The organism is Cecembia calidifontis (assembly GCF_004216715.1).
Taxonomy (GTDB): Bacteria; Bacteroidota; Bacteroidia; order Cytophagales; family Cyclobacteriaceae; genus Cecembia_A; species Cecembia_A calidifontis.
Genome location: NZ_SGXG01000001.1, coordinates 2,095,687 through 2,326,372, shown reverse-complemented (window position 1 = coordinate 2,326,372; position 230,686 = coordinate 2,095,687). Strand labels below are relative to the sequence as shown.

The 230,686-nt window shown below is 41.6% G+C and carries 197 protein-coding genes and 2 pseudogenes (2 of these 199 running past the window's edge); 104 read left to right on the top strand and 95 right to left on the bottom strand.

Annotated elements, in window-relative coordinates; all coding sequences use genetic code 11:
- The 6 genes from BC751_RS10170 to BC751_RS10145 all read right to left on the bottom strand — a co-directional run.
- Window positions 1–193, bottom strand: the start of a protein-coding gene (locus tag BC751_RS10170; RefSeq protein WP_130275434.1) for an acyltransferase family protein. 914 nt of this gene lie to the left of the window's left edge; only the first 193 of its 1,107 coding nucleotides appear in the window; the start codon lies at window positions 191–193; the stop codon falls past the left edge of the window.
- A gap of 8 nt (window positions 194–201) precedes the next feature.
- The gene (locus tag BC751_RS10165; RefSeq protein ID WP_130275433.1) at window positions 202–1,617 is read right to left on the bottom strand and encodes a DUF1593 domain-containing protein; all 1,416 of its coding nucleotides are present in this window, start codon (window positions 1,615–1,617) and stop codon (window positions 202–204) included.
- A gap of 164 nt (window positions 1,618–1,781) precedes the next feature.
- The gene (locus tag BC751_RS10160) at window positions 1,782–3,560 is read right to left on the bottom strand and encodes a patatin-like phospholipase family protein (RefSeq protein ID WP_130275432.1); all 1,779 of its coding nucleotides are present in this window, start codon (window positions 3,558–3,560) and stop codon (window positions 1,782–1,784) included.
- Between the two features lie 166 nt (window positions 3,561–3,726).
- Window positions 3,727–6,948 carry an ATP-binding protein gene (locus tag BC751_RS22370; RefSeq protein WP_242617431.1) on the bottom strand — a complete coding sequence of 1,074 codons (3,222 nt, stop codon included), beginning with the start codon at window positions 6,946–6,948 and terminating at the stop codon, window positions 3,727–3,729.
- A 16-nt stretch (window positions 6,949–6,964) separates the two neighbouring features.
- A complete protein-coding gene (locus BC751_RS22365) occupies window positions 6,965–10,177 on the bottom strand; it encodes a sensor histidine kinase (protein WP_130275430.1) in 3,213 nt (1,070 codons plus the stop codon).
- Window positions 10,178–10,486: 309 nt separating this feature from the next.
- Window positions 10,487–13,153 carry an alpha-L-rhamnosidase N-terminal domain-containing protein gene (locus BC751_RS10145; RefSeq protein ID WP_130275429.1) on the bottom strand — a complete coding sequence of 889 codons (2,667 nt, stop codon included), beginning with the start codon at window positions 13,151–13,153 and terminating at the stop codon, window positions 10,487–10,489.
- Window positions 13,154–13,506: 353 nt separating this feature from the next.
- Between BC751_RS10145 and BC751_RS10140 the strand changes: the two genes are divergently transcribed.
- The 12 genes from BC751_RS10140 to BC751_RS10090 all read left to right on the top strand — a co-directional run bounded on the left by BC751_RS10140 (window position 13,507) and on the right by BC751_RS10090 (window position 26,544).
- Window positions 13,507–13,869: a HEPN domain-containing protein gene (locus tag BC751_RS10140; protein WP_130275428.1), complete on the top strand. Its 363-nt coding sequence runs from the start codon at window positions 13,507–13,509 to the stop codon at window positions 13,867–13,869.
- Window positions 13,870–13,996: 127 nt separating this feature from the next.
- Entirely contained in the window at window positions 13,997–18,367 is a 4,371-nt protein-coding gene (locus BC751_RS10135; RefSeq protein WP_207226868.1) for a 2-oxoacid:acceptor oxidoreductase family protein, read from the top strand.
- A gap of 80 nt (window positions 18,368–18,447) precedes the next feature.
- Window positions 18,448–18,903: a ferredoxin gene (locus BC751_RS22065; RefSeq protein ID WP_207226867.1), complete on the top strand. Its 456-nt coding sequence runs from the start codon at window positions 18,448–18,450 to the stop codon at window positions 18,901–18,903.
- Window positions 18,904–18,907: 4 nt separating this feature from the next.
- On the top strand, window positions 18,908–20,254 hold the full coding sequence (gene rsxC / locus BC751_RS10130; RefSeq protein WP_130275427.1) for an electron transport complex subunit RsxC: 1,347 nt from the start codon (window positions 18,908–18,910) through the stop codon (window positions 20,252–20,254).
- Complete coding sequence (locus BC751_RS10125; RefSeq protein ID WP_130275426.1) at window positions 20,247–21,251, top strand: RnfABCDGE type electron transport complex subunit D; 1,005 nt, start codon at window positions 20,247–20,249, stop codon at window positions 21,249–21,251. Before rsxC ends, BC751_RS10125 begins: the two co-directional genes overlap by 8 nt.
- A 4-nt stretch (window positions 21,252–21,255) precedes the next feature.
- Window positions 21,256–21,945, top strand: a complete 690-nt coding sequence (locus BC751_RS10120; RefSeq protein WP_130275425.1) for an RnfABCDGE type electron transport complex subunit G — start codon at window positions 21,256–21,258, stop codon at window positions 21,943–21,945.
- A 1-nt stretch (window position 21,946) separates the two neighbouring features.
- A complete protein-coding gene (gene rsxE, locus BC751_RS10115; protein ID WP_130275424.1) occupies window positions 21,947–22,588 on the top strand; it encodes an electron transport complex subunit RsxE in 642 nt (213 codons plus the stop codon).
- Window positions 22,585–23,163 (top strand): electron transport complex protein RnfA, encoded by a 579-nt coding sequence (locus BC751_RS10110; RefSeq protein WP_130275423.1) that lies wholly within the window; start codon window positions 22,585–22,587, stop codon window positions 23,161–23,163. Before rsxE ends, BC751_RS10110 begins: the two co-directional genes overlap by 4 nt.
- A 7-nt stretch (window positions 23,164–23,170) precedes the next feature.
- A complete protein-coding gene (locus BC751_RS10105; protein WP_130275422.1) occupies window positions 23,171–23,362 on the top strand; it encodes a hypothetical protein in 192 nt (63 codons plus the stop codon).
- Window positions 23,363–23,391: 29 nt separating this feature from the next.
- Window positions 23,392–24,249, top strand: coding sequence for a ferredoxin reductase domain-containing protein (locus BC751_RS10100; RefSeq protein ID WP_130275421.1), 858 nt, complete (start codon window positions 23,392–23,394; stop codon window positions 24,247–24,249).
- Between the two features lie 356 nt (window positions 24,250–24,605).
- Window positions 24,606–25,469 carry an RnfABCDGE type electron transport complex subunit B gene (locus tag BC751_RS10095; protein ID WP_130275420.1) on the top strand — a complete coding sequence of 288 codons (864 nt, stop codon included), beginning with the start codon at window positions 24,606–24,608 and terminating at the stop codon, window positions 25,467–25,469.
- Between the two features lie 115 nt (window positions 25,470–25,584).
- Entirely contained in the window at window positions 25,585–26,544 is a 960-nt protein-coding gene (locus tag BC751_RS10090; protein ID WP_130275419.1) for a proline iminopeptidase-family hydrolase, read from the top strand.
- Here the strand turns inward: BC751_RS10090 and BC751_RS10085 are convergent.
- The 3 genes from BC751_RS10085 to BC751_RS10075 all read right to left on the bottom strand — a co-directional run bounded on the left by BC751_RS10085 (window position 26,454) and on the right by BC751_RS10075 (window position 29,383).
- Window positions 26,454–28,340, bottom strand: coding sequence for an IS1634 family transposase (locus BC751_RS10085; RefSeq protein WP_242617319.1), 1,887 nt, complete (start codon window positions 28,338–28,340; stop codon window positions 26,454–26,456). The genes BC751_RS10090 and BC751_RS10085 overlap by 91 nt on opposite strands.
- Before the next feature lie 160 nt (window positions 28,341–28,500).
- On the bottom strand, window positions 28,501–28,722 hold the full coding sequence (locus BC751_RS22060; protein WP_207226866.1) for a hypothetical protein: 222 nt from the start codon (window positions 28,720–28,722) through the stop codon (window positions 28,501–28,503).
- A gap of 4 nt (window positions 28,723–28,726) precedes the next feature.
- Complete coding sequence (locus tag BC751_RS10075) at window positions 28,727–29,383, bottom strand: outer membrane beta-barrel protein (RefSeq protein ID WP_242617430.1); 657 nt, start codon at window positions 29,381–29,383, stop codon at window positions 28,727–28,729.
- Between the two features lie 348 nt (window positions 29,384–29,731).
- Here BC751_RS10075 and ftsH point away from each other — a divergent pair, with 348 nt between their 5' ends.
- Window positions 29,732–31,708, top strand: a complete 1,977-nt coding sequence (gene ftsH, locus BC751_RS10070; RefSeq protein ID WP_130275418.1) for an ATP-dependent zinc metalloprotease FtsH — start codon at window positions 29,732–29,734, stop codon at window positions 31,706–31,708.
- A 44-nt stretch (window positions 31,709–31,752) separates the two neighbouring features.
- Here the strand turns inward: ftsH and BC751_RS10065 are convergent, their stop codons facing one another.
- From BC751_RS10065 to BC751_RS10055, 3 genes are all read right to left on the bottom strand, one after another.
- Window positions 31,753–31,932, bottom strand: coding sequence for a hypothetical protein (locus BC751_RS10065; RefSeq protein ID WP_130275417.1), 180 nt, complete (start codon window positions 31,930–31,932; stop codon window positions 31,753–31,755).
- Window positions 31,929–33,329 carry a purine-cytosine permease family protein gene (locus BC751_RS10060; RefSeq protein ID WP_130275416.1) on the bottom strand — a complete coding sequence of 467 codons (1,401 nt, stop codon included), beginning with the start codon at window positions 33,327–33,329 and terminating at the stop codon, window positions 31,929–31,931. Before BC751_RS10060 ends, BC751_RS10065 begins: the two co-directional genes overlap by 4 nt.
- A gap of 67 nt (window positions 33,330–33,396) precedes the next feature.
- Window positions 33,397–34,803, bottom strand: coding sequence for a sugar porter family MFS transporter (locus BC751_RS10055; protein ID WP_130275415.1), 1,407 nt, complete (start codon window positions 34,801–34,803; stop codon window positions 33,397–33,399).
- A gap of 161 nt (window positions 34,804–34,964) precedes the next feature.
- Here BC751_RS10055 and BC751_RS10050 point away from each other — a divergent pair, with 161 nt between their 5' ends.
- Window positions 34,965–35,648 (top strand): hypothetical protein, encoded by a 684-nt coding sequence (locus tag BC751_RS10050; RefSeq protein ID WP_242617429.1) that lies wholly within the window; start codon window positions 34,965–34,967, stop codon window positions 35,646–35,648.
- Here the strand turns inward: BC751_RS10050 and BC751_RS10045 are convergent.
- Window positions 35,612–36,562 carry an IS3 family transposase gene (locus BC751_RS10045; protein WP_242617320.1) on the bottom strand — a complete coding sequence of 317 codons (951 nt, stop codon included), beginning with the start codon at window positions 36,560–36,562 and terminating at the stop codon, window positions 35,612–35,614. The two genes, BC751_RS10050 and BC751_RS10045, sit on opposite strands and share 37 nt — an antisense overlap.
- Complete coding sequence (locus BC751_RS10040) at window positions 36,559–36,954, bottom strand: transposase (protein WP_130273830.1); 396 nt, start codon at window positions 36,952–36,954, stop codon at window positions 36,559–36,561. The genes BC751_RS10045 and BC751_RS10040 overlap by 4 nt, the downstream gene beginning before the upstream one ends.
- Before the next feature lie 60 nt (window positions 36,955–37,014).
- Here BC751_RS10040 and BC751_RS10035 point away from each other — a divergent pair.
- The 3 genes and pseudogenes from BC751_RS10035 to BC751_RS10030 form a co-directional block, all read left to right on the top strand.
- Window positions 37,015–37,425: pseudogene (locus tag BC751_RS10035) on the top strand (ThuA domain-containing protein); the annotation flags it as partial.
- 54 nt (window positions 37,426–37,479) lie between these two features.
- A complete protein-coding gene (locus BC751_RS21910) occupies window positions 37,480–37,632 on the top strand; it encodes a hypothetical protein (RefSeq protein ID WP_165389823.1) in 153 nt (50 codons plus the stop codon).
- Window positions 37,633–37,700: 68 nt separating this feature from the next.
- The gene (locus BC751_RS10030; protein ID WP_130275414.1) at window positions 37,701–38,552 is read left to right on the top strand and encodes a sugar phosphate isomerase/epimerase family protein; all 852 of its coding nucleotides are present in this window, start codon (window positions 37,701–37,703) and stop codon (window positions 38,550–38,552) included.
- Window positions 38,553–38,662: 110 nt separating this feature from the next.
- On the opposite strand, the gene BC751_RS10025 is transcribed toward BC751_RS10030, so the two are convergent.
- The 4 genes from BC751_RS10025 to BC751_RS10010 all read right to left on the bottom strand — a co-directional run bounded on the left by BC751_RS10025 (window position 38,663) and on the right by BC751_RS10010 (window position 46,415).
- Window positions 38,663–39,469: an alpha/beta fold hydrolase gene (locus BC751_RS10025; RefSeq protein WP_130275413.1), complete on the bottom strand. Its 807-nt coding sequence runs from the start codon at window positions 39,467–39,469 to the stop codon at window positions 38,663–38,665.
- A 306-nt stretch (window positions 39,470–39,775) separates the two neighbouring features.
- Window positions 39,776–40,600, bottom strand: a complete 825-nt coding sequence (locus BC751_RS10020) for a sugar phosphate isomerase/epimerase family protein (RefSeq protein WP_242617428.1) — start codon at window positions 40,598–40,600, stop codon at window positions 39,776–39,778.
- Window positions 40,601–40,610: 10 nt separating this feature from the next.
- The gene (locus BC751_RS10015; protein WP_242617427.1) at window positions 40,611–43,346 is read right to left on the bottom strand and encodes a DUF6797 domain-containing protein; all 2,736 of its coding nucleotides are present in this window, start codon (window positions 43,344–43,346) and stop codon (window positions 40,611–40,613) included.
- A gap of 87 nt (window positions 43,347–43,433) precedes the next feature.
- Window positions 43,434–46,415 (bottom strand): PVC-type heme-binding CxxCH protein, encoded by a 2,982-nt coding sequence (locus tag BC751_RS10010; RefSeq protein ID WP_242617426.1) that lies wholly within the window; start codon window positions 46,413–46,415, stop codon window positions 43,434–43,436.
- A 576-nt stretch (window positions 46,416–46,991) separates the two neighbouring features.
- Between BC751_RS10010 and BC751_RS10005 the strand changes: the two genes are divergently transcribed.
- The 8 genes from BC751_RS10005 (at window position 46,992) to BC751_RS09970 (ending at window position 59,444) form a co-directional block, all read left to right on the top strand.
- Window positions 46,992–49,376, top strand: coding sequence for a DUF1549 domain-containing protein (locus BC751_RS10005; protein ID WP_130275411.1), 2,385 nt, complete (start codon window positions 46,992–46,994; stop codon window positions 49,374–49,376).
- A gap of 27 nt (window positions 49,377–49,403) precedes the next feature.
- Window positions 49,404–50,834 (top strand): DUF1501 domain-containing protein, encoded by a 1,431-nt coding sequence (locus BC751_RS10000; RefSeq protein ID WP_130275410.1) that lies wholly within the window; start codon window positions 49,404–49,406, stop codon window positions 50,832–50,834.
- A gap of 44 nt (window positions 50,835–50,878) precedes the next feature.
- Window positions 50,879–53,536 carry a c-type cytochrome gene (locus BC751_RS09995; RefSeq protein ID WP_130275409.1) on the top strand — a complete coding sequence of 886 codons (2,658 nt, stop codon included), beginning with the start codon at window positions 50,879–50,881 and terminating at the stop codon, window positions 53,534–53,536.
- Window positions 53,537–53,813: 277 nt separating this feature from the next.
- Window positions 53,814–54,587, top strand: a complete 774-nt coding sequence (locus BC751_RS09990; RefSeq protein ID WP_130275408.1) for a 3-keto-disaccharide hydrolase — start codon at window positions 53,814–53,816, stop codon at window positions 54,585–54,587.
- 3 nt (window positions 54,588–54,590) lie between these two features.
- Entirely contained in the window at window positions 54,591–55,673 is a 1,083-nt protein-coding gene (locus BC751_RS09985) for an aldose 1-epimerase family protein (protein WP_130275407.1), read from the top strand.
- Window positions 55,674–55,701: 28 nt separating this feature from the next.
- Entirely contained in the window at window positions 55,702–56,913 is a 1,212-nt protein-coding gene (locus BC751_RS09980) for a cupin domain-containing protein (RefSeq protein ID WP_130275406.1), read from the top strand.
- A 235-nt stretch (window positions 56,914–57,148) separates the two neighbouring features.
- Window positions 57,149–58,180, top strand: coding sequence for a sugar phosphate isomerase/epimerase family protein (locus tag BC751_RS09975; protein WP_130275405.1), 1,032 nt, complete (start codon window positions 57,149–57,151; stop codon window positions 58,178–58,180).
- A 103-nt stretch (window positions 58,181–58,283) separates the two neighbouring features.
- On the top strand, window positions 58,284–59,444 hold the full coding sequence (locus tag BC751_RS09970; RefSeq protein WP_130275404.1) for a Gfo/Idh/MocA family protein: 1,161 nt from the start codon (window positions 58,284–58,286) through the stop codon (window positions 59,442–59,444).
- A 157-nt stretch (window positions 59,445–59,601) separates the two neighbouring features.
- On the opposite strand, the gene BC751_RS09965 is transcribed toward BC751_RS09970, so the two are convergent.
- A complete protein-coding gene (locus tag BC751_RS09965; RefSeq protein ID WP_242617425.1) occupies window positions 59,602–60,849 on the bottom strand; it encodes a GntR family transcriptional regulator in 1,248 nt (415 codons plus the stop codon).
- Here BC751_RS09965 and BC751_RS09960 point away from each other — a divergent pair.
- The 9 genes from BC751_RS09960 to BC751_RS09915 all read left to right on the top strand — a co-directional run bounded on the left by BC751_RS09960 (window position 60,848) and on the right by BC751_RS09915 (window position 70,917).
- Window positions 60,848–62,947 (top strand): bifunctional aldolase/short-chain dehydrogenase, encoded by a 2,100-nt coding sequence (locus BC751_RS09960; RefSeq protein WP_130275403.1) that lies wholly within the window; start codon window positions 60,848–60,850, stop codon window positions 62,945–62,947. The two genes, BC751_RS09965 and BC751_RS09960, sit on opposite strands and share 2 nt — an antisense overlap.
- Before the next feature lie 539 nt (window positions 62,948–63,486).
- A complete protein-coding gene (locus BC751_RS09955; RefSeq protein WP_130275402.1) occupies window positions 63,487–64,764 on the top strand; it encodes a sugar isomerase in 1,278 nt (425 codons plus the stop codon).
- Window position 64,765: 1 nt separating this feature from the next.
- Entirely contained in the window at window positions 64,766–66,085 is a 1,320-nt protein-coding gene (locus BC751_RS09950) for an FGGY-family carbohydrate kinase (protein WP_130275401.1), read from the top strand.
- A 149-nt stretch (window positions 66,086–66,234) separates the two neighbouring features.
- Complete coding sequence (locus BC751_RS09945; protein WP_010609920.1) at window positions 66,235–66,432, top strand: hypothetical protein; 198 nt, start codon at window positions 66,235–66,237, stop codon at window positions 66,430–66,432.
- A 96-nt stretch (window positions 66,433–66,528) separates the two neighbouring features.
- Window positions 66,529–67,536 carry an NHL repeat-containing protein gene (locus tag BC751_RS09940; RefSeq protein WP_010609919.1) on the top strand — a complete coding sequence of 336 codons (1,008 nt, stop codon included), beginning with the start codon at window positions 66,529–66,531 and terminating at the stop codon, window positions 67,534–67,536.
- A 708-nt stretch (window positions 67,537–68,244) separates the two neighbouring features.
- Window positions 68,245–69,255, top strand: a complete 1,011-nt coding sequence (locus tag BC751_RS09930) for an IS30 family transposase (protein ID WP_130273814.1) — start codon at window positions 68,245–68,247, stop codon at window positions 69,253–69,255.
- Window positions 69,256–69,257: 2 nt separating this feature from the next.
- On the top strand, window positions 69,258–69,437 hold the full coding sequence (locus BC751_RS09925) for a hypothetical protein (protein WP_130275400.1): 180 nt from the start codon (window positions 69,258–69,260) through the stop codon (window positions 69,435–69,437).
- 42 nt (window positions 69,438–69,479) lie between these two features.
- Window positions 69,480–70,103: a DUF4221 family protein gene (locus BC751_RS09920; RefSeq protein ID WP_130275399.1), complete on the top strand. Its 624-nt coding sequence runs from the start codon at window positions 69,480–69,482 to the stop codon at window positions 70,101–70,103.
- Between the two features lie 61 nt (window positions 70,104–70,164).
- Window positions 70,165–70,917, top strand: a complete 753-nt coding sequence (locus BC751_RS09915; RefSeq protein WP_242617424.1) for an IS4 family transposase — start codon at window positions 70,165–70,167, stop codon at window positions 70,915–70,917.
- Between the two features lie 84 nt (window positions 70,918–71,001).
- Here the strand turns inward: BC751_RS09915 and BC751_RS09910 are convergent, their stop codons facing one another.
- Both BC751_RS09910 and BC751_RS09905 read right to left on the bottom strand, forming a co-directional pair.
- On the bottom strand, window positions 71,002–71,838 hold the full coding sequence (locus tag BC751_RS09910) for an IS3 family transposase (RefSeq protein WP_130273825.1): 837 nt from the start codon (window positions 71,836–71,838) through the stop codon (window positions 71,002–71,004).
- Window positions 71,835–72,128, bottom strand: coding sequence for a transposase (locus tag BC751_RS09905; protein WP_130273826.1), 294 nt, complete (start codon window positions 72,126–72,128; stop codon window positions 71,835–71,837). Before BC751_RS09905 ends, BC751_RS09910 begins: the two co-directional genes overlap by 4 nt.
- A gap of 139 nt (window positions 72,129–72,267) precedes the next feature.
- Here BC751_RS09905 and BC751_RS09900 point away from each other — a divergent pair, with 139 nt between their 5' ends.
- Window positions 72,268–72,666, top strand: a complete 399-nt coding sequence (locus BC751_RS09900) for a transposase (protein WP_242617423.1) — start codon at window positions 72,268–72,270, stop codon at window positions 72,664–72,666.
- 168 nt (window positions 72,667–72,834) lie between these two features.
- Here the strand turns inward: BC751_RS09900 and BC751_RS09895 are convergent, their stop codons facing one another.
- Entirely contained in the window at window positions 72,835–75,336 is a 2,502-nt protein-coding gene (locus tag BC751_RS09895; protein WP_130275398.1) for an outer membrane beta-barrel family protein, read from the bottom strand.
- Between the two features lie 521 nt (window positions 75,337–75,857).
- Window positions 75,858–77,027: an ATP-binding protein gene (locus BC751_RS09890; RefSeq protein ID WP_130275397.1), complete on the bottom strand. Its 1,170-nt coding sequence runs from the start codon at window positions 77,025–77,027 to the stop codon at window positions 75,858–75,860.
- Between the two features lie 176 nt (window positions 77,028–77,203).
- Here BC751_RS09890 and BC751_RS09885 point away from each other — a divergent pair, with 176 nt between their 5' ends.
- On the top strand, window positions 77,204–77,350 hold the full coding sequence (locus tag BC751_RS09885; protein ID WP_242617422.1) for a hypothetical protein: 147 nt from the start codon (window positions 77,204–77,206) through the stop codon (window positions 77,348–77,350).
- A gap of 387 nt (window positions 77,351–77,737) precedes the next feature.
- Here the strand turns inward: BC751_RS09885 and BC751_RS09880 are convergent, their stop codons facing one another.
- From BC751_RS09880 to BC751_RS09850, 7 genes are all read right to left on the bottom strand, one after another.
- On the bottom strand, window positions 77,738–80,266 hold the full coding sequence (locus BC751_RS09880) for a S8 family serine peptidase (RefSeq protein WP_106566898.1): 2,529 nt from the start codon (window positions 80,264–80,266) through the stop codon (window positions 77,738–77,740).
- Between the two features lie 20 nt (window positions 80,267–80,286).
- Window positions 80,287–80,751, bottom strand: coding sequence for a hypothetical protein (locus BC751_RS09875; RefSeq protein ID WP_165389822.1), 465 nt, complete (start codon window positions 80,749–80,751; stop codon window positions 80,287–80,289).
- Between the two features lie 460 nt (window positions 80,752–81,211).
- Window positions 81,212–82,381, bottom strand: coding sequence for an ATP-binding protein (locus BC751_RS09870; protein ID WP_130275395.1), 1,170 nt, complete (start codon window positions 82,379–82,381; stop codon window positions 81,212–81,214).
- Between the two features lie 25 nt (window positions 82,382–82,406).
- The gene (locus BC751_RS09865; protein WP_242617395.1) at window positions 82,407–84,293 is read right to left on the bottom strand and encodes an IS1634 family transposase; all 1,887 of its coding nucleotides are present in this window, start codon (window positions 84,291–84,293) and stop codon (window positions 82,407–82,409) included.
- Between the two features lie 515 nt (window positions 84,294–84,808).
- A complete protein-coding gene (locus BC751_RS09860) occupies window positions 84,809–86,563 on the bottom strand; it encodes a T9SS type A sorting domain-containing protein (protein ID WP_130275394.1) in 1,755 nt (584 codons plus the stop codon).
- A 4-nt stretch (window positions 86,564–86,567) separates the two neighbouring features.
- Window positions 86,568–87,248: an outer membrane beta-barrel protein gene (locus BC751_RS09855; RefSeq protein ID WP_130275393.1), complete on the bottom strand. Its 681-nt coding sequence runs from the start codon at window positions 87,246–87,248 to the stop codon at window positions 86,568–86,570.
- A gap of 60 nt (window positions 87,249–87,308) precedes the next feature.
- On the bottom strand, window positions 87,309–87,986 hold the full coding sequence (locus BC751_RS09850) for a hypothetical protein (RefSeq protein WP_130275392.1): 678 nt from the start codon (window positions 87,984–87,986) through the stop codon (window positions 87,309–87,311).
- A gap of 383 nt (window positions 87,987–88,369) precedes the next feature.
- On the opposite strand from BC751_RS09850, the gene BC751_RS22575 reads away from it, so the two are divergent.
- Window positions 88,370–88,501, top strand: a complete 132-nt coding sequence (locus BC751_RS22575) for a hypothetical protein (protein WP_278043584.1) — start codon at window positions 88,370–88,372, stop codon at window positions 88,499–88,501.
- A gap of 202 nt (window positions 88,502–88,703) precedes the next feature.
- Here the strand turns inward: BC751_RS22575 and BC751_RS09845 are convergent, their stop codons facing one another.
- Window positions 88,704–89,045: a hypothetical protein gene (locus tag BC751_RS09845; RefSeq protein ID WP_242617421.1), complete on the bottom strand. Its 342-nt coding sequence runs from the start codon at window positions 89,043–89,045 to the stop codon at window positions 88,704–88,706.
- A 768-nt stretch (window positions 89,046–89,813) separates the two neighbouring features.
- Between BC751_RS09845 and BC751_RS09840 the strand changes: the two genes are divergently transcribed.
- Complete coding sequence (locus BC751_RS09840; protein WP_130275223.1) at window positions 89,814–90,995, top strand: IS4 family transposase; 1,182 nt, start codon at window positions 89,814–89,816, stop codon at window positions 90,993–90,995.
- A 487-nt stretch (window positions 90,996–91,482) separates the two neighbouring features.
- On the top strand, window positions 91,483–92,772 hold the full coding sequence (locus tag BC751_RS09830) for an ATP-binding protein (protein ID WP_130275390.1): 1,290 nt from the start codon (window positions 91,483–91,485) through the stop codon (window positions 92,770–92,772).
- A gap of 30 nt (window positions 92,773–92,802) precedes the next feature.
- Here the strand turns inward: BC751_RS09830 and BC751_RS09825 are convergent, their stop codons facing one another.
- Window positions 92,803–93,927 (bottom strand): DUF4221 family protein, encoded by a 1,125-nt coding sequence (locus BC751_RS09825; RefSeq protein ID WP_130275389.1) that lies wholly within the window; start codon window positions 93,925–93,927, stop codon window positions 92,803–92,805.
- A 315-nt stretch (window positions 93,928–94,242) separates the two neighbouring features.
- Here BC751_RS09825 and BC751_RS09820 point away from each other — a divergent pair, with 315 nt between their 5' ends.
- The 6 genes from BC751_RS09820 to rhaM all read left to right on the top strand — a co-directional run bounded on the left by BC751_RS09820 (window position 94,243) and on the right by rhaM (window position 100,128).
- Entirely contained in the window at window positions 94,243–94,998 is a 756-nt protein-coding gene (locus tag BC751_RS09820; protein ID WP_130277548.1) for a (Fe-S)-binding protein, read from the top strand.
- Window positions 94,995–96,353 carry a lactate utilization protein B gene (locus tag BC751_RS09815; RefSeq protein ID WP_130275388.1) on the top strand — a complete coding sequence of 453 codons (1,359 nt, stop codon included), beginning with the start codon at window positions 94,995–94,997 and terminating at the stop codon, window positions 96,351–96,353. Before BC751_RS09820 ends, BC751_RS09815 begins: the two co-directional genes overlap by 4 nt.
- Complete coding sequence (locus tag BC751_RS09810; RefSeq protein ID WP_130275387.1) at window positions 96,350–96,910, top strand: LutC/YkgG family protein; 561 nt, start codon at window positions 96,350–96,352, stop codon at window positions 96,908–96,910. Before BC751_RS09815 ends, BC751_RS09810 begins: the two co-directional genes overlap by 4 nt.
- A gap of 342 nt (window positions 96,911–97,252) precedes the next feature.
- Window positions 97,253–98,434 carry an IS4 family transposase gene (locus tag BC751_RS09805; protein WP_130273808.1) on the top strand — a complete coding sequence of 394 codons (1,182 nt, stop codon included), beginning with the start codon at window positions 97,253–97,255 and terminating at the stop codon, window positions 98,432–98,434.
- 179 nt (window positions 98,435–98,613) lie between these two features.
- On the top strand, window positions 98,614–99,234 hold the full coding sequence (locus BC751_RS09800; RefSeq protein WP_130275386.1) for a hypothetical protein: 621 nt from the start codon (window positions 98,614–98,616) through the stop codon (window positions 99,232–99,234).
- Window positions 99,235–99,837: 603 nt separating this feature from the next.
- Window positions 99,838–100,128 (top strand): L-rhamnose mutarotase, encoded by a 291-nt coding sequence (gene rhaM, locus BC751_RS09795; protein ID WP_242617420.1) that lies wholly within the window; start codon window positions 99,838–99,840, stop codon window positions 100,126–100,128.
- Between the two features lie 49 nt (window positions 100,129–100,177).
- Here rhaM and BC751_RS09790 read toward each other — a convergent pair whose 3' ends face one another.
- Entirely contained in the window at window positions 100,178–100,585 is a 408-nt protein-coding gene (locus BC751_RS09790; RefSeq protein ID WP_130275384.1) for a hypothetical protein, read from the bottom strand.
- Between the two features lie 144 nt (window positions 100,586–100,729).
- Between BC751_RS09790 and BC751_RS09785 the strand changes: the two genes are divergently transcribed.
- Window positions 100,730–101,116, top strand: a complete 387-nt coding sequence (locus tag BC751_RS09785) for a transmembrane 220 family protein (RefSeq protein ID WP_130275383.1) — start codon at window positions 100,730–100,732, stop codon at window positions 101,114–101,116.
- 5 nt (window positions 101,117–101,121) lie between these two features.
- Window positions 101,122–101,868 carry an NIPSNAP family protein gene (locus BC751_RS09780; protein ID WP_130275382.1) on the top strand — a complete coding sequence of 249 codons (747 nt, stop codon included), beginning with the start codon at window positions 101,122–101,124 and terminating at the stop codon, window positions 101,866–101,868.
- 144 nt (window positions 101,869–102,012) lie between these two features.
- On the opposite strand, the gene hslU is transcribed toward BC751_RS09780, so the two are convergent.
- The 4 genes from hslU to BC751_RS09760 all read right to left on the bottom strand — a co-directional run bounded on the left by hslU (window position 102,013) and on the right by BC751_RS09760 (window position 108,721).
- The gene (gene hslU, locus BC751_RS09775; RefSeq protein ID WP_130275381.1) at window positions 102,013–103,416 is read right to left on the bottom strand and encodes an ATP-dependent protease ATPase subunit HslU; all 1,404 of its coding nucleotides are present in this window, start codon (window positions 103,414–103,416) and stop codon (window positions 102,013–102,015) included.
- Window positions 103,417–103,559: 143 nt separating this feature from the next.
- Window positions 103,560–106,037, bottom strand: a complete 2,478-nt coding sequence (lon, locus tag BC751_RS09770; protein WP_130275380.1) for an endopeptidase La — start codon at window positions 106,035–106,037, stop codon at window positions 103,560–103,562.
- 201 nt (window positions 106,038–106,238) lie between these two features.
- On the bottom strand, window positions 106,239–107,555 hold the full coding sequence (gene rseP / locus BC751_RS09765) for an RIP metalloprotease RseP (protein ID WP_130275379.1): 1,317 nt from the start codon (window positions 107,553–107,555) through the stop codon (window positions 106,239–106,241).
- Entirely contained in the window at window positions 107,555–108,721 is a 1,167-nt protein-coding gene (locus BC751_RS09760; protein WP_130275378.1) for a 1-deoxy-D-xylulose-5-phosphate reductoisomerase, read from the bottom strand. The genes rseP and BC751_RS09760 overlap by 1 nt, the downstream gene beginning before the upstream one ends.
- A 192-nt stretch (window positions 108,722–108,913) precedes the next feature.
- On the opposite strand from BC751_RS09760, the gene BC751_RS09755 reads away from it, so the two are divergent.
- The 6 genes from BC751_RS09755 to BC751_RS09730 all read left to right on the top strand — a co-directional run bounded on the left by BC751_RS09755 (window position 108,914) and on the right by BC751_RS09730 (window position 114,414).
- Window positions 108,914–110,365 carry a trypsin-like peptidase domain-containing protein gene (locus BC751_RS09755; RefSeq protein ID WP_130275377.1) on the top strand — a complete coding sequence of 484 codons (1,452 nt, stop codon included), beginning with the start codon at window positions 108,914–108,916 and terminating at the stop codon, window positions 110,363–110,365.
- A 134-nt stretch (window positions 110,366–110,499) separates the two neighbouring features.
- Entirely contained in the window at window positions 110,500–110,913 is a 414-nt protein-coding gene (locus BC751_RS09750) for a nucleotidyltransferase substrate binding protein (RefSeq protein ID WP_130275376.1), read from the top strand.
- 87 nt (window positions 110,914–111,000) lie between these two features.
- The gene (locus tag BC751_RS09745; RefSeq protein WP_130275375.1) at window positions 111,001–112,275 is read left to right on the top strand and encodes an LVIVD repeat-containing protein; all 1,275 of its coding nucleotides are present in this window, start codon (window positions 111,001–111,003) and stop codon (window positions 112,273–112,275) included.
- A 31-nt stretch (window positions 112,276–112,306) separates the two neighbouring features.
- Window positions 112,307–112,918: a hypothetical protein gene (locus BC751_RS09740; protein ID WP_130275374.1), complete on the top strand. Its 612-nt coding sequence runs from the start codon at window positions 112,307–112,309 to the stop codon at window positions 112,916–112,918.
- A 163-nt stretch (window positions 112,919–113,081) separates the two neighbouring features.
- A complete protein-coding gene (locus BC751_RS09735; RefSeq protein ID WP_130275373.1) occupies window positions 113,082–113,285 on the top strand; it encodes a hypothetical protein in 204 nt (67 codons plus the stop codon).
- Between the two features lie 58 nt (window positions 113,286–113,343).
- The gene (locus BC751_RS09730) at window positions 113,344–114,414 is read left to right on the top strand and encodes a BF3164 family lipoprotein (RefSeq protein WP_130275372.1); all 1,071 of its coding nucleotides are present in this window, start codon (window positions 113,344–113,346) and stop codon (window positions 114,412–114,414) included.
- Between the two features lie 13 nt (window positions 114,415–114,427).
- On the opposite strand, the gene BC751_RS09725 is transcribed toward BC751_RS09730, so the two are convergent.
- Complete coding sequence (locus tag BC751_RS09725) at window positions 114,428–115,438, bottom strand: IS30 family transposase (RefSeq protein WP_130273814.1); 1,011 nt, start codon at window positions 115,436–115,438, stop codon at window positions 114,428–114,430.
- A gap of 205 nt (window positions 115,439–115,643) precedes the next feature.
- On the opposite strand from BC751_RS09725, the gene BC751_RS09720 reads away from it, so the two are divergent.
- Both BC751_RS09720 and BC751_RS09715 read left to right on the top strand, forming a co-directional pair.
- Window positions 115,644–116,360: an ABC transporter ATP-binding protein gene (locus tag BC751_RS09720; RefSeq protein WP_130275371.1), complete on the top strand. Its 717-nt coding sequence runs from the start codon at window positions 115,644–115,646 to the stop codon at window positions 116,358–116,360.
- Window positions 116,353–117,984, top strand: coding sequence for a putative ABC exporter domain-containing protein (locus tag BC751_RS09715; protein ID WP_130275370.1), 1,632 nt, complete (start codon window positions 116,353–116,355; stop codon window positions 117,982–117,984). Before BC751_RS09720 ends, BC751_RS09715 begins: the two co-directional genes overlap by 8 nt.
- Window positions 117,985–118,001: 17 nt before the next feature.
- Here the strand turns inward: BC751_RS09715 and BC751_RS09710 are convergent, their stop codons facing one another.
- Entirely contained in the window at window positions 118,002–119,378 is a 1,377-nt protein-coding gene (locus tag BC751_RS09710; RefSeq protein WP_242617419.1) for a Gfo/Idh/MocA family protein, read from the bottom strand.
- Between the two features lie 188 nt (window positions 119,379–119,566).
- Here BC751_RS09710 and hemN point away from each other — a divergent pair, with 188 nt between their 5' ends.
- Complete coding sequence (hemN, locus tag BC751_RS09705; RefSeq protein WP_130275369.1) at window positions 119,567–120,928, top strand: oxygen-independent coproporphyrinogen III oxidase; 1,362 nt, start codon at window positions 119,567–119,569, stop codon at window positions 120,926–120,928.
- 110 nt (window positions 120,929–121,038) lie between these two features.
- On the opposite strand, the gene BC751_RS09700 is transcribed toward hemN, so the two are convergent.
- The 14 genes from BC751_RS09700 to pheT all read right to left on the bottom strand — a co-directional run bounded on the left by BC751_RS09700 (window position 121,039) and on the right by pheT (window position 135,910).
- Complete coding sequence (locus tag BC751_RS09700) at window positions 121,039–121,743, bottom strand: sulfite exporter TauE/SafE family protein (RefSeq protein ID WP_130275368.1); 705 nt, start codon at window positions 121,741–121,743, stop codon at window positions 121,039–121,041.
- Window positions 121,744–122,169 (bottom strand): FixH family protein, encoded by a 426-nt coding sequence (locus BC751_RS09695; protein WP_130275367.1) that lies wholly within the window; start codon window positions 122,167–122,169, stop codon window positions 121,744–121,746. It abuts the gene before it with no gap.
- A 31-nt stretch (window positions 122,170–122,200) separates the two neighbouring features.
- Window positions 122,201–123,616 (bottom strand): cytochrome c oxidase accessory protein CcoG, encoded by a 1,416-nt coding sequence (ccoG, locus tag BC751_RS09690; RefSeq protein ID WP_130275366.1) that lies wholly within the window; start codon window positions 123,614–123,616, stop codon window positions 122,201–122,203.
- A 56-nt stretch (window positions 123,617–123,672) separates the two neighbouring features.
- Window positions 123,673–124,605: a cbb3-type cytochrome c oxidase N-terminal domain-containing protein gene (locus tag BC751_RS09685; RefSeq protein WP_130275365.1), complete on the bottom strand. Its 933-nt coding sequence runs from the start codon at window positions 124,603–124,605 to the stop codon at window positions 123,673–123,675.
- Complete coding sequence (locus BC751_RS09680) at window positions 124,592–124,783, bottom strand: cbb3-type cytochrome c oxidase subunit 3 (protein WP_130275364.1); 192 nt, start codon at window positions 124,781–124,783, stop codon at window positions 124,592–124,594. The genes BC751_RS09685 and BC751_RS09680 overlap by 14 nt, the downstream gene beginning before the upstream one ends.
- 12 nt (window positions 124,784–124,795) lie before the next feature.
- The gene (gene ccoN, locus BC751_RS09675; protein ID WP_130275363.1) at window positions 124,796–126,928 is read right to left on the bottom strand and encodes a cytochrome-c oxidase, cbb3-type subunit I; all 2,133 of its coding nucleotides are present in this window, start codon (window positions 126,926–126,928) and stop codon (window positions 124,796–124,798) included.
- 2 nt (window positions 126,929–126,930) lie between these two features.
- Entirely contained in the window at window positions 126,931–127,113 is a 183-nt protein-coding gene (gene ccoS / locus BC751_RS09670; RefSeq protein ID WP_130275362.1) for a cbb3-type cytochrome oxidase assembly protein CcoS, read from the bottom strand.
- A 2-nt stretch (window positions 127,114–127,115) separates the two neighbouring features.
- Window positions 127,116–129,557: a heavy metal translocating P-type ATPase gene (locus BC751_RS09665; RefSeq protein ID WP_130275361.1), complete on the bottom strand. Its 2,442-nt coding sequence runs from the start codon at window positions 129,555–129,557 to the stop codon at window positions 127,116–127,118.
- Window positions 129,558–129,619: 62 nt separating this feature from the next.
- Window positions 129,620–130,255, bottom strand: a complete 636-nt coding sequence (locus BC751_RS09660; RefSeq protein ID WP_130275360.1) for a hypothetical protein — start codon at window positions 130,253–130,255, stop codon at window positions 129,620–129,622.
- A 217-nt stretch (window positions 130,256–130,472) separates the two neighbouring features.
- Entirely contained in the window at window positions 130,473–131,222 is a 750-nt protein-coding gene (locus tag BC751_RS09655; RefSeq protein WP_242617418.1) for a zinc-dependent peptidase, read from the bottom strand.
- A 72-nt stretch (window positions 131,223–131,294) separates the two neighbouring features.
- Window positions 131,295–132,860 carry a ribonuclease Y gene (rny, locus tag BC751_RS09650; RefSeq protein WP_130275358.1) on the bottom strand — a complete coding sequence of 522 codons (1,566 nt, stop codon included), beginning with the start codon at window positions 132,858–132,860 and terminating at the stop codon, window positions 131,295–131,297.
- A gap of 65 nt (window positions 132,861–132,925) precedes the next feature.
- Entirely contained in the window at window positions 132,926–133,210 is a 285-nt protein-coding gene (locus BC751_RS09645; protein ID WP_130275357.1) for a cell division protein ZapA, read from the bottom strand.
- Window position 133,211: 1 nt separating this feature from the next.
- A complete protein-coding gene (locus tag BC751_RS09640) occupies window positions 133,212–133,496 on the bottom strand; it encodes a hypothetical protein (RefSeq protein ID WP_130275356.1) in 285 nt (94 codons plus the stop codon).
- 2 nt (window positions 133,497–133,498) lie between these two features.
- Entirely contained in the window at window positions 133,499–135,910 is a 2,412-nt protein-coding gene (gene pheT / locus BC751_RS09635; protein ID WP_130275355.1) for a phenylalanine--tRNA ligase subunit beta, read from the bottom strand.
- Window positions 135,911–136,381: 471 nt separating this feature from the next.
- On the opposite strand from pheT, the gene BC751_RS09630 reads away from it, so the two are divergent.
- The 5 genes from BC751_RS09630 to BC751_RS09610 all read left to right on the top strand — a co-directional run bounded on the left by BC751_RS09630 (window position 136,382) and on the right by BC751_RS09610 (window position 141,558).
- The gene (locus tag BC751_RS09630) at window positions 136,382–137,245 is read left to right on the top strand and encodes an IS982 family transposase (RefSeq protein ID WP_423191595.1); all 864 of its coding nucleotides are present in this window, start codon (window positions 136,382–136,384) and stop codon (window positions 137,243–137,245) included.
- Between the two features lie 138 nt (window positions 137,246–137,383).
- Entirely contained in the window at window positions 137,384–138,691 is a 1,308-nt protein-coding gene (locus BC751_RS09625) for a T9SS type A sorting domain-containing protein (protein WP_130275354.1), read from the top strand.
- Window positions 138,692–138,729: 38 nt separating this feature from the next.
- Complete coding sequence (locus BC751_RS09620) at window positions 138,730–139,311, top strand: hypothetical protein (protein WP_130275353.1); 582 nt, start codon at window positions 138,730–138,732, stop codon at window positions 139,309–139,311.
- 353 nt (window positions 139,312–139,664) lie between these two features.
- A complete protein-coding gene (locus tag BC751_RS09615; protein ID WP_106566933.1) occupies window positions 139,665–140,966 on the top strand; it encodes a T9SS type A sorting domain-containing protein in 1,302 nt (433 codons plus the stop codon).
- 37 nt (window positions 140,967–141,003) lie between these two features.
- Window positions 141,004–141,558, top strand: coding sequence for a hypothetical protein (locus tag BC751_RS09610; protein ID WP_130275352.1), 555 nt, complete (start codon window positions 141,004–141,006; stop codon window positions 141,556–141,558).
- A 383-nt stretch (window positions 141,559–141,941) separates the two neighbouring features.
- Here the strand turns inward: BC751_RS09610 and BC751_RS09605 are convergent, their stop codons facing one another.
- From BC751_RS09605 to rpsT, 3 genes are all read right to left on the bottom strand, one after another.
- Window positions 141,942–142,562 carry a DUF1684 domain-containing protein gene (locus BC751_RS09605; RefSeq protein ID WP_009186473.1) on the bottom strand — a complete coding sequence of 207 codons (621 nt, stop codon included), beginning with the start codon at window positions 142,560–142,562 and terminating at the stop codon, window positions 141,942–141,944.
- A gap of 2 nt (window positions 142,563–142,564) precedes the next feature.
- Window positions 142,565–143,263: a RadC family protein gene (gene radC / locus BC751_RS09600; RefSeq protein ID WP_130275351.1), complete on the bottom strand. Its 699-nt coding sequence runs from the start codon at window positions 143,261–143,263 to the stop codon at window positions 142,565–142,567.
- Window positions 143,264–143,408: 145 nt separating this feature from the next.
- A complete protein-coding gene (gene rpsT / locus BC751_RS09595; protein WP_130275350.1) occupies window positions 143,409–143,663 on the bottom strand; it encodes a 30S ribosomal protein S20 in 255 nt (84 codons plus the stop codon).
- A 205-nt stretch (window positions 143,664–143,868) separates the two neighbouring features.
- On the opposite strand from rpsT, the gene BC751_RS09590 reads away from it, so the two are divergent.
- On the top strand, window positions 143,869–144,885 hold the full coding sequence (locus BC751_RS09590; RefSeq protein ID WP_130275349.1) for a zinc dependent phospholipase C family protein: 1,017 nt from the start codon (window positions 143,869–143,871) through the stop codon (window positions 144,883–144,885).
- A gap of 1 nt (window position 144,886) precedes the next feature.
- Here the strand turns inward: BC751_RS09590 and BC751_RS09585 are convergent, their stop codons facing one another.
- Complete coding sequence (locus tag BC751_RS09585; RefSeq protein ID WP_130275348.1) at window positions 144,887–146,212, bottom strand: pyridoxal phosphate-dependent aminotransferase; 1,326 nt, start codon at window positions 146,210–146,212, stop codon at window positions 144,887–144,889.
- A gap of 212 nt (window positions 146,213–146,424) precedes the next feature.
- Here BC751_RS09585 and BC751_RS09580 point away from each other — a divergent pair, with 212 nt between their 5' ends.
- The 6 genes from BC751_RS09580 (at window position 146,425) to BC751_RS09555 (ending at window position 152,982) form a co-directional block, all read left to right on the top strand.
- Entirely contained in the window at window positions 146,425–147,330 is a 906-nt protein-coding gene (locus BC751_RS09580; protein ID WP_130275347.1) for an EboA domain-containing protein, read from the top strand.
- Window positions 147,331–147,392: 62 nt separating this feature from the next.
- Window positions 147,393–148,304, top strand: coding sequence for a TatD family hydrolase (locus BC751_RS09575; protein WP_130275346.1), 912 nt, complete (start codon window positions 147,393–147,395; stop codon window positions 148,302–148,304).
- A 3-nt stretch (window positions 148,305–148,307) separates the two neighbouring features.
- Window positions 148,308–149,222, top strand: a complete 915-nt coding sequence (eboC, locus tag BC751_RS09570) for a UbiA-like protein EboC (protein WP_130275345.1) — start codon at window positions 148,308–148,310, stop codon at window positions 149,220–149,222.
- Window positions 149,223–149,243: 21 nt separating this feature from the next.
- Window positions 149,244–150,395, top strand: coding sequence for a 3-dehydroquinate synthase (locus tag BC751_RS09565; protein WP_130275344.1), 1,152 nt, complete (start codon window positions 149,244–149,246; stop codon window positions 150,393–150,395).
- Between the two features lie 5 nt (window positions 150,396–150,400).
- Complete coding sequence (gene eboE / locus BC751_RS09560) at window positions 150,401–151,612, top strand: metabolite traffic protein EboE (protein WP_130275343.1); 1,212 nt, start codon at window positions 150,401–150,403, stop codon at window positions 151,610–151,612.
- Entirely contained in the window at window positions 151,609–152,982 is a 1,374-nt protein-coding gene (locus BC751_RS09555) for an alkaline phosphatase family protein (RefSeq protein WP_130275342.1), read from the top strand. Before eboE ends, BC751_RS09555 begins: the two co-directional genes overlap by 4 nt.
- 606 nt (window positions 152,983–153,588) lie before the next feature.
- Here the strand turns inward: BC751_RS09555 and BC751_RS09545 are convergent.
- On the bottom strand, window positions 153,589–154,791 hold the full coding sequence (locus BC751_RS09545) for an IS4 family transposase (protein WP_165389799.1): 1,203 nt from the start codon (window positions 154,789–154,791) through the stop codon (window positions 153,589–153,591).
- A gap of 251 nt (window positions 154,792–155,042) precedes the next feature.
- Window positions 155,043–156,722: an energy-dependent translational throttle protein EttA gene (ettA, locus tag BC751_RS09540; RefSeq protein ID WP_130275340.1), complete on the bottom strand. Its 1,680-nt coding sequence runs from the start codon at window positions 156,720–156,722 to the stop codon at window positions 155,043–155,045.
- A 134-nt stretch (window positions 156,723–156,856) separates the two neighbouring features.
- Here ettA and BC751_RS09535 point away from each other — a divergent pair, with 134 nt between their 5' ends.
- Window positions 156,857–158,107 carry a DUF349 domain-containing protein gene (locus BC751_RS09535; RefSeq protein ID WP_130275339.1) on the top strand — a complete coding sequence of 417 codons (1,251 nt, stop codon included), beginning with the start codon at window positions 156,857–156,859 and terminating at the stop codon, window positions 158,105–158,107.
- 72 nt (window positions 158,108–158,179) lie between these two features.
- A complete protein-coding gene (locus tag BC751_RS09530) occupies window positions 158,180–158,401 on the top strand; it encodes a DUF2795 domain-containing protein (protein ID WP_008625540.1) in 222 nt (73 codons plus the stop codon).
- 32 nt (window positions 158,402–158,433) lie between these two features.
- Here the strand turns inward: BC751_RS09530 and BC751_RS09525 are convergent, their stop codons facing one another.
- The 6 genes from BC751_RS09525 to queA form a co-directional block, all read right to left on the bottom strand.
- A complete protein-coding gene (locus BC751_RS09525) occupies window positions 158,434–159,153 on the bottom strand; it encodes a LytR/AlgR family response regulator transcription factor (protein WP_130275338.1) in 720 nt (239 codons plus the stop codon).
- The gene (locus BC751_RS09520; RefSeq protein WP_207226865.1) at window positions 159,150–160,187 is read right to left on the bottom strand and encodes a sensor histidine kinase; all 1,038 of its coding nucleotides are present in this window, start codon (window positions 160,185–160,187) and stop codon (window positions 159,150–159,152) included. Before BC751_RS09520 ends, BC751_RS09525 begins: the two co-directional genes overlap by 4 nt.
- A gap of 2 nt (window positions 160,188–160,189) precedes the next feature.
- Complete coding sequence (locus BC751_RS09515) at window positions 160,190–160,978, bottom strand: LiaF transmembrane domain-containing protein (RefSeq protein WP_130275337.1); 789 nt, start codon at window positions 160,976–160,978, stop codon at window positions 160,190–160,192.
- A 28-nt stretch (window positions 160,979–161,006) separates the two neighbouring features.
- A complete protein-coding gene (locus tag BC751_RS09510; RefSeq protein ID WP_242617319.1) occupies window positions 161,007–162,893 on the bottom strand; it encodes an IS1634 family transposase in 1,887 nt (628 codons plus the stop codon).
- A 281-nt stretch (window positions 162,894–163,174) separates the two neighbouring features.
- Window positions 163,175–163,855: a 2-C-methyl-D-erythritol 4-phosphate cytidylyltransferase gene (locus BC751_RS09505; protein WP_130275336.1), complete on the bottom strand. Its 681-nt coding sequence runs from the start codon at window positions 163,853–163,855 to the stop codon at window positions 163,175–163,177.
- Between the two features lie 108 nt (window positions 163,856–163,963).
- A complete protein-coding gene (queA, locus tag BC751_RS09500; protein WP_130275335.1) occupies window positions 163,964–165,013 on the bottom strand; it encodes a tRNA preQ1(34) S-adenosylmethionine ribosyltransferase-isomerase QueA in 1,050 nt (349 codons plus the stop codon).
- Between the two features lie 124 nt (window positions 165,014–165,137).
- On the opposite strand from queA, the gene BC751_RS09495 reads away from it, so the two are divergent.
- The gene (locus BC751_RS09495) at window positions 165,138–166,382 is read left to right on the top strand and encodes an ABC transporter permease (RefSeq protein WP_130275334.1); all 1,245 of its coding nucleotides are present in this window, start codon (window positions 165,138–165,140) and stop codon (window positions 166,380–166,382) included.
- 167 nt (window positions 166,383–166,549) lie between these two features.
- On the opposite strand, the gene recA is transcribed toward BC751_RS09495, so the two are convergent.
- Complete coding sequence (gene recA / locus BC751_RS09490; protein ID WP_130275333.1) at window positions 166,550–167,581, bottom strand: recombinase RecA; 1,032 nt, start codon at window positions 167,579–167,581, stop codon at window positions 166,550–166,552.
- 170 nt (window positions 167,582–167,751) lie between these two features.
- Here recA and BC751_RS09485 point away from each other — a divergent pair, with 170 nt between their 5' ends.
- The 8 genes from BC751_RS09485 (at window position 167,752) to tsf (ending at window position 174,187) form a co-directional block, all read left to right on the top strand.
- Window positions 167,752–168,540: a DUF3108 domain-containing protein gene (locus tag BC751_RS09485; RefSeq protein WP_130275332.1), complete on the top strand. Its 789-nt coding sequence runs from the start codon at window positions 167,752–167,754 to the stop codon at window positions 168,538–168,540.
- A gap of 150 nt (window positions 168,541–168,690) precedes the next feature.
- Window positions 168,691–169,380: a response regulator gene (locus BC751_RS09480; RefSeq protein ID WP_130275331.1), complete on the top strand. Its 690-nt coding sequence runs from the start codon at window positions 168,691–168,693 to the stop codon at window positions 169,378–169,380.
- A 4-nt stretch (window positions 169,381–169,384) separates the two neighbouring features.
- Window positions 169,385–170,455: a sensor histidine kinase gene (locus BC751_RS09475; RefSeq protein WP_130275330.1), complete on the top strand. Its 1,071-nt coding sequence runs from the start codon at window positions 169,385–169,387 to the stop codon at window positions 170,453–170,455.
- 270 nt (window positions 170,456–170,725) lie between these two features.
- Window positions 170,726–171,436, top strand: a complete 711-nt coding sequence (locus tag BC751_RS09470; protein ID WP_130275329.1) for an RluA family pseudouridine synthase — start codon at window positions 170,726–170,728, stop codon at window positions 171,434–171,436.
- A gap of 121 nt (window positions 171,437–171,557) precedes the next feature.
- On the top strand, window positions 171,558–172,001 hold the full coding sequence (gene rplM, locus BC751_RS09465) for a 50S ribosomal protein L13 (RefSeq protein WP_010610092.1): 444 nt from the start codon (window positions 171,558–171,560) through the stop codon (window positions 171,999–172,001).
- Window positions 172,002–172,013: 12 nt separating this feature from the next.
- A complete protein-coding gene (gene rpsI, locus BC751_RS09460) occupies window positions 172,014–172,400 on the top strand; it encodes a 30S ribosomal protein S9 (protein WP_130275328.1) in 387 nt (128 codons plus the stop codon).
- Between the two features lie 45 nt (window positions 172,401–172,445).
- The gene (gene rpsB / locus BC751_RS09455; protein ID WP_130275327.1) at window positions 172,446–173,207 is read left to right on the top strand and encodes a 30S ribosomal protein S2; all 762 of its coding nucleotides are present in this window, start codon (window positions 172,446–172,448) and stop codon (window positions 173,205–173,207) included.
- A 149-nt stretch (window positions 173,208–173,356) separates the two neighbouring features.
- A complete protein-coding gene (gene tsf, locus BC751_RS09450) occupies window positions 173,357–174,187 on the top strand; it encodes a translation elongation factor Ts (RefSeq protein ID WP_130275326.1) in 831 nt (276 codons plus the stop codon).
- Between the two features lie 174 nt (window positions 174,188–174,361).
- Here tsf and BC751_RS09445 read toward each other — a convergent pair whose 3' ends face one another.
- The 7 genes from BC751_RS09445 to BC751_RS09415 form a co-directional block, all read right to left on the bottom strand.
- Window positions 174,362–175,567 carry an IS256 family transposase gene (locus tag BC751_RS09445; RefSeq protein WP_130275325.1) on the bottom strand — a complete coding sequence of 402 codons (1,206 nt, stop codon included), beginning with the start codon at window positions 175,565–175,567 and terminating at the stop codon, window positions 174,362–174,364.
- Between the two features lie 220 nt (window positions 175,568–175,787).
- Window positions 175,788–176,147 (bottom strand): helix-turn-helix domain-containing protein, encoded by a 360-nt coding sequence (locus BC751_RS09440; protein ID WP_130275324.1) that lies wholly within the window; start codon window positions 176,145–176,147, stop codon window positions 175,788–175,790.
- A 3-nt stretch (window positions 176,148–176,150) separates the two neighbouring features.
- Window positions 176,151–176,405: a type II toxin-antitoxin system HigB family toxin gene (locus tag BC751_RS09435; protein WP_130275323.1), complete on the bottom strand. Its 255-nt coding sequence runs from the start codon at window positions 176,403–176,405 to the stop codon at window positions 176,151–176,153.
- Window positions 176,350–177,531, bottom strand: coding sequence for an IS4 family transposase (locus BC751_RS09430; protein WP_130275223.1), 1,182 nt, complete (start codon window positions 177,529–177,531; stop codon window positions 176,350–176,352). The genes BC751_RS09435 and BC751_RS09430 overlap by 56 nt, the downstream gene beginning before the upstream one ends.
- A 62-nt stretch (window positions 177,532–177,593) precedes the next feature.
- Window positions 177,594–177,791: a type II toxin-antitoxin system HigB family toxin gene (locus tag BC751_RS09425; protein ID WP_130275322.1), complete on the bottom strand. Its 198-nt coding sequence runs from the start codon at window positions 177,789–177,791 to the stop codon at window positions 177,594–177,596.
- Between the two features lie 531 nt (window positions 177,792–178,322).
- Window positions 178,323–179,642: an ABC1 kinase family protein gene (locus BC751_RS09420; RefSeq protein ID WP_130275321.1), complete on the bottom strand. Its 1,320-nt coding sequence runs from the start codon at window positions 179,640–179,642 to the stop codon at window positions 178,323–178,325.
- Window positions 179,643–179,653: 11 nt separating this feature from the next.
- The gene (locus BC751_RS09415; RefSeq protein ID WP_130275320.1) at window positions 179,654–180,319 is read right to left on the bottom strand and encodes a TetR/AcrR family transcriptional regulator; all 666 of its coding nucleotides are present in this window, start codon (window positions 180,317–180,319) and stop codon (window positions 179,654–179,656) included.
- 520 nt (window positions 180,320–180,839) lie between these two features.
- Here BC751_RS09415 and BC751_RS09410 point away from each other — a divergent pair.
- The 4 genes from BC751_RS09410 (at window position 180,840) to BC751_RS09395 (ending at window position 185,373) form a co-directional block, all read left to right on the top strand.
- On the top strand, window positions 180,840–181,298 hold the full coding sequence (locus tag BC751_RS09410) for a GNAT family N-acetyltransferase (protein WP_130275319.1): 459 nt from the start codon (window positions 180,840–180,842) through the stop codon (window positions 181,296–181,298).
- A 142-nt stretch (window positions 181,299–181,440) separates the two neighbouring features.
- Window positions 181,441–183,135, top strand: coding sequence for a gamma-glutamyltransferase (gene ggt / locus BC751_RS09405; protein ID WP_130275318.1), 1,695 nt, complete (start codon window positions 181,441–181,443; stop codon window positions 183,133–183,135).
- A gap of 109 nt (window positions 183,136–183,244) precedes the next feature.
- Window positions 183,245–184,330: an amidohydrolase family protein gene (locus BC751_RS09400; protein ID WP_207226864.1), complete on the top strand. Its 1,086-nt coding sequence runs from the start codon at window positions 183,245–183,247 to the stop codon at window positions 184,328–184,330.
- 17 nt (window positions 184,331–184,347) lie between these two features.
- On the top strand, window positions 184,348–185,373 hold the full coding sequence (locus BC751_RS09395) for a dienelactone hydrolase family protein (protein ID WP_130275317.1): 1,026 nt from the start codon (window positions 184,348–184,350) through the stop codon (window positions 185,371–185,373).
- 394 nt (window positions 185,374–185,767) lie between these two features.
- Here BC751_RS09395 and hslV read toward each other — a convergent pair whose 3' ends face one another.
- Together hslV and BC751_RS09385 are read right to left on the bottom strand one after the other, a co-directional pair.
- The gene (gene hslV / locus BC751_RS09390) at window positions 185,768–186,310 is read right to left on the bottom strand and encodes an ATP-dependent protease subunit HslV (RefSeq protein WP_130275316.1); all 543 of its coding nucleotides are present in this window, start codon (window positions 186,308–186,310) and stop codon (window positions 185,768–185,770) included.
- A gap of 330 nt (window positions 186,311–186,640) precedes the next feature.
- Complete coding sequence (locus BC751_RS09385; protein ID WP_130275315.1) at window positions 186,641–188,302, bottom strand: pyruvate dehydrogenase complex dihydrolipoamide acetyltransferase; 1,662 nt, start codon at window positions 188,300–188,302, stop codon at window positions 186,641–186,643.
- Between the two features lie 123 nt (window positions 188,303–188,425).
- Here BC751_RS09385 and BC751_RS09380 point away from each other — a divergent pair, with 123 nt between their 5' ends.
- The 9 genes from BC751_RS09380 (at window position 188,426) to BC751_RS09340 (ending at window position 197,699) form a co-directional block, all read left to right on the top strand.
- A complete protein-coding gene (locus BC751_RS09380) occupies window positions 188,426–189,385 on the top strand; it encodes a YheT family hydrolase (RefSeq protein WP_130275314.1) in 960 nt (319 codons plus the stop codon).
- Window positions 189,386–189,406: 21 nt separating this feature from the next.
- Window positions 189,407–190,108: an SOS response-associated peptidase gene (locus BC751_RS09375; RefSeq protein ID WP_130275313.1), complete on the top strand. Its 702-nt coding sequence runs from the start codon at window positions 189,407–189,409 to the stop codon at window positions 190,106–190,108.
- Window positions 190,108–191,007, top strand: a complete 900-nt coding sequence (locus BC751_RS09370) for an MBL fold metallo-hydrolase (RefSeq protein ID WP_130275312.1) — start codon at window positions 190,108–190,110, stop codon at window positions 191,005–191,007. Before BC751_RS09375 ends, BC751_RS09370 begins: the two co-directional genes overlap by 1 nt.
- Window positions 191,008–191,150: 143 nt before the next feature.
- Complete coding sequence (locus BC751_RS09365) at window positions 191,151–192,149, top strand: 3-oxoacyl-ACP synthase III family protein (RefSeq protein ID WP_130275311.1); 999 nt, start codon at window positions 191,151–191,153, stop codon at window positions 192,147–192,149.
- 13 nt (window positions 192,150–192,162) lie between these two features.
- A complete protein-coding gene (locus tag BC751_RS09360; protein ID WP_130275310.1) occupies window positions 192,163–192,720 on the top strand; it encodes a hypothetical protein in 558 nt (185 codons plus the stop codon).
- An 85-nt stretch (window positions 192,721–192,805) separates the two neighbouring features.
- Complete coding sequence (locus BC751_RS09355) at window positions 192,806–194,398, top strand: toxin-antitoxin system YwqK family antitoxin (protein WP_207226863.1); 1,593 nt, start codon at window positions 192,806–192,808, stop codon at window positions 194,396–194,398.
- Window positions 194,399–194,436: 38 nt separating this feature from the next.
- Window positions 194,437–194,607 (top strand): Lacal_2735 family protein, encoded by a 171-nt coding sequence (locus tag BC751_RS09350; protein ID WP_130275308.1) that lies wholly within the window; start codon window positions 194,437–194,439, stop codon window positions 194,605–194,607.
- A gap of 232 nt (window positions 194,608–194,839) precedes the next feature.
- Window positions 194,840–196,276, top strand: coding sequence for a DUF6600 domain-containing protein (locus BC751_RS09345; protein WP_130275307.1), 1,437 nt, complete (start codon window positions 194,840–194,842; stop codon window positions 196,274–196,276).
- A 184-nt stretch (window positions 196,277–196,460) separates the two neighbouring features.
- The gene (locus tag BC751_RS09340) at window positions 196,461–197,699 is read left to right on the top strand and encodes an ROK family protein (RefSeq protein ID WP_130275306.1); all 1,239 of its coding nucleotides are present in this window, start codon (window positions 196,461–196,463) and stop codon (window positions 197,697–197,699) included.
- Between the two features lie 78 nt (window positions 197,700–197,777).
- Here BC751_RS09340 and BC751_RS09335 read toward each other — a convergent pair whose 3' ends face one another.
- The 3 genes from BC751_RS09335 to BC751_RS09325 form a co-directional block, all read right to left on the bottom strand.
- A complete protein-coding gene (locus tag BC751_RS09335) occupies window positions 197,778–198,659 on the bottom strand; it encodes an ROK family protein (RefSeq protein WP_207226862.1) in 882 nt (293 codons plus the stop codon).
- A gap of 162 nt (window positions 198,660–198,821) precedes the next feature.
- Window positions 198,822–199,844 (bottom strand): LacI family DNA-binding transcriptional regulator, encoded by a 1,023-nt coding sequence (locus BC751_RS09330; RefSeq protein WP_130275304.1) that lies wholly within the window; start codon window positions 199,842–199,844, stop codon window positions 198,822–198,824.
- A 174-nt stretch (window positions 199,845–200,018) separates the two neighbouring features.
- Window positions 200,019–202,181, bottom strand: coding sequence for a glutamine synthetase III family protein (locus BC751_RS09325; RefSeq protein WP_130275303.1), 2,163 nt, complete (start codon window positions 202,179–202,181; stop codon window positions 200,019–200,021).
- 233 nt (window positions 202,182–202,414) lie between these two features.
- On the opposite strand from BC751_RS09325, the gene mtaB reads away from it, so the two are divergent.
- Window positions 202,415–203,734: a tRNA (N(6)-L-threonylcarbamoyladenosine(37)-C(2))-methylthiotransferase MtaB gene (mtaB, locus tag BC751_RS09320; RefSeq protein WP_130275302.1), complete on the top strand. Its 1,320-nt coding sequence runs from the start codon at window positions 202,415–202,417 to the stop codon at window positions 203,732–203,734.
- Between the two features lie 20 nt (window positions 203,735–203,754).
- Here mtaB and BC751_RS09315 read toward each other — a convergent pair whose 3' ends face one another.
- From BC751_RS09315 to lpxK, 5 genes are all read right to left on the bottom strand, one after another.
- The gene (locus BC751_RS09315) at window positions 203,755–205,446 is read right to left on the bottom strand and encodes a GMC oxidoreductase (protein WP_130275301.1); all 1,692 of its coding nucleotides are present in this window, start codon (window positions 205,444–205,446) and stop codon (window positions 203,755–203,757) included.
- Window positions 205,447–205,448: 2 nt separating this feature from the next.
- Complete coding sequence (locus BC751_RS09310) at window positions 205,449–206,693, bottom strand: ABC transporter permease (protein ID WP_130275300.1); 1,245 nt, start codon at window positions 206,691–206,693, stop codon at window positions 205,449–205,451.
- A 113-nt stretch (window positions 206,694–206,806) separates the two neighbouring features.
- Entirely contained in the window at window positions 206,807–207,418 is a 612-nt protein-coding gene (locus BC751_RS09305; RefSeq protein WP_207226861.1) for a MiaE family protein, read from the bottom strand.
- A 3-nt stretch (window positions 207,419–207,421) separates the two neighbouring features.
- The gene (locus BC751_RS09300) at window positions 207,422–209,392 is read right to left on the bottom strand and encodes a putative porin (RefSeq protein ID WP_130275299.1); all 1,971 of its coding nucleotides are present in this window, start codon (window positions 209,390–209,392) and stop codon (window positions 207,422–207,424) included.
- Window positions 209,393–209,396: 4 nt separating this feature from the next.
- Window positions 209,397–210,437, bottom strand: a complete 1,041-nt coding sequence (gene lpxK / locus BC751_RS09295) for a tetraacyldisaccharide 4'-kinase (RefSeq protein WP_130275298.1) — start codon at window positions 210,435–210,437, stop codon at window positions 209,397–209,399.
- A 41-nt stretch (window positions 210,438–210,478) separates the two neighbouring features.
- Between lpxK and BC751_RS09290 the strand changes: the two genes are divergently transcribed.
- The 3 genes from BC751_RS09290 (at window position 210,479) to BC751_RS22360 (ending at window position 212,879) form a co-directional block, all read left to right on the top strand.
- Window positions 210,479–211,579, top strand: coding sequence for a Nif3-like dinuclear metal center hexameric protein (locus BC751_RS09290; protein ID WP_130275297.1), 1,101 nt, complete (start codon window positions 210,479–210,481; stop codon window positions 211,577–211,579).
- A 3-nt stretch (window positions 211,580–211,582) separates the two neighbouring features.
- Window positions 211,583–212,347: a zinc ribbon domain-containing protein gene (locus tag BC751_RS09285; protein ID WP_130275296.1), complete on the top strand. Its 765-nt coding sequence runs from the start codon at window positions 211,583–211,585 to the stop codon at window positions 212,345–212,347.
- 259 nt (window positions 212,348–212,606) lie between these two features.
- Complete coding sequence (locus tag BC751_RS22360; protein ID WP_242617417.1) at window positions 212,607–212,879, top strand: hypothetical protein; 273 nt, start codon at window positions 212,607–212,609, stop codon at window positions 212,877–212,879.
- On the opposite strand, the gene BC751_RS09275 is transcribed toward BC751_RS22360, so the two are convergent.
- Window positions 212,857–213,486 (bottom strand): histidine phosphatase family protein, encoded by a 630-nt coding sequence (locus BC751_RS09275; protein ID WP_130275294.1) that lies wholly within the window; start codon window positions 213,484–213,486, stop codon window positions 212,857–212,859. The genes BC751_RS22360 and BC751_RS09275 overlap by 23 nt on opposite strands.
- A 53-nt stretch (window positions 213,487–213,539) precedes the next feature.
- Here BC751_RS09275 and BC751_RS09270 point away from each other — a divergent pair, with 53 nt between their 5' ends.
- From BC751_RS09270 to menD, 3 genes are read left to right on the top strand one after another with little or no spacing between them, the layout of a single operon-like run.
- On the top strand, window positions 213,540–213,962 hold the full coding sequence (locus BC751_RS09270; RefSeq protein WP_130275293.1) for a hotdog fold thioesterase: 423 nt from the start codon (window positions 213,540–213,542) through the stop codon (window positions 213,960–213,962).
- Window position 213,963: 1 nt separating this feature from the next.
- Entirely contained in the window at window positions 213,964–215,169 is a 1,206-nt protein-coding gene (locus BC751_RS09265) for a chorismate-binding protein (RefSeq protein WP_130275292.1), read from the top strand.
- A 7-nt stretch (window positions 215,170–215,176) separates the two neighbouring features.
- Entirely contained in the window at window positions 215,177–216,862 is a 1,686-nt protein-coding gene (gene menD, locus BC751_RS09260) for a 2-succinyl-5-enolpyruvyl-6-hydroxy-3-cyclohexene-1-carboxylic-acid synthase (RefSeq protein WP_130275291.1), read from the top strand.
- A 22-nt stretch (window positions 216,863–216,884) separates the two neighbouring features.
- Here the strand turns inward: menD and BC751_RS09255 are convergent.
- The 3 genes and pseudogenes from BC751_RS09255 to BC751_RS09240 all read right to left on the bottom strand — a co-directional run.
- Window positions 216,885–217,778: pseudogene (locus BC751_RS09255) on the bottom strand (MFS transporter); the annotation flags it as partial.
- Between the two features lie 711 nt (window positions 217,779–218,489).
- On the bottom strand, window positions 218,490–218,603 hold the full coding sequence (locus tag BC751_RS22715; RefSeq protein WP_423191594.1) for a type II toxin-antitoxin system PemK/MazF family toxin: 114 nt from the start codon (window positions 218,601–218,603) through the stop codon (window positions 218,490–218,492).
- Entirely contained in the window at window positions 218,575–218,775 is a 201-nt protein-coding gene (locus BC751_RS09240; protein WP_130275290.1) for a hypothetical protein, read from the bottom strand. The genes BC751_RS22715 and BC751_RS09240 overlap by 29 nt, the downstream gene beginning before the upstream one ends.
- 302 nt (window positions 218,776–219,077) lie before the next feature.
- On the opposite strand from BC751_RS09240, the gene BC751_RS09235 reads away from it, so the two are divergent.
- Both BC751_RS09235 and BC751_RS09230 read left to right on the top strand, forming a co-directional pair.
- Window positions 219,078–219,923 (top strand): hypothetical protein, encoded by an 846-nt coding sequence (locus tag BC751_RS09235; protein WP_130275289.1) that lies wholly within the window; start codon window positions 219,078–219,080, stop codon window positions 219,921–219,923.
- Window positions 219,913–220,644: a hypothetical protein gene (locus tag BC751_RS09230; RefSeq protein WP_130275288.1), complete on the top strand. Its 732-nt coding sequence runs from the start codon at window positions 219,913–219,915 to the stop codon at window positions 220,642–220,644. Before BC751_RS09235 ends, BC751_RS09230 begins: the two co-directional genes overlap by 11 nt.
- Before the next feature lie 326 nt (window positions 220,645–220,970).
- On the opposite strand, the gene BC751_RS09225 is transcribed toward BC751_RS09230, so the two are convergent.
- Complete coding sequence (locus BC751_RS09225; RefSeq protein ID WP_130275287.1) at window positions 220,971–221,843, bottom strand: LysR family transcriptional regulator; 873 nt, start codon at window positions 221,841–221,843, stop codon at window positions 220,971–220,973.
- A 297-nt stretch (window positions 221,844–222,140) separates the two neighbouring features.
- Window positions 222,141–222,533: a GxxExxY protein gene (locus BC751_RS09220; RefSeq protein ID WP_130275286.1), complete on the bottom strand. Its 393-nt coding sequence runs from the start codon at window positions 222,531–222,533 to the stop codon at window positions 222,141–222,143.
- A 373-nt stretch (window positions 222,534–222,906) separates the two neighbouring features.
- Between BC751_RS09220 and hutH the strand changes: the two genes are divergently transcribed.
- The 3 genes from hutH to BC751_RS09205 all read left to right on the top strand — a co-directional run bounded on the left by hutH (window position 222,907) and on the right by BC751_RS09205 (window position 225,969).
- Window positions 222,907–224,478 (top strand): histidine ammonia-lyase, encoded by a 1,572-nt coding sequence (hutH, locus tag BC751_RS09215; protein WP_130275285.1) that lies wholly within the window; start codon window positions 222,907–222,909, stop codon window positions 224,476–224,478.
- 364 nt (window positions 224,479–224,842) lie between these two features.
- A complete protein-coding gene (locus BC751_RS09210) occupies window positions 224,843–225,136 on the top strand; it encodes a transposase (protein WP_130273826.1) in 294 nt (97 codons plus the stop codon).
- Complete coding sequence (locus BC751_RS09205) at window positions 225,133–225,969, top strand: IS3 family transposase (protein ID WP_130273825.1); 837 nt, start codon at window positions 225,133–225,135, stop codon at window positions 225,967–225,969. The genes BC751_RS09210 and BC751_RS09205 overlap by 4 nt, the downstream gene beginning before the upstream one ends.
- A 122-nt stretch (window positions 225,970–226,091) precedes the next feature.
- On the opposite strand, the gene BC751_RS22710 is transcribed toward BC751_RS09205, so the two are convergent.
- From BC751_RS22710 to BC751_RS09185, 6 genes are all read right to left on the bottom strand, one after another.
- Window positions 226,092–226,412, bottom strand: a complete 321-nt coding sequence (locus BC751_RS22710) for a MauE/DoxX family redox-associated membrane protein (protein WP_423191586.1) — start codon at window positions 226,410–226,412, stop codon at window positions 226,092–226,094.
- Window positions 226,396–227,349: a hypothetical protein gene (locus BC751_RS09200; protein WP_130275284.1), complete on the bottom strand. Its 954-nt coding sequence runs from the start codon at window positions 227,347–227,349 to the stop codon at window positions 226,396–226,398. The genes BC751_RS22710 and BC751_RS09200 overlap by 17 nt, the downstream gene beginning before the upstream one ends.
- A 2-nt stretch (window positions 227,350–227,351) precedes the next feature.
- Window positions 227,352–228,362 (bottom strand): IS30 family transposase, encoded by a 1,011-nt coding sequence (locus BC751_RS09195; RefSeq protein ID WP_130275283.1) that lies wholly within the window; start codon window positions 228,360–228,362, stop codon window positions 227,352–227,354.
- A 315-nt stretch (window positions 228,363–228,677) separates the two neighbouring features.
- Window positions 228,678–228,851: a hypothetical protein gene (locus BC751_RS21905; protein WP_165389820.1), complete on the bottom strand. Its 174-nt coding sequence runs from the start codon at window positions 228,849–228,851 to the stop codon at window positions 228,678–228,680.
- A gap of 493 nt (window positions 228,852–229,344) precedes the next feature.
- Complete coding sequence (locus BC751_RS09190) at window positions 229,345–230,361, bottom strand: 6-bladed beta-propeller (RefSeq protein ID WP_242617416.1); 1,017 nt, start codon at window positions 230,359–230,361, stop codon at window positions 229,345–229,347.
- A 299-nt stretch (window positions 230,362–230,660) separates the two neighbouring features.
- Window positions 230,661–230,686 carry the 3' portion of a hypothetical protein gene (locus BC751_RS09185; RefSeq protein ID WP_130275281.1) on the bottom strand. Its footprint extends 175 nt past the window's final position, so only the last 26 of its 201 coding nucleotides appear in the window; its start codon lies off the right edge, out of view; it ends in the stop codon at window positions 230,661–230,663.

Sequence of the window (230,686 nt, the reverse complement as noted above, 5' to 3'; positions counted from 1 at the left end):
AAAACCGTAATCCATTCCATGGATGATGGGTAAACTGGGTAAAAACAGCATGTGCAAAACTATCGGAAGGAAAAGCATCCAATAAAGTTTGATAGACCCAAGCTGCTTCTGCAATTAATAAAAACATGGTCAGACCCCGGTAGGCATCCAGGGAGACCAAACGTTGGGATGGTTCAAGTGATTGGTTCGACATATTGGCGGTTAGGGATGGGTCAAGATAATTCTTCTGTAACTGAATAGACTGGGAGTACCGCTGTCCTCTACTTCCAAAATTAGATGTAACTCCTGCCCTGAACCTAATTGGGGCATTTGAAAGACAAGCTCCTCTCCAAAAGGATTATGGAATTCAAGGTTTCCGTTAAAATTACCTGCCTCTTTGTATACCCACCACCTAAATCTCAATTGATCCCCATCAGGGTCAAATGTTCCTTTGGCAGAAAGCCTGACAAAATCTCCCGCTTTTACTTTGCCAGTGGCCAATGCTTTCCCTTCATTGCCGTTGAGCAGGATAATGGGATTGTGGTTGGCTTCTCTGTATGTACCTGCTATGTTCCAGTCCATCCTGGCTGCAAAATCATGTTGATAAGCCTTTCTCCAACGCCAGATAGTAGCCTGATTGGATGCCTCCACTCTGCCATTAGGTAAAAGTACTTCATCTTGGGTATGCACAGAAGAAGTCCATATTTTATCTGCCTCTCCAAAGGACTTGTAATGCTCATACCTACCTGCCCAGCCTCCCCAAGCGGGACTTTTGTACCAGGCAAGCCCATTTTGGATCAAACCAATAAAGGAAGGGGTATCCCCCTCCATGATGTATTCGGACGGCAAATAATTTGCACCTAAAGGTCCATGGTTATCTCTTATGTTTTCCATCAGCCAGGGATTATCTACCAGTTCAAAATAGTAAAATGGTCCATTTTTATACCATTTATCCCCTGCTATTCCGGTCCATGTAGCCTTATAATATTCCCTCCAGTTATCCCCTGCACTGGCATCCACGATATAAAAGATTCCCGGAAAATTCTGCCTGATCCAAGGGCCGGCAAAATCCTGATCGGAAATGGCGTATACCTTTATTTTATCTACAAATTTCCTGACATCCGCCTCAGATCTGGTGTTTTTGACTTTCCATAATGCCTGGGCCAGACAATTAGCCCCGCCCCAAACAGAAATCCAAAGGGGCCTGTCATCCGCCTTATCCACTGCTTTGATCAACAATTCTGAGCCCGGAGAATCCTTCCCTTCCCCTACTCCTTCCATACTGTATAGTGGCAAATGTTCTTTGGTAATGCTCAACAAATATTCCATGGAAGGAAACCCTTCTGCATGTACCTCCAGGTTTGCATATATCTTGCCATAGTTTCTGATCAATTCCTCGATTTTATCTTTCCTTGTCTGATTCCTAAGGTGCGTGGAGGTAGTTGCTACTATTCCTTCCACATCGTATTCATTGGAATAAACAAGAAAACGGACCAGGGACTGTTGGTCATCAGGTTCATTGGTGATATCAGTAAGCACAAAGACCCGTTGTTTGACAGGCTCTTCAAAAGTCAGATGTGTTTGGGCTAGGATGATCTGGGAAAAAAGGAATAAAACAGGGAGTATAAACTTTTTCATAACGATAATGAATCGGGAAAGAAGTTACGAGCACTGCTTCAAGGTAATCAATAGGATGAATAACTCAAAGACGGAGATTATGAAAGATGATGGAAACCAAACAGATATTCTGTTCAATTTTTTAAAAGCCAGCAAAGATTTTATCTGAAAACAATGCCTTTTGGTTACCAAAACCTCTTTTCTTCTGGAAAATTCTCCAAGGCAGTTTTCATCTGATCATATCCCTTCTGTACAATTTCTTTCCAGCGGGTATCATCCAGCATCCCAATTCCCTTTAAGTCCAATTCCAGGTATAATTCGACCCCTGATTTAGTCATTTCCTGCTTTTGCCTGCTGTTTAAAGTAAGCGAATTGACCAAAATGGAGGAAATCCCAGGGATCCGGAATTTCTTCTTTCCTGTTATCTTGCTTAAAAGGAGCTTAGATGCAGAAGGGGTCTCGTCAAAATCAACAGGTTGTGACCTGAGCTGTGTCAGAGAAATGGCAATGATATGCTGAACAGGATAATTGTACATGGTCTCTATTGGAAGATTATCTACAACTCCTCCGTCCACATGAAGCTGCTTATCAATGACTACAGGAGGATAAATCCCAGGTATGGCGATACTGGCTTCTATCTGTTTCCATGCCAAACCTCTTTCATGAACCTTCGCAGAAGCGTTGGAGTAATTGGTAGAAACACAATAACTGCCCACCCAAAAATCTTCCAAATGGGCATTCCCCATCATCTTTTTCAGGTAGTTTGTCATTTTTCTACCGGACATGATAGAGATCAAGGGTATAGTGTAATCATTTTTTGTCAACTTGCTACTTGCCGAATCATGACTGTAAAAGTCGATCATTTTCCGGTCAAAGTCACAGAAAGAGGCCGTAAGTCCATAAAGAGCCCCAGCGCTGGTTCCCCCTAAAAAGTCAATTTCAACCCCATTGTCATAAAGGGCTTTAATCACCCCAAAATGGGCAAAACCCTTAGCTCCTCCCCCTCCAAGCACAAGGCCAATAGCCTTATTGGAAAGAATCCTGGCAAACCTCCTGATGTCAGGCCCATGGTTCTTTCGGTAATGAATATGCAGGTCAATCTTTCTGTCTTCAAACCAACGCCGTGTATTCTCCGGAAACTTAGCCTCCTCGGGGTGAAGCAGGAGCAAATAGATTTTTTTATTGAGGATGTTCTGTGAATATAAGTCCAGATGACGTTCTATCTCATGAATCTTACTGTCCGCATAAAAATCAGAAGCCAAAACTACCAAATCGGCATAAATAATACACCTGCGTGACCAGTCAAGATCTTCATCGTTACAGATCAAAAAATTCAGTCCCCCATGTTGCTCCAATGCATCATATACTTGCTGCAATTCCATTTCGGCATGGGAATCATGGTCCAAAATCTGGATACTGACATTCAAAGATTCAAACTGGACTTTGATTGCATCGGTATATCCAGCAATATCATTTTCTGATTGCAGATTTATAACCGCAATGTTTTTAGCAGGGGCCTCTAAGTGCTGCTGAAGCACATTCCTACGGAGCCTGTTTACCACAAAGCGGGTCAGTTTTGTAGAAAAAGCAGGAAATTTGGCCACTATCTCCAGGTATTCGTTTTCTTTCAGTTCCAATACGACAGATTTACGAATGGCCACCACACTGGCAGACCTTGGTTCGCCCATAAACAATGCAAATGCACCAATAGGCTCGCCTTCTCCTATATCCCCTAAGGCATGCAGGTGTCCATCTGACTGTGTGGCCAAAGCCCTAAATCTTCCTGAAAGAACGATATAAATTGAATTGTCAAGATCTCCTTGGTGGAATAAAAAACTTCCTGTATCCAGCTCTATAGCTTTGCCTTTTTCCAGAATTTGGGTCAATACTTCATCATCAAGTTCTCCTAATAGCTTGACTAAGATGGCACGGCTGTGGGGGTTGTGGTTAATGTTTGGGTCCAAGATTCTACTGTTTAATTAATTCTGTAACTTAAAGAATAATCCCCTCTATATCAATAAGGATTTCAATCCGGTATCCTATTTTATTATTATAGTCAAGCCATTTACTTGTCATGGCTAGGTAGACTTTGTTTTCATAAAGACTCTTCATAGAAGGTTGAGAAAATATTCAATCCAAAGGAAGGATGATAACAAACTGGGCAAACTGACCTGGGATGGATTCTACTTCCAAAGTTCCTCCATGTGCCTTCACGATATCATAGCTCAAACTCAAACCCAAACCTGTTCCTTGTCCGGTAGGCTTAGTGGTGAAGAATGGCTGAAAGATTTTGGATTTGATGGATTCAGGTATTCCATCTCCATTATCCCTAACTGAGATTTCAATAGCATCTTTTAATTTCTTGGTTTTTACGGTCACCAAAGGTTTAAATGATCCTTCTCCCTGCTCCTGCGATTTCTTCCGTTTTTGGTTGACTGCATAAAATGCATTGTTGATCAAATTCAAAAGCACCCTGCCCATATCCTGAGGCATCACTTCCAATTTGGGAAGTTTAGGATCCAGTTCAGCTTTAAAATCAGCCTGGAAGGATTTATCTTTAGCCCTTAGACCATGGTAGGACAAGCGCAGGTATTCATCTGCCAGGGCATTGAGGTCGGTAAGCTCTTTATTACCTGATCCCGTGCGACTGTGCTGCAGCATGCCTTTGACAATGGATTCGGCCCGTTTTCCATGATGTTTTATTTTCTCTAAATTCTGCTTTATATCCTCCAAAATCTCATCTTCCTCAGTCTTAAGTCTTGTCTCTTGATTCTTGTGTCTCAATTCTTGGATCTCTTCAATTAATTCTTCGCTGACCTCCGAAAAATTATTCACAAAATTCAAAGGATTTTGGATCTCATGGGCAATTCCCGCAGTCAATTCTCCGAGAGAAGCCATTTTTTCGGATTGGATCAGCTGGGCCTGGGTGGATTTGAGCTCTTCAAGTGATTTTTCCAGTTCGGCAGTTCGTTCATTAACCCTTTCCTCCAAAAGGAGGTTTTCAGCTTTGAGCTTTCGAGAGCGCCATTTTACGATGCCTGTAATTGCAGCACCAATGAGCAAGGCATAAAGAATATAAGCCCACCAAGTGGCATACCATGGAGGCAAGACCACAAAAGAATAGGTGGCCTCTTCACTGATTCTTCCCGTGTGGGCCATTGCCCGTACATGGAAGGTGTACGTGCCGGGAGAAAGGTTAGTGTACTCCTTGAATCGGTTGTCATTCCAGTCTACCCAATCCGGATCGAATCCTTCAAGGTAGGTCTGATACTTGGTTTTCTTTTCGTCTTCGAAGTAAGGTGCCGCAAACTCAAAGCGGTAGGAGTCTTCTTTTCTTTCAACAGGGGCTAGACCTTTGTTTCTACCATAAAAAGGCAAAGGAATCGTGTCGGTCTTGGTTTCAATCCTTCGGATCAATGTGAAGAATTCTTTATCTGTCTGATTGTCCTTTTTGGGATCGTACCGTATTAGTCCTTTAGGCGATCCAAACCACATAATGCTGTCCTCGTCTATAAAATCTACTTGCGATAAATACGGGGCTATGGAATTGAGTCTTTCATCTTTGACAAATTTCCCTTCAGTATTCCGTTTGAGGATAAACTTCTTTTTATCTGTTGATTCAAACCAAAGAATCCCTGATTTTACCATGTTGAAGTCGTAAAGATCCTTTTCCAATAAACTAAAGTCTTCTGTGTATTCAAATTTCCCATCCTCAGGTGAATACTTCTGCATGCCCTGACGGGAAGTCATATAAAACTCTCCATCAATCATGGAAAAAGAAGCCGAAGGGTCTACCTCAAAAACAGTCGGTTTGATGATCTGATTTCCTATGGATTCCACCCCATTTGCCTCTATTTCCAGTACATATAGCTTTCCTTGACCATTTGTAAAGATTTTTCCATCTTTTCCTTCAGTAAAATTGTTTGAAATTGGGCCTATTCCCGGAACTTTTCCCCTTAATTCCCAAGGAAATTGTTTGGAAAGGCCCCTTTCGTAGAGTAGTATTCCAGAGTGGGTTCCAATCAAAAGAATACTGGGGTAATCTTTTGGGATAATTGCAGAGATTGGGCGAATTCCGTCTTTTGGAAAATCCAAACGAATGGCTTTACCATCCCGAATTACCTGCAAACTTAGTCCAGGAACAATCAAATCTTCCCCATCACCCAACAATTCAACAATTTCTCTATTCTCATTTTGCAAGCCTGATTTGAATTCCCTTTCGATCGCATCAAATTTGATCAAACCAGTATTGGTCCCTAAATAGAGTTCATCCCCTTTTTTTTCGATGGAACGAACTGCTGAGTTGATCCCCAAGTCTTTTCCAAAACTAAGAATCGGAGAATCTATAGCTATCCTGGCCATACCGTCCTCCATTGTTACCCAAAGCCCATTGTTTTTTTCAAGGTAAACACCTGTTACTACATCCGAATTTAAGCCTTGGTCAGATCCTATCCTTTTGAGTATTTCCCCTTTGGGATTCATGATCACTACCCCCCCACCTAAGAAGCTGAGGACATAGTTTCCCTTATGGGGTATAGCATCGTAAAGTTGATTTCCTTCTTTGATCAGTAGGTCTACTTCGGTGGGAAACTTTGTGAAAACTCCTTTTTCCAAAAAGTAAAACCCAGTGTTTGGTCCTCCAACAAGTATAGCATTACCGCCTTCTTCTGGATAAATAACCATAACACGTACAGCTTCTTTTTCAAAAATAAATTCTGTACCCGGGATCAACTTTAATTCATCACCCTCCAACAGAAATAAGCCTCGTTCAACTTGACAGACATAAAATTGATTTCCAACGAGGAAACTCTTAAGAAAACGTGTTTCTGACTGCCAAGATTTTAGGGATTTTAAAGCGAAATCTTCCCCCAATTCCAACCTGATGATGTAATTCGGACTTCTAAGTAGTATAAATTCTTCCAAAAAGAATATTTCAAAGATTACTTGGCCTGATTTAAGTTCTTCAGGAATTAGGTGAAGGAGTGAAACTGCCCTCGCTTCACCTTTTTCGTCAACTTCTAGATAACCAAAATCAAGGCCCGCATAAAAAATTCTTCCCTTGCTATCCTTTGCCAGACTTCTAATGGTTACATAATTCCTAATGTTAAAAATAGACCGCCAGGAAACCCCGTCATATTCATAAAGTCCACCTGTCGTTCCAAAATACATCAGTCCAGCCTCGCTCTGTATGGCAGCCCAGACTTGAGGGAATCCCCCATACTCCTCGGTGGTATAAGTGGTGACAGGAAGTCTTCCTACCTTTTCATAGATGGACTGGGCCAAGATGGATCTAGGCAAGAAGATCCACAGGAAAATGCAAAAGAGCGAAAATATGGTTTTGGTGGTATGCATAGTCATTGTTTAAAATTCAAATCGGTAAGCTTATATTAAATATGGTTCCTAGTCCTTCTTGGGATTCAACACTAATCTCCCCTCCATGCGCCTTCACGATATCATAACTCAGACTTAATCCCAATCCTGTGCCCTGACCTGTAGGCTTGGTGGTGAAGAAAGGCTGGAAGATTTTGGATTTGATGGATTCCGGTATTCCATCTCCATTGTCCGTAATTGTAATTTCTATGGCACCTTTTAATTTTTTGGTCTTTACGGTTACCAAAGGTTTAAATGATCCTTCTCCATGCTCCTGCGATTTCTTCCGTTTTTGGTTTACTGTGTAGAAGGCATTGTTGATCAGGTTCAAAAATACCCGGCCGATATCCTGTGGCATCACTTCTAACTTGGGCACATTGGGATCTAGGTCAACTTTAAAGTCCGATTGGAATGATTTGTCCTTGGCTCTCAATCCATGATAAGACAATCTTAGGTACTCATCTGCCAGGGCATTGAGGTCTGTAAGCTCCTTTTTCCCTGATCCAGTCCGGCTGTGCTGCAACATGCCTTTGACTATGGATTCGGCCCGCTTTCCATGATGGTTGATCTTTTCAGAATTTTCCACTATATCTCCCAATATATTTTTGGCCTCATCTAAATTTCCTTTTCCAAGTTCTTCTTTGGCCTCCAAAACCAATTCTTTGTTCAACTCAGAAAAATTATTGACAAAATTCAGCGGGTTCTGGATCTCATGAGCGATACCTGCTGTGAGTTCACCGAGAGAAGCCATTTTTTCGGATTGGATCAGTTGGGCTTGGGTGGATTTGAGCTCTTCAAGTGATTTTTCCAGTTCGGCAGTTCGTTCATTAACCCTTTCCTCCAAAAGGAGGTTTTCAGCTTTGAGCTTTCGAGAGCGCCATTTTACGATGCCTGTAATTGCAGCACCAATGAGCAAGGCATAAAGAATATAAGCCCACCAAGTGGCATACCATGGAGGCAAGACCACAAAAGAATAGGTTGCTTCTTCACTGATTCTTCCCGTATGGGCCATTGCCCTTACATGAAAGATGTAAGTCCCAGGTGAGAGATTTGTATACTCCTTGAAGCGGTTGTCATTCCAATCTACCCAATCCAGATCAAAGCCTTCCAGATAGGTTTGGTATTTGGTTTTTTTCTCCTCTTCAAAATAGGGAGCCGCAAACTCAAAGCGGTAGGAATTCTCTTTTCGTTCTACAGCTGGCACATCCTTTTTTCTACCGTAAAAAGGAAGGGGAATCGTATCGGTCTTGGTTTCTATCCTTCGGATCAATGTGAAGAATACTTTATCTGTCTGATTGTCCTTTTTCGGATCGTAGCGTATCAGTCCTTTGGGAGTACCAAACCATAGAATACTGTCCTCGTCAATATAGTCCTCGAAGGACAAATAGGGAGCTAGGGAATTGGGCTTTTCGTCTTTGAGAAATTTCCCTTCTGCATTACGCTTGAGGATATGTTTCTTTTTGTCAAATGATTCATACCAGATTACTCCGGATTTGTGTTGATAAAAATCAATCAAATCCTTTTCCACTAAGCTAAAGTCATCAGTGGGCACAAATTTCCCTTCCTTGGAAGAATATTTCTGCATGCCATCCGAAGAAGTTTTATAAAACTCCCCATCCACCAAGGAAAAACTATCTTCATACATATTGGATTCAAAAGAAGCAACTTTTATTTTCGTCGGATCTCCTTTTTCAAGACCGATTTCACCTGTAGTTAAACTATATATTTTTCCTAGACTTAAAGTAAAAATGGTTCCATCCTTGTCTTCAAAAAAGTAGCTTGAAAAAGATTCAATACCAGGAACATTTCCCTTATACTCCCAAGGAAAATCTTTTGAAAGCCCCCTCTGATAAACCATAACCCCATTTGTCGCAGTGACTAACAGGAGATTGGGGTTGTTTTTTGAAATAAAAAGTGAACGTGCATAATTACCTTCTTTACCTGTATAAAATCCAATGGCCTTCCCATTCCGGATTACCTCCAAAGAACCTCCATTCGTAACTATTAAATCTTCCCCATCGGTCCATAAATCGGAAATAGTAAAATTACCAATTCGGGGGACTTGTTTGAATTGCTTATCTGAAGGCTCAAATTTCAGCAGCCCAGTGTTGGTTCCCAAGTAAAGTTTTTCACCCTGTTTCTCGATAGACCTGACGGCTGAATTGATCCCCAAGTCCTTTCCAAAGGTTTGTATAGGAGAATTGATCCCGATCCTTGCCATTCCATCTTCAGTCAGGGCCCATAGGCCTTCATTTTGGTCTAGGTAAACATTTATCACTACATTCGAAGGTAGGTTTTGGTCAGATCCCATCCTTTTAAGGATTTCTCCTTTGGGGTTCATTATCACAATGCCCGCTCCATGGAAGGTGAGGATATAGTTTTCCTGAAAGGTTATGGCAGATCTAAGCTGATTCTCTTTTATCAATTGATCCACCTCGGTTGGAAACTTGGTTAAAACACTTCCTTCTAAAAGATAAAAACCAGCCATTGCTCCACCCAAAAGTAGAGATGTGCCTTTATCGCCAAGATAAGGAAGTATGACTGAAAGAAGGACCTTTCCAAAGATTTCCGTATTTGGAATCAACTTTATGTCCTCTCCCTCCAACCGGTAAAGCCCCCTTTCAGCTTGCTGCACATACAATTGATTTTCCACTAAGAAGCTCATACCAAATCGTGTTTCTGCCTGCCAGGATTTCAATGACTTCAGTGTCAAATCCTCATGCAGCTCCAACCTGATGAGCTGATGATTCCTGGTTCTAAGCAGGATAAATCCATTCAAATAATGAATTTCCCAAGCAGGAAAGTTTGAACGAAGCTCCTCCGGGATCAGATGAAGCAGGGAAACGGCCCTAGTTTCTCCGCTTGGGTCAGCTTCCAAGTAGCCGAAATCCCCGCCTGAATAGAATATGCGGCCTTTGGCATCTTTTGCAAAGCTTGTGATTTCGTAAACTTCTTTGCTTTTAAACAGTGAGCGCCATGAGACTCCATCATATTCATGTAATCCCTGATTAGTACCAAAATACATCAGCCCATCCTTACTTTGGATTGCCGAAACTACCACAGGATGTCCGCCATACTCCTCGGTGGAATAAGCTGTTACCGGAAGCCTTCCGACCTGCTCGTAGATGGATTGGGCAAATAGGATGGATGGCACATAAATCCAACAGGTAAGGAAAAGAAAAAGAAAGGTTTTATGCAGTTGATGGGCCATAGTGTTAAATGTTAAACTAAGATTTTTTAATCTAAAATTTTAATCGCCCTGAAATACATCGCAGAGGACAAAAAAGCTGATCTTATTCCCCTACTCCTGAACCTAAAGAACCACCTGTGTTGAGGACTATAAGTTGTGTTGGACGGGTATATTTAAGCGTCCGGATGGTAGTCAGTTATTTTAATTAAAAACGCAGTTGAGTAAAGATGCTGGATAAAAATGAAAATTTTCATGAGACCGGGTTTAAAAGGAGAATATTTTACTTGAACCACATCAATTTAAGTAATCTTCTGAAAATCTTCAAATTATTCACACAAACATTAAGTCAATCTCCCAAAATCTTCCTCCTTCCAACAAAAAAGTAACCAAACCCTTATCCGGAGAACCAATTTCTCTGGCTCCCTTTGGCAATTTTTCTTTTTGGGGTAAAATCAGTTGGACCTGCACTCCCAATGGAAGCTTTAACCTTAACTTCCTTTTTCCTTTTTTTCCCCTGCACTCAAATTCCAAGGGACCTTGGCAAGTATGGTAAGTCAGTTGTAACCTTTCCAATGTTGCCATTTGGGGTCTTACCTGTACCAAAGTGCCTCCCGGTTGCAGCACTTTAATCCCTGCAAAACACATGTATGCGGCATAAAACGGTGCTATTCCCGCATGACTCAATTGGTTCTGTGTATCTTTTTCAGCATGCCAATGTTCCTGGATGGTATTGTTTTCCCTCACAGAAAGCATAGGCAACCACCTTTGATCAAAGTCTTGGATTATCTCCTCTGTATTCCCCAAAGCAGCCAAGGTCCAATAAGGCCAAATAACATTGGCCGGATAACACCTTCCCAATCTGCTTGGCCGGGATGTCAATTCCTTTAAAACTTTCGTTTTTGCACTTTCTGGCACAAAACCTCCCAACACCCAGTGGGCCAAAGACCTTTCACAGGTTCTCATTTCGCCATCTTCTCCCATCCAGGGCAAGTTGATAATCAAAAGATTCTCACTGGGCAGAAAGAATTTTTCTTCGACTTTTTGAGCCAGTAGATATGACAGGTCAAGCATTTCTTTTTCAAGATCAAGAATACCAAATTCCCCTGCCAAAGAAGAAAGCGCCTGCTTAAGCATGGATGCCACATACAGATTATAAGCGCATTGCTTGTCCCTTGTCGCTTTGTAAGAATCCGTATCCATCCAAATGGCATTTACGCCGAGGTTATCCACGGGAAGCAGGCCATCTTCTGCAATGGAATTTTTGATCAATTGATAAAAGCGCAACAACCTTGGGAAAGCCTCCTCCAGGCCTTCTTTTTTGCCCGTATACAGATAATGATGCCAACAGTCAAAACAGAAACCAACACTATGGTCAAGCAAGACGCCCCATGGGGTCAGCTCCAACTGCCTTTGGGCCAGCCGGTTCAATCGGTCATAGGCAGGCCAACTGTCCATAAAAAAACCCTCTAAAGTCATCCCTTGGCTATAGGTATCAACAAAACGGGAAGGGAGCTGACTTTCTCCAAAACCAAAATGCAGGGCATGGACTATATGCCCAATGTCGCCGCTGTATTGCTGCCTTTCCCTCCCTACACAATCCACTATGGTTTCATGGCTGTTGTTCCTAACCGTATTGATGGAGGCACTCAGCAGTTTATTGAAACCAGCATGAGAAGATTGTACCATTGGCTGAAAAGGGAAATCATATAATCTTCGCAGTATTCCGACATCAGTAATTTTTATTGGACCTTCTGAATGGTGAATATGCAATTGTATCCACTTGACACTCTCATAATCAAATGTCATCAAGCTATTTTCACCTTCTTTGCAGATAAATCTTGTCCAGGAATTGAAATTGTTATTGATCAGGGCTGGGCCACCGTTTTTCAACAATTCATGCCCCTGCTGTACCATCAGTTCTACTACCGTACCTTCACTGCAATCCATGGAAAAATAAGGCCATCCAATTACCTGTTCCTCCAATTCGAATGAAAGCACCAGGCCCTGACTTTCTCCTTTTGGAGCTTCAAAATGCCAGGTATCGCTTTGCTCAGTAAATCCACCGATGATCTCCGCAATTTCAAAGGAATTTTCGGTCTTAAAATCAAAATATTCTTCAATACCTGTATGCCATTGAAGGACATGTGCTTCTTTCAGACGGATATCCATGACCTGCTTTTCTATAAGCATAGGAACTGATCGCTTTCTCAACTGTGTCTGCTGATTTCCCCCACTGTCATACAGGTAGTCAGAAATTGAAGAACTTAGGGCAGTTTTATTGCCATCCCTTGAAAAAACTTTGGCTTTCCTCCAAGTGCGGTCCTCCTGAAAACCAGCAGCGTTCCAACCCATTGGATAAAGCCTGTTATCGAATTCTTCCTGAAGTGCCCTCAGGTACCAGCGCTTGTACTTTCCCGCCGGCCAACTTTTTGCCTGTTGCACTGACCAATTCCCGTCACTTACTATTATTTCCTTCTCCCCATCTTCATAATGGATTTCGAGTTTGAAAATAAACCCTGCCTTGCCGGCAGGCCAGGCGCCATCACCAAACCCAAAATAAACTACAGTGGCTCCTATCACATTTTCCCCAAGCTTCAAATCCCTGGAAAAATCTACCAGATCAGCTTCTGAATATCTTGGGTCTGCAGGAGCCGGGCCAAATTGTATTCTTTCCCCATTCAAAAACAACAAATACCTTCTCTCTCCCAAAATCCAACCATGGGCAGATTGGACAGGTTTGCTAATCTGAATAACCCTCCTGAAATGAAAAAATGAATTGGGAAGTATCCGTTCTGCGGGATACCAGATCCAAGCTGCCGGAGAGAGATCCAACTCCTTTATTTTGGGAAGAAAAAATGGCTCAAACTGAAGCTTCCCTTTTTTGAATATCAGGGGTCTTACAGGCTCTGAGGCCCTCAAAACCGATGAAGGCAAAAAACCAAGTGCCCCAGCACTGGAAACAAATCCCAAAAATCCCCGTCTGCTAAGTTTATTCATTTTACCTTGTTCTCAAAAGTTTATACCAATGCATTTTTTCCGCAATAAAAGTTAGAAAAACTTTTCTGCTTTTAATACTTCTGCTATTGGATCCAGGTATTGGACCTGATCTGCATTGACTTTTGCTCATTTCCCTTTTCTCAAAAAGAGATGACCTCTGCAAGGTCAGATGGCCCTGTTTTCAACATGGTTAATTTTTAAATTTCATAATACCGGCTTTCAATTAGGCACACGCAAAACCCTCTTGATGTAAATCATGGTAAAAAATGATTTAGGTCATGATTTTTAAGTACTTATCTGGATAACTTGACCCAAAATGAAGGATTCTTTGCTCACTTTAAATATTTCCAGCCATGAATGACCTAAAATCACACTCCACACTTTCTGAAGCAGAAGAGATGTTAAATATCGCTCAGGAAGAGTTGTGCAGACCTGCAGAGGATGTGGTACACTACAATGTGTGCAAACATGCCTACAAAGCCATTGAAAAATACTTGACAGGATTTCTGATCAACCATGGGGTCCACATCCAAAATTCCACTTCTATCAAGGAACTGCTCAACCAATGCCGAAAGATAGACCCCAAATTCAATGACCTGAACCTGAATCCGCTGATGGACGAAGACCATGCAGATAAGCTGATGATCAATCTGCATACAGCTTTAGAGTTTATTAAAACTGCCAAACAAACCCGTGGACTTGTCGGCCTAAACTGATTTGAGAAACAGGCTACTGGTCCATTTTACAAAATGGCGCATTTCCTATGTCTATCCCTGTGCTGTTTTGATGTTTAAAACAGCGCTATTTTCTTTTTTTTCTTCAATCTGACAACCCAAAACTGTCATGGAAAACAAAAATAAAACATTCAAATACCCTGGAGTAAGAGTTGCAATGGATGGAAATACCGTTGCTATCATGTGTGAAAGGGAATCCTCTGATGCTGCAGGCGCCTATCCGATCACCCCTTCTACACAGATGGGTGAATATTGGGCTGAAGAAGCGGCAAAAGGCCATCTGAACATATCAGATCGGCCTTTGATTTTTATCGAACCTGAAGGGGAGCATGCAGCTGCGGCAGTTACGGCGGGATTATCCATGACAGGACTGCGGTCTACCAATTTTTCTTCCGGCCAGGGCATTGCGTATATGCATGAATCCCTTTATGCAGCGGTGGGAAAAAGACTGACCTATGTGCTGAATATTGGGGCAAGGGCTATCACCAAATCCACCCTGAATGTCCATGCCGGCCATGACGATTACCATGCCATTGACGATACCGGATTTTTTCAACTTTTCGCCAAAAAAGCCCAACATGTGGCAGACTTGAATATCATTGCCCATAAAATAGCGGAATTGGCCTTAAACCCTGGGGTTGTCGCCCAAGATGGCTTCCTGACCACCCACCTGATCGAATCCCTCCTATTGCCTGAGCGTGATCTTATCATGGAATACCTGGGCCGTCCGGATGATATCATTGACACGCCCACTCCTGCCCAAAGGATCATCTACGGAGACAAGCGCCGTAGAATTCCTGAATTATGGGATGTGGACAATCCCATGATGGCTGGAATTGTACAAAACCAGGACTCCTATATGCAGAGTGTAGCTGCTCAAAGACCCTTCTTCTTTGACCATATCAAGGAACTTACCGACCAGGCTTTTGAAGAGTATTACCAACTCACCGGAAGAAAATATGGAAGGATAATGACCTATAAAGCAGAAGATGCAGATTACCTGATCCTGGGTCAGGGAAGTGTGGTTTCCAGTGCGGAGGCCGTGGTGGATTATCTAAGAAAAACAAGAGGAATAAAAGTAGGAGTCGTAGACCTGGTGATGTTCAGGCCTTTCCCGGCAGATCTCCTGGGCCATATTTTAAAAGGAAGAAAAGGAGTCACCATCTTGGAAAGATTGGATCAGCCTTTGGCAGAAGATGCACCGATTATGCGGGAAACAAGGGCTGTCATCACCAAATGTCTGGAAAACGGTAATTATAAAAAGGATAAACCTTACCCGGAATTGGCATCATATTCCCCCAGCGATATGCCTCCCCTCTATTCGGGGTCTTTTGGAATGGGCAGCAGGGATTTACAACCTGAGGGCATTATTGGTGCAGTTGAAAACATGCTTCCGGATGGAAAACATAAAAAACAGTTCTACCTGTCCATTGATTTCATCAGGGAAAATGCCTTTTCCCCAAAACAAAGGGTCCATCAGGAAAGCATTCAGGATGCCTACCCCTTCATCAAGGATCTGGCAATCCACGGCTCAGAAAATCCCAACCTTATGCCCAAAGGAGCCATCACCGTCAGGTTCCATTCCATTGGAGGCTGGGGAGCCATTACGACTGGCAAAAACCTCGCTATGACTTTGTTTGACCTTTTGGGTTATGACATCAAGGCAAATCCGAAATACGGTTCTGAAAAGAAAGGCCAGCCCACTACTTACTATCTGGCAGCAGCTCCGGAACCTATCAAGATCAACTGTGAATATTTCTTCGTGGATGTGGTACTGTCACCGGATCCAAATGTATTCAAACATACCAATGCCCTTGCAGGGCTTAAAAACGGCGGAACCTTTATCATCCAGAGTGAGAAGAAAACAGCAGATGAAGTTTGGGCCGATATCCCCAAACACTATCAGAAAATAATCATTGAAAATGAAATCCGCATCTTTTATGTGGATGGATTCAAAATTGCCAGAGAAGAAGCTACCGATCCCGAACTTCAGCTCAGAATGCAGGGCATTGCCTTCCAGGGAGCATTTTTCGCTGCCTCACCGCTAATGGAAAAGGCAGGCTTAAATGACGAAGCATTGCTCAAAGCCATTGAAGAACAGTTGCAGCACAAATTTGGCAGCAAAGGCCAAAGAGTGGTGGATGACAACATGCGTGTGGTCAAACGGGGATTTGATGAAGTTTACGAAATCAAAAATAAAGTTTTGGGTGCGCAAACCGAAAAAAGCAATGGACATGCCACCCCTCCCATCCCCTCCATGCTCAAAGACAGTCCGGTCTCTGCATCCAAACTCAGCGATATCCACCGTTTTTGGGAGCAGACAGGCTATTTCTATCAAACCGGACAAGGCAACGACAACCTGACTGATCCCTTTATCGGGTTGAGCGTGATGCCGGCTGCTTCATCTCTTTTCAGGGACATGACGGGAATTCGGTTTGAACACCCAGAGTGGATTGCCAATAATTGTACTGCGTGCGGCAACTGTTATACTGTATGTCCGGACACCGCCATCCCAGGATTGGTAAGTGAATTGTCCGATGTATTGGACACCATTTTGAAAAGGGTGAAAAGAAAACACGACAAACTCGAATTTCTACCCAAAGCCGTCAAACAATTGGAACCAAGGGTCAGGGCACTTTTCAATGAGCCCCATGGTGAGGCCACGGTCAATAACCTGATCAATGAAGCCATTGACGAAATGAAAGGCCAGGAGAAGAAAGAATCTCTGCTGAGTACCGAACTGGAATGGTTCAGGGAAGAATTAGGGGATTTTCAATTTGCATTGACCAGGCCCTACTACGACCTCAATGAAAAGAAACAGCCGGGCAGCGGGGGATTGTTCAGTATCACTGTAAATCCAACTACCTGTAAAGGTTGTATGGAATGTGTTGCCGTCTGTAATGATGATGCACTCAGGATCGTCAAACAAACCGATGAGTCGGTGGCACGCCTCCGGGAAGAATGGAGTGTTTGGTCTGATTTGCCCAATACCCCTAAAAAATACCAGCGTATTGATAATCTTGAAGAAAAAATAGGCCCCTTGGAAACCATTTTACTGGACAAAAATGCCTACCAAAGTTTTGCCAGCGGGGATGGGGCCTGCCTGGGCTGTTCCGAAAAATCAGTTGTGCATCTTTTTATAGCCACAGTAGAATCTTTGATGATGCCAAGGGTGGAGAAACATGTAGCTTACCTCCAGGAACTGATTGAAAATCTGGAAAAACATATCCAATTACGGCTCATGAAAACCGTGAATGTGGTGGATGCCGATCTGATGTCGAGAATTGTATCTGAGATGAAAGGAAGTGACCTTACCATGTCTTCCATAGCCAGCCGTTTGGAGTCAGAAAAGGGAACTGAGCCTATCGATCAGGATTGGTTACGTGAGACTACACAGATATTGGCAGGACTGAAACATTTATTGTGGAAATACACCCAGGGAACGACCAACAAAGGACGTGCTAACATGGGTATGGCCAATGCTACCGGATGTACTTCAGTATGGGGTAGCACCTATCCCTATAACCCTTACCCTTTCCCATGGGCGAACCATTTGTTCCAGGACAGCACTTCTTTGGCAATGGGCATATTTGAAGGCCATATGGCCAAAATGGCAGATGGCTTCAAACTCATCCGCAAAGCGGAAATGGAACTGAAGGGGAATTATAATCCAAGAGATCAAAAAGATTTCTTTACATATTTCAATTGGGAACAGTTTAGCGATGATGAATGGAAATTGTGTCCTCCAGTAGTCGCTTTGGGAGGAGATGGTGCCATGTATGACATCGGTTTCCAGAACCTTTCCCGAATGATGGCTTCCGGCAAACCTATCAAGGTGGTAGTAGTAGACACCCAGGTCTATTCCAATACCGGTGGGCAAGCCTGTACTTCTGGATTTATCGGGCAGGTATCTGATATGGCACAGTTTGGAAAAGTTTGGAAAGGAAAACCTGAACCAAGAAAAGAAATCGGACTGATCGCCATGGCCCATAGAAACACTTATGTGATGCAGTCCACTTTGGCCAATACCAGCCACATGATCGAAGGATTTATCGATGGCTTGATGGCTAGAAGACCTGCCCTTTTCAATTTGTACACCACTTGCCAGCCAGAGCACGGCGTAGCCGATGACCTTGGAGCACATCAGGCCAAACTGGCAGTTGAATCCCGGGCCTATCCGTTGTTCAGGTATAACCCTGACAAGGGAGTGACACCTCAGGAAGCCTTTGACCTGGAAGGAAACCCTGCCCTGGAAAAAACATGGCCTACCTATGAACTCAAGTACCTTGAAAATGGCAGGCAGAAAACCATGGAGGTGGCAATGACCTTTGCGGATTTTGCTTTGACGGAGGCACGGTTCAGGAAACATTTCAGAAATGCGCCAAGAGACACTTGGAATGAAAACATGGTGGTACTGGAAGAATTCCTGGAAATGGAAGAGGCTGAAAGAGAAGGGAATTCCCTTTCATCTGGGCAGTAGACCGAAAGCAACACCTGACAAGGGTCCTGGTCTCCAAAACTATGGTACACTCCTGCGAAGAACGCCGTGACTTTTGGGTTATGCTGAAAGCAATAGCCGGGGTAAAAGCTGAAAAAGCAACTCCTGTGGAAGATCTGGAAAACAAAATAAGAACAGAAGTAGTGGGCAGGATTGCCAAAGGTCTGATGAAATTGGCAGGAGATAATGGGATGGGAATCATGGATTTGACTTTAGAGGAAAGCAAAAAGGAAAATCCGAATATTCCAGCACCTTCTCCCAATGGAGAATATCTTGCGCCATGGTTGGAAACAGATTTCTGTACCTCCTGTGATGAATGTATCAAAATCAACCCCAATATTTTCGCCTATAACAACGATAAAAAAGCTTATATCAAAGATCCAAATGCAGGCCCGTATTCTGACCTGGTAAAAGCTGCAGAAAAATGTACTGCCGGCGTCATACATCCCGGATTGCCTGCGGACAAAAACGGACCGGACATGGAAAAATGGATCAAGAGAGGCGAAAAATTCAATTGATCCCATGTTCCTGCTGGCTAAAAATACCTTTTCACATGGAATTCATCCACCTGAAAACAAGGAGGAGACAAACCGACTGCCCATCCGGCAATTCCCGTTTGCTCCCCTGATCATCCTACCTATGCAACAGCATATAGGGACGCCTTCACAGATCATTGTGAAGGAAGGACAGGAAGTGGCAAGGGGTCAATTACTGGCCAAAGCCAATGGCTACATGTCCGTCCCTTTGCATTCCCCGGTATCGGGAAAAATAAGGAAAATTGCCAATGTCCCGGTCATTTCAGGTCAAATGGTCCCGGGCCTCTACCTGGAGCCATTCCCCTTTTCCGGCCAGGAAATATCGGAGGGCAAACCTATTCCACTTTCTGCCAGTCCTGAGGAGATCTTACAGGGAATTCAGGATGCCGGTATAGTTGGATTAGGAGGGGCAGCATTTCCAACACATGTAAAGCTCAAAATTCCGGAAGGAAAAAAATGTGACCATCTTCTCATCAATGGAATTGAATGTGAACCTTACCTCACTACCGACCACCGGGTGATGTTAGAGCAGGCAGATGATATTTTCATGGGTATTAGGTATTTATTGAAAGCCACTGGTGCCAAGGAAGTAATCATTGGCATTGAGGCCAATAAACTGGATGCGGCAGAACATTTATCGGGTAAAATACCGAAAGATTTACCTGTAAGCGTTCAGGTTGTTCCTGTAAAATATCCTCAAGGAGCGGAGAAAATGCTGATTACTTCAATCCTGGGAAAAGAAGTTCCCTCAGGAGGCTTACCTATCGACGTAAATACCGTTGTCGTCAATGTAGCCACCACCGCCGAGATTGGGAGGTTATTACCACATGGACAGGGAATTCAGGAAAGGGTTATTACCATCACCGGTCCTGCCATCAGTAAAAAGGGAAATTACCTCATCCCTATTGGAACCCCACTCCGGTATATACTGGAACAGGTAGGTGCAAGTAAAGACATATGTGAAGTATTTATGGGAGGTCCCATGATGGGCGTCTCAGCATCAAGTCTGGATATATCTATAGTCAAGGGAACTTCAGGAATTGTGGTGTTTGGGGAAAATGACACCAAAAAAACAGAGAAAATCTATCCCTGCATCAAATGTGGCGCTTGTGTAGATGCCTGTCCCCTTTTCTTAAACCCCTCCAAACTTGGGATATTGGCAAAATCCGAAGCCTATGAAACCATGGTTGAGGAATACAACCTGATGGATTGCTTTGAATGTGGGTCATGCACCTACGTTTGTCCCTCCAATATCCCCTTGGTACAATATTTCCGCTTATCCAAGGGAATTATCCGAAAAAGGAAAGCCAACAGTCAAAAAAGCAATGTTTAGCAAGACCCTACATATCAGTTCCTCTCCCCACATCAAAAAAGATGTCAGCACGGATCTCATTATGAAAAATGTGGTCTATGCCCTTTTGCCAGTGGTCTTGTTTTCCATATATGCTTTTGGGATCAATGCCTTACTGGTCATTGCCACTTCCGTCTTTGGTTGCTTGTTGACAGAACACCTGCTTTGTAGGTGGTCCAATAGGGAAAGTACCATTTCTGATTGGTCCGCAGTGATAACCGGAATTCTTTTGGGACTTACTTTACCACCGATTTTTCCCCTTTGGATGACTTTTCTTGGAGCCGTATTGGCCATAGGTTTGGGAAAATTTGTTTTCGGAGGATTGGGATATAATGCATTTAATCCTGCGCTCGTGGGCCGTGCTTTCCTACAGGCTGCTTTCCCTGTTGCCATTACCACCTGGCATCCATCTTTCTTGGAAGACAGGTTTTTCCATATTTCCAAATCTGTTCTTGCCCTTCCCTTTGCTGAACCAATAGTAGATGGAATTTCGGGTGCTACCCCACTTTCAGCGTTCAAATTTGATAAAATAACTGCTGAAACCTCAGACCTTGCCCTGGGACTGATCAGTGGCTCTATTGGAGAAACCTGCTCCTGGATTATTGTGCTGGGAGGAATTTATTTGATTTATAGGAAAATGATGAACTGGAGAATACCTGTAGCCATACTTGCCACAGTTTACCTTTTGAGCGGGATCTTATTTCTCCTTGACAATCAGGTATACCCCTCCCCACTCTTTATGCTTTTCTCTGGTGGTTTGATGTTGGGTGCTGTATTTATGGCAACCGACATGGTCGGATCTCCCATCACCCCTCTTGGCGTATGGATCTATGGGGTTTTTATAGGCCTTTTGATAGTGGTCATACGGATTTGGGGCGGGCTTCCTGAAGGTGTGATGTATGCCATTTTGTTGGGCAATGCGCTTACCCCACAAATTGACAAAATAATCAGGCCTAGGGTTTATGGTACAAAAAGATAGCAAGATGGATACAAAAAAGACCATACCGACCCATCAAGAAAACTCTCAGGGAAGTAAAAAAATGCTGACCGCGATGGTAGGTATCGGTGTTTTCTGTGCCCTACTGATCGTGTTGACCTATGAAGGAACAAAGGAAAGGATAGAAAGACTCAAAGCCGAAGCCCTGGAACAGGCGGTATTCAGGGTATTGCCGGGAATAAGCCAAACCAAAATATTTGAGCTGACAGATGATGGAAACTTTATCCCTTCAGATGGGAAAGACCGCAGTAAAAAACTGGTTTATGCGGGGTTTGGAGACGATGGAACTCTTAAAGGGATAGCCATCGAGGCAAGCGGACAGGGCTATGCAGATGTCATACGGATTTTGTACGGATACAATCCCTTCACCCAAACCGTGGTAGGAATGTATGTCCTGGAAAGCAAGGAAACCCCCGGATTGGGAGATAAGATTGAAAAAGATGAAAATTTCCTGTCCAATTTCAAGGCCCTCTCGGTAGCCCTTTCAGAAGATTTGACAAGGATTGAAAATAGGGTCGTTCCAGTAAAGCAGGGCAGTAAAACAAATCCCTGGGAAGTAGATGGAATCACGGGAGCGACCATTTCATCAAGGGCAATCGGACACATTATTGGAGAAAGTTCTGCTACAATAATTCCATTGATATACAATCAGTTGGAAAAATTTAAACTGGATTGAAATGAGTACTGGGATAACAAAAAATACGGAACTGAAAAATACACCAAGCTCCACTGATGAATTCATCAAAGGGCTTTGGCGCGAAAATCCGGTATTTGTTCAGGTATTGGGCATGTGTCCTGTGTTGGCAGTTTCCAATACTGCCCAAAATGCCCTTGCTATGGGGCTGGCAACGGCATTTGTCTTGCTGATGTCCAATATCTTGGTTGCATCCCTGCGGAATTTTATCCCCAAACAAGTAAGGATAGCTTCCTTCATCCTGATCATTGCCACATTTGTAACCATTGTGGATTATGCCATTCAGGCCATCAGCGTGGACCTACACAAAAACCTGGGGGCATTTATTTCACTGATTGTTGTCAATTGCCTGATCCTGAGCAGGGCTGAGGCCTTCGCATCCAAAAATAGCATTGGGAAATCAATCATGGATGCCCTTGGAATGGGCCTTGGCTTTGTTTTCGCCTTGTTTTGTCTGGGTGCTGTACGTGAGTTATTGGGCAATGGCACCCTGTTCAACATTGAAATCTTCCCCGGATCCTTCCAGGAATGGATTATCATGATCTTGCCTGCCGGTGGATTTTTCACCCTGGCGCTTTGGCTATTACTGTTCAATTTCTTCAAATCTAAAAAAGCGGGAACATGAATACGGAATCTTATTGGAGCATATTTGTCAATGCCAGTCTGGTCAACAACTTCGTACTTGCCTATTTCCTGGGTATCTGTCCTTTCCTCGGTGTTTCGGGCAAAATGGAAACAGCCACCAAAATGGGCGGTGCAGTAACCTTTGTGATGCTGATCAGCTCCCTTTGTGCCTATGGAATTCATGCCTTATTGGTAGCAATCAATGCTCCCTTCCTGCAACTTATCAGTTACATTGTGGTCATTGCCTCCACAGTCCAATTGGTGGAAATGTTTATCAAAAAAATGAGCCCTGCCCTGTTCAGGGCCTTGGGAATTTTCCTGCCACTGATTACTACCAATTGCGCGATACTGGGATTGGCTTTATTCCAGACAAGTAAAGCTTACAGCCTTTCACAAAGTTTGATTTATGCCCTGGGTGCAGGGACCGGTTTTACCCTTGCACTTATTCTGATGGCAGGAATCAGGGAACAGCTGGAATTCGCTGAGGTGCCCAATGTGGTAAAGGGAACAGCCCTCACCTTATTGGTAGCAGGGATTTTGTCATTGGTTTTCATGGGATTTTCGGGATTAGGGTAAAAAAAATATGGAAAATATACTCAGCTATGTAATTGGGATCGGGGCCATAGTCACCATGATGCTGGCCTGGGTTGGGATACAGTCCCTTTGGAGGAATACCTTTTCAGAAAACATTTCAGATGAAGATGTTTTGGCTGAAAGAAGGAGTTGCGGCAATTGCGGTTGTACCAAAGTTTGCATAAAAGAAAAATCACGGTAAAACATTCATCAACATAAAACATTATCGCTATGTCTTATTTATCAGAACTCAACACCAAGAAGCAATATAAGGCAAGGGTGAAGCAAACCCATCGCCTCACCCCAACCAATAAGGAAGAAATCAGGGAAATCATCCTGGAGGTGGAAGATCCTTCCTTCAAGTGCAAAGTCGACCAAAGCTTTGGTGTTTTGGTAAAGCACAGCAGTGATTTTGGCAATGAATATCACCATCGCTTATACAGCGTGGCCGACTTACCTGCTACTGAAAATGGCCACACCAAAATTACCATGTTGGTCAAACGCTGCTCTTATGTAGATGAATTCAGTGGAGAGTTGTATCATGGTGTCAGTTCCAATTACCTATGTGACAGAAGGGTGGGAGATGAAATAACCATTACAGGTCCATTTGAATTGCCCTTCAAGGTACCCGAAGACAAAAATGCCAACATGATCCTAATCGGTATGGGCACTGGTATTGCCCCTTTCCGGGCTTTTATCAAGCATATCTACAGTCAGGAGAAAGAATGGAAAGGCAAAATCAGGCTTTTTTATGGTGCAAAAAGCGGATTGGAACTGCTCTATCTGAATGATAAAGACGGAGACCTGACCAATTATTATGACAAGGCGACTTTCGAAGCCTTCCATGCCCTAAGCCCCCGTCCGCACTGGAATGATCCAATTTTGTTAGATAAGGCCATAGAATCCAGGGCGGAAGAAATTTTGGAGATGCTGTCTTCTGCCAATACCTATATCTACATCGCAGGATATGAAAAAGTAAAAGAAAACCTCAATAAAGCTTTTATCAATATCATGGGCTCGAAAGAAAAATGGGAAAACAGAAAAGCGGAACTGATTGCCGGGAAAAAATGGGCCGAAGTTATTTATTAGAAGCGAGATTCTAGAAACAAGAGAAAAGAGTCAAGATGCAAAACAATAGGACAAAGAATCAATAAGAGCAAATTGCACCAATTAAGATTTATATGACTAAAAGAAACCTGAAATGTACTGATAACCACGAAGTGGTTAAACTTTTCAGTAGCCCTGGGTGCAACCCAGGATCAAGAAAACCACAACCTTTCTAGGTTCGATCAACCCTGAAAGGGTTGAACTTAGGAGATGAAAGATGAAAAAATGCTGAGTGTAATCTTGATTCTTGTTTCTTGATTCTTGTCTCCTGTCTCTTGCCTCTATGTACATGGTACATTAACTAACTGAAAACTGATTAAACTAAAGCATAAGCCAAAATGACCATACTAATCGCCTTGCTTACCTTGGGAGGACTGACGCTTTTATTGGCTTTGATGCTGACCATCGCCAACAAGAAGCTGTATGTTTATGAAGATCCAAGGATAGATGTGGTGGAAGGTATGCTTCCCCATGCCAATTGCGGTGCCTGTGGATATCCCGGCTGCAGGCCTTTTGCAGAGGCGTTGGTCAAGGGTGAAATGCTTCCCGGAAAATGTACAGTGAGCAGTGAAGACGGCAGAAAAGCGATTGCTGCATATTTGGGGGTAGATGCCGGTACAGAGGAGAAAAGAGTGGCAAGACTGGCCTGTGCGGGAGGTTTCAATGTCGCCATCAACAGGGCAAAGTACGAAGGTATAGGTACCTGCAGAGGAGAAGCATTGATTGCCGGGGGAGGAAAAGGTTGTTCCTGGGGCTGTCTCGGACATGGAGATTGTGAAAAGGTCTGTGATTTCGATGCCATTAAGATGAATGCCTTTGGGATCCCAGTGGTAGACGAATCTAAATGCACTGCCTGCGGAGATTGTGTGGAAGTGTGTCCTAAAGATCTCTTTTCACTCCACCCGGTGAGCCATAGACTTTGGGTGGCCTGTAAGAGTCTGGAAGCTGGAGATGCGGTGTTGGAAGATTGTGAAGTGGGCTGCACAGCCTGTGGCAAATGTGCCATGGATGCACCCAATCTTATTTCCATGGTCAATAATCTGCCTCTTATTGATTATTCTAAAAACCACCAGACTCAGGTTCCCATTCAAAGATGTCCTACAGGAGCCATTGTTTGGCTGGAAAGTTCCGGTGAAGTGGTCAAGGGTGCAGAAGCCAAAAAAATTATCCGTAAGGGCAAAAAGAACCTTGGGGAAAGCTGATTATTTTAAATCCTAACCGGTAGTTGCTTGTTTAGCAGCAGATTCGATTTGTTTAAAATCAGCCCTTTGCTTATATTCAACAGCTTTTGTCAGTATCATTTAGCCCCTTTCTTCTATGAAAAAATACCTCATCATTCTTTCCCTCATGGCTTTCTTTGCCCAGTCCTGTTCTCAACAAGGCCAAAAAGAGCGTGAAGACTGCCAAGTGACAGCTTCCTATCTGGACTTTTCTAACAGGGACGACCAATTTGAAGGTGGAATCCGCATGATCCCTATCCAAACTCCAAAAGGAGAATTCAGGGTTTGGACCAAAAGGGTAGGCAATAATCCAAGCATGAAGGTATTACTGCTTCACGGAGGACCGGGGATGACCCATGAACTGTATTCCTGCTTTGATGGCTATTTCCCATCAGAAGGCATCGAATACATTTACTATGACCAGTTAGGCTCTTATTATTCTGACCAGCCGGAAGATCAGTCTCTTTGGACCATTGACCGCTTTGTAGACGAAGTGGAGCAGGTAAGGAAAGCCTTGGGGCTCAACAAAGATAATTTTTACCTTTTTGGGCAATCCTGGGGCGGTATGCTGGCCATGGAATATGCCTTCAAGCATCAGAATAACCTGAAAGGCCTGATCATTTCCAATATGATGTCCAGCTTGGATGAATATGAAAAGTACGCCAAAGAAGTATTGGGACCACAAATGCCCTCAGAAGTTTTTGCAGAAATCATGGAAATCGAAGAAAATGAAGACTTTGATAATCCCAGGTATGAAGAGCTTCTGCTCGAACACCACTACCAGTACCATGTCTTGAGGATGCCTTTGGAAAAATGGCCTGAAGCTGTCATGCGCTCCCTGAAGCATGTCAATCCAAACGTCTATGTGTACATGCAGGGACACTCTGAATTTGGCATCACAGCAGGGGCGACTTTAAAGGGCTGGGACAGAAGGGCTGATCTCAAAAACATTAACCCAGATTGCAGCTATCCGCCTGTAAGTAGCTGTAATTTGGGTATTTCTGTTTTTTTGAGTTCAAGTTTGTGTACTACGGATTTTCTTTTTTTAAACGGTTGATATTTGGCCTTAAGGATGTCGTAGATTTCTTTTAGGTTTTTGTTTGGAACTGTACACTTGCGTGTGGTAATGATTTTGTCATAGGTGTTTTTCCCTGAAGTAGTGATGACCTTTTGTGTGTTGCCTACTCTTACTATTTCACGCCAGCAGCTTTTTATTCCATTCTGTTTGAGCTGGTACCTTACTGTATTGACTATCCAATATGCAAGGATTCCCAGATGTAGATGTGCCATGGCGGCATCATCATTTTTATGGTAAATCGGTCTGAGGTCCAGGTCGGTTTTGAGGGTACGGAAGGCATTTTCTATTTCCCTGATAGTGTTATAGATATTCCAGATGATGTACTCCTCCTGCACGTTCAGGTTTGTCCGTAAAAAATAGACGCCCAGATTATCGGTTTTTGCCTGCTCCCGTTCCGGGTTTTTCTTCCATGACATTGCTGTTGCCTGTTCTGTTTTAGGGTCACTTTCAACAGTGATCTCATAATAATACTGGACTGATGGATACTTTTCTTTGGCCCTCCCGATGCGCTGGTGGACTTTATCGGTTTTTTTGACTCCTCCCTTGCTGTTGAGGGCATGGTGTATTTTTTGCAGCTCCTGTTCAAACCTTTCTTCGAACTGTAGCTTCATACCTTCCTCTTTCTTCTCTTTGGAAGGGCTTTTGACTTCTAAATAATAGTCTGTGTTTTTTTCTGTGGACACGGCTCTGAGTCTGATGTTCTGCTTTGATTTTGTTTCCAGCAGAGTTGTAAGCCTGTCGGGCACATAGCTATAATCCTTGAGTTTTGTCCTGCTTACACAGAGGTAGCTGTATCCTTTGTTCCGGATAAGATGCAGGTTTTCTTCGGTGGCTATGCCCGCATCGAGTACCACTACCGCAGGTCCTGTACAGGTGTGGACGGAAAGCTTTTCAATCATTGCGGCAAGTGTGTTGCAGTCTGCTATGTTTCCTTCCAGGATTGAGGAGTACTTGATAAACCCTTCCACATTCACTACCAGTGCCAGCACAACAAGTTTCGCATCTTTTCTTTTTTCCTTGCTCCTTCCGTATTGTGCCAGCTTACTGTTCGGCTTTTCTCCCTCAAAGTAGGTGTTGGTCAGGTCATAAAGGATGATCTTATCCTGCAGATCAAAGAGTTCATTGGTACGTTTGGAAAGGTGCTTTTCGAGTGAATCTTTGACTTTGTACAGCTCAAGCGCACTTTTGTACAGCTTGTCCTTGGTTATTTTATCCATATCATAGCCCGTAAGCTCACAGACTGCCGAGTTTTCCTTTATCCAACGGACAGTTTTGAGTTCGGAAGCGGGGTATACCGCACGGGATACAACCTGTGTGGCTGCAAGACTGGCATCTTCGGCGCTGAATCCCGCCGAAAGTAATAAAGGTGTAAGCTGTAGCTTCTCCCATGTCCGGAAAGCAATATTCTCAGCTCCTATTTCCCTGGCATTACTGTGCTGGATGGTATCCATATCCACCATCCGTGACAGCTGCTGTTCCGACTTGATATCCAGCTTCTTGGAAGATACGATCCGATTCCAGAAGTCTTCAACATAGCGTCTGACGATTGGATCTTCCTCCAGGTCAAAAAGAGAAGCCTTCTGCTCATACTTCTCGGTAAGGTGTTTCTGTATTTTGTTGAGCTGCTCGGGTGCAGCATCCTCCATGAAACCTATATTCAGGATAGTGCGATGACACACCCTGTTGTCCGCATTACGGTAACTTTCCACCAGCCGGTAGTATCCGCTGAGTATTCCCGTATCGGGATGTTTACGTAAAGAGAACTTGAAATACATGGTGTAAAGTACTGGTATTGAACCCCAAGATGCAATACCCCTTGTGTACTACAAACCGAAAAATGGCCTTATACAGCCCGTAGAAAAAAAATCACGTAGGGGGGTACGGATAATCGGAGCTAAAAAAAAGAAAATTTCCCGAAATTTTCTTTTTTAACCCCTAAAAGCTGCAATCTGGGTTAAAGTTCCAACCCTGGTTGTCGGAGCCGGGCATGATACCATGGATCCTGCCCATATGGAATGGATGGCTTCGGAGGTTCAAAAGGGCCGTTACCTTTTCTGCCCGGATGGCAGCCATTTGAGTCAATATGATGATCAAAAGGTGTTTTTTGATGGCTTGATACGATTTGTGAAAGATGTAGATCAGGGGGTATTTTAACATCCCCTTACTTTTTACTTAGAAAAATGGTAAAACCTACTTTAATCCCAAGGGTGTTTTGCCAAGTCTTAACACCCAAAGTTTCATCATGACGTCTGCTGGAGTTGTAATTTAAAACCAAATCAAGGCTACTTTGCTCTCCCAATAGTAAGGCAAGCCCCAAACCTGCTCCAAGATGAGTGAAGCTAATATTGTTTTCTACACTAAGACCAGGACCAAGACCTCCTTCTATTTCACTCTTCAAATTTTGGCTCCCAAAAATTGAATTAATCTCTGCAAAAGGTAAAATTTTTCCTGTAGGAAAATAATACCTTACAAAAGGACCAAGTCCAAAAAGTGAATTTCTGGTTTTTAAATCAAAATCAGATGTTAGCATGTAACTCCATCCCCACCCAAGGGCCAAATCCAATCCAACTGCTAAATTCTCCATTAGAAAATACCCTGCCTTCGGCCCAATAAAAATAGCATTATCCTTCCCTTCTCCGGATGAAGAACCATCTTCAAATTCTGATCTTGTCGTGGAAAAGGAAAGATTCATCATTCCGGAGTTATCGGATACTCCAAAATTAGTGCCGGCACCGATCAGGAATCTCCCTTTTTCCATTTGGGCCTGTACATTAAACACAAAAAATTGTGCAATCAGAATTATTAGAATCTTTTTCATCTAATTTAAACTTTGAATTGTTAAACGATATTTCTCCTACAAAGTTAGGGAATCGCTATCAATATACCTGCATGAAAAATTAAAGTCTAAATGTAACCCAAAACCATAGATCTGATAAAGCCTCCAAGGATAGCTCCTGCGATGGATTCTGCCAATTTCCCCGAAGTTCAGGTTAATGCAAAAAAAAAGCAATCAAACCATCCAAAAACACAATCAATTATTGACGTAATTTTGGGCTTCTTGATGAAGCCCGCTTATTGATAAATGATTAAATTACCAAGTATTACAGAAAAACAATGCCTACTGCTCAATTCAATTTCAATAACCCGCTGTAATGCAAGTTGATTTATGAAAAAAAAACAGCCCAATGTCCCCCCTTCTCAAATCAAGCAATCCGAGAAAAAGGAGCCTTCCAACATGGACAAAACAAAGCTGCCCTCGGGTAAGATTTTGCTTATTTTTTTGGGAATCATTTTATTGAACTACCTGGTTGCCAATTACTTTTTCCCAGAAAAAGAATCCGCGGTAAAAATCCCTTATAGCCTGTTCAAAGAACAGGTAGCCTTAGGAAATGTCAAAGCCATCTATACAAAAGGAGAGCTCATTTCGGGAAAATTCGAAAATGAGATTACCTATACCCATCAGAACCCCATCAAAAAAGAGGCTAAGCCCAAAAGCGAAGAAGTAAACTTATTCACCACCACGATTCCATCCTTTGCTGATCAGGGACTGGAAATGCTTTTAGAAGAAAATGGGGTAGAAATTGTGGCTGATCCCATTGTTGAGGATGGTCTGTCAATTTGGTCCATGTTAGGTTATTTTGGCCCGGCCCTCTTAATTATTCTGTTCTACATTTGGCTATTTAGAAAGGCACAGGGCCAGGGTGGCATAGGCGGTATGATGGGCATGGGTCAGAGCAAGGCCAAGCGATTTGATCAGGATACCGATCAAAAGGTCAATTTTGATGATGTGGCCGGTATAGATGAAGCAGAAAATGAACTGGTAGAAATTGTAGATTTTTTGAAAAATCCTGAAAAATATACCAAACTGGGAGGTACCGCACCCAAAGGCGTTCTTTTAGTGGGTCCTCCGGGTACAGGAAAAACCCTTTTGGCAAAGGCTGTAGCTGGCGAATCAGGAGTGCCTTTCTTTTCTATGAGCGGGTCTGAATTTGTAGAGATGATCGTAGGGGTGGGAGCAGCAAGGGTAAGAGACCTCTTTAGAGTTGCAAGAGAAAATGCGCCAGCCATCATTTTCATCGATGAACTGGATTCCATCGGAAGATCGAGGGGGCAATATGTGATGGGCGGAGCCAGCGAACAGGAACAGACCCTTAATCAGATCCTCACCGAAATGGATGGGTTTTCCAGCAAAGAAGGAATCATAGTCTTAGCAGCTACTAACCAACCTGACATTTTGGATAAGGCTTTATTGCGTGCAGGAAGATTTGACCGGAGGGTGGTGGTAAACCCACCCGATAAGACCGGAAGGATGGCCATTCTTAAGGTTCATACCCGTAAAGTGCCCCTCTCAGAGGATTTCAGCTATGAGGAAATCGCTGCTGCAACCCCGGGATTTACCGGAGCAGATCTCAAAAACCTGGTCAATGAAGCTGCTTTGCAGGCTGCCAAAGAAAATGCTTCCAAAGTCACTCCAAAGCATTTTATGGCTGCTTTGGAAAAAATTGTACTTGGACCAGAAAGACCCATCTTGCTTACCCAAGAAGACAAAGAAAGAATCCCCTATCATGAAAGTGGGCATGCCATTCTTGGACTTTTGGTACCAGGGGCAGATCCTGTAAACAGGGTATCGATCGTTCCCCGCGGGCAGGCTTTGGGAGTAACTTACCAGCGTCCGGATAAGGATAAATACAATTATGAAGAAGAATACCTACGGGCCAGAATCATTGGTATCCTGGGCGGAAGATCTGCCGAGGAGATAGTATTTGGAACAAAAACTACCGGGGCAGAAAATGACATACAGCAGGCTACTGAAATCGCCAAAAACATGGTCACCCGCTGGGGAATGAGCAAAGAGTTAGGCCTCATCCAATTGTCAGGGCCAAGAAATGAATACCTTGGCGTCAATTATGGTCAGCAGCCTTACAGCGAAGATACTGCCAAAAGAATCGATGCCGAGGTGGTCAGGATCATTCAAGAATGTCACGAAGAGGCTAAAAAACTGCTGAAAGAACACCGGAAAGCATTGGATGCCCTGGCACAAGCCTTATTGGAAAAAGAAAACCTAAATGAAGAAGAAATCCTAAAAGCCACCGGTTTGCCTCCTGCCCCTAAATTGATCATTAGAAAATTAGACCTGGAGTAGAGATAAAAAGTTTGGATGATAGATATTTCGCCCTTAAGGAGAACTTAATCAGCATCATTCTTTTTGATAAGCTTTTCCTTCAAAAATAATCCTACAAACCAAATCACTGTACAAATCATCAAACCGGATTTGAGTTGGATATCATTCAGCAAATTCTGATAATACATCAACGAAATGCCGAACAGCGCCACTAAAACCAAAATAGGGAAGAGCATCTTTTTCATGATTTCTGGAAGATTTTGCTTAATACTAAATACAAAACCCCGCAGGCAATCCATGCCGGTAAGGTAAAGAAAGAAAGGAACACCTCATTATAAAGGGATAGGCTATAAAAAACAGCCATACTGATCAGCCAAGCGAGCAATACCGCGGCATTGAAGCTGATTTTTTTGGATTCGGCATAGTTTTTTGTCAAGCCAAATTTCTCTGCCCAATAATGCTCAAAGAAGATCACTGCTCCTATCGGCGCCAAGATAAATCCATATACCGCTACAAAATCCAATAACTTCATGGCAAAGGCAGGAAACAACCCTGCTATAGTAGCAATACCGCCCGTCACCAAAGTCACTTTCACTGTAGAACTCTTTGGAAAAATCGCCTGAAAGGCAAGACCAGCCCTGTAGATCGTAGGATTGGCCGTTGTCCAGCCTGCCACCAGTACACAAATAAGACCTGCTATGCCAACTGCCTCATAAGCCAAAGGCCCCGGAGCCACCGGGGGTACACCTCCACTGTCAAAGATGGCCGCAGCTTCAGGACTCTTCAGATAAAGGGCAAACATCAAACAGGCAGAAATCCAGGCCATAAAGTGCCCCACATACATTCCTGCAGCTGTCATCCATCCCACTGAATTCTTATCGGCATAACGCAAAACGGATAAGTCTGACATCCCCAAGTGCATGGCGGCATTACAAAACCAGGCGAAGAACAAAACATGCCAAAAGGTGAACTTAATCTGTCCGGGAAATGGATCAGATCCGTTACCCCAAACTGCCCATAAATCAGATAAACTCTCTACTCCCAATCGCTTGGCTGCCACAATTCCCGCAATCAAAAAAATCATCACCATCCAGGGCGCAGAGATATTTGAGAACTTGGAGACCGCATCATAACCTTTAGCTGCCACAATGGAAATCACTGCCCCAACAGCCAACACGACCAGTACCCAGGAAAGGCTGTTTGGCGTGGTATCCGTCAACGCAGGCATGGGCATATTGAAAGGGATACCTACAGCTGTGGCTGAAACGGTGATCATTGCCCCTGCCAAAAAACAGAACAAGAGTCCATTGGCCAAATTATATCCCGTAACCAACTTTCTCCCAGCAATTTTTTCCAATTTGTAATAAAGTGTCAATCTTTCCGCCGTAGCAATTGGAGTGGTAACGTACCTCCAGGTCAGGACTGCCAAAAAATTCCCCAACAACAAACCCATAATGAGATCAAATGCAGATACCCCCGCTGTTAGGAAAAGTGGTCCAATGACAAACTCGGTTCCAGCTGCATGTTCACCTGCATACATGCCCAAAAATTTTCTCCAATCTTTAAAATGAGAAGCAGGGACAGCTTGCCGTTCAAATTCTCCCACAGTTTTTTCTACTTGCAGGCCAGGAATGTTTTCCATAGGTTGATTTGGGTTTGGATTGGAAAATACAAAAAATCTTCGTGCATTGGTATCCTGTAATATCCTGTCATTTATTTATCAATTCCTTTTCTATTTCTTCCAGCGTTTTCCCTTTAGTTTCCGGTAAAACCATTTTCAAAACGAAAAATCCAAACAGGCAAATCAAACCATACAACCAAAAATTGTTGGCCCAACCTAGATTTTCCTTGATAGTGGGGAAACTGAATGTCAGCGTAAAATTCCCTACCCAATGTGCCAAGGCCGCAATGGACATGGCTGCACCCCTGACCTTGGTCGGGAAAATTTCAGACAGCACGACCCATAGCAAAGGTGCAAGAGTAAAAGAATAAAACATCACATTGGCCAAAACCAGAAATACAACCAATACCCCTCCTACATCCTGATAAAAAGTCAATCCTATGAGCAGGTATAGAACTGCCATGGTGGAAGTACCTATCAGCAATAATTTCTTCCTTCCAAATTTATCCACTGTGAAAATGGTAATGAATACCGATAGCACCATGACCGATCCGATTACTACAATGTTCAGCATCATCTGCTTTAGGGTATACCCTGCTGCCTGAAAGATGTCAGCCGCATAGTAAATGATCACATTCACTCCGCTCCACTGCTGTAGAAAAGAAAGGAAGACACCAATGCCAATAAATTTCAGGATATTTTTTTGAAACAGCTCTTTGAGGTTTACCTTGGCTAAATTTTCCTTTGAAAGGGTGGTATTTATTTCCGCTATTGATAGATCTGCATAAAACTCCCCGCCTATCTTGGTCAGGACTTCTTTGGCTTTCTGAACCTCTTTATTCTTGACCAACCATCGGGCACTTTCCGGAACAAAGAACATCAACACAAAAAAGAGAAAAGCCGGGACAAATTCTGCCGCAAACATCCATCTCCAAGCATAATTACCCGCCCAACTGGCAGCAATCTGTTCGAATGTTGCTGAATCCGGTAATTCATTATCCAGTAGAGAAATCTGCCAATTGATCAACTGTGCCAACAAGACCCCAATCATGACCAGCAACTGGTTAAAGGTGACCAGCATTCCCCGCTTTTGTGGAGGAGCAATTTCAGCGATATACAGGGGAGAAAGATTCAGCGCAATTCCCATCGCCACGCCACCCATGATCCTGTAAAAATTAAACCACCAAAAACTATTTGCCAAAGCAGTACCAAGTGCAGAGACGGAAAACAGCAAACCGGCAAATATCAAAAGTTTCTTTCTACCAAACTTATCACTCAACCAAATGCACAAGGCAGCACCTATCATACAGCCCACCAAGGCTGAACTGGTCCCCCAACCTTGTTGGCCGGGCAAGGTGATATTGAAATAGGGCTCATAAAAGGGTTTTGCTCCTCCAATAACCACCCAATCATAGCCAAAAAGAAATCCGCCTAATGCGGCTGTTAGACTGATTAACCAAATGTATCTTTGATTGTAATGAATTTCGGTGACCACGAATCAGAAGTTATAAGCTGCAAAATAGGTTTAAAATACTCATTAATTTGGTAGAGGCTTAGCAATATAATGGTTTTGGCAAGTTTTCAAGAAAATAATGTGGCAAAACTTTTTTTATCAGGCTTTTAAAAATAATTTAAAAGCGTATAAAAAATTGAAGTATGAATGACTTGAAAAACATGCGCTCCATTCAGGGCAAATTGATGCTTTTATTGACTTTATTTATCATTGTTGGAAATGCATGCAAAGCTCAAGAAGGAAAAACATGGCTCCGATTCGAAGGAAAAGAAGGTCCTGGAAAAGGCAAGCATATTGTTCTTATCAGCGGTGACGATGAATACCGATCAGAAGAAGCCATGCCCATGTTGGGCAGGTTATTGGCTCAACATTATGGATTTACCTGCACGGTTCTTTTTCCCATCGAGCCTGAAACAGGTCATATCGTCCCCTCTTATCAAAACAACATTCCCGGCCTTGAACATTTGGAAACTGCGGATCTGATGATCTTATTGACCAGATTCAGGGAATTGCCTGATGAACAGACCCAACATTTCCATAATTACCTTCTGACAGGGAAGCCCATCATAGGGATGAGGACCGCTACTCATGCTTTCCATTATGAAAAAAACAAAAACAGTCCTTTTGCGAAATACCACTGGAGAAATACAGAAAAAGGCTGGGAAGGGGGATTTGGTCAACAAATTCTCGGAGAAACTTGGGTTGCCCATCATGGAGACCATGGAAAAGAAGGAGCAAGAGGACTGATAGATGGTCTCTGTTCTTCCCTGAATAGCGTTGACCGTTTGGTTCAACATTCATTAAATATTTCCATCGGGCAATCATGAGCCAGAGGTTCTTCTCTTGGGCAAACTTCGAAGGGGCTCGATGCCCCTAAGAAGTTTTTTCTTCCTTCGGTATAAACAATCACCGTCGGTCTTTCTTGGGCTTTTAAATTTAGTATATTTTTATAAAATCCCATGGGGGTGTATTTCATTTTAAATCCCCTGTGTAGTCTTATGCTGTTGTAGTTGGCTACAGCTTTCGCCACTTTTCTTTTCAGGTCGCTGAAATCTTTGATTATCCACCTTTTGAGGTATTCATTTTTTATGATTCCATTGATTCGTTCTGCGTAGGGGTTTTCCCATGCGATATTTCCCATACTGATATGGATATTGTTTTTGTTGAGCAAGGAGGTGTATTCTTTACTACTGTACTGGGAACCTTTATCTGAGTGGTGGATCAGGCCCCAAGGCTGGTATCTCAAAGTACTGAGGGCCATTTTCATAGCTTTGATATTACCTTCTGTGCGCAAGTTGTCGTTGACCGAATATCCCACGATGATCCTGGTATAAACATCAATAATGAAGACCAAATAATAGAATTCACCATTGAGGTAAAAGTAAGTGATATCGGTTTGGATGACCTGAAAAGGTCTGTTTATGGCCATACCTTCGATAAGGTTTGGATAAGAATAAAGGCCTGCGTAAGTGGTTTTCTGGTAGTTTTTTATTTTTTTGATACCATATCCCATTTCCATGAAAATTTCACAGAATTGATCCCTTCCCATGAATTCGGGTTTCAATGTATAATACATTTTTTCGACCCCACATCCTGGATGGTCTTCCCTGAGCTCATCGGCCAGGATTACCAGTTGGGCAATTTCAAGATCGAATGCTTGCTGCCTTTTTTTGGCTTGTTGAACGGCCTGCTTGGTTACTCCAACAGTCCGATAAAGTTCATTGAGCGAATGGTTTATCATACTTTTGTTGGATTGGAACCACCAGAGTGTGGGGTTTTGGAGTTTTTTTTAATATCGATTGAGTAAGTTTCTTTGGCCAAATCAATCATTTTTTCCAAATAATCAATCATGATCTGTTTTTGGCCAACGGTACGCTCGAGATCTTTGACCTTTTCTTCGAGTTCTTTGAGCCTATTGGTTTGACTGTCTTTCATCTCAATTATCCTGATATTTTTTTCATTATAGGTCGAATACTTATAAATCCAATGATAAATAACTGAGTTCACAATTCCATAATGTCGCTCCATTTGCTGAACTGTCATGATTCCTTTCTCAAAATCATCAACCAACTTACGTTTAAATTCCTCTGAAAATCTACGCTGAGAATTAATCCTTTTTCCTGTTTTTAACATCTTTTTTCTCGGTTAAAAACGGTCAACCTATTTCAGGGAAGGACACTCGCCCAACAAGAGGACCATCCCATTCTCAGAGGAGTTAAAGATATTTGGGTTGCCTCAGACGTCTACACAGTAAAAAACCTTCCTCAGGAAGCTGAGGTGCTGGTCTACGGTGCAGCCACTTCCGGCATGAGCCCTGATTCACCCATCAACTGGAAAAAATCCATCATGCCCATGGCCTGGACAAAAAATTATCAGATTGAGGGCGGGAAGCAAGGGAAGGTATTTACCACCACCATGGGCGCCTCCATAGACCTGATAAGCGATGACTTAAGAAGGCTAATAGTCAATGCTGCTTTTTGGGCCTTGGATATGCCGGAAAAAATCACAAATGATATGAATGTTTCCATTGTAGGCAGGTATGAACCATCCATGTTTGGCTTTGGAACATTCAGAAAAGGCATGAAGGTGGAAGATTTCAGGTAAAAAAGATAAAAGACGCTAGACGCAAGATACAAGATTAGGAAATACTAATGATTTATGAACCAAAACGGTCAATGGTATTTAGGGGATGACAGAATGAACCAGGTAAAAATAACCATAGCCTGCCCAAGCATCGCGGTACCAAGTAGGGTTTCAGGAAATGAAAGAAAGGCTACATCAATTACTGAAAAAGCTATTGAAAAGGGGTAATTTATCCTTAAATTTCAAGTAAAGTCTTCGATTCCGCTAATTAACCAATAACCTTAATCCAATAACCAATGAATAAAATCGGATTCAATGTTTTGGCCTGGTCCGCCAACATGTCAGATGAGCTCAAACCTATCCTGGAAAGACTCAAGAAAATCGGCTATGATGGGGCGGAATTTTTTGTGGGTTCAACAGATGTAGCGGCCTATAAAAATATAGGGGACTATTGCCGACAAATTGGCTTGGAAGTTACTACCGTCTCTGTGCTTAGCCCCGAAGAAAATCTGATCAGCCCTGATGCAGCAGTCCGACAAAAAGGATTAGATAAAATCAAATGGATCATAGACAGGTCACATGACCTGGGATCGCAGGTCTTATGCGGCCCCATTCATTCTGCTTTTGCCACTTTTTCGAAAGCTGCTCCTCAGGAAGTAGAATACGAAAGAAGCGCTGAAATCCTCCATCAGGCAGGGGAGTATGCGGCCCAAGCTGGAATGCTGCTCGCACCAGAGGCATTGAACCGGTTTGAATGCTACCTCTGTAATACCATGGAGCAACTGGGGCATTTGCTGCAAAAGGTCAATCATCCCAATGTGAGGGCCATGTTTGACACCCATCATGCCAATATGGAAGAAAAAAAAATGGGGGATGCTATCCGAAAAATCGGCCCACGATTAGCGCATTTCCATATCAGTGAAAATGACCGTGGCACGCCCGGTTCAGGACATGTCCCCTGGGACGAAACTTTCGCAGCATTGGCCGAAATTCAATACAAAGGATGGCTGACCATAGAAGGCTTTACACGAAACGATCCCGATTTTGCCAATTCTATTGGTGTTTGGAGGCAGTTTTCCGAGCCTTGGGATATGGCAGAAAATGGGTACCGAATGATTAGGGAAATGGGCGCAAAGCATGGGCTTTGAACCCAATCCTGAAATTTACCCTTAATCAGATAATGGATAAAATCATTTAATGGAGAAAATGTATTGCTTGGGGCTCTCGATTATTCCTAATATTGATTACAGGCCCTACATCAAGGCTGTCCACCCAACCATTCCCTCACCCGCTCATTAAAATCCTCCAAGTTCTCCCAATGAAAAGCATGACCGCTTTTTGGGTAGATATGCAATTTGGCATTGGGGATGGCTGAGGCAACTTCCCTGGTCATCCATACCGGCGTAAAAACATCTTCTTCTCCGCCAAGTACAAAAACAGGGCATTTTATTTCTTTCAGGTCCTCCAAAACAGAATGGTTGATACAGGCTTCAGCCTGTCCTTCCAAACCTATCAAGGGCTGTGGATTTGGATCCAAGGCTGCATTTTTACGGTCTTCCAATATAGATTGATAGAAATCCTCATCATCCCAGGACTGTTTTGAAAAAATCAACAACTGAATATAAACGCTGAATTCCTCTGGTTTCAACCTTGCTTTGCAATCCTTCATATGCTGGAAAATAGCCTTGGCGGTGTTGTCACATCTTGCCCATGGACACATCAGGACCATAGCTTTGACTCTTGAAGGGAAATGGATAGCAAGTTGTTGGGCAATAATACTTCCCATAGAAACTCCGGCCACTTTGACTACTCCTAAGCCTAAATAATCCAAAATCCCAATACAATCCTTGGCCATCTGAAGGGAAGTATAGGGGCCTGCAGGTTTATCGGATTTTCCAACACCCCTGTTGTCCACCAGGATGCATCGAAAAAATTTGGCCCAATGGGCCACATGCTTTTCCCAGACCGAACCCGGGGCTGTGATACCCATAATCAAAAGCAAGGGTTCCCCCGAACCCCTTTCTTCAAAGTAGATGTTGGTTCCGTTGGTGTTTATTGTTGGCATAGAAATGGTTTGTTTGTTTTAAAAAGAATCAATTTTTTGTTTTGTGCAATTATTTTCAATGATAATTTTCGCGCCTAATTTATTAATATTCAACTCCTTCAGGGTTGAGGATTTGACACAAAAATCTATTTAACCCCACGTTTTACGTGGGGCTATTCAAGGTTCAATCCTTTCAGGGTTATTGGTATTATTCACTTCAAATAGTTATCCTGCTTCTTGCCTCTTGATTCTTGATTCTTGTTTCTTGGCTCATATCTCCAATCTCTCGCTTCTCGTCTCTAATCTATCATGTCTCTTCTCTAGATTCTACCTCAAGCCCTTCACCAATACCTCATTCACCCACTTCCCATCATGGAGCGTGACAAAATCCGGATCTTCCAGGGCTTCTTCTCCTTCATCCTCACAGATAATCCATCCTCCAAAACCTATATCTTTTAACCATTGGGTAATACCCAAAAAGTCCACTTTGCCATTGCCCATAAGGGTGAATTCGGGATTCCCATTCCAATCTTTATAATGCACATGGTTGATAATAGCCTGATATTCCTTCATTTTGGCCAAAGGATCCATTCCTCCATTGATAATATGCCCAACATCAGGGCACCATCCGGTAACGGAATGGTCCAAACCTTCCAAAATCACTTTGTAATCCTCCTCAGTCCGGGTAATGGAAGTATGCGGTGAATTGGGATGAAAACTGCTTTCAACTCCCCTGTTTTTTGCCCTTCTGGAAACCGTGTTTACGATATTGATTAGGTTTTTTCTCCTTTGAATTAAATCATGACGGCCTGTAGGAATCTGAACCGTGCAAAGTACCGAACCAGGAAACCTCTTCAGCAGGTCTATGGCATTGTCTGCCACTTTTTTCTCTTCATCTGTTTCTTCGGTGCCATTCCAGTCCAAAGCCAAAGCTACAGCTGCCAATTCAATCCCCTGTTCCTTCAACTTTTCCTCCAACAAAACAGGGTCACTTAACTTCCCCATCCAAGTAAAGATAGGTTGAATTCCTTTGAAACCAGCCTGAGCGATGATTTCGATCATATGCCCCAATCGGTCTTTGTAAGTTTCCCCGTTGTTGTTCATGTACCAGGTATAGACCTCAGCGCCGAATTTGAATGGTAGGTTTTTCATAGTTTATTTTTTAGAGGATTGAACTTTCTCCTAGCCTGTGAATGGTATTCTGAATCAATCCTTCAACGCTTTCACCTTTCTCGCTTTTTAGATTGAATTGGATTTCCATTACCCAGGTGGGTTGGATGTTTGGAATCTTCAGTTTTAGGGTTTTTCCATCCTTGGATATATCGGCTTTTGAAACTTCCAATGTTTGGACATTGTAATGGGAAGAACCATATTTTCTTGACCGAAGCAAGTCCCAAGTTTTTACAGAATAATTATTTAATTCTTTTGCACTATTTATATCCAAACTTTCCGAAAAGGTCAATTCAAGCCCATCTTTCATAACCTGAATTCCAATAGGAACATGCATCGGCTTTCCCGTGGCCCTAATCCTGTAAAGCCCACCCAATTGAGGCTGTGTCGAGCCCCAGGCAGAGAGACCGCAAACATATAATTGACCATCTCCTGGATTAAAACGACCCCGCATAATACCTGTGGAGAATCTGGGTATGGGCAACTCATAAATCCCTCCCTGTACCTGATCCCCGATTTTTTCAAATGGTACTACAAAGACTTTTCCGTAACCGTAAGATAAATTCAGCAACTTACCATTTAAAGCTCCCCATTTTTTACTTTCCACCCAAAGTAATTCAGAGGGTGATTGGTCACGGTCTCTCTCCACCCAAACCAAAGGCTGTTCCATTCCCAAGTCAGTACTGTCCGCAGGAGGATTATACCCAAACATATTCCCATAGAATCCTCCCTTTTTCACCCAATTGATGCGGTTCATAGGATTCCAGTGACCCTCCTGGTCAGTAACAATAAATGTTCCGTCAGGATTGAGACAAACACCATTTGCTGCCCGGAATCCATGGGCTATAATTTCTGAATTTCTCCCATCTTTACTTACTTTTATCAATGTACCATGTTGGGGCACCAGCGCCTCCCTGGCATGCCTTGCACTCTTGGCATAATAAAAATTACCCTCTTTATCAGTCTGAAGCCCCATCGCAAATTCGTGAAAATGATCAGTCACCTGATGGTCATTATTAAAGCTCTCATAAAAATCTGTTTCTCTGTCCCCATTGAAATCATGTAATCGGACAAGTTGATCCCTGCAGGTGACAAAAATTTCTCCATTGACCACTTTTATCCCGAGGGGTTGGAAAAGCCCGGAGGCTATCCTTTGCCATGTCAACTCTCCTGACTTAGCCGTAAAACCTTCTACAAACCACACATCACCATCTGTGGTGCAAACCACTCCTTGATTGGGGTTCTTAAAAAAATCAATGCCGCTTAATCTAAACTGATTTTTCCAAGGACTGTCAAAAGGCGGATTCATAACATCTACTTGAAAAGGCCCATCAGACTCTACCATTGCAATGGTACTCTTTAATTTTTGGGGATAGCGGGCAGGCCCTCCTTTGGTAAAAGCCTTTAAAGATTCTGGTGCTGATGATTGTTTTGCGTATGCTTCTAAGCCCTTCATACCGGCTTTACCGATCAATAATTTAATTTTCGCGGGTACAGAGGGCTGAACTTCCATTAGGATAAAATCACCCTCTTCCTTAAGGAGAGCCCCATTGCCTATCAAGGAAACTGCAGTTCCTTTGGGCGCAACCCTCATCTTCAATTTCCTATCTGAGGGGGAAATATTCAGGGTTCTTGTAAACACCGGAAATTGGTCCAAGGATTCTAAACCAAAGGTTTCCAACACCGAGGAATTTCCAACAGTGTAAGAAAGGATAAGGCGATCAGCAAATTGATACATTCCTTTAAAGTGTGCCCATTCTCTGGGCAAAGGACCGAACTTTCTTTTGTCCCTCGCCATAAACCTGGGATCATCAAAAGTACCGGTATTTGGGTTGGCCCAACCTGGCCCTACCCTGTTCTCAAAATGGAGATCACCCACCGTTCGTGGGGAAATATTGTGTCTTCCATTAAACAAGATGGCTTCCCAATCAATAAATCCCTCTCCTGTCCAGGCACCGGCAACCCTCATCAGGTCATGATCAAACATCATCCAGCTTTTTCCCGCAGCAATGCCTCCCTTCCCTTTATCCAATCTTACCGCTATCCCTTTGTAGGCAAAATTGGCATTGACATAATTCTCATCAGGCAAGGGGGAAGGTCCGGAAGACCTTTCTCTTGGAGGAGCGTTCAGCCCTACCAATTCATAAGTGTTGACCAAAAAGTTGCCGTAGTCCATCTCAGCCCAGGGCTTGAATTCCTTCGGGGCAGGTCCCATATTCCTTCCAGCCGGAAGACTGGCCAAATAGGTGGAATCTATATCAAAATATTGTCCTGGATTATTTTCCAACAAAAAGGTCTCCCTGATAAAATGGATGATATCATACTTTTCCACCGGTGTTAAATTGGTTTGGGGAGGCATAGACCCGTAGCCCCTTGTAAGGGTTTGGTAAATGGAAAAAGGGTCATTACCGACTTTAAAAGTATCCTTCCAAAATTTAAAAGCGGTGGGCAATGATCCCTCCTGATCGGTATTTCCGTGGCAATTGAAGCAAATATTGTTATAAATGTGCTCCCCTGTTCTCAGTGATTCCCCATGCCTATCCCCCCAGGCTTCAATCAGTCCCTGGTGATCAATTTCCTTTTCATAATCAGGAAGTTCTGATTCAGAAAGAATAAACACGGACAAACCGGCAGATTCGGAAACTTGACTTTTTTGCCCTTGATTACAAGCCATCATCCCTAAGAGGAAAAATATGGAACAAGTAAATACCTCTGTTTTTTTCATCATCTCTTTCTTTGGACAAAGTCAAATCAAACTGTTTCAATCCCCTTAGCGTCTTACATTCCCAAATCAATCCCTCCCATTTTTTTTACTTTATTTTTCCATAGGATGTATTTTCAATAATTCTGCTGGGGAATAAAAGCCTTTCTTGTCAGCAACAGCAGCCCTGATTTCCTTAACTTTTTCCGGTCTTATGGCTGGAGCTTGATTTCCAAAAGAATTTCTCACATAAGTAAGCACTGCGGCAATTTCATTGTCGTTGAGCATGCCTTCATAGGGGGTCATGGGGACCTGTCCGGGATATTCCCTTCCCAACACCTCCATAGGGCCCAAAAGCCCTTTCAAGACCAATTTGATCAACCTTTCTTCGCTTCCCAAAACCCAAGGGGTACCAACAATCGGTGGAAATTGGGAAGCCGAAAGACCTCTTCCATCAGGCTGATGGCAAGTAACACAAAAACCGTCCCTATTATAAATTTCCTTTCCCATAAGATACAACTCCAAGTCTGCGCCTGTTAAATTAGATTTAACCTCCTCTTCTTTTTTTTCTCTTACCGAAATTCCATTGATATGGGCTACTGCAGCTTCATGGGCATGCACCATCCACTTGTCCAGGGGCATTTTCTCTGCTTCTGCTAAAATCGGTAAACCCTTTTCTTTAGGAAGCCATGATGCTGCAGTAATGGCTTCCAATCTCACCCTGCCATGATGATCCCTTGCTGCCTGCATCAAAAGCTCTGCCTGATCCCTGACCTGATGACCTGTGTACCTCAAAACCCTGACCGCTGCCGCACGGACCCTGAAATCCTCAGCCTGAAGCAATTGCCTAAGTAAAGACTGGTCCACTTTATTTAATCCCCAGCTTACCCATAAAGCTTCCAAAAGATAGGCTTCATATTTAGGCTCATTTTTATCCAAAGAGGCGGTCCAGGTATTAATGGCTTTCAAAACCTGATTGGCATCCCGACCCCTTAATTCTCTTCTTGTCCTATACCTTGTCCTTAATTCAGGCAATTTCAAATTGTCCAAAAGTTCCGGAATACTGGCGCCATGTATTTTGGCAGGCTGCACCAATGGTCTGGAAGGATAGGTAATGCGATAGACCCTTCCATGAACATGGTCCCTTAGCGGATCCCTTGCATTGTGCTGCATATGGCCTATCAGCACGTTGTGCCAATCGATAAAATAGAGCGAACCATCAGGTGCAAACTCCATATCCACCGGGCGGAAGTTCCTGTCATTTCCCTTTACCAAATCCAATCGGTGACGGGTTTTGTAACCGGTCCCATCATCCTCAATGGCATGTTGCTTCATGCCTAAAAAACCAATGGTATTATTGATCAAAAGATCACCTTGGACTTCATCAGGAAAATGCCTGCTCGAGACAAATTCCAACCCTGATGTTGGTCTTACCCTATGGGCTTCCTCAATCAAATTGTAGGATTTATGGGTAGCTTCACCATACCTGGGCAAAACTGTTCCCGGCATCATCCACATCACATCCGGTCCCGAAGTCTCTGCAAAGAAATTCTGCCCATATTCGTCAAATGCAATCCCCCAGGGATTTGGAACGGCCAATTGTGCGGTCCTTTCCAAATGGTGCCTGGAAGGATTATACCGGAAAAACCCTCCATTGGTGGCACGAACCGGCCCATAAGATGTCTCTACATTGGAGTGAAGAAAAACCCCTTCCGCCATATAAATTGCCCCGGAGGGATCAGCGGCAAAAGCAGAAATCACATGGTGTGTATCATGGTCATCAAAACCACTGAGCAAAACTTCCACCTTATCCGCCCTGTCATCTCCATTGGTATCTATTAGAATTTTCAGATGGGTACCTTGGGAAACATAAACCCCTTCCGGTGCTATCTCAAATCCCATAGGAAGATGAAGCCCATCAGCAAATACAATTTGCTTATCCGCTTTCCCGTCCCCATTAGTATCTTCCAGAATGATGATTTTGTCATTGGGCTTGGCATTACCGGGTTTGTAGTGGGGGTAGCTGGGACATGTGGCAACCCATAACCTGCCTTTATTGTCAAAACTCATCTGAACCGGATTGGCCAAATCCGGAAATTCCACTTCAGAGGCAAATAACTCTATTTTATACCCCTCCGGTACCTTTAGTTGATCCAAGGCATCCTGTCCATACAAATAAGTCAAACTGCCATTTTGTTGGGGATTGAAATTGGTCTCTACAGGAGGTATGTCAATCGTGTTTTTGTCAGCCTCTGCGAGGTCCATCCTTTCCCCCTTTGATGCCTTCCAGATGGCCTCATCCCTGATGGCCGTCATTTGTCTTATTTTTTCAAGTTCGTAGGGATAATTATCCGGACCAAACGGTTTATACCTTCTCCCATATACATGGACCCCATTGGGAATCTTATAATCATTATGCCACATCCAGTTTTTCTCCATTACCATCTCATGGATCAGGTCCCTATGCTGGGCCGCCTTGGCTTTAGTTTTACCAAACACCTGATCTGCCAACAAAACCGCCAATTTTTGGTAACCCTGCTCATTCAGTTGGGAACCATCAATGGTTAAAGGTTCCGCGCTGGAAGCATACCATTTTTTTGAAGGGGTAAATGCATCAACAAAAAGAACCTTATGTTTCCCTGCGACCTCCTTCATGGCCAAAGTATACAACTCCAGGTTTTTATTTTCCTTTTCCCCATTCGGTAAATCCTTAATATCAGATAAATCCTCGAATGCTATAGGTGAAATAATGGCCAATTGGGGCGGTGTATTTCCGTTGTAATTTTGTTGCAAAGTATGCCTGATAAAAGCATCCAGCTCGGCTTTATAATTTTCAAGTCCCTCCTCACCTTGGAAAGACTCATTGAATCCGAAAAAAGCCAGAATGATATCGGCCTTATGCCTGTACAACCACTCATCAGGAGTTTCAAAATGCCCCTGGCTGTCTGAAAAATTGGCAAATTCCGTCTGAAATTCTTCAGCACCGGGAAAAGCCCAGGGAGATACCCTTCCTGAATGCGGCCTGAAACCTGGCGTATTGCCACCGTCACACATGTTGCGAATGTATAGCAAACTATCTGGGTAGCGAACATGCATTTCGGTTTCAAAAAGCCCATATTCCATCATTCTGGAACCCAGATTGTTACCAATAAGGATAATATGATCGCCTTTTTTTAAATTAATACTTTCTTTTTGGGAGCATTGGAAAGCCAAAGTCAAAAAAAACCAAAAAGGCCAAGGTTTTTAGCAATTTTCTATTGCGGATTATTAGAGGGTTTCTCATTCTTAAAGATCATAAATTTGTCAATGGTCATGTCCTGCTCCAGAAAGGTATAAAGGGACAACCTCCTACATATTCAAAGAAATCTTTCCTTTATTTACCTGCCTCGGAAATGGATTAACCTAACTGGAATTTAATGATTTACCATGAAATGCAAAAAAAATTGATGGCAAGTGGTAAAAATAAGTTTCGTAGGGCTTTTAGCTTCTCGAAGATAAGAGCTTAGCGGAACTTCACTTTAGGATTTTAACAGTAAAGCAAGTTTACCTACCATATTACCTCTGGTTCCCTGTCAAACAGGTGGGTACAGGACAGTTATTTGTAAAAAAAAGCAGAAAATTATATATTGACTTTTCAGGTCCTCGTCTCAAAAAAATGGCCCACAATAACCTATGATGGCAGAAAATTTCTGGCTTTGGCAATTCCTTGGCAGGCTTCATCCCCTTGTGGTCCATTTTCCTATTGCCCTATTGGTTTTTGCTGCCTTCCTAGAACTGTTTACCATTGGGAAATACCCATCCAAATGGAGACCCGGCATCAATGCCATCCTCCTTGGTGGTATTTTCTCAGCACTTATTTCTGCCTTTTTTGGATGGCAGTTGGCCAGAAACGAAAATATTTCAGGTGATCTCTTAGATCAACACCAGCTTTTTGGATTCATCTCGGCAACCACATGCCTCGTTTTGTTATGGATTTGGAGCAGTGTCGCATTAAAAAATAGGCTGGAATATTTAAAATATTATAGGGCAACTCTTTTCATCACCCTTATCGGGATCATCATCACCGGTCATTTGGGTGCTTCCCTTACCCATGGAGAAGATTTTCTTTCCAGCACTTTACCCTGGAGCGAAGCTTCTTCTACTTATCCGGCCAGTAATTTTGATTTAGCCGATTACCAATCAGAAGGAGGGGCACTTACTCCATCTTCCGAACTTAAATTGATCGGTGAAATAAGGGCCATCCTTGCCCATAACTGCTACAAGTGCCATAGCGGCGCCAAGATTGAAGGGGATTTAAGATTGGATACTAAGGAATTTGCATTAAAAGGTGGAAAGTCGGGAGCAGTAATAGTGGCCGGATCGCCACAAAAAAGTGAGTTGATCAGAAGGATCAAACTCCCCCAAAACCACAAAGAGGTCATGCCTTCCAAAGGTAATCCCTTGAGCAAAGAGGAAGTTGCCCTGCTCAGCATTTGGGTGGAAAAAGGAGCCCCTTGGCCTGATAATGCCGCCAACCCCAGTATATACAGGGTGGCAGACCTAGCTCCACGGAGGCCCTCCCTGCCAAAGGCAGTTAAAGGATTGACAAACCCTGTGGACCTATTTGTCTATGACTATTTTCAGAAAAAAGGATTGCCCTGGCCTGAAGGCGTAGATGATAAGACTTTCGTAAGAAGATTATACCTTGACATGATAGGCCTACTGCCCGATCCGGCAGATTTGGATGCTTTCACAAAGGATCCAAGACCGGACAAGAGCGCTGTTTTGGTAGAGACCTTGCTCAGCAGAAATGAGGATTATGCCATGCATTGGCTAAGCTTTTGGAATGATCATTTGAGAAATGACTACACCGGTACCGGTTATATCACAAATGGAAGGTTCAATATCTCTGATTGGTTGTACCAGTCCCTTTTGAACAACAAACCTTACAATGTTTTTGTCAAAGAATTACTTTATCCAAATGAAAAATCCAAAGGCTTTATTGAAGGCATCCGTTGGAGGGGAACTGTGAATGCAAGCCAAAGAACCGAAATGCAGGCTGCTCAAAATGTTGGACAGGTGATTTTGGGCTTAAACCTCAAATGTGCCTCTTGCCATGACAGCTTTATTTCAGATTGGAAATTGGATCAGGCTTATGCCTTTGCCAACATTTTTGCGGACACTACATTGGAAATCAGCCGATGTGAACAGCCAACCGGAAAAATGGCCTCCACAAAAATCCTATGGGAAGCATTGGGGGAAATTGACAGTTTGGCCAGCAGAGCCGAGAAACTCCGGCAACTTTCGGAAAATTTGGTGCAGCCTGCCAACGGAAGGATGTACCGGACGATTGTCAACCGGGTCTGGAAACAGCTAATGGGCAGAGGATTGGTAGAACCTGTGGATGAAATGGACAATGCCCCCTGGAGCCAGGATTTACTGGATTGGCTTGCTTCTGAATTTGTAGACTCAGGCTATGACCTGAAGGGACTAATTTACCAGATTGCCAGCTCTAAAATCTATCAATCTGCTTCAGTGGGAATTAAAAGCCCGGATTTATTGATGGCTGAGGATTACATCTTCACAGGCATCGCCCGAAAGAGAATAACAGCAGAACAGTTTTCCGATGCAGTAAGTAAGGTCATATTTCCTATGTTCAATGAACAGGATCTAAAATACAATCCTTACCAATTGGCTAAAAATGAACAATCCCCTCCCCATTTTGTCAGGTCATCCTTGGTGGCAAATAACAGTTTCCTCACTGCATTGGGAAGACCTAACAGAGAAATTGTGACCACATCCAGGGATGATCAGGCCAGCCTTCTTCAAGCCCTGGAACTGACCAATGGTGAAAGGCTTTATGAGGTACTTCAAAAAGGTGCCTTCCTATGGCAGGAGAAATACAAAAACGGGGAATTGATCGCTGAGGAATTTTATCAAAAACTTCTGCTTAGAAAACCCAGCCAAAAAGAAAAGAAAATTGCAAAAGAGGCTTTGGGTGACCAACCAAAGCCAGAACAAATTCAGGATTTTTTTTGGGCGGTATTGTTACTTCCTGAATTTCAGATAATTTACTAGACTAAAAAATCAAAACCATTAACCCACATGAATGAACTTTTGAAGAGGAGAGATTTTTTAAAGAAAACCAGCGCAGCGGCGATGGCAACCATGGCTATGGGATCTCCTATTTCAGGTTTACTTTCATCCTGTCAATCCAATAATCCAATCCCTTCTTCTGCTGACAGCGTCATTCTGCTATTCATGGCTGGTGGAATGGCACACACGGAAACCTTTGATCCGAAAAAACATACTGCCTTTCGAAAAGGGATGCATTCCAGTGAAGTCCTCAGTACATTCCCCGCTGTTCCCACCGTGCTGGACGGTATTTATTTTTCAGAAGGATTGGAATCCATTGGGAAAATTATGGACCGTGGCACTTTGATACGGTCTTATGTAGCGGCAGATTTGGGACATATTTTGCATACCAGACACCAATACCATTGGCACACCTGCTATGAACCGCCCCAATCCGTGGTAGTTCCGCATATCGGTTCATGGATCGCCAAAACATTGGGCCCCTTGAACCCCGTCATCCCACCTTTTATCAATATCGGCCAAAGATTTACAGTTGGGGAAGGAGAAGAACTCAAGGCTTTTCACAGTGCCGGTTTTCTTGGATCTGAATTTGGGCCTTTTCTAATCCCAGACCCAAGTTCAGGACTCGAAAGTGTCCGGCCGCCGGTGGGGATGTCTCTTCAGCGCTTTGAAGCAAGGAACCAACTTTATGAAAACCTCATCAAAGAAAGCCCCATGGGAGAATTTGGAAGTGATTACCAAAGAGAATCCCTCAAAAGATCCATGGAGCAAGCCTATATCCTATTGAATTCTCCTGAAGCGCAAGCCTTTGACTTAAGCCAAGAACCCAGGGAAAGTTATGACATCTATAACACCGGGAAATTTGGTTTAGGCTGCCTGCTGGCCAAAAGGCTGGTCAACCAAGGGGCTAGGTTTGTCAGCGTCACCACCGAATATGAACCATTTTTTGGTTGGGACACCCATGACAACGGCCACACCCGGTTGAAAGACATGAAAAAATTAATTGACGCACCCATAGCCCAATTGATCAAAGACCTGGATGAAACGGGTAGATTGGAAAGAACCCTGGTAATTGTAGCCAGTGAATTCAGCAGGGATATGTTGACCGAAGGGCGCCCTGATTTAAAGGTCCAGGATCAGGTGGAAGTGCCTGAAATCATCGAAGACATGAAGAATTATGGCATGCACAGACATTTTACTGACGGCTGTTCTATTCTGATGTTTGGAGGCGGGATCAAAAGGGGCCATGTTTATGGCAAAACAGCCGATGAAAGGCCTTGTAAGACCATAGAAAAACCCATTAAAATCGATAGCATCCACCAGACTATCTACCATGCCTTGGGCATCCCCGCAGATACCCATTTCATGATTGAAAAAAGGCCATTTTATACAACTCCTGATGGACATGGAAAAGTAGAATTTGACCTTCTGAAAACTTAAATAATCAAATCTCAATCAACAAGTCCCTGATAACCGAAAAACCTATGTGCACAAAAAAATCAATTTTGAAATCCTTCATCTTCCTGATCACCTTAGGCTTGTTTTTTTCCTGTGGTAAAAAGGAGGAAGAAAAAACTTTAATCCATCCAAAAATAGCCAAACTGAAACTCCCTGAGGGTTTTGTGGCCGAGCACATCTACAGCCCAGGGGAAAATGATCAGGGTTCCTGGGTGGGAATGACATTCGATGACATGGGGAGGATGATTGCCACAGACCAATTTGGGGCAATTTACAGGGTTGAGATACCTCCTATCGGTGCTGAAGACCTGAATCCCAAAGTGGAAAAATTGCAAATAGGAACTGATGAAACCAAGTTGGGGATGGGCTTTGCACAAGGGATATTGTATGCATTCAACAGCCTGTATGTGACGGTCAATCATAATCCAAACGATGTTTTTGACAAAGGGACCGGACTCTACCGCTTACAGGACACCAATGGTGATGACCAATACGATAAAATCACCCTACTTAAAGCCCTTGAGGGTGAACCCGGAGAACATGGTCCCCACAGTATGATTGTATCCCCTGATAAGCAATCCATTTATCTGGTAGCAGGGAATCATGTGGATGTCCCGGAAATGAATGCTTACCGTTTGCCCAAGGTTTGGGATGAAGACAATATTTTCCCTGTCATCAAAGATCCAAGGGGGCATGCCAACAACCGCATGGCACCGGGAGGTTGGATAGCCAAGATCGATCCCGAGGGGAAAAATTGGGAAATGATCAGCGCCGGCTTTAGAAATGCGTATGATATCGCCTTCAATGAAGATGGGGATCTTTTTACCTATGATTCGGACATGGAATGGGATTTTGGAATGCCTTGGTACAGGCCTACCCGTATTTGCCATGTCACGAGTGGAAGCGAATTTGGTTGGAGAACAGGAAATCAAAAATGGTCACCTGAATATCCGGATAATTTGCCCGCTATATTAAATATTGGTCAGGGTTCCCCGACCAATGTAATGTTCGGTACTGGGTCTAATTTCCCTGAAAAATACCGAAAAGCCTTATTTGCCTTTGATTGGAGTTTCGGTATCATCTATGCTGTTTTCCTGGAACCCTCCGGCGCGACCTATTCCGCAACGGCAGAAGAATTTATTTCAGGTTCCCCCCTTCCACTGACTGACGGCGCCATAGGTCCTGATGGGGCAATGTATTTTATGACAGGGGGAAGAAGACTACAATCGGATGTTTACAGGGTATATTATGCCGGAAAAGTGGAAGATGTAGGCATAAAAAAAACCAATTCTACCCTACCGGAAGCACATCAAACAAGAAGGATGCTGGAAACCTTTCATAGTGGTGGACCAAAAGCAGGTGCAGTAGAAACTGCTTGGCCCTACCTCAAAGATGAGGATAGGTTCATCCAATATGCGGCGCGCATTGTCATAGAACACCAACCGGTCATTGAATGGCAGGAGAAGGCATTGAATGAAAAAGATCCGAAAACTTTGATCCAATCCATGATTGCCCTAATCCGACACGGTGACAAAAAACTTCAAAACAGGATCCTTGACGCCCTAATGGCTATAGATTTAGGTCAATTATCCAAAACAGATCAAATCAATCTTCTCAGGGCAGTGGAATTGAGCCTGTACCGACAGGGCATGCCTTCGAATGAATTGAAAGGAAAATTGGCCGCAATGCTGAATCCAAAATTCCCCTCAGGAAACAATGAACTGGACAGGTCGCTGAGCAAAATTCTAGTATATATTGAGGCACCTGATGCAATAGAGAAAATCGTGGCCCAACTCAGGGTAGCCAAAGATGATCCGGATTACCAAAAGACCTTCACCTCTTCCTCAGACCTAATCCTTAGAAACCCACAATACGGCCTTGACATTGCAGATATGTTGGCCAATGTACCACCTGCCCAGCAATCTTACTACGCGACTGTTTTGGGGGGTGCCAAAGCAGGTTGGACACCTGAATTGAGAGAAGCTTATTTCAAATGGATCCATGATGCTTTCCAATACAAAGGTGGCCGAAGTTATGTGGGCTTTATTGATCGGGCGAGGAAAATGGCTTTGAGCAAAGTCGATCCCGTGGACTTCGATTATTACAATGAATTGTCAGGAGCTTCTTTGCTTACGGGAAGCGGAAATGACCTGGTGGTTTCAGCGATTCAGCCACAGGGCCCTGGCAGAAACTGGAAAGTGGATGAAGCTTTGGCATTAATGGATGATTTAAAAGGAAGGGATTTGGTAAAGGGCAAAGCCATGTATGCCGCCACACTTTGTCAATCCTGCCATAGCATGCAGGGGGAAGGCGGAGCAGTCGGTCCTGACCTGACCCAATTGGGCACCCGGTTTTCCCCAAAAGATATTCTGGAATCCATTATCAATCCCAATGCGGTAATCAGTGACCAATATGCCTCAACCATTTTCTACCTTAAAGATGGCAGCTCTGTTCTGGGCAAACTGACCAATGAGGATAGGGAGAAATACTACATCTCACAAAATCCCTTTGACTCTCAGAACCTAAGAGAGATTCCAAAGATACAAGTTACAAGTAAAAAACTCTCCGAAATTTCCATCATGATGCCGGGACTGATCAATAGACTGAATGAGGAAGAATTAAAGGATTTAATGGCTTATTTGATCTCAGGGGGTAATCCAAACCATGAAGTATATCAGCAATAATTATGAGATATTAACATTAGGGAAAAAGTAAAGAAAAGCAAATGGCAGCGATTGATATGTCATGCTGAGTTTTTAAAATTTGGCACTTACAGAGAATGGAATGACATCACTTGATCCGTCATCCTGAACCGGAGCCTGCGGAGGTGAATGCTTGCCCCGCAGCATTGCGGGGGATCTTCACTATTTTGGGAGACACTTCTCCCGATATATTCATCGGGATCAGAGTGACGGTTCCTGTAATCTGTCAATGGTACTTGATTCTATTTAAAAAAAGACTATGAAAGATTTTCGCGATTTAAAATACCTGTTCATTCTTGCCATAATCAGCTTTACCGCTTGTGGCCAAAAGAAAACTTCTGATACAAATCAGGAGGAGAAAGTTGATGGCTTTGTATCCATTTTTGATGGCAAAAGTCTGAACGGATGGGAAGGTGATCCGGATATTTGGAGGGTGGAAGATGGCTTTCTAATAGGAGAATTAACCCCTGAATCTGATTTAAAGTCAAATACATTTTTGATTTGGACAGGGGGTAAACCCGGCGATTTTGAACTGAAGGTTGACTTCAAAATAACGGAGAATGGAAATTCCGGTATCAACTACAGAAGCGAAAGATTGGATGATGTCCCTTTTGCACTGAGAGGCTATCAGGCGGATATTGATGGAAAAAACACCTACACCGGACAGAATTATGAGGAAAGAAAAAGGACTACTTTGGCTTACAGGGGGCAGCAAACCAAAATCAATCCCCAAGATCCTCCCGGTGAAATCAGGGACTTTGTAGAAAGAAATGCCTGGCGCGGTTTGGAACTCACCAAAGAACTTGGAGACCGCGATTCTTTGAAAAACATAATCAAAGCAGAAGATTGGAACCATATGCATTTGGTAATCAAAGGCAATGTGCTTAAGCATTATGTGAATGGGGTTTTGATGAGTGAAGTGATAGATGAAGACCCTATTAACCGAAGTTTTGGAGGACATCTTGGGTTTCAGGTTCATGTGGGCCCGCCCATGCAAGTAGCTTTTAAGAACATTTTCATCAAAGAGAAATAAACTATGGGAAACTCCTCCAATCCTTTGATCTATTTTTCTAAAAATAAAGTATCGAACACTTCCCAATTGGGGGGAATTGAGACTTCTGTATTGGATAATGGCCCAGGTAAAGGGACAAGGATTGCTTGGGTCAATACGGGGGGCGGGCTTAGGTATAAAGTCATCCTGGACCGCGGAATGGACATTGCAGATGCTTTTTTAAATGCCAGTAGTTTGGCATGGATCAGTCACGCTGGAGTAGTCCATCCCCAACCTTTTTCCAATCAAGGCATTGATTGGCTGAGAACTTTTGCAGGTGGATTATTGACCACTTGTGGACTTTCCCACATTGGGGGACCTGAATCTGATCAATATGGAACAAGAGGCCTTCATGGAAATTACAGCAACCTGACTGCGGAGATTGTCTCGATAAAGCAACCGGATCTAAGGCATGGTGATTTTGGAATGAATATGACAGGGCTTATCAGAGAGACTACCACATTTGGCCCTCAGTTAGAATTAAAAAGAACAATTTCTGGCATGCTTGGAGAGAACCACATCAAGATCCATGACGAAATCACCAATCTCGGAAATACCCCTGCCCCGCATATGCTTTTGTACCATATAAATTGCGGTTATCCTTTGATTGATAAAGACTCAACAATCATTTGGAAAGGCCAATGGGAATCCATGGACAAGGATCCTAATAATAGGATTTTCAACACTTCCAATGATTTTAAAAAATGTCCTGAGCCTATGGAAGAACATGCCGGTTTTGGGGAAGATGTGGCTTTTATTATACCTCAAACCGAGACAAATGGGACAGCAGTATGTGGTTTTGTCAACGAAAAGTTGGGCCTTGGATTATCCATCAAATTCAATACCCACCAATTACCATGGCTGATCAATTGGCAGCATTGGGGCAAAGGTGAGTATGTCACCGCTCTGGAACCTGCAACCAACCCTCCGATTGGACAGGCAAAAGCAAGGGGTGAAGGTACTTTGATCGAGCTGGCCCCAGGGGAAAAGAGAAACTACGATCTTGAACTCAAGGTCATCACAGAAAAAGATGAGCTGGAAAATCTATTGAAAATCAATAAACAATAAACCTTTAACCAAAATAACACGCATACACATGAGTTTGGCAAAAAAAGCACTTGAACAAGGAGAAGGAATTCTCCGATTGACACCGACCTGGGTACCCAGATCATTTTGCGTCCCCGGTAGAAGGATAAAGCTGCACCCTGATGATTATTATGTCCTAGGTGGAGCCCGGGGAGGCATTGATGAAAGATGGCTTGCTTCCACTACTCCCGCACAAAATGGCCCCTTGACCGGAAAAAATGAAGGCCTAAGCCATATTGTATTGGAGGATGGTGCCGAAAAAAAGCTCATTTTATTAAAAGACGCCATTGACGAGCTCAAAGGTGAAATCATTGGGGAAAGGATTTGGAATGAACATAAAAGCTGGCCCATGTACTCCAAGTTTTTTGACAATATGGGACCATTGCCGCATCACATTCACCATAATGATGAATATGCGGCCATGACAGGTCAAAAGGGGAAACCAGAAGCCTACTACTTTCCTCCACAACTCAATAACCATGGAGGAGATTTTCCTTATACCTTTTTTGGGATTGCCCCGGGTACCACCAAATCGCAGATCAAAGAATGCCTGATGAATTTCCACAAAGGGGACAATAAAATCACCAATTATTCCCAGGCTTTTAAGCTGGAGCCAGGAACAGGATGGGATGTGCCCCCGGGCATGCTACATGCCCCGGGAAGCCTTTGTACCTACGAACCACAGAAGGCTTCGGATATTTTCGCCATGTACCAGTCTCTGGTCAATGAAGCCATTATTCCGGAAGAATTGCTTTGGAACGGAACTCCAAAGGACAGGATAGGTGACTATGATCTCTTGGTGGAGGTCATCGATTGGGAGCTGAACACCAACCCTAATATCCTTGACAACCACTTTATGCTTCCCAAACCCGTTTATGAACAGGAATGGATGGAATCAGAAGGTTTTATAGAAAAGTGGATCTGTTACCGTTCCCATGATTACAGTGCCAAAGAACTTACGGTCTTGCCCGGTCAGACCGTCACCATCAGAGACAATGCTGCCTATGGATTGATCATGATGCAAGGGCATGGCAAAATGGGCGTATGGGATATCGAAACCCCGGCCCTAATCCGTTATGGACAACTTACCCATGATGAATACTTTGTTTCTGAAAAAGCAGCCAAAGCGGGGGTAAGGATCAGCAATCCGTCTAAAACAGATCCGATTGTAATGCTGAAGCACTTTGGTCCCAATAATCCGGATTTGAAAGTAGAGAAGTAGAAGCGAGAGTTTAGAGACGAGATACCAGAGGTTAGAGACAAAATGTAAGAGCCAAGAGATAAGATTGAAGTGTTTTGCAGTCCTATTAATTTAAGGCCAATTTCAGCACCATTATCAAATATCTTAATATCCCAATATCAAAACAGGGTCCCTTGACCATTTAACCAATAGCTAAATCAACTAATAACAAATACCAAATAACTCAATCAACTAATAATCCATAACCAAAATAACCATGTCCCAAAACAATTATCCCAAACTCCATAATGCGACCTGGCCAGGTATAGTAGGCAAAGGCCCGGATTCTGAACCCGTCATCCCATTCGATACTTTATTGGAAATGACCGCTGCCGCCGAGGTAAACGGAGTAAAATTTGACGGTATAGATATCGGTTTGCTTGATCCTCACCTCAACATTGACATGTCTGACGATGACATCAAAAAGCTCGCAGATAAGGTTTCAAAATACCAGCTCAATATTGGATCGCTTGTAGCCCCCATTTGGGCCGGCTCGGCCATGGGAACGGCAGAACAGCGGAAGACCTTTGTCGAAATGGTCAGGAAGTCCTGTGCCATAGCCAAACGGTTGAATGAATTGGGGGTAAGGCCCTACGGAATAGTGAGGATTGATTCAGCAGCCGGAGTGTCTGATTGGGCAAAGGATCCAACAGGTAACAGCAAATTGATTGCCCAGACATTCCGGGAAGCCTGCGATGTGGCTGCAGATTTCGGTGAAAGACTGGCCGCAGAAGGGGAAATCTGCTGGGGAGGTATGCATAGCTGGAAATATATGGTGCAGCTTCTGGAAATGGTGGACAGGAAAAACATCGGCTTCCAGGCCGATATGTCGCATACCTTTTTGTACACTCTTGGATACAATGCACCTGAGCATAGAATTCTTCCAGCTGACTTTGATAAAAGTGACCGGGAAGCCATCAAATCTGCATTGAAAACAGTAACTGCAGCCCTCCGGCCCTGGACCATAGATTTTCATGTCGCCCAGAATGATGGTTCTGTTTTCGGTTCGGGCTCCCATGACAAAACAGGTCGCCACTGCCAGGCTACCGATCCCAATGGATTGTTAGACATCACCCATGATGCCGGGTATTGGCTGAGAGACGAAAACGGAAATCTCACCAAAGCCATGAAACACATTTGTTGGGATGGCTGTATGTTTCCCAATGCCGTCATGGAAAAACAACAAACCTGGAATGACATACTCGCTGCCTTGATAAAGGTCAGAGATGCACACGGATGGAATAGTTAACATTATTGAAACAAGAAGCAAGAAGCAAGAAACAAGATGAGAGACTAAAGGAAAACACTTTTTTGGTCTCAAATCTTATGTCTCACATCTAAAATCTAAAAAAATGAGCAATAAAAAACCAATACGAATAGGATTGATAGGCACCGGACTGATGGGCAGGATCCATACCAATGCCTACAAAAGAATACCTGATTTCTTCCACGAATTTGAATATATGCCTGTCCTGCAGGCAGTTTGTGCCAGAAGGGAGGATAAAGTCAAAGCTTTTGCTGAGCAATGGGGCTATGCTTCTTATGAAACAGACTGGAAAAAACTTATCGCAAGGGATGATATTGACGCCGTGGATATCTGCACCCCCAATGATACCCATGCGGAAATTGCCATTGCTGCTGCCAAAGCCGGAAAGATGATCCTTTGCGAAAAACCCCTTTCCAGAACCTTAGACGAAGGTGAAGCCATGGTCAAAGCGGTGGAAAATGCTGGGGTAAAAAATACGGTTTGGTACAACTACCGCAGGGTCCCTGCTGTCACCATGGCGAAGCAACTCGTGGACTCGGGAAAATTGGGTAAAATTTTCCATTACAGGGCCAATTTCTTGCAGGATTGGACCATCAATCCCGAACTTCCCCAAGGAGGGGACGCCCTATGGAGATTGGATGTGGATGCAGCAGGATCCGGGGTAACTGGCGATCTGCTGGCCCATTGTATTGATAACGCCATGTGGTTGAACGGAGGCATCAGGGATGTATCTGCGATGACAGAAACTTTCATCAAAGAAAGGGTGCATCAGGGAAGTGGCAAAGTCCAAAAAGTTGGCATTGACGATGCCTGTATCTTTCATTGTCATTTTGACAATGGGTCGCTGGGTCTCTTTGAGGCCACAAGGTATGCCCGGGGACATAAGGCTTTGTACACCTTTGAAATCAATGGGGAGCATGCCTCTATCCGTTGGGACCTCCACGACATGAACTGGCTTGAGTTTTTCGACCATAAAGATGAGTCAAGACTTAGAGGATGGAGAAAGATCCACATTACGGAAGGGGAGCAACCCTATATGAACAGGTGGTGGATACCGGGAACCTCCATCGGTTATGAGCATTCCTTTATCCATCAGGCAGCGGACTTTTTCTTAAGCTTGCAGACGGGAAAACCTTGCACCCCTACCTTTCAGGATGCCTTTGAAACCCAAAAAGTCTGTCAGGCAGTGCTGGATTCCGCAGCCTCCAAAAGTTGGAAAGAAACTGGAGTTACATGGAAGGGATAAAGTTGATTCAGATTTTTGTTTTTTAGGTCGGCTTATTGACCCCATCGGGATCATAACTATATTATTAAAAGACGGGTTGTATAAAACAACGACCCTAAAGAGGTCAAATTTCTATTTTACAATGAAACCTCCTATATGCGAGGTTTCATTGTAAAGTCTACAAAGACGCCCTTTCAATGACCTTAAACTCATTTTTGATCATTTTTCCTTCTTTCCTCAAGATCATCTCAGCGGTGAGTTTACCCATAGCAGGGAAATCCGAGGAAATCACCGTAATACCCTTTAGGAGGACTTCTTTCAAGGGAGTTTCATTATAGGACAAAATCCCTAAATTCTTGCCGATAATAAGGCCTTTGGTCTTATTTGCTTTTTTTATAAGATTGACCAGATCATTTTCTTCAATCACGATATAGGCCTCTCCTTTTACCAGTTGCTTATCTAAACCAATCTCTTCTATTACTTCAAAATCTTTTTGGAATTCAACAGCAAACTTTTTGAATCCCTGAAGAATTTCAGCAGGATAGGGATAAGAAGCTTTCGAAGGGAAGGCAAGATAAAGTTTGTGATATTTAGTCAGCTTTCCGGACAATTTGACCAATGCTTGGTAGATATCCTCCTTGAATTCTTGGTAAACACTTCCAAAAACACCCTCACAAAAAGGAAGACACTTGTCCAAAAGGATCAATTTTTCCTGAGGAAGATTTTTGATCATTTCGGCAGCCATGGATTCCTGATCTTTTTTGAAGTGTGGCATGATTATATAATAATCCATCTGTCCACTAAACTGCTCCAGATACTTTTTAAAGAGTGAAAATTCGCAATGAAAAACATGAAATGAAATATCCGCCCGGTCTTTCAATGCTGTCACCAGGGCATTATAAACCACTTGTTTGTAGGCGGATAACTTATTGAAAAGTAACAATATCTTGTACTTGGCCAGATCCGAATGATGGCTGATGTAATATCCTTTGCCTTTAACCGACTCGATAATCCCTTGTTTTTTTAAAATACGATAGGCTTTCTCGACGGTATCTCTGGAAAGAGAATAATCTGCGCTCAATAAATTAATTGATGGGATTTTATCCCCATATCGGAGCTTTCCTTGGGTCAATAGGCTTTTTACTGCCTTTACAATCTGAATGTATTTTGGAACACTGGAATTTTCTTCAATCGCCAAATGAAGTTTCATCGGATCAAAAATTAACACCCTAAAAGTAATTTCTTTTCCGAAAAGTACAAGATTTTCGTAACTTCCAATCAAAAATAAAAATAATTCCATCATCCACCGAGAAAGAAAATCCGGACATTCAAATTCCCTGACTACCCTAACTTCTACAGCATAGAGCAGGATAATTAAAAAATTAACTACCCTTACATTTGAACTAAGACAAACTAAAATAACCATGGTCCAAACCTATAAGCACGTTTCCTACCTCTGGGACGAAGAAAAAGCCGCCACCTTGGGCAATGATGAAGTCGCACTCTTGATTTACAGATCCAACATTTTAGGTGCTGACCTTAGGATTACCAATTATGGCGGAGGTAACACCTCTTGTAAAACCACAGAAAAAGATCCTCTGACGGGAAAAGACGTGGAAGTCATGTGGGTAAAAGGTTCCGGTGGAGATATCGGCACCTTAACCAAATCCGGCCTGGCAGGTTTGTATGTAGATAAGTTGCGCTCCTTGGAAGGGATTTACCGTGGTATTGAACACGAAGACGAGATGGTGGGACTTTTCAACCACTGCATCTACGACCTGGACTCCAAGGCCCCTTCCATAGATACCCCGTTACATGCTTTTTTACCTTTCAAACATATTGATCACCTGCATCCGGATGCGGCCATTGCCATTGCGGCATCCAAAGATGGGGAGAAAATAACCCAGGAGCTCTTTGAAGGGCAGATAGCCTGGGTACCTTGGCAAAGACCGGGTTTTGACCTGGGCCTGAAGTTGCGCGATGCATTGGAGGCGAACCCGGGAATACAGGGGATCATGCTGGGCGGACATGGCCTGTTCACCTGGGGAGATACTTCCTATGAATGTTATATCAATAGTTTGGAGGTGATCGAAAAAGCTTCAGCATACCTCGAAGCCAATTACGGTAAAAAGAGACCTGTTTTTGGAGGGGAGAAAGTGAAAGCACTTGATCCTGCTCAAAGAAAAAATCAGGCAGCCAAAATCGCTCCCTTATTGCGTGGTTTGGCTTCGAGCTATAACCGCATGGTGGGCACTTTCAATGATTCGGAGACGGTGTTGCAGTTTATTAACTCCCATGACCTTGACAAACTGGCTCCATTGGGCACCTCCTGTCCGGACCATTTTTTAAGGACGAAAATTGCCCCGTTGGTATTGGATTTGCCTGCGGATCAGGATTTGTCGGATATGGCTGCGGTAAAAGCCCATATCGGACAACTTTTTGAAAAATACAGGGCAGCTTATAAAGATTATTACGAAAAGCACAAGCGCTCCAACAGCCCGGCCATGCGTGACCCTAATCCGGTCATTATTCTTTGGCCGGGAGTAGGGATGTTTTCCTATGCCAAAGACAAACAGACTTCCCGTGTGGCTTCCGAATTTTATATCAACGCCATCAACGTGATGCGGGGAGCAGAGGCGGTTTCTGAATATGTCTCATTACCGCTTCAGGAAGCTTTTGATATTGAGTATTGGTTGCTCGAAGAAGCCAAACTCCAACGCATGCCCAAAGAAAAAGCGCTTTCCAGAAAAGTTGCTTTGATCACCGGAAGTGCGGGAGGAATTGGTAAGGCCATCGCAGATAAATTCGCAGCAGAGGATGCCTGTGTAGTCATTTCTGATATAGACGAGGACCGCCTGGCCAATGCCAGAAAAGATTTTGGAAAAGATGCCGCCATCGCCGTCAAACTCGATGTGCTGGACAATGATACAATTGCTCAAGCCTATAAGGAAGCCTGTCTGGCCTTCGGCGGAGTTGACATCATCGTCAACTCCGCCGGATTGGCCATCAGCAAATCCTTGGCAGACACCACAGAAGCTGACTGGGATTTGCTCAATGATGTGCTGGTCAAAGGACAATTCAAGGTATCCCAAGCAGGTGTAGCCATCCTGAGGGCACAGGGAATGGGAGGTGACATCATCAATATTGCTTCCAAAAACGCATTGGTATCCGGACCAAACAATGTGGCTTACGGCACTGCCAAAGCTGCCCAAATCCACATGTCCAGGTTATTGGCTGCAGAACTTGGCCCCGATAAAATCCGGGTCAATGTGGTCAACCCCGACGCAGTAATCGAAGGCTCAAAAATCTGGGAAGGCAAATGGGCCGAGGGAAGGGCCAAAGCTTATGGAGTAAGTGTAGAAGAGCTACCTGCTTACTATGCCAAGCGTACCTTGATGAACGAAATCATCAGCACCAAGGATCTGGCCAATGGCGTATTCGCTTTTGTCAGCGGCTTACTGTCCAAGTCCACAGGGAATATCTTGAATGTGGATGGGGGCGTGGCTGCGGCATTTGTGAGGTAAGACGATGGAAAGAATTATGGCCACAAAGGCACAAAGACACAAAGAAGGGTTAAAGCAATTAGCTATACATCAGTTATAGGTCAGCTATTGTTAAACCGTTAGCCTTGTCATTTTAAGTCTCACCCGAAGGCGGAAAGGCGCTAAGAGTAATAGCCACAAAGACACTAAGGAACAAAGGGGAAAAAAATTACCAGTAGCTATCCATCAAAAATAGGCTAGCTAATGTTAATCCGCTGTCCTTGTCACCTCGATGAAGCAGAGGTCTATTTGCTTTTGAAGAATTAGATTTCTCTCTTCGTTCGAAATGACAAGGAAAGGCATTCTTCCAAATTATTCCTTAAATTCAAATTAAAACAGAACCCACTTAGTGCCTTGGTGTCTTAGTGGTAAAAATCAATAACCATGATCCACTTCGTAACTTGGTGTCTTTGTGGCAAAAAACAAAAACCATAATCCACTTTGTGCCTTCGTGTCTTAGTGGCTATAAAAAACAATAAACTATTTCACTTCGTGCCTTTGCGCTTTTGTGGCTTAAAAATATGAAAATAACCTCCGACCATATCCAATCAACCAATAAAACCAGAGAAATCTCCCATGCCAGGGAATTCAACTTCCTCGCTGAAAACCTGGAGAAAAAAGGCCTTGATGTAGAGCAATTGATAAAAAGACTGCAAGACTTCCAGATTGCCATCCCTTCTTGGGCTTTGGGCACCGGAGGTACACGCTTTGGACGTTTCTCAGGAGGTGGAGAACCCGCTACTTTAATCCAAAAAATCCAGGATATCGGCATCCTACATGCATTAAACCGATCCAGCAACGCAGTTTCCCTGCATATTCCCTGGGACATTCCCCAAGACTATGATGCTATCCTCCAAGCAGCTTCAGATGTGGGAATCGGTTTTGATGCGGTCAATTCCAACACCTTTCAGGATCAGGCAGACCAAAACCTGTCCTATAAATTCGGCTCTCTGGCCAATAATGACAAATACATCCGTGAACTGGCGATTGAACACAATAAAGAAGTAATCCGAATAGGAGAAAAACTAGGTTCAAAAGCCCTGACGGTTTGGTTGGCGGATGGGTCATCCTTTCCCGGCCAACAGAGTTTTCGCAAAGCCCTTCAAAACACCTATGAGTCTTTACAGGAAATTTACAAAGAACTCCCTTCAGATTGGAAAATGCTGGTAGAGTACAAACCTTATGAGCCTTATTTTTATAGCACAGTGATCCAAGACTGGGGCACCTCCTTTTTGTTGGCCAATAAACTGGGAGAAAAGGCTTATTCTTTAGTGGATCTGGGCCATCACCTGCCTAATACCAATATCGAGCAGATTGTTGCCACCTTGATGACAGAGGGCAAATTGGGAGGCTTTCACTTTAACGACTCCAAATACGGTGACGATGACCTGACTGTGGGCAGCATCAAACCTTACCAACTCTTCCTGATTTTCAATGAACTGGTAGCTGGTTTCAAAGAAACTTCCAATCCTGCCCCAGCTTGGATGATTGATGCCAGCCACAACCTGAAAGATCCTTTGGAGGACTTGTTGCAATCCGGAGAAGCCATCAAACTGGCTTATGCCCAAGCTTTGATCGTGGATCAAAATGCCCTGCATGCTGCACAAGCTTCACATGATGTGGCCTTAGCTCAGGAAATCCTACAGGAGGCATTTAGAACTGACATCAGACCTTTGGTAAGAGAATCTATCCGCCAAAGCGGAGGGGCCATTACCCCCATTCATAGCTATCGGGAACTGAAAGTCAGGGAAACGCTGATCAAAGAAAGAGGCAAAGACAGTAAAGCCAGCGGATTGTAACATGGAACCCATCAAAGTAACTGCCATATTTGATATTGGAAAGACCAATAAGAAGTTCTTTCTCTTTGACCAGGAATTGAAGGAAGTCTATAAGGTGTATCATCGCCTGGATTATATACAGGATGAAGACGGTGAAGATTGTGAATCCATTCAGGCATTGACCCAATGGGTCAGACAAACCTTGAAAGAAGCTTTGGACCTGCCACAGTTTCTTATCGTCAAACTCAATTTCACCACCTACGGGGCTTCTTTTGTGCATATTGACCAAATGGGAAATCCGGTCGCACCCCTGTACAATTACCTGAAAAAGTATCCGGAGAATATTTTAGAACAGTTTTATTCCAAATACGGTCCAGCTGAAAAGTTCAGCCAGGAAACCTCTTCTCCTGCCTTGGGCATGTTGAATTCCGGTCTGCAGCTGTACTGGTTGAAGTACGCCAAACCGGAAATCTTTAAGAAAATCCACCGCAGCCTTCACCTTCCCCAGTACTTTTCATTTCTTTTTACGGGAAAAGCAGTATCAGAATATACGAGCATAGGCTGTCATACAGGCTTATGGGATTTTGCCAAAGGAGAATATCATCACTGGGTCAAAGCCGAAGGGATAGACAAAATATTACCAGAGGTGGTGGACACTACGACCAGTTTTCCCAAGACCTTTGACCAGCACAGCATGAGTATAGGCGTGGGAGTACATGATTCCTCCGCCGCTTTATTGCCTTATCTGACCAGCAATACCGAATCATTTGCCCTTTTGTCCACAGGTACTTGGGCCATCAGCATCAATCCCTTTAATGATACCCCATTGACTTTGGACGAACTCCGCAAGGACTGCCTGCACTTTCTCAGCAGGGAAGGAAGACCCATCAAAATCAGCAGGCTATTTATAGGAGAAGAGCATAAGGTGCAGATCGAAAAACTCTATGTGCATTTCCAACTGGAAAAAGGATACTACAAAGCATTATCTTTTGAAAAGGAGCGGTACGATAAAGCCAGATCGAAAACCCACAAACGGTTCAGGTTTGAATATCTGAAGCCTGAGGTCTTTGGAATTTCACAAGCTAATGAAACGGACTGGAAAGGTTTTGCAGATTTTGAAGATGCCTATTATAGCTTTATCCATGAACTCACTGATCTGCAAGTAGCCTCCCTCCAACTTGTGCTAAAAGGTACTAAAGCCCAAAAACTCTATATCGACGGAGGATTCAACGCCAATCCGATTTTTGTGGAGATGCTCAGGTATAAGCTGCCCGGAATCAGCATTGAAACTACGGACTTTGCATTGGGGACGGCGCTGGGGGCAGGGATGGTGGTGAGTTGAAAAAACTTTCAGCTATTTCAAATATTTTTAATAGCTGCTTTAAATTGTTAAAATTTGTTAAATTTTTTACTGGGATATTGTGTGTGTGTGTGTGTGGTAACTTATTTTAAAGTTGTTAATCTAATGTTCCACTTTAAAGCAAAATTTATATGAAAAAAGCAATGCTATTCTTTGTGGGAATCCTCTTCCTTTCAGGGGTTGAGGCCAATGCTTGTTCTATTTCCTCCGAATGTGATGGAGGTGGTGCTGTTGCTTGTTCCGGTCATATTTGTGTTGGCGGTTCTGGCTGGGTAGAATGTTATGATACCAACGGAAATCTTACTCGGGGCCAATGCTCTCAACAGTAAATGGATCCTTATGAATTAAGAGGAATAGATAGCTTAGGGTAAAATTATTGACTCTAAGCTATTTTGATTTTAAACCTATTTCATGCCGAAGTCAATATGAAATATTTAGCTTTACTTATCGCTGTCCTTTTCATAGGTTGCTCGAGCAAAGAAGTTACTCACTCTAGCCCGATTCTACTGAAACCAACCAAGACCATTACCAAGCTTGATAGCATCTTTTTTACCAATGTTTCGCTTTTTACTGATGAAGATAGAATTTACATACTCAACCAAAATCCAGCTTTTATTGCAGCTACTGACAAAAACTTCAATCTCCTGTGGATAAGGAATGAAGAAGGGAACGGACCTAGCGACCTTTATTTCCCAGAACAGGTTAAAGCCTTTAAGGAAAAACTATTTGTTCTGGATCATGGTAACCAAAGCCTCAAACAATTCGAGAAAACTTCCGGAGATTTTATTTCTTCCTTAAAAATTCCTGAACCTGTTCAAAGATTCAGATTTGATGTGACCCAAGAGGAACATGCACTTTTTACAGTTTTCAATGCTGGCAATAATGAAAATGTGATAAAAGTTAACCGCATTGGAGAAGTAATTAAAAGGTTTGGGACAACTTTCCCAGAAAGGCAAGGGCCAAACAGGCAAATGAAGTATTTACAACTGGACGAAAATGGAAACCTGATATTAATTGGTGCAAGTTTACCATATGTAGAATTATTGGATCATAAAGGAGAAAGTATCAACCGATTTGATCTCAGTAAATATGAACCCATCAAAAGGGCATTAGATTCTTTGGAAGTAAATGTAGGAGAAGCCTCAAGAAATACAATCCCAACGATCATTACCGATGCCCAATATAAAGAAGGGAAACTTTATGTTTCCTTTACTGACCGGATTGGACTAGACAGGGGGAAGGCAAGAAATCTTCTTGTAATCCGGTTAAGTGAAAGGGATTGTGAGTTGGAGGCCATCTATAAATTTCAAACGGGAACTGAGGATGACCATTTCAATCCAAAATATTTTCATGTTGATGCAATAGACAAAAAACTATATGTTCAGGGACTTGTAACTCGGTATATTTATGTTTTCGATTTACCTGAAACATAACTCATTTCCTTATCAGGTAGTTGGAAACTAGGCAGGTTTTGCAACCCTAATCTTCTGAATCAACACACCCTGTCCCTCGTTCCGAAAATCGATGGATCTTAATTGCATTGAAGTGCCACTCATATTGATAATAGAATTGAAGCGATTGGCCAATTCTCCGCTGAAATTGGAGCGAGATATAGTTTAAGACATTAGGACATTAGGACAACATCTCCCACGAACTCACTTACCTACATTTCTCTTCCCTCTCTCTGGTCCTGAATGGCAGCACTTCAGTCAAAAAACTCTATATCGACGGTGGCTTCAACGCCAATCCCATTTTTGTGGAGATGCTAAGGGAAAAATTGCATAGAGTAACGATCGAGACCACGGAATTTGCCTTGGGGACGGCATTGGGGGCAGGGATGTTGGTGAATTGATGCATTCCGACTTTTATGGTTTCGCATATGTTTAATTTACAGTTTTTTTTTGGAATTTTTTTTATGGAAATATTTGACAATTAGATATATATATATATATTAGTTTTTAATTTCAAAAAGGTTTAATGGGATTGTCCTCAGCCCGCATATTGCCATGAGGTTATAAATTCAAAAATTATGAAAAAAAGATTGATTTTCCTATATTCAAGTCATAAATGCAACACTAAGGGTTTAAGGGAAGGAACCTAGGTTCCTTCCCTTAGGCTGAAAATATTAATTTAGTGTTGTCATGAATAAATTTAAACATCTCAGCCAGGAACAAAGGTACCAAATAGAGGCTTTATTTAGAAACGGAACTTCCCAGACCAAAATCGCTGCGATTATCGGTGTCAACAAAAGTACTGTATCCAGAGAACTTCAAAGAAATACCGGCAAGAGGGGCCGTTATAGCGGTGAATATAAGGCTGCAGTTGCCCAGAACCGTACAGACGAAAGACATAGACTCAAGAGAAAGCGAATCAAATTTACCGAGTCCCTTAAAGAAGAGGCCCGCAAATTCCTTGTTGTTGACAAATTGAGCCCAGAGCTAATATCGGTCACCTGGAAGAAACAAGGTAAAGAAGGGGTTTGTCATGAGACACTCTACAACTGGATATTTACTGCCAAAAAAAGTAGCCATTGGAGATACCGAAGGGACAGGGAGCTTTACAAGAATCTCCGGCATGGTAAAAGAAAGCGTAAGAGAGGTAATTACAGGCATACCAGAGGAATTATCAGGGAGAGAGTTCCAATTGACCAAAGGCCTCCTGTAGTTGAAAAAAGACAAAGGATAGGAGATATTGAAGTAGACCTTATGATGGGGAAAAACCACAAATCAGCTCTTTTGGTACTGGTGGACAGGGCAACCTTGGTTACTACCATAGAGAAACTTGATGGTAAAAATGCAGATATCATTGAACAGAAAATAGCAAAGAGAATACAGAGAATTGGTGCTTCGTTCTTCAAATCAATCACTTTCGATAATGATATGGCATTCGCAAACCATTATAAAATCAGAGATAAATTCAATATCCCAACATTCTTTACAAGACCATACACTTCACAGGATAAAGGAACAGTGGAAAACAGAATCGGACTTATCAGGGCTTTCCTGCCAAAGGGTACTGACCTCAATCAAATCTCTCGGGAACAGATCCAAAATATAGAAACCAAAATCAATAACAGGCCAATAAGAAAGTTTAATTATCTTAGTCCTATCGAATGTCTAATGAAAAAATTAGGCGTTGCATTTATGACTTGAACATGGCTTTCATTTTCTCATTGTTTTTTGCCGGAATAATTTTCGGCGGAAAAGAAAAAATGTTAGAGGCACAAATCGGTAGCCCGCTCCTAAGAGTTTTTCACTGGAATGGTGGTGATCCTTATTGTATGGGTACTTATGGAGATTGTTTGCCAACAGTTGTGGTTACGCCGCAACAGTGACTGAATAAAGGCCGGTAACCCGGCCTTTTAAACAAATAAGAAATGATCAACTTCAACAATATTTTTGGGACATTCTGTTGCATCTTACTTTTTTGGGGCTGTAATGTTAAAAAAGACGAGGATTTATCTATAACCTATGAACTCGAAAAAGTAAGAATTGAAATATACTCCTCAACTTCAAGGTCAAGCAGGGGTATGCAACAGGTTTTTCTTAACAAAGAGACAGAATATTATGTACATGGAGATAAATCCAGATTTACACTTTTGTTTTTTGACCTTGAGCAAGAAAAACTGGATTTTGAAATTCCATTGGAAAGAGATGGCCCAAATGGAATAACCAGTTTCAATGGATTTTTTATTAAAAACTTGGATTCCATTTACGTCTATTATGGATACACATATACTATGTGGCACCTAAATTTCAAAGGTGAAATACTGAAAAAATATCAGTGGGCTTTTGATAATAATATTGATGGGATTCTTCTGAATCCATATGGAGAAGAAGTGCTTATTGATGGCAATAGAGTTTACTTGCCAGCTTCGCCAAACCTTAATCCTTCAGAATTCTGGAAAGGTTATGTAAGCCAATCTTTAAACTTGGATGATGGTAAAGTAGCCTTCAACACTAAATATCCTGAAATCAATAGCGTCCTAAATAAAAAATGAGAGGTCTGAATTTTTGCCCAAAATGTGTATTTTGGGTTTGCACCAAAAACAAAGACCTCTCATGTGTAATATTACATTGTTTTCACAGATTATTAAAAAGATTGACCGTTCAACTTTCAAAAAACTGGTTCAAGATAAGCAGACAGATAAAGGTTGTAAAGGTTTTGATAGCTGGACACATCTAGTATCAATGCTTTTCTGTCATTTTGCAAAAAGCACATCGGTAAGAGATATATCCAATGGTCTTCGTTCAGCTACGGGGAACCTAAACCATCTTGGGATTTCAAAGGCTCCTTCCAAGTCAAGTATCAGCTATCAGAACAAGCGGAGAGATGCTGATCTTTTTAAAGACCTTTATTATTCTCTTTTGGGAAGTTTAGGACAGCAGGCATCACTCAGGCGTGTCAAACTTAAAATCAAGGTGCCAGTATATCTTTTAGATGCAACAGTCATAAGCCTTTGCCTTTCTGTCTTCGACTGGGCCACATTCCGCACTAAAAAGGGCGCTGTTAAGATGCATACCCTGTTAGATTATGATGGTAAACTTCCTGCTTATGTGAACATTACAGAAGGAAGCGTAGCGGATAATAAAGGTGCTTACAATATACCTTTGGAAAAAGGTTCTGTTATCGTCGCAGACAGGTACTACAATGACTTTCCGATGCTAAATATTTGGGACAGCAAAGGGGTATTCTTTGTCATAAGGCATAAGGACAACCTGGCTTACACCGTGATCAGCGAACGGGAACTGCCAGAAAAAATGGCACAGCATATAATACTCCCCATTTGTTGGACCAAAAGTATCAGTTGCTAAGTTAATTTATTTATTTGTTAATATATCCTTAGTTGTCCTATTTCCCAAGGGGACCCTTGGGAAATAAGACAACTAACTTTTGCTTTATGCTGCTTTTTGGGTTGCCCCAAAATACCTTTCCCCGGGCTTCTCCCTGGTGGTATGATGGACCTTTTGGTTGTAATATTCAATATACTTTTTGACACCTTTGAGCAGGTCATAACCGTCCTCGCTTGGGTTCAGATAGATGTAATCATACTTGATCGACTTCCAGAACCTTTCAATATATACATTGTCCAAAGCCCTTCCCTTTCCGTCCATTGATACTTTGATATCCAGCCCTTCAAGGTAATTGATCCATAAGGCTGATGTGTACTGGCTTCCCTGATCGGAATTGACTATCTCTGGCTTACCATATTCTCTGATGGCCTCTTCGATTACCTGCTTACACCATTTGGCGTCCTGACTGTTGGATATACCCCATGACAGTATCCTTCTGCTGTAAACATCCATGACTGCGGTCAGGAACATAAACCCCTTCTGCATCGGAATGTAGGTGATATCGGTTACCCACACTTGGTTGGGTCTTTCAATCTTTAAGTTCCTGAGAAGATAAGGCCTGATATATTCACGCAAACCGGATTTGGTAAGGTTCTTCCTCCTGTAAAGGGTTTCCCTGCCCATCAGCCTGAAAAGCCTCCTGATGCGCTTTGGGCCGACAACGAAGCCCAGTCCTGTCAACAGATAGACCATCGACACAACGCCTTCAGTAGGGTGATCGGTAAGATGCCTGTCCATGATTCCCATAAGTTTCAGATTGACCTCGTTTTCCCCTTTTGGTTTGTAATATAGACTGCTTCGGGGAACCTCCAATACTTCACACTGTCTCCTTATAGACAGCCCCTTATAATCAGAACAAATCAATGTCGCCCGATCTTTCATATCCCCAGTTTCTTGCAGCTTTTTTTTAAAAAGTCATTCTCTACTTTTAGCTCTCCGATCTGGGCATAGAGCTGCTCAAGGGCAGGGCCTTCTTCCTTTTTCTTTGAATGCTCCTTTTCAAATACAGCTGACATATTATCCAAAAACTCACCCTTCCACTTGGATATAATCACAGGGCTAACATCGAACTTCTTGGACAATTCAGCCAATGTAAACTGATTCTTGATTGCTTCAAGGGCTACTTTTGCCTTGAACTCAGGAGAAAACTTTCGTCTTGTTTGCTTGTTCATAAGGTTAAATTTAAACAGTTTTTTTTAACTTAACCTCTGGTCTCAATTTTGGGGAGTATTATAGCATGTTCTAATTGACCAAGAAATAGAACTGACCAACCCACAGTCTAAGACTAAGTATCCTAAAAAACTCAGAAGAGTGGCAGTCTGGGACGAGAAAAACCAACAGACCATAGAAATCATCACCAACAACTTCACCTGGGCAGCACAGACAATCGGAGACCTTTATAAATCAAGGTGGGAAATTGAAGTTTTTTTCAGGGATATTAAGCAGCTACTCCACATTAAGACATTCATTGGAACTTCAAAAAACGCAGTAATGATACAGATATGGACTGCCTTGATTACAATTTTACTGTTAAAAGCAATGAAAGCATCCGCAAAATACGGATGGCATCTGTCAAATCTAGTAGCATTTATCAGATTGAATATTTTCGTCAAAATTGAATTGCAAAATTGGCTGGACAGACCTTTTGAAGATCATGACAAACCCCCAAAATATAACCCACAGGGGGTTCTTTTTCCAGATTATAAATAAATCACTTCACAATTACCTCTAAGCTAATATTCTTAGAGAAGAAAAAATTATTTAGGACAGCATTGAACATTGATAAATTATTTAAGTTAAACGATATTGTAGCATAGTTTTAGGTTATTTGCTACTTAACGAACCAAGTTTTTTAGTCTGAAATGCGTTATCTTTTAATCATCTTATTCTCATTTGTTCATTACTTATTGTGTTTTTCTTCCCTGCTATTCGAAATTCATTTCCAAACCTATACCTGACCCCAATTAATATTGATTGAAAATCATAGTATGAAAAAGAATTACTGATAAAAGTATCTGTTATAAGATTGTATATAGGCTGACTGCTCCTGAAAATATCCTCAATATTAAGGTTTAACTCTATTCTGTTATTGTAAAATAATTTTTTAAGTGAAATATCCAGCTTAAAGCTCCCATTTTGGGTAAGAACTTCAAATGCACCACCTGGTAAAGTCCCCATAAAATTAAGGCTTCCAAAGAAGCTGTTGGAAAACTCGAAATCATGAATGGTTGAAAAATCAAAAACCAATGGTCTTCTTTTGGTCAGGAAATTAAAGTTATTGGTTTGAAAAGTATATCCACTTAAGCCAATACTAAAATTACTTTCGAGCCAATCTACAAAGCTCCAATCCCAGTCGAGGTTGACGCCATAATTTTTGTTAAGACCATTATTAACTTTTCTGTTCTCTATAACCTGATTGTCCATTTGAAATGGAAGTGTGATTATTGGATTTTTCTCATTGTTGTAAAAAAGGTTGATAAATACAGTATTTTTTACAGTAGTATTAAATTCTATATTATCTTGAATACTTGGAATTAAAAATGGATTTCCAACGGAATACATTAATATATTTTGATACCACCTATATGGATTTATATCCCAAATTCTAGGACGATTAACTCGTCTTGCATAAGAAAAATCAATACTTGATTCGGAACCTAGGTTGTATTTAAAAAAAACACTTGGAAAAATATTGTTAAAACGATTTTGAGAGAATTCACCTGTATCCTCAGACTCACTAATCATAATAGTACCTTCATATCGAAGACCTATTTTGGACGCTAATTTTCCTTTCGAGTGATTGATTGAAAAGTAAGCAGCAGGTATTAACTCATCATAATTAAAAATATTTCGGGTTATAATTTCATTACCGAATATAGATTTTCCATTTTCTGTCTGGTCATAACCTATTTTGCTTGTATTGGTAATAGAAGAAAACTTCATACCTAATTCCAAATCCAGGTTTAAATTTGGCTTGGATAAATACCAATCCGCTGAATTACTAAAAATTTGTCTTGCTGATATTCCACTAGTTGAAAATCCTTGCCAGTTCCCAGTGGGAGTTTTCTTATCGGAAAAATAAGAAATTGTAGTTGCCATTGCAGCCTGATCATTATTTCTTCTGACAAAATCAATAGAATAAATGAATTTAGAATTGGCTGATTTTAGGTTTTTTTCATAAGAAAGACCCACTAGATGGGTTTGACTAATATTTCTTTCACTTCCTGTAGTAATTCCAATAGAGTCAATTAAGCTAAGTTGGGAATAATTCAAAATTTGGTTTATATCTGTTTTAAAATTACTTCTCTGAAAGGAATAATTACCAACTATTTTGCTATTTGAACTAATATTATACTCCCATCCAATATTAGGTAACCAATTCCTCAACCTAATAGTATTATTAGCATCATCCAACCAAGAGATAGGTCGGTCAAGAAAAAAAATTTCTTCTCTCTCAGTTGCTAAATAGGCTCCGGTTGAAAAGTTCACCCCTATTGTCACACCCCAATTCTTATTTCTAATTCGAATGACACCATTATTTTGAGTTTGCGAATAAGTGTTTTTAAGAATTGCTGATTGAATATGACCAGAATATCCTCTAGCATTACTTTTCTTTAGCACAATATTAATCAATCCTCCCCCTCCTTCTGCGTCATATTTGGCAGGAGGGTTTGGGATAATCTCTATACTTGAAATATCACTTTGAAATATTCTTAGGTAATCAATCAAATCCCTTCCGCGAAGATTCACCGGTCGATCATTTATTAATATTTGAGCACTGCCCTTTCCCCTGATAATAATTTCATTCTGAATGACTGTAACGCGAGGAATATTATTTAATATTTCAATTATTGATTTAAATTGAAAAGAAGGTCTATTCCCTATGTGAAAAACTGTTCTATCTACTTTCTTTTCGATAAAGGGACTAGAAGTATTTACAGTTACTTCTTCAAGTTGTTTATGATTAATAATTAATCTATAAAAATATGTAGCGGAATCAATATTGACTTTTGCCGAGGTATCTCCTGCGTATGAAGCCTGCAAATAGGAGTTATTGACAAATTTAATTGGCATTTCAATTAAACCAAGGGAATCAGCTGAAGTTGATGATAAAATTTTATTTCCGGACTTAAAAAAAATCAATGCGTAAGGTAGAGGTGTATCAGTTTCTTCCAGGACTTGACCTTTAATTATTTTTTGCCCAAATATATATGAAGGGAGAAATAGGCAAATAAATTGTACTGATATGAAAGACGCATGTTTTATTATTTTTGTGTTCATTTTGATTAAAAACTTTATTCCATTATTAAAACTTATCATAATAAAAGAAATAGAAAAGGTAAGTTTTATCAATTGTTCTTTTCTATTAAAATTTCCCAACTCATTTGATTTTTCTTGTTTAAATAAGAAATCCCAATCAATCCAAATAGATTTTTGTCTGGTAAATAAATTAGATCTTTCAACTTATTTTTAGTTTCCATTAATTTGACAGAAAGAATAATTTGACAGAAGAATTTTAAAATTAAACGATAAAAAATAAATTTCAAACCAGTTGTTCCAATCCAACCACCTGAATTATAGAGATTTACATATTTAAGATCCCCAAAAACAAAACATTATTCTAAAACCTTAGGTTACCCCCCCCCCGAAAACAAACTAATTGATAAGCATTAGTTGATTTTCTGGAATTAAAAACTTTTTTCATAGTTTTTGAAAAAAATTTGGAGTGCATTTTTAACCGGATAGAAAATAAAGCTTGCTTTTCTTGCTGTTCGTTACCGGATTTAGATGAATAGGATTTTCAGTCCTAATATTCTACGGCAAAAGAATGAATTACAATTCATGTGTCTGTACTCGGTATGTTAAATTTTGAGAGGCAGACTAAAATATAAAAGGCCCTTTCAAGTTTCTATAATCGGCAAGTACTTTGCTAAAAAAATCTTGAGGTTGCAAACACGAATTTGGCCATCAGCAAGGTAATCGGAAGATGCAGGGGTAATGATGAAGTTTTTCAAAGAACCTAAATCTTCTACTGCGATGCGGTAGCCTTTACTTACTTTGGGGGCAGAAGTAAATTTTATTTCAATACAAGCCAAAGTTCTCGCTCCCCTTCTAAGCACCAGATCACACTCCGTTCCTTCATGAGTCCTGTAAAAAAGCATTTCAATGTCCGGACTGATTACCTGACTGATCTGTTCTATGACATAACCTTCCCAAGATGCTCCCAGCAGTGGGTGTCCCAGCAGTTGTTCCATATCAAAAATACCGGCAAGGTGATGCAAAATCCCACTGTCGCGAATATATACTTTAGGGGCTTTGACCAGTCGCTTTTTGGCATTATTGTGATAGGCAGGCAACTTTCTGACAAGGTATGCCTGCTCCATAAAATCAAGGTATCGTTTTACGGTAGGAGCGGTTACGCCCAAGGAGTTTGCGAGGGTACTTGCATTCCACAATGCGCCTTGAAGATGTGCCAGCATAGACCAAAACCGCCGGATCTGTACAGGTGATACTTGTAGGCCAAGCATGGGTAGTTCCCGTTCCACATAACTTTGTATAAAACTCCTGATCCAGTTTTTACTTAAAGTATCAGTTGGCGCAAGAAAAGCATCGGGAAAACCACCTCGGAACCAGTGTTGATCCATTTGAGGCAAGTCTAAAATCTCACTAAGGTTGAAAGGACTTAACTCCCTATAAGAAATTCTACCGGCTAAAGATTCAGAACTGTCTCGGATAAGTTCCGGCGAAGCGGACCCGAGTAACATAAACCTTCCCGGCACGCGATGCTGGTCTATCAATGCCCTTAGGACCGGAAACAAATCGGGTTTGCGCTGCACCTCATCAATAACAATACAATGATTCTTGAATTGTTGAAGAAATAACTCCGGTTCCTCTAGCTTTGCTAAATCAGACGGAAGCTCTAAATCCAGATACAGTATTTCTTTATTGATTTTATCTGCCAACAGTTTTGACAAAGTGGTTTTGCCTACTTGTCGGGGACCAAGGAGTCCTACTGCCGGGAAAAATGAAATAAGTCCGAGCAACTCCTCGGTTATCATTCGTTTAATCATGAAGTAAATTTAATTCTTTACCCTGAAATTTAAAAATAATATTTTTAAATTTCAGGGTAATTGATACTGTACCTGTAAGGTTTTCTTCCATATTTTCAATTTAGCAAGTATCCTGATGGATCAGACACCTAAACTTCGGAGATCTCTATCTTCCTTCTAAAAAAGTAAGCCCCCAAGTGAAAAAACTCTATTTCGACGAGGGCTTCAACGCCAATCCCATTTTTGTAGGGATGCTAAGGGAAAAATTGCAGAGAGTAACGATCGAGACCACGGAATTTGCATTGGGGACGGCGCTGGGGGCGGGGATGTTGGTGAATGGTTAATCTTTAAATTTATTTGAATAGATATTAGTCCTACTTTGTCATGTTGTGGAAGGAGTCAAACCTGCCAGGTTTTTTAACCTTTAAATTGTTACCCTTTGCGATTAAAGCCCATAAACCTGGCAGGTTTCTTCCTTCAATGAATAATTTGAGAAAGTAGGATTAGGGGATATTGATGGAAATATAATTGAAATCAAAGCGAATATCCCGAGAGCGGAATGTGATTCGTTATAGGGTTGAAAAAAATAGAAATAGAAACGAGGACACCGGGAGTGAAACGGTTCAGAATTGTATTTTTATGGATAAAGGTAGATTAAAACACAATATTTTAGTGAAAATAAAAAGGGGGAAGCTTGAGAAGCTCTCCCCTATTCGTTTCATAAAGGTTCATTACTCAATCAGAATCTGTTCTCTTATGATTTCCCCGTCCACTGTTACATGGATAAAGTAAATACCCTTTTTCAGGCTTCTGACATCGAAAACAATTTTTGAACCTTCCCTGTAACCTTTGGCCATTTCCCTACCTTCTGAATTCAGTAGGAGGGCGGACTCAATAGCTGGTGCATCTTCCTTAGAAACATCTGCTGTGACAGGCATCATTTCTATATTTAAGATATCACTGGTAGGATTAGGGTAAGCTACCATAGCAAAAGAGCTTGGGCACCCCCATGTCTGTCTCGTTAGGAAGAAATTGTAGTTGGCACCTTGTCCACAAAAATTGGAAGCCCTTGCGGAGATTGTAATGGATGACATATGAGACGGAAAAGTAAAGTCCATCGTATTGTTTCCGATCCAATGAGTAACACCCGAAGGAACTGTCCAGGTGGCAGTTCCTACATTTCCACCGACAGGAGTGACATTAAGAAAGTGGTTTCCCGGACATAATGGTACATTTTGGCTTGGCCAAACAGGCTGGTTGTTGACCCTCATATTGGTAATATGGGGGGTACCGACCCAGATAGTTCTTGAAGCAGAGGCTGTACCACAACCATTGGTGATATTGGCAGTGATTGTTATTGGTCCATTATAATTGTTGAGACGTGTGGCTGATCCGGTAGAACTATTGATGGAAAGACCAGATGGATTGGAAGATTGCCATGCATTTAATATAGAACCAGTAGGCAAGGAACTACCCATAAAAAATTGTCCAGTTGAACAAATCAGTGATGGTCCGTTGATTACCGCTGCAGCTGTTACAGCCCTACAGACATTCAACCTTCCAAATCCCAATTGGGTGCTTCGCCCATTGTGGTTATAGGTATATCCACCTACTTTATCAGCGGTCTGGGTAAGAATGTTAAAGACGTCCATTTGGGTCAATCCAGGGTTTACAGACAAAACAAGGGCCGCAGCACCTGCTACTTGTGGTGCTGCAGCCGAAGTACCACCAAACCTACCCGTGAAATCAAGATGATTTGGACCTGTAGAAGGTAATAAGGAACCGGTAGGTGCAAGAGGACCTAAGCTTTGATTAGATTTTACAGGATTATAGCCTGGATTACCAGGCATGTCAATAGTAAAAACTTCATTTGTCTCACCTGGGATTTGTGTATGTATGGCCCTACTTGAAGGTGCAACAATATCTATAAACTGATTCTCAGAGGTAGTAAAATTAGATGATGGACTGTAGTTCGCCTGCATGTCGTACCTGTCAGAAGCACCTACAGCAAATACACCTGGCACGGTCACATTTGCAGGAAATGTAATTGTACCTGGTAAATTATTTACATGATTTGCATTATTACCTGCACCAAAGACCACGACACTTCCAAGTCCATTTCTACCAGAAATAGTTGCCCTTTCTATTGCACGAACAATTGCTGGGACATGATTAGGATTAGTAAATCCTGGAAAAGTCCAGCTACAATTAATTACATCTGCATTATTTATCCGGGCAAAATCTATTGCATCAGCCAAATTTGCATTTGAAGTAATAAAACCATCACCATTAATAATCCGGATTGGCATTATTTTTACTCCAGGTGCAACTCCTGTAATTCCAATACCATTATTCCGCGTTGCAGCAATAATTCCAGAGACAGCATCACCATGTGCCGCACCTCTATAGGTTCCACCTGGCGAAGGGTTATTTTTTGTGCCATGATTTGTAAAATTACTACCATTCAAACGGACCTGCCTGGAATTTGGTAAATCAACATGGTTGGGAGAAACTCCAGTATCAATAACGGCAACTGTTATATTTGAACTGCCGGTGGTAACGGTCCAAGCCTCTGGAGCATCTATATCTGCATCCGGTGTACCAAAGCGACCGTCAGCAATTACTTGCCCGGTATTGTGTAGATAAAATTGGTTCGTAAAATAGGGGTCATTAGAAACTTGATTTAATTCAATATTCATATAAAAGTCCGGGTGACTAAAAATAAACTTCCCAGTTTCAAAATAAGAGTTTGCAATTTCTAATACATCCACATCTTTGGAGACTCTTAAAACAAAAAAATCTTCGGTTTCCTTAAATACCTTGACATTATTTTTTATATTCAATTTTTCTAATTCTCTTTTAGAAAATCCTGGCTTTAATTCAACTATAAACTTATCTGTAAATCCTAATTCCGCTCCTTCTGCTGTTTCATATACTGGATTGACTATTATATCTTGATTGGTTTTTATAGATTCTATCAAATTTTTTTTTGTTTCAGCTTTAAGATTGTGAACAATAACAGTATTGTTATCCCTTATCACGAAAGCATAACTATTCAGAATAGGATACTCAGTCATCAATCTCTCTTTATTCAAAATAGAATCTTTCATGAATAAAACTATCAATTTATCCTTTGAATGTATAAGTTCAATTTTTTCATCAAAGGCATAATAAAATGACTGAACTGACTTTTGCTGAAAGCTCAAAGCTAATAGTCCGATTAAAGCTATGATTAGAAATCCAGTTAAAACTTGTTTCATAAAATTTATTTAAGATTGAACTAATTTATTGAAGCACTTTGTACAACTACCAATTTATCCAACCAAATGCCCGGTGCAAAACTTGCGGTTGTATCTGCTGTAAGACAACCCCTAATACTCCCATCCTTTTCCTTTTGGGTAGCTCTCCGGTACTTCACTTTTATAGGAAATGTCTGGGACAACATTTCAGCTGAGCGAACTACACCTTCATGGTAGAAAGCTTCCTCCGGAATTGTGAAAATCGGTCTATTGGAATTTGTACCCACAGGGGCAGGCAGACGAAGCCGTGAGGGAGACAAGCTATAAGTGGCTATGGTATCTGCCAGATCATTTGAAATAATAACGTATCCAACTCTTCCGTTTTGATGAAAAGAACAATAGTTAAACCCTACAATAGAACCTTCAAGTTCAAAAGTTTCAAATTCTTCCTTTTCCAAACATCCAGCCTTACCTATCAATATCAAAGCTAGGAAGAAATATTTCAAGACATTCCGTGAAATTTTAATTGCGAATAAAATTATATTTCTCATAAATTATTGAATAAAACATACATGATCCTTCAATAATATTAAAACTAATTTTTGAATATTGCAAAAACACAAACCACTCTTAATCAGTTTTTTGCACTTAGCTCTGCCTTTCAAGGACCCAAAAACCAAACAATATTCTAAAACCTTAGGTTACCCCCCCCTAAAAACAAACTAATTGATAAGCATTAGTTGATTTTCCTGAATTAAAAACTTTTTTCATAGTTTTTAAAAAAAATTTTTGGTGCAATTTTAACTGGATAGAAAATAAAGCTTGCTTTTCCTGCGGTTCGTTACCGGACTTAGATATATAGGATTTTCAATCCTGCCTATCTTGAAGGAAAAAGAATTACAAATTCTTTTTATCTGTACTCGGTATGTTAAATTTCGAGAGTCGGACTAAAATCTAAAGGCCCTATCAAGTTTCAATAATCGGTAAGTAATTGGTTAAAAAAGTCTTGAGGTTGCAAACACGAATTTGGCCATCAGCAAGGTAATCGGAAGATGCAGGGGTAATGATGAAGTTTTTCAAAGAACCTAAATCTTCTACTGCGATGCGGTAGCCTTTACTTACTTTGGGGGCAGAAGTAAATTTTATTTCAATACAAGCCAAAGTTCTCGCTCCCCTTCTAAGCACCAGATTACACTCAGTTCCTTCATGAGTCCTGTAAAAAAGCATTTCAATGTCCGGACTGATTACCTGACTGACCTGTTCTATGACATAACCTTCCCAAGATGCCCCCAGCAGTGGGTGTCCCAGCAGTTGTTCCATATCCAAAATACCGGCAAGGTGATGCAAAATCCCACTGTCGCGAATATATACTTTAGGGGCTTTGACCAGTCGCTTTTTGGCATTATTGTGAAAGGCAGGCAACTTTCTCACAAGGTATGCCTGCTCCATAAAATCAAGGTATCGTTTTACGGTAGGAGCGGTTACGCCCAAGGAGTTTGCGAGGGTACTGGCATTCCACAATGCGCCTTGAAGATGTGCCAGCATAGACCAAAACCGCCGGATCTGTACAGGTGATACTTGTAGGCCAAGCATGGGTAGTTCCCGTTCCACATAACTTTGTATAAAACTCCTGACCCAGTTTTTACTTAAAGTATCAGTAGGTGCAAGCAAAGCATCTGGAAAACCACCTCTGAACCAGTGTTGGTCCATTTGGAACAAGTCCAAAACCTCAGTAAGATTGAAAGGACTTAACTCCTTATAAGAAATTCTACCGGCTAAAGATTCAGAACTGTCACGGATAAGTTCAGGCGAAGCCGACCCGAGTAACATAAACCTTCCCGGCACGCGATGCTGGTCTATCAATGCCCTTAGGACCGGAAACAAATCGGGTTTGCGCTGCACCTCATCAATAACTATACAATGATCTTTGAATTGTTGAAGAAATAACTCCGGTTCTTCCAGCTTTGCTAAATCAGACGGAAGCTCTAAATCCAGATACAGTATTTCTTTCTTGATTTTATCTGCCAGCAATTTTGACAAAGTGGTTTTGCCTACTTGTCGGGGACCAAGGAGTCCTACTGCCGGGAAAAATGAAATAAGTCCGAGCAACTCCTCGGTTATCATTCGTTTAATCATAAAGTAAATTTAACCCAGATTGCAGCTATCCGCCTGTAAGTAGCTGTAATCTGGGTATTTCTGTTTTTTTGAGTTCAAGTTTGTGTACTACGGATTTTCTTTTTGTAAACGGTTGGTATTTGGTCTGAAGGATGTCGTAGATTTCTTTTAGGTTTTTGTTTGGAACTGTACACTTGCGTGTGGTAATGACTTTATCATAGGTGTTTTTCCCTGAAGTAGTGATGGCCTTTTGTGTGTTTCCTATTCTCACTATTTCACCCCAGCAGCTTTTTATTCCCTTCTGCTTGAGCTGGTACCTCACTGTATTGACTATCCAATATGCAAGGATTCCCAGATGTAGATGTGCCATGGTGGCATCATCGTTTTTATGGTAAATCGGTCTAAGATCCAGATCGGTTTTTAGTGTACGGAAGGCATTCTCTATTTCCCTGATAGTGTTATAGATATTCCAGATGATGTACTCCTCCTGCACGTTCAGGTTTGTCCGTAAAAAATAGATGCCCAGATTATCAGCTTTTGCCTGCTCCCGTTCCGGGTTTTTCTTCCATGACATTGCTGTCGCCTGTTCTGTTTTAGGGTCACTTTCAACAGTGATCTCATAATAATACTGGACTGATGGATACTTTTCTTTGGCCCTCCCGATGCGCTGGTGGACTTTATCGGTTTTTTTCACTCCTCCCTTGCTGTTGAGGGCATGCTGTATTTTTTGCAGTTCCTGTTCAAACCTTTGTTCGAACTGTAGCTTCATGCCTTCCTCTTTCTTCTCTTTGGAAGGGCTTTTGACTTCCAAATAATAGTCTGTGTTTTTTTCTGTGGACACGGCTCTGAGTCTGATGTTCTGCTTTGATTTTGTTTCCAGCAGAGTTGTAAGCCTGTCGGGCACATAGCTATAATCCTTGAGTTTTGTCCTGCTTACACAGAGGTAGCTGTATCCTTTGCTCTGGATAAGATGCAGGTTTTCTTCGGTGGCTATGCCTGCATCGAGTACCACTACCGCAGGTCCTGTACAGGTGTGGACGGAAAGCTTTTCAATCATTGCAGCAAGTGTGTTGCAGTCTGCTATGTTTCCTTCCAGGATAGAGGAGTACTTGATAAACCCTTCCACATTCACTACCAGTGCCAGCACAACAAGTTTTGCGTCTTTTCTTTTTTCCTTGCTCCTCCCGTATTGTGCCAGCTTACTGTTCGGTTTTTCTCCCTCAAAGTAGGTGTTGGTCAGATCATAAAGGATGATCTTATCCTGTAGATCAAAGAGTTCATTGGTACGTTTGGAAAGGTGCTTTTCGAGTGAATCTTTGACTTTGTATAGCTCAAGCGCACTTTTGTACAGCTTGTCCTTGGTTATTTTATCCATATCATAGCCCGTAAGCTCACAGACTGCCGAGTTTTCCTTTATCCAACGGACAGTTTTGAGTTCGGAAGCGGGGTATACCGCACGGGATACAACCTGTGTGGCTGCAAGACTTGCATCTTCGGCGCTGAATCCCGCCGAAAGTAATAAAGGTGTAAGCTGCAGCTTCTCCCATGTCTGGAAAGCAATATTCTCTGCTCCTATTTCTCTGGCATTACTGTGCTGGATGGTATCCATATCCACCATCCGTGACAGCTGCTGTTCCGACTTGATATCCAGCTTCTTGGAAGATACGATCCGACTCCAGAAGTCTTCAACATAGCGTCTGACGATTGGATCTTCCTCCAGGTCAAAAAAAGAAGCCTTGTGCTCATACTTCTCAGTAAGGTGTTTCTGTATTTTGTTGAGCTGCTCGGGCGCAGCATCCTCCATGAAACCTATATTCAGGATAGTGCGATGACACACCCTGTTGTCAGCATTACGGTAACTTTCCACCAGCCGGTAGTATCCGCTGAGTCTTCCCGAATCGGGATGTTTACGTAAAGAGAACTTGAAATACATGGTGTAAAGTACTGGTATTGAACCCCAAGATGCAATACCCCTTGTGTACTACAAACCAAAAAATGGCATTATACAGCCCGTAGAAAAAAAAATCACGTAGGGGGGTACGGGTAATCGGAGCTAAAAAAAAGAAAATTTCCCGAAATTTTCTTTTTTAACCCCTAAAAGCTGCAATCTGGGTTAATTCTTTACCCTGAAATTTAAAAATAGTATTTTTAAATTTCAGGGTAATTAATACTGTGTCTGTAAGGTTTTCTTACATCAATGAATAATTTGACAAAGTAGGATTAGGGGATATTGATGGAAATATAATTGAAATCAAAGCGAATATCCCGAGAGCGGAATGTGATTCGTTATAGGGTTGAAAAAAATAGAAATAGAAACGAGGACACCGGGAGTGAAACGGTTCAGAATTGTATTTTTATGGATAAAGGTAGATTAAAACACAATATTTTAGTGAAAATAAAAAGGGGGAAGCTTGAGAAGCTCTCCCCTATTCTTTTCATAAAGGTTCATTACTCAATCAGAATCTGTTCTCTTATGATTTCCCCGTCCACTGTTACATGGATAAAGTAAATACCCTTTTTCAGACTTCTGACATCGAAAACAATTTTTGATCCTTCCCTGTAACCTTTGGCCATTTCCCTACCTTCAGAATTTAGCAGGGTGGCTGACTCAATAGCCGGTGCATCCTCCTTAGAAACATCTGCTGTGACAGGCATCATTTCTATGTTTAGGAGATCACTGGTAGGATTAGGGTAAGCGACCACAGCAAAAGAACTTGGGCATCCCCATGTCTGTCGGGTCAGGAAGAAATTGTAATTGGCACCTTGCCCACAGGAATTGGATGAACTTGCAGAAATTGCAATGGATGACATATTCGAGGGAAAGGTAAAATCCATGGTATTGTTCCCTATAAAATGGGGGACACCCGATGGTACGGTCCATGTGGCTGTTCCTGCATTGCCTCCCGTTGGGGTCACGTTTAGAAAATGGTTGCCCGGACACAAAGAAACTGATTGGCCAGGAAAGACAGGCTGGTTATTGACCCTCATATTGGTAATATGAGGAGTGCCGACCCAAACATTACGGGTGAATGATCCTGTTCCACATTGGTTGCTGATATTTACTGTAACCGTGATCGGTCCATTATAACCGTTTACACGTGTGGCCGAACCGGTGGAACTGTTAATGCTCAGTCCTGATGGATTCGAGGAGGACCAGGAAATGGAAGAACCGGCAGGCAAAGTCCCCACAGAAAACACACCTGTTGAGCAAATCAACGAAGGGCCGTTAATGACATAATTAAAGGGAGCTGTTATATTTTGGGATGTGGTAATAGTACACCCGCCTGTCACAGGGATGTTCACGGATATAGTTCCAGAAGTTCCTAGGGGAGTGATAGTTCTTGTCCTACCTGTTCCTGATATTGTCCATCCTGGTGGAACTGTCCAATCGTAGGAATCAGCACAGAGAAGTTCAGGTACTGATGCGGTAAATGGAACCCCACACCTTATTCCACTTGGTGGTGGTGTGCTTATAGAAATGGTAGGGCTTCTGGTAATTGGTAAAGGCATTGGCAGGCTGTAATGAGGAGTGCCTCTTCCTTCTGCATTGGTATAGGCCCGGACAACTATGGCACCGGAACCTTCGCAGTTTGGAGTGAATTGCTGAGTTCTTCCATTGGTTCCAAGATAAAGTCTAGGGGTTCCGTTGGATACGCTTCCATCCGAGAATTTCCAACCCACAGGGATAGTCCATTCATAACCATCTGCAGCCCTGTTTATTCCGTTTGGGATGCTCATGGCAGCAGTACTATAGGTGATTGGGGTATTTTGGCAGACCGGAACATTGCTCATTCCTGTGATTTCGGCTGGGGTCTCTCCCAATATAGACATAACGCTGTAATTATTAGACGGATAATTACCATTGAAAGAATTATTCGAACATTGCTGTAATAAGATGTTTACCCTAGCTGTGGTGGATTTTTGGCCACCCCAGGTAACATCCAGGTTGTTTCCCGGTCTTTTGACCACAGTAGCGTTACCGTTATTTAAGACGGTGAATGATGTTTGCACACAGCCTTGAGGCAATGCTGCAATAGTACCATTTAGCTTCCATTCATAATTAAAGGATATGGTTTCTCCATACCAAAATGGTCCTGTACCAAATGGGACAAAATCAACCGTAAGGGAAGATGTTGACTGAGTGAAGGCCGTTGGAATAATACCAAAAGCAAACAGAAACAAAAGCAGAACACATTTTTTCATAAGATTAAAATTTATAAGTGAACAATATCTGATGGAATGGATTTATGGTGGCATCAATTCGATTACTAGAATGGTCTCTGATCCGACCACTAATTTCACTTCCATCATCACGGAAAAAGAATACATCCTCGAGGAAATGATAATGCCTATGGATGATGGAAACAGAAGACTCTAAGGAAAAGCTAATTTTTTCGGTCAAATGGTAGGTATAACCGACCAATCCATGAAGACCGATAAAGCGCCAAGTCAGTGATTCAAAACCTTGGATATTGGGCAAATCCCAATTAACCTTCCTAAAATCCCTGAAAAATGAAAGGTCTGCACCCCAATAAAGACTGGACCTCTCCCAAGTGGAAAATTCCCTTTGGTATCCCAACAATGCCATAAAAGCAAATCGGTGACTGTCATGGTCAAATGTATTTCCCCGGACTGTTGTGTCGAGATAAGTGTAAAAATCGTAACCAATCCTAACCCTTAGATGGGATTTATTGTCACTGTCAGGATTGAGCAGGTACCTTCCAAATAGCGAGTAAGCCGCAAAGGTATTCTTGTCAACAAGGGACGAAGCATCGACACCAACTTCCCAGAGATTGGGCGATTTGGTTTGCTGTCCAAAAGATGACGCACTAAATAAGGCTCCTAAAACAGCCATAAATACTATGAGAAGAAATTTGTTAAAAACCATAGCTGTAGTTTATAAATGATTCTTTAAGAAATAAGTGGTGAGTCTTGTTTCGTACAAGGTTCAAAACTTATAGGTGAACAAAAGTTGGTGGAAAGGATTGATACGGGAATCGATTCTGCTAGCTGAACTGTCTTCATAAAGCCGGTTATCAAAAGCGAAATAGGTGACATCCTGATCAAAAATTTCCCTTCTAAAGAAAACCGAAAGGGAAGACTCCAATGAAATCCTTATTCGACTACCTAAGCTGTAGGAATATCCTGCCAAGGCATGTAGTCCGATCTTATTGTGACTGTAATCCTCGAAGCCTTGGACACCCAAAGGACCGGGTATGTCCCACTTTTTGTTGCTGGATTCCCTTGAAAAGGATAAATCAGATCCAAAATAAAGACTAGAACGGTCATTTGAAGTGATTTCCTTCTGATAGCCTACTATGACTGAGAAAGCAAAAGCACGGCTGTCATGTTCGATAGCTGTGCCAAAATTGGCAGTATCCAGATAATTGAATCCGTTGAAACCAATCCTGGCCCTCAGGTGGGATTTCTTGTCTCCTGTAGGATTGAGTAAATACCGCCCAAAAAGGGAATAGGGAGTCAGGGAATTCTTATCGATCAGTGAAAGCAAATCTGCCCCCACTTCCCAACGAGGTACCTGAATTGTGTCTTTTTCCTGGGCCTTTGACTGAACAGCTAGCAGAATGAACATAAGGCATATTCCTGCAATGATGAACTTATTTTTCATGATCGTTTAGTTTTTAAAATTTTTCCTGATGCTATCCTAATCAAAAGCCTTCAGGAATATTAAAAATAATATTTTTATTAATAATTGCAATATTTTATTTAATTAATCAAAGGGTTTTATCTGATTTTTTACCTTTATCAATACCAAAAAACAAAATAATATTCTAAATCCTTAGGTTACCCCCCCTAAAAACAAACTAATTGATAAGTATTAGTTGATTTTCCGGAGTTAAAAACTTTTTTTATAGTTTTTGAAAAAAATTGAATTGAAATTTTAACTGGATAGAAAATAAAGCTTGCTTTTCTTGCTGTTCGTTACCGGATTTAGATGAATAGGATTTTCAGTCCTAATATTCTACGGCAAAAGAATGAATTACAATTCATGTGTCTGTACTCGAAATTTCAAATTTCGAGGAGCGCTCCCTCGGTCTGAAAAGCCGTTATACCCTAGAAATGGGTGTAGCTCATTTCATGGATGAAACGAGGTTGGATATCAGGCCTGAAAGGAACGAATAGTTATTTTAGGCTTGGGCATCATAAGTAGTAATAACATCTTTGGGCAAGCTTTAATCCAATGGCCAATTGCTACTATAATACTTAATCGCAGAAATCATATGATTTCTGCGATTATGATTGCTGATTTTATATAAAATTTGCGATTAGAACCATTTAGGATCCAATACGAAACAAGCCAATCAATAAAAAATAACTTTCAGGCCTATTTTCCCCACAAATCAACACCATAGAGAATTTTTACCTCAACCCGATTCGCCAAAAAATCCTGAAAAATCTCCGGGGCATCAAAATCCAACTTGGTTCCATCACAGTAATACTGGGATTGATTGGAAGAACTCATCAAGGGAGACTGGATTTCAATCACCTCTCTGGAATTGAATTGATACAAAATGATCCCGCTTACCGGGGTGTTTCTGATCAGTTCAAACTGTTCTTTTAACCAAGTGAGCTGGCTTAATGCATCGGAGGTTTCACAGGTAGAAAACTGCTCATCAACAGGTTCCTCTGTCGCACAACTCCCTAAGCAGATACATGCAATCAGCATGAATATCAATATTGTTGGTTTTTTAAATATGCTCACCATAATAAAATTGATTTAGACTGCCACAAAGACTCAAAGGCACAAAGTTTAATCAAGTTGATTCTTTTACCTCTGAATCATTGGACCAATTGAGATTCTTTAACCTAAGAGAAGTTTAATTTAATCACAAAAAACGAAATACAGAAATATTAGTTGGGAATATAGGCAATTCATCTGATTTTCTTAAAAAAAGGAAACGCATAAATTAACCAACATTGATTCCATTAAACTTACCTGTAATTAATCGAGATCAAAACATAAATTAAAATTCAACCTGACTGAGGTAATTTAAGCGTTTTTCCTTTGTCACTTTTTTTCTTGATAAAAAAAGTAACCAAAAAAATCAAGAATTTCGAATCCTTCTCCCCACAAGGCCAAAGTCGGCCCGGTCGAAATTATTCCTCCCCGCCCTACTTAGACGATTTCGTTATTAATGTTTTTCGCTTTTTACCTCCAAATATTTATCATTCATCTTAGGTTAGGAACTTAACGTTACTTTGTAAATGTACTAGGATTCAGGCATGGATCAAAAAACCGCCTAATTGATTTGAGTCCAAAATCAAAATTAAAGTGCAAATCAAAATTTTAGGCCTAATTTTTCGATTTGGAGAACACATGACAAAGCTGAAATAGATTACCTGGAAGCAATACCGTCCTAAATAAAATATGAGAGGTCTGGTTTTTTGCCCAAAATAGCTATTTTGGGTTTGCACCAAAAAACATAAACCTCCCATGAGTAATATTACATTGTTTTCTCAGATTATTAAAAAAATCGAGCGTTCAATTTTCAAGAAACTGGTTGAAGAGAAGCAAACGGACAAGGGCTGCAAAGGCTTTGACAGCTGGACGCATTTGGTTTCCATGCTTTTTTGCCATTTTGCCAAAAGTACTTCTGTAAGGGATATTTCAAACGGCCTGCGTTCGGCCACGGGGAACCTCAACCATCTGGGGATTGCCAAGGCACCATCCAAGTCCAGTATCAGTTATCAGAACAAGCGCAGGGACTCTGACCTGTTCAAGGAGCTGTATTACGAGCTTCTGAAGCATTTAGGACAGCAGGCGTCCCTGAGCAGGGTAAAACTACGGATCAAGGCTCCCGTCTATCTGCTCGACTCCACGGTGGTAAGTCTTTGCCTTTCGATGTTTGACTGGGCAACCTTCAGGACCAAAAAGGGTGCTGTAAAGATGCATACGCTTCTGGACTATGACGGGAAACTCCCTGTTTATGTGAATATTACAGAAGGAAGTATGGCAGACAATAAAGGCGCTTATGATATTCCTTTGGAGAAAGGATCCGTTATAGTGGCGGACCGCTATTACAATGACTTTCCGATGCTCAACATTTGGGACAGCAAGGGGGTCTTTTTCGTCATAAGGCACAAGGATAACCTTAAGTTCAGCACAATCAATGAACGTCGACTCCCTGAAAATACTGCACAGGAAGTACTGATAGACGAAGAAATTGAACTGGTAAACCCGCAGTCAAAAGTGAAGTACCCCGGAAAACTCAGAAGAGTGGCTGTATGGGACGAAAAAAACCGACAGACCGTCGAACTGATTACCAATAACTTCAAATGGTCAGCAAAGACAATCGGTGATCTTTACCGGTGCCGATGGGAGATTGAGATCTTCTTCAGGGACATCAAGCAGTTACTCCATATCAAAACCTTTATCGGAACATCGAAAAATGCCGTGATGATCCAGATATGGACCGCGCTGATCACCATTCTGCTCCTAAAAGTGATGAAGGCAACCGCTAAATTCGGATGGCATCTGTCCAATCTGGTTGCATTTATCAGACTGAACATATTCGTTAAAATAGAGCTGCAAAAGTGGCTGGACAAACCCTTTGAAGACCATGAAAAACCTCCTCAAAAAAGCCAACAGGGGGTTCTATTTCCGGATTACAGATAAAATCACAATAGAAATTGCAGAAACACAGCTAAACATCTGTCTTGTAAATTATTTAGGACAGCATTGACCTGGAAGAAACTGATGGGATGTTACATGCCTATGAATTCAAATGGAAAGATCAGAAACTCAGATTTCCGGCATCTTTTCTCCAAAGCTATCCTGAGCACCAAACAGCAGTGGTCAGCAGACAAAACTTTGAAGGTTTTTTTATCGCACTTACTTCAAATTTACCAAACCAATCACCGGATTGGCTTCTTCCTGCGCACCTGATACATCGTTTTAATTCAAGAAATTCTTAGTGAATTCCCCTAAAAGATGTAATAAAGAGTCCTTTTCAGGCCATTCATCCCTATTATCAGATTCATTTACGGTTATTTTCCTTCATAAAATTGTAGTAATTCACATTTTTTCATTTGAAAAAGTGTAATCAATCACATTTTTTCATTTGAAAAAGTGTAATTTTACAATTAGCACCAATCATATTTTTATGAAAAGAAAGTTAATCAAATCACTGATCAAATGGAGAAACTCCCCAAAAAGAAAACCTTTGGTCATCCGTGGGGCAAGACAGGTAGGAAAAACTTGGTTGATGAAGTCCTTTGGTGCGCAACACTATCAACAAGTAGCCTACATCAATTTTGAGAGCAGTCAGACAATGAAGCAGGTTTTTGAACAGGATTTTGATACTGACCGCTTATTAATGGCCATTCAGATTGAAACTGGGATTAAGATTGATCCAGAAAATACCTTGGTGATTCTGGATGAAATACAAGAGTCCAAAGGAGCACTGACTTCTTTGAAGTATTTTCAAGAAAATGCAGCAGAATACCATATCATGGCAGCAGGTTCTCTCCTGGGTGTCGCTTTACATGAAGGCACTTCTTTTCCGGTAGGAAAGGTGGAATTTCTGGATTTGTATCCTTTGGATTTTGAAGAATTTTTGGTGGCAAATGGAGAAGAAGTGCTAAACAATCTGCTACTATCACAGGACTGGGATATGATCAAACCTTTCTCTCAGAAACTTAAAAACTTACTTAAACAATATTATTTCATCGGCGGCATGCCAGAGGTTGTTCAACTATTTTTGGAAACACAGGACTTTGAAGCAGTCAGGAGCGCCCAGATCAGAATCTTAGATGCATATCAGCAGGATTTTTCGAAACACGCTCCATTCGAAATTGTTCCTAGAATCAGGATGGTCTGGAATGCCATTCCTTCCCAGCTTAGTAAAGAGAACAGAAAGTTTATTTATGGCCAGATAAAAAAGGGGGCAAGGGCCAAAGATTTTGAAATGGCCTTGGCTTGGTTGGTGGATTGTGGATTGGTACACAAGGTTAACAGGGTTTCAAAAGCAGGAATTCCTCTCAAAGGCTACGAGGATTTTGGTGCTTTTAAGCTTTTTCTTTTGGACGTTGGACTAATGGGGGCTATGGTTGAGATAGATGCCATCACCATTTTGGAAAAGAATCAACTATTTACGGAATTTAAAGGAGCTATTACCGAACAATTTGTGCTTCAGCAATTGATAGCTTCCGGTTTGAGACCATACTATTGGTCGGCAGATAATGCTACAGCAGAGATTGATTTTCTCATCCAACTTCAGGGAAAAATCATCCCGATTGAGGTAAAGGCAGAAGAAAATCTGAAAGCCAAAAGTTTAAAGGTATTTGTTGAAAAGTACAAAACCGAAACAAATATCAGGACTTCGCTATCGGATTACAGAAAAGAGGATTGGCTTGTAAATATTCCATTGTATGGAATCCATACTATCCGCTAATTTTAATCAAATTAGATTTTGGGAAATCAATCACCTTTTAATAAATCCAACTCGAATAAACCCAAGCTCATCCTCAAAATTATGGTAGAGAAAAATCTGATTGTCAACTAAGAAAATCCGGTAGGGCTTCATTCGGACTTCGGGAATCTGAAATTCCTCTACAATATTTAATTCTATGTCCATCACAAAAAGGTAATTGTCATATTCGGGGTTCTCTATATTAGTATTTGTTGAAGATAGCTTATACCCCCATCTATAAATTTTCTGGTTTTTCTCATCCCAAAGTGGAATAAGGAATGACATTCTTTTTTCAAGTTCCTTCTTAAATTCATCGGATTCCTTTTCACTATGCACTTCCTTGACTTTGTCCACTTTTGGGACATCTTGATAGAAGCTTGATGCCGGGTTGATAAGTTGAATTGAATCTGAATCAATCCTATAAAAAGCTATTTGCGGATAAGAGCGATTGTGCAAAATAAAACCATCTGAAAAATCCACAATCGAAAATCCTGTAACATAGGTAAAACTTGATTTTCCAAAGTAGGTAATCACAGTACTACTTTTGAGATTTTCAGATCCCGGAATAACTTTTAATTGATAAGCATCTTCTTTAAAATCATATATCAGCAATTCGAATTCAGGTGTTCCAAAAGTTGTAATGACGTTATAAATTTTATTCTGAAGTACGCTAAAACCTGTGTGGCAAAAACTTTTTGTCAATTCTTCTTGAATATAAAACAAATGGTCTACCCCTATTTTTTCTTTTAGATTACCACCTAAGTCAATCTTGTAAAACCTATTATCACCTTGAAGAAAAAATGTAGAATCATCCCAAACTTTAAATCCTATAAACCAATCTCCAATCCCATCAGGGCCTTCTTTCTCAAAAACAATCTCCTTTTCCAGTTTGGCATTTTCCAAGTTGATCACCTGAAGTGTCAAACTATTAGGATCAAAGTGAAACAACTTTTTCCCATCCATGGAAAGACCTGAATAAGCCAAATTTTCTTCCAGATTAATTATTGAAGCGCCGGAATCAATCAATAAAGTGTCTAAAGAATACTTTGTGGAAATATCTATACTACCTGAAGGACCTGAACAAGCCCAGACCAAAATCCATAAAGTAAAAAGGGAAAGACTTTTGAAAAATTTCATCACCTAATAAACTAATTACTTCTCTAAAAAACAAAACTTTTTAAACATATTAAGTCGGTTCCAAGCTCTTTTGAACCTTATCAAAATCAACCATCTTTTTGCATAAATTACCCCAACCCTTAAAAACCCGATACCACAGGATATTTTTCATTCATTATTTTTAGAAATTGAAAATTGAATCCTGTGATCATTTGCTTCATCAAATTGCTAAGTGATATTGATTGATATTTGTTGAGATTTATTGATATTTCAGCTATCGATGTACAAGCCAATATCTATCAGTATCTAAATATCCATAAATATCGAATCCATAAAATGCCTTTAAATAAGAAGATTGGTTTATTCATCCCCTGTTACGTCGATCAGTTCTACCCCAACGTAGCCATTGCCACTTTGGAATTGTTGGAGAAACTGGGTTGCCAGGCCAGCTATCCCATGGGGCAGACCTGCTGTGGACAGCCCATGGCCAATGCAGGTTATGAAAGGGATACTGTTGGTACCACCAAGCACTTTGTGGAAACTTTCAGGGATTATGACTACATCGTCGCCCCCTCCGGGAGTTGTGTCCTGCATATCAAAGACCATGCACCTCCTATACCCGGAATGGAAAAAGAACAGGAAATCCTCCACCATAAAATCTTCGAGCTGACTGAATTTCTCACTGATATCTTGAAAGTGGAAAATCTCCAAGGGTCCTTCCCTCACAAAGTGGGTTTCCATGCCTCCTGCCACGGGCATAGGGGCTTGAGGTTGGGTTCAAGTTCAGAGCGAAACGAACCTTTCTTCAGCAAAGCCAAGCAGCTGCTAGATCAAATAGAGGGTCTGGAATGGGTGGAATTGACCCGGAAAGACGAGTGCTGCGGATTTGGGGGTACTTTTGCCGTCACCGAAGAAGCCCTGTCTGTCCAAATGGGCAAAGACCGATTGCAGGATCACTTATCACATGGTGTGGAAATTCTCACCGGCGGAGATATGTCCTGCATCATGCACTTGGAGGGCATTGCAAAAAGAAATCAGCAACCTTTGAAATTTATGCATATCGCAGAAATCCTAAACCAAGCCCTCTCATGAGCCACCCAGCCAAAGCATCGGAATTTTTACAGGACGCTGCCAAAGCCAAATGGCATGATGAAACGCTTTGGTTTGTCCGGGACAAACGGGATACCATCAGCAAGACCATCCCTGAATGGGAGCAATTAAGAGACCTGGCTTCTCAGATTAAAGACAATGTGCTGGCCAATCTCGACCAATACCTCATCCAATTTGAAGAAAAGGCCAAAGCCAATGGCATACAGGTGCATTGGGCCAGGGATGCAGAAGAACACAACCAAATTGTACTCGGTATCCTACAAAGGCATCAATGCAAGGCCATTGTCAAAAGCAAATCCATACTCACGGAAGAATGTCACCTGAATCCCTACTTGGAAAAAAACGGAATTGAAGTGGTGGACACAGATTTAGGGGAACGCATTGTACAATTCTTAAACCAACCACCCAGCCATATTGTCCTTCCTGCAATCCACTTGAAGAAAAAAGATATTTCTGAGCTTTTTCATGAAAAACTGCATACCGAAAAAGGCAATGAAGATCCGGCTTACCTCACCCATGCGGCCCGCTTGCATTTGAGGGAAAAGTTCCTGGGCGCCAAAGTAGCCATTACGGGCGTGAATTTTGGTGTTGCGGAAACCGGTGAATTTGTGGTCTGTACGAATGAAGGCAATGCCGATATGGGTGTGCATTTGGCCGTTGTACACATCGCCTGTATGGGCATAGAGAAAATCATTCCGAGAAGAAAGGATCTGGGCGTATTTCTACGTCTCTTGGCCCGTTCAGCTACCGGGCAACCCATTACCAATTACAACTCCCACTTCCGCTCGCCTGCTTCGGGTAAGGAAATCCATATCGTCTTGGTGGACAATGGGCGCACAGACCAATTGGGCCGTGAAAAATTCAAAAATTCCCTCAAATGCATCCGTTGCGGCGCTTGTATGAATACCTGTCCCATTTACAGAAGAAGTGGAGGTTACAGTTATGGTTCAGTTGTTCCAGGCCCTATAGGTTCCATTCTATCGCCAGGCCTGGATGTCAAAAAATACAGTACCCTTCCCTTTGCCTCTACCCTCTGTGGTTCCTGCACGGATGTCTGCCCGGTAAAAATCAATATCCATGAGCAACTCTACGAATGGAGGCAGGAAATCACCAAATCTCAGGGCACCAATGCGAAAAGCATTTCCATGAAAATCGCCAATGGGATCTTTGCCGTACCATTTGCCTATAAAGTAACAGGTTCCATGATGCGGGGCGCATTAAAATTCCTGCCTGACAGCATCACCTATTCCGGTCTGAATACCTGGGGAAAACAAAGAGACCTGCCCGAAACACCCAAAGAAACTTTCAAAGACTGGTACAAAAAGAACAGGTCATGAGCAGCAGAGAACACATTTTAGCCAAAATCAAGTCCATACCGAGAGAAAGCAAACTGCTTCCTGATATTCCGGATTTCCATTTCACAGAAAATATACCTTCCCGCTTTATCCAATCCATTGAGAGCAATAAAGGAGAAGTAATTACGGAGTCCGGATTGAAAGCATTTTTGGAAACAAACCGCTTTGAAAAAATCATCAGTCTGGTTTCCGGAATGGAAAACCTTTCCACCCAGCTCTTACCAAGCGATGCCCATGAATTGAATGAGCTTGAAATTGCCATCATCCAAGGTCAATTTGGGGTAGCAGAAAACGGGGCAATCTGGTTGACCGATGAAAATTTAGGCTTACGGGCTTTACCCTTTATCACCGAGCATTTGGTGATTGTAATGGATGAAAAATCCCTGGTTTCCAATATGCACGAAGCTTATCAAAGAATTGGAGCCCAGCATTCAGGCTTTGGGCTTTTTATTGCCGGCCCTTCCAAGACAGCAGATATTGAACAGTCCTTGGTGATCGGGGCCCATGGTGCGAAGAGTTTAAGGGTGGTGTTGAAATAGATACGAGATACAAGAAGTAAGAAACGAAATCCGGATTGAAAACTTTGAGAGGTTATTTTTTAAATATTTGAACCCACATTTAAATGAAAAGGGGAAGCTCGACTAAAACACAACCATTATAATTAGTGATTTCTTATCTAATACTGGAAAAACACAAACCAACATTTTATTCCTATCAAACATTTAATTATTCATATATTTTTTCTAATTAAAACTTTTACTTCAATATCATATACCTATCATATTGATTTTTTTCAATACCGTCCTAAATAAAATATGAGAGGTCTGGTTTTTTGCCCAAAATAGCTATTTTGGGTTTGCACCAAAAAACATAAACCTCCCATGAGTAATATTACATTGTTTTCTCAGATTATTAAAAAAATCGAGCGTTCAATTTTCAAGAAACTGGTTGAAGAGAAGCAAACGGACAAGGGCTGCAAAGGCTTTGACAGCTGGACGCATTTGGTTTCCATGCTTTTTTGCCATTTTGCCAAAAGTACTTCTGTAAGGGATATTTCAAACGGCCTGCGTTCGGCCACGGGGAACCTCAACCATCTGGGGATTGCCAAGGCACCATCCAAGTCCAGTATCAGTTATCAGAACAAGCGCAGGGACTCTGACCTGTTCAAGGAGCTGTATTACGGGCTTCTGAAGCATTTAGGACAGCAGGCGTCCCTGAGCAGGGTAAAACTACGGATCAAGGCTCCCGTCTATCTGCTCGACTCCACGGTGGTAAGTCTTTGCCTTTCGATGTTTGACTGGGCAACCTTCAGGACCAAAAAGGGTGCTGTAAAGATGCATACGCTTCTGGACTATGACGGGAAACTCCCTGTTTATGTGAATATTACAGAAGGAAGTATGGCAGACAATAAAGGCGCTTATGATATTCCTTTGGAGAAAGGATCCGTTATAGTGGCGGACCGCTATTACAATGACTTTCCGATGCTCAACATTTGGGACAGCAAGGGGGTCTTTTTCGTCATAAGGCACAAGGATAACCTTAAGTTCAGCACAATCAATGAACGTCGACTCCCTGAAAATACTGCACAGGAAGTACTGATAGACGAAGAAATTGAACTGGTAAACCCGCAGTCAAAAGTGAAGTACCCCGGAAAACTCAGAAGAGTGGCTGTATGGGACGAAAAAAACCGACAGACCGTCGAACTGATTACCAATAACTTCAAATGGTCAGCAAAGACAATCGGTGATCTTTACCGGTGCCGATGGGAGATTGAGATCTTCTTCAGGGACATCAAGCAGTTACTCCATATCAAAACCTTTATCGGAACATCGAAAAATGCCGTGATGATCCAGATATGGACCGCGCTGATCACCATTCTGCTCCTAAAAGTGATGAAGGCAACCGCTAAATTCGGATGGCATCTGTCCAATCTGGTTGCATTTATCAGACTGAACATATTCGTTAAAATAGAGCTGCAAAAGTGGCTGGACAAACCCTTTGAAGACCATGAAAAACCTCCTCAAAAAAGCCAACAGGGGGTTCTATTTCCGGATTACAGATAAAATCACAATAGAAATTGCAGAAACACAGCTAAACATCTGTCTTGTAAATTATTTAGGACAGCATTGGATTTTTTTCCTAAAAATTCTTGCCATGAAAACTATTTTTTTTTTATTTGAATTGTAAGATGACGTCACTTACAAATTTTATACAATATATAACTAAAATAATTGTTGTAATCATGAAAAATTCAAACTTTATAATCGCAATTTTGGTGATTTTTTGTTTTTCTTGTAGTCAATTAGATTTAGATAAAACAATAGACCAAAAAATTGAAATATTACCTGAGGGAGTGGTTTCATTTTCTCAGATTGATAGAAATGATCCAAAGGTAGAAAGGGCACTTTTATCCTTAAATAAAAAGTTGGACATAAACCATTCAAGATTAAACTTTAATAATATCGTTAACATTTCCCATTTTCAATATGAAAATGGGCTGGAAAGCATTGTATTTAGCTTTTCTGATGAAATTGACCGGGTTTATGGGCAAATAATTAATCCAATAAATGGGGAAGAAAAAGAATTTATAATTGCAGATTTTGATTATGAGAATGCTTATAATGGAAGACCTTCCATTACTTTTTCTTCAATTAATTCTGAATTAAAATACATTTATTCTCCTTTTCCTGTGAATTACCATAATTCAAGAATTAATTCTTGGGGATCCTGTATGAAAGATGCAATTGATAAATTATATGATGATTGGGAAGATGATCCTATTGGAACTTTTGGGTGTTGGGCAACTGGAGTTTCTTGTCTTTATGGAGGTGCGATTGCTTGTGGAATTAAATCCCTATTCTGATGAAAAAACACATGATAATTTTCCTAGTCTCTATACTAGTTGTTGTATTCGGGGCAATGTTAAAAATATTTGAAATAAAATTTGCCTCTTGGATAATATTTCTAGGCGCATTATTGGTATTAGTATCAATTTTCTTTTTGCTAAAAAATCTATTGAGAAGCAATTCTAGAAATGTTTAGTGTTTTTTTGGAGGAGGCCGTCTATTGAGACGGTCTCTTTTTTTCAAAAACCCAATCTAAAGACGTATAATCACCTTATTTTCATCATACAATTATCCGTATATTGCTAAAAAAAGACCATCGAGATGAGAGAAGTGACTGTAAGAATTCCCGACGACAAATATGGGTTCTGTATGGAGCTATTTGAGCAACTAGGACTTCAGACCGAACCCGCTTCTGAGATCCCCGAGGAGCACAAAAAAAATTGTGCTGGAAAGAATTAAATTCGCTGCCTTCCTTTAAAAAAATTCCCCTACATGATCCATTAACCAGTGGAATAAGATCAAAAACTTATCATCATTAGAGCAGTGTTCAACACCCATCTCGACCCTGAAAACTGGAAGAAAAGAAATCCATAATGCCCATCAAAACTTTCGCTTTTAAAATGAAACTCCTTCCAGGAATGGAGGAAGAATACCAAAGAAGACATGATGCCATCTGGCCGGAACTCAAACAACTGCTTTTAGATTCAGGCATTATTGAGTACCATATTTTTCTGGACAGGGAAACCTACACTTTGTTTGCCTTCCAAAAGCTGGATGGTGAACAAAATTCCCAAGAATTAGGCAAAAATCCGCTCGTGCAAAAATGGTGGGCCTATATGGCTGATATCATGGAAACCCATCCAGACAATGCACCTATTAGTCAGGAATTAAAGGAAGTTTTTAAACTCTAAAACAGTACATAAATTTTATACGCTTCATTTCCAGGATGTAGTGAGGAGGTCAATCCAACTCTATATGATACACATCAGATCGGTTTCTTCTGATGCCAAAATACTCAAAGCCTCCTTCCTGCGGTATCCTTTCAATGAGATCAAAAACCTCACAATCTTCAGGCAGGCCTTCAAAAATCAGGGTAAAACGGTGCGTACTTCCGAAAATATGCCGCCATTGGGGATAAAAAGGGATATTTTCCGCATTTAAAAGTTTGGACTCAGGGCCAGCCCCACGGGGAACCAAATAAGTACTTGGCCAAATCCTGATCTGCCACCAAGTAAAGGAAGTTCTCATGGTCACATGGACAATAACCTGCCTTTCAACCTCCAAGGCTTCCTTCGCTTTTGTGACCACTGCTTCATCTATTTTTACTTCCGGAAGAGTGATAACCTCAGGCTGGTAACCTGCCATCATAATTAGGGATGTATTAAAATTACACCCAAATTTAAAAATATTATCCAAAACCTCCCATTATAAAAATTCCAGATTCCTTTTAAAAATTCCTTCTTGCCAATCCTCCGATTATTCCCTACTTTCAAGGAAATAACCCTTCTACCTATGAAAACCTTCACCAAATACTTCTTCATTTTTTGGTTTTTTGCCTTCCTGCTGTTTGCTTACTGGCAACTGAATGACCCAGATCCGGAAATATGGATTCCTGTTTACCTGGTAGCAGCCCTTTTTTCTGCATTAGCTGTCAAAGGAAAACATCCTTTGATTCCATTGGGCATTGTGATTGCAGCCTGCATAGTCGGGGCCATCTATTTCTACCCCGAATCGGTAAGTGATTGGGTCAACTATGAATTGGCCCAAAAAGACCTTAGTATGAAAACCCAAGAATCAGAAGAAGCAAGGGAGACTTTTGGTCTTTTGATCATTGCAGTGGTCATGTCCGTATCGGCATTTGTCGGATGGAGAAAAAATCAACCCCAGAAAAACCCATGAATCCTATGAAAAAGATACTCCTCCTTTTAACAGTTTTCCTAAACCTCTTTCAGGTAACACATGCCCAAGATACCCGGTATTTCGAAATGCGTATTTATACCGCCCATGAAGGGAAAAGGAATGACCTCATCAAGCGGTTTCAGGATCACACTTTGAAACTTTTTGAAAAGAACGGCATTGAAAATGTCGCCTATTTTATTCCTACTGATGAAAACAACAACACCCTTACCTTTATTCTGGCTTATCCTGATCAGGCTTCAAGGGACATCTTATGGAATAAATTTGCCAATGACCCGGAATGGCAGGCCGCATATAAGGCCTCCGAAGCCAACGGTCCATTGGTAGCCAAGGTAGAACAGGTTTTTATGCAGATAGCCCCGGAACTGAACCCTGAAATCATCCGTTGGCAACATCAGGGAAAAAGAATTTTCGAACTACGGACATACTATATGTATCCCGGAAAAACTGAAAATATCAATGCAAGATTTAGGGATTATACCAGAGAACTGTTTCAAAAGCATGGCATGACCAATGTGATGTATTGGTATACAGTTGAGAAAGATGGATCACAACCCAAATTGGTTTACTTACTGGCCCATAAGAGCGAAAAAGCTGCCAAAAAATCATTTGATAAATTCCGCAAAGACCCTGTTTGGATCATGGTCAGGGACAAATCAGAAGAAACAGGCCCGATCGTAGAAAAATTAACCTCCGTTTATCTCAAGCCCCTCCCCTTTTCCCCAATCAAATAAAAAATCCCTGAGTTTGCACTTCAATGCATCCTCAGGGATTTTTTAATTTTTCTTCAACAGTACCAGTTTCAAAAATCACTCTTACATACGATATCCGACTTTTGAAATTCTTATCTTTTACCTCTCGTCTCTAAACTCTCGTTTCTATAAGATATATTGCGACAAATCCCTGTTTTTCACCAATGAGCTCAACCTTTCCTGCACCATTTCTTTGGTAATCATGATTTTGGAATTGGCCTCAATCGTGTCGGGAACTTCAAAAAGGAAATCATTCAGCAAATGGCTCATGACAGTGTGTAACCTTCTTGCTCCTATATTTTCCACCTCTTCATTGATCTTAAAGGCAAGCTTGGCAATTTCCCGAATCGCTTCGTCATTAAAATCCAAATAAACTTCTTCAGCTTCAAACAATGCCTGATATTGTTTGGTCAGGGCATTTTTAGGCTCTTTCAGGATTCTGTAGAAATCTTCTTCAGTCAGGGAATTTAATTCAACCCTAATCGGAAACCTACCCTGTAGTTCAGGTATCAGGTCAGAGGGTTTACTCACATGAAAAGCTCCTGCTGCAATAAACAAAACATGGTCTGTATTGATGATACCATATTTGGTATTGACACTGCTTCCTTCCACAATAGGAAGAAGATCCCTTTGCACACCTTCACGGCTGACATCTGGCCCTCCGCTTCCTTTTCCGGATTTAGAAGCAATTTTATCAATCTCATCTATAAATATGATCCCATTGTTCTCTGCCAGACGGATAGCTTCCTCTTTTACCTCATCAAAATCAATAAGCTTACTTGTCTCTTCCTCCATGAGGATCTTTCTGGCTTCCGCAATGCTGACTTTTCTCTTTTTGGTACGTTTAGGCATCATGCCACTGATCATATCCTGAAGGCCAGCCATACTTGCATCATCAATCATCCCTCCGCCAATCATCCCCACGCCTACAGGCGGTGAATGCTTGACATTGATCTCTATTTTTCTGTCTTCCAACTCACCGCTTTTAAGTTTATCCCTAAAACGCTCCCTGGTCCTTTCATTCAACTCTTCCTCTGATGCCTGATCTGGATTAAAATCAATGGATACGGAAGTACCAGGACGGGCAAACCCAGCGGATTTCACCGGAGGAATTAAAATATCGAGGATAATTTCATCTACAGCCTCAGCTGCTTTTTCCTTTACAGCTTCATTCTTCTGTTCCCTTACCAAATGAACAGCCTGCTCTACCAGATCACGGACCATACTTTCCACATCCCTGCCCACATACCCGACCTCTGTAAACTTTGACGCCTCCACTTTGGTAAAGGGAGCATTGGCAATTTTAGCAAGCCTGCGGGCAATTTCAGTCTTACCCACGCCTGTAGATCCAATCATCAGAATGTTGTTAGGCACTATATCCTTTTGGATATCGGACTTTACATTCATCCTGCGTATCCTGTTCCTAAGGGCTATAGCAACATTTCTTTTGGCGTCATGTTGACCGATGATATATTTATCCAACTCAGATACGATCTGTTTTGGCGTCAAATGATTGATATCGTTTCTCATTTTTTGAAGATTTTATGCTTAATACATTTGGGGACAAGCCCTTCATGATTAACTAAGCATAGGTGTTTTTGATTTAAAAATGATGGGCGATCAAAAAGTTTTGGACTGATCCATACAGCCCAAAACTTCTGAATTAACCTGACTTATTCTTCTTTACTTTCCTTTGGAAAAGTAAAAACCATAGGTTCGTCAACCTTAGATTTCAACAGGGCAATATCAAGAACTTCTTCCACCTTATCGACAAAATGGAAAGTAACTCCCTTGATATACTCCTCATCGATTTCCTCAATATCTCGCTTGTTTTTTTCACAGAGGATAATCTCCTTAATCCCGGCCCTTTTGGCAGCCAGTATCTTTTCCTTAATTCCACCTACAGGCATTACCTTCCCTCGCAGGGTAATTTCCCCTGTCATCGCCACTTTGGCTTTGACTTTTCTTTGGGTAAAAATGGAAGCCATAGCCGTCAACATGGTAATCCCTGCAGAAGGACCATCTTTAGGAACAGCTCCAGCAGGCACATGTACATGAAGGTCATAATGGTCAAAGACCCTGTAATCAATCCCTAGTTTTTCTGCCTTGGATTTGAGATAGGAAAGGGCAGTAATGGCTGATTCTTTCATTACATCACCCAATTGGCCCGAAAGTGTCAATTTTCCTTTTCCTTTGCTCAGAGAAGCTTCCACAAATAGAATTTCTCCTCCAACAGATGTCCAGGCCAAGCCTGTAACCACCCCGGCCACACTATTATCCTGATATATTTCCTTATCAAAGATTTCTCCTCCCAGGATCTTGCGCACCACTTTTGGAGTAATTTTTTTCTCATACTCCTCTTCCATGGCAATAGACTTGGCTACATGCCTGATTACTTTCCCTATAGCCCTCTCCAGACTCCTTACCCCTGATTCCCGGGTGTAATCCTCAATGATCTTTACGATTGCAGATTTTTCGAATGAAACCTGATTGGCTTTGACACCATGTTCCTTCCTTTGTTTGGGGATAAGGTGTTTCTTGGCGATTTCAATTTTCTCTTCCAGGGTATATCCGGTGACTTCGATGATTTCCATCCTATCCCTTAAAGCAGGCTGAATGGTATCCAGGGAATTGGCCGTAGCGATAAACAAGACCTTTGAAAGGTCATATTCTACTTCCAGGTAATTATCCACAAAGGTGCTGTTTTGCTCCGGATCCAACACTTCCAAGAATGCAGAGGAAGGGTCTCCCCTGAAATCTGAACTAAGTTTGTCAATTTCATCCAATACAAACACAGGGTTGGAAGTCTTTACCTTTTTCATGTTCTGGATAATCTTACCGGGCATAGCCCCGACATAAGTCTTCCTGTGTCCCCGGATTTCCGCCTCATCATGGACTCCACCCAAAGACATCCTGATATATTTTCTTCCCAAAGCGGTGGCAATGGACTTTCCTAAGGAAGTTTTACCTACTCCTGGAGGCCCATATAAACAAAGAATAGGACCTTTTAGGTCATTCTTCAGCTTTAGGACTGCCAAATACTCAATAATCCGCTCTTTGACTTTTTCCAGCCCATGATGGTCTTTGTCCAGTATTTCTTTGGCCCGCTTAAGATCGAAATTATCTTCTGTAAACTCATTCCACGGTAATTCGACCAAGGTCTCTGCATAATTCAGTGCAATAGGATATTCAGCAGCTGAAGGATTAATGCGCAGGATTTTGTCCAACTCTTTTTCAAAGTGCTTGGCCACAGCTGGAGGCCATTTTTTCTTGGCGCCCTTGGCCCTTAGCTCCTCAACTTCCTTCTCAGGTCCTTCTTCCCCCAATTCAGTCTGCAGCACTTTCATCTGCTGGCGAAGGAAGTAATCCCTTTGCTGTTGGTCAATGTCGGTATGGACTTTTTTCTGGATTTCACTTTTGATTTCCAACATTTGGATATCCTTCATCATGTATTCCAGAAGAAGTGTTGCCCTCTCCACCCCATCATTGATTTCCAACAACCTTTGCTTGGCATCTACCGGAGCATTGATATTGGAGGAAAGAAAATGGGTCAGAAATGGGGTATTGTCAATATTGTCCAAAGCCACCTGTGCCTCTCTTGGAATTTCAGGGTTGAGATGCAAAATCTTCAAAGCCGCTTCCTTCAAAGATTCCTCCAAAGCCTGAATCTTCTTCGAATTCTTGGGGAAATTTTCCTCGAGGTACTTTACTTTAGCAATGAAATAGGGATCCTCTGAAAGGGTCTCTGTAATTTCAAATCGCTTTTTGCCTTGGATAATTATCGTGGTATTGCCATCAGGCAAAACAATCATCTTGATGATTTTGGCCAAAGTACCTACATGATAGATATCTTCCCAAGATGGATCATCATTTTGGGGGTTGATCTGGGCACAGACACCAATCAACTTATCTCCTTTCTGTGCTTTTTTGACCAATTTAATGGAACGTTGCCTACCTACAGTGATGGGTATGACCACTCCAGGAAAAAGGACTGTATTACGGACAGAAAGTATGGGAATTTCTTCAGAGTAGTTTTCTTTTTGAGAGAGATTATCCTCTTCATCTTCTGTGATCAGTTGGATCAAATCCCCCTCAGCAGCGTAATCTCCCGTCATCAGTGATTGAAATAATTGGTTTTCGAATTGATTCATAAAGGACATTATGACAGTCGTCTTGTCATGTTTATATCAAAATATGGTAGAACCCACAATTTAAGCAGGTTCTCTTAATAAAATCAATCTATATGCCAATGTTTGAAAAGGTACAAATTGGCAGATAGTACGAATAGAAACAAAAAAGGGCAGCTTTTGACCGCTACCCTTTTGAAAATCACCCTTATACCTCTATCCCTTTTAAGAGGTAAATATTTTTAAAATATCATTACCTATAGCAAAGACCATAAGGGCCAACAACAAGACCATTCCAACTTTCTGTGCATTTTCCAGAAAACGGTCGGAAGGAGCTTGTCCTGAAACCATTTCATACAGTAAGAACATCACATGCCCTCCATCCAAAGCTGGTATAGGCAAAAGATTCATAAATGCCAGAATCATGGAAATTAGTCCCGTGATGCTCCAGAATTTAATCCAGTCCCATTTTGATCCATAAATTTTGGCCATACCAATTGGACCGGAAACATTTTTTGCCGAAACTTCACCTGTAAACATTTTACCCAAGGCTTTGGCATTCACAATTACAACCCCAAAAGCCCTTTGGGTACCTTTTACCAAAGACTCTCCAATACCATATTTTTGAACCACAGGCTCAATTAGAGGATTGATTACTATCCCAATTGTTCCTTCCGGGCTTATATTTGCTGTTTTTTCCAACTTTTGCCCTGCCCTTTCTATGACCAACACAGTTTCTTTCCCCTTAACTTCAGCTAAAGATGACTGAAGTTCATTGAAATATTGGACAGGCTTTCCATTTACCGCAATGATTTTATCATGAGGTTGGATTCCGATTTTGGCCGCAATGGAGTTGGGCAATACATCGCCTACTTCAAAAGGTGTGCGGATATTGATAAAGCGCATCATGCTCTCTTCAGAAGAGAAAGAATTGATAAAGCCCCTTGGGATATCAATCCGTATGATTTCCCCATTTCTCTCTACGGTGTAAAATCCGTCGCTGCTTAGGAGTGCTTCCCCGGAACTCAAATCATTGATGCTTCTATACGGTTGCCCATTGATGTCCAAAATCTTATCTCCATCCTGAAATCCGATCATCTTACCAATATCATAAGCGACGATTCCATGCTCGACAATCTGGTCCCTGGAATAATAAGTTTCCCCTTTCTGGTAAACCAAAACCACGAAAATGACAATACCGGTAATGACATTCACGATAATCCCCCCCAGCATCACAATCAATCGCTGCCATGCTGGTTTGGAACGGAACTCCCAAGGCTGAGGCTCGGAGGCCAACTGTTCGGTATCCATGGATTCATCAACCATACCCGAGATTTTTACAAATCCCCCTAGCGGAACGGCTCCGATGGAATATTCAGTCTCGCCCCATTTAAATCCTGCTATTTTTGGGGGAAAGCCTATTGAGAATTTCTCCACACGCATGCCAAACATTTTGGCAGTCAACAGGTGTCCCAACTCATGCAGGCCGACCAAAATCGACAAACCCAGAATCAACTGGGCCACCATAATCAGTGTATCCATTATACTTTACTCTTAATTAATTGCTCTGTAATCATTCTGGACATTTTGTCCGTTTCTATATACTCATCCAAATTTGGATGTTCGATGAAGCGGGATCTTTGCAGCGTTTCTTCTATACAATCCGACATTTCAAGAAATCCAATTTCATCCCGCAAAAATGCGGCCACAGCGATTTCATTTGCTGCATTTAATATACAAGGTGCATTCCCTCCCTGCTCTAAGGCCTGAAAAGCCAACTTTAAGTTACGAAAAGTTTCTATATCAGGTTGTTCAAATGTTAAACTTGGATAATTCGCAAAATCAAACCTGGGAAAGTCCGCTTTCAACCTTTCGGGATAGCTCAAGGCAAATTGGATCGGAATCCGCATGTCTGGAAGCCCAAGCTGTGCCTTAATGGAACCGTCTTCAAACTGGATCAAAGAATGGATGATGGATTGAGGGTGAACAATCACCTCAATCTGCTCTTGGGTTACCCCAAAAAGCCATTTGGCCTCAATCACCTCCAACCCCTTGTTCATCAAAGATGCTGAATCAATGGTAATCTTGGCTCCCATATCCCAATTGGGATGTTTCAATGCCTGTTCCTTGGTCACATATTTCAGAAATTCCCTTGTTTTTCCTCTGAAAGGCCCCCCGGAAGCCGTCAGGATCAATTTTTCTATGGGATTGTGGAACTCCCCAACCAGGCATTGAAAAATAGCGGAATGTTCCGAGTCCACGGGATAAATATTGACCCCTTTTTCCCTTGCCAATTGGGTAATCAGTTCACCCGCAACCACCAAAGTCTCCTTATTGGCCAAGGCAATCTGCTTTCCGGCCTCAATCGCCTTGATGGTAGGCAAAAGTCCTGAATATCCTACCAAAGCTGTCAATACGACGTCAATGGAATCCATTTCCACTACCTGACCCAGTGCTTTTTCTCCTGCAAAAACTTTTACATCAGTAGCAAGCAAGGCATCCTTAACTTTCTGATAATGATTTTCATTGACGATTACCACACAGTTCGGCCTGAACTCCAAGGCCTGTTGAATCAATAAGTCGGCATTATTTTGGGCGGTAAGCACCTCTACCTCAAATTTATCGGGATGTGACTTGATCACTTCCAAAGTCTGGGTACCTATGCTTCCTGTAGAGCCAAGAATGGCTACATTTTTCTTTTCTGACATGAAATAAAATACTGGTTTGGGAGGATAAACGTCACACCTCACCTTTACAATCTGACAAAATTACAAGGAAATTATTTCATCCTTGTAATTTTTCTGTCTTTTTGAAAAGCTGGCAGTTTTGGCACAATTATCGGTGATTTGTTTATACATTTATTTAACTTGAGGTTTAACCCATAAAACCGGTATTTCGTTATGCAGGATATGATGAAAAATATAAAAATTATCTTGTTGGCTTTTTGTGCGGGTTTAGCGGGCTCTTGGGCCTTCCATCAATTTCAGGAAAAACCCGAAGCAGGAACTGTGTTTTTTGAAGACAACAAAGAAAAACCAAAATATCAGGTAAATTTTGATTCAGAAAATGAGCATATCCGGGATTTTAACACGCCCGTTTCCTTTGTTGAAGCTTCTGAAAAAAGCACCCCTTCTGTGGTTTTTATAAAAAACTTCTCCGGCACTGACCAAAGGCGCTACAGCATTTTCGATTATTTCTTTGGCACTGGCCCTACCCAGCGGGTAAGTACGGGTTCAGGCGTCATCATCAGCAAAGATGGCTATATCCTCACCAACAACCATGTCATTGACCGTGCAGAGACCATTGAGGTAGTCCATCAAAGACGTACCTATCCAGCAAGGTTGATCGGTACTGACAAAAATACCGACATGGCCGTTCTGAAAATTGATGTGGATAATTTACCCGCCATCAAAATCGGAAGCAGCAGGGACCTCAGGATCGGTGAATGGGTAATTGCGGTAGGCAATCCGTTCAACCTTACTTCTACCGTAACTGCCGGAATCGTGTCAGCCAAAGAAAGACAGATCAATATCCTGGGAGGTGAATTTCCGCTGGAATCCTTTATTCAGACTGATGCCCCCATCAATCCAGGCAACTCCGGAGGTGCTTTGGTAAATATCCGGGGCGAATTGGTAGGTATCAACACAGCCATTTTGTCCAGGACAGGTTCTTACACCGGGTATGGATTTGCAGTCCCTGTGGACATCGCGATGAAGATTGCCAACGACCTGATCAAATTTGGGGAAGTCCAGAAAGCTATCCCTGGCATTGATGTCGTGGAAGTTACCCCTGAACTCGCCGAGGAGATGAAGCTTAATTCCTTAGATGGTGTTATTATCACCCATGTCATCAGAAATGGGGCCGGTGAAAAAGCAGGATTGCGGAGAAACGATGTAATTACCAGAATAGAAGGTTTTGGAATTACAGGTAAAGGAAGTTTTGAAGAGATTCTTTCATACTATTATCCGGGTGACAAGGTAAGGGTGGAGTATAAACGAAATGGAGAGACTAGGACAGCACAGCTCACCCTTCAAAATCTGGAAGGTGAAACAGGAGTGTTAAGAAGGGAATTTTACAGTTCCAATCTTTTGGGCGCCAGGCTGGAGGCAGTGAATGCCATTGAAAGGGACAGATTCGGCATAAGCCATGGCATCAAAATAACTGGGATGACAAGAGGCTACCTGAGAGACCTTGGCCTGAACAATGGTTTTGTGATTACCCAGATCAATGGAGAACCGGCAAAAAACCCCGAAACAGTTGGCAAATTCCTGGAAAATTTCAGCGGAAGATTGAGGCTTGAGGGTTTTACCCCAAATGGCCAACCCTTTATGCAATCCTACAGTGTGAGATAAATTCTGAAACCTTTTCATCTTGACCACTTTGGATTCAAATCGATAAAAATCAGAGAGACTGGATAAAAAAAACCAGCCTCTTCTTGAGGTAGAAAAACAGCAAAATTTTCCTATATTGAAATAAAAACGCTGCTATGAAAACCCTTCCCGTCACATGCGAAAAATGTTTCTTGGATTTCCAGGAATCCTTGGATGAATTACAGGATTTAATCCGTTTAGGGAAGCAACATGGAATGGATGAAAAGTCGCAAAAACGCATCATCCGCTCATTTGAGGTCACGCATGAACTAGCCCTGAAAACCATTGGTGAATATTTCAAAAAAATGGGAAGACCTGCTTTTTCGGGCCCTAGAGATGCCACCATAGAAGCATTCAATGAAGACTTAATCGATGATGGCAAAGGCTGGCTCGATATGATCATTGACAGGATAAAGTATGATCCCCGTTATGCAGAGGTACATGAAAAAGAACTTTCTAAAAACATCATCCACAAATACCTCTTGTTATTCAACAACTTCGAAAGAAATATGAAAGAAAATTTGGGATAATTTTCAAAAAATTACTACCCCATGTAGCATTTCTTTTTCCCCCTGCGTCTTGTGGCAAAGATATTCCTTAACCAAACCAAATTTGCCATGAAGAAGCGCTTGGAATTGATTTTCAGTTGGCCAGTATTTTTTTTAATTGCTGCGGCTATGTTTTTTACTTTGCCTTCCTGTCAGGATGAAGTAAAAAGCACTTACACTTACCGGGCCATGGTTCCTGTATTTTTGGAAATGAACAGCATCAGGGAACAGGATATCATCATTGAACCATCCAAATCCCTGGAAAATCCTGGAAAAATTTACCTTTATGGGGATTACCTCTTTATCAATGAGCCCCAAAAAGGCATTCACATAGTGGACAATAGTAATCCTTCTTCCCCCTTTCAGGTCAATTTCATCAATATTCCAGGGAATGTGGACCTGGCCATCAATTCCGATATTCTTTACGCTGACAGTTATGTGGACTTATTGGCTTTTGACATCCGGGACATCAGAAACATCAATTTGGTAAAAAGGGTTGAAAATGTCTTTGAACATATGCTGGTAGATATGGAAAAAAGCACCATTATCACCTACAAGGATACTATTCTGACCACTGAATCAGAGTTTATATGGGGCTGGGGAAGACCTTGGCTAATAGGCAATACTGATATAGCATTCTCCGGATCGAGAGCTGGGGAGTCCCAAAGCTATGGTCAGGGCGGATCAATGGCAAGGTTCACTTTGATGAGCGGGCACCTCTATGCAGTGGATGAGCAAAGTCTCCGCGTATTTGAAGTTTTGGATCCAGCGCAACCTAAGCACCTTAAAAATATCCATTTGGGATGGGGCATAGAGACTATTTTCCCCTTTCAGCAAAAACTGTTCATAGGTTCTAATACAGGCATGCATATCTATGATGCAAGCAGTCCTGAGTCACCGAAAGAGATGGCAGTTTATCAACACATTACAGCCTGTGATCCTGTAGTGGTCAATGAAGAATATGCCTTTGTGACCTTGAGGAGGGGGATGTTCTGCAGGATGGGAGTAGATGAACTTCAGGTGTTGGATATCAGAAACCCCTATCTTCCCAAACTGGTCAAAGCCTATCCCATGCTCAATCCCCATGGTCTTGCCCTTGCAGGGGATTACCTTTACCTGGCTGAGGGGAAACATGGCTTAAAGAGTTTTAATGTGGCCGATGTTTTGAGAGTTGACCAAAACCAATTGGAATTTCTGAAAAGCATGCCCTCTGTGGACATCATTCCGGGACCGAAATCCCTTATTGTCATTGGTCCGGAGGGGGTTTGCCAGTTTGATTACTCGACTCCACAGTCACTTAAGCCATTAAGCTGTATACAGGTTAAAAATCCCATTGTGGTTTAGCCGATTGAATGGACTTTATAATTCCCTAACAATGGCTAGGAATATTAATTTACTGGTTCTCCTATTGGCTTTTATCTTCCTGGGTAAAGCGAATGCCCAAGAGCGGGTGGTTATCCATCATCTGGAAGTCGGACCGATGCTGGGCAGGGTCCAAAACTGGGACAACAGCCTTAACAATAGAACCAATCTCTCCATTCAAAATTATTTGGGGGTGAAAGTTGACAAACACCATGCAGTCGGGATTTCAGTGGGGCTTGACACTTATCCCGGTATTTATCTTGTACCCATTGCTTTTGGATGGAGGGGTTTTCTGGACCATGACAAAAAAGTGGTACCCTATTTAGGATTGGACATTGGCCATGCTGCAGCTTTTTTGAATGGAAGGGAAAAAAACGAATTCTCAGAATCCTGGTATGAAGGAGGATTATTGTTGAGTCCCTTGGCAGGGATCCGTTTGAGAACCAAGTCCGGGAAACGGGACTATTCCCTTTCCCTGGCTTACAGAAGACAACAGGCCTATTTTTTTGAAGGAAGAAAAAGCGAAGGGATTTCTATTCCGGGACTACCTCCCGGTTTCTCTTCCCTCAGGGAAGAGGCTTATATATTCAATAGTCTTATCGCAAAATTGGGAATATTTTTTTAATTCTTGAATAAATTCTAATTCAAATAATTAATACCCATTTTATCAAAAAAAATATTTTTTTTGATTTCACTTGGTAATAATAATAATATTTTTTTTTGAACCGAAAGCTTAGTTTAGCTTTTGGTTTTGGCCAAACCCATTTATTCAATTTAACCTTATTAAGATGAAAAAAATATGTTTTGCACTGGCCTTTATAGGGTCAATGATTTACTTTCAATTAGAATCAAAAGCTCAGGCATCGGTTGATCCAGGCGATGGCACGAGATGGATATGTTGTCAGGTAAATTTTGAGCATTATTGTGTGGATATGCTCGGCAATGCATGGAATCAAGATGTAAAAAGAATCGGTTTAGATACTTGCTCTTAAGTTAAACAAAAAGCAATGCCATCGATTGATTGCATTGCTTTTTCTAAATGAAGTGTTTATGAAAAATCAATTAAAAATTCTTGCTTTTATCTTAATTCTTGGCTGCACCGAAAAAAGTAAAAACCCTTATGAAAAAAATTTCACCTTGGATTCTTTTCCTGTCCAACAAAAACTGGAAAGCAAAAAATACAATTTTGAGGAAATACTGACTGCGACATTGATTACCATCAAAAATGACAAACTGATCCTCAGCGAAAATTACAGGGGAGGAACAGGGCATGACAGAAAGCTGATCCATATCATCCAAAAAGACAGCATGAAGTACCTTTATCCAAAAGGGAAACAGGGATATGGACCGGGTGAAATCATCAGTATCAGAAGTTTTGATCAGGGATGGCGGGATGACACCTTCTGGGCCTATGATCTCAACGAAAAAAAAATCCATGAATATAGCCTTAATGATACCCTTACGACTTCCATCCGTTCTTTCAAAAAGGGAGAACAGTCTTTTTTCTCAGTTTCCTGGAATTGGTTGACTCCTGATACCTATGTTAGTCGACTGATGAATGACAGTCACGCATTTGCAATTTTTGACACTGCCAACGTCTTACAGAGGAAACTGGATCCATGGTCCAAGGACCAAGAAGTAGATGAAGCCAAAGGGTTTATATTAGGAGATATTCGCCAAGGCCAAACAGCATACAATAGAGAAAAGAAGCTACTGGTACACGCTCAGATCAACAGTGACATTGTAGAAATCCTGCCTATTGATTCTCCCTCCGAAAAAATTACCGTAAGCGGCCCGATATCAGAACCCTTGAAATATGAAATAATTGGGTCTGGACGAAATATAGGTGCCGATATTGATGGGAACAACACATTGGCATACAACAACATCTTCCTGGGAGAGAATTCTATGTTTTTAGTTTATCTGGGTTTTAGTAGAAACACCCCAAACAGCATGGTCAAAATGTCCAATGAAATTTTTGAATTGGATTATCAAGGAAATCCCATAGCTTACTATCCGCTTGACAGATATATCTACAGCATTGCCGTGGATGAAAAAGAGAGAAAGATTTATGCAGTGACCTATGATGAAAATCCGGGAATTGCAGTTTTTGAATATTAGGCGAAGGCCATGTTCAAGTCATAAATGCAACGCCTAATTTTTTCATTAGACATTCGATAGGACTAAGATAATTAAACTTTCTTATTGGCCTGTTATTGATTTTGGTTTCTATATTTTGGATCTGTTCCCGAGAGATTTGATTGAGGTCAGTACCCTTTGGCAGGAAAGCCCTGATAAGTCCGATTCTGTTTTCCACTGTTCCTTTATCCTGTGAAGTGTATGGTCTTGTAAAGAATGTTGGGATATTGAATTTATCTCTGATTTTATAATGGTTTGCGAATGCCATATCATTATCGAAAGTGATTGATTTGAAGAACGAAGCACCAATTCTCTGTATTCTCTTTGCTATTTTCTGTTCAATGATATCTGCATTTTTACCATCAAGTTTCTCTATGGTAGTAACCAAGGTTGCCCTGTCCACCAGTACCAAAAGAGCTGATTTGTGGTTTTTCCCCATCATAAGGTCTACTTCAATATCTCCTATCCTTTGTCTTTTTTCAACTACAGGAGGCCTTTGGTCAATTGGAACTCTCTCCCTGATAATTCCTCTGGTATGCCTGTAATTACCTCTCTTACGCTTTCTTTTACCATGCCGGAGATTCTTGTAAAGCTCCCTGTCCCTTCGGTATCTCCAATGGCTACTTTTTTTGGCAGTAAATATCCAGTTGTAGAGTGTCTCATGACAAACCCCTTCTTTACCTTGTTTCTTCCAGGTGACCGATATTAGCTCTGGGCTCAATTTGTCAACAACAAGGAATTTGCGGGCCTCTTCTTTAAGGGACTCGGTAAATTTGATTCGCTTTCTCTTGAGTCTATGTCTTTCGTCTGTACGGTTCTGGGCAACTGCAGCCTTATATTCACCGCTATAACGGCCCCTCTTGCCGGTATTTCTTTGAAGTTCTCTGGATACAGTACTTTTGTTGACACCGATAATCGCAGCGATTTTGGTCTGGGAAGTTCCGTTTCTAAATAAAGCCTCTATTTGGTACCTTTGTTCCTGGCTGAGATGTTTAAATTTATTCATGACAACACAAAATTAATATTTTCAGCCTAAGGGAAGGAACCCAGGTTCCTTCCCTTAAACCCTTAGTGTTGCATTTATGACTTGAATATAGGAAATTCTTTTAAAAAAGAACACCACTAAAATTTATCTCCAATATTTTTGCCTTCTCGCAACTTAAATGCCAAGAGGAAAGTTTAATAGGGGTATTTAAATTTTTACATCGTCCATGTTAGAAGTAGAAGGTTTGGTCAAAAGATACGGCAAACAGAATGCCGTCAATGACATCAGTTTTTCATTACAGGGAGGGGAAGTTGTCGGACTTCTTGGACCCAACGGAGCAGGGAAAAGCACCACGATGAAGTGTATTGTAGGTTTATTGAGAAAAACAGCAGGAAGTATCCGCATAGGTGGTTATGACCACCTTTCCGTTCCTGCCAAAAAAATGTTCTCTTACATCCCGGAAACACCACACGTGTATGACCTTCTCACCGTGAAGGAACACATGCAGTTCATTGCTCAGGCATATGCAGTCGAAGACTGGAAAAGGAAAGCTGAAGAATGGATGGAAATTTATGAATTGACAGACAAGCAGGACAAGTTGGGCAGGGACCTTTCCAAAGGTATGCGCCAAAAAGTATCTATCTGTTGTGCATTATTGCCTGATCCTGAGCTTTTATTTTTTGACGAACCCATGATCGGACTTGATCCAAAAGCTATCAAGAACACCAAAAGAATCTTCAAAGAGTTGAAGGAAAATGGAAAAACAATATTGGTCAGCACCCACCTTATTGATAGCGTAGAGACCATTGCGGATCGTATCATGATCATGAAGGACGGCAATATTATCGGCAATGACACCCTGGCCAATTTAAAAGCTACCTTCAGCGAAAGTAATGATTCCAGTTTAGAGGACTTATTTTTAGAATTGACCAAAGATGAATGAGTTCAGACTTTTGCTCCGAAAGGATATTTTTATCCTGGTGAACAATATCAAGCTACTTTTCAAAAATCCGGCAAGGCTACTGCCCTATCTCTTTGTGATAGGCTATATCGGTTTTTTCTATACCAAAGGTTTTGAAAGCAGTCAAAACAACAGTTCGGATGATATTGAAGAAGTTTCCAATATCCTTACAGAAATTGCTGTAGAGCTTTTCAGCATCCGAGGCGGGATCACCTTGGTAGCCTTGGTAATCCTGATGTTCCAATTGTTCAAGGCCACCAAGAAAAATATCAGCTTTTTCAGCATGGCAGATGTCAATCTACTGTTTACATCTCCAGTAGCCCCTGCCAATATCCTGTTGTATTACATGCTCAGAAGCCTGATCCCGGCATTGGGAGGCTCAGCTATTTTTATGGTATATATCACCGCTTCTGTCAATGAATACCTGCAGCTGAACGCTATGAAAGTTTTGGCCATGGCATTGGGTATAGGTTTATTCATCTTTATCATTTCCCCGATCAAATTTTTGCTTTATACCCTCAATACCAAGTACCATATTTATCCCCTTGTCAAAAAAATCTTGGTCTTCTTTTCCATATTGCTTGCGGCCATGATTTTGATTCCCGGTTTACGTGGCGAAAAATTCTGGGAAGGAATGTTCGCTTGGGTAGGTTCCCCTTGGTTTGACTTCTTTCCCTTGGTGGGTTGGAGCAGGGCAATGGTGCTGTTTTTGGAAAATGGGGACCTCCTGAAATTAGCAGGTTTTTCCATGGCTTATGTGCTATTGAGCATTCTGCTTATCAATCAGGTAATCTTACATTCCGGGCAATTTTATGAGGATGTGCTTGAAAGCACCAGGTCCAAGGAAGAAAACAAGGAAAAAGTAAAAAGTCAGGAAGTATCAGAAGCTACCTATGGACTGAATACCAAAAAGAAACTGGAAGTCTCTAACTTCGGACAGGGTGCAGTGGCATTGTATTGGAGAAATTATGTCAATGGATCGCGACTGGATTTCCATCCATTGGCAGGTTTGTACACCTTTATTTTTGCAGGGATTGCTTTGGTATTGGCCCTGCTTTCAAGATTTGACCTCTTGACCCATAAGGTCCTCTACGGTTATCTGGTTTTTTTAGTAAGTATATATTTTATAGGCGGACTCGGAAAAACCAATTTGGGTGATATGAAAAAGCCCTTTTTTATTCTTATCCCGGCTTCCTGGACGAGTAAATTCTGGAATTTGATCAAACTCGATATGTATCAAACGCTCGTTTTGGGCTTGCTGACCATAGTTCCTGCCGTATTTATCGCCGAACTCCATTGGGGCTTAATCTTGGTTTTCCCTTTGCTGCTTTTATTGTACTACCTCACTGGATTTGGGATTGCCCTGGTTACGAATGTGGGCTTTGAAGAGTCCTGGGACAGGAAATTGATCAAGCCTTTGATCATCTCCGGTGTTTTCTTTTTCGGAATCATTCCCTCTTTCTTGTCAGGAGTATTCGCCTTCATAATCAGTAAGCAATTTGTCTATGGCCTTTTGGGCATGTGCATTGGCATGGGTCTGGTAACAGCCATCATGCTGCATCTGATCATGGATATCATCAGCAGGGTGGAATTCAAAGAAGCTTAAAAAATTCAGGGGATGGTTTATACCATTCCCCTGCCTGTTTTTTCCAACTTAATATCTGTAAGATCCGCAACTTTAATCGGCTTACCGCTCTCTATGCTTTTCCTGGCCGCTATTCCTACCAAGATGGACATGGCACCATCTCTTGTTCCTGCGGATTGTCTGTATGGGTCGGCCATCGAGGGATCTTTGAACAGCTTATCTTTCAAACGGGTATCTCCTCCCCCGTGTCCCCCTCCACCATGTGGAATGATAATGATTTCCGAAGTCCCAAAGTTTCTTGTCAGGCGGAGTTCATCCTGATCAGATTCCTCCCAGGGCTGACTTTCTTTGATCCAGGCATCCAGACGCCCTTTGGTGCCATTGAAAGCAATCCTGTATCCTTCATAAGGGGAATAGCTTGTCAAGGAGTAACTCACCTGCACTCCATTCATATACCGTATCTGAACGGCCATTTTATCATAAATGTCTATATCTTCTCTGAAAACACAGCCATCCCTTAAGTATCCGTCATACTGTTCATTGTTGACATACAGGTCTACCAAATGGGAATTTTTGGTAATATCCCAATGAAAGTCACATTTGTTTTTGTGGGGACAAGGACGGCAGTGGGTATGCCTAAATGGCCCGTTCTTTCCATAAAACTCCAAAGCCCCATAGGCAAAAACTTCTTCAGGATCAGAATCCAGCCACCAGTTGAGCAGGTCAAAATGGTGCGTGGATTTGTGAACCAGTAAAGTTCCTCCTTTCTCCCTGTAGGCATGCCATCTCCTGAAATAATCCGCGCCATGGGAGGTGTCCAGGTACCAATGGAAATCCACAGAGGTCACCTCTCCGATTTCCCCACTACGGATGATTTCATACATGCGCTGCCGATGAGGGGAATAGCGGTAATTGAAGGTGACTATTACTTTCTTCCCGGATTTCCGCTCGGCATCCAAAATGGCCTGGCATTTCACCTCATCTGTGGTCATGGGTTTTTCTGTGATCACATGGATACCGGACTCCAAAGCCTTGATAATAAATGTATGATGGGTATTGTCCACGGTAGTGACGATCACCACATCCGGTTTTTGCTCCCGCAGCATCTTGTCAAGATCCGTGTAAAGCGGACAATTTACACCGATATATTGCTGGCCAAACTTTAATCTACCCTCATTATGGTCACATAGACCAACAAACTCTATCTGATCCTTGTAAACCCGCTGCACATCCCTTCCAAACATATTCACACCCCTGATCCCCAATCCTACCATAGCAATTCTCATTTTCTGATTTGGGCGCTCATGAAGCTGTAAGGCCTCCGCTATTCCTGTAAAAAATACGGATCCTGCTGCCAACGCAGCCGATTTCGAAATAAAGTCTCTTCTTGATCTATCCATTGCTTGTTTTTCCATAGGTCATTCAGGGTTAAGGTTTCTAAAAATATCGATTTTTTGGAAAATACCTCAAGCAATCACCAAAATGAATTGAGCCAATCCCATGAAAAAGCTTAAAAAACATGACCATTATCAGTTTTGACACTTATCAAAGGTCATTAAAAACCTAAAAAGCTTCATCGAAATTTGTATCAAAATGAGTAAGCATGGAAACCACCAAACTTGATCTGATCAAAAAATACAATGTTCCTGCTCCCAGGTATACTTCTTACCCAACCGTCCCGCTTTGGGAAGATGATCTGAGCGAAAGAGGCTGGGTGAGTATGGTCAAAAAATCATATGAAGATTTTGGGGATAAGGAAGGAGTGACGCTCTATATCCACCTTCCTTATTGCGAAAGCTTGTGCACCTACTGTGGCTGCAACAAACGGATCACCAAAAACCATGCGGTAGAAGCTCCCTACATCAGCAGCATTATGAATGAATGGTCGGCATACCTGAAGGTTTTGGATACCAAGCCTAAATTGGCCGGCATCCATTTGGGAGGAGGCACCCCGACTTTTTTCTCTCCCCAATCCCTCAAAGAAATGCTGGATTTCATCTTGGAGACTTCCTCGGTAATGCCTGAGGCGGCATTCAGTTTTGAAGGCCACCCCAACAATACCACTAGGGAACACCTTCAGACCCTTTTTGACCTGGGCTTCCGAAGGGTGAGCTTTGGCATACAGGATTTCAATTTGGAGGTACAAAAAGCCATTCACCGGATTCAGCCTTTCGAAAGGGTAAAAGAAGCGACAGATGTGGCAAGAGAAATCGGCTATGATTCTGTCAATTTTGACCTGATCTATGGGCTGCCCCATCAGAATCTGGAAACCATCAAAGATACTTTTGAAAAAGTGTCCCTTTTAAAACCTGACCGCATTGCATTTTACAGCTATGCCCATCTTCCATCAGCCTTCCCTGCCCAGAAGAGTTTTGAGCAACATTTACCCAATGAAGCCGAAAAGAGGAGACTCTATGAAGTAGGGAAAGAAATCCTCCAATCCATGGGATACCTGGAAATTGGAATGGACCATTTTGCCCTTCCTAAGGATCCACTCTATTTGGCCAAAGAAAATAAAACCCTGCACAGGAACTTCATGGGATATACCACCTCCCCTTCCAAAATACTGATAGGCCTGGGCAACAGTTCCATTTCCGATGTATATTATGCCTATGCACAAAACACCAAGGAAATCGACCTCTACAAAGAGCAGATTAGCTTGGGACATTTCGCCATCAGCAAAGGACATCTTATGAGTTCAGAAGACATCCAAAACAGAAACCTGATACTTCAATTGATCTGCAATCAGGAAGCCCGCTGGGATTTCTGTTACTATTCCAAGCTTGGGAAAAAGAACTGGGACAAGCTGAAAATATTTAAAGAGGAAGGCCTTATTGATTTTGATGCTACCGGAATTAAAATAAAAAAAGAGGGCATGCCCTTTATCCGTAATATCTGTATGACCTTCGACCAAAGAATGCAGGAAAAGGAAAGCCAGAAATTCGGATTCAGCAAAGCCATTTAAACCTAATGTCCCCGGCCTTTGAAGAAATAACCCGGATAACCCATTTTTTAAAAATGCTGCTCTTTTGTGAGGGCAGCATTTTTTGTCTCATCAAGTTTGGCAGATTGAATTCAGTCGCAAACGGTCATTTCAGTAGTTACCTTTCCATCCTCAACGGCAGGGAGCTTTGGACTTAAATAATGTACTCCTAACCCTAAACCCCTGACAATAAAGAGAATGCCAATAAACATGGCTAAATATGGCATGGCATTGGTCAGTTTGTTGCGGATAGGTATGGAAAGGATTTTTCCAGTAAGCATCACGGCTACCAACATGGGTATGGTGCCAAGGCCAAAGAAGAACATATACAAGGCTCCCTCCAGGGGACTCTGCAGTGCAAGGGATGCGATCAAAGCGATATAGACCATACCGCAAGGCAAAAGTCCATTCAGTACACCTGAGATAAAAAATGCGGTAGTACCCCCTTTTTTCAGAAATTGACCTAAAGCACTTTTTAATTTAAAAACCCCTCCAAAGAAACCCTTTTGCGCAATCCATCTTTCGGATTGCTTATAAAAGAAGGCCATAAAAAAAATCAACCCTCCCATCAGTATGGAGATCCATTGCTGTATTCCTGCCAGGGAGAAAGTTAATCCAATAAGTCCTATCAATGCTCCCAATAAGGCATAAGTAAACGTCCTGCCAAGATTATAAATAATCTTATTCGCCAAAAATGGAACCCTGTCTTTGGCAGAGACTGCCAAAGCGATGGGGCCACACATTCCCAGACAATGGAAGGAACCCAAAAACCCTAATAGGAAAGCTGTCCAGATCATTTATATAGTGATTTTCTTTTCCTGGTAATATGCGGTGCCGTTTTCTACCCAGGTCAATTTTACCCTCCAGTACCCAGGCTTCAGGCTTTTGACATCTACAGCATTGACAGAAGCATCAGAAATATCAAATTCAATTTTTTGATCCAATCTGGCATCTGAAGGCCTAAAGAAATGCAAGGTGCCCTTGGCTCCTACAGGAAGGTGCAGGTCAACAATCTTCAATTGATTATCATAGATCAGCACCTCATGGTCCAATTGGCTGGCATTGATCATTTTTTGAATTTGATCCTGGTATTTGATTTCCTCCTCATAATAATTCTGGGTAACCAGGTGAATGTCATCCTGTCTGACACAGATGACCACCATCGACAGAATCAAAATGCCAAAAGCTGCAAGTGTAAGTATTATTCCTTTTCCCCAATCCATATTATTTTTCTTTATTGGTTTGTCGATTTGATTATTTGGCAATTGGACCTACAAAACTGGTTTTGATCTTATCAATCACTTTCCCGTTTTGGGTTAACAATAAAGTAATGTTTTCCTGGTTGCTTTTTATTTTACCGGCTTCTGTCACGATAAAGAACCTTCCTTCAAATTTGGATTGACCTTCCAAGGTCCAATTTTGGTCCCCTACCACTTCCACAGTATATTTTTCATCCTGAGGAATGAGGCTTACTGTTTGGGGATCAAAAGTCTTGTTGATAAAGGTTACCTCGTACAGGTTGCTGATATCCCCTGTTTCTCTTGCCTGATAAGTCATCCCCCTGAACCTGGTCACCGTAGCTCCCAGATCATCTCGAGTGGCAAGTAAGGTTACAAAAGCCCCAACCAAAATCAATAACAGGAAGGAATAGAGCTTTACTCTTCCGGTAATAAGTTTTTGGGTTCTCTGCAACACACTATTGTCGGAGGCATAGCGGATAAGCCCGCGGGGACGCTCCACTTTATCCATCACTTCATCGCACACATCGATGCAGGCGGTACAGTTGACACATTCCATCTGAACCCCATTTCGGATATCTATTCCGGTAGGACAGACCTGTATGCACAGACCACAGTCAATGCAATCTCCTTTGGGGCTTTCTTCCACCTGATTTTTTCTGATAGGTGCTCTGGGTTCTCCCCTTACATGGTCATAAGTCACATTGATGGAATTGGCATCCAGCAATACTCCTTGAAGTCTTCCATAGGGACAAACTACGATACATGCCTGCTCCCTAAACCAGGAGAAAATGAAAAGAAAAATCCCCGTAAAGGCCATCAGCCCAATAAATCCTGCCATATGTTCTGAGGGTGGCTGGCTCACGATCTCTTTTACCTGATCAATCCCGATCAGATAAGCCATCACCGTATGGGATATGAGCAGGGAAATCAGGACAAAAATGAACATTTTCAATCCTTTCTTCCAGATCTTTTCTGCATTCCAGGGCATGGCATCCAGTTTCCTTTGTTGGTTGGCATCACCTTCAATCCAGTATTCGATTTTTCGGAAAACCATTTCCATAAACAAAGTTTGGGGACATGCCCATCCACAAAACACCCGTCCAAAGACGGCAGTAAAGAGAATGACGAAAACAAAAAAAATGAGCAATAAAAAAATCAGCAAATGGGTATCCTGTGGCCAAAATGCTGCACCAAATATGATAAACTTTCGTTCAAAAATATTGAACAACATGTAGGGCCTGCCTCCCACTTTAATAAATGGGCCAATGAAAAGTATTGCCAGCAGGACCCAGGAAAGATAGGTCCTCCAACGGTAGAACTTTCCACTTACCTTTTTGGGGTAAATCCAATTTCGTTTTCCATCCTCCCTGACCGTAGCCAGTGAATCTCGGAACTTTTCCGGATCTAGATGGGGGTTTTTGGAACTCATTTTTTAGAAATTAAATCAGGGGAGCTTCCATACCCCCCTGATAATGGAAATGTAATTCAATCCGCATTTTCTGCCTCAGGATCCGCTTCAGCTGTAGCTTCTGAAGGTTCCTCTGCAACAGGCTCATATTTTTCACCCTCCGGTGCTTTTGGATTGGCAGGAGATGTGCCTACCAAAGTCAGGATGTAGCTGGAAACATTTTGCATTTCTTCAGGACTCAATTGGTCCTGCCAAGGAATCATCCCCTTAGCTACCACACCATATTTCACCACCTTGAATACATCATTGATACTGCCGCCGTGAATCCAATATTCATCTGTGAGGTTAGGTCCGACCCCTCCTCCACCATCAGCAGCATGGCAGGCAGCACAGTTGGCTTCAAAAATACTTTTACCTGAATTCAATGCAGCCGTAGAGTTATCAAATACCACCGAATTTTCATCTATGGAACTTAAGGCCAAGGCAGATCTTTTTTCGGCTTCAATGGAGGCAATACGGAGCTCTTCTTCATATTCCTCAATCTGGGTTTTACCCAGACCGAGCACAGTGAAATAAGTGAAATAGATGACCCCAAAAGCAATCGTAATATAAAACACGTTTGCTAACCAAGGGGGCATATGGTTATCCAGCTCTACAATGCCATCGTAAGAGTGATCCATCATCAAATCCTTCTCTTCTTTTCCCCCTACCGGTTTCATTTTTCCCGTGATGTATTTCAGTTTAAACTCATCCCACCAGCTAGGTTGAGCAGCGAGTTCAGGATTTTGTTTTTTGAAAACCGAAACCATAAAGGACATCAGGTAAATCATCAAAATGAGCAGCAATAAAATCACGCCCAGGATTACAGCCAGGATGACCAGTAAAGTCACCTGATTGCCGTCCATTTCCTGTAGTTTGGCTACCCAATTGAAATCACTTGTTTGGGCGAAAGTGGGGAGGGATGTTGCCATACCCACCATAAATAATATAAATGCTTTAAACTTTTTCATAGCCGCCGGAATTTTGTGGTTTATCATTGAAAGGCATATCCTTCATATGATTGATGTAATTTTTATCTACACGGATCACCCATATGAACATCCCGATAAAAAAGATCACAAAGATCAAAAGGGAGATGATGGGATAAATCTCTACGTTTTCGATTGAACTCAATATCTCTTTTTTCATAGTGCAAAAGGATTAAGGGTTAGAAGCAGTTGTCTTTTTGATATCAGTTCCCAATCGCTGTAGATAAGCAATCAGCGCCACTATTTCAGATTCCGGCATGGCTTCTACACCTGAAGACTTCAGGTTGGCCACAATCTGCTCGGCCTGCACCATCAAATCAGCATGAGCCTGTTGCTCATACCCCTCAGGATAAGGGACACCCAATTTCTGCAAGGTCTTGATTTTGGCGGGTAGATTGCTGTGATCCATTATATTGGTGGCCATCCAAGGATAAGGAGGCATCAATGAACCTGGGGACATGGATTGTGGATCGACCATATGATGGTAATGCCAGGAGTCCGGATATTTACCTCCTACCCTGTGCAAATCCGGTCCAGTACGCTTAGAACCCCAGAGGAATGGCCTGTCATAAACATATTCCCCGGCTTTGGAATATTCTCCATAGCGTTCTGTCTCAGAGCGGAAAGGCCTGATCATTTGAGAGTGACAACCCACACAGCCATGGGAAATGTATAGGTCCCTGCCCTGAAGTTCTAATGGGGTATATGGCTGCACGCTGGAAATGGTAGGTACATTGGATTTCACCAAAATGGTGGGGATAATTTCAATGGCACCCCCAATCAAAATGGCTACAGTAGCCATGATGGTAAAGAAAACAGGTTTTCTCTCCCATGCCCTGTGCCAGAATTCACCTTTTTCTGCTTTATGTGGAGTCAAGGCTGCGGCTTCATCCGCTTCTTCAGCCTGGAAGCTTCCTTGCTTGGCTGTTTTTACCAGGTTATATACCATCAAGATGGCACCGGACAAATACAATAAGCCACCCAATGCCCTTAGCATATACATAGGCACAATCTGAATGACCGTCTCCAAGAAGTTTGGATATGCCAATCTACCTGCCTCACTGAATTCTTTCCACATCAAAGATTGAGTCAATGCGGCTACATACATAGGCAGTGCATAGAAAATAATTCCCAAAGTACCCATCCAGAAGTGAGTGGTAGCCAATTTGGTAGAATATAAATTGGTTTTCCACATTCTTGGCCACAACCAATACAGCATGGCAAAGGTGAAGAATCCGTTCCAGCCCAATCCTCCGATATGCACGTGTGCTACGATCCAATCCGTATAGTGCGCAATGGCATTGACATTTTTTAAGGAAAGCATGGGACCCTCAAATGTGGCCATACCATAAGCAGTGACAGCCACCACCATGAATTTCAACACAGGATCAACCCTAACCTTATCCCAAGCACCTCTCAAGGTCAACAAACCATTCACCATACCACCCCAAGAAGGAGCGATCAACATCACTGAAAACACAACCCCTAATACCTGTGCCCACTCTGGAAGGGCTGTGTACAGCAAGTGGTGAGGTCCTGCCCAGATATACAAGAAAATCAGGGACCAGAAGTGAATGATAGAAAGCTTGTAAGAATAAACCGGTCTATTGGCAGCCTTTGGCAAATAATAGTACATTAAACCCAAAAATGGAGTCGTTAGAAAGAAAGCCACCGCATTGTGACCATACCACCATTGAACCAATGCATCCTGTACGCCCGCGTAGGCAGAATAACTTTTTAGGAAAGAAACAGGCAGTGCCAGAGAATTGAAAATATGCAATACCGCCACAGTAACGAAGGATGCCAGGTAAAACCAAATGGCTACATACATGTGCTTCTCTCTTCTTTTGATCAATGTGCCGATCATATTGGCTCCAAAGGCTACCCAAACCAAAGCGATCAGGATATCAATTGGCCATTCCAATTCCGCATACTCTTTGGACGTAGTGATACCTAAAGGAAGCGTTATCGCTGCCAAAAGTATGATCAACTGCCAACCCCAGAAATTGATCCAGCTTAGGGCTTTGCTCCACATGGGAGCCTTCAATAGCCTCGGCATGGAATAATAAATCCCTGCAAAGATGGCATTACCTACAAAGGCAAAAATCACCGCATTGGTATGGAGCGGCCTGATTCTTCCGAATGTGGTGTAGGGATTTCCCAAGTTGGCTTCAGGCAGAAAGAGCTGTATGGCTGCTATCAGACCTACCAACATACCGACGAGGCCCCATGCTACGGTGGCGACCCCGAAGTACTTTACGATCTTGTTGTCGTAATTGAACTGTTCCAGTGTTGTTCCTGACATACTTACTTCGATTTAGTTGATGGTACTTTTTTTTCTTTTGTTTTTTGTTCGTTATCAAATAGGATCCTGATTGCAGGGGTATGGCTGTCCTCAAACTGTCCTCCTTTCATCGCCCGGAAAAAGAGAAAGAGAAAGCTCCCCGCGAGGATTAAACTGATTGCTATCAATATGAATATTACTTCCATGTTTACCAGATTTTTGATTTTAAGCCTCTTTTATAGGCCAGGTAATTTGTTGTCAAGGTGGTGAAAACCACCACAGAAATACTGCTGATTGGCATCAGAATGGCACAGAACACCGGGCTAACCAAGCCCTGAACCGCAAAATAGACGCCCACGATATTGTAGGAAAAGCTAAGCCCAAAGCTAGCCTTGATGATGTTTCTGCTTGTTTTAGTGAAATTCAGAAATTCAGGAAGCTTATTGATCATGCCCGCATCCATGATGGCATCCGAAGCAGGTGAAAAATTAGTCACCTTATCTGTGATCGCTATCCCTACTTTACTCTCTTTCAATGCCCCGGCGTCGTTGAGCCCATCACCCACCATAAGGGTAAGCTTTCCTTCATTATTTAACCTTTTGATATAGGTCAATTTATCTTTGGGCCCTTGATTGAAAGTCATCTTGATTTTTTCCCCAAAGACTTTGTGCAGGTTATGTCTTTCATGATCCTGATCCCCGGAAAGCAGATGGACTTCTTTCTCTTCCTCAATAGCTGAAATAACCCTATCTACCCCCTCACGCAGACCGCTCTTGATAAAGAAATACCCGAGGACGGTATCCTCCACTGCGAAAAAAACCAAATTGCCCCCATCGGGTAAGTTTTTCTTATCTGCCCCCACAAACTCCGCAGAACCCAATCTAATCTCTTGGGACTTGTATTTGGTCTTTAGACCCTTGCCGGTCACCTCTACTACATTATCCTGTAAGCTCACAGCCCTGATTCCGTCCAACCAGGCATTGATCCTGTTGCTCAGCGCATGGTTGGATTGGTTGACCATAGCTTTTACCAAAGACTTGGATTCATTGGAAAGCGGCTCTCCTTCATAGGTAACAGAGGCTTGTGATGGTGCCGTCAGGGTCCCCGTCTTGTCAAAAATCACCGTATCTATTTTGGCCAATTTTTCTATGACATGGGCATTTTTCAGGTAAAGTTTCCCCTGTCCAAAAACCCTCAGGGTATTGCCCAAAGTAAAGGGTGTGGACATTGCCAATGCACAGGGGCAGGTAATGATCAGTACCGAAGTAAATGCCAATACCCCCATAGATGCCTGACCGGACCAAACCCAGAAAACCAAAGCTGCCAATGCAAGGAATAAGACGATAAAAGTAAATTCCCCTGATATCCTGTTGGCCAGGGACTCAAGTCCATGAGCCTTTTCTTTGTCAAAAGATTCATTGTTCCAAAGGTCTGTCAAGTACCCCTGGGATGGGGATTTTTGGACAGCCAAAGTAATGGCCTTCCCTTTTTGCCGGCCTCCGGCATAGATGAGTTCTCCTTTTTTACGGGAAACAGGTACTTCTTCCCCTGTCACAAAGGAATAATCAATGTAGGCCTCACCTTCTAAAAGGATGCAATCCGCAGGGATGAGTTCGGAATCCCTGACCCTTATGATATCCCCCACATGCAATTTCATCAAGGGAATTACCTCTTCCTCTTCCCTGACTACACGGGTGACCGCAATCGGAAAATAGGATTTGTAGTCCCTATCAAAGGAAAGGGTATCATAAGTCTTTTGCTGATAGTATTTGCCAATCAGGAGGAAAAATAATAACCCCCCCAAAGTATCCATATAACCTTCATTGCCTAAAATAAAAATATCATAAAGGCTGTAACTGAAAAGGGTGACAATGCCTATAGCGATCGGCACATCCATATTCACCGCCTTATTTCGGATGGAAAGCCAAGCCGAACGGTAGTAATCGGTAGCGGAATAAAAAAACACCGGTAATGCCAGGAAAACATTGAGGTAGTTAAAGGTCTTTTTAAAACCTTCTCCCAATAATTCGGCCTCCGAGAAATACTCCGGCAGACTGAAGAGCATCATATTTCCAAAGCAAAACCCGGCTACCGCCAATTTCAGTATCAACTTTTTGTCGGTACTTTGGACTTGCTTCTTTTCGGTATCTGCCAAGTTGATCAATGGCTCATATCCGATTCTGGAAAGCAGTTTAACAAGTTCTTTCAGAGAAATTTTCTCTTGTAAGAATTTGACCTGCACCTTTTTCTTTATAAAATCAACCCTTCCGGATAATACTCCCTGATTAAGTTTGTGCAGGTTTTCAAGTAACCAGATGCAGGATGCACAATGAATCAGCGGAATGTTAAAAGTAATGTGGGTCTCGCCTCCATTTTGGAAGTCAACCAACTTCTTGATGACATCCACATCATCCAAGTAATCAAACTGGTTTTCTTTCGGCGACACCGCTTTCTGGCTGATTCCCGGATTATCCGCTATGTCATAATAATTGCAAAGGTTATTTTCACTTAATACCTCATAGACCAATTGACAGCCGGTACAGCAAAAATCCTTGTCATCGAAATGGAGGATTTCATCCTTACAATCCTCCCCACAATGGTAACAGGATGCAGTTTGCTTATTGGGCAATATATCAGAACGGTTTTGCATTTGACACAAGTTACTGAGCTTCAGAGGGAAAAAACATGACAGAAATCATATTTTAGAATGACTTAATACGACAGATAAAAGGACAGGCGGTCATACCACATCCCGCCACGGTAAAAGTGAAAAAGAACTTTTGCCAGATCTGCCTGGTAATATTTAGTTGTGACAAGGAGGGTACATTTATGCTTGACGGCATAAGACCAAAAATCCCCGATCCTGGTAAAATTGAATTTGATGAAAGAAGTCTCCGCAGTGGACTGGGCAAGCAACTGAACGATTTCCTGCTCTTCTCTTAACTTGGATTTGGGTATGAAGGAAGGAGAGATGATGGTGGCTTTGCAGTCTTTGATGTTGTTTTGAAACAACTCCACAAAATTCCTGATCAATCTGGCTGAGGGCGGTGTTCCGTCATAATGAAAAAGCAGACTTTCAGTTGACATTTCCTTGTCAAAAAGCAAAACCGGAATTTCACATGGCTCCTCTTCCAGTCCTGTTGGCTTTTCCAGTCCATGCAGCCATTCCAAAACCTCAGGAAGGTGGGCAGTGTACAAACTTGGTTCTTCCTGCGGATTGCACATGATTCCTTTTCCACCTTTGCTCAAATGAGCCGGAAATCCAGGAGGTAATTGCTTGCAATAATGCGGATGAATGATTTCTTCCGGCAATGCAAACTTGACCAAGTTTTCGACTTTTCCCTGCATAGCTTCAAATGTTTACTACAAAACTAATTCGGGGCTAATTTTTATGAGGTGACGTAGGGTGGGAGCAAACATGATATTTATCATGTTTTTTAAATATATTCGATAAAAAAAATTAATGGTTCATCTGTCTGAATTTCCCGGGTTTACAGTAAACCTCATTGATAATCATTGATTTTTCTGAATCCTTCACGCCCACAAGAAAATCAAAACTGAAAATTTATTTGGCCAACACCAAAGGATCCTGTTGCAAGAGGTAAACCAAACTTTTGTAGAGTTCCGGATGATACGCCTTGAATTGTTGCGGGATCTCAAAAAAAGACTCTAAGGAAACGGCAAAAAACTCATGGATGTTTTTTGAAGCTGATGGACGGAAAATTGAGTCCTCATTTCGCTTTATCTTAAGTATTTCATTTTTTGCCAACTTTTCATATTGCTGCCATGCACCTGAATTGAAAAAATTGCTTTCCTCGTTTTGGATCTGATTTTCCAATTTAAGGGCATGGGCCATCTCATGGATACCTAAATTAATCCCATTGTTGGGCACCAAAAACCCTTCCACAAAGCTTTTCCATGAAATCACAATAATGCCCAATCTGGGATTGACCTCCCCTTGATGATAGGTTTTGTTGATGGTAGAATAGTAATTGTCCGGATATAAAAGGATTTTTGAGAAGTTTTTTAGTTTGAGATTCCTGAATCCAAAAGTAACCATCACTGCAGTAGCCCCAACCAGCAGTTTCATTTCTCTGCTGATTTCCCTTAACTCACCTCTTGGGATAAATTTTTTAGAGGCTATAAAATAAGCCAGCCTGTCCTTAAATTCATCTTTATGCTTGGCATTCAGGTTTTGGAAATAAGGAAAAAAACGTTCCAACACCGCAACATCTTCTTTTTCAAGAGGCCTTATGCCAAAGAGTAGCCTGATCTCTTGAATAAGTCCTGGAAAGGATTTAAAAAGCTTAAACATTAAAAACATAGCAAGACAAGAAAAAAGGTGCCGCACGGTTGCGGCACCTTAAGGTTAATCGATGAATGAAAATTACTTGGCGTAATTCACCGCCCTCATTTCCCTGATCACGGTGATTTTGATCTGTCCAGGGTATTGCATTTCTTTCTCTATTTTTTGTGAAATATCAAAAGACAATTTGCTGGCAGTCTGATCATCTACATTGTCTGCATCTACCAGCACCCTCAACTCTCTACCGGCCTGCATGGCAAAGCATTTATTTACTCCATCAAAACTCAGGGCAAGGTCTTCCAGCTCTTTAAGACGCTTGATATAGCTGTCCATAATCTCCCTTCTGGCACCAGGTCTGGAGCCTGAAATGGCATCACAGGCCTGTATGATGGGCGAAATCATGGAAGTCATTTCAATTTCATCATGGTGGGCGCCAATAGCATTTACCACTTCAGGATGCTCTTTGTACTTTTTGGCAAGCTCCATACCCAAAATCGCATGCGGTAATTCCGCCTCTTCAGGCCATACCTTACCGATGTCATGAAGCAATCCCGCCCTTTTGGCCAATTTTGCATTCAGCCCTAACTCTGCCGCCATAGTAGCACAAAGTTTTGCAACTTCCCGGGAGTGCTGCAACAAATTCTGACCATAAGAAGACCTGAACCTCATCCTTCCTACCATTTTTATCAGTTCAGGATGAAGGCCGTGAATACCAAGATCAATACAGGTCCTCTCTCCGATTTCCACGATTTCCTCTTCAATATTCTTCTCGGTCTTTGCTACTACCTCTTCAATCCTGGCCGGGTGAATCCTTCCATCCTGCACCAGCCTATGAAGAGACAATCTAGCGATTTCCCTCCTCACCGGGTCAAAACCGGAAATGATAATCGCCTCGGGTGTATCGTCCACAATGATTTCCACTCCGGTAGCCGCCTCTAAAGCACGGATATTCCTTCCTTCCCTACCGATAATTTTCCCTTTGATATCATCCGACTCGATGTTGAAGACCGACACACAGTTCTCTATGGCATGCTCAGTAGCTGTCCTCTGTATGGTGTCCAATACGATCTTTTTTGCCTGCTTGGTGGCAGTAAGCTTGGCTTGGTCCAATATGTCTTTGATCTGCGAAGAAGCCTTGGTCGTAGCTTCATCTTTCAGCATTTCCACCAATTGTTCCTTGGCTTCTTCCTTGGTTAGACCGGCAATCTTTTCAAGATCTGATATACGCTGATTGGTTATTTTATCCAGTTCTTCTTTTTTCACCTGTACGGCATGAAGCTGGGCATTGAGGTTTTCTTTTTTACTGTCCAGCTCAGCCTCTTTTCTTTTGATAATTTCGATTTCCTTGGAAAGTGCCTGTTCCCTTTGTTTGATTTTGTTTTCGTTGGTAATGATGATGTTCTTCTTCTTGTTTACCTCCTCCTCAAACTCGGATTTCAATCTCAGGTACTTTTCCCTGGCTTCCAGTATCCTGTCTTTCTTCAATGCCTCAGCATTGATCTCTGCTTCACGGATGATGCTTTTGGCTTTCTCTTTGGCATCAGCCTCAATTTTTTTACTGTTATTTTTGATAAACAGGCTGGCTAAAAAGGCCCCTATTCCTAGGCCTATTACACCTGAAATAATAATGTACAATGAATCTCCCATAGGTATATGATATATATTTTACCTACCGGAAAAGAAAAACGCCCTGGAAATGAGTGATGGATTAATTATAAAAGTGAAATGAGCTGTTCATTGATCTGCATGACCTTAGAACGGACCAATTCGCTGTCTTCTGCGTTGATTTTATCCTGTTCCATGGACTCGATCATACAATCGAAGGCTACCATAGCCAATAAGTCCTGCTTGTCATCCAAACCAAACTCCTCTTTATATCTTTTGATTTTTTCATTAATCAATTTGCCTGCATGTCTGATTTTGGCTTCATCCTCAGTCTTCACCTTCATGGGATATTCCCTGTCGCCGATTTTTAACCTTATAGAAAGTGTTTCCATTTTATTCAGACAAGTAGGCGATGATATTATCGATTTCCTTTATATAATTATTGATCTTTTCCCTCAATTCGGCAGATTCTGCATCTTCCACCGGTAAGCTATCTACAAGTTTAGCTATTTTAATTTGATTTTTAAAATCCTCCAACATTCTCTCTTTTTCTTCCAGCTTGTTACGAAGCACAAATACTTCCTCTTTCAGGGCGTGATTGTCCTGTTCAAGTTGATTTAATTTTTTCTCCACTTGGGAGACAAGCTTTTCCAAATGTTGGAGTTCTTCGTGAATCATGGTTATTTTCTGATAAATGCCCCTACTTCGTTTTCAAAGCTTTGGATTAATCTGCCCATGGTCTTATCGATCACTTTGTCTGTCAAGGTCTGCTCAGTATCCTGCAGGTAAAAACTCAAAGCATAGGCCTTTTTCCCTGCTTCGATTTTGTCCCCCTGATACACATCAAATACCCCGATACGCTGCAATAGCTTTCCTCCAGCTTTGATGGCTACTTTTTTGATCTGATCAAATGATACCGACTTGTCAATTACCAATGACAGATCTCTTCTTACTTCCGGGAATTTGGAAATTTCCACGTACTTTTTCAAGCCTTTTGCCTTTTTCATCAGCAAATCCCAATCCAACTCAGCATAAAGCACTTCTTGCCTTACCTCTGCCAACTTGGTAATTTCTTCTTGAAGCAAACCAATTTGACCAAGTTCTTTGGTGCCCATGCTTAACTTCAAGGCATAATCAAATGGGGCTGAATGTACAATTTCCACATCTGGATTGTCGATCCCCAATTTTTCCAAAATCAGTTCGACCACGGCAAACAGATCCGGGAAGGACACCGCCTTGGAAACTTGCCTCCAGCTTTCTGCCCCGGTATCACCCGTCAAAAACAAAGCCAATCGTTTTCCTTCCTGATATCCTTCCTGAGTTTTGGAATAAACAGTCCCGAACTCGAACAATTTAAGGTCTTTTTGTCTTCGGTTGATATTGTAGGCCAAAACCTCCAATCCGGAAAACAAGAGGGTCTGGCGCATCACACCAAGATCTTCAGAAAGTTTATTGTAAATCTCCACGTTTTGCCCCGGATCCAAGTATCCGGATTTTTCGGTATAAACCGGCTTGGTCAGGGAATTGGTGATGATTTCATAGTAACCCAAAGAGGACAGCAATTCGCTCAACCTGTATTGGATTTTGTTGAAGTCCTTAATAGGATGCTCGGCCAGATAATCGGCCTTTAGATTTTCGGAAAGTTCCACATTGTCAAATCCGTAGATCCTCAAAATCTCCTCAATCACATCCGCCTCTCTCTCCACATCCACCCGGTAAGGCTTCACGGATACTTTCAGATGTGTTGCTGTTTCCTCCAAACATTGGATCTCAAGGTTTTCCAGTATTTCCTTGATCAGTTCTTTGGGCAGTTCTTTACCGATCAATCTCTTGATATTGGCAAAACTCACTTCAATCTCGCGATCCTTAACAGGATGGGGATAAACATCAATGATATCGGAAGAAATCTCCCCTCCTGCAATTTCCTGGATCAACATCGCCGCTCTTTTCAGAGCATATACCGGCATATTGGGATCTGTTCCCCTTTCAAAACGGAAAGAAGCATCGGTTTTAAGCCCATGAAACTGCGAACCCTTTCGGATTACATCGGGAGAGAAATAAGCTGATTCGAGGAAAATAGAAGTGGTTTCATCAGATACACCGGAGTCTTTTCCCCCGAAAATACCTGCTATACAAAGCCCGCCTTTTTCATCACAGATCATCAGTTCTTCCCCCGAAAGCTTTCGCTCTTTTTCATCCAAAGTGACAAAGGTTGTGTCTTTGGGAAGTTTTTTTACAAAGATTTTCCCTCCACTGATCTTGTCAGCATCAAAAGCATGTAAGGGCTGTCCCAAATCATGGAGAATAAAATTGGTAATATCGACGATATTGTTGATCGGCTCCAGATCCAAAGCCTTAAGGTAGTTTTGCAACCATTCCGGAGAAGGGCCGACTTTCACATTGGAAATGGTCAACCCCGCATATCTTGGGCAATCTGCGGCATCCTCCACAGTCACAGGAATTACCCTTGAATTATTGTCCGATTTGAACCCTTCCACAGATGGGATACAGATTTCCCTTTTTAAAAGTGCTTTCAGATCACGGGCCACACCCAAATGGGAAGCTGCATCGGCCCTGTTGGGCGTCAGACCGATTTCCAGTACATGATCTCGGACTACCTCAAAATATTCAGACGCCGGCGTACCATTAGGAAGATCCGTATCCAAAACCATGATACCGGCATGGCTTTCACCTATACCGATTTCATCCTCTGCACAGATCATTCCCTGGGACATTTCTCCACGGATTTTTGCTTTCTTGATTTCGAAAGGTTCACCTGAAATGGGATATAAGGTACAGCCTTCTTTGGCCACCACCACTTTCTGGCCTTTGGCTACATTGGGAGCTCCACATACGATCGGAACTACCTGGTCTCCAATATCCACTGTAGTGACGCTGAGTTTATCCGCATTGGGATGCCTTTCACAGGTCAGCACCTCTCCTATCACTACCCCATCCAAACCGCCTTGGATGGATTCAAAAATTTCGATGCCTTCGACCTCCAATCCACTCCCTGTCAAAAGGGCTGCTATCTCTTTGGGTGATTCTTCAAAATGGATAAAATCCTTTAATCTATTGACGGATATCTTCATGTATACTCTTCAGTTCAGAACAAGGCACAAATTTAAGAGAATTGCCTTAGCTAAGAAGTGGATGCCTGAAAAATGTAAAAAGCAAGAATTAAAATAAAAAATATCTAAAAAGTAGAAAGGTAAATAGATGAAATATAATTGAACCAGAAAAACAACTGCACTTAACTTTTAGTGATTCTTTATCACTAAAATAAAAGTAAAAACAAACAAGATATCCTAATGTTTTAAACTATAAATTAAATGTACCATTCTTAATATCTGAAAATCTTTTATCTCGATAAAATTCCAAACGGTAATTCATTTTTTAAAATGTATTCTCCACTAAATATTAACCCATTGTTCTAGTTGAAACTATGTATAAATAATATGTGCATCAGCTTGATTTTTAATAAATTAAGGTTGCTTACAAGAACCTACTAAAACAAGCCCATGCACGATATTAAGTCTAATTCCGACAAAGTTTTCTAAACTATCAAATCTCTCAATTTATCTGTTTTTGACATTTCCGGCAATCTTTCCAGACCAGGACCAATGCCTGAATTCTCTGATTTAGAAGTAATTGCGTTAAGCCTGACTGCTGAATACATGTCTTGTGACAGTGAAAACTGGCTTTTCAATAAGATCAGGTCTGATTATTCAACTTCTTTTCCAAACATCATTGACAGATCAAGGTACAACAGAAGGAAAAAGGCCCTTTTCGGAGTTATTGATCTTGTCAGGAGAAGGCTTTCAGAACGGTTTCTGGAATTCGAGGATTACTTTATCATTGACTCAATGCCCTTGGAAGTATGTAAACTCTCGAGAGAAAAACGTTCCAAAATCTGTTCAGAAGCCTATGAGACATCTCCTGAAAAAGGTTACTGTGCCTCCCAGAAAATGTACTTTTTTGGCTATAAGATACAGGGAGTATGCTCAGTGAACGGTGTTTTCCAGTCTATCGAGCTCACCAAAGCCAATGTCTATGATCCGACATTCCTTCAGGAAATTAACTCCCAACTATCTGATTGTGTGCTCATTGGTAACAAAGGCTATTTGTCTTCATCTATTCAGCTTGAACTTTTCCATACAGCAGATATTAGGCTTGAGACTCCCATTAGGTCAAACCAAAAGAACCATTTCAAACAGCCTTGGATATTCAGGAAGGCAAGGAAAAGATTGGAAACTCTTTATTCACAGCTATGTGACCAGTTCTTGATCAGAAGGAATTATGCCAAAACATTCAATGGATTCAGAAAAAGAATTCTTGTCAAAATAACAGCACTTACCCTCATACAGTTTATCGATAAATTTGAATTCAACCGACCAATAAATAACTTAAAGGTTGCAATTATTTAATTAGCACAACGGATAAATATTATTTATTTTTTCTTTAAGAAAAGCTCAAGGAAGAAAATTAATTACAAAATCAACTAAAACTGCTTGCATTTTAAATTTTATTCTGTAAATTTATTTCATAATTTAAATATTCATATTATGAAAGGCTTTTACCTTATAAAGTTACAACTTAACCTTTTAAAGGTATTTTTTATGATTAACTTTTGTATGGTTTTTATTTTTACTTCATTTGCTCAAAACGGTGTTATTATTAGTGGCCCGACTGAAGTTTGCCCCAACAATACCTCACCTATTCCCGGTGGTCCAAGTGGACACCATTACAGTGCTGAATTTCGACAGTTTGGGTCTGTGGTTAATTGTAGTTGGTGGCAATGGTGGGTTATTGATGATGGATTTGTTATAGCGGGAGGCCAAGGAAATAATTTTAATTATAATTTCTTAGATGTTGGTCAATACACAGTCCAATTTACCGCAAGTGGTTGTGGCCTAAATGGTCCAACTAATTTTACAAAAACTATTAACATCAACGTTTCAGTTAAAATGCCAAATCCAATAACAGGCCCAAATTTAATTTGCAGCCCTGGCCAAACTTTGTCATTTGAAAGCTATCCTGGACTTGACATGAGTGACCCAGCTTGTGTTTACCATTATGAGTACTATTGGACTGCGCCAGCCGGTTGGAGCATTAATGGAGGTGGAGATACATTTTTTGGACATGGTAATACAGCAGAAATTACTCCTCCGGCAAATACTCCAAACGGCACCTATAATATTTCAATCCAAGCAACTATACCCAAACCCCAAAGTACAGCACCTCCTCCTAATAATTCATTTCTTAGTGAGCCAAGAAACTATAGTATAACAATTGGCCCGTTTAATTCCTCGGTAGTTCAGGTACAAGGTGCAGTTCAGATATGTAATGGCAATGCTTATACTTACACAGCTAACGTTCCACAGGGACACCAAAATAATTATTCATACAGTTGGGCTTATCCTTCGGGATGGATAGTTCAAAACACCTCCCAGAATACGATTCGACTTTTTGTTCCATCAAATAACAATTCTTATGGCCCTGTACGGGTATCAGTAAATAATGGGTGTGGTCCTTCCCAATTGACAGGAATCACAACTTTCCCTGGTATGAACTGCAACTTTATGATGGCGGAGAATTTCAAAATATATCCCAATCCTTCGGATGGAGAATTAAATGTGGAATATGACTGGTCTAATGTAATTAAATCAGACATTGAATTCAAGGATTTAAAAGCTGAAAATTTACCTGAGTTTTTAATAGAAATTTTTGACATAGACCAAAAAATAGTAAAAGAAGAAATTTCCAAATCAGGAAAAATCCGAATGGAAACATATAATTTTAAATCAGGCACCTATTTTCTTCATATTCACTTTGGCAATGAAATTTTAAGAAAACAGATCAAGATAAAGTAACTGCATGATTTCTACAACTAATTATAGCTTAATCTAGTATGAAAATTTTAAAAAATATCTCGTCGCTTTTTATTTTGTTTGTAATTTCCGGTTTTTCAAACCATGTAGCTGCCCAGGAAGAGGCTGAAGTTTTTACAGCCAAGAATGTAGTTTATGCGGAACTATTGGGAAATGCAGGTTTATATGCTGTGAATTATGGCAGGATTTTTTATCAAAAAGACAAGTTAAAACTAATGGGAGGCTTAGGTTTTTCAATGATACCCCTGAAAGGTTTTGAACCCTTTTACCCTAATTTCTGGTCACCTGTGATCCCTGTCGAATTCTCGGCTTTCTGGGGAAAGTCACGGCATCATTTGGAATTAGGGATAGGTAGTTATGTTTTTCAGAATCGTAAATATTGGTTTGATCCAGAATTTCCTCCGACATATATACGGGAAATAGTACATTGGGACACATCTGTAACTATGAGGATCGGCTATAGGTATCAAAAACCTGAAGGAGGATTTTTTTTCAGGGCAGGATATACTCCCAGGGTTGATTTTACGAGCTTCGAATTTGCACAAGAAACAGTTCAATTTGTTCCATTCAGTGTAGGGATCAGCTTTGGAAAAAGTTTTTGAGGGATAAGATCTTTGTGAATTAATTCTACTTACCCGCGTTCCTAAATTCCTTGGTGTGTACCAGTTGGCTCTCATGACCTGAAAAATTTAAAAAGCAAAAATTAAAATAAAAACAAACAAGATAACCTAATGTTTTAAACTATAAATTAAATGTGCCATTCTTAATGTCTTAAAATCTTTTATCTCGATAAAATTCCAAACGGTAATTCATTTTTTAAAATGTATTCACCACTAAATATTATTTTTTCTTTAAGAAAAGCGTATCGATGAAAATTAACTCCAAAATCAACTAAAAGTACTTGCATTTTAAATTTTTATTCTTTATACTTGTTTAAAATTCAAATATACATATTATGAAAGGGTTCAACCTTATAAAGTTATATCTTAACCTTTTAAAGGTATTTTTTATGATTAACTTTTGTATGGTTTTTATTTTTACTTCATTTGCTCAAAACGGTGTTATTATTAGTGGTCCGACTGAAGTTTGCCCCAACAATACCTCACCTATTCCCGGTGGTCCAAGTGGACACCATTACAGTGCTGAATTTCGACAGTTTGGGTCTGTGGTTAATTGTTTTATGTGGCAATGGTGGGTTATAGATGATGGATTTGCTATTGCTGGTGGTAATGGTAATAGTTTTAATTATAATTTCTTAGATGTTGGCCAATACACAGTACAATTCACTGGTTCAGGCTGTAGTATATTTGGAACTGTTACTGGAACAATTAATGTTAATTCTTCAGTTAAAATGCCAAATCCAATAACAGGCCCAAATTTAATTTGCAGCCCTGGCCAAACTTTGTCATTTGAAAGCTATCCTGGACTTGACATGAGTGACCCAGCTTGTGTTTACCATTATGAGTACTATTGGACTGCGCCAGCCGGTTGGAGCATTAACGGAGGTGGAGATACATTTTTTGGACATGGTAATACGGCAGAAATTACTCCTCCGGCAAATACTCCAAACGGCACCTATAACATTTCAATCCAAGCAACTATACCCAAACCCCAAAGTACAGCACCTCCTCCTAATAATTCATTTCTTAGTGACCCAAGAAACTATAGTATCACAATTGGCCCGTTTAATTCCTCGGTAGTTCAGGTACAAGGTGCAGTTCAGATATGTAATGGTAATGCTTATACTTACACAGCTAACGTTCCACAGGGACACCAAAGTAATTATTCATACAGTTGGACTTATCCTTCGGGGTGGATAGTTCAAAACACCTCCCAGAATACGATTCGACTTTTTGTTCCATCAAATAACAATTCTTACGGTCCTGTACGGGTATCAGTAAATAACGGGTGTGGTCCTTCCCAATTGACAGGAATCACAACTTTCCCTGGTATGAACTGCAACTTTATGATGGCGGAGAATTTCAAAATATATCCCAATCCTTCGGATGGAGAATTAAATGTGGAATATGACTGGTCTGATGTAATTAAATCAGACATTGAATTCAAGGATTTAAAAGCTGAAAATTTACCTGAGTTTTTAATAGAAATTTTTGACATAGACCAAAAAATAGTAAAAGAAGAAATTTCCAAATCAGGAAAAATCCGAATGGAAACATATAATTTTAAACCAGGCACCTATTTTCTTCATATTCACTTTGGCAATGAAATTTTAAGAAAACAGATTAAAATAAACTAACCTATAGATTTCTATTAGTCATAAAACCATTTCTATCATGAGAATCTCAAATAAAATCTCGCTACTGTTAATTCTACTTTTTACATGTGGTGTCATAAACCAAGTATCAGCACAGGAAAAGGCTGATGTAATTACAGCCAAGAATTCAATTTATGCGGAACTTGGTGGAAACGGATTTTTATACAGCATCAATTATAGCCGCATTTTTAATCAAAAAGGTGCATATAAATTTTCGGGAAGTGCAGGTTTCTCGTATGTCAAACAAGTTACTACTACACACTGGACGCCTCTCATTCCAATCGAAGCTAGCGTTCTTTTGGGAAAAACAAGCCACCATCTTGAACTAGGAACAGGCACTTCCTTGTTCACTGCACAAAGCATAAGCCTTGATAATGAAACTAATACCCTTCAGGAAAATGTTTCTTTTAATTCATTAATCTTCTTCAGGCTTGGATATCGGTACCAAAAACCGGAAGGAGGATTCTTTTTCCGCATTGGTTATACACCAGGTTTCAATCTTAATTTGGATGTAAGCCCTCCACCTGTTTTCTTTCCTCTTTGGGGTGGGATCAGTTTGGGTAAAAGTTTTTGAAGGGAAATTGACTGGACTTCGGACTACCTTGAGCATCACGTCCTGATTTTTCTTGACACTTTTTGTTCTTTTCCCAAAATAATTCAACCCCTTTAGGGTTGGGATGATCAAAAATTAACATCACCTTCAACCACCTGGTTTACCTGGGGCTATTACACTAATGGGATTAAATCCCTTTCGGGGTTTCAATCTCAACATCTTAGAAAATTAACTTAATGTCACCAATTAAATCTCAATTGTTCCCAAATCCCAATTCGAAATCCAAAATTACTTGGTACATGGTACTTAGTACTTCGTACTGTTGATTCTTGTCTCTTGCTTCTTGCTTCTTTATTCTTGTCTTTAAAGTCTCTCTTCTCGTCTCTCGTCTCTCGCTTCTCCCCTCAATCCTTCTTATAATCCTTCTCCCCTGCCCTTATGGGGATCTCCAAAATATTTTCTCTGGGAGGCAATGGACAAGCGTAATCGGGATTATAGGCACAATAGGGGTTATAGGCCATATTAAAGTCAATGGTAATGCTGTTTTTGCCATCCTGCCGCAGATTGATATACCTTCCACCTCCATAGGTCTCCTCTCCGCTGGTGTCATCAGCAAAGGCCAGGAAAAAATTCCTTTTATCGGATTCTTTGGCTGCCTGCAATAACAATAGCCGCAGGGGTTGACCATTTAACTGAAATTCGGCATAAGAGTGCTTGAGGTATTTTTCAACAGTACCATCCGTCATAGGAATTTCGAGCATCCTCCTGTCTTCTGCAGGAACCATCTTGGCCCTCACCCTGTAAGACATATCAATGGGATAAAAACTCAAAGAAGTCAGCTCACTTTTTTGATGGTCCTCTAAGGGGGAATCCAGGTTGAACTTCAGAAACCTAAACTGCCTTTCCCGCTCTTTTTGAATGTTTTCTACATAAATCTCTTCATCGGTGGACCTGGTCAAAGTGTACCAGAATGCCAGCCCCACCACTACGAAAATACCAATAATTAAAATATTTCTTTTTTGCATGACTATATCAAACCTTCATCTGAAAAGCTAAAATAGGCAACATCTGTGAAAATGATATGATCCAAGACGGACACATCCAAATTTTCACCTGCATCTTTCAACTTCTTGGTCAAACGACGGTCCTGCTCGGAAGGTTTAAGGTTACCGGAAGGATGGTTGTGCACCAAAATAATGGCGTTGGCAAGGGCATCCAGCGCATGCTTGAAAATGATCTTGGGATCTGCTACCGTACCACTGGTTCCTCCCCTGCTGATCAGCTGCTTTTTGATCACCTGGTTGTTTCTGTTAAGCAATATGATATAAAAATGCTCGATCGGTTCATCCATCAGATCGGGCTTCATCAATTGATACACATCGGCAGAAGAGCCGATTTTGAATCTTTTGGGCAAATCATTGATCAATTTCCTTCTTCTTCCCAACTCAAGTGCAGAGACTATGGTGATCGCTTTGGCCTCTCCAATTCCCTTGAATTTCATCAAGTCAGACACTCCCATTTTTGCAAGTTGCGAAAGGTCATGGTTGACCGAAGTCAAAATATGCTTGCCCAGATCGACTGCACTGAGGGATTTTGTCCCAGATCCCAGTAAGATGGCCAAAAGTTCCGCATCCGAAAGGGCTGACTTCCCCTTGAGCAGAAGCTTTTCTCTGGGCCGGTCTTCTTCGGCAAGCTGAGAAATTTTGATAGAAAGATAATCTTCCATAAAAGTCGGCGTTAAAAAGCTACATGATCCATTGAAAAGCCTGATTATATGGACATATCAGGTCAGACCTAAAAATACCAGATGTCCAAAAACAAAAAAAGTCCTGACCACACGGTCAGGACTACTTAATCGGATAATATTCAAATTAAGCCAAAGAATTAACCAATTTGGTCAATTTTGACTTCTTGTTGGCTGCATTGTTTTTATGAATGATATTCTTCTTCGCAAGCTTATCAATCATAGATGTAACAGTTTTCAACAACTCCTGAGCTTCCGCCTTGTCAGTGATACTCTTCAATCTTTTGATGAAGGTCCTCGTTGTCTTGTGCTGATATCTGTTTCTCAAACGCTTGGCTTCGTTTGCACGGATTCTTTTAAGTGCCGATTTGTGATTTGCCATATCTTATATACTTAAATTCTTTGATTTACGCCCCAATTCTAAACGGAGTGCAAATGTAATACTTTAATTTTGAAACACAAAAGGATTTTCAGACAAAACCTCGTTTAGCCCGGAAATCTTCATAATTTTTTGATTACCGCCGTAAGCGCACAAAGGTAAGATAATTTTGTTTTAAAATTAGAAGCACGCTTATTATTTTTAATGTATGAAAAACTTTTTGTCCATTATTCTGTTGTGCTTTTTTATTCCGGCAGAAACCAAAGGATGGGGATTTTTTGCCCACAGGAAAATCAACAGGCAGGCAGTGTACTCCCTGCCCCCGGAAATGATCGGCTTTTTTAAGCAGCACATCGGTTACATCACTGAAAATGCCGTTAACCCTGACAGGCGGCGCTATGCAGTATTGGGAGAAGCCGAAAAACATTACATAGATGCAGATGCTTACGGCGACAGTGCGGTTTTTAAACTTCCCAGGTATTGGCATCAGGCATTGGAAATTTTCCCGGAAGAAGAACTGCGCAGCAAAGGCATTGGACCATGGAATGTGTACCTCACCCAACTTTCCTTGACAGAAGCATTCAAAAGAAAAGACATCAATTCCATTCTTCGGCTTTCCGCAGATCTTGGCCACTATATAGGTGACATGAATGTTCCCCTACATACTACCAAAAATTACAATGGACAACTGACCAATCAATATGGCATCCATGGTTTTTGGGAAAGTAGGATACCAGAACTGTTGGCCGAAGAATACGACTTCTTCGTAGGGAAAGCGGATTATCTGGAAAGGCCTCAGTATGCCATTTGGGATGCGGTAACACAAGCGCATATGGCACTGGATTCTGTATTACATTTTGAGAGGCTATTGAGCAGCCGCTTTACTGAGGATAAAAAATACAGTTATGAGGAAAGGGGAGGTATCAATACACAGGTCTATTCGAAAGAATTCACCAAAGCCTATCATGAGATGCTGGATGGCCAAGTAGAAAGACAGATGAAAAGGGCCATTAAAATGGTCGCCGACTTCTGGTACACCGCTTGGATCAATGCCGGACAACCTGACCTTAATGCACTGGTCAATATTCAGACGGAACTGCCCGAGGAAAAATTCGATTATTCCAAACCATTGGATGTACGGGAACACGATGACCTGGCAGACGGGCAATCCTCCTCTTCATTGAGAAAGGCATTTCTAACCGCCATTTGGAGACCCGGATTATAAATTAGGCCAAGACGCTTTCTGATGACCTTAGATAAGCCCGGATGGCAGCTCCTAATTTTTCAAAAGTGTTTCTGAAAATGGATTCGTCTTCCTCCAGCAGCGTCACCCTGAAACCCCTCAAATCAGAACAGAAAGAAGAAATCGGCACAACACAAATATGGGCAGATGCCAATAAATAATACACGAACCTCTTGTCCAAGGGCATAGCCGGATCCTGCTGCAGCCAGCCTTCCATTAATGACTTCACCTTAAGATCGGACAATGGAAGACTTTGGTCAGGCTTTAGGTAATCAGGATCAAACACGATGGTATTGTAGAATGCCCCCTTGGTCGGATTGAATTTAATACCTGGCACATCCCCCAAAATCTCCTCCATAATCCTGCTCCTTCGTCCTATTTTCTCGTTCTCGGCATTCCTGTAATCAAAATACTGTGGATGGCTCATGATTCTGGGAATAGAGAGCTGGGGAAGAATGGTAGAGCACACTTCGATCATCTTGGCATTTTCCAAAGTCTGCACCAGCTTGCTGAATTCCTTGGAAGCATTCCTGTTGTAAAACTCCATCCAGCCACACCTTGCTCCTGGCCAAGGAAATTCCTTGGAAATTCCCTTCAAAGATATGGCAGGAAGATCCCCGATAACCTCAGCTAAAGCCACAGCTTTTACGCCATTGTAAGTGATATTCTGGTAAATTTCATCTGCTATCAACAACAGATTGAATTCCCTCGCAATCTTGACAAAACCCTCCAACACTTCTTTTGGATAGACCATTCCCGTTGGGTTATCGGGATTGATGATCAAAATCCCTACAACGGAAGGATTGTATTTGACCTTATTATACAGGTCCTCCATATCCGGCAGCCATTGATTGTCCGGATCCAAATTGTAGGTAATAGGTGCAGTATTGGCATGAGCAGCCTCTGCCGAACTGTGTGTACTATAGGCGGGAGAAGGTCCTATGATCCTGGCAGTAGGAATCAAAAACTGGTATAACTTGGCAATGGCATCTCCCAAACCGTTGAAAAACAACACATCCTCCTCCGTAATCTGAGCCCCTCCTTTGCGGTTGTTCAATTCAGCCAAAAACTTCCGGGTTTCCAAAACCCCTTTGGAGTCAGCATACCCATAACTTTTATCTTGCGTAACAAGATCGGAAACTATGGCCTTCATCCACTGTGGCACCTTGTTGTTTTTCTGGATGGGGTCACCGATATTCTCCCAGGTAATCCGGTATCCCAATGCTTCTATTTGACGGGCTTTTTTGACTATGCCACGGATTTCATAATTCAATTCTTCCGCTCCGGGTCTCAACAACAGGTTTCTCATAGTGCTTGCATGGATATGACTTAACAAATAAACAAAAAAGCATGCGTATGATTGAAATTTTTGCCGGTAAGTTTGACCAACAAAAATATTATTTTTCCACCTATATGAATTGAGGCCATTTTTTACAAAGCCCGCCTTCCAAGTGTGGGTTTAATCTTTAAATTTACGATAAGTTTGCAAGTAAAAAATTTACCCCAATTAACCCTCAAGTCATGTCAGCGCATAATGTAACCGAGCAGGCAAAGGATTATTTGATTGAACTGCTCAGCCACCAGGCTGAATCCGATTCCATGAATTGGTTGAAAAGCCAATGCAAAGAAATCAATAATAGCGCTAAAGCCATGAAGCTTTTCCTCGCTTTTGGTAAGGCCTCAAAATATTTTGATAAATCGACTTTAAGGTTAAACCATGCGCAGGCAAAGGAAGCTGAAAAGATTAGAAAGGGTTTTACTCCTTCCGCCTGGGACAAATTGCAGACCGCAAGAACGGTTTTGATTTTGTCTTTTCCACAGCAGGATGAAGGGCTCTGGTTCAAAACCATGAACCAATTGTTTGAAACCGGAGACATGCAGGAACTCAAAAGCCTTTATGCTGCCCTGCCTATCTATCCCTTTCAGGACAAATTGACCGACAGGGCCATTGAGGGACTGAGGACCAATATGACATTGGTGTTTGATGCGGTTGCACTGGACAATCCCTATCCATCCGAATATTTCGATGAAAGAGCATGGAATCAGATGTTGCTTAAGGCCGTATTTATGCAAAGGCCTCTATTTTTGATCCAAAATGCGGACCAACGTAGCAATGAAAACCTGGCCAGCATCCTGATTGATTTTGCCCATGAAAAATGGGCAGCAGGCCGTAATGTGATGCCGGAATTATGGAGATATGTAGCCCCTTTTCTCGATGATTCAAGACTTAAGGATATCGAAAAAGTATTGAACAGTGCCGATATGCTTGAAAAACAGGCTGCATTGTTGGCATGTCATCAATCTTCCTTCCCAAAAGCAAAAGCATATCTCTCAAAGTACCCTGCAATCCAAAAGGATATCGAGGCAGGAATTATCAACTGGGAATCTATTGGGAAAAGCTTTGCGGAAACCCTGATCAAAAATTAAAATACTCAAACCTAAGGGCGCTGAATCAATGCCTTATTATAAAACAATAAACCTTGAAAACAATGGAAATGTACATAGATCCTCACCTTCATGCAGTATCCCGCACCACGGATGATTATGAAGCCATGAGAAAAGCGGGAGTAGTGGCGATTATTGAACCTGCTTTTTGGTTGGGCCAACCCAGGACAGAAGTAGGCAGTTTCAAAGATTATTTCAGCACCTTGGTAGGCTGGGAGCGATTCCGGGCCAAACAGTTTGGCATCGTCCATTATTGTACCATTGGATTGAATTCCAAAGAAGCCAACAATGAGGCGCTCGCGGAAGAAGTCATGGAATTGTTGCCTTTGTATGCCACCAAAGAAGGAGTAGTGGCCATAGGTGAAATCGGATATGACGACCAAACTGCCGCAGAAGACAAGTATTACAGGCTCCAGTTGGAGTTGGCCAAAGAGGTAGAATTGCCGGTACTTATCCATACCCCGCACAGGGACAAGAAAAAAGGCACCACAAGAAGTATGGATGTAAGCGAGGAGCATGGACTGCCTCCGCATATGGTCATCGTGGACCATAACAATGAGGAAACCGTCAAAGAAGTGTTGGACAGGGGCTATTGGGCTGCATTTACCATCTATCCCCACACCAAAATGGGCAGTAATAGGATGGTGGAGATTGTAAAAAAATATGGACCTGAGCGGATTATCGTAGATTCCGCAGCCGACTGGGGCATCAGTGACCCTCTTGCAGTTCCAAAAACAGCAGCCTTAATGCGCAAGCATGGTATCCCGGAAGAACATATAAGAATGACCTGCTACCAAAATGCACTGACCGCCTACTCCCAAAGCGGACAGATGGATGAATCGGATTGGCTGAATCCCGAACCGATTGACCAACGGCTAAAACATGCGGGCAATTCCGTATTGCGGGGAGGTCAGACGCCAAGGGTAGAAGGACCTTCAGATTATGTCGAAAACTGATCTATGGCAAACTCGAAGCTTAAAGCCTACCTTCAACTAACGAGACCTGCCAACATCATCACAGCCGTTGCTGATATTTGGGCTGGTTTTGCTGTTTCCGGTGCTGCTACACTTATACTTTCCCAATATGCCGGAAACGGTAACCTTTATGCCCTCCCCTTAATTTGGTTATCCCTCTCCACCATAGGTTTATATGGAGGTGGCGTGGCCTTCAATGATGTCTTTGACGCCCAACTGGATGCTATAGAGCGGCCGGAACGGCCCATCCCAAGCGGGAAAGTAAAAAAAAGCCATGCGGCATGGATGGCAGCCTCGCTGATTGCATTAGGGGTTTTGGCAGCTTTTCAAGTCAATATTTGGAGCGGCTTGATTGCCCTTTCGGTAGGCTTACTGGCTGTGCTTTATGACGCCTGGGGAAAACATCAGGCTATTTTTGGCCCTATCAATATGGGCCTTTGCCGGGCCGGCAATTTGCTCTTGGGCGTTTCTGTTATTCCCGAACTTTTGCCTGATTTCTGGGCATTGGGTCTGATTCCTTTGGCTTATGTTTCCGCCATCACCATGATCAGCAGAGGTGAAGTACATGGTAAAAACAAGAATGCCCTGATCGGTGGCCTTGGTATCTATATCACCATTATTGCCGTACTTCTATTCATCGCCTTTTTGGAAGGTAATGCAGGATGGAAGGTCATCCCTTTTGTAGGTTTGTTTGCCTATATGATTCTTCCTCCACTGGTCAAAGCTTTGCGCTTGCAGCAGCCCCAACTGATCGGAAAGTCCGTGAAAGCCGCTGTTATCTCTTTGATTATCCTCAATGCTTCCCTTGCTGCCAGCTTCTCCGGCTGGTGGGTGGGATTATGCATTTTGATCCTACTTCCTATTTCATTAAGATTGGCAAAAATATTTGCCGTAACTTGATGCCCCAACGCCCCGATTAAAATGACACATACAGTTCTTCAACAGGCCTTTTCAGTCCATTTCCAGTACAAGGTATGCTTTACCCATGGCCTGTTTGATCCAAAGAATAGCCTTTTGGCAGATCATCTCAGGTCAGAAAGTCCTGCCAGGATTTTTGTAGTCTTGGATCAGGGACTTACTGAAGCTCACCCTGACCTGATTTCTAAGTTGGAGGAATATTTTGATACCTACAAAAAGGATGTTTTACTTTGCGCAGCCCCGATGATAGTACCTGGGGGAGAAGCCTCCAAAAACGATGAAGACCTTGTCAGACAAATCGTAGAAGCTACACACCTGTACGGCATAGACCGGCATTCTTACATCATGGTAATAGGGGGCGGGGCGGTATTGGACATGGTGGGTTTTGCCGCTGCCATTTCCCATCGCGGTGTGAGACATATCAGAATCCCCACCACCGTTCTGTCACAGAATGACTCAGGAGTGGGCGTCAAAAACAGCATCAACTATTTCGGGAAGAAAAATTATATAGGCACCTTCGCCACTCCTTATTTGGTCATCAATGATTTTGATTTCTTAAAAACTCTGGATGATAGGGACTGGAGATCGGGTTTGGCGGAAGCCATTAAAGTTGCCCTGATCAAGGATGCGGATTTTTTCCAATGGTTGGAAAAACATGCCCTCGGTCTGGCCCAAAGAGCCATGGAACCTATGAAGGATTCTATTATCCGTTGTGCAAAGATGCATTTAGACCATATTGCCGGAAAAGATCCTTTTGAAATGGGTTCATCCAGGCCTTTGGACTTCGGCCACTGGGCTGCACATAAGCTGGAAAACCTGACCAACTTTGACTTAAGGCATGGCGAAGCGGTGGCTATAGGCATCGCTTTGGACAGTACCTACTCCTTTTTGAAAGGATGGATAGGGGAAGCCGATATAGAAAGAATATTGAAACTGATCACTGACTTGGGCTTCGATTTATTTGTGCCGGAGCTGACAGGAGACAACCTGATCAAAGGACTGGAAGAATTCAGGGAACACCTGGGCGGAAGATTGACCATCATGTTGCTCAAAGCCGTAGGAAAAGGGGAAGAAGTCCATGAAATGGACACTAACTTGATCCGAAAGGCCATCGCTTACCTTGAATCTAAGCATAAGATCACCAACCTGAACTGAGAGGCATGCTGATACAAGGACATCATCTGAGTTATTGCACCAATATCCATCCGGGAGAAACTTGGGAGGACATATTCCAAAGCCTGAAGGATTACATCCCAAAAGTCAAAGACAAATTGGGGGTAAAAGGTCCTTTCGGTATTGGGCTCAGGCTTTCCAATCAAGCCAGTGAAACATTAATTTCTCCTGATAAGCTAAAGGAATTTAAAGACTGGTTAGCCGTTCAGAATTGCTATGTTTTTACTATGAACGGATTTCCTTATGGAGATTTCCATCATGCCATAGTCAAAGACAAAGTACATGTGCCCGATTGGTCCACGACAGCCCGCAAAGATTATACAATCAGGCTTTTTCATATCCTGGAAGCTTTAACACCCACTGGGCATGAGGGAAGTATTTCCACTTCCCCCATTTCTTACCGGCATTGGTTTGAATTGGAATCGGAAAGGGATAAAGTGTTACAGACAGCTTGTGAACATTTAGCGGAAGTCACTGCAGAATTGCATCAAATCGAGCAAAAAACCCAGAAAACGCTTCACTTGGATATTGAACCCGAACCTGATGGTTTTTTGGAAAATACGGAGGAAGTCCTATGGTTTTTCAGGGATTGGTTGCTTCCAAAAGGAGGTGCATGGCTGGTGGAGAAACTGGGAATTTCCTCTGGTGCTGCAGCGCAGCTGCTGAAACACCATATCAGAATTTGCTATGATGTTTGCCATTTTGCCATTGTCTATGAAAAGGCACAGGACACCTTCCGCAAATTTCAGGAAGAAGGCATCAAAATTGGCAAAATTCAGATCTCGGCAGCCTTGAAAGTGGATATACCTAAGGATAAAAATGAAAGGCAAATCCTTCAATCCAACCTCCAACCATTGGCAGAATCCACTTACCTGCATCAGGTCATTGGAAGATATGATTCGGGCAACCTCCAATCTTACCCAGACCTTCCGGAAGCGATTGCTATTCTAGAAGAAACAGAAATGGAGGAAATGAGGATACACTTTCATGTGCCTGTTTTCTTAGCACATTACGGGAATTTTTCCTCCACCCAGGCAGACATTATCTCTGTACTGCAAGAAATCAAAAAAAATCCTGTCTGCAGCCATTTGGAAGTGGAAACTTACACCTGGGATGTATTGGATAAAGACCTTAGACAAGAACTCTCCACTTCTATCAGCAGAGAAATGGATTGGGTCATCAAAACTTTGGAAAAATGAAAAAAACAGCGGTCATCAATATTGTCGCTTTATCCTCCAGATTGATCGGAGAACATACTCCTTTTCTTAAAAAATGGATAGAAAAGCGGCAAAAGCGTTTTATTCAACCCGTATTACCGGCTGTGACCTGCTCTTCCCAATCGGTCTATCTAACAGGAAAATGGCCGGAAGAAAATGGAATTGTGGGCAACGGCTGGTACTTCAGGGATGAATGTGAAATCAAATTCTGGAGACAGTCCAACCGCTTGGTTCAGGCTCCCAAAATCTGGGACAAACTTAAAATTCAGGATCCGAATTTCACCTGTGCCAACATGTTCTGGTGGTACAATATGTATTCTACGGTGGATTATGCGGTGACACCGAGACCCCTTTACCCTGCGGATGGAAGAAAATTACCGGACATCCACAGCCAACCCATGGACTTAAGGGACAGGTTGCAGCAGGAACTGGGACAGTTTCCACTTTTCTCTTTTTGGGGACCCAATGCCAATATCGAATCCACCCAATGGATTGCGGAAGCTTCCAAAAAAGTCGACCAATGGTTCAACCCAACCTTAAACCTGATTTATTTACCCCATCTGGATTATGGTCTGCAGCGATACGGCCTGGACTTTAAAAAAATAAAGAAGGACCTCAGGGAAATAGACAGGGTGGCCGCGGATCTGATTACTTATTTTGAAAAGCAGGGAACTGAAGTGCTGCTGCTTTCTGAGTATGGCATCACTACTGTAAACAATCCTATCCATATCAACAGGATTTTGAGAAAAGAAGGCTGCATTGTAGTTAAAAATGAGCTGGGAAGAGAGACCTTGGATGCCGGTACCTGCAAGGCATTTGCAGTGGCAGACCATCAATTGGCCCATATCTATGTCAAAGACGAAGCAGACATTCCTGCTATCAAAAGCATGCTGGAAAGGGTGCCCGGAATTGAGAAAGTGCTTGATAAAGAAGGAAAACAGAAATATCACTTGGATCATCCAAGGGCCGGAGAACTGATTGCCGTAGCAGACAAAGACTCCTGGTTTACCTATTACTTCTGGCTGGATGATAACAAGGCACCGGATTATGCCCGAACGGTGGATATCCACCGCAAGCCAGGCTATGACCCTGTAGAAACTTTAGCCGATCCGGAAATCAAATTCCTAAAGGGCAAAATAGGGATGAAGCTTTTGAAAAAGAAACTTGGTTTCAGGTATTTGATGGATGTGATATCTTTGGATGCTACCCTGGTCAAAGGTTCCCATGGCCGGATTCCGGAAGACCCAATGGATTGGCCGATTTTTGTAGGGTCCGATGCCAGTGAGCAAAATTCTGGGGAAATAGCGCCTACCGAGGTATTTGATCAAATTTATAAAACGGTGATGGGTTAATAGGCTGAATTACTTTTCAGCCTTTTTCTTCATTTTCATAGCGCGGACAAAAAACAGCACTGCCCCTAGCAATAGCACCAAACCTGATATCCAAGAAGGTAGATAGACCACCTGGAAAATAAATTGGTTGAGAATTATTAAGGGAAGAAGGATAAAGAAGAAAAAATTGTGCAGTTTTTCCATAAACACGAGTCTATTAAATGATAATTCTGTCCTAATTCTCTTGTGTCTGTTTTGATTTTCTGATTTTCATAAATTCCTGAAGCCCCTGTCCTACAATGGAAATTACTAAGAGTATCATCCCCAGTAATGTCAAATGAAGCGCCTGAAATTCAAAAAAAACCTCTTTGGAAATTTCAAGCAATGACAAAGCACCAATTATCACTGAAGCGGACAGCAAAACCAGATGAAACCAAAATCTCCTGGACATTTGAATCTTTTTATAAAAATAAGCATTCATTTTTATTTTTAAAATAATAGGTAATGGATTTTGAGCAAAAAAAAACGGCCCGGGTCAAAAACCCGGGCCGTTTTCTCAATTACAATTTTGGAAATCCAAATCAAGTCTATAATCTTATTTTAATGCCGTTAAGTTAAGGAATGTGATTAAATAGATTTGTAATTCATTGAGTATTTCAGTTTAGCTCTGAATTTCCGCTTGAATACCTGGTTTCTTCTTGAATATTCTATTTTGGAAGCGATTTTCTTTACATATTTCTGGATAATCTGCTCCAATTCACCAATTAAATCTCTGATTTTAAGAATCAGGGATTTTGTTTTTGACAATGCATAAGTTTTATTGATTATCAAGGTCCTTGCTGACTTTGATGTCCGTCCTGTTTTGGTTTTTGGCTCCACATCATAGCAAAGAATATTGCAGAGTGATATGATCAGGGTCTTAGCATAGAAGTCCTGCTGGACCGCCCATGCTGTTTTGCCGGAAAAATCAGATACTTCAAGTCTTGATTTGATCAGTTTATATGCTTCTTCTATTCCCCATCTCTGTTTGTACAGGTTTATTAGAGAGGAGGCTGTATATTTTTTCCTGTCCAACAGCGAAGTCGCATATATTGAAATCTTACCCTTCTTATTCTTTTTCTTGATCAGTCTTACGGTCATGGTTTGGGATAACGAGGGATACTTTTCAAGCAGCCATCTGTATTTTGGAGGGAGTATTAATGTATATTCCGCATCAGAGGAACTACTTCGGGAAAAATCTTCGACACATTTCCACCAATTGTCTTTCATCCTGAAAAGAAAGTCGGCCCCTTTTCCTTTCAATTCGAAAAAAAGTCTCAGTGATGCATAATACCTGTCGCACACAAGAAGATCCCCTTCTTTAATATGTCCAAGATGGGCATGACATAGGGTGGCTTCCGAAGTGGTGTAGCTTTCCATACCGGCATCCAGTACAAGGCCGTTGTAAACATCATACAGGTAAGATATCCTGCTCATGTAATGTCCCGCATCCGCATTGGGCCCAAAACCATGATAGCTGAACTTCTCTGACATGGAGGGATGATCCGGGAGTTCAAGTGTTGAACCATCAACAGAAAGCACCCTATGCCCCTTCCATTTCTTGAACTTTGCATGTTGGTAAAAAAGACTGCAGATCAAACCGTTAAGCTTTTTAAAAACTGTATAGCACAGTTTTTTCCTGGCCTGGGTAAATGCACTTTTAGTGGGCGATAAGGAAGATTCCCCAAAAAACTCTTCAAGGCAGATATTAAGTCCTTTGTTGCTCTTTGACAAAATAAAAAGCACAAGAACTTCAAAGGAAAAGAAACGGTCACGAAGAAAATCTTTCACCGAAGTCCTACTTTCGATGATAAATTTTTCATAACTTAGTTTTAACTTGAATTCATTTACAATTAAAGTTTTAAGGCTTCCAGCACTCCCTGCTTTCGGAAGCCTTATTTTATACCTCTAATATAATGAATTTCAGTTAATTAACCACTAACTAAACGGCATTAAATCTTATTTCTTGATTCTTGATTCTTGATTCTTGATTCTTGATTCTCAAGTCCAGCTTCTCGTATCTCGCTTCTAATTTCTCGCTTCTACCTAAGCTTCTTATACTTAATCCTCTTTGGAGTAACATCACCCAAGCGCTTTTTCTTGTTTTCCTCGTAATCGGAGAAGTTGCCTTCAAACCAATATACTTGGGAATCTCCTTCAAAAGCCAGGATATGCGTACAGATCCTATCCAGGAACCAACGGTCGTGGGAAATGATTACTGCGCAGCCGCCAAAGTTTTCCAAGGCCTCTTCCAAAGCCCTTAGGGTGTTCACATCCAGGTCATTGGTAGGTTCGTCCAATAGCAACAAGTTGCCTCCTTCTTTCAGCGTCATGGCCAAATGTACCCTGTTGCGCTCCCCACCCGACAGCACGCCGAGCTTTTTCTCCTGATCGGAGCCCACAAAATTGAATTTGCTCACATAGGCCCTTGCATTGACTTCTTTATTGCCCAGTTTGATCAATTCATTTCCTTCAGAGATAGCCTGATAGACTGTCTTATTGGGATCCAGGTTGTCATGCTCCTGATCTACATAGGCCAGTTTCACAGTCTCTCCTATTTCAAAATGACCCGCATCGGGCTTTTCCTGTCCTGTAATCAATTTGAAGAGGGTAGATTTTCCCGCACCATTTGGACCAATAATCCCCACAATACCACCTTGAGGAAGGCTAAAGGAAAGATTTTCAAAAAGCAATTTGTCACCATAAGCTTTGGACACGCCATTCGCCTCGATCACTTTTGCACCCAACCTTGGCCCTGGAGGAATGTAAAGCTCCAGCTTGGCTTCTTTTTCCTTGGACTCTTCAGAGACTAATTTGTCATAAGCAGAAAGACGGGCTTTCCCTTTGGCCTGTCTTGCTTTTGGTGCCATTCGGATCCACTCCAACTCCCTCTCCAGGGTTTTTTGGCGTTTGGATTCTGTCTTTTCCTCCTGTTTTAACCTTTCCTGCTTTTGTTCCAACCAAGAGGAGTAATTTCCTTTCCATGGAATGCCCTCTCCCCTGTCCAGTTCCAAAATCCAACCAGCAACATTGTCCAAGAAATAACGGTCGTGGGTCACGGCAATCACCGTTCCTTTATATTGCTGCAAATGCTGCTCCAGCCACAAGACAGACTCCGCATCCAGGTGGTTGGTAGGTTCGTCCAACAACAACACATCCGGTTCTTGCAACAAAAGCCTGCATAGTGCCACCCTTCTTTTTTCCCCTCCGGACAGGTTACCGACGATTGCCTCACTCGGAGGAAGCCTAAGGGCATCCATGGCCCTTTCCAGCATGGTATCCAATTCCCAGGCATTGGCAGCATCCAGTTTTTCCTGAACTTCACCCTGTTTTTGGATCAGTTTGTCCATGGCATCCGGATCTTCCATGATAGCAGGATCCATGAATTTCTCGTTGATTTCTTCGAATTCCTTAAGTAAAGCCATAGTGCCGGCAACAGCCTCTTCCACGACTTCCTTTACAGTTTTGGATGGATCCAATTGGGGTTCCTGTTCCAACATGCCCACTGAGTATCCCGGTGACCAGACCACTTCGCCGATGAAGTCTTTATCTTTTCCGGCTATGATCCTCAAAAGAGAAGATTTTCCCGAACCGTTAAGACCCAAAACACCGATTTTGGCGCCGTAGAAAAATGAGAGGTAAATATCTTTTAAAACTTTTTTCTGTGGAGGGTAGATTTTTGATACCCCTGCCATAGAAAATATGATTTTTTCGTTGCTCATAAGTGGATTTGATAGGATTTTTTTAACTATGGTGACAAAGATGGCAAAAAAAGGGCTTTCTTAGGATAAATGCTTTTGAATTAATTAATTTGCAAAAAAATAAACAGGACTACCACGCAACCTATTAAATCGAAATGGAGCATCCATACGGGTACATTAAAGATAACAAGGTTTATCTCAGGGGATTTTTGAATCAGCCGGACAGGGTGATTGGCGAAGTTAAAGAAGATGAAGCTTCTACTATTAAGTATTTTGAAGACAGGTTTGAGTCTTTAAAAGAAAAGATCGAAGCGCTCAAAAAGGACATTGAGGAAAATCAAAACAAAGGTTCCTTTTTGATGAAACTCATTCATCTCAAAGACTCTCTTTTGGAATATGATGCTTTAGGGGATTTTGTACCCCTTATAGAAGACCTGGAAAAGCAACAGGCATTTCTTGAAGATATTATTCAGAAAAACAGGGCCAGAAACCTGGAAATCAAAAAGGGGCTTATTTTGGAGGCCGAAGCGCTTAAAAACAGCACGGACTGGAAAAATACAGCAGAAGAACTCAAAAACATTAAAATGCGCTGGATCAAAACGGGTCCGGTCGAAAAGGAATTTGAAGAGGAAATTGAAACCCAGTTCAATGCTGCTGTAGACACCTTTTTTGAAAACAGGAAGCACTATTTTGAAGGCTTAGCCCTTCAGGCTGAAGAAAACATCAAAGTATATGAGGATTTGGTCAGACAAGCTAGAGAAGCATTTGACAATCCCGATGCAAAAAAAGCTTTCGAAATTTCCAAGAGAATCCAGAAAGAATGGAAGGCTGCGGGCAAAGTACCCGCCGAAAGGAGACAGCCTCTATGGGATGAATTTTCCAAACTGAACAACAGGATCTTCAGTAGATTCAGAAGGACCATGCAATCTGAACCACAGATGAAGCCATGGGAACTGATGAAAAAAATGGAAAGTATGACTGAGGAAATGAAAAAATTGGCGAAAGCTGAAACAAATCCTGAGGTGATTTCGTCTGCCAAGAGGTTACAGGCGGATTGGAAAAAACTTCCCCAAAGGAAACCCCGTGAAGCCAATCTTGTCATGCGTTCTTTCACTTTCTTCTCAGAGGTGGTTTTTGAAAAACTTTTCCTGGATAAACTGGCCCAGAGCAAGTACCAGGACTTTGATAAAAAAGATCCTGCTGAAAAGAAAAAAATCAAGGCGTCCATTCTCAAGGACCTGATCTACAGGGATGAAAATGAACTCGCTACAGTAAAGGAAAATGCGGACAATTTCAGGACCAATGAAGAGGAATTCGAAATCATGCTCAGAAGGAAAATAAGCGCCTTTAAGAGGAAGATCGATGTCAAGAATTTCATACTTAAGGAACTTACAAATAAATATTAAACCAACAGTTGAAAATTTAAAACAATTTCTATTTTTACATGCCGTTAAGGCAAAACATAAACTCTGAAAATTATGTATTGGACACTAGAACTTGCATCTTATCTGGAAGATGCGCCTTGGCCTGCGACCAAAGACGAGTTGATTGATTACGCGATTCGTTCAGGTGCTCCTTTGGAAGTTGTTGAAAACCTCCAGGAACTAGAGGATGACGGCGAGCCTTACGAGAATATCGAAGAGATTTGGCCTGACTATCCGACCAAAGATGACTTCTTCTTCAATGAAGATGAATATTAAAAAAAGCCCTGTTCCTACAGGGCTTTTCATCTTTATAAGCCCAGTGCTTTTTTGAGTTTGGGCAATCCGGTCTTGCTGATGGGAATGTCTTCTCCCGATCTGAGACGGATGCGGAAGGAATCTTTTTCATAGGGCTCAAGCCTGGAAATCTCTGCAAGGTTGACCATATACGAACGGTGTACCCTTATAAACTGAGACGCATCAAGCGTTTTTTCAAAGTGGCTCAAAGTCCTGTTTTTGAGATATTTCCCCTCTTGGGTATGGATATTCACATAGTCGTCATTCGCTTCTAAAAAATGGACATCTTCAATGGGTATGATTTTGATTTCATTCCTCACTTTCAAAACTATTCTGCTCACAGGACCATTTCCTGTTTCTTTCTGCTGTTCGGATGCGCTTCTTTTGCCATCCCTAAACCTCTGCATGGCCTGGGCAAACCTTTTCTTGGAAAAAGGTTTAAGCAGGTAATCAACTGCCATGGCATCAAATGCTTTGACCGCATAATGGTCATAAGCAGTAGTAAATATGATGGCGGGAGGGTTTTCAAGAAGCTCCAACATCTCAAAACCGTTGATTTTGGGCATTTCCACATCCAAAAACACCAAATCCGGTTGTGAATGCTGTATGGCTTTGACACCATCAAAGCCATCATGGGCAATCTGTGCTACTTCAATATCCGGATAGTCCTTCAGGTATTCTTTGATCAATTCAACGGCCAAAGGCTCATCGTCAATGATTACTGCTTTTGTCATAGGGGCTGGGGTATTCTCAAAATTACAATAAAGTCTTTGTCCTGTTTTAAAATTTGGATTAAATCATTCCGGCCAAACATCAGGTACAGCCTCCTTTGGACTGCTTCTAATCCGAAACCGCTCCCTTTAGGCTGACCTGCTTTGGGATCAAATGGATTGGATAAGCGGACCAAAAGGTATCCACCTTCATTTTTTATTTCCAAATGAATCCTTACCTCGTCTCTGGTGCCATAAAGCCCGTGCTTGATGGCGTTCTCTAAAAGCGGCTGAACCATCAACTGTGGGATTTTAAGTCCTTCGACTTCTTTGTCCAAGTTCATTGCTACGGTCAATCTGTCACCAAACCTGACTTTTTCTATGCTCAAAAAAAGCTCGAGCTGTTCAATTTCTTCCAAAACACTGATCCATTTGTTCCCATCTTTCCTGATCGATCCCCTTAAAAATTCCGCCAGATTAAGCACCATTTCCCTTGCCTCCTCCGGTTTTGAGACAATCAATGCATTGATGGAGTTAAGGCTATTGAACAAAAAATGTGGCTGTAGTTGTTGGCGCAAATAATACATCTCCGCCTCCTTGGCCAATTGTAGGGAATTAGCTTCCATTTCCCGGATTTTTCTTTGGTCTTCCAACTTTCCCGCAAACACCAGCAAAACCGCCCAAAACTGGAACATTAAAAAAAAGTAGAAGCCTTTTATAATACCCGTGCTGCTGAGGAAAGCAGCATATTCCTGACTTACTTTGATCATTTGGACCAAAAGAAAAAAGGAAAACCAAGAGAAAAAGGCTGCCATTACAAAGGGTACTGCAATCACAATCCAAAACTGTCCTCTCCTTGGCGTATAATAAGAAAATATATTGCCAAGCATCAGGAAACCCAGGCATATCCATAAAGTTTGAATCCCGGATTCTAATATGGACAATTGGATATCCAGCCCATACCAATTGATAATAATAGCCGTGGCCAATATCCAGGTAAGGATAATGGCCATAGCTTTCAGGATATGCTGCTCAATAACTGAGAGGAAAAGGTTCACCTTTAAAATGATTTGATTTCAAGCCCACCAAAGATCATAGATCCATGAATTTTCAAAACCTTATTGGAATCGGTAGCCGAAGGATTGTAAATCCTTTTATCCTCTACTCCTGCTGCAAAAATGGTCCCCATATTGACCTGCACATCCCAATGCGGAGGCACGACCAGTTTCACTCCCCCGAAAGCAATTTCAACCTGTAAGATCGCCTGTCCATCAATATCCGCCTGACTGAAATCCAGCTCCGTACCTCCAAAAATCGCGGAGGTCTTCCCGCCTTTGAAGTTTTTTGAGAAAATCCTTCTCTGAATGCCTGTGAACAATGCCTGGGCATTGACGACATCCGAACTGTCACCTCCAAACTGGTAAGAAGCCGTAGCTGTTTCTGATGACGAAGCGGATGTCGGATCAGATGGATTATATATCTTTTGATAGGATTTAAAAAACTCCTCATTAAAGCGTTTGTTGTCCTTGCTTCTCTTCAGAATAAGATAGAGCCCAAAAATGATCAGGCCTATCGGCACCAAATAAGGCCTCAACTCAAAGGGAAAATCAAAATGATTCCTTATCAAAAAGAAGGATCCTAAGAGCACCATAAATACCCCAAACCCATTTTGGAAATTATGCCTTGCCAAAATAACCAGGCCTATTGCGATAAGAATCATTGGCCATGAAATGAACCAAACCGGAAACCAGAAACCAAGGGCTTTTAAGAGCAGGACTAAGCCCACCAGCAATATCACCAGACCGGCGGTCAGATCACTGTTGCTTGAAGAAAATTTTTGCTTTGCCATTGTATTATTTGTTTAACCCAGATTGCAGCTATCCGCCTGTAAGTAGCTGTAATTTGGGTATTTCTGTTTTTTTGAGTTCAAGTTTGTGTACTACGGATTTTCTTTTTTTAAACGGTTGATATTTGGCCTTAAGGATGTCGTAGATTTCTTTTAGGTTTTTGTTTGGAACTGTACACTTGCGTGTGGTAATGATTTTGTCATAGGTGTTTTTCCCTGAAGTAGTGATGACCTTTTGTGTGTTGCCTACTCTTACTATTTCACGCCAGCAGCTTTTTATTCCATTCTGTTTGAGCTGGTACCTTACTGTATTGACTATCCAATATGCAAGGATTCCCAGATGTAGATGTGCCATGGCGGCATCATCATTTTTATGGTAAATCGGTCTGAGGTCCAGGTCGGTTTTGAGGGTACGGAAGGCATTTTCTATTTCCCTGATAGTGTTATAGATATTCCAGATGATGTACTCCTCCTGCACGTTCAGGTTTGTCCGTAAAAAATAGACGCCCAGATTATCGGTTTTTGCCTGCTCCCGTTCCGGGTTTTTCTTCCATGACATTGCTGTTGCCTGTTCTGTTTTAGGGTCACTTTCAACAGTGATCTCATAATAATACTGGACTGATGGATACTTTTCTTTGGCCCTCCCGATGCGCTGGTGGACTTTATCGGTTTTTTTGACTCCTCCCTTGCTGTTGAGGGCATGGTGTATTTTTTGCAGCTCCTGTTCAAACCTTTCTTCGAACTGTAGCTTCATACCTTCCTCTTTCTTCTCTTTGGAAGGGCTTTTGACTTCTAAATAATAGTCTGTGTTTTTTTCTGTGGACACGGCTCTGAGTCTGATGTTCTGCTTTGATTTTGTTTCCAGCAGAGTTGTAAGCCTGTCGGGCACATAGCTATAATCCTTGAGTTTTGTCCTGCTTACACAGAGGTAGCTGTATCCTTTGTTCCGGATAAGATGCAGGTTTTCTTCGGTGGCTATGCCCGCATCGAGTACCACTACCGCAGGTCCTGTACAGGTGTGGACGGAAAGCTTTTCAATCATTGCGGCAAGTGTGTTGCAGTCTGCTATGTTTCCTTCCAGGATTGAGGAGTACTTGATAAACCCTTCCACATTCACTACCAGTGCCAGCACAACAAGTTTCGCATCTTTTCTTTTTTCCTTGCTCCTTCCGTATTGTGCCAGCTTACTGTTCGGCTTTTCTCCCTCAAAGTAGGTGTTGGTCAGGTCATAAAGGATGATCTTATCCTGCAGATCAAAGAGTTCATTGGTACGTTTGGAAAGGTGCTTTTCGAGTGAATCTTTGACTTTGTACAGCTCAAGCGCACTTTTGTACAGCTTGTCCTTGGTTATTTTATCCATATCATAGCCCGTAAGCTCACAGACTGCCGAGTTTTCCTTTATCCAACGGACAGTTTTGAGTTCGGAAGCGGGGTATACCGCACGGGATACAACCTGTGTGGCTGCAAGACTGGCATCTTCGGCGCTGAATCCCGCCGAAAGTAATAAAGGTGTAAGCTGTAGCTTCTCCCATGTCCGGAAAGCAATATTCTCAGCTCCTATTTCCCTGGCATTACTGTGCTGGATGGTATCCATATCCACCATCCGTGACAGCTGCTGTTCCGACTTGATATCCAGCTTCTTGGAAGATACGATCCGATTCCAGAAGTCTTCAACATAGCGTCTGACGATTGGATCTTCCTCCAGGTCAAAAAGAGAAGCCTTCTGCTCATACTTCTCGGTAAGGTGTTTCTGTATTTTGTTGAGCTGCTCGGGTGCAGCATCCTCCATGAAACCTATATTCAGGATAGTGCGATGACACACCCTGTTGTCCGCATTACGGTAACTTTCCACCAGCCGGTAGTATCCGCTGAGTATTCCCGTATCGGGATGTTTACGTAAAGAGAACTTGAAATACATGGTGTAAAGTACTGGTATTGAACCCCAAGATGCAATACCCCTTGTGTACTACAAACCGAAAAATGGCCTTATACAGCCCGTAGAAAAAAAATCACGTAGGGGGGTACGGATAATCGGAGCTAAAAAAAAGAAAATTTCCCGAAATTTTCTTTTTTAACCCCTAAAAGCTGCAATCTGGGTTAAGAACAAGACAAAGCTAGGATCTGAAAAATCTTTTTCAGAGCGTGATTAGGCCATCCCAAAGAAAAACTCGGTAAATAGCCCGGTTTGATCGGTGAAAATCAGCCCCTTTTTTTACCGATGAGAAAATCGGCAAATTCCATATCTTCGGGTGTGGTAATCTTTATATTTTCCGGATTGCCGGCAATTAGGTGAACCTGCCATCCCTGATGCTCAAAAACCGTAGCATCATCCGTAAAATGCCCCAATTCCTGGACTTTAAAGGCCTGCTTGATTTTGGAAAGATCAAAAGTCTGAGGGGTCTGTACCAACCTAAAGTACTGCCTTTCCTGGAAGATGGACCTTCCATCATCAGTTAGTTTTCGGATGGAGTCCTTTAGGGGAATTACAGCAATGGCACTTCCCTTTGCTTCAGCTTCCCTAAAACTTTGAAGAATAACCTCCCTGCTGACAAAGGGCCTTACCCCGTCATGGATAGCCACTGTGCCCTGATTTAATTTAAGGGATTCAAGCCCATTTTTTACAGATTGAAACCGGCTCCTTCCACCCGGTACCAAATGATGGGGGACTGAAAAAGCATGTTCCTCACATAATTTTTTCCAGAAAGGAAAATCCGCCTCAGGCAGCACCAAAGTCAGCTCAATCTCAGGATCTGCATCCTGAAACTTCTCCAATGTGTGCATCAGGACCGGTTTCCCCCCAATGGGAAGATACTGCTTGGCTATGGGGCTTCCCATCCTGGTACCACTCCCTCCAGCTACTATCAAGGCATATTTTTTCATAACTCCATTAGTATCCCAGCAAAAGTAGCAAAACACTTCAACAGGCTACTTTTCTAAGGTGAATAAAAAATTAAGCATAAAAAAAGGGGCTGTCCACCCCTTTTATTTTTATAAAATCAACATGGCGTCTCCATAGGAGAAGAACCTGTATTTTTCCTTTACAGCTTCCTTATAAGCCCTCATGATCAGGTCATAGCCACCAAAGGCAGCTGCTGTCATCAGCAGAGTGGATTCAGGAAGATGGAAATTGGTGATCAGCGCATTGGCAATTTTGAAATCATAAGGAGGAATAATGAACTTATCAGTCCATCCACTGCTTACCTTCAGCCTGCCATTGGCCGTCACGGAAGATTCGATAGTCTTCAAAGTAGTAGTTCCTACAGCCACCACCCTTTTCTTGTTATCCAAAGCTTGATTGACCAGTTCAACGGTCTTTTCAGGAATGTTATAATTCTCTGAATCCATCTTGTGCTTGGTAAGGTCCTCCACATCTACCTGACGGAAGGTACCCAATCCAACATGGAGTGTTATCGGGGTTATTTCTACCCCTTTCAGTTCCAACCTTTTCAACAAATGAGGGGTAAAATGTAAACCTGCTGTTGGAGCAGCCACAGCACCCACATTTTTGGCAAAAATGGTCTGGTACCTGTCCCTATCTTCCGGCTCCACTTTTCTCTCGATATATTCTTTTAACAAAGGTGTTTCACCCAAGGAATCAATGGTCTTATAAAATTCCTCATCAGTTCCATCAAACAAGAACCTGATGGTACGCCCTCTTGAGGTAGTATTGTCAATCACTTCTGCCACCAGATCACTGTCTCCAAAATACAGCTTATTCCCCACTCTGATTTTTCTGGCCGGGTCTACAAGCACATCCCATAACCTCAGATCAGCATTGAGCTCTCTCAAAAGAAAAACTTCAATCTTAGCACCTGTTTTTTCTTTGTTTCCATAGAGCCTGGCAGGAAATACCTTGGTGTCATTCATGACGAAAACATCACCATCACCAAAATATTCAATGATATCTTTGAATACCCGGTGCTCGATTTCTCCCGTTTTTTTATGGACAACCATCAGACGGGACTCGTCTCTGTTTTCGGTAGGATATAGGGAAATAAGTTTTTTGGGTAAGTCGAATTTAAAGTCTGATAACTTCATATGGTATGGATAGGTAATTGCTCGCTTTTCGTATAATTTTTATTTTAAAAACTGCAAAGTTAACAATAAAAATCCCGAATTCTACCTATCTTGTCAATTAGTTTTTAACACTTTACAAAAAACTGTGATTTACGTAAAACTTATTTGGGAAAGCATACGCTTTGCTATGCAGGCCCTTAAATCCAATCTTACCAGGACCATCCTTTCCCTTCTTGGGGTTACAGTAGGTATTTTTGCCATCATTGCTGTATTCACCTTGGTAGATTCTTTGGAGAAAAACATCAAATCCAGCTTCAGTTTCTTGGGAAGCAATGTAGTCACCGTGAACAGGTTTCAGTTTGTTGGAGGTCCGGATTATCCCTGGTGGAAGTACTTCAGGCGACCTTATAACACATACGGCGAATATGTTTTCCTTAAGGACAAACTTAGAAATGCAGAAGCGGTAACATTCTCCGCATCGGCCAATACGACGGTACAGTCAGGAAGCAACTCTTACAAGGGCACCAATCTTTCCGGGGTGGTTTTTACATACAAGGATGTCTATGACCTTCCCCTGGAATCCGGTAGATTTTTCACAGAAATGGAAGTCAATGCCAGCAGGAATGTGGCCATCATCGGGGTCAAAATAGCCAACACCCTCTTCCCCGGAAGGGATCCCTTGGGAAAAGAACTCAAAATCAAAGGAAATAAATTTGTGGTCATCGGGGTGTTTGAAGAAGAGGGAGAAGGGCTTTTTGAAATTGCCTCCAAAGATGAAGCAGTGATGATCCCTTACGGCAGCTTTACCAAACTCTATTATGTAGGACAAAATGGGATTGAGCCCAGTATTGCGGTCAAAGGTAAGGAGGATGACATTGGGATGGTCGCTCTTGAAAATGAACTCATAGGCCTTTTAAGGGCAAAAAGGGGACTAAAACCGACCCAAGAGGATAATTTTTCACTCAATAAATCTGAATTTATCATGAATACCATAGGCTCCATCTTCGATGTAATCAGTGCGGCCGGATGGGTCATCGGAGGATTTTCTATATTGGTGGGCGGCTTTGGAATAGCCAATATCATGTTTGTTTCGGTAAAAGAACGGACCAATATCATCGGAATCCAGAAATCCCTTGGCGCTAAAAATTACTTTATCCTCTTCCAATTCCTTTTTGAAGCGGTGTTCCTTAGCCTGATCGGAGGTTTGGCAGGAATCATCATCGTCTATGGCATCACATTTGTCCAACTTGGATCACTCGAGCTGGTCCTTTCTTTTAAAAATGTCATTCTGGGACTTGGCATATCTTCGGCAATCGGAATTGTTTCCGGAATTGTTCCCGCAACCCTTGCCGCAAGACTGGATCCTGTTGAGGCCATCAGGGCGACTTGATGAATTAAAATCGCCTATCAGAAATGGGGATTAAAAAATGCAGCGAGAAGGACTTTATACTTCATACCGGCAGTATCTTACACGAACAAAAAAACACTCAAAATAGGTGAAAAGGAAAGGCAGCTTTTAAAGCCGCCTTTACTTTTTTGGAATAATGAGACCCGGTTTTAATCTTCTTCTCCAGGTTCAACTTTAACACTGGCACCCATTCCGGCTTTTTCTTTGATTTTCTTTTCGAGCTCTTCCATGAGTTCAGGATTGTCCAATAAAAGACTCTTAACAGCATCCCTTCCCTGTCCCAACTTATTGCCTTCATAAGAAAACCAGGAACCCGCCTTCTTGATGATATCAAATTCCACACCCAGATCGATGATTTCCCCTACTTTGGAAATCCCCTGTCCATACATGATATCAAATTCCACCACTTTAAACGGAGGGGCAACCTTATTTTTCACTACTTTGACTTTGGTACGGTTACCGATGACATTGTCAGCACCCTCTTTGATCTGTCCGATTCTTCGGATATCCAGTCTCACAGAGGCATAAAACTTCAATGCATTACCGCCAGTAGTAGTTTCGGGATTACCGAACATCACCCCGATTTTATCCCTCAGCTGGTTGATAAAGATACAGGCACATCCTGTCTTGTTAATGGCCCCGGTCAACTTTCTAAGCGCCTGGGACATCAACCTTGCCTGAAGACCCATTTTGCTGTCACCCATATCTCCTTCCAGTTCACCTTTTGGCACCAATGCCGCCACCGAGTCAATAACAATAATATCAATGGCCCCGGAACGGATAAGATGCTCTGCGATCTCAAGTGCCTGCTCCCCATTGTCAGGCTGGGAGATCAATAAGTTTTCAGTATCTATCCCTAACTTCTCCGCATAAGTCTTGTCAAAAGCATGCTCTGCATCAATAAAGGCCGCAAGACCTCCAGCCTTTTGGGCCTCAGCGATACAGTGCATGGTCAGGGTGGTCTTTCCTGACGATTCCGGACCGTAAATTTCAATCACCCTGCCCCTGGGTATTCCCCCAACGCCCAAAGCCATGTCAAGTCCAAGGGAACCTGTAGATATGGCAGGAACATCCTGGACCTTATTGTCACTCAGCTTCATCACTGTACCCTTACCGTAGGTTTTTTCCAGTTTGTCAATGGTCAACTGCAGGGCTTTCAATTTTTCGGTATTTGCGCTCATATATTCAATCTATCAAATTTTAATCCTGTATTTGGTATTAATACTACCTCGACCCAACTCATGCTCAAAGGATTTCGTATTTACTTTTTGGCAACAAAAATCAGGCTTCAGCAATATTTTGCTAATATTGGAATAATGTTTGAAAAGCTTCAAGCGGAAAGCTCAAATTAATGAAAAAAGTAACCTTTAAGTCAGTAATTGTCACATTTTTTTTCTGCCTGGTCGGACTTCAGGCCCTGGCCCAAAAAAACACGGCCTTTAAAACCGGGGAAGAACTGACCTTTAAGGTAAGTTTTGGTTTTTTGGATGCCGCGGAAGCAAAAATGCTCATCCATCCTAAAGTGTACCATACGGATAATAGGCCTACCTTTAAAATTGATGTCTTTGGACAGACTTTGGGGGTGTTCAAATTATTCAAGGTAAATGATAATTGGGGCAGTTACCTGGACACCGCCAAAATCATCCCCTATCAATCTTACAGGCATATAGAAGAGGGAAAATACAGAAAGCATGAAAGGGTGCTCTTTGACCATCAAAAGAAAAATGCCCATGTGAGACTGTATGACAGGGAAAACAAAGAGCTGGTCTCCACTAAAGATTACCCGGTCCCTGCAAATGTACAGGATATTGTCAGCGGCTTCTACTTATTGAGGACCATGGACCTCAAAAAACTGAAAAAGGGAGATATGGTCACCCTAACGGGTTTCTTTGATAAAGAAGTTCATAAAATAAACCTTATGTATACGGGAAAAGAGCAGCTCAAAACCAAAATCGGGGAATTTGATACCTTTGTCTTCTCGCCGATTATTCCGAAAAATAAACTTTTCAGAGGGGAGCAACCCGTGACAGTATGGGTTACGGATGATGCAAACAAAATTCCCGTAAGGATCAAAGCCAAGCTCTGGGTAGGTTCGCTGGATATGGAAATTACGGAAGCAAAAGGCCTTCGTAATAATTAATTCACCTACATGTAATATTACCTTAACAATAAGCTGGCTAATAAAAATTTTATGTTGTATTTTGATGCTGAATTGCACAAATCTCTTTTTATGTGCGCCCTTTTTCTAAATTAGCATCACATTAGGGAAACATAAACCCGAAATCGACAGATGAGTGACAAACCAAAAATCAAGGTTTTGGTCGTAGACGACGAACCGGATATAGTTGATCTGCTTACCTACAACCTAAAAAAGGAAGGCTATGAGGTGGAAACTGCAGAAGACGGTGTCAAAGCCGTAAAAGTGGCATCCAAATTCTTACCGGACGTTATTTTATTGGACATCATGATGCCCAATCAGGATGGGGTTGAAACCTGCCGTCAAATGCGGGAAATCCCTGAATTGAAAAGCACCTTTATTATTTTCCTCACCGCGAGATCAGAAGAATATTCCGAGGTAGCAGCATTTGATGTTGGTGCTGATGATTACATCACCAAGCCAATTAAACCAAGGGCTTTGATGAGCCGGATCGCGGCTTTATTCCGCCGTGAATCCAAAAAAGACCAAGAATTAACACAGATCAAAATCAAAGACCTGATCATTGACAGGACGAGCTATACCATAGACAAGGGCGGAAAAATCATTACTTTGCCGAAAAAAGAATTTGAACTTTTGTATTTCCTTGCCAAAAACCCTAATATGGTCTTCAGTAGGGATGATCTTTTGCAGAATATTTGGGGAGCAGATGTATTTGTCCTGGCAAGAACGGTGGATGTACACATCAGGAAAGTAAGGGAAAAGATAGGCGAAGATTATATCACTACTGTAAAAGGTGTAGGTTATAAGTTCGATTTGAATTAGATATATGCTGACCACTTCCCGTGGCATTTCCCTCGTATTGGCCATTGCCATTTCTGCCCTTACGGTAGCTTTTCTTCTCCTTTTGGAAGATGCCACCCCTACGCTCCTCTTGGTAGCCGGAGGGATTTCATTTTCTGTTTCCTATATTTTGATGCAGGTAACCTTGGAATTTCTGATTTTTAAAGAAATCAGCAATATCTACGGCCTGCTGGAAAAAATCCAGAAAAAAGACTACTCTTCCATCCCTGACAAATCAGACAGGCTCTCTATATCTCCACTTCGCAAAATCAACAAAACCATCAATACTTATGCGCAGGCTAAAAACCGGGAGATCGAAACCCTTCAGAAAAATGCTGAATTCAGGAGGGAGTTTATTGCAGACATTTCCCATGAGTTAAAGACTCCGATTTTTGCAGCCCAGGGATATATCCATACCCTTTTGGATGGTGCCGTAGAGGACAAATCCGTAAGATTGAAATTCCTCAAAAGGGCTGCCAAGAGCCTCAATGCACTGGACAAGCTGGTGCAGGACCTGCTCACCCTCAACCAAATGGAAAGCGGCGTCATCAAATTCAACTTTGAGCCATTTGATCTCAAAGAGCTTATCCATGAAGTCATAGAAGAACTGGAACAGAAAGCAGCAAAACGTGATGTTTTGATCCGTTTTTTTTACGATAAAGAAAAAATCTATAAGACTATTGCCGACAAGGACAAAATTTTCCGTGTCTGTCAGAACTTGATTTCCAATGCCATCAAATACAATAACGATGGCGGTGAAGTAGAAGTACACCTCAAAACCCACAAGAACCACATCCTGGTAGAGGTCAAAGACAATGGCAAGGGCATTCCGCCCGAAGACCTGAAAAGGATTTTTGAGCGTTTTTATAGGGTAGAAAAAAGCAGATCCAGAGAGGGAGGAGGAACAGGCTTGGGGCTGGCGATCGTCAAACATATATTGGAAGGCCATAAAAGCAAAATCTCCGTCAGCAGTACCCTTGGTAAAGGATCCATCTTCAGTTTTGAACTGCCTTGGGAAAAAGCACCCAAGAAAGAAGAAATCAAGACCTCAATCTGATGTTGATCAGTCGGTCCACATTCTAAGATAGAATGCTTTTTCCTTTGCCTCTTTGCGATAATTAGGTTTGGGCTTACTGGATCCTGGCTTGAACACTAATTTTTGATTTTCAAATTGCGGGATAGTTTTCAGATGCTCTGATAATGGAAACCCAGATTATATTTCATTGTAAGATTATCGCCAAGAATTAAACCAAACAATCTTTTGAATATATTTTTTGAAGTCAGGATAATTTTCTAATTTTGCGGCCTTATTGGGAGTTGAAGCTGCATGAAGAAAATTGATTTTAAGGACCTGATTCTGTTTGAAAACGAGGATTACCTTGTCATCAATAAGCCTCCCTATTTATCGACATTGGACGACAGGCATGAAGCACAGAACATCCTGGATTTGGCCAGAACGTACACCCCAGATGCCCAGGTGTGTCACCGACTGGACAAAGAAACATCAGGCTGCCTGGTAATCGCCAAACACCAAGAGGCTTATCGGAACATTGCGATCCAGTTTGAAGACCGAAAAGTAAGCAAGATCTATCATGCAGTAGTCGAAGGCATCCATGAGTACAAAGATGTACTGGTGGACCGCAATATCCACGCGACCAATAAAGGCATCGCCAAGATAACCAAAGAAGGCAAGCCAGCCCAGACCATTTTCAATACGCTGAGGACTTATTACTCCCATACATTGGTAGAATGTAAGCCGATTACAGGTAGATTGCACCAGATCAGGGTGCATTTGGCCTACCTGAAATCACCTATCTGCGGGGATGAAATGTACGGCGGCAAACCCCTTTATTTATCTGCCTTAAAACGGCGCTTTAATCTCAAAAAAGGCACTGATGAATTGCCCATCATGCAGCGAGTTTCGCTCCATGCCTATGCCATAGGCTTCGAAGGCACTAAGGGAGAGCGTATTGATGTGATCGCTCCTTACCCAAAAGACTTTGATGTTTTGGCAAGACAACTGGAAAAAAACCGCTAACTCATAGAAAATGTGGGCAATAATGTTGTTTCTTTTGCATTAAAAAGAAATTCCTTCTATCTTTGTGTCCCTTTTTGAGGGTACAGTATATTTAACAAGCTAATAATTAAACATTTACACAGTGGATACATTAAGCTACAAAACCAAATCAGCAAATGCTGCTACTGTAGAGAAAAACTGGGTGGTAGTGGATGCCCAGGCCGCAGTATTGGGTAGATTTGCCAGTGAGGTTGCAAAAATCCTAAGGGGTAAGCACAAGCCTTACTATACCCCTCACGTGGACTGCGGAGACAACGTGATTGTCATCAATGCAGACAAGGTTAGGTTGACCGGAAGAAAAATGGACGAGAAAGTATATGTCCGTCATACCGGCTACCCAGGTGGACAGCGTATTTCTACCCCTAAATTGTTGAAGCAAAAATCTGCTTCCATTTTGGTAGAAAAAGCAGTTAGAGGAATGCTTCCTAAAAACAGATTGGGAAGACAGTTGTACAGAAACCTTTACGTTTACAACGGTTCTGAGCATCCTCATGCTGCACAGCAACCTAAAGAAATCAAATTCTAATCTTAGCAGTTCATGGAAATTATCAATACAATCGGTAGAAGAAAGACATCTGTTGCAAGAATCTACATGAAGCCGGGAAAAGGTGAGATCACTGTTAACAACAGGCCGATCGAGGTTTACTTCCCATTTGATCTGCATCAGATTGTAGTAAGACAGCCTCTTGCACTAGTAGGTGTAGACGGTACTTACGACATCAAAATCAATGTTGACGGTGGCGGTATCAAAGGACAGGCCGAGGCAGCAAGAATGGCTATCTCAAGAGCTTTGTGCGAATTTGATATCGAGCACAGATCTGCATTGAAAAAAGAAGGATTCCTTACCAGAGACCCAAGAATGGTAGAGCGTAAGAAAGCCGGACGTAGAAAAGCAAGAAGAAGATTCCAGTTCTCTAAACGTTAATCTGGATTTACTTCGAATTTTATATCGAAACTATCTTATTTATTAATGGCAAAATTAGAATATAAAGACTTACTGGATGCTGGTGTTCACTTTGGACACTTGACGAGAAAGTGGGATCCAAGAATGGCACCGTACATCTTCATGGAGAAGAACGGAATCCATATCATTGACCTAAACAAAACGCTTGTTTGCCTCGAAGAAGCATCCAATGCAATCAAGCAGATCGTTCGCTCAGGTAAAAAAGTCATGTTTGTCGCAACCAAAAAGCAGGCGAAAGACTTGGTAGCTGAGGAAGCAAAAAGGTTGAACATGCCTTACGTAACCGAAAGATGGTTAGGTGGTATGTTGACCAACTTCGCGACTATCCGCAAATCATTGAAGAAAATGTCCTCCATCGACAAAATGATGAAAGAGGATTCTTACAAGAACCTTGCTAAGAAGGAGCGTTTGATGATCACCAGACAAAGAGAAAAACTGGAAACTGTATTGGGCGGTATCGCTGACCTTACCAGACTTCCTGCTGCTTTGTTTGTTGTGGACATCAAGAGAGAGCATATCGCTATCGCAGAAGCACAAAAGCTTGGTATCCCTGTATTCGCTTTGGTAGATACAAACTCCAACCCTAATGAGGTGGATTTCCCTATCCCTGCCAATGACGATGCATACAAATCAATCTCTTTGTTGGTAAAAGCGTTCGGTGCAGCTATCGAAGAAGGTCTTTCTGAAAGGAAGAAAGACAAAGAAGAAGCTAAACTTTCTGAAGAGGAAGAAGCTAAAAAAGCTGTTGACGCTGAAACACAAGAGTAATCCACTTTGATATACTGATTACAAAAGATTGAACACGTGGTCCAGACCTGTGTTCAATTTTTTGTTTTTACTAGACCTTTGGGGAATCCGAAACCCGGGAGGTCCTTTCCAAAATAGAAAAAGTTTAATCGCATAAATTGACTAAAACAATGGCTATTACTGCACAAGAAGTTAACAAACTGAGACAAATGACCGGTGCCGGTATGATGGACTGTAAAAAAGCCCTTACCGAAGCTGAAGGAGATTTTGAAAAAGCTATCGATATTTTGAGAAAAAAGGGTCAGAAAGTTTCTGCATCCAGAGCTGACCGCGAAACCAAAGAAGGAACTATCGTAACCAAAGTTTCTGCTGATGGCAAAACAGGCATGTTGCTTTCTTTGACCTGCGAGACCGACTTCGTGGCCAAAAACGAAGAGTTCGTTTCTTTTGCCAACGCAGCGCTGGAACTTGCCTCTAAAAACAACGCCAAAACTATAGCTGACATCCTCGCCCTGCCATACGAAGGCATCACTGTAGGTGAGAAAATCGTGGAACTGACCGGTAAAATCGGTGAGAAAATCGAAATTTCCCACTTTGAAGTAGTCAATGGTGAAGCTGTAGTTCCTTATATCCACTCCAATGGCAAATTGGGTGTATTGGTAGCCCTTACCAACACCAACGGTGCTGCAGTGGAAGAAGCCGGTAAAGACGTAGCCATGCAGATTGCCGCTATGAACCCTGTGGCAGTAGATAAAGATGGCGTAGATGCTACTACTGTACAGAGAGAAATCGAAGTAGGCAAAGAGCAGGCCAGACAAGAAGGCAAGCCAGAAGAGATGTTGGAAAAAATCGCTTTGGGCAAATTGCAGAAATTCTACAAAGAAAACACTTTGTTGAGCCAGGCTTTCGTAAAAGACAACTCTTTGTCTATCGCCCAGTATCTTGACAAAGTCAGCAAAGGTTTGACCGTAGCTGCTTTCAAAAGAATTGCTATCGGATAATCTTAGAATCAAGACTCAAGAAGCAAGAAGCAAGACTTGAGGAATTGGATATAAAAGCTGACTTCGAAAGGGGTCAGCTTTTTTTATCTGTTTGATTTTTGAAGATAAGGTTGTGACATATTTTGATAGACACTTTCCCGATAAGTGTGTAAACTTTAAATTATGAATTTGTGGTCAGGTTTCAAGGAGCCTGACCCTATCACCAAATATAAGCAGGAAACTGTTAAGAATAGTACCCCAATCTCGAATGGGCATTGTCCATTTTTTCGATGCTTCTCTTGAAGCGAGGAAAACAGACTTCATCACGGCATCATCTGTTGGGAAAGAGAGCTTGTTTTTGGTGTATTTTCTGATCTTCCCATTCAGGTTTTCAATTAGATTGGTGGTATAGATGATTTTGCGGATTTCAACCGGGTAATCGAAGAAAACGGTGAGTTCATCCCAGTTGTCCCTCCAGCTTTTTATAGCATACGAGTATTTTGAATCCCATTTTTTGGCAAAATCGTTAAGAGCAGCCCATGCGGCCTCCTTGGTAGGGGCAGTATAAATTTCCTTCATATCCCTTGTAAAGGACCTGCGGTCTTTCCATACGACATATCTGCATGCATTTCTGATCTGGTGGACAACACATATCTGGGTAACGGACTGAGGGAATGAGGCCTTTATTGTATCAGTAAACCCGTTCAGGTTGTCAGTTGCTGTTATGAGAATATCTTCAACCCCTCTGGCCTTCAGGTCAGTGAGTACCCCCATCCAGAAAGCGGAAGATTCATTTTTACCAAGCCAAAGGCCAAGAATCTCTTTCAGACCGTTGGTTCTGAGCCCAACAGCAATGTAAACAGTCTTGTTGACCACTTTGGAGTTCTCCCTGACTTTGAAGGATATACCGTCCATCCAGACGATCAGGTAAACAGGGTCAAGCGGTCTGTTTCTCCAAGCAACAATATCCTCCGCTACCGCATTGGTAACCCTTGAGATGGTAGAAGTGGAAACATTGATATCATAAAGTTCTCGGATCTGCTCCTCGATGTCCTGGTTTGACATTCCCTTGGCATACATGGATATGATCACGTTTTCAACGCCCTCTGCCATGCTTTTGCGTTTAGGAACAAGAGCAGGCTCAAAGCTGCCATCCCGGTCTCTTGGGACTCTGATTTCAGCTTCCCCAAAGGAGTTCTTTATAGTTTTGGAAGAATGGCCGTTTCTTGAATTGGGATTATCAGAGTTCTGATGCTTTTCATAACCAAGATGGGCATCTAACTCGCCTTCAAGCATCTTCTCTACAGCCCTTTTCTGAAGCTGCTGAAGAAAGGAATTAAGCTCCCCGGCAGTCCTGAACTGCTTGAGGAAGTCATCATTTAAGAGATCTTCTTTTTTCATTTTTGCAATCTGTGTGTTAAAGGTAAGAAATTGTCCACACACAGACCGGGTATTCGCCTACCGCGGGTTCCTCAAATTCCCTGTGCGATTTCTTCTAAATCACACAGAGAATTTCGAGGTATAACTTTAACTTCGTAAGTAGTAAAATCAACTTACACAGTTTTTGTCATAGTCCCTTTTGATATTTGCCTAAGGTTGATTTAAAGGCTACCTCTATACCTTAGACTCCCAACACAATAGAAGCATCAATATCTAATTTTCTGCTGATTTCCCGTGCAATTTTTAGTGTAGGCTCACTCTTACCATTAAGGTATTCACTGATTCTGGAACTGCTTACTCCAAGAACCTCGGCAAGAGCCTTCTGATTCAGCCCCTTTTCCTGCATACGAAGTTTAATGGATTCTGCCAATGTAGGTGGTTGTATTGGATAGTGCTTTTCTTCATAATCTGCCACCAAGTCAGAAAGTATGTTTAGTTCAACATGGCCAATTGAGTCAGGGTTTTCTATATTTTCAGGATTGGAAATCAATTCTTCAATCCTTTCAAGAAGTGCATTATATTCTTTTTCAGACTTGATCATGATTTAAATATTTTGGATGTCCTTTATTTTATCATACTCAGAATGTGTACCAATAAATCGGATGTATACTTTTTTGGCATTAAATGAGATGATAGCAACCAAACGGTATTTATTCCCTTTTATATTGAAAACAAACCAATGCTGTCCTAAATAATTTACAAGACAGATGTTTAGCTGTGTTTCTGCAATTTCTATTGTGATTTTATCTGTAATCCGGAAATAGAACCCCCTGTTGGCTTTTTTGAGGAGGTTTTTCATGGTCTTCAAAGGGTTTGTCCAGCCACTTTTGCAGCTCTATTTTAACGAATATGTTCAGTCTGATAAATGCAACCAGATTGGACAGATGCCATCCGAATTTAGCGGTTGCCTTCATCACTTTTAGGAGCAGAATGGTGATCAGCGCGGTCCATATCTGGATCATCACGGCATTTTTCGATGTTCCGATAAAGGTTTTGATATGGAGTAACTGCTTGATGTCCCTGAAGAAGATCTCAATCTCCCATCGGCACCGGTAAAGATCACCGATTGTCTTTGCTGACCATTTGAAGTTATTGGTAATCAGTTCGACGGTCTGTCGGTTTTTTTCGTCCCATACAGCCACTCTTCTGAGTTTTCCGGGGTACTTCACTTTTGACTGCGGGTTTACCAGTTCAATTTCTTCGTCTATCAGTACTTCCTGTGCAGTATTTTCAGGGAGTCGACGTTCATTGATTGTGCTGAACTTAAGGTTATCCTTGTGCCTTATGACGAAAAAGACCCCCTTGCTGTCCCAAATGTTGAGCATCGGAAAGTCATTGTAATAGCGGTCCGCCACTATAACGGATCCTTTCTCCAAAGGAATATCATAAGCGCCTTTATTGTCTGCCATACTTCCTTCTGTAATATTCACATAAACAGGGAGTTTCCCGTCATAGTCCAGAAGCGTATGCATCTTTACAGCACCCTTTTTGGTCCTGAAGGTTGCCCAGTCAAACATCGAAAGGCAAAGACTTACCACCGTGGAGTCGAGCAGATAGACGGGAGCCTTGATCCGTAGTTTTACCCTGCTCAGGGACGCCTGCTGTCCTAAATGCTTCAGAAGCTCGTAATACAGCTCCTTGAACAGGTCAGAGTCCCTGCGCTTGTTCTGATAACTGATACTGGACTTGGATGGTGCCTTGGCAATCCCCAGATGGTTGAGGTTCCCCGTGGCCGAACGCAGGCCGTTTGAAATATCCCTTACAGAAGTACTTTTGGCAAAATGGCAAAAAAGCATGGAAACCAAATGCGTCCAGCTGTCAAAGCCTTTGCAGCCCTTGTCCGTTTGCTTCTCTTCAACCAGTTTCTTGAAAATTGAACGCTCGATTTTTTTAATAATCTGAGAAAACAATGTAATATTACTCATGGGAGGTTTATGTTTTTTGGTGCAAACCCAAAATAGCTATTTTGGGCAAAAAACCAGACCTCTCATATTTTATTTAGGACGGTATTGAAAACAAACCGATGATTGCCAACATAATCTACGTTATTGAAATCTTTTTTTATATCATTGAGTGAAGCCCAATCTTTTTTACTTACAGCAGAATACCAGAATCTTAAGGGAATTTCAGCATCAGCATGTTTTTCCGAAAATTCTTGAATCCGCTTAAAAGTGATTATTCTCATTAACGTATAAAGATCATTGCTTTTACTTCCATATTTCAAAACAAATTTACATATTCTGGAAATCAATTCTATTATTTCTCTGCATTTTTTTAAGAACGGGCTAAAGATGAATTGAAAGCCTGAAATGCTGATCTCACCCGGGATTGCATCCCGAGCTGTCACAGCACAGCCCTTCATGCCTTCCCTTTATGTATTTCTGTCATGCAATAAGAAATTCAACAAATATCAGCCCTACGCCCCCCATTTCCCATTCTTCATTCTAAATTCAAAATCCCCCCTCTCTGCATCAGTTGCCAGAGCACGGCCCTTCCAACCTGCCCTCTATGGACCTCTGTGCCTCCTCGGTGAATCTCTGTGGAACAAAAAGAAATTCAACCTGGAAGAACTTCACCCCCCATTCTTCATTCCTAATTTTTCATTCTACATTTCCTCCTTCTGCTTCCGGAATTTTTTTCCTATTAGCCCAAATAAGAAAAAAACCACCCCGGTTTCCAAAGGTGGCTTCGAAGGTGAATTAAACAACTCTCTGTTCTACTCCAGCCATTTTGGCTTTGTGGTCTTGATATTGGCTCCCAATTGGTTCAGGATGTTATAAAGCCCAAAATAAGTCCTGTTGATATAAAGCCCATGCCTGGATCCCCTGGCCTGACGGGACTTTTTGAACATTTTGTCATTGGAAATTCTGTCCCCCAACTGGAAGATCTGTTCAAAGTAGGAATCATCTGCAAAATCAAAAGTTTCTGCATGGAAAGGTTTACCCAACAAAGAAATCATCTCTTTGAATACGCCCTTAAAATAGGTTTTTTCTTCCTCAGTATCTTTGTCAGAAATAAACTCCAGATTGTAAAACACCTCATTCAACTCCTGTTCATTGAGCAGCATGTCTTTTTTGATCAGGGCAAAGTAACCCTCATAGAAATCCTGGGGAAGGATTTTCACACAGCCAAAGTCAATGATGCCCAATTTGTTGTCAGGGGTGATGATGAAATTACCCGGGTGGGGATCTGCATGTACCTGCTGCAGGTTATGGACCTGATGGTGGTAGAAATTCCACAAAGATTGGCCTATTTTGTTTTTCGCTTCCTGAGAGGGATTGGACTCCAACCATTCTTTGATATGCTTGCCTTCAATCCAGTCCATGGTGATGATACGCTCAGAACTCATATCCTGATAGTATCCGGGGAAAGTAAGGCCTTCAATATGGCTACAGGCCGCTGAAATCTCCAAGGAGCGCTGAACCTCCAACACATAATCCGTCTCCTCTATCAGTTTACTCTCCACTTCCTCCATGTAATGATCCAGTTCCCTTTCGTTCATATTGAGCAGTCTCAGGGCAAAAGGACGGACCAATTTCAGGTCCGAACTCACCGAATCAGCCACTCCAGGGTATTGGATTTTTACGGCAAAGGTCTTTCCGTCTTTCGTAGCCTGATGTACCTGTCCAATAGAGGCTGCATTTACAGCCGATTTGGTAAAGGTATCGTACATCTGATCGGGGGTCTTCCCAAAATATTTCTGAAAAGTCTTGACGACCAATGGATAAGACAAAGGTGGAGCACTGTACTGGGCCATGGTAAATTTATCCTGATAAGCTCTGGGCAATAGGTTCTTGTCCATAGACATCATCTGGGCCACTTTCAGCGCTGAACCCTTCAATTGGCTGAGGGAATTGTAAATATCTTCTGCATTATTATTGTGCAGTTCCTCCTTGGACAAGCTGGGGTTGACCACTTTTTTGGCATAATGCTTTACATAGTTCCCTCCTACTTTGGCCCCTGTACTGATAAATTTTGCAGCGCGCTGCACTTTGGAAACAGGAATACTCTGCTGCTCCTTCACACTTCTTTCCATAAATCCCTGTATTATTTATTTTGGTATAAAAACTTGGCAAAGTCAATAAAGGTGTCCAGCGCACTTTTCCCCATCAGGTCAAAGGCCAGGTTGACCGACTTTTCAATGGCTGCATCTGTTTTCTCAAAGGAAGGAGAGGTATCCTTCAACCAGAACTGGAACACAAACCATACCTGCAACCATAATGCTTCATCATAACGCTCTGTAATCAAAGGCCTATTGGCAATCTCTTCCGTCTCTTTTCCTTCCAGGATAATCTCATTGGCAAAATCCTTGAATTTGTCTTTGAATGCTTTTACCTCATGGGGAAGTAGTTTTTTCAGGTCTTTTTGACCGCCGTATAGGGACAAGAGGTAGGATCTGTTTTTTTTCAGTTCTTCTACCAGGGTAAAGAGGAAACCCAGCAATTTTTCTCTGGCACTGTATTCCTTAAAGACCTCCTGGGATTCCAGATTTTGGATGGTATCATCGAATAATTTACCCCAAACTGCCGATTTGATGGCCTCGAAAGAGGTAAAATAAGTATAGAAATCGGACTCGTTCATTTTGAGTTCCTTGGCAAACTTATAGATAGACAAGGGTTCAGATCCGTTTTCCAGCACATGATTGAGATAACCTTGGATAATTTTTGTCCTTGGATCGGTTTTACTTGCCTTTTTGGCTGCTGTATTTTCCATTGTAATAATGTTTACTACAGGTATAACCCGCAAAAGGGAATTGAAGTTTTGAAAAGCAGTAGAATTCAGCAGGATTTTTAAAAATTATTTTTAGTTTTATGAAATACACCAGGCATGAATTGAAAATGGTCCAAGCCAAGCCCAAAAAGGAAAGGCAGATAAATTTTACGGCTGGATTTAAACTTAAAATTTCGTTTGTTGCCTTGGGAAGGGATAGATAATTGAAGGTTTTTTGGGTATAGGGGAGCTTGGTATAAAAGAACAAACCTCAACAACCAACAGACAGCTTGGAACTGAGGAAAAGTAAACCATTTTGACTGGTGACCAAGAACATAGATACGGCACAAAAAATGGACAGAGAGTAAGTCTTTCCCAATTTCTGCCTTAGGAGATGGATTTACCTTTTACCAGCACCTCTATTTCCAAACCCAAATGTTCAAGCTGGGCTATTCCTACAGGATTTAAATCCCTAAATTGAAACCTAAAAAGAAGGATCTTTATCACCTAACCCAAAGAGCACATGAACTTGGAATTGAAAATATTACAACCCAATGAATTCGGGGATTTTAAGAAGCTAATCCAGATTTTTGAAGAAGTTTTTGGGGTGCAAAACTTTACATTGCCAAGTGAACAACACCTGATAAAACTTTTGAACAAAGAAACTTTCTATGCGATTATTGCCAAAACAGAAGACCAAATTATCGGTGGCCTGACTGCCTATGTCATAGACCAATACTACTCAGAGAGACCTTGGGCCTACATTTTAGACCTTGCTGTTTTGGTAAAGTATCAAAGGAAAGGTGTTGGCAGAAAACTGGTAGCTTTTACTAACCAATATTTTAAAGAAAAAGGGTTTGAGGAGGTTTTTGTTCAGGCTGATGAAGTTGATGCTTATGCCCTGGATTTTTATCGGCTTACCCAACCAACAGAAGAAGAAAAAGTGCGGCATTTTTACTACAAATTGACTCCTGATCATTGAAATTAAAGAAAGAAAAACCAAAAAAGCCTTCATAGGATTTTTTTAGTGCATGTGATTTCCTGAGAATTATATTACCGCTCAAAAACTTTCCCTTGGAATAATCTATGGGCTGATTTAATATAGGAAAGCTAATGCTGCACTTATGAGACACCTTTACTTCCTTTTTACCCTTTCCTTCCTTGCTACCGCTACTTGGGCCCAAGACCGGGTCACCGGAAAAACATTTACTACCCGATCTGAAGTTATCGCGCAAAACGGCATGGCTGCCACTGCTCAACCTCTGGCCACGCAGGTGGCCTTGGATATCTTAAAAAAAGGCGGTTCGGCCATGGATGCCGCCATCGCTGCCAATGCGATGCTGGGCCTGGTCGAACCCAATGGCTGCGGAATCGGAGGAGATGTCTTTGCCATCATCTGGGACGCCAAAACCAAAAAGCTCTACGGCTTTAATGGAAGCGGCCGCGCTCCTGAATTGCTGACGATGGAAGTGTTCAAAGAAAAAGGCCTGAATTATGTTCCCCTGCTGGGGCCACTACCCGTAACGGTTCCCGGTTGTGTGGACGGCTGGTTTGAGATGCACAAGAGATTTGGGAAGCTATCTATGCAGGAAATCCTGCAGCCTTCCATCGACTACGCCAACAATGGATTTCCCGTCACCGAAGTGATTGCCTGGCAAATGAACGGTGCCTATCCAGAAATGCAGGACATTCCCGGTTTCCGAAAAACCTACATGCCCAATGGCAAAAACACTCCGAGAAAAGGAGAGGTCTTCAAAAATCCAGACTTGGCCAGAACCTACTCCTTGATTGCCAAAGAAGGCCGTTCGGCGTTTTATGAAGGCGAAATCGCCCGAACCATCGACCGGTTTATGAAGGAAAACGGTGGCTATCTCCGCTATGAAGACCTGAAAAAACATACCTCCGAATGGGTGGAACCTGTCAGCACCAACTACCGCGGATACGACGTATGGGAGCTTCCTCCCAACGGACAGGGAATCGCCGTCCTACAAATGCTGAATATCCTCGAAGGCTACGATATAAAATCCATGGGCTTTGGAAGTGCGGAATACCTGCATGTGCTTACCGAAGCCAAAAAGTTGGCATTTGAAGACCGGGCAAAATTCTATGCCGATCCGGCTTTCAATCAAATACCCGTTGAAAAATTGATTTCCAAAGCCTACGCTGCCGAACGTCGGAAACTCATCGATCCCAACAAGGCCGGACTGGCTTATCCTGCCGGAGAAATCGAAAAAGGCAACACGACCTACCTGACTGTGGCGGACAAGGATGGCAATATGGTTTCCTTTATACAGAGCATTTACGATGAATTTGGGTCGGGCATGGTTCCGGACGGCTTGGGTTTTGTGCTGCAAAACCGTGGACAACAGTTCAATGTTCAGGATCCAAACCATTGGAATTCATTGGCAAAAGGCAAACGGCCTTTTCATACCATCATTCCTGCTTTTATCACCAAAAACGGGGAGCCTTACATCAGTTTTGGTCTGATGGGCGGTTCAGTACAGCCTCAGGGTCATACACAGATTGTGGTCAATCTGATTGATTTTGGCATGAATCTGCAGGAAGCGGGGGATGCACCGCGGATGCGGCACAACGGAAGCTCCGAGCCTACCGGCTCGAAGATGACAAACGGTGGATCGCTCAATCTCGAAAGCGGCTTCTCCTATGAAGTCATTCGCAAACTAAAAGAAATGGGGCACCGGGTAGAATACACCGTAGGCCACTATGGAGGGTATCAAGCCATCTATTACGACAAGGTCAACAAAGTCTATATCGGTGCTTCGGAGTCCAGAAAAGACGGACAGGCAGCGGGGTATTGAGGAATGGCAATTTTGACTTTTCCCGATACACAAGCTAAGGCTTTGGCTGTAATAACAATGGCTTTATTAATCCCCCGAATTACAGATAATATTTTTATCTAAAAAAATCATGAAAACATCTGTCCTGTTTTGTATGCTACTTTTGATGCTAAGCGCCTGCAGCCAAAATAAACAATGGTATTCGATTGAGGACTTTTCGAAGGTCAAGAAAATCGATGCCCATGTTCATCTTGATACAGAAAGGTCGGCCTTTGTTGAAAAGGCCATGACAGATAATTTCCGTCTAATAAATGTGAGCCTAGAGGTTGATCAGGGCTGGAATGATGTATACAGGAAATACGGGGATGGCCTTCATCAACATCAATCTTTTCCCAAAACGGTGGATATGGTCACTTCATTCGCCGTTTCGGATTGGGATGATGCAAATTGGGAGGGAAAGGTTATTTCCTGGCTGGACAGTTGTTTTAAACAGGGGGCTTTGGGAGTAAAGGTTTGGAAAAATATAGGTATGGTTTCCAGAGACAGTTCGGGCAATTTAATCTCGATAGATGATGAAAGATTTGATCCTGTTTTCCGGTTCATTGAAGAGCGTGGAAAAACCCTGATGGGTCATCTTGGTGAACCCAAAAACTGCTGGTTGCCACTGGACTCCATGACTACAGAAAATGACCGCAACTATTTCAAAAACCATCCCCAATACCATATGTACCTTCAACCGGAGATGCCTTCCCACGAGGACTTGATGGATGCCCGGGACCGAATGTTGGAAAAGCATCCGGAGTTAAAATTTGTAGGAGCCCATTTGGGGAGTCTGGAATATAGCGTGGATGTGCTGGCAGAGCGTCTTGATCGGTTTCCAAACATGGCGGTGGATTTAGCTGCAAGAATGGGGCAGTTGTTTTATCAGACTGCAAATGACCGGGATAAAGTCCGGAATTTTTTCATCCAATATCAGGACAGGATTTTATACGGGACTGACTTGGGGGATAATGGGGAGCGTTCTCAGGAAAACCTGTACAGGAGCATAGATGAAAACTGGAAACGGGATTGGGAGTTTTTCGTGACCGATCATGAAATGCAAAGCGACCTGATCAAACAGCCATTCAAGGGTTTGCAATTGCCCAAAGAAGTGGTGGATAAGGTATATTACAGAAATGCTTTAAAATGGTTTGGAATGGAGGATGAGAAATTTTAAAATAAGAGGAATCATAAATGAGACACCCTAACTATTTCTTAAAAATCTTCCTGATCCCTATCCTTGTTTTCATCGGCATAGCTGATGCCATTTCCCAGAACAAATCAATACCTATGACGGAAGACATGTTAGAAACCAAGGACAAAGACCTCTTGAGAAAAGAACTGTATGACCTCTTGGGGAGGCTTCCGGATCGGGAAAGACCCATTTCCGTAGAATTGGTATCTACTGAAGAAAGGAATGGGGTCATCATTGAGAAATTATTACTGGACATCAATGGATTGGAGAAGGTGCCGGCCTTTTTTACCAAACCCAAAAACGCCAAGGGGAAGTTGCCGGTGGTTCTTTTTAACCACTCTCATTTCGGTCAATATGAAGTGGGAAAGAATGAATTTATCTATGGCAGAAAAGAAATGCAGGCACCACCCTATGCTTTCGCCTTGGCGCAAGAAGGATATGCAGGTTTTTGTCTGGATTCCTGGGGATTTGGGGAGAGATCGGGAAAGTCCGAATTGGATCTATTCAAAGAAATGTTGTGGAAAGGACAGGTGCTTTTTGGAATGATGGTATATGACAATTTGCGGGCATTGGATTATTTGGCTTCCAGGGAAGATCTTGATATGGAGCGGGTGGCAACTATGGGCATGTCCATGGGAAGTACCATGGCTTGGTGGCTTGCTGCATTGGATCAGCGTATTAAAGTGGTGGTAGATCTAAATTGTCTAACTGATTTCCAAACGTTTTTGGAAAAAAATGACCTCAGTCTTCATGGTATTTATTATTATGTTCCTGATTTATTGAACCACTTTTCAACTTCAAAAATCAATGGATTAATTTCACCCCGACCTCATTTTGGTCTGGCGGGAAAATTTGACCCACTTACCCCATTGGAAGGTTTGTCAATCATTGATGAAAACCTAAAGAAAATTTATGCAAAAGACGGAGCCCCTCAAGCATGGAAATTAAAAATTTATGATGTTGGACATGAAGAAACAGCTGAAATGAGGGCGGATATTTTACAGTTTCTAAGGGAATGGTTATAGAGGGATTAATTTCATACCTGGCAGGCAAATCCCCCAAACATCCAAAACAGATTTGTCCTTTTCAATTAACCTTTCACACGATAGCGGGATACCATTGACAGATTACCTTGATGTCACCCCGAGTCCTCAACATTTCGTAATTGTTCGGAATAGGTAATGACATCAAGTAACCCGCTAAGCAGTCTTCATCCAGGGATTTTAACATTTAGGGGAATGTACAGAAAAATAAATGACAAATATGGAAACGTCATCCTGATCCGCCACAGGCGGAGAATGATCTCCTCTATTTTGGGAGACTCTTGCTTCGTCAGAGTGACGGTTACTCATATTTGTCATTGGTAGATTTTAAAATATCAGGGTGACGAAGAGTTTATATGGAATTTTCTGATAAAGTCTATTTCACCACTTTCTCCACCACAAGGTTGTGGTTGGTGTAAATGCAGATATCTGCCGCTATTCCCAAACTCTCTCTGACCATTTCTTCAGCCGACAAGTGGGGGGCGAATTTTTTCAAGGCTCTTGCCGCAGACTGGGCATACATGCTTCCTGAACCAATGGTTGCGATCTCCATATCAGGCTCAATGACGTCCCCTGTCCCTGAAATGATCAGGATATCCTGACTGTCCGCCACAATCATCATGGCTTCCAGTCGGCTTAGCATCCTGTCCATTCTCCATTCCTTGGCCAGTTCTACAGCAGCCCGCTTCATGTTATTGCCATAAGCGCCTAACTTCTCCTCGAATTTTTCCAATAAGGTAAATGCGTCCGCTGTAGACCCTGCAAAACCGGTGACAATTTTACCTCCCTGGAGTTTCCTGATTTTATTCACCGTACTTTTTGCCACAGTATTTCCCAAAGTGGCCTGACCATCTGCACCGATGACTACTTCTCCATTATGCTTGATGGCCACGACGGTGGTTGATTTTATTTTTTCCATTTTTTTTAAGTCTTAAGAGTTTAAACGAAATATACTTCGTGAAATATGCTTAGCGAAATTCACTTCGTGAAATAAATTGAAATATGCTCTGCCATGGTTGACAGGTTCGGGAAATTTAAGTTTTGAGATAAACTTCTTAAAAAAACAGAAAGAATATGGCCCAATAATTTCCCAGGTATGAATTGAAGAAGCCAATCGGCCCTTTCTATTTCTATTTATTTCAACTTTATTTCGCCAAATGCTTATTTCTGTTTTTATCCATTTCAATAACCATACTAAAAGCAAAAAGTCCTGATTTGTCAGGACTTTTTGGCATATTTCAAATTGGAATTAGATCAAAATCCTAACCGGATCCTCCAAGAGGCCTTTGAGTGTCTGAAGGAAAGCAGAACCAACTGCTCCATCCACTACCCTGTGGTCACAGGATAGGGTCACCTTCATGACATTGCCTACCTTCATCTGTCCATTTTTAACTACCACAGTTTCTTTGATTCCACCTACAGCCAGGATACAGGCATCCGGTGGGTTGATGATGGCCGTGAACTCCTCAATTCCGAACATTCCCAGATTAGAGATGGTAAAGGTATTGCCTTCCCAGTCTTTAGGCTGAAGCTCTTTGTTTTTGGCTTTTGCTCCAAGGGTTTTGGCCTCATTGGAGATCTGGGAAAGGGATTTGCTGTCTGCAAACCTGATCACCGGCACCAACAATCCTTCTTCCACCGCTACGGCCATTCCGATATGGATATGGTCATTGTACCTGATTTTGTCTCCCAGCCAGGAAGAATTTACCTTAGGATGCTGGCGCAAAGCTGCGGCTGTAGCTTTGATGACCATATCGTTGAAGGAAATCTTCACAGGAGATACCTCATTCATGCTATTTCTTGCTTCAATGGCCTTGTCCATATTGATCTCCATGGTCAAGTAGAAATGAGGGGCGCTGAATTTGCTTTCAGCCAAACGCTTGGCGATAACTTTCCTCATTTGGGAAACCTTCTCTTCTCTGAAGGATTCCTGGCCTACAGCTGGAGCAGAGGTTGCCATAGCTGTAGGAGCAGCGGCAGTCTGGGCTACTGCTGGTGTATAGTTTTCTACATCTCTTTTAATGATCCTTCCTCCTTCTCCGGTACCTTTGACCAAAGTGATGTCAATTCCTTTTTCTGATGCCATCTTCTTTGCCAAAGGAGAAGCTTTCACCCTGCCGTTGTCAGACGCGGAGGAAGTACTTACAGCTACCTCAGGAGCCTTTGCCACCTCTTCTTTTTTGGTTTCTATTGCAGGAGCTTCTTTCTTTTCTTCTGTTGGAGCTGATGTTTGTGCGCCTGATTTGGACTGATGGGCTTTTAGCAGCTTTTCAAAGTCCGCACCCTTTTCACCGATGATGGCAATTACTCCATCGACAGGAACAGAATCTCCTGCTTCTACACCTATGTAGAGGAGTGTACCGTCTTCATAAGATTCAAGCTCCATGGTAGCCTTATCGGTCTCCACTTCTGCAATGATATCCCCAGATTTGACCGAATCACCTACCTTTTTCAACCAGGAAGCGATAGTACCCTCTGTCATGGTATCACTCATTTTCGGCATGGTGATTACCGTGGCGTTGATACCGGAAACATCAATACTTTCGGTTTTTTCTTCTTTGGCAGCTGGCTTTTCTTCTGCTTTAGGCTTTTCAACTTCCTGCTTTTCTTCTGTTTTAGCAGACCCGTTTCCGCCAGCTTGAATGTCTTTCAGTATTTTATCTATATTCTCACCCTTTTCACCGATGATGGCGATAACTCCATTTACCGGGACAGCGTCCTTTTCCTGCACACCTATGTGCAACAAAACCCCCTCTTCGTAAGACTCCAGTTCCATGGTAGCCTTATCCGTTTCAACCTCTGCCAATATATCTCCAGGCTTAACGGTATCTCCTACTTTCTTTAACCACGCTGCGATTACACCCTCTTCCATGGTGTCGCTCATTTTAGGCATTCTAATTATCTCGGCCATAAGCTTAAATTATCCTAGTCAAATTTTAAGGAGTCCAAAAATAGTTGTTAAAATGTCTTAATTCAAATTTAATAATAGTAATTTCAGGATTAAAAAGTCCAAAACAGCTGATTTTGTTTGATTATGCCTGTAATCCATAAGACAACTTACGAATATCCCCCCTGGCTTTTCAATGGTCATTTGCAAACAATTGTACCGGCCTTGATGCGCCCTTCAGCTGTATTACCCTTTGAAAGAGAAAGGATTAATACACCGGATGGGGACTTTCTGGATCTTGACTGGCTGAAAAAAGGTTCCAAAAACCTGGTCATTATCAGCCATGGGCTGGAAGGAAATAGCCGGCGTCCTTATATGACCGGGATGGCCCGACAATTTTTCACACAGGGCTTTGATGTTCTGAACTGGAACTACAGGGGCTGTAGTGAAGAGATGAACAACACACCCATTTTTTACCATTCCGGTGCCACTTATGACCTGGACTTTGTAGTCAATCATGCCTCGGTGGCTTATGAAAATGTTTATCTCGTTGGATTCAGCCTGGGCGGAAACCTGACATTGAAGTATTTGGGTGAAAAAAGAGAAAGGTCTCCCAAGATCAAAAAAGGGATTGCCATTTCCGTACCCTTACACCTGGAAAGTTCCTGTCTGAAAATCTCCTCCGGTGAAAACATCCTTTATGCCAAAAGATTCCTGAAAACACTCAAGGAGAAAGTTGTGAAAAAGGCCAAAAAATTTCCCGATGAAATCCCGGTGGGCATCCTGCGGAAAATCAAAACCCTTCAGGACTTTGACGACCACTATACCGGTCCGCTTCATGGATTTGAAGATGCCCATGACTACTATGAGCAAAACTCTTCACTTTATTTCCTGGAAAACATTGAGGTCCCTGCCCTGATACTGAATGCTCAGAACGACCCTTTTTTGAGCGACAAGTGCTTCCCCATCAATTTGGGCCGAAAACTGGACCAGGTCTGGATGGAATTCCCTAAGTATGGAGGACATGTAGGTTTCAGCCCAAGAAAAAAAGAGGACATTTACTGGTCAGAAAAAAGGTCATTTGAATTTATCACGGGCAATCTGTAATTTTCCAAAAAACAAAAGCTTATGTGCGGCAGATACTCTTTGAGCAAAAGTAAAATCCAACTGGAAGAAAGATTTCAGGCCGAAATGTTGGGGGATTTCAAACCGAGGTACAATATCGCCCCAACCCAACTTGTCCCCGTAATTACTTCGGAAAGTCCCAAAGGATTTTCCTTTTTTTATTGGGGGATTACGCCTGATTTTGGAAAAAACAAACCTGTTTCCCAGAAGTTTATCAATGCCAAAGCCGAAACCGTGCATGAAAAAATCTCTTTCAAAAATTCCTTTCAAAAGAGACGCTGCCTGGTCCCGGCTGATGGTTTTTATGAATGGAAGAAGTTGGGGAAAAAGACCAAAATCCCCTACCGGTTTACATTGGCCAATGATGAAGCATTTGCTTTTGCAGGAATATGGGAAGAATATGAGAATGAGCTTGGAGAAAGCAACCATACTTTTCTTATCCTGACAACCGAACCCAATGCAATAGTATCAGAGGTCCATGATAGAATGCCGGTTATTCTCAAAAAAGAAGATGAAAAAAAATGGCTGGACAAATACAGCAGCCAGGAGGAACTTATAAAAATGCTGTCGCCTTATCAGGCGGATGAAATGATCAGCTACACTGTTTCCCCTTTGGTGAACAGTGTAAGCAATGACAGTCCATCCCTCATACGCAAGACCTCAGCGCCCATAGATCAATTTGGAAATTACACTTTATTTGGCTGATGCAAGATATTCAAATCCTAGACCTTGATTTTTTAGAAACAAAAGATGCCATCGCTTCTTTTCTTGTCAAAACCGATATAGGCCCCATACTGATAGAGTCTGGTCCGGAAAGCACTTTCCCTGCCCTGGAAAAAGCCTTGCATAATCTGGGGTACAACATCCATGACATACAACATGTCCTGTTGACCCATATCCATTTTGACCATGCCGGTGCGGCATGGAGATTGGCACAGCTTGGGGCAAAAATTTATGTACATCCCCTTGGAAAACTCCATTTGGAATCCCCGGAAAAGCTTTGGAACTCTGCCAAGTTGATTTATGGAGAAGACATGGACAGGTTATGGGGACAGATGCAGCCCATACCGGAAAATCAGGTGATCGCTGTAAAAGATGGTGAAGTCCTTGAATTTGGAAACACAAGGATCAAAGCGCTGCACACGCCCGGGCATGCAATACATCACATTGCATGGAATTATGATGGCAATATTTTTACGGGAGATGTAGCCGGTGTGAAAATTGACGGTGGTCCTGTAGTTCCTCCCTGCCCTCCCCCCGATATCCACATTGAAGCCTGGAAAAACTCTTTGGCGATTCTTAAGGCAGAAAACCCTAGGGCTTTGTACCTGACGCATTTTGGAATTATTAATCATATTGACCAGCACCTGGATAATCTTTCCTACATTTTGGACGAATGGGCAAGATGGATAAAACCCTATTTTGAAAAAGGAGAAGATCAACAATTGGTCATTCCAAAATTTATGGAGTTTACCCAATCCCAATTAAAAAAAGAAAACTGTTCTGAGGAGCTTGTAAAAGTATATGAATATGCAAATCCAAGCTGGATGTCAGTAGCAGGTCTTTACCGATATTGGAAATTGAAATCCCAAGGAAGGATTTAGCTCAATGCCCCATTGCCATCAACTTAAAGCCATTCCTTAGACATATTATTTGGAAAACGGCTAGGAAGTAGGATATTTGTATGCTGTGCATAACATTTAAAAGCAGGGCTTCGAAACAATAATCCCAAGTAGCTTTGAAAGAGATGAAAAAATCCAGAATAATCGGTGTAGGCCACTATGTCCCTGAAAGGGTCATTATCAATGAATACCTTTCTACTATTATGGATACCAACAATGATTGGATTGTGGAAAGAACAGGTATCCAGGAAAGAAGATGGTTTACGCCAGGAAAAGATACTGTCACCAGTATGTCAGCAGCCGCTTCCAGAATGGCACTGGAAAGAGCAAAATTAACCCCGCAAGACATAGACTTCATCGTATTTGCCACCATTACCCCCGACTATTTCCTTCCCGGCAACGGCGTTTTACTCCAAAGAGAACTGGGGATGGGCACAATCGGGGCTTTGGATATACGTAACGCCTGCTCCGGTTTCATTTATGCTTTATCGGTAGCTGACCAGTTTATCAAAACCGGCATGTACAAAAATATTTTGGTAGTGGGTGCTGAAATCCAGTCCTCTGCTCTGGACAAAAGTGATGAAGGAAGATCAAGTGCTGTTATTTTCGGGGATGGAGCAGGCGCAGCTGTTCTGACTGCCGTGGAACCAGATCAACCCGGGATTTTGTCCACCCATTTACATGCCGAAGGACAATACGCTGAAGAACTGTACTGTATCGCTCCAAGCAGCAGTACAGAGGTACGGATCTCCCAGGAAATGATAGAAAGAGGTGACTTTTTTCTAAAAATGAACGGAAATGCCGTTTTCAAACATGCTGTCGTCAGATTTACCGAAGTGATTCAGGAAGCTCTGGATGCCAATGGAAAAGACAAGTCAGAAATCGACCTGTTGGTACCCCATCAGGCCAACCTCAGGATCAGCAATTACATCCAGCAAAAATTGGGGTTACCCGATGAAAAGGTCTTCAACAACATCATGAGATTAGGAAATACCACAGCGGGTACCATTCCAATAGCCCTGAGCGAAGCTTGGGAACAGGGAAAGATCAAAGAAGGAGATTTGATCTGCCTTGCTGCTTTTGGCAGTGGGTTCGCTTGGGCTTCTGCATTGTTGAACTGGTAATTTTCACTTCTCCGTGAACATTAAACTGGACATTGCTTTTTGGAAGGAATCTAAGGATTTATTCCGCCGTTTTCACGAACAGGTGAAAATCATCCAGGATGTATTTACGGAGATTGCCAACCATTTTCCTCAGGAAAAACTTAAGCAATATTTTGTGCAGGCTAAAAGTTGCAAGGTAAGCAAAGGCAATCAACTCGGATTTCTTCCCTATCAGGTATTGGATATTGTCCGGGATTTTGATCCCCTGACAGGATTCAACATCAGGCTTCTCAATTGGTGGGGTAATGGTTTTTATATTTTCCTTACTTATGGAAGCCAAATCAAACAGCAGTACAAAAATGCCTGGATATCCAAATTTGATGATTTTCATATTTCTTTTACCGAAACACCCTATGATTATCCTCAAGTTGAAAAAAACAGCCTGATTTTGAATGAAAAAAATATTACTTTAGCTATTAATTCTTCAAATCAGCTCCAAATCTGGAAAAAACTTGATATATCAGAAGACCCAGGCACAACATCAAAAATGATCTGTCAATTACTCACTGACATTTTAGAAGTACATGGCTGAGCTTCTTTCTCTTCCGTTATTTGGGCTAATTTAAAACCGATCAAGGCTTATTTCGTATCCTAATTGAAAAATGAGACCATACTGTATGAAATATATTTTTGGCATTTTGATTTTCCTGACTTTACAGACGACATCCTTGGCTCAAACCAGACCAAATGTTGTTTCTATATTCAACTCGGATTCAACCCTAATAGGTACTGGGATTTTAAACAATGGACTGATGGAGGGTTTATGGAGATTTGAAAATCCACAAACAAAAAGACTGGTCCAAACCATAAATTTTGAAAGAGGAAAAAGAGAAGGGCTGGCGGTAAGTTTTTTCCCTTCAGGCTCCAGAAATGTTGAAGCGGAATACCGGAACAATAAACTAAACGGGATTTACAGAGAATATGATTCCAATGGGATTTTGAAACTGGACATGGTTTTCAGAGACAGTGTCCGGATTGGTCCGTATAGAGAATATTATGGAAGTGATGGACAGCCTGATTTTTTCAATCCCAGACAGATAAAAGTTGAAGGGCAGTATGTTGATGGCAAAAGAAACGGAAAATGGGTCACCTTCTATAATAATGGTGAAATAGCAATCATCCAAAACTACGAAAACGGGATTCAGGAAGGGCCCTATTTTGAATATGACATTTATGGGACACTGATTCTTGAAACCTCTTACAAAAATGACCAACCCCACGGCTCTTTTAAACGATACTCGGTAGGGAAATTAGTGGAAGAGGAAGGGGAGTTCAAAAATGGCAGGAGAATAGGCAAGTGGACCACCTATTTTCCTGGTACAAGGACCTTGGAATCGGAAACATACTATGATCAAAATGGAAACAGGACCGGAGAATGGAAGTTTTATTATCAAAACAGGAGGATTGCCAGGATCGAAAAATATGAAAATGACATTCCTGTAGGAACATGGGAGGAATATTTCCCTAACAGGACATTGGCAAAAAGAATGACCTATGAACTGGGACTTCCCGTGGGAGAGTACATTGAAAACCATTCCAACGGAAAAGTTTCAGTAAGCGGTCAATATAAAAACGGGGTAAAAGATGGCTTATGGAAGAGTTATTTCCCAGAGGGGAACCTGTATTCCATTGGGGAATACAAAAACGATCTCAAAACAGGTCTTTGGAAATACTTCAATAAAATAGGTATTTTGATAGCAGAAGGTGAGTACTTTTTGGGCTCTGAAAATGGACAGTGGGTTTATTATTACGATGGCGGTCAACTGAAATCCATAGGAAGTTATTTTCTCGGTTTTGAAGACGGCATATGGGGCTTATTCTACGATAACAAGCAACTTACCCAAGAGGAATATTGGGACAACGGCAGACTGATGAACGTAGGGGATTACTTTTCCTATGATGGCCAAAGAACTTATGACAAGGGAACCCTGACCGATGGTAATGGTACCAGAATCACTTATTACACTTCAGGCAAAAAAGAATCAGAAGGTAATTACAGATCTGGTAAACCAGACGGATTGTGGACTTATTTCCATGAAAACGGCAATAAAGCCTCTGAAGGACAAATGGTGGACGGAAAAAAAAATGGACCCTGGAGGTATTTCAACCTAAACGGAAGACTGGAACAGATCATCAATTTCAAAAACGATGAAATCGTGACCGAAGAAGAGCAAATGAGAAACGAAATCAGGTTCAATAGATTCAATTAAACACAATCCCACCCAACGGAGTTTATCAAATAAAAACTATGTTTGGATTATTTAAGAAAAAATCGGAATTGGAAAAACTCCAGGAGACTTATAAAAACCTTTTGGACAAATCCTATAAAATGTCTCATAGCAATAGAACAGAGGCAGATAAGCTAATGGCCGAGGCCGAAGAAGTTGCCAAAAAGATCGAAGCATTGAAAAAAAATTAAAAAGAGGTCCTGTTTGGACCTCTTTTTGCTAAATGAACAATAAGATTTTTTCCTTCACCAGAAAACCCTCCATTCCACACCCAAACAATCATATTTTATTCTGATTATTTTAATATATTTTATTCTAGCTAAAACGTTTTTTCTAATTTTTTATTTCTTAAATACCGATTTTGCAAAAACTTTGGCCTGAAAGTTGCCGTAAATACAATCAAACGCACTAAACGATACCGTTATGAAAAAGGCAACTATATATCTTATGGGTCTGGTACTCGTGCTGGGCATGGGTATGGCTTCCTCTGGAAAGGCACAGGCCTCCCCTCATAATTTTGGGGTTTCATTCCAGATATTCTACAATGAGCTAAGCCCATATGGGGATTGGGTGATGGACCCAACCTATGGTTATGTTTGGATTCCTTATGTAGATAGAGGATTTCAACCTTATGTGACCAATGGCTATTGGACCATGACCAATTTTGGAAATACCTGGGTATCTGATTATGATTGGGGCTGGGCTCCTTTCCACTATGGCAGATGGTTTTGGAATGATTTCTATGGTTGGGCCTGGGTACCTGGATATGAGTGGGGACCTGCCTGGGTAAGTTGGAGATCCGGTGGGGGATTTTACGGATGGGCACCTCTTGGTCCAGGAATGCATGTAGGCGTTAACATCATGATACCTGCAAGACACTGGGTATTCGTGCCACAGAGAAGATTCAGGGCCAAACACTTCCACAGGTATTTCGTACCTCACCACCAAGTAGTCAATGTCTACAATAGGACTACCATCATCAACAATACCTATGTAGTCAATAATACTACTTATTACACTGGACCTTCCAGAAGAGAGATTCAAAGAGTAACTGGATCCAGTGTTCCGGTTTATCAAGTGAATAACGCTTCAAGACCGGGAAGATCCGTCGTGCAGAACAACAATGTCAATATATTCCGTCCTGAAATCAGCAATGCAAGAAGTACAAATGAACAGGCAAGACCTTCTATGGCATATACTTCTGACGAATATAGACAAAGATCCGCTACTCAGCAGAGATCAGTAGAACAAGAAAGGTCCAATTCTGTAGGACCGTCCAGAAACTCCCAGGCTATGCCTTCTAGAAATGCTCAGCAGCCTTCTCAAAACCAGGCTGTCCGTGGAGCAAATAATAACGGATCAAACGGATCCGCTACAAGAAGCGCACAAACTGGACAAAGCAGCAATGGCCAGGTTGCATCCCCAGCTGTTAGAGGTAGCAACCAAAACAATCAGAACAATGCAGCAGTCAGAGGTACAACTACTCCTACCCGTCAGCAGAACACAGCAGTAGGAAACAATAATGCCTCAAGGCAATCAGCACCTGCCGTTGGACAGAATACTTCAGGCCGTCAAAACAACAGCAGCGTCGGAAACGCGGGACCAAGTAGACAAAACAACAGCGCCGTAGGGAACTCAAACCCAAGCAGACAAAACAATGGCGCTGTTGGGAATACAGGTCCAAGCAGGCAAAATAACAGCGCTGTAAGAAGCAGTTCTAACTCGAGACAATCCAGTCCTGCTGTTTCTTCCTCAGCAAGCAATTCAAGATCAAACTCTGGTGCTGTGAACAGATCGAGCGGAAACAATAACAATAACCGAACTGCCAGCTCCACAAGGGGCGGTAGAGGAAATGAATAATAAAAGGTGGTCCAAAATGGACCACCTTTTTTTGCATATGCAAAAAACTTTTTCAACTTGAGCCCTTTACTTTCAAACTTCGCACTTATTTTAAAGAAGAAATCCGAATTATTTGAATTTTTCAATTAAGCACTTTTGTAATTCATTAAAAATTCACGTAATTGACTTTTTAAATTTTGCCAGAATGAATTTAATCGACCCAAAAAAGGCCTTAGAAAAAATAGAGGGAGTGGTAGAAACAAAAAGCTACCTGAATAAACTCAAACTGATCAAAAACTTATACACCAAAGGAAGCAATACGGCTGGGGAAATGTGCAATGAAGTTGGAATCAGTCTTCCCACTGTCAATTCTCTTTTAAGTGACCTTATGGCTTCCGGAGAGATCATCAAACATGGGAGGGCAGAGTCTCAAGGTGGAAGAAAACCCGATTTATACAAGCTGGCGGAAGATTCCTTTTATATTATTTCCGTTGACATCAACAAGTTCAGAGTCCGTACCTGTATCTATGACAGTTCAAACCAGGCTGTAACTGAAGCCTCTATGTTGAAAATACAGTTAAACAATGAAAAGGAAACTTTTGATAAAATCTGCAACTTTATTTTGGCACATAAAAACAAATCAGGACTACCGGATGAAAAAATAATTGCAGTTGGAATTTCCATGCCGGGGTTAATTGATTCTGTGAATGGAGTCAATTATACCTACCTTAAATTTGGCAAAAAAAGCCTGTTAGAAAACTTTGAAGCCAGATTGGGGAGGAAAGTATTCCTTGAAAATGATGCGCGTGCCATGACCTTGGCAGAATTTAAATTTGGCCATAATGACCAGTATAAAAACGTTTTGGGAATCTTTATCGGATGGGGAATAGGTTTAGGAATTTTAATCGATGGAAAAATTTACCAGGGAGCATCAGGTTTTGCAGGAGAGTTTAGCCATTCCCCCATATTTGAATCCAGGGACATAACCTGTAGCTGTGGTAAAAAAGGATGCCTGGAATCGGTTGCTTCAGGAACTGCCATTGTGAGGATGGCCAAAGAAGCCATTGAAAATGACCATGATTCCATCCTTGCCAGAATGGCAAGAGAAAATGAAGGGGAGATAGAACCCTATTTAGTTGTTGATGCGGCCTTGGCAGGAGACCAAAGGGCCATTACAATTCTTTCTGATGCAGGCTTGGATTTAGGACGGGGCATTTCTATACTGATCCAACTGTTGAACCCTGAACTGATTATCATTGGAGGCTCAGTAGCTGAAGCCAAGCAATACCTGATTACCCCTATCCAACAGGCCTTGAATATCTATGCCATGGCTAAGGCGAGGGAAAACACAGAACTGACCCTTTACAAACTCGGCAAGGAAGTTGGCCTATTAGGAGGAGTGGCGGTGGTCAATGAAAAGATTTTTGAGGATATCCTAAATTAGCGTTCAGGTACATCAAAAAAATTGTCCCGAAATATCGTCTAAAACTGTCTTTATTTTTAAAAAAAATTTAATTGGCCATCAAGTGACCATAAGTTTGATGTCTTTTATATCCTCAAAAAAAACAGCAGCCGCTCCAAAAAGCGCTGCATTTTCTCCAAACAGGCTCACCTCAAAAGGAACAGACAATCCCGATTTAGACAGATTTGACCTCAGTTGTTCCTGAAACAAATAGGCAGATCTGGAAATACTCCCACTGATAATGACACGGTCAAAACGATGGATTTCATACTGTTGAATGATGAATTCACTAAGATTTGAAGCAAACTCCGAAAAAATCTCTTTAAGCACCTCAGAATCTCCAAGCGCATCGATGAGTTCTTTGACTCCTGTTGCCTTAATGCCAATTTTTTTCTGGGCTTGGGACAAAAACCAATTAGAACCTAAATAATCTTCCACTATCCCCTCTTTAAATGGGAAATTCCAAAGGGAAGCATCCCTGATATCCCTTCCTTTTTTCAAAGCTGAACCAAGGCCTGAGCCTAAGGTAATACCTAAAATAGAATCTATACCCCTACCCTTTCCAAATAAGGATTCTCCATATAAAAATGCTTCTGCATCATTGATGAATTTGATATGATTTTCGGGAATCCAAAGCTCTTTACAGAACTCCTTTTTAATATTCACCCCATAAAGACTTAAAAATTTGCCTTGCTCCTGAATCAGACAAATACCCTCTGAATAATCAAAAGGAGCAGGCATGGCTAAAGAAATATACACATCTTCAAAAGAACCGACCAAACTATTGATCTCATCAAACCAGCTTTTCAAAATCTCGGATTTTCCCAGTCGGGAATCCACCGAAGCCCTTTTGGTTTTTTGAAGTTTGAGGTTTTTGCCAATTTTCTCAAACAATGCGACAGTCAAGTGGGAGCCTCCTATATCCCCCGCGATAATTCTCATTTTGGTCATTTGGGCTGTGGTTTTTTAAAGCAATTCCCCTGCTCACCACTTCACAATTCATCTTCAAGGGCAAAGTTTGCAAAACCTTTTTGCTAAAAGGTTTTACCTAAATTAAAAAATTTTAATGAAAGCAATCAAGTTGCCCTTAATAAATTTCCGGTATCAATGTAAAACTGAAGATTCTCGCACATTCAGCTTATTGGACAAAACTATTTTTTGGTTTTCATTTTGTCCAGTCCCCTCCAATTGTTTCAACATAGACTCCATTAAACTTTCGGCTATTTCCTCAATTGGTTGTTCAATAGCTGAAATCGGAGGCTGAAAAAGATTGAAAAAATAATGGTCATCGAAAGAAACCACTTTTATCTGCTGGGGGATTTTTTTTCCAAGTTTGATCAAAGCCTGAAGCCCTTCAAAAGCCAGGTAATTGGTTGAAAAAAAGACTCCGTCCAACTCGGGATGAGAGGTAAGAAATTCCAAAATTCTTTGGGAGGCATACTGTTCCGCTATGGTATGGAATTTAACTTTTAGGATAGAAGAATGTACTTTACTTCCCTTTAAGGCTTCCTGGAATCCTGCCAGCCTGTCCATCATTTGGGTCTGATTGGAATCTACAGTAACAAAACCCAAATTCCTGCATCCCTGGTCCATAAGATGCCTTGTAGCTTCTTCGGCACTGGTTTTATTCTCTACTATCACATAACTACAATCCACTTCGGGCATCCATCTGTCAAAAAGGACAACAGCTACACCTTCTTCCAGTAATTCTTTCACTACATTCTCCAATCCCGGTGTAGGGGTAATTATAAACCCATCCACATTGCGCACTTTGAATGTCCCGATCAGTTCTTTTGCTTTGTCGGTGTCATTATCAGTACTGCAGTAAATGATTTTGTAACCATTTTTGTAGGATTTCTCCTCAATCAGTCTCGCAATGGAAGCAAAAAATTGATTGGATATATCCTCTACCATTAAAACAATCACTTTGGATTTTCCCAGTCTTAAACTTTGGGCAATATGACTGGGTTTGTAGCCAATTTTTTTGATATAATCCTGAACCTTTTTGGTCATTTCATCACTGATCCTCTTTTCCCTGCCTTTCCCATTTAGGATGAATGATACTGTCGTAATTGAAATGCCCAGTGCTTCAGCAATGTCCTTGATGGATGTCTTTTTTTTAGCCATAATTTCGTCAGGTCCTGAAAACCGCCAGCAATATGGAGAAAAAACAAGTTGGATTCTCAATACCGCTTCTTATTGTCAAAAATTCAATAGCAACGGTTTTTTAGGGATCAAAAATGAGACCAATAAAAAAGCCCGGAAGAAAATTCTCCGGGCTTTTTTATAACATACTGTCTTTTATTTGATAAAGAGCATCTCTCTGTATTTCACCAATGGCCAGAATTCATCATCTACCAATAGTTCCAATTTGTCCACAGCATATCTGATTTTATCAAAGTACGCTTCTTTTACATCGGTACAATACCCCTTGGCACGCTTGGCTACATCTTCTTCCTTGTTCAATCTTCTACGTGCATCTATCATGGCATTGACACTCTCCTTAAGAGATTCCAAATGCTTACTTACTTCTTTGATCGTTTCTACTGCTGGCTTGTTATCCAGACCTAGGCCTTTCAGACCATTTGCATTTTCTATCAATTTGTTTTGATACTGGATCGCAGTCGGGATTACATGGTTTAGCGCGAGATCACCCATTACCCTGGATTCAATCTGCACCTTCTTGATGTAATTTTCCAACATGATTTCATGCCTTGCGTGCAATTCAATCGGAGTAAGGACATTGTGCTTACTAAAAAGCTCAATTACTTTTTTGTCATGGTAAACATCCAAAGCAAAAGGAGTGCTCTTGAGATTTGACAAACCTCTTTTTGCAGCTTCATTGGCCCACTCTTCAGAGTATCCATCTCCCTCAAATCTGATTTTTTTGCTGTCCTTGATGTATCTTCTCAACACATTGACAATCGCAATCTTCTTTTCTTTGCCACCGGCCATCTCTTTTTCAATGTCTTTGGCCATGGTTTTCAAAACTTCGGCAACAATCACGTTCAGTACAGTCATTGGACCAGCAGAGTTGGCACTTGAACCAACGGCCCTGAACTCAAATTTATTGCCGGTGAAAGCAAATGGCGAAGTTCTGTTCCTGTCCGTATTGTCCAAAATGATTTCAGGGATTTTGGAAATACCCAGCTTCATGTACATGTTATCACCTTTCTCGATCTTCACGTTGCCGTTTTTTTCCAATTCATCCAACACACCGGTCAAGGTAGATCCTAAGAAAACAGACATGATGGCAGGCGGGGCTTCATTGGCGCCCAATCTGAAGTCGTTACTTGCTGAAGCAATACTTGCCCTTAAGAGGTCCGCATTGTCATAGACTGCCTTTACAGTTGCGACCACAAAGGCAAGGAACTGAAGATTTTCTCTTGCCGAATTGCTTGGCTGGAACAAGTTGACCCCTGTATCTGTAATCAAAGACCAGTTGTTGTGCTTACCGCTACCATTTACACCGGCAAAAGGTTTTTCATGCAACAATACCTTAAGACCGTGCTTTTCGGCCACCTTATCCATCAGATCCATCAAAAGCTGGTTATGATCGATCGCCTTATTGATCTCTTCGAAGACCGGGGCGACTTCAAACTGGCTTGGTGCCACTTCATTGTGTCGGGTAGAAACTGGAATCCCCAACTTATGGGCTTCAATTTCGAAGTCCATCATAAAATCCTTGACACGGGTAGGAATGGAACCGAAATAATGGTCCTCCAACTGCTGACCTCTGGCAGGATTATGTCCGAAAACAGTTCTTCCCGCCATTACTAGGTCCGGCCTTGTTGCATACAAAGCTTTATCGATGACGAAGTATTCCTGCTCGACACCCAAGGATGGGGTCACTTTTCTAACATTTCTATCAAACAATTGACAGATTGCTACGGCGGCATCATTAATCGCCTCCATGGATTTCAACAAGGGCGTTTTATAATCCAAGGCTTCCCCTGTGTAGGAAACGAAAATGGTAGGAATACAAAGGGTTTTGTCAAAAATAAATATAGGAGAGGAAGGATCCCATGCGGTATAACCTCTTGCTTCAAATGTGGATCTGATCCCTCCATGAGGAAAAGAAGATGCATCCGGCTCTTGCTGAACCAAAGCTGATCCTTTGAATTTTTCAATTCCTGCATGGGCATCAAAAAAGGCGTCATGTTTCTCTGCAGTGGATCCAGTCAATGGCTGAAACCAGTGGGTGTAATGCGTCACTCCTTTGGACATTGCCCATACCTTAACAGCGGAAGCAATTTCTTCTGCGGTGGAAGGGTCAATCTTAGATCCCTTGTCGATTGCTTCTACTACCTTCTTGAAAACAGAAGGGGCAAGAGATTCTTTCATTTGCTTTAGCCCAAACACCAGGCTTCCGAAATAGTCAGAAACCTTATTTGAGGGCGGTGTCACAGTCACTTTCGGTCTTGACTGAGCCATTAAAAGCGCTTTTTGTCTTAAAGTTGCCATTTTCTACAATATGTGGTTTAATATTACACCGACAAAAATATGAAATAATATTGATTTTAAATATTATGGGTCGTTTTTAAGCCTGTTTTTGGAAAAATTTACATTATTTTTAAAAATACAAGGCCAATTTCGAGTTTAATCCTTGAAAAAAACAGGAAATTGCAGCAAAAAATAGAAAATTGAAAACTGAAGTTAAATATTTAACTTTGCAGCCTGAAACAAAGGAGATTGGCGTGAAAAAAGTAGCATTCTACACACTTGGCTGTAAATTAAATTATTCCGAAACCTCAACCATCAGCAGGATGTTTGAAGCCAAAGGCTATCAAAAGGTGGAATTTGAGCAGAATCCGGATATTTTCATCATCAACACCTGTTCTGTGACTGAAAATGCGGACAAAAAATGTAAAAAGATAGTAAAAGAGGCCAAAAAGATATCTCCTAACTCCTATGTTACCATTATTGGCTGTTACGCCCAGTTAAAACCAAAGGAGATTTCCGAAATTGAGGGAGTAGATGCCGTTTTGGGTGCTGCTGAAAAATTCAGGTTGATTGAACTATTGGATGGATTCGCCAAGGAACAGGAAACCAAAGTACTTGCCTCTGAAATCCAGGAAGCCAATATCTTCAACAATGCCTACTCCATGCATGACCGGACCAGAACTTTCCTAAAAGTGCAGGATGGCTGTAATTATGGCTGTGCCTTTTGCACTATCCCTTTGGCCAGGGGTAAAAGCAGAAGTGACAGTATCAGCAATATCCTTCAGTCTGCCAGAGAAATTGCGCAGACGGATGTAAAAGAAATCGTGCTTACAGGTGTCAATATAGGCGACTTTGGGATTCAGGAAGGCAAAAGAAAAGAAAGGTTTGCCGACTTGGTAATTGCATTGGATGAAATTGAAGGTATAGATAGGTTCAGGATCTCTTCCATTGAACCTAACCTGCTTACCAATGAAGTGATTGAGTTTGTATCCCAGTCAAAAAGATTTGTGCCCCATTTTCACATCCCGCTCCAATCAGGCAGCAATACCATCTTGAGAAGGATGGGAAGAAGGTACCTGAGGGAACTTTATGAGGACCGGGTAAACAAAATAAAAACATTGATGCCGCATTGCTGCATAGGTGTCGATGTGATCGTTGGTTTTCCGGGAGAGACTGATGAACTGTTTCTTGAAACTTATAATTTCCTCAATGAATTGGACATTTCCTACCTCCATGTATTTACCTATTCAGAAAGAGCCAATACGAGAGCCGTGGAAATGGACGGGGTGGTTCCTATGAAAAAGAGGAACGAAAGGTCAAAAATGCTACGCATTCTCTCCGAAAAGAAAAGAAGAAAATTCTATGAAGAAAATCTTGGAAAGACCTTCACAGTATTGTTTGAAGAGGATGTAGAAGATGGAAAAATGCATGGCTTTACAGAAAATTATATCCGCGTAGCGGCAAAATATGACCCCATTTTGATCAATGAACTGAAAACAGTAACTCTCAGCGAAATCAATGAAAAAGGAAATGTGGAAGTCATTGAGCCTGAAATGGTGTATGAGACACATTAAAACACCCTATTCCGGGAAGGTTAATAAATTTCCCCTCTTTTTAATTGGCTTACCGCATAATCCACTGCCCTTGCAGTCAAAGCCATGTAAGTAATGGATGGGTTTTGTGTGCCTGTAGAAGTCATACAGGCCCCATCTGTCACAAAAACATTTTTGCACAAATGCATCTGATTCCAACCATTAAGTAATGACGTTTGGGGGTTCCGTCCCATTCTCACACCCCCCATTTCATGAATATCCAAACCCGGAGCCTGTTTGCTGTCTGATTTACGAATGTTAGTGCAGCCTGATTTTTCCAACATTTCCGTGCCCTGTTCAAAAAAATCTTTCAGTATCTTTTCATCGTTATCATCATAATCCACGTTGATTTTGAGGAGTGGCATTCCCCATTCATCCTTTTCAGAGGCACTTAGGCTTACATAATTATCAATTTTGGGAATTGTCTCCCCCTGCATCATCATAAAAACATGCCAGTATCCTGGAAGGGAATTCTTTTCTTTAAATCCAGGCCCGAAGGACTCCTGTGGACTGTTCCCCCAACCTGCTCTGCCCGCAGAATAAAAGGTCATGTATCCCCTTAAAAAATCCATTTCCTGCTTCTTGACATTCCTGAAATTGGGCATCATGACAGCAGTTGGTCTTCTGCCAAAATAATACTTATCCTCATAGCCCTCAAAATTGGCTAAGATATTCCCCCTATAGTTATGAAAGGCGATATACTTCCCCAACAAACCATTGTCATTCCCAAGACCATTTGGGAATCTTTTGGATTGACTGTTCAATAAAATCAAATTGGAATTTAATGTAGAAGCATTAAGGAAGATGACTTTTGCAAAATATTCGCTGATTTCCTTCGTAATGCGGTCAATCACCCTAACCCCGGTTACCCTTTCCTTTTTATCATCATAAATGATGGAATGAACCACAGCGTCCGGTCTGATAGTAAGATTCCCAGTGGCAGCTGCAGCAGGCAAAGTGGAAGAATTGGAACTGAAATAAGCGCCAAATGGACAGCCTCTGTAACACTGGTTTCTCGCCAAGCACTGTCCTCTCCCCTGCTGAAGATGATGGGCCTTGGGCTGGGTAAGATGGGCACATCGGCCTATCATCACATGCCGGTCTTTGAATGTTGACATGATCCTGTCACGAATCACTTTCTCCACACAATTCATTTCCCATGCAGGCAAAAACTCACCATCCGGAAGGGTCTCCACCCCGTCTTTGTTACCACTTATTCCAACAAACCGTTCCACATAACTGTACCAAGGAGCCAAGTCTTCATACCTGATGGGCCAATCCACTGCAAAACCATCCCTTCCCGGTCCCTCAAAATCATATTTGCTCCAACGCTGCGTCTGCCTGGCCCAAATCAAGGACTTTCCTCCAACCTGATATCCTCTCACCCAATCAAATGGTTTTTCCTGAATGTAAGGGTGTTCTTTATCCCTGACAAAAAAATGAGCGGTATCTTCCTGATAAGCATAACACCTGTTCACTACAGGATTTTCAAGTTTATCCGCTAATGGAATCCTATTCCTATGCGGCATTTCCCAAGGATGGGATTGCATGGTGGGATAATCAACTTTATGTATTACACTTCTCCCCCTCTCCAGCACAAGGGTTTTCAAACCTTTTTCACACAATTCTTTTGCAGCCCAGCCTCCACTGATCCCAGACCCTATAACTATGGCATCAAAATTCCGGGCATCCATCACTATTCATATCTAAGTGACTCAATAGGATCTAATTTACTGGCCTTCCTTGCCGGAAAATACCCTGATGCCAATCCTACAAAAATACAGATGACAAAGGCTACCATAATCCATACCCAAGGTATCAGGAAGCCTCCGGGACCAATTGCATTGGCTACAATATTACCAATACCGATCCCCAAAATCACTCCAAAAATCCCTCCGATGATACAAATAACTATTGCTTCTATTAAAAACTGTTGCCTGATCCTTAATGGGGTGGCGCCTAAGGCTTTTCTGATCCCGATCTCTCTGGTTCGCTCCGTGACGGACACCATCATGATATTCATCAAACCGATCGCTGCGCCCAAAAGGGTAATAAATCCAATGGTAAACCCTCCAATTCTCAGATAGCCTGCCACTTCCTCCAAACTTTCTCCCACAGAACGGCTTTTGACAATTTCAAAAGAGTCTTCCTCTCCCACCCTGTCCTGTCTGATTTTACGCATTACGCCAGTGGCCTGGCCCATTTCATAATCGAGTTTCAAAGGATCAGAACCACTGACGGTTACCGTATACCTGAATGTCCCCCAACTGTCCAAGCGGCTTGCATTTTCAATGGGAATAAAAATAGCCCTATCCGGCCCTGGTCCTCCACCTACACTTCCCTGCTTTTCAAGAATTCCTACAATGGTATATCTCCTGCCAAAAACAGTAATGTAATCGTTCAGGGGATCTTCATCTTTCCCAAATAAGGTTTCAATGACGTCTGTTCCAACAATACAAACTCCGTTGCCATATTGGATTTCAGTAGCACTAAAATTCCTGCCTTTTTCGATTTTGATTCCTTTGATATTGAAATAAAGATCATCGGCACCGGTTACCCTTACATTAGGGTTTGTTTTCTTGGAACCCCTTTTTACCTCCGCCGCTCCTGTTACCGTTGAAAAAATAGTAGATGGGGCAATAGCATTGAACTCCTGTTGAAACTTCACTGCCTCCCTGTATTTCAAAGTAGGAAAAACTTTTTCAGATTTCCCCTCCTGTACTGCAGCCCCCCCGGAAGTTCCCTTGGACCTCACATCAAAATTACTTGCCCCCAAACCCGAGAAACTCTCTTCAATTTGTGCTTTGATACCATCAATCGCTGTAAGCATCCCTACAAGGGATGTAATTCCTATAGCTATAATGGTTCCTGTCAGGATAGTCCTCAGCAAATTTACCTTTACTGATTTGAGCGCCTCCTTGATATTTTCGACCAAATTCATAAACTGTACGAAATAGAACGGTTTAATTCAAAAATCAACCTAAACGACATTAATATTACTCAAGTATTCTGAAAAAATAAGGGAAGAGATAAAAATTTCTCTTCCCCTATCTATCAATGCATCCTGTCGCCTCTCAATTCCAGTCCTTTTAACACCTCAGCCTCGTATTCAAGCCATTCCTTCCATCGGGCATTTACCTTTTCCTTATCATAGATGCCCCTGGCCAATTCTATAAAATTCACATAATGACCTGCCTCGGAAACCATCAGTTCATAATAGAATTTTTTCAGCTCCTCATCTTGGATATGCTTGGAAAGCAACTTGAACCTTTCGCAACTCCTTGCCTCGATCAATGCATTCATCAAAAGGTACTCTGTCAACTGTTGCGCTCTACTTCCCCCTTTCTTCACAAATTGGGAAAGTTTGACCACATATTCATCTTTTCTTGGTTTCCCCAAGGGGTATCCCCTTTTTTTGAGGTGCTCCATAACCCTTTCAAAATGGCCCCATTCTTCTGCTACTACAGGGGTAAGGGTATCCACCACTTCTTCAAAATCGAAAAAATTTACGATCAGTGAGATACAGGAAGACGCCGCCTTCTGTTCGCAATAGGCATGGTCTACCAAAATGTCCTCAATGTTCATCTCTGCGATATTTACCCACCTTGGATCTGTGGGCAATTGAAGGTGCAGCATTTTCTGTTTTGTACTTTCTTCCCAGCTCATATATCAATCAAACAAAGGCCAGCTTATTCCTATATCCAAACTTCTTCTCAAACCTGTAAAGTAAGGCGTAACAAAATAACCTGGCTGGCTTAGCATGTTCATATTCAAATGGTTCATCCTTAAAAGCACCCTGGTCCTATTGATCCTGGCATTTAAAAAGAAATCTATTACCGGGTATGCAAAAACATTGAATTCGTTCTGCAAAAAAAACTGTTGCATGGCAGGATTGTAATTAAAAGCAAAGTTGTCACTCCTGTACCTTCCCTCTACACCGATCTGGACAAAAAGATTTTCATTGAACATGGGACTGTCAAAATAAATCCTAGAATTCAACACCAATTCAGGAATTCTAAAGTTATCAGCTCCAGCCCCAGAAAGCAAGGTATAATAGGCTTCGGACTCCCAAAATAATTTTTTACGGAGATTGAACATAGACTTTACCCCTGGAATCAACATAAATGCTTCACCAGTGGCCTGACTTGCCTGTTGTTGTTCATTGAAGTACACAAAATTATTGACCCTATTAATGGTCAAATTTGGCCTAAAAGCCCAACTTGAAAAATCCAACTTCACAACACCTTTGATCTGATCCAACCCTATATTACTGAAATCATTTTCCCATTGATGGTGATTGCCGGCATACATCATCTGCATGGAAGTCGGTTTGTATAAAGCTTTGGTGTAAGATGCCTCCAACCAGGGGGAAACAAAAAGCCCCTTGATCCGGAAAGCTCCTGGAATCAAATATTCCCCCTCTGCTTCAAAACTCCATTGTTCATTGATCTGTCCCCGGAGTGCACCACCGACAAATAGCTCATTGAACCTATTGGTAGATTCAAAATTAGGACTGGACATGCCACCGGTCCTGAACCTTAAAAAAGCATTGTAATACAATGGCCCTATTTCTCCTTTAAAACCTGCCTCATTCCTCCATTCCCTGAAAGTATTTAGATTGAGGGTGGTGTCATTATCGTTGAATCTTTCAGGATTAAATAAATTAAAGAATAGAGAATCCGCTGTATTAAGGTTTGAAAAAAACAATACTTCCTGTTTTTTCCTATCAAATACATGATAAATCTGCCAACCTTTTACCAATTCATATTCATGGTATAGATGTACCTCCTGTCTGAGGTCGGTTACCCTAGAATTCCTCAACCAAACCTTGGCATCTTCATAAGCAAAAAGTATAGAGTTTTCGTCTATTTCAGGAGGAACAATACCACCCTGCTCCCTTACCCTATGCTTCATTCTTGAAAAATTTGCCAGTAGAAAATATTTTTCATTTTCAGATCGATAATTGGTGTGGAATGAGTAGCTGTTCTGCTCTGTCAAATTATCATCCCTGGCATTGGGGTTGAGGGTTTTTCTGGCCCGGATGGTGCTGAGATTGAAACCTACATTCCACCGGGAATTTACATTTCTTGAAAAGACCAAATCCAATAGATTCCTATTGCCTCCTCCCCAAAAAGCATTCATCTGACTAAAGGGAGACTTGGTGTCGTAATATTTAATGCTATCAGAAGAATTGTAATACAGGTCATATACATGAAATCCTGAAGTGACGCCTATCATCCGGGGAGCCTCATAAAAAATGGGGATTGCAGCACTGCCTACATTGCCAAGGTCCTGATACATCCATCCAGATTTGGCGACAGGCTCGTAGTAATGGAAGTTGTTTAAAACCGTATCGATCTCGTATTTTTTGATCCTGTTTTTCTTTACGTCCTTTTCAAAAAAGTAAAGGGAAGTTTTGGGTCCAAAAACCATTTTGGTAGAATCATCGATCAGCTTTCTTCGTCCTTCTTGTTCTGCTTGTCCCTCCTGACCAGGCTCTACCAACTGCCTTTCTCTGGCTGCACCGGGAGGCACCTGCTGTCCTTGGTTGGGCAGAGGCCGGTTAGGCCTTTGGGCCTGGACACAGATATTCACTGCCCAAAACAAAAAGAGGAATAAAATAGAAACTTTTAATCTCACTGAGCTATGCTTTATCTGCTACAATTTGAATTAACCTGTTTTTCAACCAAAGCAATATATCCTCATCAAGCTCTACCTTGATAGGCAGGACAAAAATCGGAATTTCTGACAAATATTTTTGGAATACCTCATTTTTAAGTTTGACTGCATCCTTTTCTGTTGTCAGTACCATGCAATTACCGGATTCTTTGAAAAGCCGGTGGATTTTTAACACATCTTTTTCTGTATAATGATGATGGTCACCAAAATTCAAACGGTGAAGTACTTTATAATTCTTTGAGACCTCCTGAAAGAGCAATTGATCATTTGCTATCCCGGAAACCAAAATCACATTTGATTTTTCTTGAAGAGATGCATCAAAAAGCGGAAATGGCTTACCATACCTTATTCCTGCAAATGCAATTTTTGCATCAGTGAATTTGGCTATGGCTTCGCGAAACTGACCCTTCAGCTCTTCCTGTACCCCCAAAGGTGTTTTGGTAACTATTACCAAATCTGCCCTATCAGCACCTTTTGGGCTTTCCCTCAAGGTACCCAAGGGCAAGATTTCATCTTTAAAAAAAGGTTTTTGAAATGTGGTGAGCAAAATATTAATATCACCATGAACATAGCGGTGCTGAAAAGCATCATCCAGGAGTATTAAATTAGTGTCCGGTCTTCTCGATAAAATTTCAGGAATTGCCATTACCCTGTCTTCTCCCACCGCCACCGTCAAAAACTTCCCGTATTTTGAAAATATCTGATAAGGCTCATCACCAAGTTCATCTGGTCCAAGTTTTTCATCCGCCATTAAAAAACCTCTCGTTTTCCGACCATATCCTCTGCTCAAAGTGGCCAAATGAAAATCATTCCTTAAGTACTCGATCAGGAGCTCGACCATTGGCGTCTTACCGGAGCCCCCTACATTAAGATTGCCAACCACTACTGTAGGAATGTCAAAAGATACCCTTTTTTTGATCCCTGCATCAAACATCCTGTTGCGCAAGCCGGTCACAGCTCCGTAGATCATGGCAAAGGGATATAAAAAAGGATCGTACCAGCGCATTCGCTATTTTTCTTAATTTTGGGCAAAGTAAAATAAAATTTATGGTTTACACGATCCGTGACATAGTTTCTTACCTAGAGAAAATTGCACCACCTGCCTATCAGGAATCCTATGACAATGCCCAATTGATTACCGGAGATCCCAAAAACCAGGTAAAAGGAATATTATGTAGCCTGGATGCAACGGAAGCCGTCATTGAGGAAGCCATTTCTCTGGGCTGCAATCTGGTCATTACCCACCACCCCATCGTCTTCAAAGGGTTAAAAAGCCTGACCGGAAAAAATTATGTGGAAAGGACCATTATCAAAGCCATCAAGAATGATGTCGCCATATATGCCATACATACCAACCTGGACCATGTGGCCCATGGTGTGAACAAAAAAATTGCTGACAAAATAGGCTTGGTCAAGACTTCAATCCTTCAGCCTAAAAAAGAGATTTTGTCCAAACTTACGACATTTGTTCCCATTGAAGCCAAAAACCAGGTACTTTCAGCCTTATTTGAAGCAGGAGCAGGCGAAATTGGGGAATATTCAGGCTGCAGCTTTACAGCAGAAGGTAAAGGAACCTTTATCCCTTCTGAAAAAGCAAATCCGAACAAAGGAGAAAGAGGCAAGCCACACGAGGAACCTGAAGTCAGGATTGAGGTGCTTTTGCCCAGCTATTTGGAAAAAAAGGTGATTTCTTTCATGAAAAAGTCCCACCCCTATGAGGAGGTTGCTTATTACCTGCAGAGGCTGGAGAATGAAAACCAATTGGTAGGAGCAGGAATGATCGGGGAATTAACCTATGCCATGGATGAAAATGAATTTCTCCATCATATTAAGAAAAACCTAGGGCTCCAGGTAATCAAACACACAGCCCTTTTGAACAAGCCGATCCAAAAAGTGGCTGTATGTGGTGGAGCCGGAATATTTTTATTGCCTCAAGCCAAAAATGCCGGCGCCGATATATTCATTACTTCTGATATAAAATACCATGAATTCTTTGATGCTGAAAATCAAATAGTTGTGTGTGATATCGGGCATTACGAAAGTGAAATTTATACAAAAGAATTGTTGGGAGAGATATTGTCGCAAAATTTTACTAATATTGCACTCTATTTGACAAAAGTAGTTACGAATCCCATAACTTACCTATAGTACATGGAAAGTACAGTTGCACAAAAACTCGAAGCTTTACTGAACCTTCAAAAAATAGATTCCAGACTCGACGCAATTTTTAAAGTTAGAGGAGCCCTTCCAGAAGAAGTCCAAGACCTTGAAGATGAGATAGCAGGATATGAAACCAGATTGGAGAAATTCAATCAGGACATACAGAACCTAGAGGATGACATCAAAAGATTCAAAGAGAACATCAAAGAATCCGAGAAGCTGATCAAAAAATACCAGGAACAGCAGATGAACGTCAGAAACAACAGGGAATATGACGCCATAACCAAAGAACTGGAACTGCAAGATCTTGAAATCCAAGTTTCAAAAAAGAAAATCGGTGAAGCTCAGGCGAAAATCGAGATCAAAAACAAAGACGTTGAAGAGTTAAGAGAGCAACTGAAGGAAAGACAGAAGGATCTTGCCAACAAGCAGGATGAATTGAAAACCATAGTCTCCGAAAGCGAAAACGAAGAAAGCAAACTTGAAGCTGACAGAGAAAAGGCAATCAAAAAGATTGAAGACAGACTTTACAAATCTTACACCAAAATCAGAAGCAACGCTAAAAACGGCCTTGCTGTAGTGATGGTGAAAAGAGGTGCCTGTGGTGGCTGTTTCAATGTGGTACCTCCACAAAGACAGGCAGATATCAGAGAAAAGAAAAAGCTGATTGTTTGTGAACATTGTGGAAGAATCTTTGCGGGTGTTGAAGACGAGATTGAGGAGGATAGCACCAAGAAAAAAAGAAGCAGAGCATAAAATCATATCAAAACCCGGAAATCCCGGGTTTTTTTGTTTTTTGGGATGTATTCACGGAGATTTCAAACAAATGATTGTATCTCACGTTTTTATTTCATAGATTTCATTCATGAAAAGGATTTTCCTGTACATATCGTGCTTTTTTATAGTATTCGGTGCCTTTGCGGAAAACCCGGGAGAAAAGACTTTTTTGATATTGTTTGACAAATCCGAGCTGAAAGATCTAAGGTCAAGTCCCCAATATATTGAGATGAGCCTAATGAACATTTTCAAAACCAAAGCTTATTCCGGGAATTCTGATGCTGCCATATTGATAAAAGTACCTTATGAAAACCTGGATGAATGCCAGATAGGGTATCTTTTTGTGAGGGTAAACAATAAAACCGTATTACCGCTACAGGATGTTGCATTGAAAATCATTGATTTAGATCAGACAAAAAACACCTATCAATATCTCTTAGCCTCTTTGGAGGACAAAAACAACAGATCCAAAAAGAACGCTAAACCCCTCAAAACAGCACCAAGTCCCTGAGGTGGTCGCCACAATTGTATTTTTCAATTCTAAAAATCCCTAAATCATTCTGATTTAAAACATAGAGCCCAAGGTTTTGATGCTTGAAAACGTCCATGTATCTAAGGTCGTAGCCCATCAATAAACTTAACAAAACCCTCATTGCACGGCCATGCATACAAATTAAAATAAGTTTCTCCGGTTGGGAAAGAATATAATCGATCCCCCTTTTGAGCCTCTTGGCAACCAATACCGGGCTTTCTCCTCCTTCTATTGCATATTCCAGATCTCCTGAAGCCCATCTTTCCAACATGTGCTCGTAATACTTATTTTCTTCAGGAGTCATCGGCACCCCTTCGTACCTTCCCCAAGAGATTTCATTCAAATCCGGAACTGCTTCATGAGGAATTCCCAAATTTAAAAAACCTTGGACGGACTGTTTTGTCCTTTGTAAGCCGGAATAAAACACCTTCTCAAAGCCCAAGTTCTTATAATGCTCAAAAAAAGCATCAGCCTGACGTTGTCCGTTCCGATTTAAGGGCGCATCTATTCCGCTCCCCTGGACCACACCCCTTAGGTTGTAATCGGTCTGCCCATGTCGGACTAGGTAGATTTTTTTACTTAGCAAGATTCTTTATTTTTGTTTCCGTTTTCAAAGAAAAGGCTTTTATCCCAAAATACATGATATTTCCTCCAAACCTTGATCTCAATACCCTCAATAATTGGGGAAAAAATACCATGACAGATTTTTTGGACATTCAGTTCACGCAGATCGGAGAAGACTTTTTGGAAGCGACCATGCCGGTCAGTAACAAAACCAAACAGCCTTTGGGACTGTTACATGGAGGGGCAAATGTGGTTTTGGCTGAAACCCTGGGCAGTGTAGCCGCCACTTTGACTGTGGATCCACAAAAACAATTTTGCGTGGGCCTGGAAATAAACGCGAACCACCTGAAATCCGTTAGGGATGGTTTAGTTAGGGGAATTACCAAACCCATACACCTGGGTAAGAAAACACAGGTCTGGGAAATAAAAATTTATACCGAAAATGGAGAGCTGAGCTGTATCAGCCGCATCACCATGGCCATTATGGATAAAAAGTGACATGCAACACGCTACAGATACCGTCAAAATAGAAAGTCTGGAAGATTACTTAAGGGGGCTGATTGCACATGCCATGCAAGAGGGGAACCAAGTGGCTGTTTGGAGGAAACCAAAATCCAATTATCTACAGGTTTTATTGGATAAGAGTGGTAAAACCAAAAGGGTAAACCTTAATTTGGAGGAATTGCCAACAGGATTTATTGTGCATCCATTTGAAGATCAAAAGGATCAAAAAGCCTTTTTTCTGGAAGCTGACACCTATTTCAAAATCGACCTGAATCTTCCTTTCAAAGAACAGGCGGAACAAATTGACCTGAACATTCCTTTAAGGACATCCGAAGAAAATGCCCGGGTAATCAGACAACATTTCGCAATCCCTATTGAAAGCGAGTACTCAGGTGAATTGAAAGCGTGTTCTAAAAAAGATTTCATTTCCCTGGTAAATACCGGGATAGAGGCCATCAAATCCGGGAAGTTAAATAAAATCGTACCTGCACGCTTAAAAAAGAAACCGCTATCTGAAAATTTCGAACTGATCAGGTCGTTGACAGGGCTCATTGGGTCTTATCCAAATGCATTCATCAACTTTTTCCATATCCCTGACATAGGATCTTGGTTAGGTGCTTCACCTGAAATATTGATACAAACCAAAGGAAACGAGTTTTACACCATGTCTTTGGCAGGTACCCAAAAGGCCAAAGGAGACAATCCCCTCAAAAATGCCGCCTGGACCCAAAAAGAAATTGAAGAACAGGCTTTGGTAAGCAGGTATATTGTGGATTGTTTTAAAAAAATACGGTTAAGGGAATATGACGAACAGGGGCCCAAAACAGTTATAGCCGGAAACCTGTTGCACTTGAGGTCAGATTTTCGGGTAGATATGAAAGCCACCAATTTCCCCCAATTGGGATCTGTGATGCTGAAATTGCTTCATCCCACTTCTGCGGTATGCGGGATGCCAAGAAATAAAGCCTTTGAATTTTTGAGGCAATATGAAAAACTCGACCGCTCCTTGTTTGCCGGCTTTATTGGCCCGGTCAATGTGGAAGAGGAAACTTCCATATATGTCAATTTAAGAACAGCAAGATTAACAGACAAAGAGGCATTTTTATATGCTGGAGCGGGAGTAACCGAGGATTCCATTCCTGAAAAAGAATGGGAAGAGACAGAGTTGAAGTGCGAAATCATTGGTAAACATCTAAATTAAGCCCAACTTGATCTTACAACCTATCATCGATATGGTGGCCTTATGTGCCAAAAAAGGTATCAAACATGCCATTTTATCTCCTGGCTCACGTTGTGCTCCTATTACCTTGGCTTTTGCCAGGCATCCTGAAATCCACAGCCGGACTATCTCAGATGAAAGATCTGCTGCATTTATCGGATTGGGTATGGCCCAACAGCTTGAAAAACCGGTGGTCTTGGTCTGTACCTCAGGTTCTGCTGCCTACAACTACGCCCCGGCCATCGCCGAGGCTTTTTTTCAGCAAATCCCATTGATCGTGATCACTGCGGACCGGCCACCTGAATGGATAGACCAATGGGATGGTCAGACCATCCGGCAGCATGAAATCTATGGAAAACATGTCAAAGGATCTTTTCAGTTTCCTGATGACTTTGCGCATCCTGACAAAGCTTGGCATGCCAACAGAATTACCAACGAAGCTATCAACCTTGCCAGCCAGTTTCCTTATGGCCCTGTACATATCAATATTCCCCTGAGGGAACCCTTTTATCCTGAAAAAGAGGAAAAGTTTTCCTACCCAAGTGAAATCCACTGCTTTGAACCTGTTGCAGGAAACCCTCAGCTCTCAGAAGAATCTAAAAAAAAGTTGAAGGCTTCCCTCACTAAATTCAGTAGGATATTGATTGTCCCAGGTCAACAAAGACCTAACACGAAAATCCAAACTATATTGGATGAGCTTTCAAAAGCTGGTAAAGCGGTAATTATTACGGATACACTTTCCAATTTGCAATCCTCCCATAGCATCAACTACCATGATCATTTTGTTGGAATTCAGGAAGTTGCTCCTGAACTTGATCCTGATCTGATTATTTCCTTTGGGAAATCGATTATTTCTAAAAGCCTCAAGCTTTTCCTTAGGAAAAGCAGGGCTGTCCATTGGCACATACAGTCAGAAGGTTATGTCCCTGATACCTATAAATCTTTGTCGAAGATTATCCATTGCTCGCCCTATTCATTCCTTGAGTTTTTTCTTCAAGGGGCACAAGCAGAATTGTCTTTTGTCAGTAAATGGAAGGAATTGGAAAATAAAGTCAAGAGCAGCATTCATTCAATCTTAGAAAAGGCAGATTTTGGGGAATATAAGGCCATAGCCACATGTTTGAAACATATCCCTTCCCAATCCAAAGTCCATCTGGCCAACAGCATGGCAGTAAGGTATGTGAATTTTTTGGGAGAAAGACCTCAGGAAATCATCTGTAACAGAGGCACTAGCGGCATAGATGGCAGCAACAGCACCGCAGTAGGATGTGCCTTCACCACCAAGGACCCTGTAACGCTAATTACCGGTGACATGGCTTTTTTCTATGATAGGAATGCGTTTTGGCACAATTATCCCATGAATAACCTTAGGATTATATTACTCAATAACCACGCAGGAGGCATATTCAGGTTAATTGATGGCCCTGCCAAGCAGCCTGAACTGGAGGAATTTTTTGAAACCCGACAGCGCTTAAGCGCCGGAAACCTGGCAAAAGACTTTGGCTTTGAGTACCACTTGGCCAATGATGAAAGAAGTCTGGAAATGGGGTTGAAAGATTTTTATGCCAAATCGATTCACCCAAAAATCCTTGAAATCGAAACCAACAGCCCGCAAAATGCCAGAATACTAAAATGGGTAAAAGGAAAGATTGCAGAAAGTTTATTGGATACTTAAATCCAATTTGAATATCAATCCCTTATTTCTTGACAAGTAAGTTTTGTAACTCTTCCAGAAACTTGTTTTTTGTTTCCGGAACTACCCAGATGACAAATAAGACTCCTACAGCCGCAAAGATACCATAGATCAAAAATGTAATGCTGCTCCCAAAAGTATCCAATTGTCATGGGGAAAATTTTTGTACCAAATAACTGACCAGGGAATTGATAAAACCTACAAATGAAATAGCTGCTCCTTTGATATGGATAGGGAAAAGCTCAGAAAACAACACCCACATCACTGGCCCTATGGAATTGAAAAATGAGGCTACAAATCCCAAAATCCTCATAAGAATCAAGGTGGGATTCATGGTAATAGTTGCGGTAATGGCTTCTGATTCGAAAGTCAAAGCTTCTGATCCCTCTAATGATGCCCTAAAGGCTTGTTTAAAACTCACATCATTAGGATAAACCACACCTATGAAATAAAATAAGGCCGGCAATAACTCGACCTCCAACATCCATCTCCAGTTCCATTTTTCAAAACCTAGGGAATTGGCCCAAGCCAAATCAGAGGCTGCCAATTGAAGGATCAGGTAATTGGAAAAAAATACCGCTGAAATACCAATGAAAATGTTCAATTGATTGAAAGAAAAGAGCCTTCCCCTCATATCAGGAGGAGCGATTTCCGCTATATACATGGGCGCCAAAATCAAAGAAACTCCTACACCTAATCCCCCAACCATTCTGGCAATTACCAGTAATAGAAAATTTGGGGCTATGGCAGAACCTAATGCACTGACTGCAAATAAAACTGCCGACCACTGCAAAACCTTTCTCCTTCCAAATTTATCACTCAGAGGAACGGCCACCATCATGGCCAAAGTCGCCGTGAGGGTCAGTGAGGCCACCGACCAACCCAACTGCAATTTGCTGAGATTGAATTCAGGTTAGATAAACTTAACTACTCCTGAAATTACAGAAGCATCAAACCCCATCAAAAAACCACCTAAGACGACTATTAATGCTATCTTAATGGTGTAAAATTGGGTTTTGTGCATATTTACTTTGGTCTAAGAGCTTTTTTTCCAATTTTTGATAGGTCAAAATATCCATCTATTCAAAGAATAACAACTTTTTAAGCCAAAAAAGTATAGCCATAATACACCGCCACAATAACTTTTTTAACCTTTAAAGGATCTTAAAGGATAAGCTCCTCTTTCGAAAAAGGATAGATTAAAGTGTGTTCAGTTCCCTTTTTGTATTCCTGATAAAGCAAAACTATTAAAGATACCTCAAAGATGGTGAGCAGTATCAAACCACAAGTTCATTCCAAGTTTGGAGATATAATTTAGCATTGGGTTGAGATGAAGTTTATCCATAAAAAAGGTATAGAAAATTCTTTAAAAGAAAAGTTTACTTAATCTAAATCAACTCTAACACTTTCGCCAAACAAACCTTGACTTCAGCTAATTATAGTTCTGTAAGTATTCCAATTTTCTTCACAAACCTTTTTTCAGACAAACTCTTTACTTGAAAACAGTCAGCAATAGAAGCTTTTGATAATCCATTGAGATGATTAGGGTTTAGGAAAACCATTCAACTTTTTTGTTCCTTAGTCCCATCGGTCAACGGAACAACAATCTTTAAAGGCAAATCCCAAGGGAACTATCATTTACAATGATTGCTGGCCTAGTCTTTTTTACTTCTTGACCAACTTGCGGTTCAAAATTAACCAGCCACACTTCTCCATTTTTCATCATTCAATGATTTCAATCTCAATATCACCCCATTCCTCAACTTCTTGCTCATAGAATAATCTAGACTCAGGATCAGAGGCCTCTTTTTCCATTTCTGTGTAAACTGACTTTTTGTTTTTCGGGCTTCCTCCATTTTCACCTGATATACGGATTTAGAAGCTGTTCTTAGCATAATAAATACACAATAACAAAACAAAATATTACTTATTAAGCTATATTATTAAAATTAATCTTATAAAATTAACATACCAATAAAGTAATTTCAAAGAAATAACTGTATCTTCCATACATATTTTCAGCTCTAAACTTTAAATTCGATGAAAACAAAATTCTTTTGTACCATGCGTGTATCCGCAGTTTTAGGTACTGCTTTGGTTTTGGTAATGGGGGGGGGGTCAGGATAACTTAAATGACCATCCTCTTTCTATTGAAGCGGAATCTTCTAAAAAATTAGAAATTTTAGAAGGTACTTTAATGTTTAAGACTTTCAGTGATTATGATGAATTTTTCATTAAGCCTGAAAAGTTTAAAATGCCTAAGTTTAACAATGCCAAAATATTCTTTTTTGAAGAAACAGGTGGAGTTAAAGAAAATTTAAGAATAAGTAGTGATGTTACTGAATTTTTAGAAGACCTGGAAGACTCTCAATTACTGGAAATTTTAGATCAGGATTTTATGGTGATAATAGGTGATTACCTTTTTTCTTTAGATTTCAACAACGAAATAGTTGGTGTGACGACAGATTTCTCACTAAACCATAAAATGGCAAAAAAAGACTTTAGTGATGCAAATATTCAAACTTTTAAATTCGACGAACCCATTCTTGACATACTAGAAAGTGAAAATAATGCCTCGATAAATGATAGAGTAATGCTATTCTGCAATGATCGGCGAGCTGATGGGAACATGGAAAAAGAAAAATTCTATGAATATTCTGATTTCGATAATTGGAACTGGGTTGAATATAGAGTCAAAGTAAAACATGGTTATCAAAAAGCCGGAATATACTTTTCATTAATGACCCAGATAAAACACATGAGCAGGGCAGTTGGAGGTACAATCTGGACTTCTTCCAATACATATCTAAGATTAGACAAACGTTATTCAAGATACAAACCAAGATGTAGGAATGAAGTGTTTGGACCGACTGAACCAATTTCTAAAGGATGGGACAATAAAATAAATAACCGTCCATACGAATCATCTAGAGGTTTAGCAAGGTATGAAATCCGTTCGGAATATATTTTTGAGGAAAGAAGCACAAATGGTACGGGCAGGTTAGTTACAATTAAATTAGATGATGTTAGAGATGGATACTAAATACATAATTTTAACGCTTTTCCTAATTTTCGGATTTGGTGAAATTGACTTATCAGCGCAAAGCCAAAAAGAAGTGATTTTAGGTATAGAGCTAGGCCCGGCTATGCAGTTTGGAAATATTGATCAAAGTAATTTGCAGGGTTTGACTTTGAAAAACACCCTCAATCCACAGATCAGATTTAACGGGTATTTGGAATTAAGTGATAACCTTAGGCTAAAGACAGGTTTGGGCTTAATGACTTACAGTACAAATCTTGCTTTTGGGGAGTTTTCTGATCCGGTTTTGATAAGAGAGGTGGCCAATATTTCACTTGGCCTGGAAAAAGAATTTCTAAGTAACCGTAAATTAAGACCATTCTTAGGATTGGATATTTTTGTACAATCCAGACCTAAAATGAATAAGGTAGAATTTGATTCTTCTGAAGGCATAAAACTCATACCTGCCAGTGAGACTCAAGATATTTTGGTGAATCAGGGAACAGTCACTGTGTCTTCCTCATCGGTTTTCTTATACCTTACCCCATCAGTTGGCTTCAACTATCAGTTGAGCAATAAAATCCTTGCCAGTTTAAGCGGAACCTACGGATGGAACCTCACTGACCCATTGATAATTTTTGATTACAGCACCCTTACTTTAGGAGAGAGAAGTTACAGTTTTAAGGGCAGTTATTCAGGAGATTTTCTTTCAGTTCTAGTTGGGCTTAAATACAGATTGAGATGACAATTTCTGCGTTTTCATCCAGCAGTAGAGACCTAAAAAAAATTAGAGAAATAAGATGCGAAAACCAAGTTTTTAGTATTTAAAACAGCATAAGTCCTTGGTTTTCTTTCATTTCACTTAGTTATGAGATTAAGATCAGATAATTAGTCCATTCATATTAAATCCGTTGACTTAACATTTTTAGTCAACGGATTTTTCATTATTTTCATTAGTTAAAGTCCAAATTTTAATTTCTAATAGGCACTTGTTTCACTACTTTATCGATAATATTTCAAACAATATCCATCCATATCGCAACGCTAATATTTATTAATATCACCATTAATTTATATCAACCCCAAAACCTTACCCAAAGCCGCATTCCTGTTCCCCTTTTTCCAAACGGCAAAAAGCTCTGTTTTCTGCTTAATCTTATCCAATTCAAAAAATTTCACCTTTAAATCATACCCTTGTTTCAAGGATGTGGGCACTATGGCCACACCCAATCCAGCCTCCACCAGTTTGAATATGGTCAGGGCATGGACAGACTTATGGGTGATGTGTGGTGTAAACCCCTTATCCTCGCAGATGGACATGATCTTATCGTAATAAATGGAGGAATAATCCTGAGAAAAAAGGATAAAGTTTTCTTCCTTCAATTGCCCTATATGCTTGAATTCATGCTCCGATAAAGGATGCTCTCTGGGCAATACCACCGAAAAAGTATCCTGATGGACCATTTTCATTTCCAAGGATTCCGGAACCCGCGCCAATCGTACAAAACCTAAGTCCAACTTGTCTTTTTCCAACATTTCGATTTGTATGGCATTGCTGAGTTCCTCCAGGGAGGTTTTGATACCGGGAAATGTTTGGGAAATTTTGACCAAAAGTTCAGGAATTACTGTATGAGCCGCAGAGCCTAGAAATCCAACCCTCAACTCCCCGATGTTACCCGCAGCAATTTCCTTCAGTTGGGTTTTAGTGAGTTCCAGGTGATTGAAGATGTAGTCTACTTCAGCTTTGAGGAATTGACCGGCAGCTGTGAGTTCGACTTTTCTCTTGGTCCGCTCAAAGAGTTGTACTTCCAATATCTCCTCCATCTGCTTGATCTGTCTGCTGAGACCCGGTTGGGAGATAAATAATCGCTCCGCTGCACGTCCAAAGTTGAGTTCTTCGGCTACGGCACGGAAATATTCGAGGTGGCGGAGTTCTATATTCAAGATCCAAAGTTTTTGATGCCACAAAGGCACGAAGGCACAAAGATTATTTGATTTTGCCACAAAGGCACTAAGGTTTTTTTCTTTGATACCACGAAGGCACTATGACACAAAGCTATTTTAAATAAGGGAATTTGAAGCCTAGGTATAACTACTATTACATCTCTACACTTGTTCTTTGCATTTTCTGGATATACATTTTATGAATTTCTTTTTTGTCTTTGTGTCTTTGTGGCTATACCCTTTTTGAATTCCCTTTGTGTCTTTGAGTCTTAGTGGCAATATTTTTAAGTCTTTAATTCAATTACGGAATCGCCTAATACCATTCTTGATTAAAGGAACATTGAAGTTAATCAAATAGCCTAAACTCAAACCTGTCAATTTCAAATGACTGATTATTTGCGCTTCCCAAACAGGGTTTACTTGTTCTACTGATTTGATCTCAATGATAACTTTATCTTCCACCAATAAATCTAACCTCAGACCTTCATCAATTTGTATCCCATCATACTGAATAGGAATAATAACTTGTCTTTCCACATCCAAACCTGCTTTCCTCAGTTCATGTGCCAGACAAACTTCATAGATTTTTTCTAAAAGCCCGGGCCCAATGCTCCTATGAATTTTGAAAGATGCATTCACAATTACTTTCCCAATTCTCTCTTCTTCAAAACTTAGATCATCATATTCCATCTTTTAAAAGTTTAGATTTATAAGATAAAATATACATTGTCCCCTCAATAAACTCAAGTCAGCAGTTGAATTTAACCGTTTAATTTTTAATAAGCTGAGGTTATCAATATATAATAATAATGGTATTTATAACTATGAATAGAACTGACTAATTTTGGAATGAATTGTAATGCCACAAAGCCAAGAAGGCGCAAAGAAAATGTTAAAACAAAATTGTTGTAATATCTCATTATTGAAAAAAATAAAGCAATAACTATTAATCTACTTAACACAGATACCAATTATAAAGAAAACTTAGTGCCTTTGCATCTTTTTGGCAAACCAAAAAAAATTTCCTTAGTGCCTTCGCGCCTTTGTGGCAAAAACTAAAAACATGAAGAAAACCTTCCAATACGCCCAACAACACCTCACCGCCTCCATCGCCCTAGGCATCGCCAATGGAAACATAAAAGGAATCCTCAGCCCTGAAACACGGGAAAAAGTAAAAGCCAGTGCTACTGCGGTCGAAAAAATCGTAACCAATGGCCAGCCGGTCTATGGCATCAATACAGGCTTTGGGCCATTGTGCACTACGCTGATCTCTCCCGATCAGACCCGTAAACTCCAGGAAAACCTGCTCAAAAGCCATGCAGTAGGTGTAGGCGAGCCTATTCCTGTGGAGATTTCCAAGCTGATGCTGATCCTGAAGCTTCATGCGCTAGCCAAGGGCTTCTCCGGTATACAGGAACAAACCTTGGATAGGATACTTTGGCATATTGAAAATGATATTATTCCAGTGGTACCCAAACAAGGTTCGGTAGGCGCATCGGGTGACCTCGCTCCCCTCTCCCACTTATTTTTACCGCTGATCGGATTGGGAAAGGTGCATGAAGGCGGAAAAATACGCTCGGCAGCAGAAGTCCTCCAACAGCATCAGCTGTCCCCCATCCACCTTGGCCCCAAAGAAGGACTAGGATTGATCAACGGCACGCAGTTTATTGCAGCCTTTGGAGTGAAAGTTCTAGAGCGCTTTTACAATATCCTCGCCCATGCAGACATTACAGGAGCCATGATGCTGGAAGGGCTATTGGGCTCTATCAAGCCATTTTCTACCGAACTCCATCAACTCCGACCCTATGCAGGCAATCAACATGTGGCGCAGACCATCCTCAACCTCTTACATGAATCTGAGATTGTGCATTCCCATGCCACCTGTGCCCGGGTGCAGGATCCATATTCCCTGCGCTGCATGCCCCAAGTACATGGAGCTTCCCGCAATGCATGGCTGCATTTGAAGCACATGCTGGAGACCGAAATCAACTCTGTTACCGACAACCCTGTGGTCTTTAATGAAACCCATACCATCAGCGGAGGCAACTTTCATGGTCAACCCATTGCTATGCCATTGGATTATGCTTGTTTGGCCGCATCCGAAATCGGCAATATCTCCGACCGTAGGATTTACCTTTCCTTGGAAGGCGACACACCGGGAGTACCCAAGTTACTTCTCAAAGAAACCGGCTTGAACTCTGGTTTTATGATCCCCCAATACACTACGGCAGCTTTGGCTTCTGAGAATAAGGGACTATGTTTTCCTTCATCCGCCGACAGTATTCCTACCTCCCTGGGTCAGGAAGACCATGTGAGCATGGGGAGTATTGGAGCCAGAAAAGCCTTGCAGGTGATCGAAAACGTAGAGAAAATCCTAGGAGTAGAGCTCTTCTGTGCAGCCCAAGCAGTGGACTTTCATGCACCAATGAAATCAGGAAAGATCATGACAGCTCTTTATGAACATGTGCGTACCAAAATCAAACATATCACCGAAGATCAACTCATGTATGAAGACATGGAAACCGCCATTGCAATCATCCAAAGTGGAGAATTGCTTGCCTTAGCCAGAGAAGTGGCTGAGAAGAAAGGGTTGGCTTTGGAGACGCAATGGTCAGAGAATTTTGATAGATATTAGTTCAAGTCTTTAGACCTGCCCAAGGCAGGCGGACTTGGACTATATTAGCAGCAGTCTTCAGACTGCATCTATACAGTTTGAAGACTGGTGGTAATGCCGCCCATTTGCCGTAGCGAATTGAAACATCCAAATCCTTGAACCAACAGGGGGCCTATAATCCAATCATATGATCACATTCCATTATAAGTTGATTAAAACTCTTATTATTTAGTTGTTCAACTCTTTATGATTTTTTCTCTTATCAAATTGAAGAGAGACAAACCCAAAAGAAATATTAAGATCAGTTGATTAGTCATTGGATTATAATACTCCCCAAAATTGAGACCAGAGGTTAAGTTAAAAAAAACTGTTTAAATTTAACCTTATGAACAAGCAAACAAGACGAAAGTTTTCTCCTGAGTTCAAGGCAAAAGTAGCCCTTGAAGCAATCAAGAATCAGTTTACATTGGCTGAATTGTCCAAGAAGTTCGATGTTAGCCCTGTGATTATATCCAAGTGGAAGGGTGAGTTTTTGGATAATATGTCAGCTGTATTTGAAAAGGAGCATTCAAAGAAAAAGGAAGAAGGCCCTGCCCTTGAGCAGCTCTATGCCCAGATCGGAGAGCTAAAAGTAGAGAATGACTTTTTAAAAAAAAGCTGCAAGAAACTGGGGATATGAAAGATCGGGCGACATTGATTTGTTCTGATTATAAGGGGCTGTCTATAAGGAGACAGTGTGAAGTATTGGAGGTTCCCCGAAGCAGTCTATATTACAAACCAAAAGGGGAAAACGAGGTCAATCTGAAACTTATGGGAATCATGGACAGGCATCTTACCGATCACCCTACTGAAGGCGTTGTGTCGATGGTCTATCTGTTGACAGGACTGGGCTTCGTTGTCGGCCCAAAGCGCATCAGGAGGCTTTTCAGGCTGATGGGCAGGGAAACCCTTTACAGGAGGAAGAACCTTACCAAATCCGGTTTGCGTGAATATATCAGGCCTTATCTTCTCAGGAACTTAAAGATTGAAAGACCCAACCAAGTGTGGGTAACCGATATCACCTACATTCCGATGCAGAAGGGGTTTATGTTCCTGACCGCAGTCATGGATGTTTACAGCAGAAGGATACTGTCATGGGGTATATCCAACAGTCAGGACGCCAAATGGTGTAAGCAGGTAATCGAAGAGGCCATCAGAGAATATGGTAAGCCAGAGATAGTCAATTCCGATCAGGGAAGCCAGTACACATCAGCCTTATGGATCAATTACCTTGAAGGGCTGGATATCAAAGTATCAATGGACGGAAAGGGAAGGGCTTTGGACAATGTATATATTGAAAGGTTCTGGAAGTCGATCAAGTATGATTACATCTATCTGAACCCAAGCGAGGACGGTTATGACCTGCTCAAAGGTGTCAAAAAGTATATTGAATATTACAACCAAAAGGTCCATCATACCACCAGGGAGAAGCCCGGGGAAAGGTATTTTGGGGCAACCCAAAAAGCAGCATAAAGCAAAAGTTAGTTGTCTTATTTCCCAAGGGTCCCCTTGGGAAATAGGACAACTAAGGATATATTAACAAATAAATAAATTAACTTAGCAACTGATACTTTTGGTCCAACAAATGGGGAGTATTATAGATTTATTCTTTCCAAAAATAAAGAACAACCACAATTCTGGAGGTTAGTAGTAAAATAAACAACCATGTAAAAAACCACCAATATAACAACTGAAAAATACACAAGGGTTTTTCGTTTTAAAACAAAAACTAAAATAGCTATTAGGCCTTTGAGGCCAACAACAATGTGCGCTAAATAATAACTCCAATAAGATGGTATTAAATTTCCGGACCCAATTCCAATAATAAATGCATTGAAATTAAATATTTTCTCTAATGCTGAATAAAACAATAAAAAGGAAAGTGCAATCGTACTAATACTATTCAAGTATTTCATAGTTAACAATGGTCAAATCTTCATAAAAAACCAATAAATTCTTACCTACTTTAAAAATTTTAACAGCCTCCTGACCATCAGTTAAATTAGGAACTTTAATACTGAATTGATATTCGTTGCCATGAGATTCAGTAACTGAATAAACGTCTATCACCTTTGTATCTTTTTCATTGGAAATATCATTTAGCAGCCAGAAATAATCATTTTGATCCAAAAAACCATCCATAAACATTTGGTAAGAAGGAACATTAACTAACACTTTCATTCCACCTCCAAAGGATTTAAATTCTGCTCGCGGGGGAGGCGTTTTGTCAATAGTGCTAATAGATCTTAAGAATTTTTTTTCTTTGCGGTCAAAAACAAATAACCTACCAACGCAATAATTAAAATATACTCCGAAACTATCATTCAGTCTAAAGTCTCCTTCGAAAACTTTTGAAGCGTGTTGAGTGCTTTCGATTGGAATTTTTATTGTGTTTGCAACATCACCTTCCTTAATATTCACTAGTTTAAATTCTAACTCGTCTGTAAAACCTTCATTGTCAGAATATTTTATTAAAACCTGACTATTTGAAAAAAATGCAGGTGAATAAAAATAAGTATTCAATTTAAAATGGCTAATGTCATTTTGGAGGAAATTTACTTCCTTTATTGCCGTTTGCCGGAAATCATGAACCAAAATTTTATTTTTTTCAGAATAAAAAACATGTGCTTGAGAAAACTCTGATGGACCAAACCCTTTAGACCCTACGGAACTTTGTAATTCAAAATTGAGGTCATATTTTTCCAAGGTTTGAGTTTCACCATTTGCAATCCAAAAATAACGATCGAACGGTGCGTTCTGTTGAAAATTATGTACTCTTGAAAAATCGTTTTTCCTATTAACTTCAACTAGTTTTAGCGCAAATATTCTATTGAAATTATACTCTAATGCCATGTTCAAGTCATAAATGCAACGCCTAATTTTTTCATTAGACATTCGATAGGACTAAGATAATTAAACTTTCTTATTGGCCTGTTATTGATTTTGGTTTCTATATTTTGGATGTGTTCCCGAGAGATTTGATTGAGGTCAGTACCCTTTGGCAGGAAAGCCCTGATAAGTCCGATTCTGTTTTCCACTGTTCCTTTATCCTGTGAAGTGTATGGTCTTGTAAAGAATGTTGGGATATTGAATTTATCTCTGATTTTATAATGGTTTGCGAATGCCATATCATTATCGAAAGTGATTGATTTGAAGAACGAAGCACCAATTCTCTGTATTCTCTTTGCTATTTTCTGTTCAATGATATCTGCATTTTTACCATCAAGTTTCTCTATGGTAGTAACCAAGGTTGCCCTGTCCACCAGTACCAAAAGAGCTGATTTGTGGTTTTTCCCCATCATAAGGTCTACTTCAATATCTCCTATCCTTTGTCTTTTTTCAACTACAGGAGGCCTTTGGTCAATTGGAACTCTCTCCCTGATAATTCCTCTGGTATGCCTGTAATTACCTCTCTTACGCTTTCTTTTACCATGCCGGAGATTCTTGTAAAGCTCCCTGTCCCTTCGGTATCTCCAATGGCTACTTTTTTTGGCAGTAAATATCCAGTTGTAGAGTGTCTCATGACAAACCCCTTCTTTACCTTGTTTCTTCCAGGTGACCGATATTAGCTCTGGGCTCAATTTGTCAACAACAAGGAATTTGCGGGCCTCTTCTTTAAGGGACTCGGTAAATTTGATTCGCTTTCTCTTGAGTCTATGTCTTTCGTCTGTACGGTTCTGGGCAACTGCAGCCTTATATTCACCGCTATAACGGCCCCTCTTGCCGGTATTTCTTTGAAGTTCTCTGGATACAGTACTTTTGTTGACACCGATAATCGCAGCGATTTTGGTCTGGGAAGTTCCGTTTCTAAATAAAGCCTCTATTTGGTACCTTTGTTCCTGGCTGAGATGTTTAAATTTATTCATGACAACACTAAATTAATATTTTCAGCCTAAGGGAAGGAACCCAGGTTCCTTCCCTTAAACCCTTAGTGTTGCATTTATGACTTGAATATAGGAATTCAGAATTTTTATAATTAAATTTAATTTCTTCATTCTCTAAAATTGAATTTTCACGTGATTTTTGTTCACAACACAAAATAAATCCGAAAAGCCAAGAAGAGAAAACTATTCTGATAATTTTGCTTCGCATAAATATGGTAATTTAAGTTAAATTTAATTTCTTCAAAAAATCAACAAATGGCTGTATATGAAACAGCCATTTGTTGAACCCTACATCTTTTAAAACTCTCTCCAGCTGCCAGTTGAATGTACTACTTTTCCATCTGGATAAGTAATTACACACTCTCCCGTTCCAATACAACCGCCTTGCAAAGACTCTTCGGCATTTGTAATCATAACATTCATTGAAAATGCCAAGACAAATGCAACTGATAATGAAATTAGCTTTTTCATAAATAATTTAATTTTGGTTAAACAAAATAATTTTGATGTATCAGTTAAGGCCTCAACTAAACTCACTCAATTATAGTATTAAAAATTTGAATTAAAAAATATCTTATACACTAACAATCAGCACTTTAAATATTTTTGTACTATTCCAATAGTCAAATTCAGAATAATCTTTTAAAAATTAGTTTACCCCCCCCCCCCGAAAAACCAAATAATTAGTAATTAAACATGTGTTCTCCAAAATAATAAACTTTTTTTATAGTTTTTGAGAAAAATTAGAGTGCAATTTGTGAAAAAAGCGTAAAGCTCAAATTTCACAATGAACAAGGGAAGTTTAGAAAATCTAAACAAAGGACGTAAAAACCCCCTTTCATTTTTGCATATAACTACTACTCACTATGTTCCTTTCTTTAAACAGAAATCAGCGAATCAATTTACACCATGAAAAGGTTTTATATGATTTTCCATTTAGAATCAACTTATTAAATCCAGCCGTTCAACGCAACCTATCCACGCAAAGCACATACCCTTCCTCTTCCAAATGCGTCACGACGTGATCAGGCAGACCAATGCTCTTCGCTTCATCTACTCGGTCGGGGTGGATGTAGCTGACAAGATCATTGTTGTCAATAAATGAAAATGTAAGAAACATACTCCTTAAGTTACCAATGTCATCTGACAATGCTAGTGGTTTTTCTATAAATCCCTTGTTGGATTGGGTATCCAAGATAAGGTTTCTATTGGATGTAAGGCCATACCCAACGGTAAGGATAAAATTGTTTGGTGTCTTTGCCGCAAACTTATTGAGGAAACGGAAATCCGAAAGCTTTGGCATAAATGTTTCCAAATCTCTCCTGACATTATCGGGTACATTAAATTGCTCAAAATCCATCTTAACTATTCGCTCAAAGTTTCCATCACGGGAAAAAATAAAGATATCATTTTCTATAGGTCTGTTAAATACAATGACATCAGATAGGGTAAATCCAAAGTCAAAAACAAAATTCTGATCCACATGATCATCAAATTTCATCCAGGTCTCTTGTACTTTCAGTTCAAGGTCAGTTTTAACAAATCTATACCCATCATAACCCAAACCATTCCAAGGAGACAAAGCAAAAAGAAATCCACCTTCTTCCAAGTATATGATTTTTTCTGCGTCAAAACCTAATCTAAAGTCTTTTTGGAACCTAAAATCCCTATCGTACGCAAACAGTTTCTTCAAAGTAGCATCCAAAACATATAGCTTACCGGAAATATCCACATCAAAATCACTTATCCTACTATATTTGCCCGGTCCCTCTCCGCTCAAATTAAATCGTTTGATGAATTTTCCAGAATCATCAAATATTAGGATGCTTTTGTAAGCCCAATCCAACACATAGTATTTACCATTCCTTTTGATCAATTTATCAATATTGAAAATTTCACTTCCCACTTGGTCATTTTCCAATAGAACAAACCTTCTCTCTTCAACCAATTCATCCGGCAGCAAACAGCTAAACTCCTGCATTTCAAAAGTTGAAACCATAATTTGTTCCGAAGGAACTGAAAGGTATTCCTGCTTTATTGATTTCTGGGTGCAATCAACTAAAATAAAAATTAAAATAACCAACAAAATTATACGCATAATGACTATAAATTTTATGATTTGAAAGAAATGGGATTTGCCATTTCAATGATATATATAGATTTTAAATATTTTGTTAAATTTTATCATAACCATAAAATAATCGACAAGAATTTAGAACTAATTAGTAGGGGCCATTCAAACAGATCCCTACTAATACTTAGCAATCAGCATTTTAAATTTCATTCAACTTGTTGGCTATTGCACC

Bases quoted from the DNA above. Each gene is read 5' to 3' on its own strand.
- BC751_RS10165 (WP_130275433.1), bottom strand. From the start codon at position 1,617: ATGAAAAAGTTTATACTCCCTGTTTTATTCCTTTTTTCCCAGATCATC.
- BC751_RS22370 (WP_242617431.1), bottom strand. From the start codon at position 6,948: ATGCATACCACCAAAACCATATTTTCGCTCTTTTGCATTTTCCTGTGG.
- BC751_RS22365 (WP_130275430.1), bottom strand. From the start codon at position 10,177: ATGGCCCATCAACTGCATAAAACCTTTCTTTTTCTTTTCCTTACCTGT.
- BC751_RS10145 (WP_130275429.1), bottom strand. From the start codon at position 13,153: ATGAATAAACTTAGCAGACGGGGATTTTTGGGATTTGTTTCCAGTGCT.
- BC751_RS10140 (WP_130275428.1), top strand. From the start codon at position 13,507: ATGAATGACCTAAAATCACACTCCACACTTTCTGAAGCAGAAGAGATG.
- BC751_RS10135 (WP_207226868.1), top strand. From the start codon at position 13,997: ATGGAAAACAAAAATAAAACATTCAAATACCCTGGAGTAAGAGTTGCA.
- BC751_RS22065 (WP_207226867.1), top strand. From the start codon at position 18,448: ATGCTGAAAGCAATAGCCGGGGTAAAAGCTGAAAAAGCAACTCCTGTG.
- rsxC (WP_130275427.1), top strand. From the start codon at position 18,908: ATGTTCCTGCTGGCTAAAAATACCTTTTCACATGGAATTCATCCACCT.
- BC751_RS10125 (WP_130275426.1), top strand. From the start codon at position 20,247: ATGTTTAGCAAGACCCTACATATCAGTTCCTCTCCCCACATCAAAAAA.
- BC751_RS10120 (WP_130275425.1), top strand. From the start codon at position 21,256: ATGGATACAAAAAAGACCATACCGACCCATCAAGAAAACTCTCAGGGA.
- rsxE (WP_130275424.1), top strand. From the start codon at position 21,947: ATGAGTACTGGGATAACAAAAAATACGGAACTGAAAAATACACCAAGC.
- BC751_RS10110 (WP_130275423.1), top strand. From the start codon at position 22,585: ATGAATACGGAATCTTATTGGAGCATATTTGTCAATGCCAGTCTGGTC.
- BC751_RS10105 (WP_130275422.1), top strand. From the start codon at position 23,171: ATGGAAAATATACTCAGCTATGTAATTGGGATCGGGGCCATAGTCACC.
- BC751_RS10100 (WP_130275421.1), top strand. From the start codon at position 23,392: ATGTCTTATTTATCAGAACTCAACACCAAGAAGCAATATAAGGCAAGG.
- BC751_RS10095 (WP_130275420.1), top strand. From the start codon at position 24,606: ATGACCATACTAATCGCCTTGCTTACCTTGGGAGGACTGACGCTTTTA.
- BC751_RS10090 (WP_130275419.1), top strand. From the start codon at position 25,585: ATGAAAAAATACCTCATCATTCTTTCCCTCATGGCTTTCTTTGCCCAG.
- BC751_RS10085 (WP_242617319.1), bottom strand. From the start codon at position 28,340: ATGTATTTCAAGTTCTCTTTACGTAAACATCCCGATACGGGAATACTC.
- BC751_RS22060 (WP_207226866.1), bottom strand. From the start codon at position 28,722: ATGTTAAAATACCCCCTGATCTACATCTTTCACAAATCGTATCAAGCC.
- BC751_RS10075 (WP_242617430.1), bottom strand. From the start codon at position 29,383: ATGAAAAAGATTCTAATAATTCTGATTGCACAATTTTTTGTGTTTAAT.
- ftsH (WP_130275418.1), top strand. From the start codon at position 29,732: ATGAAAAAAAAACAGCCCAATGTCCCCCCTTCTCAAATCAAGCAATCC.
- BC751_RS10065 (WP_130275417.1), bottom strand. From the start codon at position 31,932: ATGAAAAAGATGCTCTTCCCTATTTTGGTTTTAGTGGCGCTGTTCGGC.
- BC751_RS10060 (WP_130275416.1), bottom strand. From the start codon at position 33,329: ATGGAAAACATTCCTGGCCTGCAAGTAGAAAAAACTGTGGGAGAATTT.
- BC751_RS10050 (WP_242617429.1), top strand. From the start codon at position 34,965: ATGAATGACTTGAAAAACATGCGCTCCATTCAGGGCAAATTGATGCTT.
- BC751_RS10045 (WP_242617320.1), bottom strand. From the start codon at position 36,562: ATGATAAACCATTCGCTCAATGAACTTTATCGGACTGTTGGAGTAACC.
- BC751_RS10040 (WP_130273830.1), bottom strand. From the start codon at position 36,954: ATGTTAAAAACAGGAAAAAGGATTAATTCTCAGCGTAGATTTTCAGAG.
- BC751_RS21910 (WP_165389823.1), top strand. From the start codon at position 37,480: ATGAACCAAAACGGTCAATGGTATTTAGGGGATGACAGAATGAACCAG.
- BC751_RS10030 (WP_130275414.1), top strand. From the start codon at position 37,701: ATGAATAAAATCGGATTCAATGTTTTGGCCTGGTCCGCCAACATGTCA.
- BC751_RS10025 (WP_130275413.1), bottom strand. From the start codon at position 39,469: ATGCCAACAATAAACACCAACGGAACCAACATCTACTTTGAAGAAAGG.
- BC751_RS10020 (WP_242617428.1), bottom strand. From the start codon at position 40,600: ATGAAAAACCTACCATTCAAATTCGGCGCTGAGGTCTATACCTGGTAC.
- BC751_RS10015 (WP_242617427.1), bottom strand. From the start codon at position 43,346: ATGATGAAAAAAACAGAGGTATTTACTTGTTCCATATTTTTCCTCTTA.
- BC751_RS10010 (WP_242617426.1), bottom strand. From the start codon at position 46,415: ATGCATGTTCGCTACCCAGATAGTTTGCTATACATTCGCAACATGTGT.
- BC751_RS10005 (WP_130275411.1), top strand. From the start codon at position 46,992: ATGATGGCAGAAAATTTCTGGCTTTGGCAATTCCTTGGCAGGCTTCAT.
- BC751_RS10000 (WP_130275410.1), top strand. From the start codon at position 49,404: ATGAATGAACTTTTGAAGAGGAGAGATTTTTTAAAGAAAACCAGCGCA.
- BC751_RS09995 (WP_130275409.1), top strand. From the start codon at position 50,879: ATGTGCACAAAAAAATCAATTTTGAAATCCTTCATCTTCCTGATCACC.
- BC751_RS09990 (WP_130275408.1), top strand. From the start codon at position 53,814: ATGAAAGATTTTCGCGATTTAAAATACCTGTTCATTCTTGCCATAATC.
- BC751_RS09985 (WP_130275407.1), top strand. From the start codon at position 54,591: ATGGGAAACTCCTCCAATCCTTTGATCTATTTTTCTAAAAATAAAGTA.
- BC751_RS09980 (WP_130275406.1), top strand. From the start codon at position 55,702: ATGAGTTTGGCAAAAAAAGCACTTGAACAAGGAGAAGGAATTCTCCGA.
- BC751_RS09975 (WP_130275405.1), top strand. From the start codon at position 57,149: ATGTCCCAAAACAATTATCCCAAACTCCATAATGCGACCTGGCCAGGT.
- BC751_RS09970 (WP_130275404.1), top strand. From the start codon at position 58,284: ATGAGCAATAAAAAACCAATACGAATAGGATTGATAGGCACCGGACTG.
- BC751_RS09960 (WP_130275403.1), top strand. From the start codon at position 60,848: ATGGTCCAAACCTATAAGCACGTTTCCTACCTCTGGGACGAAGAAAAA.
- BC751_RS09965 (WP_242617425.1), bottom strand. From the start codon at position 60,849: ATGGTTATTTTAGTTTGTCTTAGTTCAAATGTAAGGGTAGTTAATTTT.
- BC751_RS09955 (WP_130275402.1), top strand. From the start codon at position 63,487: ATGAAAATAACCTCCGACCATATCCAATCAACCAATAAAACCAGAGAA.
- BC751_RS09950 (WP_130275401.1), top strand. From the start codon at position 64,766: ATGGAACCCATCAAAGTAACTGCCATATTTGATATTGGAAAGACCAAT.
- BC751_RS09945 (WP_010609920.1), top strand. From the start codon at position 66,235: ATGAAAAAAGCAATGCTATTCTTTGTGGGAATCCTCTTCCTTTCAGGG.
- BC751_RS09940 (WP_010609919.1), top strand. From the start codon at position 66,529: ATGAAATATTTAGCTTTACTTATCGCTGTCCTTTTCATAGGTTGCTCG.
- BC751_RS09930 (WP_130273814.1), top strand. From the start codon at position 68,245: ATGAATAAATTTAAACATCTCAGCCAGGAACAAAGGTACCAAATAGAG.
- BC751_RS09925 (WP_130275400.1), top strand. From the start codon at position 69,258: ATGGCTTTCATTTTCTCATTGTTTTTTGCCGGAATAATTTTCGGCGGA.
- BC751_RS09920 (WP_130275399.1), top strand. From the start codon at position 69,480: ATGATCAACTTCAACAATATTTTTGGGACATTCTGTTGCATCTTACTT.
- BC751_RS09915 (WP_242617424.1), top strand. From the start codon at position 70,165: ATGTGTAATATTACATTGTTTTCACAGATTATTAAAAAGATTGACCGT.
- BC751_RS09910 (WP_130273825.1), bottom strand. From the start codon at position 71,838: ATGAAAGATCGGGCGACATTGATTTGTTCTGATTATAAGGGGCTGTCT.
- BC751_RS09905 (WP_130273826.1), bottom strand. From the start codon at position 72,128: ATGAACAAGCAAACAAGACGAAAGTTTTCTCCTGAGTTCAAGGCAAAA.
- BC751_RS09890 (WP_130275397.1), bottom strand. From the start codon at position 77,027: ATGATTAAACGAATGATAACCGAGGAGTTGCTCGGACTTATTTCATTT.
- BC751_RS09880 (WP_106566898.1), bottom strand. From the start codon at position 80,266: ATGAAACAAGTTTTAACTGGATTTCTAATCATAGCTTTAATCGGACTA.
- BC751_RS09870 (WP_130275395.1), bottom strand. From the start codon at position 82,381: ATGATTAAACGAATGATAACCGAGGAGTTGCTCGGACTTATTTCATTT.
- BC751_RS09865 (WP_242617395.1), bottom strand. From the start codon at position 84,293: ATGTATTTCAAGTTCTCTTTACGTAAACATCCCGATTCGGGAAGACTC.
- BC751_RS09860 (WP_130275394.1), bottom strand. From the start codon at position 86,563: ATGAAAAAATGTGTTCTGCTTTTGTTTCTGTTTGCTTTTGGTATTATT.
- BC751_RS09855 (WP_130275393.1), bottom strand. From the start codon at position 87,248: ATGGTTTTTAACAAATTTCTTCTCATAGTATTTATGGCTGTTTTAGGA.
- BC751_RS09850 (WP_130275392.1), bottom strand. From the start codon at position 87,986: ATGAAAAATAAGTTCATCATTGCAGGAATATGCCTTATGTTCATTCTG.
- BC751_RS09845 (WP_242617421.1), bottom strand. From the start codon at position 89,045: ATGCTGATTGCATGTATCTGCTTAGGGAGTTGTGCGACAGAGGAACCT.
- BC751_RS09840 (WP_130275223.1), top strand. From the start codon at position 89,814: ATGAGTAATATTACATTGTTTTCTCAGATTATTAAAAAAATCGAGCGT.
- BC751_RS09830 (WP_130275390.1), top strand. From the start codon at position 91,483: ATGAAAAGAAAGTTAATCAAATCACTGATCAAATGGAGAAACTCCCCA.
- BC751_RS09825 (WP_130275389.1), bottom strand. From the start codon at position 93,927: ATGAAATTTTTCAAAAGTCTTTCCCTTTTTACTTTATGGATTTTGGTC.
- BC751_RS09820 (WP_130277548.1), top strand. From the start codon at position 94,243: ATGCCTTTAAATAAGAAGATTGGTTTATTCATCCCCTGTTACGTCGAT.
- BC751_RS09815 (WP_130275388.1), top strand. From the start codon at position 94,995: ATGAGCCACCCAGCCAAAGCATCGGAATTTTTACAGGACGCTGCCAAA.
- BC751_RS09810 (WP_130275387.1), top strand. From the start codon at position 96,350: ATGAGCAGCAGAGAACACATTTTAGCCAAAATCAAGTCCATACCGAGA.
- BC751_RS09805 (WP_130273808.1), top strand. From the start codon at position 97,253: ATGAGTAATATTACATTGTTTTCTCAGATTATTAAAAAAATCGAGCGT.
- BC751_RS09800 (WP_130275386.1), top strand. From the start codon at position 98,614: ATGAAAAATTCAAACTTTATAATCGCAATTTTGGTGATTTTTTGTTTT.
- rhaM (WP_242617420.1), top strand. From the start codon at position 99,838: ATGAAACTCCTTCCAGGAATGGAGGAAGAATACCAAAGAAGACATGAT.
- BC751_RS09790 (WP_130275384.1), bottom strand. From the start codon at position 100,585: ATGATGGCAGGTTACCAGCCTGAGGTTATCACTCTTCCGGAAGTAAAA.
- BC751_RS09785 (WP_130275383.1), top strand. From the start codon at position 100,730: ATGAAAACCTTCACCAAATACTTCTTCATTTTTTGGTTTTTTGCCTTC.
- BC751_RS09780 (WP_130275382.1), top strand. From the start codon at position 101,122: ATGAAAAAGATACTCCTCCTTTTAACAGTTTTCCTAAACCTCTTTCAG.
- hslU (WP_130275381.1), bottom strand. From the start codon at position 103,416: ATGAGAAACGATATCAATCATTTGACGCCAAAACAGATCGTATCTGAG.
- lon (WP_130275380.1), bottom strand. From the start codon at position 106,037: ATGAATCAATTCGAAAACCAATTATTTCAATCACTGATGACGGGAGAT.
- rseP (WP_130275379.1), bottom strand. From the start codon at position 107,555: ATGGATACACTGATTATGGTGGCCCAGTTGATTCTGGGTTTGTCGATT.
- BC751_RS09760 (WP_130275378.1), bottom strand. From the start codon at position 108,721: ATGTCAGAAAAGAAAAATGTAGCCATTCTTGGCTCTACAGGAAGCATA.
- BC751_RS09755 (WP_130275377.1), top strand. From the start codon at position 108,914: ATGCAGGATATGATGAAAAATATAAAAATTATCTTGTTGGCTTTTTGT.
- BC751_RS09750 (WP_130275376.1), top strand. From the start codon at position 110,500: ATGAAAACCCTTCCCGTCACATGCGAAAAATGTTTCTTGGATTTCCAG.
- BC751_RS09745 (WP_130275375.1), top strand. From the start codon at position 111,001: ATGAAGAAGCGCTTGGAATTGATTTTCAGTTGGCCAGTATTTTTTTTA.
- BC751_RS09740 (WP_130275374.1), top strand. From the start codon at position 112,307: ATGGCTAGGAATATTAATTTACTGGTTCTCCTATTGGCTTTTATCTTC.
- BC751_RS09735 (WP_130275373.1), top strand. From the start codon at position 113,082: ATGAAAAAAATATGTTTTGCACTGGCCTTTATAGGGTCAATGATTTAC.
- BC751_RS09730 (WP_130275372.1), top strand. From the start codon at position 113,344: ATGAAAAATCAATTAAAAATTCTTGCTTTTATCTTAATTCTTGGCTGC.
- BC751_RS09725 (WP_130273814.1), bottom strand. From the start codon at position 115,438: ATGAATAAATTTAAACATCTCAGCCAGGAACAAAGGTACCAAATAGAG.
- BC751_RS09720 (WP_130275371.1), top strand. From the start codon at position 115,644: ATGTTAGAAGTAGAAGGTTTGGTCAAAAGATACGGCAAACAGAATGCC.
- BC751_RS09715 (WP_130275370.1), top strand. From the start codon at position 116,353: ATGAATGAGTTCAGACTTTTGCTCCGAAAGGATATTTTTATCCTGGTG.
- BC751_RS09710 (WP_242617419.1), bottom strand. From the start codon at position 119,378: ATGGAAAAACAAGCAATGGATAGATCAAGAAGAGACTTTATTTCGAAA.
- hemN (WP_130275369.1), top strand. From the start codon at position 119,567: ATGGAAACCACCAAACTTGATCTGATCAAAAAATACAATGTTCCTGCT.
- BC751_RS09700 (WP_130275368.1), bottom strand. From the start codon at position 121,743: ATGATCTGGACAGCTTTCCTATTAGGGTTTTTGGGTTCCTTCCATTGT.
- BC751_RS09695 (WP_130275367.1), bottom strand. From the start codon at position 122,169: ATGGATTGGGGAAAAGGAATAATACTTACACTTGCAGCTTTTGGCATT.
- ccoG (WP_130275366.1), bottom strand. From the start codon at position 123,616: ATGAGTTCCAAAAACCCCCATCTAGATCCGGAAAAGTTCCGAGATTCA.
- BC751_RS09685 (WP_130275365.1), bottom strand. From the start codon at position 124,605: ATGAAAAAGTTTAAAGCATTTATATTATTTATGGTGGGTATGGCAACA.
- BC751_RS09680 (WP_130275364.1), bottom strand. From the start codon at position 124,783: ATGAAAAAAGAGATATTGAGTTCAATCGAAAACGTAGAGATTTATCCC.
- ccoN (WP_130275363.1), bottom strand. From the start codon at position 126,928: ATGTCAGGAACAACACTGGAACAGTTCAATTACGACAACAAGATCGTA.
- ccoS (WP_130275362.1), bottom strand. From the start codon at position 127,113: ATGGAAGTAATATTCATATTGATAGCAATCAGTTTAATCCTCGCGGGG.
- BC751_RS09665 (WP_130275361.1), bottom strand. From the start codon at position 129,557: ATGCAAAACCGTTCTGATATATTGCCCAATAAGCAAACTGCATCCTGT.
- BC751_RS09660 (WP_130275360.1), bottom strand. From the start codon at position 130,255: ATGCAGGGAAAAGTCGAAAACTTGGTCAAGTTTGCATTGCCGGAAGAA.
- BC751_RS09655 (WP_242617418.1), bottom strand. From the start codon at position 131,222: ATGTTTAAGCTTTTTAAATCCTTTCCAGGACTTATTCAAGAGATCAGG.
- rny (WP_130275358.1), bottom strand. From the start codon at position 132,860: ATGGGAGATTCATTGTACATTATTATTTCAGGTGTAATAGGCCTAGGA.
- BC751_RS09645 (WP_130275357.1), bottom strand. From the start codon at position 133,210: ATGGAAACACTTTCTATAAGGTTAAAAATCGGCGACAGGGAATATCCC.
- BC751_RS09640 (WP_130275356.1), bottom strand. From the start codon at position 133,496: ATGATTCACGAAGAACTCCAACATTTGGAAAAGCTTGTCTCCCAAGTG.
- pheT (WP_130275355.1), bottom strand. From the start codon at position 135,910: ATGAAGATATCCGTCAATAGATTAAAGGATTTTATCCATTTTGAAGAA.
- BC751_RS09625 (WP_130275354.1), top strand. From the start codon at position 137,384: ATGAAAGGCTTTTACCTTATAAAGTTACAACTTAACCTTTTAAAGGTA.
- BC751_RS09620 (WP_130275353.1), top strand. From the start codon at position 138,730: ATGAAAATTTTAAAAAATATCTCGTCGCTTTTTATTTTGTTTGTAATT.
- BC751_RS09615 (WP_106566933.1), top strand. From the start codon at position 139,665: ATGAAAGGGTTCAACCTTATAAAGTTATATCTTAACCTTTTAAAGGTA.
- BC751_RS09610 (WP_130275352.1), top strand. From the start codon at position 141,004: ATGAGAATCTCAAATAAAATCTCGCTACTGTTAATTCTACTTTTTACA.
- BC751_RS09605 (WP_009186473.1), bottom strand. From the start codon at position 142,562: ATGCAAAAAAGAAATATTTTAATTATTGGTATTTTCGTAGTGGTGGGG.
- radC (WP_130275351.1), bottom strand. From the start codon at position 143,263: ATGGAAGATTATCTTTCTATCAAAATTTCTCAGCTTGCCGAAGAAGAC.
- rpsT (WP_130275350.1), bottom strand. From the start codon at position 143,663: ATGGCAAATCACAAATCGGCACTTAAAAGAATCCGTGCAAACGAAGCC.
- BC751_RS09590 (WP_130275349.1), top strand. From the start codon at position 143,869: ATGAAAAACTTTTTGTCCATTATTCTGTTGTGCTTTTTTATTCCGGCA.
- BC751_RS09585 (WP_130275348.1), bottom strand. From the start codon at position 146,212: ATGAGAAACCTGTTGTTGAGACCCGGAGCGGAAGAATTGAATTATGAA.
- BC751_RS09580 (WP_130275347.1), top strand. From the start codon at position 146,425: ATGTCAGCGCATAATGTAACCGAGCAGGCAAAGGATTATTTGATTGAA.
- BC751_RS09575 (WP_130275346.1), top strand. From the start codon at position 147,393: ATGGAAATGTACATAGATCCTCACCTTCATGCAGTATCCCGCACCACG.
- eboC (WP_130275345.1), top strand. From the start codon at position 148,308: ATGGCAAACTCGAAGCTTAAAGCCTACCTTCAACTAACGAGACCTGCC.
- BC751_RS09565 (WP_130275344.1), top strand. From the start codon at position 149,244: ATGACACATACAGTTCTTCAACAGGCCTTTTCAGTCCATTTCCAGTAC.
- eboE (WP_130275343.1), top strand. From the start codon at position 150,401: ATGCTGATACAAGGACATCATCTGAGTTATTGCACCAATATCCATCCG.
- BC751_RS09555 (WP_130275342.1), top strand. From the start codon at position 151,609: ATGAAAAAAACAGCGGTCATCAATATTGTCGCTTTATCCTCCAGATTG.
- ettA (WP_130275340.1), bottom strand. From the start codon at position 156,722: ATGAGCAACGAAAAAATCATATTTTCTATGGCAGGGGTATCAAAAATC.
- BC751_RS09535 (WP_130275339.1), top strand. From the start codon at position 156,857: ATGGAGCATCCATACGGGTACATTAAAGATAACAAGGTTTATCTCAGG.
- BC751_RS09530 (WP_008625540.1), top strand. From the start codon at position 158,180: ATGTATTGGACACTAGAACTTGCATCTTATCTGGAAGATGCGCCTTGG.
- BC751_RS09525 (WP_130275338.1), bottom strand. From the start codon at position 159,153: ATGACAAAAGCAGTAATCATTGACGATGAGCCTTTGGCCGTTGAATTG.
- BC751_RS09515 (WP_130275337.1), bottom strand. From the start codon at position 160,978: ATGGCAAAGCAAAAATTTTCTTCAAGCAACAGTGATCTGACCGCCGGT.
- BC751_RS09510 (WP_242617319.1), bottom strand. From the start codon at position 162,893: ATGTATTTCAAGTTCTCTTTACGTAAACATCCCGATACGGGAATACTC.
- BC751_RS09505 (WP_130275336.1), bottom strand. From the start codon at position 163,855: ATGAAAAAATATGCCTTGATAGTAGCTGGAGGGAGTGGTACCAGGATG.
- queA (WP_130275335.1), bottom strand. From the start codon at position 165,013: ATGAAGTTATCAGACTTTAAATTCGACTTACCCAAAAAACTTATTTCC.
- recA (WP_130275333.1), bottom strand. From the start codon at position 167,581: ATGAGCGCAAATACCGAAAAATTGAAAGCCCTGCAGTTGACCATTGAC.
- BC751_RS09485 (WP_130275332.1), top strand. From the start codon at position 167,752: ATGAAAAAAGTAACCTTTAAGTCAGTAATTGTCACATTTTTTTTCTGC.
- BC751_RS09480 (WP_130275331.1), top strand. From the start codon at position 168,691: ATGAGTGACAAACCAAAAATCAAGGTTTTGGTCGTAGACGACGAACCG.
- BC751_RS09475 (WP_130275330.1), top strand. From the start codon at position 169,385: ATGCTGACCACTTCCCGTGGCATTTCCCTCGTATTGGCCATTGCCATT.
- BC751_RS09470 (WP_130275329.1), top strand. From the start codon at position 170,726: ATGAAGAAAATTGATTTTAAGGACCTGATTCTGTTTGAAAACGAGGAT.
- rpsI (WP_130275328.1), top strand. From the start codon at position 172,014: ATGGAAATTATCAATACAATCGGTAGAAGAAAGACATCTGTTGCAAGA.
- rpsB (WP_130275327.1), top strand. From the start codon at position 172,446: ATGGCAAAATTAGAATATAAAGACTTACTGGATGCTGGTGTTCACTTT.
- tsf (WP_130275326.1), top strand. From the start codon at position 173,357: ATGGCTATTACTGCACAAGAAGTTAACAAACTGAGACAAATGACCGGT.
- BC751_RS09445 (WP_130275325.1), bottom strand. From the start codon at position 175,567: ATGAAAAAAGAAGATCTCTTAAATGATGACTTCCTCAAGCAGTTCAGG.
- BC751_RS09440 (WP_130275324.1), bottom strand. From the start codon at position 176,147: ATGATCAAGTCTGAAAAAGAATATAATGCACTTCTTGAAAGGATTGAA.
- BC751_RS09435 (WP_130275323.1), bottom strand. From the start codon at position 176,405: ATGAAAAACCTCCTCAAAAAAGCCAACAGGGGGTTCTATTTCCGGATT.
- BC751_RS09430 (WP_130275223.1), bottom strand. From the start codon at position 177,531: ATGAGTAATATTACATTGTTTTCTCAGATTATTAAAAAAATCGAGCGT.
- BC751_RS09425 (WP_130275322.1), bottom strand. From the start codon at position 177,791: ATGAGAATAATCACTTTTAAGCGGATTCAAGAATTTTCGGAAAAACAT.
- BC751_RS09420 (WP_130275321.1), bottom strand. From the start codon at position 179,642: ATGGAAAGAAGTGTGAAGGAGCAGCAGAGTATTCCTGTTTCCAAAGTG.
- BC751_RS09415 (WP_130275320.1), bottom strand. From the start codon at position 180,319: ATGGAAAATACAGCAGCCAAAAAGGCAAGTAAAACCGATCCAAGGACA.
- BC751_RS09410 (WP_130275319.1), top strand. From the start codon at position 180,840: ATGAACTTGGAATTGAAAATATTACAACCCAATGAATTCGGGGATTTT.
- ggt (WP_130275318.1), top strand. From the start codon at position 181,441: ATGAGACACCTTTACTTCCTTTTTACCCTTTCCTTCCTTGCTACCGCT.
- BC751_RS09400 (WP_207226864.1), top strand. From the start codon at position 183,245: ATGAAAACATCTGTCCTGTTTTGTATGCTACTTTTGATGCTAAGCGCC.
- BC751_RS09395 (WP_130275317.1), top strand. From the start codon at position 184,348: ATGAGACACCCTAACTATTTCTTAAAAATCTTCCTGATCCCTATCCTT.
- hslV (WP_130275316.1), bottom strand. From the start codon at position 186,310: ATGGAAAAAATAAAATCAACCACCGTCGTGGCCATCAAGCATAATGGA.
- BC751_RS09385 (WP_130275315.1), bottom strand. From the start codon at position 188,302: ATGGCCGAGATAATTAGAATGCCTAAAATGAGCGACACCATGGAAGAG.
- BC751_RS09380 (WP_130275314.1), top strand. From the start codon at position 188,426: ATGCCTGTAATCCATAAGACAACTTACGAATATCCCCCCTGGCTTTTC.
- BC751_RS09375 (WP_130275313.1), top strand. From the start codon at position 189,407: ATGTGCGGCAGATACTCTTTGAGCAAAAGTAAAATCCAACTGGAAGAA.
- BC751_RS09370 (WP_130275312.1), top strand. From the start codon at position 190,108: ATGCAAGATATTCAAATCCTAGACCTTGATTTTTTAGAAACAAAAGAT.
- BC751_RS09365 (WP_130275311.1), top strand. From the start codon at position 191,151: ATGAAAAAATCCAGAATAATCGGTGTAGGCCACTATGTCCCTGAAAGG.
- BC751_RS09355 (WP_207226863.1), top strand. From the start codon at position 192,806: ATGAAATATATTTTTGGCATTTTGATTTTCCTGACTTTACAGACGACA.
- BC751_RS09350 (WP_130275308.1), top strand. From the start codon at position 194,437: ATGTTTGGATTATTTAAGAAAAAATCGGAATTGGAAAAACTCCAGGAG.
- BC751_RS09345 (WP_130275307.1), top strand. From the start codon at position 194,840: ATGAAAAAGGCAACTATATATCTTATGGGTCTGGTACTCGTGCTGGGC.
- BC751_RS09340 (WP_130275306.1), top strand. From the start codon at position 196,461: ATGAATTTAATCGACCCAAAAAAGGCCTTAGAAAAAATAGAGGGAGTG.
- BC751_RS09335 (WP_207226862.1), bottom strand. From the start codon at position 198,659: ATGAGAATTATCGCGGGGGATATAGGAGGCTCCCACTTGACTGTCGCA.
- BC751_RS09330 (WP_130275304.1), bottom strand. From the start codon at position 199,844: ATGGCTAAAAAAAAGACATCCATCAAGGACATTGCTGAAGCACTGGGC.
- BC751_RS09325 (WP_130275303.1), bottom strand. From the start codon at position 202,181: ATGGCAACTTTAAGACAAAAAGCGCTTTTAATGGCTCAGTCAAGACCG.
- BC751_RS09315 (WP_130275301.1), bottom strand. From the start codon at position 205,446: ATGGATGCCCGGAATTTTGATGCCATAGTTATAGGGTCTGGGATCAGT.
- BC751_RS09310 (WP_130275300.1), bottom strand. From the start codon at position 206,693: ATGAATTTGGTCGAAAATATCAAGGAGGCGCTCAAATCAGTAAAGGTA.
- BC751_RS09305 (WP_207226861.1), bottom strand. From the start codon at position 207,418: ATGAGCTGGGAAGAAAGTACAAAACAGAAAATGCTGCACCTTCAATTG.
- lpxK (WP_130275298.1), bottom strand. From the start codon at position 210,437: ATGCGCTGGTACGATCCTTTTTTATATCCCTTTGCCATGATCTACGGA.
- BC751_RS09290 (WP_130275297.1), top strand. From the start codon at position 210,479: ATGGTTTACACGATCCGTGACATAGTTTCTTACCTAGAGAAAATTGCA.
- BC751_RS09285 (WP_130275296.1), top strand. From the start codon at position 211,583: ATGGAAAGTACAGTTGCACAAAAACTCGAAGCTTTACTGAACCTTCAA.
- BC751_RS22360 (WP_242617417.1), top strand. From the start codon at position 212,607: ATGAACATTTTCAAAACCAAAGCTTATTCCGGGAATTCTGATGCTGCC.
- BC751_RS09270 (WP_130275293.1), top strand. From the start codon at position 213,540: ATGATATTTCCTCCAAACCTTGATCTCAATACCCTCAATAATTGGGGA.
- BC751_RS09265 (WP_130275292.1), top strand. From the start codon at position 213,964: ATGCAACACGCTACAGATACCGTCAAAATAGAAAGTCTGGAAGATTAC.
- BC751_RS22715 (WP_423191594.1), bottom strand. From the start codon at position 218,603: ATGAAAAATGGAGAAGTGTGGCTGGTTAATTTTGAACCGCAAGTTGGT.
- BC751_RS09240 (WP_130275290.1), bottom strand. From the start codon at position 218,775: ATGCTAAGAACAGCTTCTAAATCCGTATATCAGGTGAAAATGGAGGAA.
- BC751_RS09235 (WP_130275289.1), top strand. From the start codon at position 219,078: ATGTTTAAGACTTTCAGTGATTATGATGAATTTTTCATTAAGCCTGAA.
- BC751_RS09230 (WP_130275288.1), top strand. From the start codon at position 219,913: ATGGATACTAAATACATAATTTTAACGCTTTTCCTAATTTTCGGATTT.
- BC751_RS09220 (WP_130275286.1), bottom strand. From the start codon at position 222,533: ATGGAATATGATGATCTAAGTTTTGAAGAAGAGAGAATTGGGAAAGTA.
- hutH (WP_130275285.1), top strand. From the start codon at position 222,907: ATGAAGAAAACCTTCCAATACGCCCAACAACACCTCACCGCCTCCATC.
- BC751_RS09210 (WP_130273826.1), top strand. From the start codon at position 224,843: ATGAACAAGCAAACAAGACGAAAGTTTTCTCCTGAGTTCAAGGCAAAA.
- BC751_RS09205 (WP_130273825.1), top strand. From the start codon at position 225,133: ATGAAAGATCGGGCGACATTGATTTGTTCTGATTATAAGGGGCTGTCT.
- BC751_RS22710 (WP_423191586.1), bottom strand. From the start codon at position 226,412: ATGAAATACTTGAATAGTATTAGTACGATTGCACTTTCCTTTTTATTG.
- BC751_RS09200 (WP_130275284.1), bottom strand. From the start codon at position 227,349: ATGGCATTAGAGTATAATTTCAATAGAATATTTGCGCTAAAACTAGTT.
- BC751_RS09195 (WP_130275283.1), bottom strand. From the start codon at position 228,362: ATGAATAAATTTAAACATCTCAGCCAGGAACAAAGGTACCAAATAGAG.
- BC751_RS21905 (WP_165389820.1), bottom strand. From the start codon at position 228,851: ATGAAAAAGCTAATTTCATTATCAGTTGCATTTGTCTTGGCATTTTCA.
- BC751_RS09190 (WP_242617416.1), bottom strand. From the start codon at position 230,361: ATGCAGGAGTTTAGCTGTTTGCTGCCGGATGAATTGGTTGAAGAGAGA.